The sequence below is a fragment of the Enterobacter chuandaensis genome, assembly GCF_039718975.1.
In the GTDB taxonomy this organism is placed as follows: Bacteria; Pseudomonadota; Gammaproteobacteria; order Enterobacterales; family Enterobacteriaceae; genus Enterobacter; species Enterobacter chuandaensis.
On sequence record NZ_CP097173.1, the window covers coordinates 1,933,549 to 2,160,153 of the forward strand.

The window sequence follows — 226,605 nt, forward strand, 5'->3', positions numbered from 1 at the left end:
GGAGAAATGCGAGTTTATCGCTCCGCAGCACGAACTTAAAACATACCCATCCTGGGTGGGCGTTGACCTGTCAAACAAAATTGATATCTGTGCGGCCGCGAAAGTCTGGCGCGCGCCAGATGGCCACGTTCATGCGGATTTTAAATTCTGGCTACCGGAAGGACGCCTTGAGAAATGTTCACGCCAGATGGCAGAGCTCTATCGTAAGTGGTCCGGGATGGACAAGCTGATCCTTACCGACGGGGATGTAATCGACCATGCTCAGATTAAGGAAGAGCTGCAGGTGTGGGTTGCTGGCGAGAGTCTGAAAGAAATTGGCTTCGACCCGTGGAGTGCGACGCAGTTCAGCCTTGCGCTGGCAGAAGAAGGGCTGCCGCTGGTGGAAGTTCCGCAGACGGTTCGCAATTTCTCTGAGGCGATGAAAGAGGTCGAAGCACTGGTATACGGTGGCCGCTTCCATCACAGCGATCACCCGGTAATGAACTGGATGATGTCCAACGTAACCGTCAAACCTGACCGGAACGAGAACATTTTCCCGAACAAGTCCACACCAGAGGCCAAGATTGATGGCCCGGCGGCATTGTTCACAGCAATGAGCCGCGTTCTGGTAAACGGTGGTAACGACCAGCAGGATCTCTCCGGATTCTTCAATAATCCCATCATGGTAGGTTTCTGATGAAAAAAAACAAACAGCCAGGCAGGGTGAAAAGCGCTCTGCTTAACTGGCTTGGTGTGCCTATCAGCCTGACTACCGGCACGTTCTGGGAGGAATGGTTTGGCACCAGCAGCAGCGGAAAGGTGGTCACGGCCGATAAAGCCATCCAGCTATCGGCTGTGTGGGCATGCGTAAGACTGTTAAGCGAGTCTATTTCAACCCTGCCGCTGAAAATATACGTTCGACAGCCTGACGGTTCGCGTAAAGCGGCAACTGATCATCCTGCCTATTCGATACTGTGCCGCCGACCCAATTCAGAAATGACACCATCACGCTTTATGTTGATGGTTGTCGCCAGTATTTGCCTGCGCGGGAACGCCTTCATTGAGAAGAAATTCATCGCAAACCGCCTGGTTTCGCTGGTGCCTTTGCTGCCGCAGAACATGGTGGTTAAACGTCTCTCTACCGGGGCGCTGGAATACAAATACACTGAAAACGGAAACGAGCGCGTCATTCCGGTCAAAAACATCATGCACATTCGCGGGTTCGGTCTGGACGGCGTTTGCGGCATGATGCCGATGAAGACTGGCCGGGATGTGATCGGTTCTGCAATGGCTGTAGAAGAGTCTGCGGCAAAAATATTCGAGCAAGGATTACAAAGTTCTGGCTTCCTGACAGCGGAACAAGCATTAAGCGATGAGCAGAGGGAAAGGCTCCGGGAGTACATGGCAAAGTTCACCGGCTCAAAGAATGCCGGAAAAATAATGGTGCTGGAGGGAGGTCTAAAGTACCAGGGCGTTACCATGAATCCCGAAGACGCCCAGATGCTGGAAAGCCGATCTTTCAGTATTGAGGAAATCTGCCGCTGGTTTCGCGTGCCTCCTTTCATGGTTGGCCACACCACGAAACAAAGCAGCTGGGCATCCAGCCTTGAGGGCATGAACCTGCAGTTCCTGACTCATACTCTTAGACCGCTGCTGGTGAATATTGAGCAAGAAATTGGCCGGTGCTTACTCGACAGCGATGACGAAGTGTTTGCAGAGTTCTCCGTTGAAGGACTGTTGCGCGCTGACAGCGCAGGGCGTGCTGCTTACTATACCAGCGCGCTTCAGAATGGCTGGATGTCCCGTAATGACGTTCGTCGCCTTGAGAACATGCCGCCAATTGAAGGGGGCGATATTTACACCGTTCAGCTCAACCTGACGCAACTGAAAAATCTCGAAAGCAGCAACACTGCTGTTCAGGCACTGGCCCTACGAGAGCTGCATGACCACGTATTCCCCGATATTTCCTTTGAACAATCTCCGCTGAAACAGGCCGCTTAGGAGCACTTTCCTGATGAGCAAAAAACAACTTCCGGTAGCACCGGCGGGTCGCCCCTGCGCGCGCGTTACCTGTGAAACACTACCGTCCGCACTGGACCGCTGGGACGGCGGGATCAAAGCGGCTGCCACCGACGATAACAGCATTTCTGTTTTTGATGTTATCGGGCAGGACTACTGGGGCGAAGGGGTAACAGCTAAACGTATTGCCGGTGCGCTTAGGGCGATGAACGGCACCGACGTCACGGTGAATATCAACTCACCTGGCGGGGACATGTTCGAAGGTCTGGCTATTTATAACCTGCTCCGCGAATACGAAGGCCGCGTAACGGTGAAGGTGCTGGGCATTGCCGCAAGCGCCGCCTCGATAATTGCGATGGCCGGGGATGATATTCAGATTGGCCGCGGTGCCTTCCTGATGATCCACAACTGCTGGGTCTACGCGATGGGAAACCGCCATGATTTTGCAGAACTGGCACAGTCACTGGAACCCTTCGATACCGCTATGGCTGACATCTACGCGGCGCGCTCCGGCCTTGATATGGCCGCTGTGCAGAAGCTGATGGACGCGGAAAGCTATATCGGTGGCAGTGATGCTGTGGCGAAGGGACTGGCAGACAGCTTGCTTTCTGCAGATGCGGTCAGCGACGGCGACGAATCGCCTGCAGCCGCGCTTCGCAAACTTGATGCATTGCTGGCCAAGACCAACACCCCGCGCTCTGAGCGCAGAAAACTCATTAAAGCCTTATCCGGTGGCATGCCTGGCGCTGTCACCACCAACGACGGTACGCCGGGCGCTGCCGAAGACATCAAACCTGAAACCATCAATTCACTTGAAAGCGCCCTGGCGGCGTTAGTCAAATAAGGACCCTTTATGTCTGAAGTAAACGATATTCTGAAAAAAGTCACGGCCAGCATTGAAGAAGCAACCGGCAAGTTCAACGCGAAAGCAGAAGAAGCCGTCAAAGAAGCGCAGAAGTCTGGCAAGCTGTCAGAAGAAACAAAGGCAGCCGTCGATAAAATGGCTTCTGAGTTCAACGCCCTGCGTGAGGCAGAAAAAACGCTGAAGGCAGCGATGGGCGAACTGGAGCAACATGTTGCCCAGATGCCGCTGGCAAACGCGAAGCATGTTGTGGAATCAATCGGCCAGCAGGTGATCTCTGCTGAGGCGCTGAAAACCTTTGCGTCCAGCGTGGAAGGCGGTAAACGCATCAGCATCCCGGTTAAGGCCGCCCTGACTTCGGTGGATGTGCCTGATGGTGTTGTGGAGCCACAGCGCCTGCCGGGTATTGATACGGCACCGAAACAGCGCCTGTTCATTCGCGATCTGATTGCTCCAGGACGTACATCCTCCTCAGCTATTTTCTGGGTGCAGCAGACAGGCTTTACCAATAACGCGAAAGTGGTTCCTGAAAATACGAAGAAACCATACAGCGAAATTGAGTTCACGCCGAAAATCACTGGCGTCAGCACTATCGCCCACCTGTTCAAAGCCTCAAAGCAGATCCTGGATGACTTCGCACAGTTGCAGTCCACTGTTGATGCCGAAATGCGCTACGGGCTGAAGTATGCAGAAGAGCAGGAAATTCTCTTCGGTGATGGTACCGGCGTTCATCTGCATGGCATCGTTCCTCAGGCATCCGCTTTTAATCCTGCGTTCACTGTCGAACAGCAGAGCGGGATTGATGATCTGCGTCTGGCAATGTTGCAGGCACAGTTGGCACGCTTCCCGGCGTCTGGTCATGTTCTTCACTTCATTGACTGGGCGCGGATCGAGCTGACCAAAGACAGCCTGGGCCGTTACATCTTGGCTAATCCGGCGGCACTGACTGGCCCGACTCTGTGGGGTCTGCCGGTTGTTGCAACGGAAGCGGCAGCCTTCCAGGGTAAATTCCTGACCGGTGCATTTAACGCTGGCGCGCAAATCTTCGACCGCGAAGATGCGAACGTGGTTATCTCCACGGAGAACGCCGACGACTTCGAGAAAAACATGATCACCATCCGTTGCGAAGAACGTCTGGCGCTGGCTGTGAAACGCCCTGAGGCGTTCGTGTACGGTTCATTCAGCACCGGCGCGGGGAGCTGATAAATATTGCGGCCTTTGGGCCGCTTTTTTTGGGGCAAACAAATGCTTGATCAGAATGTGGTGAAACAGCATTGCCGCATTGATACCGACTTTACGGGTGATGATGCTCTGCTGGAGATTTACACAGGTGCGGCGGCGCGTTACGTCCAGACATGGACAAGGCGAACGCTCTATGAAAATCAAAGCTCCCCTGGCTACGCAGACGACCCGGACCCGATTCTACTGAATGATGATGTTAAGGCGGCAATGCTACTGCTGATTGGTCACTGGTATGCCAACAGAGAATCAGTTGCCGTCGGTCAGACTGTTGCAGAGGTCCCGTTAGCAGTCGAAGCCTTGCTGCAGCCATACCGAATTTACGGGGTGTAAATATGGCTTGCTCAGGGTGCGCGGAACGGCGCGAGTGGATAAAAAAATGGGCGAAAATTGCTTATGAACGAGCAACAGGTAAACGAGCTGATAACAGCGCTACGCGAACAGACAGAAGCACAGAGGACGCAGACGGACGCGATAAACCGGCTGGCTGAGTCCAATATGGCGTTATGTGATGTCATTATCCAGTCACTGGCTGAAGATGATGGGGTTGAAATTACGTCACTGAACGATTTGAAACCTCAGTATCTAAGCCAAAAAGTCAGGGGGTAGAATGCAGGCCGGGAAATTACGTCACCAGGTAACAATCCAGGAGCCGGTGATGGTTCAGAATCCAGAGACTGGAGCTGTAAATAAAACCTGGCGGGATGTGGCTACCGTATGGGCTGAAGTCTCCCCGTTGTCGGCTCGCGAGTTTATTGCAGCCCAGGCATCGCAGGGGGAAATCACCACCCGTATCACAATTCGCTTTCGACCGGGAATTACCAGGATGAATCGCATCCTGTTTCGCGGTGGGATATATAACATCGAGGGCGTGCTTCCTGATCCGAAAAGTGGCCGCGAATATCTCACGCTTCCCTGCTCAGAAGGGGTAAATGATGGCTGATGGTGTTGAAGTAAGTCTTACCGGGCTTGATTCCCTGCTTGGGAAAATGGAGGCAGTCTCAGACGTCACCCGTAACAAAGCGGGACGATTTGCGCTTCGTAAAGCCGCGAACCTAATCAGGGACCGTGCCCGGAGTAATGCTGCCCGAGTTGATGACCCCCTGACCAAAGAGGCCATCTATAAAAATATCGTTGCCAGCTTTGGCAGTCGTGAATTCCGGAGAACGGGTAACCTGACTTTCCGCGTTGGCGTTATGGGCGGTGCGCGACAGTATGCCCAGACAAAAGCCAACGTCAGAAAGGGGCGAGCCGGTGGAACCTACAAAACAGCAGGCGACAAAGGGAATCCCGGCGGAGACACCTGGTACTGGCGAATGCTTGAATTCGGAACAGAGCATGCAGCAGCTCGACCTATCATCCGTCCCGCGATGAACGGTATTGATGGACCTGTCATTAACGTTTTTGCTGAAGAAATGGAAAAAGCTATCGATCGGGCTGTCAGGCAGGCCGCGAAGAAGGGGACCAAAGCATGATAGCGCCTGTTTTTAAAGTTTGTGCAGCCAGCCAGGAGGTTCGCTCCCTGCTGGGAGAATCTCCCGTAAGGCTGTACCCCTTCGGCATGCATTTTGATGAAGTTGTCTATCCCTATGTGGTCTGGCAGAACATTGACGGTGATCCTCAAAATTACCTGAAGCAGCGACCCGATATAGACCGCTTTACTGTTCAGGTTGACGTTTACGCTGACACAGATACTGAAGTCATCACGGTTGCGCGGGCGCTTCGCGATGCGATCGAAGGAAGCGCAATAATAACCAGATGGGGTACACAGGAGTTGGAACCCAGTACCATGAAGTACCGTTATTCCTTCGACGTCGACTGGCACGTCAAACGATAAAACAACCTTCCATAACACACCGGCGCAGCCGGTTTTTTTATACCCGGAGATAACCATGTCAGTAGTGACTCAAGGCACACAGTTGTATGTGCTCGCGAATGGTGTCGTGAGCGAAATTGAATGCATCACTGCATTTTCACCAGGTGGAAGCCCGGCAGATCAGATTGATGACACCTGCCTGAGTGAACGTAACACCCGAAAATATAAAAAGGGATTGCGAACACCGGGGCAGGCAACGGCCACGCTTAACGCAGATCCAGCTAACGCCAGCCACCTGATGCTCAGCAATATGGCAGAGTCAAACGACCAGAGCGACGTAACGTTTGCTATCGGCTGGTCAGATGGCGAATCAGAGCCGACAGCGGGAACTGATCCGGGTGCTGTAGATGGCCTGGTGCTTCCTCCCGATCGAACCTGGTACGTATTCAAGGGATACGTTTCAGATTTCCCGTTCGACTTTCAGGGAAACACGGTCGTGCAGACTTCTGCCACCATCCAGCGTTCCGGGCAGGGAACATGGATTCCGAAAGCGCAGTCCGGCAGCTGATTACTGGCGGGGGCGATCCCCCGCGTATCAACAAACATTATCGGGAAAGATAAATGAAACTAACACTCGACACCCTGAAAGAAACGGGAGCGTTTACCGGCCGCCCGGTGGAAAAAGAAATCACCTGGAAATCACAGGATGGTAAGGAACATACAGCGACAACGTATATCCGTCCTCTTGGTTATCACACTGCCACATCAGATGTGCTTGCTGGTCTGGGCCGTATTGATGGGGTTGCTGGGCGTATCGCAGCGTCAATTTGCGATGAGCATGGCCAACAGGTGTTTACGGTTGCCGATGTTACCGGCGAGGCCGATCCAGACCGTGGCGCGCTGGATGGTGGCCTGACGGTGGCGCTGCTGGTGGCTATTCAGGAAGTTAACGATCTGGGAAAGACGGACTCAGCGCAGAAGACGAAATCTGGTGCGAACTAGTCCTTAACGGGATAGGTGGCCGCACTATCGCTGAGGCAAAAGAACGCCTCAGCTTTCGCGAGTTCCAGCAGTGGGTACAGTACCGGCAGAAGTACGGCAATCTGAACCCAATGATGCGAACAGAGTGGGGTGCGGCACTGGTTTCTTCTGTGCTGGCAAACGTAAACCGTTCCAAAAACACCCCTGCCTTCAGCATTGCTGATTTCGCGCCTCACATTGCCGCTGAGGAACGGGAAGCTGCAAACGAGCCGATCAAACTTGAAGAGGCGATGCGCACCTGGGGGTGATACATTAATTTCTCATGTTAAACTGTAACTTGAACTTCAAAGGGGATGTAAACATGAGAAACTTAGGATGGTTGTTATCGTTAGGTGGTGTTGCGTTAGGCGTCTTTGCATTACTCATGGATGTAAGCGTTCCTGTCGGAGATGGTTCACGCGTCAACAACATAGGCCTGATGGCTGAGCGGCAGAATTACTTAATTGTTGCAGCAGTTTTGTTTATTGGTGGAATATTGCTTGCAAATAAAACAAAGAAAAATATGCCTAGAAATAATTACAAGGCCTATGACCTATCAACCATAAACAAAGATGATTTCATCAAGGGTGACGGTAGTGTTAATTTAGAGGAAGTCCGCAATTTTTCAATCTTCCTACTTGAAAAACACTCTGGTAAATCGGTATCAGAAATTACTTTCATGAATATTCCTCTTATTGAGCGTATTGCAGGGGAAATGCCTGCCCCTCTTGGGAAAAGCTTCAAGAGCGAGCTTGAGCGAAGTCTAAAAGCAAACATATGAAAATCAGCCCGCTATGCGGGCTTTTTTATTTCTGGAGTTAATTATGGCTGGGAAATCACTCGGGACTCTTACACTCGATCTTGTTGCCAAGGTGGGCGGTTTTGTTTCTGGCATGGATAAAGCAGAAAGAGCCTCTCAGCAGTGGGCTAAACAAGTTCAGAAGGATGCCGCTGAAACTACCAAAGCTTTTGCCTCCATTGGTTCAGCAACAGTTGCTTTAGCTGGCGCTGTTGGTGTTGCTGGTTTTCAGCTTCTAAAATCTACCTCGAAACAAATAGCAGAGACAGACCGTTGGGCTAAATCACTAAATATTTCCACTCAAGAGTTATTATCATGGCAGTTCGCTGCTGAAAAGGCCGGTGTGTCCGGCGAACAAATGGCCGATATCTTCAAAGATATTGGTGACAAAATCGGCGATGCGGTCCTGAATAAGTCAGGCGAGGCCGTTGATGCCCTGAATGCTCTTGGATTATCCGCTGAAAAATTATCCAAAGTAAGTCCAGACAAACAACTTCTGGCGATTGGTGAGTCGCTTGGTAAAATCAGCACAAACGCTGAAAAAACGACAATACTTGAAAGCCTTGGTAATGACCTTTCGAAACTTCTTCCTCTGTTTGATAATAACAATGAGAAGCTTAAGCAGTTTTTAAGTCTAGCTAAAGATTTCGGAATTGCCCCAGACCCTGCATCAATAGACGATCTCGTTAAAGTGAATCAGATATTCGAGGATATTGAAGCACAGGTTCGAGGGTTAAAATTAGAAATTTCAGCAGGACTCGCCAAAGTAGACTTATCTCCTCTCACAGACTCACTTGATGAATTAAGGAAAGTTTTAACAGATCCTAAGGTTCTTCAGGGTATCACTAACTTAGTGTCTGAGGTGGCAGAGCTTTCCGGATGGTTGGTAAAATCAGCTGCTGCGGCTGGACAATTAGCAGCAAGCACAGGTAACAGAATAGCCGCCATCGGTGGTAATATTGACCGAAAAAATCTTGATCAGGTAAAAGAACGAATTGACTGGCTTCAAAAAAACATTGATGCAGGCAACTTTCCTGAAACTGAAAGTATTATTGGTAGTGTGCTCGATTCAAATATTACTCTGGCCAATGCAAAAAAAGAGTTAGAAGATCTAATAAAATTAAAGGGTCAATTAGTTGCTGGTAGTCCAGCAAAACTGCCAATACAACCTGCAACAGTAAGTGGGGGTTACGCGCTTGATAAAGACGAAACAAACGGGAAGACAAAGCCTGATTCAACCCTTAAAAAGCTTGAGTCTTCGTTTAAATCTATGGAGACAAGTTATCTTCGTCAAATTGCTCTGATCGACACCACCGGAAAGAAAAGCGTAGAAGTTACAGAACAACAAAAACTTCAGTTTGATATTGCGGACGGCAAGCTGGCTGGACTTAATGAAACTCAGAAGACTCGTCTGGAGCAGCTCGCGACTGAGGTTGATCGCCTCAATTCAGTTAAAAAGGCCAATGAGGAAAATATCAGGCTCGCCGAATATGTTGCGAACCTTCAGCGCGAAAATGCTAACGCTGCAAGCTCCCTTGATGCGGATGTTATCGGCGCCGGGTTAGGGGATAAAGCACGCGAACGAATGCGTGAGCAACTCGATATTGAGCGTGAATTTAACGAGAAGCGTGAAGACCTGCAACGCAGATTCCAGAGTGGAGACATTAAGACCTCTACCGAATATGACCGCTATAACCAGGAGCTCGATAAGGCACTTGCGGTACGGCTAGAAAAATATCGTTCTCATTATGAGGATCTGGATAGAATTCAGGGCGACTGGCTCGCTGGCGCACAAGACGGGCTGGCAAACTGGATTGACACTTCCAGCGATTATTACAGTCAGGTATCTGGTCTTGTGGGCAACACCCTGGATGGGCTGGTTGACAACATGGCGGATGCACTCAACGGGAATAAAGCGGACTGGGCGGACTGGGCCAACAGTGTGCTGAGCGAACTCCAAAAGGTTCTGCTTAGAGCCATCCTGGTGAACAGCCTCAAGTCTGCCGGTGATAGTGGGCTTCTCGGCTCGCTTGGCGGGATGTTTGGAGGCGCGTCTTCTGGTGGCAGTACGCCATCTGGTGCCTACGATTCAGCCGCTTCTGGTTTAACCCTGAACGCAAAAGGCGGGGTTTATGATTCCCCTGATCTGAGCAAATTCCGCAATGGAATTGTGAACAGCCCTACGATGTTCGCCTTCGCTAAAGGTGCTGGTTTGATGGGTGAAGCTGGGCCAGAGGCGATCATGCCGCTAACCAGAACCGCAGACGGCTCTCTAGGCGTGCGAATGGTAGATGATACTGTCTCCTCCGTTAGCGCGGGAGGGAATAGCATTCAGCAGACCATTCAGCAGCACTTCACCATTTCCGGTAATGGCGACGCCGCGCTTAAACAGGCAATGCAGGAAGCTGCCGCAAAGGGAACCCGCGATGGTGCGAAGCTGGCCAGACAGGAAATGCTTAGTGATTTCCAGACCAACGGGCAGGCCAGGAGGATGCTTGGCGTCTAATGGTACTTATTGTGTTATTAATGAGCCGAAAGGCAGGAGATAGATATGAAAGAAAAAAAGGCCACCCAAAGAGCAGCCTTTGATGCCCCAATGTTGCTCAGTGTGCAGGTTAAGAAATCTTCACTTTGTTTACCAGTGTGGAAACGATTTCTTTTTCTTTGGCGATAATTGCAGGGCTTATGTCCGGCGCATTGAAATTGGCATCCCTTATAAGTTCTAAAACACCTTCTTTCTTCAGCCCTCCTGCGCCAATAATTGCCGAGACAATATACATCGTTAATTCGGAACGTACCTGTAGATGTTTTGCGATACCTTCCAGTTGTTGAATTCTGGATTCAAAATTTTCAATTCGTTGTTCGTTTGACATTTAGGTCCCTTAGACAGAGGTAATCAGCCATCCCTCTTCATTGAGTGCGCCAGCGTCCCACCGCTGACGGGCTGAGCCTCAACCATAGCCAGGTATGTAAATCAATAACATCCTGATAAAAGATCAGTGTTTTCAACATCGGGAGAAACTATGGCTGCGCTTGAATGGCCAGAAGATGTATGTCCGGCGTCGCTGACCTGGCGGCCGGAAAGTAACACCAAAACCTTTCGTTCCCCGTTTAATGGTGCATCACAGACTGTCCGTTTCCCCGGCACCCGCTGGATCTGCTCCCTGACGTTTAGCAACCTTACAGACGATAAATCCCGGCGCATCGATGCGCTGGTGGCCGATCTGGATGGTGAATATGGCAGGGTGAAGATCAGTGACTGGGGGAGGGTAGGCAGGACGCCAGCCGGAAACCCGGTGGTTTCTGACGCGAACCAGACAGGTACGCAGCTCGGCAGTAAGGGCTGGACACCCGGCACACTGGTACTGCGCACCGGTGATTACTTTACCGTCAATGACGAGCTGAAGATGGTCACCGCCGATGTGACCAGCACTGCTGCAGGAACTGCCGTTATTCCCTTTGCGCCTATGCTGCGCGCCTCCCCCCCTGCCAACGGAAAAATCGAAGTCGCTAAGCCATACGGCATTTTCAAGCTGAAGGATAACCAGCAGGGGGCAGGTAACCGCGTGCCGGGCATTTTTACCAGCTATACGCTGGAATTTGAGGAGGCTTTCTGATGCTGTATTCACCGTTTTCTGATTCGATGGTGGACTGGCTATCCCGCGACAGAGTTACCGCCGTACTGGCGGCGAATGTCCAGTTTGAATCCGGTACTGCCTACGTACATTCCGGTACCGGCACGCTGGTGCTGGGCGGTTATGTCTATTACGGCATGGGTACGATGGGCGCCATTGATGATGTGGGCGAAACCAACACAACGAGCCCGACGCAGCTCAGGATGACGCTATCAGGGCTGGATATGTCGCTGTTTGCTAAAACGCTCAATGAGCGCTGTGTGGGAAGGCCAGCGGAGCTGTATCTGGTGGCGATGGATGATAACGGCGTCGTTCAGGTTGCAGACCTGATTTTTAAGGGGAAGGTTTCCGGAACCGGGGCAACGGCGGGTGAAACGAATGCCCTGCAGTACACCGTCAGTAATATTTTTGAGGACTGGCAGCGACCGTTCCCTAACCGTTATACCGACGAGTCACACCAGGCCAACCAGCCAGGCGACTGCATATTTCGTTACGTCGCGCAGATGGCAGAACGTTCAATTTACTGGGGCAGCAAAAAAGATGCGCCAGGGTTTACCTATTCGTGAGGAAGCATGAAGCATCCAGACTGGCATAACAGATTAATCGCCGTGATAAGGGCCGCTGAAAAGCGGCCTTTTTTATGGGGCGAACATGACTGCTGTCTGTTTGCGGCAGATTGTGCGGAAGCGATGACCGGGGATAATTTCGCCGGCGGCTGGCGCGGGACCTACGACAGCGAAACGGGCGCAAAAAAGGCGCTGCTGCGCGGCGGCGGCTCACTCGAAAAGGTGCTGGCTAAATACCTTAATGAAGTGCCGGTGAAGATGGCTCAGCGCGGCGATATCGCGGTAGTGGAAAATGCGGGTACCCGATGCGCCGGGGTAATTTACGGTGGTGCAGTGTGGGTGCCTGGAGAAACGGGGCTGGTTTGCCTGCGGATTAAGCCCCTTAGTACGTGGAGGGTTCGCTGATGCCTGCTGCAATTCCTATAATCGCGACGGTAGCCGCTGGCGCCGCGGCAGCCAATGGAGCCTACGCTATCGCAATGGCAATCACCATTGCCGCTCAGGTCGCCACACAGATGATGACGAAGAAGCCATCACTGGGGTCTTACCGGGACACTGCAGAGCGTAAACAGGTGCTGCGCGCGGCTGCCAGCCCTAAAACGGTTGTTTATGGCAGGACCGTATCTGCAGGCACTCTGTTTTTCGCTGAAGAACAGCCAGGCGAGCAGACTGATGGAGAATGGGTTCACCTTGCCATTACCCTGGCGGGACACCCAATTTCGGGCACAGGTACTATTTACCTGGGCGATGATGATATTGGCTCGTATGGAGAGAACGCCACGTATGAAGTGCACATCGATCGCCAGACAGCAGACCCGTTTATGCTGGCAAATTGCCCATCGTGGAAAGATGACATGATCGGCAAGGGGATTTCCTGGCTGCGTCTGTCTCTGAAATACAATGCTGAGAAATTCCCGTCCGGCATCCCGAACGTGAAGGTTGAGAAGACGGGCCGGAAAGTATACGACCCGCGCACCGGCCGCACGGAGTACAGCAACAATCTGGCGCTGTGTGTGCTGGACTACTACCGGAGTTACCTGAAAGTCGCTGATGCTGATATTAACTGGGATCAGTTTCAGGAGGCGGCCAACATCTGCGACGAGCTGGTGACTAACGGCGACGGCACGACGGAAAAGCGTTACACGCTGAACGGGGAATTTGACCTCAGCGAAAATAAAGCGAGCATTCTTGAGGCGATGCTGACAGCTGGCGCAGCGGAGCCAACCTACATCGCCGGTAAACATGGCATCCTCGTTGGCGCGTATTATGGGCCCGCAACGGAAGTTATTACCGAGAGTCAGCTGGCCGGTGATATCGAGATCATGCCTGAGGTGTCACAGTCAGAGCGCGTTAACACCATCAGCGGTACATTTGTCGATCCTAAACAGACATACTCTGAAGCCGATTTCCCCTCAGTATCTGTAAGCGAGTGGGTAACCGAAGACGGCGTGGAGATATCGCAGGATCTAAAGCTGCGTTTTGTCACGTCTGAATTTCAGGCCCAGCGTCTGGCGGACATCAAGCTTAAGCGCACCCGCATTTCCCGCACAATGAATCTCACGCTGAACCTCAGTGGGTACCGCTATCGCCCCGGTATGTACGTAAAGGTTAATTTTCCCTCGCTTGGGATCGTTAACGTTGAGATGCGCGTGACCGACTGGAAATTTGGCGTGCAGAACGGCGTGCGGATCACACTGAAGCAGGAAACTGCTGACGTGTGGGGGGACGCCATCGGTAAACCCATCGATCGCCCACCGTTTACCCAGCTTCCACCTGGTGGGGTGGCTCAGCCTCAGAATCTGAAGTACACCGTTGAGGAAATTGGTCAGGTGGTGCAGGGCGTTCTCTCCTGGCAGAACATCGGGCAGTTTGTCTATAACCAGGTTGTCATTCGCAGGAATGGCCAGGCGGTGCTCACAGCCCAGGTTCCCGGCTCCTTCACGCGATTAACCGGTCTGCTGCAGGATACCTATACAGCCCACATCACCGCCGTTAATCAGATGGGGGCATCATCACCTGAGGCTTACCTAGAATTCAGCATTGAGGCACCGCCTCCGCCGTCAGGTGTCACTGTAGAGCAGGCATTTTTTGCCGTGATGCTTATTCCCCGCCTCGCAGCAGTAACGAACGTCTCCACCCAGTTTGATTTCTGGACGTCTGGTGAACATCCACTTGCCAACACAGATACGGCGACCGTGGAGGCCAGAGCCACGCGCGCGGGCATGGGCACGACATGGACCAGCCACAACCTTAAGAACGGGCATACCTATTACTGGTACATCAGAACCATCAATGCGTTCGGTGAATCTGCTTTCATACAGGTGGCCGCGCTGTGCCAGACTGAAACCGGAGAGCTGATCGATATTATTGATGATGCTGTGCGTGACTCTGACGCTTTCAAAAATGTTTCTGGAGGTGTGGACACCAACCTCGAAGCAGCCATGCAGAATTCCCTGGCAAATCACGGAACGGTTGAACACCAGTATCAGCAGTATGGGGAGGTGCGCGCTGATATCCTGGTTGTTAAAACAACGGTCGCAGAAGTGGATAAAGGCCTTGCAGACCTGTCTACATACGTGCAGGCCCAGGTAGGGGATTTGACCGCAGCTGTTAACCAGAAATTGACGGCAGAAGTAAACAGTGATGGAACAGGAAAGGCGTCCTATACGCTGAACCTCGGGATAGTCAGAAGTGGGGTGAAGTACAACACTGGTTTCGGGATGTCGATAGAGCCATCCGGCGGCACCTATAAATCTACAGTGGTCTTTGCTGCCGATCAGTTTGGTATTTACTCGGGAAGTGACCCGGGAAATTACCAGGCTGCATTCTTTGTCTATAACGGTCAGGTGTTCATCCGTGATGCCTTTATCCAGGATGGCAGCATTACTAACGCGAAGATTGGGAATTACATCCGATCAACAAACTATGTCGCTGGTCCCGGCGGCGCAGGCTGGAACATTGATAAATCAGGGAACTGCGAGATGCACGGCGCGCTATATGCTGCCAGCGGTAATTTCGCGTTCACCGGGAATGGTAATGGCGTCACCATTGACGGAAGGGGCGTAAGAATTGATCTCGGTGGCGGTAACCTGATTGTTCTTGGAGAGTGGTAACAATGCCAAAAGGATTACGTCTTACCTACGACGACGGTGGCCCAGCAATGGAAATAACTTCCGGGCTCCGCTGCCCTTCGTTTTGCCAGAATGTAAGCGATGCCGGTTCTGGGAACCAGTTCACAATTAACCAGCGAGTTGATGGTAGTCAGATCGTTCTTATTCCGCGCAATACTGTCGACAGGTTTTGGGTGGGCACCAACCTTATACCAACAATTGTTATGCTGGATAGTTTTACCGTAAACGGAAATACCATCACCATGAATAACTGGCGGAGTGATGGGCTGGGAAGCCCTCGAACGTTTGCATCATCAATCTGGCAAATTCTTCCGGCCTCGTCAGGGAGGGGGCTACTGATCAAGGACAGTACTGATTTCCTCTCAATCACCGATGCCACGATGTCGGGATACTGCGTCTGGCGCGGTACCGTCACCTTCACAGGAACCTGGGCTACCCCAACGACAAACATCTCCCGCGACCGCTATATGGTGTTCGCCAAATGGAGTGCTGATAACGTCACCATTGAATTCGACGGCTCGAATATTATTGCGACAATAGACCATGCTGGTCTCGATCAGGATGCGACAGTTACCATGCAGATCGCTATTTTTGCCAGTGGCGTAAGCCCGACCCCGGGAAGAGGCCTGAATATCATAAAGGGTGGTGTCTGCGTGTTCTCCACCACGCGCCGGCCGTTTGTCTACCGGAACCAGACCTACGCGCCATCATGGGGAAATACCGATATCGGAGATCGCATGATACTGCTTGGCCGCTATGGCTATAACAGCGAGGTTTACACTGGCTGGGACTATTTGAAATGGGCGGGCCTGATCCGCAGCGGCAATTTGGTACGCGCCGGGAGGGGAAGAAATGTCGCTTCGTGGACATCGAAATACAGCGTCGTAGGACGAAGGCTGACAAGTCTATCTATCCCCGTTATTGATGCAATTTACTGACAACCCGCTACGGCGGGTTTTTTATTATCTGAATTCAGGAGTCCTATATGTCGGCAGGAACCATTACCCTGACAAACGGGTCCGCTATTGTTGGCGGTTCAGGAACCTCATTCGCAACCGAACTCGCCGCAGGTGATTTCATTGTTTCGACTGTGGGCGGTGTGTCGTACACGCTGCCGGTGAAAACGGTCGACAGTAATACCCAGCTGACGCTGGTCAGCAACTTCACCGGGCCAACGCAATCCGGAGCGGCCTGGTCAGCGGTTCCCCGCGTGGCGCTGAATATGGTCACTGCTGCGCTGGTGGCGCAAAGTGCTGAAGCGCTGCGTGGACTGAATTACGATAAACAGAACTGGCAGCAGGTTTACAGCGCCGCCGGAAACATCACGGTGAAGCTGCCAGACGGCACAACCTTCACTGGCCCGTCTTGGAAATATCTGTCCGAAAATGTAGTGTTGCAATCAGATTTAGGAAACAGCGCCACCAGGAACGTTGGAACATCTGCAGGGACGGTGGCCGCTGGTGACGACGAACGCCTTAACACATTAGACGGGAAATCTGGCGGCCAGGTTACTTCAGGCGTCAGTATGGCCTTCACGGGTTCGACATATTCCTATCCTGTTAACTTCGAAGTTATTGCCGGGCAGGAAGCTGTTCAGGTACGCGGCTCTATAGCGAACTTCGTTGACTCTTCAAGCAGGGTTATTCTTAATTTAGAGTCGGTAAGCCAGCGTAGGGCTGTGTTATACGCGAGCGGCGGGATTATCTGCCAACCGGGTTTGTCAGGCGGCCCGCAGCTTTACTCAACTTTTCTTAACTACGCTAATGGTCCGGTAGACCTGTGGGTTGACACCTCAAGAATAGGAGCAATCCAGGTAGCGGCGACTTCTGACAAATTATTGAAGAAAGAAATCGAGTATTTATCGGACAGGGTGGGAGCAGAGCCTTCTGCCAGTGCGCTGAAGGAAGTCCTCCAATGGAACCCGGCAACATTCAAGTATAAGAAACGCGGAATTATCCCGGAAAGCGATACCAATCTTGGGTTCATCGCAAATGATCTGGTAGAAGTCTCACCTGAATGTGTGAAGGGGAAAGGGCTGGAGGAAGGCTATGACGAGAACAATACAGCGGACGCATACTCACTGGATGAGATAGCAATGATAGCTAAGCTGACGTTGTCTATTCAGGAATTGCAAAAACAGATTTCCCTGCTTAAAGCCAATGGCGCGGGTAGCTGAATAATGCGCCGCGCGTCGTGTGCAAGCCCGCGTGGCGTTTTCTCTGAGCAAAATTTAAAGCCCTACCTGGCGAACAGTCGGGAACTCTGAGACCAGCCACATATCGGACTCTTCAAACATTTCCTCCAGCATGCGGTTCAGTTTTTCACGATCGCTTTTGCTTGCATCGCTATTCAGGCCGTTTGCCTGCATCGGCTTCACCTTCACTTCGGCACTAGGGAAAATCTGGTGCACCCGCTTCGTCAGCTCGGCCAGTATGATCTCTCTGGCCCCTTCGAGCCCCGCAACATTACGCTTGTCATATACCAGTTCAACAAACATCACTATCCCTCTTGCCCAACTTGATCTGTAATTACAAAAATACTACTGTATATGCATACAGTCAATAATCCAATGAGGGCGCTCTTATGCCTCGTCAACCTGATATACGTGCAGCCTTTTTAGCTGCCATACAACAGAACCCCAAGGGATATCTTTGTTTGAACACAGACAGATTTATCACTGAATTACGCATTAGGAATTGGCATTTCAGTCAGGCAGATGCCAATACATGGATTGAGAGATACCAGCCAGATTTTGCTGATAAGACGACGGATGGTAGCGATAACCGTTACTGGATCTTGCGTAATATGGGGAGGATTTTCTGATGGGCTTTCCTTCACCGGCTATGGATTACCAGGAACAGCGGTTAACCATAGATCTGCTATGCGGAATTGACGGTAACTGCAGGGTAATAGAAACATCCTGTGGTTGGGCAGTGATTAACATTGCTCTCAGGCCAGAGCAGGGAGATACGCTACTGGTAAGAATGGATAACAGGAACGAGTTTGCAAAGCTATATGGGGCGGCATTGATAACTGAAGATGGTGAAGCGATAGAAGGCGACGGGCTGGATGATGTAACTGTATACGGCGTACTGACTCACACCCTTAACATTATAGGGGAGGACAAGTTACCCACTATCTAACCGGATAACCACTGAACTGCCTTCCCCAAAATAAAAACTAAAGCAATGAAAATTATGGAGAATTTTAAACGTGAAAACTATAGTTAATCAGCCAGTAAAACAAAGCTAACTGGCTGATTAACAAAGTTTAATTTGAGGTTGTTGGGCTTTGCTTGTGGAATAGCTCCCGGAACACCGGATAAATGTCGTCCTGGTCACGGATATGCTGCATAGCGAAATTATCGAACATCGCCTGCAGATGTTCATACTCCCGCCACAGGGTCTGGTGGGCGCGACGGGTGATTTCGATATAGCTGTAGTAACGCACCACCGGCAGAATTTTCTTCGCCAGGATCTCGTGACACAGCGGTGAGTCGTCGGCCCAGTTATCGCCATCGGACGCCTGCGCGGCATAAATGTTCCACTGCGCCGGGTCGTAACGCTCTTTCACTACTTCGTCCATCAGCTTCAGGGCGCTTGATACGATGGTGCCGCCGGTCTCCTGGGAGTAGAAGAACTCGTGTTCATCCACCTCTTTGGCCTGGGTGTGATGGCGGATATAGACCACCTCCACGTTCTTGTAGGTTCTGCTCAGGAACAGGTAGAGCAGGATATAGAAACGCTTCGCCATATCCTTGGTGGCCTGATCCATCGAGCCGGACACGTCCATCAGACAGAACATCACCGCCTGGCTGGAGGGCTCAGGGCGTTTTTCGTAGTTCTTGTAACGCAGGTCAAAGGTGTCGATAAACGGCACGCGGTCGATCTTCGCTCTCAGCTCGGCAATCTCTTTTCGCAGGCGCTCCTCTTCCAGCAGCTGTGCCGGTTCCGTGTTTTCCACGACCTTCAGGCTGCTCTCCAGCTCGCGCAGTTCACGACGTTTCCCTGCCGTCATGGCCGTGCGGCGCGCAAGCGAATTCTGCAGCGAACGCACCACGCTGATATTGGCAGGCACGCCGTTGGCGGTATAGCCCGCGCGATGGGTTTTGTATTCGTTAAGCTGACGATGCTGATTCTTTTTCAGATTCGGCAGCGCAAGGTCCTCAAACAGCAGGTCGAGATATTCATCTTTTGAGATCTGGAAAACGAACTCATCCTGGCCTTCACCGTCCTGGCTGGCCTGTCCCTGACCGCTTCCCGAGCCACCGCCGCCGCCCTGAGGGCGCTCAATTCTGTCGTTCTGAACGAAGTGGTCGTTACCTGGATGAACGCGGTGGCGCAGGCCGCCGCGCCCCTGATGAAACATCGGTTCGCTGATGTCATCGGTAGGGATGGAGACAGACTCGCCGCTGTCGACGTCGGTCACCGAGCGTTTGTTGATGGCCTCGGAGATCGACTGTTTAATTTGCGCTTTATAACGGCGCAAGAAGCGCTGGCGGTTCACCGTGCTCTTGTTTTTGCCGTTAAGACGCCGGTCAATAAACCAGGTCATATACCCCCCGTACTGCATTTGCCAACTTGCGTTTTTGTTGGCCCGGCAGGCACAGACACCGCCGGGCACTTGTTTTAAGACGATTTACGCACGCGCAGATACCATTCGCAGAGCAGGCGAACCTGCTTGCGGGTGTAGCCTTTTTCCATCATTCGGTCGACAAAATCGTCGTGTTTCTTCTGCTCATCGGTTGAGGTTTTGGTGTTAAACGAGATCACCGGCAACAGCTCTTCGGTGTTGGAGAACATTTTCTTCTCAATAACCGTGCGCAGCTTCTCGTAGCTGGTCCAGTTCGGATTACGCCCGTTGTTATGCGCTCTGGCACGCAGGACGAAGTTCACAATCTCATTACGGAAGTCTTTCGGGTTACTGATCCCGGCTGGCTTCTCAATTTTTTCCAGCTCCGCGTTCAGGGATTCACGGTCAAACAGCTGGCCGGTATCCGGGTCGCGGTACTCCTGATCCTGGATCCAGAAGTCAGCGTAGGTGACATAACGGTCGAAAATGTTCTGCCCGTATTCTGAATAGGATTCCAGGTAGGCCGTCTGGATCTCTTTGCCAATGAACTCGGCGTATTTCGGGATCAGGTAACCTTTCAGGAACTCAAGGTAGCGTTCAGCCTGCTCCTGCGGGAACTGCTCGCGTTCAATTTGCTGCTCCAGCACGTAGAACAAGTGCACCGGGTTGGCCGCCACTTCCGCATGGTCGAAGTTAAAGACGCGGGAGAGGATCTTAAACGCGAAGCGCGTAGACAGACCGTTCATCCCTTCATCGACCCCGGCGTAGTCGCGGTATTCCTGATAGGACTTCGCTTTCGGGTCGGTGTCTTTCAAACTTTCACCGTCATAGACACGCATTTTCGAGTAGATACTGGAGTTTTCCGGCTCTTTCAGGCGCGAAAGGATGGAGAAGCGAGACAGCGTTTCCAGGGTTCCCGGTGCGCAAGGCGCGTGTACCAGCTCGCTGTGGTTAAGCAGTTTCTCGTAAATTTTGATCTCTTCGGAGATCCGCAGGCAATAAGGCACCTTAACGATGTACACGCGGTCAAGGAAGGCCTCATTGTTTTTGTTATTACGGAAGGTCACCCATTCGGATTCGTTCGAGTGGGCGAGAATAATCCCGTTAAACGGCAGGGCAGAAATACCTTCCGTCCCGTTGTAGTTTCCTTCCTGGGTCGCCGTCAGCAGAGGGTGCAGCACTTTGATCGGTGCTTTAAACATCTCGACGAATTCCATAATCCCCTGGTTGGCGCGGCACAGCGCACCGGAATAGCCATAGGCATCCGGATCGTTCTGCGCGAAGTTTTCCAGCTTACGGATATCGACTTTACCCACCAGCGCCGAGATGTCCTGGTTGTTCTCATCACCCGGTTCTGTTTTAGCGATGGCGATCTGTTCCAGAATCGACGGCCACACTTTCACCACGCGGAATTTGGTGATATCGCCGCCAAACTCGTGCAGGCGTTTTGCCGCCCACGGGGACATAATGGTGCCGAGGTAGCGACGTGGGATGCCATATTCTTTATCCAGAATTTGCGCATCTTCCTGAGGGTTAAACAGGCACAGCGGATGGTCATTCACCGGGCTGCGCTCGCCGTTGGCGCTCAGCACATAAATAGGCACGCGCTGCATCAGTGATTTCAGGCGTTCAGCCAGCGAGGATTTACCGCCACCCACGGGGCCGAGTAAATAGAGGATCTGTTTCTTCTCTTCCAGACCCTGAGCGGCATGCTTGAGATAGGAGACAATCTGTTCAATGGCATCTTCCATACCATAGAACTCTTCGAACGCCGGATATCGGGCGACCACCCGATTCGAAAACAGACGGGAAAGCCGTGGCTCCAGGGCAGTATCAACCATGTTTGGCTCACCGATAGCCATCAATAGCCGTTCTGCCGCATTGGCATAGGCACTGCGATCTTGCCGACAAATGGTAAGAAACTCCTGCAGTGTGAACTCTTCGTCCTTGGCAGCTTCATAGCGCTGGCGATAGTGATCGAATATATTCATGGCATGCCGTCCTTTCGTTTTTTAGCACAGGATAAGAGCCGTTCGTATGAGTAGTGGAGGCTCCCGGAAGAGAATCTCTCGCACCCCACTGCCAGAGCAGCAACCTGTGTGCCAGGTCAGACGCTAAGAACCGCAGGTGTTCAGGAAAACTCTTCTTAAATTTAAGCGTAGATGGCATTTGCCAAACTTGCATGCTGAGAAAATCTAATTTCAATGACATATCAATAACTCATCCAAAAATTTCCACCTGAGTTATAAGGCTTAAGCGCGTTTTTCATTCACTGGTCATATAAATGAAAGCGGGCTGTCATCTGAAAAGTGAAAAATAACGGGTTAATCAGACTGATTAGCAGGCAAAAAATTTTGGGATGTACGGGAATGGCGGTTACACTTCACCCGCTGATTATTTGACTACAGGAAAGAATGGATTGTGACCAAACTCAAACTTCTGGCATTGGGCATCCTTGCCGCGACCGCAGTTAGCACCGCTCAGGCGGAAAGTCAGTGGACGGTTGGCGCGGGCGTTGGCGTGATTAACAGCCCATACAAGCAGTATGACCGTGATGTGTATCCCGTTCCCGTTGTCACCTATGAAGGCGATAACTTCTGGTTCCGCGGTCTCGGCGGCGGCTACTATCTGTGGAACGATACCGCCGACAAGCTCTCCATCATGGCTTACTACGATCCAACGCACTTCAAGCCAGGCGACAGCGATAGCCACGCGCTTCGTCAACTCGACAAGCGTAAAAGCTCCATGATGGCCGGGCTTTCCTATGTCCATAACACCCAGTATGGCTTCCTGCGTACGGCCCTGGCGGGTGACACGCTGGATAACAGCAACGGCTTTATCTGGGATCTGGCCTGGTTGTATCGCTATACCAACGGTGGGCTCACCCTGACGCCGGGTATTGGCGTGCAGTACAACAGTGAAAACTATAACGACTACTACTACGGCGTCTCTAAAAACGAGTCCCGCCGCAGTGGTCTGAAAAGCTACAGCGCGGATGACGGCTGGGATCCTTACCTGGAGCTGACCGCGAGCTATAACTTCCTCGGCGACTGGAGCGTCTACGGTACTGGCCGTTATGAGCGTCTGAGTGATGAAGTGAAAGATAGCCCGATGGTCGATAAGTCCTGGGCTGGCATCTTCTCTGTGGGTGTGAGCTACAAGTTCTGATTGCGCATTAATACAGTGCAATCCATGCATCAAAACGGGGCGCTATGCGCCCCGTTTGCTTTAATGTGGTGCAGCGATGTTATCGCTTAACGATGCGGATCGTTTGCCCTAAACGAGACGGTTTTTCTTCACTCGCTTTCTGCGGGGCGCTCACGCAGGCGGTTTCCACGCAGACAAAAGTTTTATAGCCGTCGTCAGGCACGTCGGCCATGCTTACGGACAGGGCAGGGCCCGGGTTCCAGCCCACCACGTTGCTGTGATGCTGGTGAACCACTTCAATTCTGCGGTTGAGAGCGCTGTCGTGAATGACGCTGCACGCTTCCGGGTGCAGATAGACGCGATCGGTACGGTCGGGGAAAGTCTGAACGCCGTCGCTCAGTTTGCCTTCCTTCGCGTTATCGACTTTATCTATAAAGGTATCACCCAGGCCGCTCACCTTCACTGCGCTGATGTCACCCACATTGAAGTAGGTGTGCAGGGCAGAGGTCGTTTCGAACTCGCCGTGGGCTTCCAGCTCAATCTCACAGGTTTGACCCAGCTTGAAACGGGCGTACAGGGTGAAATCGTGCGGCCACAGGGCACGAGTTTCATCATTGGCCTTCAGTTCAAAGGTGAGTACCGCACCGTTGTCGTCTTCGTTGTGCGCTTTCAGCGTCCACTGCTGGTTACGGGCGAAACCGTGCGAAGGTAAACCCGGCTGTGCGGACGGACCAAACCATGGCCAGCAGATTGGCACGCCGCCGCGAATCGCATCCCCTTTTTTAAACGAGGTGGCGTCGCTCAGCCACAGCGCTTCCGCTTCGCCTTCCGGTTTCCAGGAGAGCAGGTGCGCGCCGTTCAGCGCCACGGAGGCTTTAACGCGCGGGTGGTCAACCACGATAATATCGGCACCGTCAATCTGACGGCGGGAGAGCACAGGGGTAAGTTGTTCGACTACCGGAAGTGCAAAAATTTTATTAATCATTAAGCAATCCTCTGTCTAAAAAACAATAAAAAAGGCGACCGAAGTCGCCTTTTTGGATCAAGCACTCATCTCAACTTATTTGGAGATGTGAGCGATCAGGTCCAGTACTTTGTTAGAGTAGCCAGTTTCGTTGTCGTACCAGGAAACCAGTTTCACGAAGTTGTCGTTCAGTGCGATACCTGCTTTAGCATCGAACACGGAAGTGCACACTTCGCCGTTGAAATCGGTAGATACAACGTCGTCTTCGGTGTAGCCCAGAACGCCTTTCATTGCGCCTTCGGAAGCAGCTTTGATCGCTTTCTTAATTTCTTCATAAGAAGCAGCTTTTTCCAGACGAACGGTCAGGTCAACAACGGATACGTTAGGAGTTGGAACGCGGAACGCCATACCAGTCAGTTTGCCATTCAGTTCTGGCAGTACTTTACCTACAGCTTTAGCAGCACCGGTAGAGGATGGGATGATGTTCTGAGCCGCGCCACGGCCGCCGCGCCAGTCTTTGTGAGACGGGCCGTCAACGGTTTTCTGAGTAGCGGTGGTCGCGTGAACGGTAGTCATCAGACCTTCGATGATGCCGAAGTTGTCGTTGATAACTTTAGCCAGCGGTGCCAGGCAGTTGGTGGTGCAGGATGCGTTAGAAACGATGTCCTGGCCAGCGTAAGTTTCGAAGTTTGCACCACGAACGAACATTGGGGTGTTGTCTTTGGATGGACCAGTCAGAACAACTTTCTTCGCGCCCGCAGTGATGTGTTTACGTGCAGTTTCGTCGGTCAGGAAGATACCGGTTGCTTCAGCAACAACGTCAACACCGATTTCGTTCCATTTCAGGTTAGCTGGGTCTTTCTCAGCAGTAACGCGGATGGTTTTGCCGTTAACAACCAGGTGGCCGTCTTTCACTTCAACGGTGCCGTCGAAACGACCGTGAGTTGAGTCGTACTTCAGCATGTACGCCATGTATTCAGCGTCCAGGAGATCGTTGATACCAACGATTTCGATGTCAGAACGTTTCTGAGCAGCACGGAAAACAATACGGCCGATACGGCCAAAACCGTTGATACCTACTTTGATAGTCATATATTCCACCAGCTATTTGTTAGTGAATAAAAGGTTGCCTGTAAAATTACAAAAACCTTACGCAGCGTCAAGCGGAATCGTGTCAATCATTGCGACAAATCAATCCTGTGACTAACGTTTGTGCGACTGACTCGCCTCACTTTCCCTTTGAGCTTGCAACCACATGGGGGCTGCGCCCGGAATTTTAAAGTCCTCGCAGGATAAAAATGTGAACATGATCACAATTGCCTGACCGCCTTTTCGCGACACATAAGTTTAGAACAAAAGTGCACGCAAGGGTGTTAATGTTTTGTTAGAATCCGGGTTAAAAGATGTCTGTTTCTACAGCGAGATGTAAGCATATGTCGAACCAACGTAACCCTGACGATTTGAAAAAAAACCTCACAGAAATGCAGTTTTACGTGACGCAGAATCACGGCACGGAGCCGCCATTTACCGGGCGTTTGCTGCACAACAAGCGAGACGGCGTCTATCACTGCCTGGTCTGTGATGCTCCGCTGTTCAATTCCCAAACGAAATACGACTCCGGCTGCGGCTGGCCGAGCTTTTACGAGCCGGTGAGCGACGATGCAATCCGCTATCTAACCGACTCGTCGCACGGTATGGTGCGTACCGAAATTCGCTGTGGCAACTGCGACGCGCACCTGGGGCACGTCTTCCCGGATGGTCCTCAGCCAACGGGCGAGCGTTTCTGCGTGAACTCAGCCTCAATGAGCTTCAGCGATGATGAAAACGGCGACCAGATTAAAGGTTGAAAAAACGATTCAGCAAATTATTCCTTTGAAAAGGAGAGATCGTGAATATCGATGACATGATTAACGGGATGACCCCGGAAGTTTATCAGCGTCTGGTAACCGCCGTTGAGCTGGGAAAATGGCCGGACGGTGTGGCGCTCACACCTGAGCAAAAAGAAAACAGTCTGCAGCTGGTAATGCTGTGGCAAGCGCGCAATAACATCGACGCGCAGCACATGACTATCGACACCAACGGTCAGATGGTGATGAAGAGCAAGCGCGAACTGAAGGAAGATTTTGGCATCACGCCGAAGCCGATTGCGACCTTCAAATAACGCTCTCCGTGCAGGCCGGGTAAGCGCAAGCGCCACCCGGCACATACAACTTAGTGCTTAATCCCGAGCGACTCCGCCAGCTGTTTCGCTAACTGATTATTGTCGTCCGCACCATACTCCCAGAACATCGCCCCGGCGAGACCTTTCTCCTTGATGTAGTCCGCTTTGATCGCAACGGAACGCGGGTTCTCATAGGAAATCGCAAACAGCGCATTGTCATCGGCACCCTTCACCGACAGCCACGGTACCTTCGCCTGGTCATCCCAGTGCTCGGTAAAGCGTTTCTGCGGATCGTTCAGCAGCTTCTTCACGATATCGTTGTACTTCACGTAGGTATCTTTGGTCAGATCATAGCCGAGCGACTTAAACAGGCCGATCTCCTGCGGTCCAAAGTAGGGCTGGGTAACCGGATTTTTTTGCGCGTCTGGCTGGCTCCAGTCAATGCCCGGTTCAACCGCACGTTTTGGTACGCGGCCGTAAAAACCGATCCCGAGGTTCATCTGCTTCGGCTTAAGTCCGGCGGCCAGATAGTTGTTCACCACAAAATCAACGCTGTATTTGTCGGCAGCGGCCACCGTTGGCCAGGCGCTGGAGTCATACAGGTTGGCATTGAAATACTGTGTCCCGTACGCCATGTCGTAGGTCATCAGGTTGATATAGTCGAGCAGCGGGGCGATGGCTTTGACATCCACCCAGCTTTTCGGACTTTCCGCATTCGCGCCCACCGCGATGGTCACCAGCTTTTTCTGCCCGAACGCGTCGCGCATCTCTTTCAGCAGGGCGGTGAAGTTATCCCGGTCGGCGGGCTGGCTTGCAACCAGCCCCCAGGCGCCGTTGACCGGATACTCCCAGTCGAGATCGATCCCGTCCAGACCGTATTTCTCAACAATCTCCTGCGCGGAGCGGATAAACACCGCGCGACTCTCTTTGGTTGCCGCTGCGCCAGAGAAACCACGCGCGCCCCAGCCGCCAACGGAGAGCAGGACTTTCAGGTTCGGGTTTTGTTTACGCAGGGTGGGGATAAGGGCCAGATCGGACGCCACTTTTGGCGACAGCCAGATTTGATGCAGTTTCGCCGGATCTTTCAGCGCGGCGTTGGTTTCGTCTTTCTCGTCGTTATAAACCAGACCAAACGAGTAGTTCAGGTGGGTGATCTGGCGAACGTCGAGTTTATTGATATCGCCACCCGGTCCGGCGGTGACATCGCCACCCCCGTTAAAGTAGCCCACGGACATCAGGGGCGCGGCGGAAGCAAGTGAAGCGCAAAACAAGGGTAATGCTGCCAGCAAGGGCAAACGTTTCATATAAGTTCCTCTTTGACTTAATAAAAATAACCACGCCACAGAAAAGGCGTGGCGAAAAAACAGCCTGTTGAGAATAGCATTGCCGTTTCGCTTAGGATGCGAGGGAGTTCACTTTATGGGAGATCGGAGTGGGTTGTTTTGCCGGGTAAGCGTCAGCGCCACCCGGCTAAAAAGGCTACGCCTGCGTTTCCAGCCAGTCTGCCAGCGTATACAGCGTGGCGCCTTCGGCGGCCATATCCATAAACGCCTGAGCGCTATCCTGCGGGTGAATGTTCACCCCGCGGCAGCCGTCGGTAATGACGCTGACGGTATAACCTAACTGGAGCGCGTCCAGCACGGTAAACTTCACGCAATAATCCGTTGCCAGGCCAAGCACAATCAGCTCCGTGATTTCGTGATGACGTAACCACGCGTCCAGCGCCGTCTTCTGGCGATGCCCGTTATCGAAAAACGCGCTATAGCTGTCGATAGCCGGGTTTTCACCTTTATGGAACACCGCGTCGATGGCCTTCTGATTCAGGATCGGATGCAGCTCCGCACCTTCGGTCTGCTGTACGCAGTGATCCGGCCAGAAGGTTTGCGCCAGCCCGTCGAGTTCTCCCTGAGTGAAAGGCTCGACGTTGTGCTGGCTGGCAAAGCTGCCGTGGTTCGCCGGGTGCCAGTCCTGGCTTGCGACAACCGCTTCATCGCGGGCTTTGCACCAGTCAATCAGGGTATTCGCCACGTCAACGGTGCTGTCACCTTCGGCGACGGCCAGCGCACCGCCCGCGCAGAAATCATTTTGCAAATCGACCAGTAGCAGGGCGCGTTGTTTCATGAGCACTCCTTATTCGTCCGGGGTCAGCTCGCCGCGCAGGTTTTGCATCATCGCGCTGCGGATGGACTGAATGTCCAGATCCTGACTCAGTAAATAGTGAAGTTTAGTCAGCGTTGCCTCAACGGTCATATCGAAGCCGCTGATCACGCCCGCATGCGCCAGCGCGTTGCCGGTGGCATAGCCGCCCATGTTGACCTTGCCGGACATACACTGGGTCAGGTTCACCACCACAATTCCGCGCTCGCTGGCTTCCTGTAGCTCTTTCAGGAATTCGCCGTTCTGCGGGGCGTTGCCGACGCCATAGGAGCGCAGGATCAGCGCTTTCACCGGCTGGCGCAGGAAGTTACGCACCACGTCAGCGGAGATCCCCGGATAAATGGTGACCACGCCAATCGGCTGTGGGGTAATCGGGTGCACAATCAGCTCGCCGGCGGTGTTCGGTGCCGGAGGCGTTCCCAGACGACGGATATGAATACCCGCTTCCAGCAGCGGCTGCAGGTTTGGCGAGGCGAAGGCGTCAAAACCATCTGCATGGGCTTTGGTGGTGCGGTTGCCGCGATACAGACGGTTGTTGAAGAACAGCGACACTTCGTTGATCGGGTAATTCGCCGCCACGTACAGGGAGTTCAGCAGGTTGATCTGCCCGTCCGAGCGCAGCTCCGCCAGCGGAATTTGCGACCCGGTAACGATAACCGGCTTGCTCAGGTTCTCCAGCATGAATGAGAGCGCCGAGGCGGTGAACGCCATGGTGTCGGTGCCGTGCAGGATCACGAAGCCGTCGTACTGGTCGTAATGGGCTTTAATGTCATCCGCGATGTGCTGCCAGTCTTCCGGCGTCATGTCGGAGGAGTCCATCAGCGGCTCGTATTCGTGGATGGTAAAGTCAGGCATTTCCGGGCGGTGGAATTCCGGCATCAGCGCAAGCTGACGCTGAAGGTGGCCAGAGACAGGGATATAGCCATTTTCAGAGCGCTGCATACCGATGGTACCGCCAGTGTAGGCTACATAAATCGATTTCTTCTGCATGGTAGTGAGTTCTTGTTCTTCAAAAGAAAAAAATCCCCTCTTCACGGGAAGAGGGGACGGTTTTTAACGGACGTTAGCGCAGGTCAGGCAAAACGCGTAACGACTCTGTGGATCGTTAAAGGCCGCGAGCTTATCGCTTTCCGCTTTCATCGCTTTCGCAGCCGTAGCAACTGGAGCAGGCAGGTACGCCTGCAGCGCCTCCGGCAGCATGGCGCGAACGGAGACAGACATGCTGTCCATCACCATATCGAAGAACGACGGCTCGTCCTGGTAATACTCAACGTGCCACTGCTTGAGCTTCGCCAGTTCGGCGGCTTTCTTCACCGCGTCGTCGAAATCGCCCAGGCTGTCGACCAGACCGTTGCTCTTCGCATCCTGCCCGGTCCAGACGTGGCCCTGTGCGATCTGGTCGATCTGCTCAGGCGTTTTTTTACGCGAGTCCGCTACCAGCGTGATAAAGCGTTTATAGCCGTTCTCAATGCTGAGCTGCATCATCTCTGAAACTTCCGGCGGCAGAGATTTGGTCATCGACACATCCGCCAGCGGCGACGTGGCAACGCCATCGGTATGAACGCCCAGGTAATCCAGACTGTTTTCCACGGTATTAATCACCCCGAAGATGCCAATCGAGCCGGTCAGCGTGCTTGGGTTAGCCACGATGTAGTTGGCTGGCGTGGAGATCCAGTACCCGCCTGACGCAGCCATTCCACCCATAGACACAACGACCGGCTTGCCAGCGGCACGCGCTGCGGCCAGCTCGGCGCGGATCACTTCGGAGGCGCTAACGCTGCCGCCAGGGCTGTTCACCCGCAGGACAATCGCTTTCACTTTCGGATCAAGGCGTGCGTCGCGGATTTGCGAAGCAGTAGTATCACCGCCGACGTTACCCGGGGTTTCCTGACCGTCCATGATGGCGCCGTTAGCAAACACCACGGCAATGCTGTCGCCGCTGTCGTCCGGTTTTTTCGCCGCATAGTCATACATGCTGATGGCGCTGTAATTTTTGTCCTCTTTGCTCCAGCCAAACTGTTTGCTCAGGGATTTTTCAACCTCAGCGCTGGTGCCAAGGGCATCAACCAGTTTGTTATCAAGCGCATATTTCGCGGTATCGCCGTCAACCTTACGCAGTCCATCCAGCACGCCGCGAGCGCCCGGGAACACCTGCTCAGCGGTAATTTGACGGTTAGCGGCAACGGTACCCAGATAGTTCTGCCACAGCTCGCCAATCCAGCGGCTGTCCGCTTCACGGGCGGCAGGGGACATATCGTCGCGGATAAACGGTTCCACGGCAGATTTATAGGTGCCGACGCGGAAGACGTGGGTGGTGACCTTCAGCTTGTCGAGCAGCGATTTGTAGTACAGGCCGTTGGTGGCAAAGCCGTGCAGATCGACCGTTCCCTGCGGCGAGAGCCAGATTTTATTGGCAAAGCTCGCGAGGTAATACTGGCCCTGGCTGTAGCTGTCGCCCACGGCAATCACCGGCTTGCCGCTGTCGCGGAACTCGCGCAGCGCTTTACCGATGTACTGCATGGAAGGCTGATCGCCCCCTGCAAAGTCTTTCAGATCCAGCACGATACCGGTAATGTTGCGGTCGTCTTTGGCCTGACGAATGGTATCGACGATATCAAACAGCGAGTTCTCCTGCAGGCGATCAGATGTCGCACCAAACAACTGGCGGCTGATAACCCCCAGACGGTTGCTGGTGGACGGTTTATCAACGATCACGCCGGTGATATCGAGTAACAGAGCCCCGCGAGTCGAATGCTGGGCCTGATTCGCGTTGCTGATATGCATCCAAATGCCCGCGCAAACCAGAACCAGGAAGATGAAGAAGATGTTCATCACCAGGTTGCGGACGAAGTTGAGCAGTCGCCACGTCCATTTAAAGAAACCGGCAAAGATTCGCCAAAGGGTTCGCATGTATTCTCCCTAACCAGAAAATGACTGTTTCCGTCGCCACTGGACGGTAATGTTGGGTTATCGTAATGACCCAACCGCCACTTGTCAGCAGGAATCGCCTGCCAGGCTGTAACAAATTCTGCCGTCGTGTTAATTTTGTGAGTAAATTTCAAGAAAGGAGTTAACCAATGGATGCACTTGAACTGCTTGTTAACCGTCGTAGCGCGTCACGTCTGGCCGAACCTGCGCCTGCGGGCGAGCAGCTGGAAAACATTCTGCGTGCCGGCATGCGTGCGCCGGATCATGGCACTTTGCAGCCGTGGCACTTCTTTGTGATTGAAGGCGAAGGCCGCGAACGCTTCAGCCAACTGCTGGAGCAGGGCGCAGTTGCCGCAGGGCAGGATGAGAAAGGTATCGACAAGGCGCGTAACGCCCCGTTCCGCGCCCCGATGATTATCGCTGTCGTGGCGAAATGCCAGGCCGACCATAAGGTGCCGGTCTGGGAGCAGGAAATGTCTGCCGGTTGCGCGGTAATGGCGATGCAGATGGCCGCCGTCGCGCAGGGCTTTAACGGTATCTGGCGCACCGGGCCGCTGACCGAGAGCGCCGCCGTGCGGGCAGGGTTCTCCTGTGGTGAACACGATAAAATTGTCGGCTTCCTCTACCTCGGCACCCCGCAGCTTAAAGCCTCCAGCACCATCAGCGTGCCGGACACCACGCCTTTCGTCAGCCGTTTTTAATTACACGCGCTAAACTGTCTGGATTCTGAGCATCCGCCGCAGAATTCAGACAGTCATACTTACCTCTTTATGGAATGAGCGCTACCATAGCGCGATTGAGATGACAGGAGACGTCCATGAGCGAGCAAACCATTCGTTTAACGCAGTACAGCCACGGAGCCGGTTGCGGTTGTAAAATTTCCCCGAAAGTGCTGGAGACCATCCTGCACAGTGAACAGGCGAAGTTTGTCGACCCGAACCTGCTTGTCGGCAACGAAACGCGTGACGATGCGGCGGTTTATGACTTAGGTAACGGCACCAGCATTATCAGCACCACTGACTTCTTTATGCCGATTGTCGACAACCCGTTCGACTTCGGGCGCATCGCGGCCACCAACGCCATCAGCGATATCTTTGCCATGGGCGGTAAGCCGATCATGGCGATTGCCATTCTGGGCTGGCCGATCAACACCCTTCCACCAGAAATCGCCCGTGAGGTGATTGATGGCGGGCGTTTCGCCTGCCAGCAGGCGGGGATTGCGCTGGCTGGCGGCCACTCGATTGATGCGCCGGAGCCGATCTTCGGCCTGGCCGTCACCGGCGTGGTGCCGACCGAGCGCGTGAAGCGCAACAGCACTGCGCAGGCGGGCTGCAAACTGTTCCTCACCAAACCGCTGGGCATTGGCGTACTCACCACCGCCGAGAAAAAATCCCTGCTGAAACCAGAACATATCGGTCTGGCAACGGAAGTGATGTGCCAGATGAACCTCGCCGGTGCGGCGTTCGCCAATATCGACGGCGTGAAGGCGATGACCGACGTTACCGGTTTTGGCCTGCTGGGGCACCTCTCTGAAGTGTGTCAGGGGGCGGGCGTGCAGGCGCAGGTCTGGTATCAGGACGTGCCGAAGCTGCCGGGCGTGGAAGAGTACATTGCGCAGGGCGCGGTCCCGGGCGGTACCCAGCGCAACTTTGCCAGCTACGGTCACCTGATGGGCGAGATGCCTGAAGCGTGGCGCAACCTGCTGTGCGATCCGCAAACCTCTGGCGGCCTGCTGCTGGCGGTCACGCCGGAATCCGAAGCCGAGGTTCAGGCGACCGCCGCCGAGTTTGGTATCACCCTGACGGCGATCGGCGAGCTGGTCACCGCGCGCGGCGGCCGACCGATGATTGAGATCCGTTAATTCGATGCGGTTGTTTATTGCCGAAAAGCCGAGTCTGGCCCGTGCCATCGCCGATGTGCTGCCTAAACCGCATCGCAAAGGCGACGGCTTTATCGAATGCGGTAACGGGCAGGTGGTCACCTGGTGTATCGGCCACCTGCTTGAGCAGGCGCAGCCGGATGTCTACGACAGCCGCTACGCCCGCTGGAACCTCAACGACCTGCCGATTGTGCCGGAAAAGTGGCGTCTTCAGCCTCGTCCGTCCGTCACCAAACAGCTCAACGTCATTAAACGTTTTCTTCATGAGGCGACGGAAGTGGTCCACGCGGGTGACCCGGACAGGGAAGGGCAGCTGCTGGTGGATGAAGTGCTGGACTACCTGGAGCTGGCACCCGAAAAGCGTCAGCAGGTGCAGCGCTGTCTGATCAACGATCTCAACCCGCAGGCCGTTGAGCGGGCGATCTCGCGCCTGCGTTCCAACAGCGAGTTTATTCCGCTGTGCGTCTCGGCTTTAGCGCGCGCCCGCGCCGACTGGCTGTACGGCATCAACATGACCCGCGCTTACACCATTCTCGGGCGTAATGCGGGCTATCAGGGCGTACTCTCCGTGGGCCGCGTGCAGACGCCGGTGCTGGGGCTGGTGGTACGCCGTGATGAAGAGATCGAGAACTTCGTCGCCAAAGATTTCTTTGAAGTGAAAGCGCATATCGTTACCCCTAAAGACGAGCGCTTCACGGCCGTCTGGCAGCCGAGCGACGCCTGCGAGTCGTACCAGGATGAAGAGGGTCGTCTGCTCCATCGTCCGCTGGCGGAGCACGTGGTTAACCGTATCACCGGCCAGCCCGCTATCGTCACCAGCTATAACGATAAACGGGAATCAGAACCCGCGCCGCTGCCGTTTTCGCTTTCTGCACTGCAGATAGAGGCGGCAAAAAAGTTTGGCTTGAGTGCGCAGAACGTGCTGGATATCTGCCAGAAGCTTTACGAAACCCACAAGCTGATCACCTATCCGCGTTCAGATAGCCGCTATCTGCCGGAAGAGCATTTTGCGGGTCGCCATTCAGTGATGAACGCCATTAGCGTCCACGCGCCGGATCTGCTCCCGCAGCCCGTTGTTGATCCGGAGACCCATAATCGCTGCTGGGACGACAAAAAAGTCGATGCCCACCACGCGATTATCCCGACGGCACGCGCCAGCAGCGTCAACCTGACCGACAACGAAGCGAAGGTCTACAACCTGATCGCGCGACAGTATCTGATGCAGTTCTGCCCGGACGCGGTGTTCCGCAAGTGCGTCATTGAGCTTGAGATCGCCAAAGGCAAGTTTGTCGCTAAAGCCCGTTTCCTCGCGGAAGCGGGCTGGCGCACGCTCCTTGGCAACAAAGAGCGTGACGAAGAAAACGACGGCACGCCGCTGCCGGTAGTCGCTAAGGATGACGAACTGCTGTGCGAGAAGGGCGAAGTGGTTGAACGCCAGACCCAGCCGCCGCGCCATTTCACCGACGCGACGCTGCTGTCCGCCATGACCGGGATCGCCCGCTTTGTTCAGGATAAAGATCTGAAGAAGATCCTGCGCGCCACCGACGGTCTGGGCACTGAGGCAACACGTGCAGGGATTATCGAACTGTTGTTTAAGCGCGGTTTCCTGGAGAAAAAGGGCCGCTACATCCACTCAACGGAACCGGGCCGGGCGCTAATCCACTCCCTGCCGGAGCTGGCCGCAAGGCCGGACATGACCGCGCACTGGGAATCGGTGCTGACGCAGATCAGCGAAAAGCAGTGCCGCTATCAGGACTTTATGCAGCCGCTGGTGGGGACGCTTTACCAGCTGATCGACCAGGCGCGCAGCACGCCGGTGAAGCGGTTCCGGGGTATGGTCGCACCCGGTGGCGGGGCGAAGAAACCGTTTAAAAAGAAAAAGAGCGCGGCCTGACACACGGTTTTCTCCCTCTCCCACGGGGAGAGGGCCGGGGTGAGGGCACCCGGCCGCACGATATAACTTAAATCACACCCTGCCCAATCATCGCATCCGCCACCTTCACGAACCCGGCGATGTTGGCGCCGCGCACATAGTTGGTCTGTGACGCCTCGCCGCCGTACTCGACGCAGGCATGGTGAATATCCAGCATGATGTGGTGCAGGCGCGCGTCCACTTTCTCCGCCTTCCAGCCGAGCCGCGCCGCGTTTTGCGCCATCTCCAGGCCGGAGGTCGCCACGCCGCCTGCGTTGGCGGCCTTGCCCGGCGCAAACAGCACGCCCGCTTCCAGGAAAAGATCGGTCGCTTCGATGGTGGTCGGCATATTCGCCCCTTCGGCCACCGCTTTTACGCCGTTGCTAATCAACGTGCGCGCGGCCTCCACGTCCAGTTCGTTTTGCGTGGCGCACGGCAGGGCGATATCCACCGGCACGCCCCACGGCTGTTTGCCTTCCAGATACGTCAGGCCAAACTCCGCGGCATAATCCGCAAGACGGCCGTCGCGGCTGGCTTTGATTTCGCACAGGCGCGCCAGTTTCTCCGCCGTAAAACCCGCTTCATCCACCACCGTGCCTTTTGAGTCTGAGGCCGTCACTACGCGGGCACCAAACTGCATTGCTTTTTCGATAGCGTACTGCGCTACGTTACCGGAGCCGGAGACCGCCACGCGCATCCCTTCAAAACCTAAGCCGTGGCGCTTGAGCATCGCCTCGGTGAAGTAAACCAGGCCGTAGCCGGTCGCCTCCGGGCGGATCAGGCTGCCGCCAAACGATAATCCTTTGCCGGTAAAGACGCAGGCGCTGTTGTTGGAGAGTTTTTTCATCATTCCGGCCATAAAGCCCACTTCGCGGGCTCCCACGCCGATATCACCCGCCGGTACGTCGGTGTCCGGGCCAAGATGGCGATAGAGTTCGGTCATCAGCGCCTGACAGAAACGCATCACTTCGCCTTCGCTTTTGCCTTTCGGGTCGAAATCACTGCCGCCTTTACCGCCGCCCATCGGGAGCGTGGTGAGGGCGTTTTTAAAGGTCTGCTCGAAGCCGAGGAATTTCAGAATCGACAGGTTCACGGACGGATGAAAACGCATGCCGCCCTTAAACGGGCCGATGGCCGAGTTAAACTGCACGCGCCACGCGCGGTTAACCTGCACCTGGTTGCGATCGTCAACCCAGGTCACGCGGAACTGGATCACGCGTTCTGGCTCAACCAGGCGTTCCAGCAGCGACAGTTGACGATAGCGCGGGTTTTCCTCAAGGAAGGGCCAGAGGGTGGTCATCACTTCACGAACGGCCTGCGCAAACTCGCTTTGGTGCGGGTCGCGCTGCTGAACATGGGCAAGGAAACTTTCCAGAGAGCGTGTCTGATCCATAGATATAAGAACCTCTTATAATAATTTCTGATTATGGCTAATGCGATTTGTGTTGTTTTTTTGACTATACCACCCGTACCGCTTTGTGAAGCAAGCAGAAATTCATGCTGAAAAAGAAATTAATGACGCGGGTTGAGTCATAACAAAAAGCGATGGTGCGCGAAATTAAAGATTCTGTCCGATTTACCGTTATAGTCATTATCAGGACATAACAGGAAGAGAAGTCTATGAACCGTTACGTGATGGCCGCGTTATTGTTGATGTTAACCGCTGGCGCGCAGGCTGACCGCATTCGCCCGGATGTGGAAGTGAATGTGCCGCCGGAGGTGTTTAGCTCCAGCGGCCAGCGCGCGCAGCCGTGTAACCAGTGCTGCATCTACCAGGATCAAAACTATTCTGAAGGGGCCGTCGTGAAGGCGGATGGCGTGCTGCTGCAGTGCCAGCGCGATGAGCGTACCATCAGCACGAATCCGCTGGTCTGGCGTCGCGTAAAAGAATAAACGCCTCCAGCAGCGGAATGTCTGCCGGGGCTAAGCTGTAGCCGAACGCCTCTTCCGGCGTACACCACACCAGCGCGCTGTGGTAGTGCGCCGTGAGCTCTCCGCAAAAGGTCGGAACGTGCCAGGCGTGCAGGTTGATCAACCGCTGCGAGACTTCCCGCTGGTGGCTTGCCACGTATTGCGCAGGCTGCGCCTCAATACCCAACTCCTCGCGCAGCTCGCGGATAAGCGCCTCTGGCTGGGTTTCTCCGGCTTCGACTTTCCCGCCTGCAAATTCCCACATACCCGGCTGGTCGGCGTGAGCAGGACGCTGCGCCAGTAAAATGTTGCCGTCTTTTTCGATGATGGCCGCAACGACATCGACTGTTTTTAGCATGGTCGTCAATACTTGATAGCGAAAAACGCCATATTATCGTGCCCTTTCAAAGAGTCCAGCTATCAGGAGTATCAGGTGAAAGAGACGTCCACCTGGGTAGATCCCATCCCAACCCTTCCGGCAAGCGTTAAACCCATTGCCGCGATGCAGCGAAAACACTTTGGCGCGGTGCTTAATCCCACGCGCTGGTGGGGACGCATGCCGCGTCTGTTCTGGCTGGTCGCACTGTTCGTCGGTTTTCTGGAACGGAGAAAAGCGCGCCTGACGCCCGTGATGCGCTCGCTGCTTATGACGCGGGTATCGCAGCTGTGCCACTGTGCTTTCTGTGTTGACGCCAACAGCCTGCGCCTGGCCGAGCGCTGCGGCGCGCTGGATAAAGTTTTGGCCGTGAGCGGCTGGCCTGATTCTGACTTGTTCAGCGAACAGGAGCGCGCGGCGCTGGCCTATGCGGAGGCGGTCACCGCCACGCCGCCCCGGGTGGACGACGCCGTCAAAGCACAATTGAAATGCCACTTTACTGACGACGCTATTACCGAGATGACGGCCCTCATTGCCTTTCAGAATCTCTCCGCCCGCTTTAACGCCGCCCTCGATGTTCCGGCGCAGGGGCTGTGCGCCACGTTTAAGGGGAAGCCTGATGCTTGACCGTCACCTCCACCCGCGGGTAAAGCCCGCGCTGAATCGTCTGGCTTCCGTGCTGGATAAGCCGGGCGTGACGCCCGACGGAGTAACGCTTGCCGGGTTTGCCATCGGCCTGCTGGCGCTGCCGTTCCTGGCCCTCGGCTGGTACCCGGCGGCGCTGGCCGCTATCGTACTGAACCGCCTGCTGGATGGCCTGGACGGCGCGCTGGCGCGTCGGAGAGGGCTGACGGATGCGGGAGGGTTTCTCGATATCGCCCTCGATTTTCTGTTCTATGCCCTGGTGCCGTTTGGCTTTGCGCTGGCTGCACCGGCCGAGAATGCTCTGGCGGCCGCCTGGCTGTTATTCGCGTTTATCGGTACCGGCAGCAGCTTTCTGGCGTTTGCGGCGCTGGCCGCGAAGCACGACATCGACAACCCCGGCTATGCGCACAAGTCGTTTTATTACATCGGTGGGTTAACGGAAGGGACGGAGACCATCGCGCTGTTCGTGCTGTGCTGCCTGTTTCCGGCGCACTTTACGTGGTTCGCATGGGTATTTGGCGCGCTGTGCTGGCTGACCACCACAACGCGCGTCTGGAGCGGCTACGTGACGCTGAAGTCACTCATCTCTTAGAGAGCGCTTTCAGGCCCGCGCTCACCAGTGGTGACCGGGTTCTGCGGGTGGCTGCTCCATTCATACCAGCCGCCGTCATAGACGGCGACGTGCTTCCAGCCCATCGCCCGGGCGTACATAAAGGCTTCGGACGCCCGCCAGCCGGTGCCGCAGTAAAACGCGACCTGCTGTTCCGGCAGGATTTTCCAGTTTTTCCACTGGGCGGCGATGTCATCAGCGCTGCGCATGGTGCCATCCGGGTTATGGAAGTCTTCCATATGCGTGGCATCGCTGCCCGCGTGACCCCAGCGCGCACCGGCTATTTCACCTTTTGGCTTGATATAGCTGTAGCCGCTGGTTTCGCCGATAAACTCCGGCCACGAACGAATGCTGACCAGGGAGGCATCCTGACGGTGCAGCATCCCACGTGCCTGCTCCATATCCACCATCAGCTGCGGCTGGCCGGGGATCGGCGCGCCAAAATCAGGGGCAGGTTTCACCTCCCCGGGCATACCGCGTTCAACCGGCAGGTTGGCTGCTGACCATGCCTTCCAGCCGCCATCGAGAATACGGACATCCTTTACCCCCGCGTAGAGCATAATCTGCGCCACGCGCGCGGCGGCGTAAACGTCGCGCCCATACAGAATGACGGTGGTGTCGTGGCGGATCCCGTGCTTCGCAAGCATCGCTTTCAGCTTTTCGTCGGAGACCTTATTCCACAGCGGCTCGCTTTCCACCTCGTTGGTGTCGATGTAGCCCGCGCCGGGAATGTGGTTTAGCAGGTAAAACTTCGGCGCGCCCCAGGCCGCTTCTATGACTTTCCATTCGCCCGTCGGCGCGGCGGTCACCGGTTTGCCCTGCTGGAGCTGGTGGATCCACTGCGGGTAGACCAGCTGTTCAAAGTGCGCCAGGCGCTGAAGGCGGTCCGGCACCTGCAGGGCATCGCTGAGAAGCGAAACATGCTGGAATCCGGCTTTCTCCAGGCGGGCTTTCACCGCAAGGCTATCGCTCTCGTCGCCGTACAGCGCGATGGCCGTCGCAGGCGTAAGCTGATGCTGTCTGGCCCAGAGTGCAATCTGCTCGTCGCTCATCGCGTCCAGCCAGGTGGCAGCCAGGTTGAGCGCGGCGGGTTCGTGCCCGGAGGGGCCGCTGAGCGTTTGCGGCCAGCCGTTGTAGAACGCGCTGGGGCGGGTGTCGATTGCCGCGCCATGCTGCGCCTGAAGCTGAGACAGCGTCATCGCGTTGGCCATATCAGCAGCCTGAGAGGAAAAAGAGGCGAGGCCGCAGATCAGGGCCAGCGCGGTCAGTTGAGAAACACGTTTCATCGAATAACCTGACGTCAGTAAAAGAGGGGGGCATTGTCGTCTCTCCCGAAACGGAAAACATTGCGTTAGCACATTATTGCCAGCGAGAGATCTCCATCACCTCGCCGCCGGGTGGAATATCGTCCTCGTCATGGGTGACCAGCACCACCGGAATATTGCGTGCGCGGACGGCGTCAAATACCCATGCCCGGAACGACGTGCGTAACGCTTTATCGAGGCGGCTAAACGGTTCGTCCAGCAACAACGCCTGCGGCTCGGCAAGCAGGGCGCGCAGCAGGCTAACCCGGGCGCGCTCTCCGCCGGAAAGCGTGGCCGGATCGCTGGCGTAATGACCGCTCAGCCCGGCGGAATCCAGCGCCTGCTCGACCGCTTCCCGACGCCCGCGTCCCGCGATCCGCTCAGGCAAGGCCAGCAGCAGATTTTGCCCAACGCTGAACGGGTCAAACAGCAGCGCGTCCTGAAAAAGAATCCCCAGACCGCGGGATTCGACGGGCAAACCGTCGCAGCGGCGTTCGTCGAGCCACAGTTCGCCCCGCGCCTGAAAATCACCTGACAGTGCGCCGACCATCCAGGCAAAGAGGGTTGATTTGCCGCTGCCGGACGGCCCCATCAGAGTGACGATCTCCCCGCGTGGAACGCAAAAATTAACCTCGCGGAAAAGCGGTTCGATGGTGAGATTGCTTACCTTCAGCATTAACGTAATCCTTGACGGAATCGGCTCGCGAGCCGGGATAACAGCGCAGCAAAACCGAATACGACGCCCGTGACCAGCAGTAAACCCAGCGCCCGATTCGCGAGAACCGGGATGCTGCCTCCGCTGCTGAGCGCTACGGTCTCGCTGGTCAGCGTGGTGAAACGCCCCGCGCCCAGCCAGAGCGTCGGCATGTATTGCGCCATGCTGACGGAAAAGCCGGTGGCAAAGGCCAGCAGCGCAGGGCGTACCAGCAGAGGGCATTTCAGCAGGCAGAAAATTTTAGCTCGTCGCCAGCCGAGCGTTCTGGCGGTAAGGATAAGCCGGGGATCGATCCGCCGCCAGGCGGGTTGCAGCACCAGCAGCATCCAGGGTAACACCCACAGCAGATGGCTCCAGAGCACGGCGGCATAATGCCCGTCGAGCCGCAGATGCAGCGCAATCGTATACTGCCCGGTGACGAGCGGCAGTGCCGGAAGGGCGAGGGGGATCCACACCCACGCAGCGCCGCGCTGCGGCCCCCATTCCAGCCAGAGAACGCTGACAATCAGGGCGATCAGGCTCGAAAGCAGACCGAAGGAGAGGCTGGTCCCCACGGGACCCACGTCGTCCCGCTGCGCCAGCATGAGCAGCACTGCGGCGCACAGGATGCCACATGCGGGCAGAAATCCGCCGAATGCGCGTTCAGGCAGCACGAGATGCGACCTGCGCCGCGTACCTGTCTGGTCCGGAATCGCGCGACGCCAGACCTTCCACAGGCCGTACCCCAGCGCGGCAAGCACGGCCAGCAGAAGAAGGAGAAGCAGGCACAGCAGCGTCCCTTTTGCCTGCTGATGCGCGTCGCCCTGGCTCAGCCACTGCCAGGCCAGCACGGCCAGTGTAGGCGGGTTGCCGGGCCCGAGAACGATCGCCACGTCCACAACCGACAGCGACCACGCCAGCACCGCCAGCATCACCGCGCCGAGGGCAGGCGCAATCGCTGGCAGGATCAGCCAGCTTAGCGTCTGAAAACGCCCGTAGCCGAAGGTTTGCAGGACGATCTTCTGCTGCGCGAGCCGTTTTTCCGGCAGCACGGCGTAAATGGCCCACAGCACAAACGCGCTCTCTTTGACCGCAAGCGTCAGGCCCAGCCCGGCGCCGTAGCGGTCAAACGGCGGTGAACAGACGGTGCAGATCTGATAAAACAGTCCGCCCTCGGCAAACAGCAGTAATGCGCTGGTGGCGAAGGCCACGTGAGGGACGGCCAGCAGCCACGGCAGACGCGTACTGAGCCGCCGCCAGCGTTTGCCGGGCCAGAAGAGGGCCACGAGGAAAAGGGCGATAAACAATGCCCCCAGCGTGGCGATAAGCGTTGAGACCAGTGTAGCGATGGCTGCCTGCGGTAGCTGCGGATCGTTCAGCAGCCGCTGCCAGTTCGTCACGGAAAACGCGGGCGCGAACAGCATGGTGCCAGCGGGCAGGATCGGCAGATAAATCACCGCCATCGCCAGCCAGACAAACCAGCTTAACGGGTGCCGTAACGACGCAGCCATTCCTGCTCCAACGCGTTCACCCAGGCGGACTGCGGCTCCGGGAGCATTTTCGGTAGCCCCTGCGGCGTATGGGCCTGCAGTTGCTTCGCGTCACCTTCGGGCAGCGTTTTCGCATCCAGCACGCTCGGATCTCCCCAGACTGCCGGGTCAGCCTTACGGATTTGCGCCTGCGGCGACAGCAGGAAATTGGCGACCACTTTCGCGCCTGCGCTCGCGCTGGCGTTGGCCGGAATAGCCACAAAATGAACGTTGCCGAGCATCCCGTCGCGAAAACCAAAACTGTAGCTGTCGGCAGGCAGTTCGCCGCTCGCCACTTTCTGCTGCGCATGGGCCGGGTTAAAGGTCAGCGACAGGTTCAGACTGCCGCTGGCGAGCAGGGTATCCATCCGGGCGGGTGAGGGAGGGAAATCTTTTCCTTCGCGCCACAGCAGCGGGTGCAGTTTATCGAGGTAGGCCCAGAGCGGCGCCGTAACCTGGGCAAACGTATCATCAGGCGCTTTTTGTAACGCCTCGGGATGAGCCGTGAGCGTCAGCAGTAGCTGCTCCAGAAAGGCCGTGCCGGTGAAATCGGGCGGGCGAGGATAGCTGACCTTGCCCGGATGCTGCTGCGCGTAAGCCAGCAGCGCCTGAGGATCCTCCGGCGGCGTCGGCATACTGGCTTTGCGGGCGATAAAGGTCAGCTGTGCGCCGCCCCACGGCGACTCCGCCCCGTCTGTGGGAATAGCAAAATCTTCCGTGACGGGTTTACGGGTATCGACATAACGCCAGTTGGGCAGACTCTGCGCCCATCCGGTTTGCAGCAGGTTCGCCACTTTTAACGTGCGGAAGTTTTCGCCGTTCACCCACATCAGATCGACGGAGCCGTTGGTCTTACGCCCTGCGGCAGCTTCCGTCTGAATACGTTTGACCGCATCGGCGGCATCCGCCAACGGGACGATTTTGAGGGTAATGGCATAGTGCGTTTGCATCTCACCGCTGACCCACTCAAGGTAGCGGTTGACCGCCGGATCGCCGCCCCAGGCGTTAAACCAGACGGTCTGGCCTTTGGCCTGCTGTTGAATAGCGTGCCAGCCGTCGGCGGCACAGAGGGGGGCTGCCAGCAGCAGACCGGTCAGGAACGCGCAAAAACGCACACGGCGCATAATGCCTCACTTTTTAAACGAAGAGGTGTAACGGGAAAAGAGCCAGCGCGTGGCCAGCGGTAATAACCCCAGTAGTGTAAAGGCGAATGCTATCCCCGGCGACAAAATATCGCGTGGTGATGTTACTTTCCCCAGCTCGCGCCCGGCGTTCAGAAAGATAACCGTCGCGGGCAGCATGGCGACCTGGCTGACCCACCAGTAGCGCCGCACCGTGATGCGGGTCAGTCCCATCAGTAAATTCACCAGGAAAAACGGGAACAGCGGCATCAGGCGCAGGGCAAAAAGATAGCCCGCGCCGTCGCGCGCCATGCCCGCATTTACCGTTGCCATCTGTCGGGCAAACCGCCGCTGAACCCAGTCGCGCAGCAGATACCGGCTGGCGAGCATGGCCAGCGTGGCCCCGAGCGTGGAGGCAAATGAGACCAGCACGGTGCCTTCCCACAGAGCAAAAAGCGCCCCGCCCAGCAGGGTCAGGATCGCCGCACCGGGGATCGACAGAGCGGAAACCGCCACGTACAGCGCAAAAAAGATCAGCGCGCTCCGTAGCGGCGCGTGTTCAACATGGGAGAGTAATGCCTGCTGATGCGTTTTAATTCCGGCCAGAGAGAGCGTGCCGGGCGGAAGAAAGAAATATGTCAAAATAAATGCGCCCAGAAGGGCGCACAGGAAGAGTGTTTTTCGCATGTTCACGCGTGATTACAGCTTGAATTTAGCCCATACCGGCGCGTGGTCAGACGGTTTTTCCATGCTGCGGATGTCGTAGTCGATCCCGGTTTCAATGCAGCGCTCCGCCAGCGGCGTGCTGGCCAGCAGCAGATCGATACGCAGGCCACGGTTGTCGTCAAAGCCCTTAGAGCGGTAGTCAAACCAGGAGAAGCGGTCCTGCGTTTCCGGGTTGGCATTACGGAAGGTATCCACGAGTCCCCAGCCCAGCAGGCGCTCCATCCACTCGCGCTCTTCCGGCAGGAAGGAGCATTTGCCGGTGCGCAGCCAGCGCTTGCGGTTCTCTTCGCCGATGCCGATATCCAGATCCGTCGGGCTGATGTTCATGTCGCCCATGATCAGCACCGGGTTCTCTTTTTTCAGTTCGGTCGTCAGGTAGTTCTGCAGATCCTGATAAAACTTCGCTTTGGCCGGGAATTTTGTCTCGTGATCGCGGCTCTCACCCTGCGGGAAATAGCCGTTAATGACCGTAATATTCCCGAGCGCGGAGGGCACTTCCGCCATGATGATGCGACGCTGGGCTTCTTCACCGTCGCCGGGGAAGCCGCGGCGCACGGAGACCGGCGTATCTTTGGTGAGCAGCGCGACGCCATAGTGACCTTTCTGACCGTGATAAAAGACGTTGTAGCCGAGTTTCGCCACCTCTTCGAGGGGGAACATGTCGTCGTGAACCTTGGTCTCCTGCAGGCCGATCACATCTGGCTGATGTTGCTCAACAATGGCTTCCAGCTGATGAGGGCGGGCGCGCAGGCCGTTGATATTAAAAGAGACAAATTTCATAGTCGCTGCCAGTGCAAGGTGAATAGTGCATGGATGGTAGCAGAATTTGCGTCAACTGTTACCGGGTTCGACCAATAACTGCGACAGATAATGCCGGTGGTGCAATATTTGCACCATTCTGACCCGCTTCGCCCTCAAACAGGGCGTAAATGGCCGATAAATTTCGCGAGCGATCACAATTCCAGAATTATATTTGGCCTCTGCATACTCTTTCTGATTTTCATGCGGCAAAGCGCCGCTTGCCGTAAAAATATTCACTTTTTATGCATTAACAGTGAATAACTCCATATCGTAACCTCTTGATATTCTGTTACCCCAACCCGTTTATGCATTTTTATCGCTGGCTGGCACAAAGGCTGCAATCTACATTCACAGTGCAAACACTCAATTATTTAACATTCAAATAACCTTTTATTTACCGGATGAGGTCGCTATGTCTCTGTCAATTACGCGTGAAAATTTCGATGAATGGATGATGCCGGTTTACGCTCCGGCGGCTTTTATTCCGGTTCGTGGGGAAGGCTCGCGCCTGTGGGATCAGCAGGGTAAAGAGTATATCGACTTTGCAGGTGGGATTGCGGTCAACGCGCTGGGTCATGCGCACCCGGCGCTGCGTCAGGCGCTGAATGACCAGGCGGCGAAGTTCTGGCATACCGGCAACGGCTTCACCAACGAACCCGCGCTGCGCCTGGCGAAAAAGCTGATTGACGCGACTTTCGCCGAAAAAGTCTTTTTCTGTAACTCCGGGGCAGAGGCCAACGAAGCGGCGTTGAAGCTGGCGCGCAAATATGCCCACGACAAGTTTGGGACGCACAAGAGCGGGATTGTGGCGTTTAAAAATGCCTTCCACGGGCGCACGCTCTTTACCGTGAGCGCGGGCGGGCAGCCTTCTTATTCACAGGATTTCGCTCCGCTGCCACCGGATATTCGCCACGGTATCTATAACGATCTGCAGTCCGCCAGCGAGCTGATTAACGATACCACCTGCGCGGTGATCGTCGAGCCGATGCAGGGCGAGGGCGGTGTGCTTCCGGCGCAAAAGGCCTTCCTGCAGGGGCTGCGCGAGCTGTGCGACCGTCACGACGCGGTCCTGATTTTCGACGAAGTGCAGACCGGCGTGGGCCGCACCGGCGAGCTGTATGCCTATATGCACTACGGCGTCACGCCGGACGTACTCTCCACCGCGAAAGCTTTGGGCGGCGGCTTCCCTATCGGGGCGATGCTGACCACCGATAAATTTGCCAGCGTGATGACCGTCGGCACCCACGGCACGACCTACGGCGGCAACCCGCTGGCGACCGCCGTCGCCGGGCAGGTTCTCGACATCATTAACACCCCTGAGGTGCTGAAGGGCGTTAAGCAGCGTCACGACTGGTTCGTTGAGCGCCTGAACGCCATCAACGGCAAGCTTGGCCTGTTTAAAGAAATTCGCGGCCTGGGGCTGTTGATCGGCTGCGAGCTCACCGCTGAGTTTGCCGGAAAAGCTAAACTTATTTCACAGGAAGGGGCAAAAGCGGGCGTGATGGTGCTGATTGCCGGTGCCAATGTGGTGCGTTTTGCGCCTGCGCTGATCGTCAGCGAGGAAGAGGTGCAAACCGGTCTGGGCCGTTTTGCGCTGGCGTGTGAGAAGGTGAAATCCGGGGTGTCATCATGATGGTCATCCGTCCCGTTGAGCGCGGCGATATTGCCGGGCTCATGCAGCTTGCCGGTAAGACGGGAGGCGGGCTGACCTCGCTTCCTGCCGATGAAAAAACGCTGTCGGCGCGCATTGAGCGCGCCCTGCAAACCTGGCAGGGGACGTTGCCAAAAAGCGAACAGGGTTACGTGTTCGTGCTGGAAGACACCGATACGGGGACCGTAGCCGGGATCTGCGCCATCGAAGTGGCCGTCGGGCTTAACGACCCGTGGTACAACTACCGCGTCGGCACCATGGTTCACGCCTCGAAAGAGCTGAACGTCTATAACGCGCTGCCCACGCTGTTTCTCTGTAATGACCACACGGGTGCCAGCGAGCTCTGCACGCTGTTCCTCGACCCGGCGTGGCGCAAAGAGGGCAACGGCTATCTGCTCTCCAAATCGCGCTTTATGTTTATGGCCGCCTTCCGCGATCGCTTTAACGAAAAAGTGGTGGCAGAGATGCGCGGCGTGATCGACGACAAAGGCTACTCTCCTTTCTGGGAGAGCCTGGGCGAGCGCTTCTTCTCGATGGAGTTCAGCCGGGCGGACTATCTCTGCGGCACCGGCCAGAAAGCGTTTATCGCCGAACTGATGCCTAAACATCCTATCTATACCCATTTCTTAACGCCTGAAGCGCAGGCGGTGATCGGTGAAGTCCATCCGCAAACGGCGCCCGCCCGCGCGGTGCTGGAGAAAGAGGGCTTCCGCTACCGTAACTATGTCGACATCTTTGACGGCGGGCCAACGCTTGAATGCGATATCGACCGCGTGCGCGCGATCCGCAAAAGCCGGCTGGTTGAGGTCGCTGAAGGCCAGCCCGCGCCGGGTGACTGGCCGGCATGCCTGGTGGCCAACGAAAATTACGCCAACTTCCGCGCCATGCTGGTGCGTACCAACCCGAAATGTGAACGTCTGGTGCTGACGGCTGCAGAACTGGATGCCCTGAAATGTAACGCCGGCGATACGGTTCGCCTGGTGCGTCTCTGCCCTGAGGAGAAAACAGCATGACATTATGGATTAACGGTGACTGGGTAACGGGCGAAGGCGAACAGCGCACAAAAACCAACCCGGTAGGGAAAGAAATTCTGTGGAAGGGGAATGACGCCAGCGCTGCGCAGGTAGAACAAGCCTGCCAGGCCGCGCGCCGCGCGTTTCCGGCATGGGCAAAACGGCCTTTCGCCGAGCGCCAGGCGATTGTTGAAAAATTTGCCGGGCTGCTGGAGGCGAACAAGGCCGGGCTGACGCGCATCATCGCGTCCGAAACCAGCAAACCGCGCTGGGAAGCGGCCACTGAAGTGACGGCGATGATCAATAAGATCGCTATTTCGGTCAAGGCGTACCACGTCCGTACCGGCGAGCAGCATACCGACATGCCGGACGGCTCGGCCACGCTGCGCCACCGCCCGCACGGCGTGCTGGCGGTGTTTGGCCCGTACAATTTCCCGGGACACCTGCCGAACGGTCACATTGTGCCCGCGCTGCTGGCGGGCAATACCGTCATCTTCAAACCGAGTGAGCTAACGCCATTTACTGGCGAGGCGGTGGTGAAGCTGTGGGAGCAGGCCGGACTGCCGCCGGGCGTGCTGAACCTGGTGCAGGGCGGACGTGAAACCGGTCAGGCGCTGAGCGCGCTGAACGATATCGACGGCCTGCTGTTTACCGGCAGCGCCGGAACGGGCTATCAGCTGCACCGCCAGCTGGCAGGGCAGCCGGAGAAAATTCTGGCGCTGGAGATGGGCGGCAACAACCCGCTGATTGTGGAAGATCCTGATGATATCGACGCTGCGGTGCACCTGACGATCCAGTCCGCCTTTATTACCGCCGGACAGCGCTGCACCTGTGCTCGCCGCCTGCTGGTCAAGCGCGGCGCGCAGGGGGATGCCTTCCTGAAGCGTCTGGTGGAGGTGAGCGCGCGTCTGGTGCCTGGCGCGTGGGATGCCGACCCGCAGCCGTTTATCGGCGGGCTGATCTCCGAACAGGCCGCGCTGAACGTGCTTAAAGCCTGGCAGGATCACGTTGCGCGCGGGGCGAAAACCCTGCTGGAGCCAAAGCAGGTTCAGCCGGGGACGTCCCTGTTGACGCCGGGCATCGTTGAGATGAGCGGTGCGAGCAACGTGCCGGATGAAGAGGTCTTTGGCCCGCTGCTGTGCGTCTGGCGTTATGACGATTTTGATGCGGCTATTGCGATGGCGAATAACACCCGCTACGGCCTGTCGAGCGGGCTGATATCGCCGCATCGCGAGAAGTTTGAACAACTGCTGCTGGAAGCACGCGCCGGGATTGTGAACTGGAATAAACCGCTGACCGGGGCCGCGAGCACCGCGCCGTTCGGCGGCGTGGGCGCGTCGGGCAACCATCGCGCCAGCGCGTGGTATGCCGCCGATTACTGCGCGTGGCCGATGGCGAGCCTGGAAACCCCGGCGCTGACGCTGCCGGAGACGCTTAATCCGGGGCTCGATTTTACGAAGGGAGAAGGCCATGAAAGCGCGTGAAGTCAACTTTGACGGGCTGGTGGGGCTGACGCACCACTATGCCGGTCTCTCCTTTGGTAATGAAGCCTCGACGAAGCACCGCTTTCAGGTCTCTAACCCGAAGCTGGCGGCGAAGCAGGGGCTGCTGAAGATGAAAGCGCTGGCGGATGCCGGTTTCCCGCAGGCGGTGATCCCGCCGCAGGAACGCCCGAACGTGGCGGTATTACGTCAGCTCGGTTTCACCGGTAGCGATGAGCAGGTGGTTGAAAAAGCGGGTACGCAGACACCACACCTGCTCTCCGCCGCAAGCTCTGCCTCCTCTATGTGGGTGGCAAACGCCGCGACCGTCGCGCCGTCAGCCGACACGCTGGATGGCAAAGTTCATCTGACGGTGGCGAACCTGAATAACAAATTTCACCGCGCCACCGAAGCGGAGACCACCGAGCGCGTACTGCGCGCCATTTTCAAGCATGACGCCCATTTTGAGGTGCATCAGGCCCTGCCGCAGGTGGCGATGTTTGGCGACGAAGGCGCGGCCAACCATAACCGTCTGGGGGGCGATTACGGCGATCCTGCCGTGCAGCTGTTTATCTACGGGCGGGAAGAGGGAGGCCACACCGCGCCAACCCGTTATCCTGCGCGTCAGACGCTGGCAGCCAGCCAGGCGGTTGCGCGCCTGAACCAGGTTAATCCGTCACAGGTGGTTTTTGCCCAACAGAACCCGCACGTGATCGACCAGGGCGTGTTCCACAACGACGTGATCGCCGTCTCCAACCGCCAGGTGCTGTTCTGCCATGAGCAGGCCTTTGCCCAGCAGGAGAGGCTGCTCGCCACGCTGCGCGAACGCGTGCCCGGCTTTATGCCTGTTCAGGTGCCAACGCAGGCGGTCAGCGTGCAGGACGCGGTCGAAACCTATCTGTTCAACAGCCAGCTGCTGAGCCGTGACGATGGCAGCATGATGCTGGTGCTGCCGCAGGAGTCCCGGGAGCATCAGGGCGTGTGGCGCTATCTGAGTGAACTGGTGAAGGCCGATAACCCAATTGACGAGCTGCGCGTGTTTGACCTGCGTGAAAGTATGGCCAACGGCGGTGGTCCTGCCTGTCTGCGCCTGCGCGTGGTACTTACGCCAGACGAAATGCAGGCCGTTAACCCGGCAGTGATGATGAATGAGACGCTGTTTAACACCCTGAACGACTGGGTGGATCGCTACTATCGCGATCGGTTAACGCAGGCTGACCTGGTTGACCCGCAGCTGCTGCGTGAAGGGCGCGAGGCGCTGGATGCATTATCGTCAATCCTGCAGCTGGGATCGGTTTACCCGTTCCAGCGCTAAAGGAGTGAATATGGAAAATTTACTGGCGCTGACCCTGGCAGACGAAACGCCCGAACAGAGCGAGGGGGATGGCCCCTCGTTTCGCTGGCGGTGGCTGGGGCGCGGGGTGCTTGAGCTGACGCCGACGGCCAGCAGCGCGTTATCGCTGCTGCTTTCCACGGGGATCCATGGCAATGAAACCGCACCCGTTGAGATCGTCGATGGGCTGCTGGGCGCGTTATATCGCGGCGAAATCACGCTTGCGTGCCGCGTGCTGGTGGTGCTTGGCAACCCGCCTGCGCTGGCGCAAAACAAACGGTACCTGGTGAGCGACATTAACCGCATGTTCGGCGGCCGCTGGTCGCAGTTTCCTCAGAGTGACGAAACGGCGCGGGCAGCGTGGCTGGAGACCGTTGTGACCACTTTTTTTGCCGCGGCGGGCCCGGCGCGCTGGCATCTTGATCTGCATACGGCGATCCGCGCTTCTTACCATGTCCGCTTCGGCGTTCTGCCGCAGCGTAATCAGCCGTGGGATGAAGCGTTTCTGAGCTGGCTGGGGGATGCCGGGCTGGAGGCGCTGGTATTTCATCAGTCGCCGGGGGGGACCTTTACTCACTTCACTTGCGAACGTTTTGGCGCGCTGGCCTGTACTCTGGAGCTGGGAAAAGCGCTCCCGTTTGGTCAGAACGATCTGACCCGCTTTGCGCCAACGCATCTTGCGCTTCGGGCGCTGCTGGGCGGCACAGCGCCAGAGCACGCGAAGGAAGCCGTCGTGCGTTATCGCGTTGTGCAGCAAATTACCCGCCGCAGCGAGGCTTTCCAGCTTCACATGGCCGCGCACACCCTGAACTTCACCCCGTTCCGCAAAGGGGCGTTGCTGGCGGAGGATGGTGATGAGCGCTATGAGGTGCAGAAAACCACCGAATATGTATTATTCCCCAATCCCTCCGTAGCGTTTGGCCTGCGAGCCGGCCTGATGCTGGAAAAAATCATCTGAACGTTTCCCCTCTCATCATCGGAGAGGGGAAGTTAAAATCTTTTCTTAGCGATTAAAGCGTTCCGATTTCTTTTACGGAATATTCCTGGCAAATTGCTTTATTATTCATCGTCACTTCATTATACTTCTGCTAAATCTCTTTAAAATCATCGCATTGAATATTTTTTGTTGCAACTCTCCACGCTTTATCCTTATTTCCTCCACATTTGGCGAAAAATTGTTTTTTACACTTTCATTGTTTTACCGTTGCTCTGACTAATTGACGATAAACCCCGTAAAGTTAATCTCGTCAACACGGCATAGCGCCGAAGAATAACTGAAAGAAAGGAAATAAATTATGCGTAAGTTTACTGCACTGTTTGTTGCTTCTACCCTGGCTCTGGGCGCTACCAGCATGGCGTTCGCCGCAGATACCGCAACCACCACCGCTGCGCCAGCTGAAGGCAAAATGATGATGCATCATAAAGGCAAGCCGGGTATGCACCATGAAATGATGATGTTTAAAGATCTGAACCTGACGGACGCGCAGAAGCAGCAGATCCGCGACATCATGAAAAGCCAGCGTGACCAGATGAAGCGTCCTCCGCTGGAAGAGCGCCGCGCGATGCATAACATCATTGCCAGCGACAGCTTCGATAAGGCAAAAGCCGAAGCGCAGATCGACAAAATGGCCGAGCAGCATAAAGCTCGCATGCTGGCCCACATGGAAACCCAGAATAAGATCTACAACATTCTGACCCCGGAACAGAAAAAACAGTTTAATGCTAATTTTGAGAAGCGTCTGACAGAACGTCCGGCGATGGAAGGTAAAATGCCAGCACCAACCGAATAATCGGTTCAACATCTTAAGACCGCCGGGATCCTGTCCACAAAAGCGCAATCGCTGTGGACAGGACCGGCGGTTTTTCTTTCCCGCCCTCTTGTCTGCCGCCGCCAGCGCGGTATTCTCCTGTAGTCGCTTCAGAGAATGTTTGTAGAGTCATAGCGTTAGAATTTTTATTAACGTTCCGCTAAGGCCTGCCTGCTCTGCTGCCGATACTGTGTCTGTGAGTCTCTGACGATAATAAACAAGACTGCAAGGGTAGCGATATCCTTGCCCTGGCACGGGTTGTGCCATTCAGGAGTGGTAATGGAGTTCTTTGATATCCGTAAGATGCCGGTCAGCCTCTGGCGCAATGGTGCTGGCGAAACGCGAGAAATTTGCTGTATTCCTCCCGCGACGCGTGACTTTTGCTGGCGTGCCAGCATTGCGACCATAGCCAGCAACGGCGAATTCTCCTCGTTTCCCGGTGTCGACCGGGTCATTACCCTGCTGGAAGGCGGAGAGGTGACGCTGGATGCCGGTCAGGCGTTCTGCCATACCCTGAAGCAGCATCAGCCTTACAGCTTCGCCGGTGATTTGCCGGTTAAGGCGCTGCTTTCCGATGGCAGGATGGCGATGGACTTCAACATCATGACCCGGCGCGACTGCTGTCAGGCGAAAGTGCGGGTTGCTGACCGTACCTTTACCACCTTTGGCTCGCGCGGGGGCGTGGTGTTTGTGTTAAGCGGCGCATGGCAGCTGGGTGATAAATTACTGACGGCCGATCAGGGCGCCAGCTGGGAAGAAGGAACCCATACTCTGCGTCTGCTGGAATCTCAGGGTTCCCTGCTGTTCAGTGAAATCAACTGGCTGCCGGGTCACTGAGCGCGATGATCTCGAACCTGCCGGTTAACACGGGTTTGCAAAGTATTTTGTAGCCGTCGTGGTCAAAACCGGCGGGGGTGCGCAGCAGGGTTGCCGCGTCGTTTAGATTATCGACAGCCCCCAGCCAGAGCCAGTTATTGACGATGTGGTACTGCGTCATCGTTTCACCCACTTCTTTTAGCGCAACGGCGCCGTCCCAGGGCCAGCAGTTGACGCTGATCCCGGCCAGGCCCGCGAGGAGCCGGGCGTGATGCGCCTCAACGCTCTCTTTTCCGCAGCAGGCGCCTGCGCAGCGCTTCAGCGCGGAGCGGAAACAGGCACGACCCCGCGTCGTACCCTCTAAACCTAAAAGGCCGTAGCAGAGTTGCAGCTCGTCGGCGAGTGCCTGCAAGGCTTGCAAAGCGGCACGCTTATTCGCGAACAGCCCGAAGAGATTCGGGGCGTGGGAGAAATCGACTTCGCGGGCGTAGACGACCTGCGGCTTGCCGTCGTTGATCTGCAGGGAGCAGAGCTGACGGTTACGGCGCAGGCGCTTATTGAACAGCGGCTGCTGCTCTTTTATCAGCCGGGCTTCCAGCAACAGTGCGCCCATTTCTCCCGCCGTTTGGCACCAGGTAATGCGTCGCGACTGGCGAAGCATGGCCGCCTCATCCGGGGTTCGCAGATGGGATAATACCCGGCTGCGAATATTGACGCTTTTGCCGATATAGAGCGGCAGGGTGTCGCTTTCACCGTGAAAGATGTAGACACCCGGCTGCTTAGGCAACGCCTCAAGCCAGGGGCGAAGGTGCTCGGGATATTCGTAGATTGCCGCCGCTTCAAACTCAAGACGCGGGGCGGATTGACGCCTGCTCACATACTGCTCCATATACTGTTCAGGTATACAGTGTAGCAGGAGTGTGGTGGTTAAAAAAGAGCCGGGTGGCGGCTGCCCCTCACCCTAACCCTCTCCCCAAAGGGGAGAGGGGAATGTCCACTGCTCGCATAAATTTGTGGAGAAGCGTTTATTTCCAGAAATCGTCAAACACCGTAATTGGCGTGTGGCGCTTGTGCTCGGTTTTCAGGTACCAGCCCTCGATAATTTTCGCGGTACCTTCATCCAGCGTTTTGCCTTCGAGATAATCATCAATGTTGTCATAGGTGACGCCAAGGGCCGCTTCATCCGGCAGGGAAGGGCGATCGTCTTCCAGATCCGCTGTCGGCGCTTTCTTATACAGATGCTCAGGGCAGCCCAGCGCGGCCAGCAGTTGCTTGCCCTGACGCTTGTTGAGACGGAAAATCGGGTTGATGTCGGTGCCACCGTCGCCGTATTTGGTGAAGAAACCGGTGATCGCTTCTGCCGCATGGTCGGTACCGACGACAACGCCTTTGGTCATTCCGGCGATGCTGTACTGCGCTTTCATGCGCTCGCGTGCTTTCTCGTTGCCGCGAACGAAATCGCTGAGCTCAATGCCCGCTTCGCGAAGTGCCTGCTCGCTTGCCAGCACCGATGCCTTAATATTCACGGTCAGCACGCGGTCTGGCTGGATGAACGTGATGGCATCCTGGCAATCCTGTTCGTCCGCCTGTACACCATAAGGCAGACGCACGGCGATAAACTGCAGTGTCTCATCGCCCGTCTCTTCGCGAAGCTCAGAAATCGCCATCTGGCACAGTTTGCCAGTCAGGGTCGAGTCCTGCCCACCGCTGATGCCCAGCACCAGGGATTTCAGGAAAGCGTTCTTTTTTAAGTACGACTTTAAAAAATCCACGCTGCGGCGGATCTCTTCCTGTGCATCTATCGCAGGCTTCGCGCCCAGCGCCTGAATAATCTCTTGTTGCAGAGTCATCACGCTCTCCATAAACAGAATGTGTTAACTGTTAAAACTAACCCTTTGGGCGGAAAACGACAAGGATCACAGTTTCGAGTGCGCTAATTTACGGCGATTTAGCAGGTTATCGTTGTTTTATTAGAATTTTCCGAAATTCGTCTGGCGTAATTCACAAAGTTGAACAATAGTACTTTTTATCCCATGCTTAGATAACACGCTGATAAACAAGAGGACGGAATATGAACAAGAACGTAGCAGGAATTCTTAGCGCAGCGGCGGTACTGACGATGCTGGCAGGGTGTACGGCTTACGATCGCACCAAGGATCAGTTTACCCAGCCCGTGGTTAAAGATGTCAAAAAAGGCATGACCCGTTCGCAGGTGGCTGCGATTGCCGGTAAACCTTCTTCCGAAGTGACCATGATCCATGCGAAGGGAACCTGTCAGACCTACATCCTGGGTCAACGTGATGGTAAGGCTGAAACCTACTTTGTTGCCCTGGATGATACCGGACATGTGATTAACTCCGGCTATCAGACCTGTGCTGAATACGACACCGACCCGCAGGCACCTAAGGCGCAGTAACCCTGCTTGCCTGATGATGTTAACAAGCCGGCCTTTGGGCCGGTTTTTTTATGCATACGTAAATCTTATTTCTTTGCGCGAATTATTTACCCGAAATGTGAAGGTAGTCAACAAGCCAGGTCAATGAGAGACAATTTGGGTCTGTTCAGAATTATCCCCTGTCTGTACCATTGCGTATACTCACTCTAACGATAAACAACAGTAAGCAAGCTACCTGTCTGCCGGGACAGCGAGTCGAGTGATAGCGCGACGGCAGGTAGTCATACAAGAGGGAAATTATGATGGAAAAGAAACATATCTACCTGTTCTGCTCAGCGGGCATGTCAACCTCGCTTCTGGTGTCAAAGATGCGTGCGCAGGCTGAAAAGTATGAAGTCCCTGTGGTGATTGAAGCGTTTCCAGAGACGCTGGCGGGTGAAAAAGGCCAGAAAGCGGATGTTGTTTTACTGGGACCGCAAATTGCCTATATGTTGCCCGAAATTCAACGACTGCTACCGAATAAACCGGTCGAAGTGATCGACTCGGGGCTGTACGGCAAGATTGATGGTTTAGGTGTTCTTAAAGCTGCTGTGGCAGCAATTAAAAAAGCTGCTAATTAATTTTTATTTTTCCCGTCAAAGAGTTATTTCACACACAATTACGCCGTAACATGTGTTACGGCATTTAAGGGTATTTTCCTATGAGTAAAGTCATCGCTTCACTTGAAAAGGTACTCCTTCCTTTTGCTGTTAAAATAGGAAAGCAGCCTCACGTTAATGCCATCAAAAACGGTTTTATTAAATTAATGCCGTTAACGCTGGCCGGGGCCATGTTCGTTTTAATTAACAACGTTTTTCTGAGCTTTGGTGAAGGTTCCTTCTTTTATTCATTAGGAATTCGGTTAGACGCTTCCACGATTGAAACCCTTAACGGTTTTAAAGCCATCGGCGGCAACGTATATAACGGTACGTTAGGTATTATGTCGCTGATGGCACCTTTCTTTATCGGGATGGCACTGGCTGAAGAGCGTAAAGTGGATCCGCTGGCCGCCGGGTTATTATCCGTTGCCGCGTTTATGACCGTCACGCCTTACAGCGTGGGTGAAGCCTACGCCGTAGGTGCCAACTGGCTGGGCGGGGCCAACATCATCTCCGGTATTGTTATCGGCCTGGTGGTGGCAGAAATGTTCACCTTTATTATCCGTCGCAACTGGGTTATTCGCCTGCCGGATAGCGTACCGACTTCCGTTTCTCGTTCATTTTCCGCGTTGATTCCAGGCTTCATTATTCTCTCCATTATGGGGATTATCGCCTGGGCGCTCTCTCACTGGGGTACGAACTTCCACCAGATCATCATGGACTCTATCTCTACGCCGCTGGCGTCGATGGGTGGCGTGGTAGGTTGGGCGTATGTGATTTTCACCTCTCTGCTGTGGTTCTTCGGCGTGCACGGTTCACTGGCACTGGCCGCGCTGGACAGCGGAATTATGACCCCGTGGGCACTGGAAAACGTTGCGCTTTACCAGCAGTATGGCTCCGTTGATGCGGCGCTGGCGGCAGGTAAAACCTTCCATGTGTGGGCGAAGCCGATGCTTGACTCCTATATCTTCCTGGGTGGTACCGGGGCGACCTTGGGTCTGATCATCGCGGTCTTTATTGTCTCTCGTCGCGCTGACTATCGTCAGGTGGCTAAACTGGCCCTGCCATCAGGCATCTTCCAGATTAACGAGCCGATTCTGTTTGGTCTGCCAATCATCATGAACCCGGTAATGTTCATCCCGTTCATCCTGGTACAGCCGCTGCTGGCAGCCATCACCCTGACGGCTTATTACATGGGTATCATTCCACCGGTCACCAACATTGCACCGTGGACCATGCCGGCAGGTCTGGGCGCGTTCTTCAACACCAACGGTAGCGTCGCGGCCTTCCTGCTGGCGATATTCAACCTCGGGATTGCGACCCTGCTTTACATGCCATTCGTGGCGATTGCAAACAAAGCCGCCACCATTATCGATGAAGAAGAGAGCGAAGAGGATATTGCCCTCTCACTGAAATTCTAAGATTGACCGGCGCGGGGAAGCCCGCGCCAGCCACAAGGAGCTTAAAAATGTTAGATTTGGATAGTATCGTCGCAGACGAAGCCGCAGAGAACGATCTCGAAGAAGTGGTGATGGGCCTTATCATCAACTCCGGACAGGCACGCAGCCTGGCGTATGCCGCACTGAAGCAGGCCAAGCAGGGCGATTTCGTCGCCGCGAAAACCATGATGGAGCAGTCCCGCACGGCGCTGAACGAAGCGCACATGGTGCAGACAAAGCTGATTGAAAGCGACCAGGGCGAAGGAAAGATGAAGGTCAGCCTGGTGCTGGTACACGCCCAGGATCACCTGATGACCTCCATGCTGGCGCGCGAGCTGGTAGCGGAGTTAATCGAGCTTCACGAGAAAATGCACTGAGTCGGATTTTGCAGCAGGAGGTCAGCACGATGGAAATTAAAACCGCATTTGAACAGCAGCTGTTTAATGGCAAAAATTTTCACGTGGTTATCTACAACAAGACGGAGAGCGCCAGTGGCCTGCACCAGCATGACTACTATGAGTTCACGATTGTTCTGACCGGCCGCTACTACCAGGAGATCAACGGTAAGCGCGTCCTGCTTGAACGTGGGGATTTTGTCTTCCTGCCGATGGGTTCTTATCATCAGAGCTTTTACGAATTTGGTGCCACCCGTATTCTGAACGTGGGCGTCAGCAGACGCTTCTTTGAGAAACACTACCTGCCGCTGGTGCCGTTCTGCTTTGTGGCCTCTCAGGTATACCGTGTCAAAAACGAGTTCATGACCTGGATTGAAACGGTTATCGCCTCGCTTAACTTCCGCGACAATGAATTTGATGAATTTATTGAAACGGTGACCTTCTACGTGATGAACCGGTTGCGCCACCATCGTGAAGAGCAGCAGGTGACGGATGATGTTCCGCAGTGGCTGCGCAGTACCGTTGAGCTGATGCACGATAAAGGCCAGTTCAGTGAAAATGCGCTGGAAAATATGGTGTCACTGTCGGGCAAATCCCAGGAATATCTGACCCGCGCGACGCAGCGTTATTATCGTAAAACGCCTGTGCAAATTATTAATGAAATCCGCATTAACTTTGCTAAAAAACAGCTGGAAATTACCAACTACTCGGTTACTGATATTGCTTATGAGTCAGGGTACAGCAGTCCCAGCCTGTTTATTAAAACCTTTAAGAAATTGACTTCATTCACACCGAACAGTTACCGGAAAAATTTAACGGTAATTAACTGAATTTCGGCGGACTTATCCGCCACACATATTGCTTTAATGGCTTGCCCAAATAGCGGGAAGAGTACGCTATACCTTGCAGGCGATTAACCTGATACGCTAAGGGAGATATTATGCAAAAGAAATTAAAAGTCGTAACCATTGGTGGCGGCAGCAGCTATACCCCGGAATTACTCGAAGGTTTTCTGAAACGTTATCATGAATTACCGGTCAGCGAATTATGGCTGGTGGACGTTGAGGAAGGTCAGGAGAAGCTGGATATTATTTTCGACCTGTGCAAGCGCATGGTGGAGAAAGCGGGCGTGCCTCTGACCGTGCACAAAACGCTCGACCGTCGACTGGCGCTGAAGGATGCGGATTTCGTCACCACTCAGCTGCGCGTTGGCCAGCTTAAAGCGCGCGAGCTGGATGAACGTATCCCGCTGAGCCACGGCTACCTGGGGCAGGAGACCAACGGCGCGGGCGGTCTGTTTAAAGGCCTGCGCACCATTCCGGTGATTTTCGACATCGTCAAAGATGTGCAGGAGATCTGCCCGAACGCGTGGGTGATTAACTTTACTAACCCGGCCGGAATGGTAACCGAGGCGGTTTATCGTCATACCAATTTCAAACGCTTTATCGGCGTCTGTAATATTCCGATCGGCATGAAGATGTTTATCCGCGACGTGCTGGCCCTGACCGATCAAGACGAGCTCTCTATCGATCTGTTCGGCCTGAACCATATGGTGTTCATTAAAGACGTTATCGTGAACGGAAAATCGCGTTTTGCCGAACTGCTCGACGGCGTGGCTTCCGGCCGCCTGACCGCGGCTTCCGTGAAAAACATCTTTGACCTGCCGTTCAGCGAAGGGCTGATCCGCTCGCTGAATCTGCTGCCGTGCTCTTACCTGCTGTACTACTTCAAGCAGAAAGAGATGCTGGCCATCGAAATGGGCGAGTACTATAAGGGCGGCGCGCGCGCGCAAATCGTTCAGAAAGTTGAGAAGCAGCTGTTCGATTTGTATAAAGATCCGAACCTGAACGTCAAACCGAAAGAGCTGGAGCAGCGAGGCGGGGCTTACTACTCCGATGCAGCGTGTGAAGTGATTAACGCCATCTACAACGACAAGCAGGCGGAGCACTATGTGAATGTGCCGCATCACGGCCATATCGACAATATCCCGGCTGACTGGGCCGTCGAGATGACCTGCATCCTGGGACACGATGGCGCTAAACCGCATCCACGCATCACCCATTTCGATGATAAGGTCATGGGCCTAATCCACACAATTAAAGGCTTTGAAGTAGCGGCAAGCAACGCGGCGCTGAGCGGTGAACTCAATGACGTGCTTCTGGCGCTCAACCTCAGCCCGCTGGTGCATTCCGACCGCGATGCGGAGCAGCTGGCCAGCGAGATGATCCTGGCGCATGAAAAATGGTTGCCGAACTTTGCCGCCACGATCGAGAAGCTGAAGTTCAAACAACACTGAGAGGATGCACAATGGAAAACCTGCTGATCGTTAATGCTGATGATTTTGGCCTCTCGAAAGGCCAGAACTACGGCATTATTGAAGCCTGTCGCCGCGGGGTAGTGACCTCTACCACGGCACTGGTGAATGGTGAAGCGGTTGAACACGCGGCGCAGCTGAGCCGTGAGGTGCCAGAGCTGGGCGTCGGCATGCATTTTGTGCTGACGCTCGGAATGCCGCTTTCGCCAATGCCGGGTCTGACGCGTGACGGCCTGCTGGGCAAATGGATTTGGGAACTGGCGGAGCAGGGTGCTCTGCCGCTCGAAGAGATTGCCCGTGAGCTGGACTGCCAGTACAACCGCTTTGTTGATGTGTTTGGCAAGGCGCCGACACACATCGACAGCCATCACCATGTGCATATGATCCCGGCGATTTTCCCGATTGTTGCCGGATTTGCACAGCGTAAAGGCGTGGCGATGCGCGTGGATCGCGACGTGCGCGGAGTACCGGAGTGCGCCGTGACGACAACAGAGGGGTTTAGCAGCGCATTTTACGGCGATGAAATCGACGAAGCGCTGTTCCTGAAGGTGCTGGATGAGTCCGCTGCCCGGGGCGAAACGTCGGTGGAAGTGATGGCGCACCCGGCGTTTGTTGATAACACCGTGCGTAAGAGCGCCTACTGCTGGCCGCGTCTGGCTGAGCTGGACGTGCTGACGTCGGCCTCGCTGAAATATGCGATTGCCGAGCGCGGGTATCGGTTGGGGACGTTTGGGGATCTTTGAGATAAAGCCCGGTGGCGGCTTCGCCTTACCGGGCCTACAAAACCAGTCGAAATGTAGGCCGGGTAAGCGCAAGCGCCACCCGGCTTTTTTTACGCCGGTATCTGATCAATCTTACTGCTGCGCGACCAGACGCGGTGCGCGGCGAGCAGATCAAACAGTTTCGTCATAAAGGCATCGTCAACGTTATCGCCCTCGACAATGCCGTCCTCACCCTGCTCGGCAACCTTCAGCTGTGCCTTAAACTGTCGCGCGTCGCCGGACAACGCGATCGGTTTCAGGTGCTTATAGGCTTCCAGCAGATAATAGACGGCGTCACCGTTGTTCAGCAGGCTGTCAATATCCCCGCACGGCACAATCACCGCATCGACGGTCAGCGATGGCGCGCCGGCAAAGGTCGCCGCCACCGGCAGCACGGAACCATCATTCGCGATCACTTCACCCATGCGGGAATAGAGCAATTTGGCGTGTACGCCCTGGGTTTTCAGCGCCTGCATAATCCCCAGCACGTCGCTGGCGCGGGTTTTGTCGTTTAGCAGGATGGCGACCACGCGTCCCTTAATCGAACCACCCGGCACCGCATACAGGCTCAGCGACGGATCTTTCTTCACGCCGTTAACCTCTTTCGGCGGCGCAAGATTGCGCTGCTCATCGGTCAGGGTGATACCAAGGTTATCCGCCACGCTCTGGGCGAGCTGAATATCAATATGTGCCAGCTGATCGACCACGCGCTCGCGGATGTAGGCGCGCACCACTTTACTCAGTTCGAAGCTAAAGCCGCCGATGATGTGCTGTTGCTCAATCGGCGTCTGGCTGTTCCAGAACAGGCGAGGGTGAGCGTAATACTCGCCGAAAGAGGGGCTGCGCTCGCGAATTTTGTTGCCGTCGATACGTTCCTGGTACGATTCGAATCCGCCGCGTTTCGGGCCGGGCGGGGTTTCTCGCGGCCAGTTGTCGCTGATGGAGTTCGGCTCATAGTTCGCCGGGTTGGTATCAATATCCTGACGGTGCATCCCGTCGCGCTGGAAATTATGGTACGGGCACGTTGGACGGTTAATCGGGATTTCATGGAAGTTTGGCCCACCAAGACGGCTAATCTGCGTATCGGTATACGAGAACAGGCGCCCTTGTAAGAGCGGATCGTTGGTGAAATCCAGACCGGGAACGATGTGACCCGGGTGGAACGCGGCCTGCTCGTTTTCGGCAAAGAAATTATCCGGGTTGCGGTTGAGCACCATTTTACCCACCAGCTGAACCGGCACCAGCTCCTCAGGAATGAGTTTGGTCGGGTCAAGCAGGTCGAAATCGAACTTAAACTCGTCTTCTTCCGGGATCAGCTGCAGGCCCAGTTCATATTCCGGGAAGTCACCCGCTTCAATGGATTCCCACAGCTCACGGCGATGGAAGTCCGGATCGCGCCCGGTGAGCTTCTGCGCCTCATCCCACACCAGCGAGGCTTTACCCGCCACAGGCTTCCAGTGGAAGCGGACAAACGTGGCTTTTCCTTCCGCGTCGATCATGCGGAAGGTATGAATACCAAACCCTTCCATCGTGCGATAGCTGCGCGGGATCCCACGGTCAGACATCGCCCACATTACGTTGTGCAGGGTTTCAGGCTGCAGGGAGACATAGTCCCAGAAAGTGTCGTGCGCACTTTGTCCCTGCGGTATCGCCCAGTGGGGCTCCGGTTTTACCGCATGGACAAAGTCAGGAAATTTATGCGCATCCTGAATGAAAAACACCGGGGTGTTATTGCCCACCAGATCGAAAATACCCTCTTCGGTATAAAACTTGGTGGCAAAGCCGCGGATATCACGCACCGTGTCGGCGGAACCTGCACCACCCTGTACGGTGGAGAAGCGCACAAATACCGGCGTGATTTTGTCCGGGTCGGAGAGGAAGTCCGCTTTGGTGATCGCTTTCAGGCTTTTGTATGGCTGGAAGTAGCCGTGCGCCGCAGAACCGCGCGCGTGAACGATGCGCTCCGGAATTCGCTCGTGGTCGAAATGGGTGATCTTTTCCCGCAGGATAAAATCTTCCAGCAGCGTTGGCCCACGCGACCCGGCGCGCAGGGAGTTCTGGTCATCGGCTATGCGCACGCCCTGGTTGGTGGTGAGCGCAAAACCTTCGCCGCCTTTACGGTGTGGCTCAAGCGATTTCAGTTTCTCGTTTCCGGTGTCCGGAGATTTCATGCTTCCCGGCGCGGTTGGCTGTTCGCCAGGGGCAGAGGGGCCGGGGGAGGGGCGATGAGAGCCGTCAGAAGGGGCGAGAGAGTCCATACCCGGTTGAGATTCTTCAGTGCCATGAATCGGTGATTGATGTGATTTATCTTTGTTCGACATTGCACGCTTCTCCTTTATCCATTGCTAAAAACCCTATTAAGGATAGAACAATGTTGTGAAATGGCTCGCTAACTAAGAGTTTTCACATGCCGTCATTGACGAAAGGAGCCTTCTCGCCCACTCGGGGCGCGACGGAAGGTAGCAGGATCGGCTATCATAGAATTTTCCTGCTTCAAGAATTTGCTTTAGTGAACCAGTCGCTTATGAAACCTCTTCGTCAACAAAACCGCCAGGTTATTAGCTATGTGCCCCGCGTTGAGCCCGCGCCGCCTGACCATGCCCTGAAAGTGGATGGTTTTCGCGATGTCTGGCAGTTACGGGGCAAATACGTGGCCTTTGTGCTGATCGGCGAACATTTCCGCCGCTCGCCCACGTTTACCGTGCCGGAGTCAGCGCAGCGGTGGGCGACGCAGATCCGCCAGGATGAAGAGGTTGAAGAATAACAGCCATAAAAAAACCGCCATCAGGCGGTTTTTTTAATGTCTGCAGTGATTAACGGTGCGCCAGCTCGGCATCGTCTTCACTTTCCAGAATGGCTTTGTCGGTCTGCTTCAGCCACTGGCTGGTCAGCGTACCGGCGGTCATGGAGCCGCTCACGTTCAGCGCGGTACGGCCCATGTCGATCAGCGGTTCAACGGAGATCAGCAGCGCGACCAGCGTGACCGGCAGACCCAGCGCAGGCAGCACAATCAGCGCGGCGAAGGTTGCACCACCGCCGACACCTGCAACGCCAGCGGAGCTGATGGTAACGATGCCAACCAGCGTCGCGATCCACACTGGATCCAGCGGGTTGATCCCAACGGTAGGGGCAACCATCACCGCCAGCATTGCCGGGTAGAGACCCGCACAGCCGTTCTGACCAATGGTGGCACCAAAGGACGCAGAGAAGCTGGCGATAGACTCAGGTACGCCCAGACGGCGGGTCTGCGCTTCAACGTTCAGCGGAATAGACGCGGCGCTGGAGCGGCTGGTGAAGGCAAAGGTCAGTACCGGCCATACCTTACGGAAGTATTTCAGCGGGCTGACGCCGTTCACGCCCAGCAGGATGCCGTGCACCACGAACATAATGCCCAGGCCCAGATAAGAGGCGACAACGAAGCTGCCCAGCTTAATGATGTCCTGCAGATTAGAGCCAGCTACCACTTTGGTCATCAGCGCCAGAACGCCGTATGGCGTCAGCTGCATGACCAGACGGACCAGCTTCATCACCCAGCTTTGCAGGGTATCAATAGCAGTCAGCACGCGTTCGCCTTTCGGCGCGTCGTCTTTCAGCAGCTTAAGCGCCGCCACGCCCAGGAACGCCGCGAAGATCACCACGCTGATGATGGAGGTTGGGCTTGCACCGGTCAGGTCAGCAAACGGGTTCTTCGGAATGAAGGAGAGCACCATCTGCGGAACCGTCAGATCAGCCACTTTACCCACGTAGTTGGTTTGAATTGCGGTCAGACGCGCCGTTTCAGCGGTACCCTGAACCAGACCTTCGGCCGTCAGACCAAACAGGTTGGTGACCAGCACCCCTACCAGCGCGGCAATCAGCGTGGTAAACAGCAGGGTGCCAATGGTCAGGAAGCTGATTTTACCCAGTTGGGTTGCGTTGTGCAGGCGGGCTACGGCGCTCAGAATAGAGGCAAACACCAGCGGCATAACGATCATCTGCAGCAGCTGGACATAGCCGTTACCGACAATGTTGAACCACTGGATAGAATCTTTCAGAACTGGATTATCGGAGCCATAAATCGCCTGTAATGCCAGACCAAATACGACACCCATGGCCAGACCAACCAGCACTTTTTTCGCCAGACTCCACTGTTTGTGGCGCGCCTGCGCGAGAAGCAATAGCAATACAACGAACACGACAATGTTCGCGATGAGTGGAAAATTCATCCCCGTTCTCCTGATTTATTATGGGATCGGTTTTTCCCGATCCTGTTGGCGGAAGGTTAGCAGAAGTGTGATGTGGCGCTTATATCCAAATGGAATGGTTTATGACAAACGGAGTGATTTTGTCGTTTTACTGTTCAATCTGGTGATGAATAAAACGATTGAACTGAAATTGCAGCGAATTAATCATCTGGGAAGACCAGCGCACTGCACTGTTTTCGGGCAATGTTTGCGGCATCCAGACGGCGTAGGCGAACAGCGCCATGCACAATACGCGCTCCAGCTGGTTACCTTTCTGCGGCGCAAGTATGGGAAAACGGAAACGCCACCGGCAGGGCCAGAGCAGCGGCACGCCTGCGGGCGTCAGCATATCGGCGAGGATATGGCTTAAGTAACCCAGCACCATACCCTGAATGGCATCGCCCGGCACGATCCAGCTTTCGGGCACTTTTAAATAGAAAATCGTCAGCAGGGCGAACACGGCCAGCAGGCTGTGGGTAAAGCCCCGATGGCCGAACGCGCGGGCAATGGGTTTCGACACCCATTTCAGGCGCTGTCCGAGGAACGATTTCGGGTGGTCAATATCGGGTAGCAGGCAGGTTAATACGGCGGAAGGGACAATATGCCACCAGTCTCCCTGTGCAAGCACGGGAGTAAGTTCTGCGTTTTTGGCAAATACTGCGCACGCAATGGAAAAAAGCAGGTGGCCTTCCGCCGTCATGATAAAACCCACGAAACTGTCAATTTATACAGTATAGGGTTTTTATACAGTGGGCGAAAGAGGTGACGGTGTAACTGTTTGTCACAAACGCGCGTCAGCGCGCCAGCCAGCCGCCGTCGACGGCTAAGGTGTGACCATTTACGTAATCTGATGCGGAGGAGGCTAAAAAGACGACCGGTCCCTGAAGGTCATCCGGTACTCCCCAGCGCCCCGCCGGGATGCGGTCAAGGATTTCCGCATTACGCTGTTCGTCCGCGCGCAGCTGCTGCGTGTTGTTCGTCGCCATGTAGCCCGGCGCGATGGCATTCACGTTGATGCCATGTGTCGCCCACTCATTCGCCAGCAGACGCGTGATGCCGAGTACGCCGCTTTTCGAGGCAGTATACGACGGCACGCGAATGCCGCCCTGGAAGGAGAGCATCGAGGCAATATTGATAATTTTGCCGCCCTGGCCCTGGGCGATAAATTGTTTGGCTACCGCCTGCGAAAGGAAAAAGAGCGACTTGAGATTCAGGTTCATGACGTCATCCCAGTCTTTTTCACTGAACGCCAGTGCATCCTCCCGGCGGATCGTCCCGGCATTGTTCACCAGAATATCGACTCGCCCCATCGCCGCCACGGCGGTATCCACAACGTGCTGAAGATTATCTTGCTGGCTGAGATCGGCCCGAATAGCTACAAATCGTCTTCCGAGCGAGGTGACGCAGCTCGCCGTTTTCTCCGGATCTTTGCGGTTTACGCCCACGATATCGCATCCCGCCTGCGCCAGTGCAATGGCCATGCCTTGTCCCAGACCGGTATCGCACCCGGTGATGAGGGCCACTTTGCCTGAAAGAGTAAAGGTGTCCAGAATCATACGCGCCTCAGAAGCCTGATTATTGTCGTTCTGAGGTTAAAGATAGGAGGCGGGAATAAGAAAAGCAAACGAAATGAAACGATGTTTTGTTTTTATCAGGCAGCATGACGCTGCCTGAAAGCGGAGCGTTATTCGCCGCGCAGGTGTTGCACCGTCAGCTCAGCCAGCGAATTCAGCTTAACGTCAGCAAGAGCATACCGGGGATCGTGGCGATTTTCTTCATCGGGAACCACAATGGAGCGCATACGCGCGGCTTTGGAAGCCACCATCCCGTTGACGGAATCTTCCAGCGCGACGCAGGTAAGCGGATCAAGTCCCAGCTTTGCGGCACAGTCCATATAGACCTGCGGGTGCGGCTTGCTGTAGGGCAGTTTTTCCGCGGAAGCCAGGGCGTCAAAACTGTCGCGCAGCTCAAACATGATCAGCACCTTTTCCAGCATATGCAGCGGTGAAGCCGAGGCCAGGCCGACCTTCAGCCCCTGCGATTTGCACAGCGCAACAGCTTCACGTACGCCCGGCAAGAGCGGCTTGTTCTCCTCCACCAGCGCGATGGCGCGGCTGATAATGCGCGCGGTGACTTCGTCGCGATCGGGTCCCACCCACGGCTGTTGGGCGTACCAGAGGTCAACGACCATATCAATGCGCAGGCCCAGCGTGTCGGGAAGTTCATTACGGCGGCTGATATCAACGCCCAGGCTGGCCATCACGTCCAGCTCGGCGCGATCCCACAACGGCTCGGAATCAATCAGTAATCCATCCATGTCAAAAATAGCGGCAAGTATCTGGCGCGGTGTCGACATCACAACGTCTCCTTATCCAGGGTGTTCGACAGACGATAAGTGCTATGCACAGTCTGCAATTTAGCATATTGCTTTTAAAGAGCGGGCGAAATTGATGACCAGCAGGTAGACTTAGGCTCAAATAACGCGTCTTTATGAAGAGGAACTGATGACGTATCAACAAGCTGGACGCATTGCTGTCTTAAAACGTATTGTTGGCTGGGTAATTTTTATTCCCGCCGTCATATCAACGCTGATCTCCGTGCTCAAGTTTATGTACGATCACAGCGAAAAACAGCCGGGCATTAATGCGGTAATGCTTGATTTTGCGCATGTCATGATTGAGATGATGCGGTTCAACACGCCGTTCCTGAACGCTTTCTGGTTCAATTCGCCAACGCCTGACTTTCATCATCAGATGAACGTTGGGTTCTGGATTATCTATGCGCTGATTTTTGTGGCGATGGCGCTGCAGGCTTCGGGCGCACGAATGAGTCGCCAGGCCCGTTTTTTACGCGAAGGGGTGGAAGATCAGCTGATACTTGAGAAGGCGAAAGGCCCGGAAGGGATGAGCCGCGAGCAAATTGAATCCCGCATTGTGGTACCGCGTCACACCATTTTCCTGCAGATTTTCCCGCTCTATATTCTTCCCGTTATCATCATTGTGGCAGGATACTTCTTCTTTTCACTGCTCGGTTTTCTGTAGCAGACAGGGGTGGCTGTACGGCCACCCGCTCTGTCCTCACGCGGCAAGCATGCGTTCAAGCGCACGCTGGGCGTTAACCAGATGCTGCCCACCAAACAGAATGGCCCGGTTCATTAGCGTATAGAGCTGATATACCGGCTGACGTTCGAGAAAATCAGGCGGCAGGGGGGAGACAGACTGATAGCCATCGTATATTTGCGGCGGCTGTTCGGGATGGAGCGGCAGCATGGCGAGATCGCACTCACGATCGCCCCAGTAACAGGCCGGGTCGTAAATATAGGGGCCGCCAGGGCCCAGCGCGCAGTTATCGGACCATAAATCGCCGTGCAGCAGAGAAGCCTGAGGCTGGTGGGAGGCCAGACGCTGCTGAACATGCTCGACGATGGCGTCAATATTGCCAAACGCCAGCCCTTTTTCAGCGGCTAACTCAAGCTGCCAGCCAATGCGCTGCTCGGCAAAAAATGTTGACCAGCGGCGCTGCCAGGCATTGGGCTGCGGCGTGGTGGAAAGGTCGTTGTCAAAGTCGAGACCAAACTGGGGCTGGTCACTCCACTGGTGCAGGCGCGCCAGCTGCTGGCCGAGAATGAAGGCATTATGGGCATCCAGCGGGCGGGCAGGAAGATACTCCATGACTAAAAAACTGTAGTCCCGGTCGCTGCCTACGGCCAGTACCTCAGGTACCGTCACCGTTTTACTGCGCGACAGCAGTTCAAGCTGGTCAGCTTCAGCGGTAAAAATCGGGAGCAGCTCCCGCTCATCGCATTTAACGAAAAGATCGCGTCCTGCGTAGCGTAAATGCCACGCGGCGTGGATCTCACCGCCCGGCAGTTCGTTACGCAGTTCAATTTCACCTTCACCCAGTTGCTCACTTAAAAGATGACTGATAGCCTGCCACATGTTGTCTCTCCCATGTTGTCTGCCAGATCATAAAGTTAGCGCATAATTGCGGTAAAAAAATACGAACTAACGCACACCTGAGCGGTTTAAATTCATACAGGGCACTTATTGTTCTTTTTTCTGCCAGCTTTCCCAGGTCTCTACGGTAATATCGGCTGGCTTGTCGGTCACACTTTCCACCAGACTGGCGGCCAGCGCCTGAACCTCTTCCTCACTCAGGGCGCCGATCAGCCCGAATGTCAGGGTGCCTAAATCATGAATATGGCCTTCGTCATCCGTCAGCGTGAGCAGGAAATTAGCCCGCGTGAAGGCGTTGTTGAGCTCATTAAGCTCGGTCAGCGATGCTTCATGAAGATTGATGGTCACGACGTAGCGAGTGATGTCACCACTGCTCATAATTCACCTCATTGTTATCATGGAAGTTTTCTTAGCATAGTCGATGGGCCGTATTTGGCGACTACGATGCGGCTTTCCCCTCCCGGTCGGGAGGGGAGAATGCGTTAATTGCGGGACAGGTAATCGACGATTTTTTGCGTATCGGCCAGCGAGCAGAGACGCGTTCCCTGGTTGATGGTCGCGGCGCTACCCGCCGCAACGCCGTAGCGCGTCATGTCCAGCAGCGATGCGCCCTCGGCGAGTTTAAGCGTCATTGCGCCCACCATGCTGTCACCCGCGCCAACCGTGCTCTGGCTCTTCATCGGCGGCGGGACGACCTGAACGGATGACGTTTCATCGACCGCCAGCGCCCCCTGCGGGCCAAGGGAAACCACGACGCGTCGCGCTTTGCCGCTGCGCACCAGCTCCTGCGCGGCAGTGCGAACATCGTCAGGCTGCGTCAGTTCGCGGTTGACCAGCGCGCTTAACTCTTTCTGGTTCGGTTTGACCAGCTCGAGATTACCCGGCACCAAGGCAGCCTGCAGCGCTTCACCGCTGCTGTCGACGATGCAGCGGATGCCGCGCTGCTGAGCCGCCTGAATAAGCGCCGTGAGCTTTTCTGTGCTTACGCCAGGCGGCAGGCTGCCGCTTATCACCAGCAGTGCGCCGCTTTCAATCGTCAGCACTTTTTCTTCAAGCTGGCGAAACTCATCATCGCTCAGTTTTGCCCCCGGCATAACAAAACGATACTGCTCTCCGCTCGACTCCACGTGGACATGCAGGTTCTGGCGCGTCCAGTCTTTAGCATCGACCGTCTCCACGGCAACCTGTTCATCAGCCAGCAGAGAGACCAGGTGTTCACCCGTAGCGCCACCCGCGGGAAAAATGGCCGTCGCTTTGCCGCCGAGATGCGTAATGGCGCGCGCCACGTTGATTCCACCGCCGCCGGGCTCGAAGACGGGCGCGCTGCAGCGCAGTTTACCTTCCGGGTAAATCTGGGGCGTCAGGGTCGCGGAATCCAGGGAAGGGGAGAGCGTCAGGGTGTAGATAGAAACCATCTTTACCTCCTTTTAGCGTGGGTTCCTTTTAGTCTGGCACCATTTGTCAGGAAGGCAATGTAAATAACAGTATGATTTTAAATATGAATACTGACGAAAAACCCTGAGCGGGATATATAAACTAAAACGCATTTTGAGATCGTTCTTATTCAAAAAATGAAATAAGAAAACATTGCTATGTTATTTGCGGCTTTTTATAATTTGTTACCTTTCTCTGGACGCCTTGTCATTGATCCTCAAGAAAGTTTCCGAGACCGTGGTGGTCTCTTTTTTTGTTGTACGGACTCCTTAAATAAAATGAAGCTTTTGAAGACAGTACCCGCAGCACTGATGCTGGCGGGTGGCGTATTTGCGTCACTGAATGCAACCGCCGATGACACCGTTTTTACTGTCATGGACGATCCTTCCTCCGCGAAAAAACCGTTTGAAGGTAACCTGAATGCCGGATACCTGGCGCAATCCGGTAACACGAAAAGCTCTTCTCTGACGGCGGACAGTACGCTGACCTGGTATGGCAATACCACAGCCTGGTCTCTGTGGGGAAATGCCAGCAACACGTCCGCGAATGATGAACGTTCTTCCGAGAAATATGCGGTAGGTGGGCGTAGCCGTTACAACATGACTGATTATGACTACATCTTTGGTCAGGCAAGCTGGTTAACGGACCGTTATAACGGCTATCGCCAACGCGATGTATTCACCGCCGGTTATGGTCGTCAGTTCCTGAATGGTCCGGTGCACAGCTTCCGTTTTGAATTCGGTCCTGGTGTACGCTATGACGAGTACACCAATGGCGAAGATGAAACCCAGCCGCTGGGTTATGCATCGGGCACTTACGCGTGGCAGATGACCGACAACACCAAATTTACTCAGGGCGTTTCTGTGTTTGGTGCCGAGGATACGACGCTGAACTCTGAGAGCGCGCTGAACGTGGCTATCAACGAGCATTTCGGTTTGAAAGTGGCCTACAACGTGACCTGGAACTCTTCACCACCGGCAAGTGCGCCCGATCACACCGATCGCAGAACCACGATCTCATTAGGTTATAAAATGTAATACGCGCGGGCCGATAATAATATTGGCCCGTTTTTTAATCACGTATCTTCAACATCCCTGAATACACCGTATTTCTTTATTATGGCTAAAGCGCGCCGATAAATTTACATCACTCGAAACGGCGTTTATTTTCTGGACTGCAATGTTTGCGTTTAGCCCCAAATCATCGCCGCCCAACGCAGCAACAGCATCGCGCCGCAGATGGCAATCAGCACTACCACCATTTTCCAGTGTTTTACGGCAAATCGTTTTGTTGGCATAACCTGATCCTTGTTCGTTGATGCGCTTAGTTTACCAAACAGGGCAAAAAAATGCCCCATCTCGGGGGAGGGATCGGGTTATGCCACCCTGGCGTTCAGCTCAGAACCAGTGGAATCGGTCGGCGAGAATTAACAATAAACCGGTAGCGGAAAGGATGTTCAATATCACAACCGTTCTTGGGGATACGTTCATGGTATATACCTTTGGGTTTAACAACCTGTACAAGGATAGCTCCGCATCTCTGAAATGCGAGCGCCGAGAGATGCAGCCGGTAATTCCCGTAAAAGCGCCAGCGGATCAATCTCCCCGCAGAGGGTGCATTCTCCCTTTTGTTAGTGTTAACATTGCAGGGCTTGTCGTAAATCCGACGTTGTCTGATTTTTCGGCAGGTCAATGATGACGAACCAATTTGACGATTGTTGGTCAGATGGTCTCGTAATCTCTTGTCAAATCACGATTATTTTCTTTGTATATGCTCTTATGTGTGGGGCATCACTGCAAATAAGGATATAAAATGCCTGTAATTACTCTTCCTGATGGCAGCCAACGCCATTTCGACCACGCTGTTAGCCCAATGGATGTTGCCCTGGACATTGGTCCTGGCCTCGCGAAAGCGACCATCGCAGGCCGTGTGAACGGTGAGCTGGTTGATGCGTCCGATCTGATTGAAAACGATGCGACGCTTGCAATCATCACCGCGAAAGACGAAGAAGGTCTGGAGATCATTCGTCACTCCTGCGCGCACCTGTTGGGTCATGCCATCAAGCAACTGTGGCCAAACACCAAAATGGCGATCGGTCCGGTTATCGACAACGGCTTTTACTACGACGTTGACCTTGACCACACCCTGACCCAGGAAGATATCGACGCGCTCGAAAAACGTATGCACGAGCTCGCCGAAACCAACTATGACGTCATCAAGAAGAAAGTCAGCTGGCACGAAGCGCGTGAAACCTTCGTCAAGCGTGGCGAGAGCTATAAAGTCTCTATTCTCGATGAAAACATTGCCCATGATGACAAGCCTGGCTTGTACCATCACGAAGAATACGTCGACATGTGCCGTGGACCGCACGTGCCGAACATGCGCTTCTGTCATCATTTCAAACTGATGAAGATCGCTGGCGCCTACTGGCGTGGCGACAGCAACAACAAGATGTTGCAGCGTATCTATGGTACCGCGTGGGCGGATAAGAAAGCCCTGAACGCGTACCTGCAGCGCCTGGAAGAGGCCGCTAAGCGTGACCACCGTAAAATCGGTAAGCAGCTCGACCTGTATCACATGCAGGAAGAAGCACCGGGTATGGTGTTCTGGCATAACGACGGCTGGACTATCTTCCGTGAACTGGAAACGTTCGTGCGCTCCAAGCTGAAAGAGTACCAGTATCAGGAAGTGAAAGGCCCGTTCATGATGGACCGTGTGCTGTGGGAAAAAACCGGCCACTGGGACAACTACAAAGATGCAATGTTCACCACCTCGTCTGAGAACCGTGAATACTGCATCAAGCCAATGAACTGCCCGGGCCACGTTCAGATCTTCAACCAGGGTCTGAAATCCTACCGCGACCTGCCGCTGCGTATGGCGGAGTTCGGTAGCTGCCACCGTAACGAGCCATCAGGTGCGCTGCACGGTCTGATGCGTGTTCGTGGCTTTACGCAGGATGATGCGCATATCTTCTGTACTGAAGATCAGGTTCGTGATGAAGTTAACGCCTGTATTCGTATGGTCTACGATATGTACAGCACCTTTGGCTTCGAGAAGATCGTCGTCAAACTCTCAACGCGTCCGGAAAAACGTATCGGTAGCGATGAGACCTGGGATCGCGCAGAGGCGGATCTCGCCGTGGCGCTGGAAGAGAACGGCATTCCGTTCGAATACCAGCTGGGCGAGGGCGCATTCTACGGTCCGAAAATTGAATTTACCCTGTATGACTGCCTCGATCGCGCATGGCAGTGCGGTACTGTACAGCTGGACTTCTCCCTGCCGCAGCGTTTAAGCGCCTCTTATGTTGGCGAAGACAACGAGCGTCAGGTACCAGTAATGATTCACCGTGCTATTCTCGGTTCTCTGGAGCGCTTCATCGGCATCCTGACCGAAGAGTTCGCCGGCTTCTTCCCAACCTGGCTTGCGCCAGTGCAGGTCGTAGTGATGAACATTACCGATTCTCAGGCGGATTACGTTAAAGAATTGACGCAGAAACTACAAAATGCGGGCATTCGCGTAAAAGCAGACTTGAGAAATGAGAAGATTGGCTTTAAAATCCGCGAGCACACTTTACGTCGTGTCCCGTATATGTTGGTCTGTGGTGATAAAGAGGTGGAAGCAGGCAAAGTTGCCGTTCGCACCCGCCGTGGTAAAGACCTGGGCAGCCTGGACGTAAGTGAAGTGATTGAGAAGCTGCAACAAGAGATTCGCAGCCGCAGTCTTCAACAACTGGAGGAATAAGGTATTAAAGGCGGAAAACGAGTTCAAACGGCACGTCCGAATCGTATCAATGGCGAGATTCGCGCCCAGGAAGTTCGCTTAACAGGTCTGGAAGGCGAGCAGCTGGGGATTGTGAGTCTGAGAGAAGCGATCGAAAAGGCTGAAGAAGCTGGAGTAGATTTAGTTGAAATCAGCCCTAACGCCGAACCGCCAGTTTGTCGTATCATGGACTACGGCAAGTTCCTTTATGAAAAGAGTAAGTCTTCTAAGGAACAGAAGAAGAAGCAAAAAGTTATCCAGGTTAAGGAAATCAAATTCCGTCCTGGTACCGACGATGGCGATTATCAGGTAAAACTCCGCAGCCTGATTCGCTTTCTGGAAGATGGCGATAAGGCCAAGATCACACTGCGTTTCCGCGGTCGTGAGATGGCCCACCAACAGATTGGTATGGAAGTGCTTAACCGCGTCCGTGACGATCTGAGTGAACTGGCAGTAGTCGAATCCTTCCCTACGAAGATCGAAGGCCGCCAGATGATCATGGTGCTCGCTCCTAAGAAGAAACAGTAAGGCCTTCAAGCAGCAAAATCTGTGGAGCCTTCGGGCCCCATAGGTTTTGTTCGCCTATGTTTCGTTTATTTAACAATGCGAAGTGGAAGTTATTAAAATGCCAAAAATTAAGACCGTACGCGGTGCTGCTAAGCGCTTCAAAAAAACCGGTAAAGGTGGTTTTAAGCACAAGCACGCTAACCTGCGTCACATTCTGACTAAGAAAGCTACCAAGCGTAAACGTCACCTGCGTCCAAAAGCCATGGTTTCTAAAGGCGATCTGGGCCTGGTCATCGCGTGCCTGCCGTACGCATAAGTCGTTAACGTTTAACTTTTTTAACTTAGAATAGATACAGGAGAGCACACATGGCTCGCGTAAAACGTGGTGTAATTGCACGTGCACGTCACAAGAAAATTTTGAAACAAGCTAAAGGCTACTACGGTGCGCGTTCACGCGTATACCGCGTTGCCTTCCAGGCTGTTATCAAAGCAGGTCAGTACGCTTACCGTGACCGTCGTCAGCGTAAGCGTCAGTTCCGTCAACTGTGGATTGCGCGTATCAACGCAGCAGCACGTCAGAACGGTATTTCTTACAGCAAATTCATCAACGGCCTGAAAAAAGCCTCTGTTGAAATCGACCGTAAGATCCTGGCTGACATCGCAGTATTCGACAAAGTAGCGTTCACCGCTCTGGTCGAAAAAGCGAAAGCAGCACTGGCATAAGCCAGTTGAGAGAGGGGGCCTGGCTCCCTCTTTTCATTTAACGCCATCAGAAGATTGACATTTATCCGTGCAGGCTTTTCAATAAGGTCTTAACGGTTTTTACCACACAAGGTAACGCAAGCATGCATGCTGCTATTTTCCGCTTCTTCTTTTACTTTAGCACCTGATACCAGGAGGCTAGCGCGTGAAAGATGAAACGAAAAACAGCGCCAGATAAGCCTCCCGATGGAGGCTTTTTTTGTGCCTGAATTTGAGAGAATAACTCCACCAAATCGGTGTCTGCACCGACATAATGAGGAAAATCATGTCACATCTCGCAGAGCTGGTTGCCAGTGCAACAGCCGCCATTAATCAGGCCTCAGATGTTGCCGCGTTAGACAATGTCCGCGTCGAATATCTTGGGAAGAAAGGGCACCTGACCCTTCAAATGACAACCCTGCGTGAACTGCCGCCAGAAGAACGCCCGGCAGCGGGTGCGGTGATTAACGAAGCCAAAGAGCAGGTACAGCAGGCGCTGAACGCACGTAAGGCCGAGCTGGAAAGCGCGGTACTGAATGCGCGTCTGGCGGCAGAAACCATCGACGTTTCTCTGCCGGGTCGCCGTATTGAAAACGGTGGTCTGCACCCTGTCACCCGTACCATCGATCGTATTGAAAGTTTCTTCGGTGAGCTCGGCTTTACCGTGGCGACTGGCCCGGAAATCGAAGATGACTACCACAACTTCGATGCCCTGAACATTCCTGGCCATCATCCGGCACGCGCTGACCACGACACTTTCTGGTTCGACGCGACGCGTCTGCTGCGCACTCAGACCTCCGGCGTTCAGATCCGTACCATGAAGGAGCAGGAACCGCCAATCCGCATTATCGCGCCGGGCCGCGTCTATCGTAACGACTACGATCAGACCCACACCCCAATGTTCCACCAGATGGAAGGTCTGATTGTTGATAAAAACATCAGCTTCACCAACCTGAAAGGCACGCTGCACGATTTCCTGAACAACTTCTTTGAGGAAGATTTGCAGGTTCGTTTCCGTCCGTCCTACTTCCCGTTCACTGAACCGTCTGCGGAAGTTGACGTGATGGGCAAAAACGGCAAATGGCTGGAAGTGCTGGGCTGCGGCATGGTGCATCCAAACGTGCTGCGCAACGTGGGTATCGATCCGGAAGTGTACTCCGGCTTTGCATTCGGTATGGGCATGGAGCGTCTGACCATGCTGCGCTACGGCGTGACCGACTTACGTGCGTTCTTCGAAAACGATCTGCGTTTCCTCAAACAGTTTAAATAAGGGCAGGACAGAACAATGAAATTCAGTGAACTGTGGTTACGCGAGTGGGTTAACACCACGCTGGACAGCGACGCACTTTCCAACCAGATCACCATGGCGGGCCTGGAAGTTGATGGCGTAGATCCTGTATCTGGCGCTTTCACCGGCGTCGTGGTGGGCGAAGTGGTCGAGTGTGGCCAGCACCCTAACGCCGACAAACTGCGCGTAACAAAAGTGAACGTTGGCGGCGACCGTCTGCTGGACATCGTCTGCGGTGCGCCAAACTGCCGCCAGGGTCTGAAAGTGGCCGTGGCGACCGTGGGTGCCGTGCTGCCGGGTGACTTCAAAATCAAAGCGGCTAAGCTGCGCGGTGAGCCGTCTGAAGGCATGCTGTGCTCCTTCTCCGAGCTGGGTATTTCCGACGACCACAACGGCATCATTGAGCTGCCGCTGGATGCGCCAGTCGGTACCGATATCCGCGAATACCTGAAGCTTGATGACAACACCATCGAAATCAGCGTCACGCCAAACCGTGCCGACTGCTTAGGCATTATCGGCGTGGCCCGCGACGTGGCCGTGCTGAACCAGACCGAGCTGAACGCGCCGGACATTGCGCCGGTTGAAGCGACCATCACTGACGTGCTGCCGATTCAGGTTGACGCTGCTGACGCGTGCCCGCGCTACCTCGGTCGCGTGGTGAAAGGCATCAACGTGAAAGCGCCAACCCCGCTGTGGATGAAAGAGAAGCTGCGCCGCTGCGGTATCCGCTCTATCGACGCCGTGGTTGACGTGACTAACTACGTTCTGCTGGAGCTGGGCCAGCCGATGCACGCGTTCGATAAAGATCGTATCGACGGCGGCATCGTTGTGCGCATGGCGAAAGAGGGCGAAACCCTGGTGCTGCTGGACGGCAGCGAAGCCAAACTGAACGCCGACACCCTGGTGATTGCCGACCACAGCAAAGCGCTGGCGATGGGCGGTATCTTCGGTGGCGAACACTCTGGCGTCAACGACGAAACGCAAAACGTCCTGCTGGAATGCGCGTTCTTTAGCCCGCTTTCCATCACCGGCCGCGCGCGCCGTCACGGCCTGCATACCGATGCGTCTCACCGCTACGAGCGTGGCGTTGACCCGGCGCTGCAGTACAAAGCGATGGAGCGAGCAACCCGCCTGCTGATCGACATCTGCGGCGGTGAAGCGGGCCCGGTTATCGACGTTACCAACGACGCGACGCTGCCGAAGCGTGCGACCATTACCCTGCGCCGCAGCAAGCTGGATCGCCTGATTGGTCATCACGTTGCCGATGCGCAGGTGACCGACATTCTGACGCGTCTGGGCTGTGAAGTGACAGAAGGTAAGGACGAGTGGAAAGCCGTTGCACCATCCTGGCGTTTCGACATGGAGATCGAAGAAGATCTGGTGGAAGAAGTGGCCCGTGTTTATGGCTACAACAACATCCCTGACGAGCCTGTCCAGGCGGGCCTGGTGATGGGCACCCACCGTGAAGCCGATCTGTCCCTGAAGCGTGTGAAAACCATGCTGAACGACAAAGGCTACCAGGAAGTGATCACCTACAGCTTCGTGGATCCTAAGCTGCAGCAGCTGATCCACCCAGGTCAGGAAGCGCTGATCCTGCCAAGCCCAATCTCCAGCGAAATGTCCGCGATGCGTCTTTCCCTGTGGACGGGCCTGCTGGGCACTATCGTTTACAACCAGAATCGCCAGCAAAACCGCGTGCGAATTTTCGAAAGCGGTTTGCGCTTTGTGCCAGATAATCAGGCAAATTTAGGCATCCGTCAGGATCTCATGCTGGCTGGTGCCATCAGCGGTAACCGCTATGAAGAGCACTGGGACCTGGCAAAAGGCACGGTTGATTTCTACGATATGAAGGGCGATCTGGAAGCGATTCTGGATCTGACCGGTAAATTATCTGAAATTGAATTCCGCGCAGAAGCGATTCCAGCCCTGCATCCGGGCCAGAGTGCGGCCATCTATCTGGACGGCAAACGCGTTGGTTTCATTGGTGTTGTGCACCCTGAGCTGGAGCGCAAACTGGACCTGAATGGCCGTACCATCGTGTTCGAGCTGGAGTGGAGCCCGGTCGCAGACCGTGTGATCCCTCAGGCTCAGGACGTCTCACGCTTCCCGGCAAACCGCCGTGATATCGCGGTTGTGGTGGCTGAAAACGTGCCCGCAGCAGATATTTTGGCCGAATGTAAGAAAGTTGGCGTAAATCAGGTAGTTGGCGTAAACTTATTTGACGTGTACCGCGGCAAGGGCGTAGCAGAAGGTTTCAAGAGCCTCGCTATCAGCCTGATCCTTCAGGATACCAGCCGTACACTCGAAGAAGAGGAGATTGCCGCTACCGTCGCCAAATGTGTAGAGGCATTAAAAGAGCGATTCCAGGCATCATTGAGGGATTGAACCTATGGCGCTTACAAAAGCTGAAATGTCAGAATATCTGTTTGATAAGCTTGGGCTTAGCAAACGGGATGCCAAAGAGCTGGTAGAGCTGTTTTTCGAAGAGATCCGTCGTGCTCTGGAAAATGGTGAGCAGGTAAAACTCTCCGGTTTTGGCAATTTTGATTTGCGAGACAAAAACCAACGTCCGGGCCGTAACCCGAAGACGGGGGAAGATATTCCCATTACAGCCCGCCGCGTGGTGACCTTCAGACCCGGCCAGAAGTTAAAAAGCCGTGTCGAAAACGCAACGCCCAAAGCAGAGTAATATGAACTAACTAAAAAGGCCGCCCACGCGGCCTTTTTTCTTTGCGCTCTCCGGCAAACCCGCCGTAAAATCAATTACATCACTCGCTAACAAACCGTACACATGCTTGATTATGCTCATCGCCAGCACCTATCCGACCGGCGTCGCCTGCTTTTGCTGGTGCTGCTGCTCATTCTCGCCGCAGGCGTGAGTCTCTGCGCGGGTGACAGCTGGATCGGGCCTGAAAGCTGGCTGGGCCCCGACGGGCAGCTTTTCGTCTGGCAAATTCGTCTGCCGCGCACCGTTGCGGTGATCCTGGTCGGCGCTGCGCTGGCACTGTCGGGTGCCATTATGCAGGCGCTGTTTGAAAATCCGCTGGCGGAGCCCGGGCTTCTCGGGGTTTCGAACGGTGCAGGCGTCGGGCTGATTGCGGCGGTGATGCTGGGTGGGGGAGAGCTCTCCGGTTGGGGAATTAGCCTGAGCGCCATTCTCGGCGCACTGCTGATTACGCTGATCCTCCTGCGCTTCGCCAGACGGCACCTGTCGACCAGCCGGCTGCTGCTGGCCGGGGTGGCGCTGGGGATCATCTGTAGCGCGCTGATGACCTGGGCGGTTTACTTCTCGACCTCCTTTGACCTGCGCCAACTGATGTACTGGATGATGGGGGGCTTTGGTGGCGTTGACTGGCACCAGGGCTGGCTGATGGCGCTTCTGGTTCCCGTCATCTTATGGACAGCCCTGCAGGCGCAGCCACTGAACATGCTCGCGCTGGGGGAAATCTCTGCCCGTCAGCTCGGCATGCCGATTGGATTCTGGCGTAATGTGCTGGTGATTGCCATTGGCTGGCTGGTGGGCGTCAGCGTGGCCCTGGCGGGGGCGATTGGCTTTATCGGGCTGGTTATCCCGCATATGCTGCGCCTGTGCGGTTTTACAGATCACCGAACCTTGCTTCCGGCTTCGGCCGTTGCCGGGGCGGGTACGCTGCTGGTGGCCGATATCATCGCCCGGCTTGCCCTGACGGCCGCAGAGCTGCCCATCGGCGTGGTGACCGCCACGCTGGGCGCGCCGGTCTTTATCTGGCTACTATTAAAAGCCGGACGTTAAATCAACTAGCCGTAAAACAACCTGAGGGAATGCTATGCAGTCAGACATCCTGAATACTGAAGTGACCACCATTGATGGCGATAACACTACGCTGGAAGGCTACAAAGGCAACGTGCTGCTCATCGTAAACGTGGCCTCTAAATGCGGCCTGACGCCGCAGTACGAGCAGCTGGAAAACATTCAGAAGGCCTGGGAAAAAGACTGTTTTACCGTGCTTGGCTTCCCGTGCAACCAGTTCCTGGGCCAGGAGCCGGGCAGCGAAGAAGAGATCAAAACCTTCTGCAGCACCACCTATGGCGTGACGTTCCCGATGTTCAGCAAAATTGATGTCAACGGTGAAGACCGCCACCCGCTGTATGCGAAGCTGATTGCCGCCGCGCCGAAGGCCGTTGCGCCGGAAGGAAGCGGTTTTTACGAACGTATGGCCAGCAAAGGCCGCGCGCCGCTTTATCCGGACGACATTTTGTGGAACTTCGAAAAATTCCTGATTGGCCGCGACGGCCAGGTCGTTCAGCGTTTTTCCCCGGATATGACGCCTGAAGATCCGATTGTTATGGAATCTATCAAGCTGGCGCTGGCGAAATAATGTCACTGCTGATGCAGCTCACGGACGTCGCCGAGAAGGGGCGTCTTGAGCCGATCACCTGCGCCATCAGTACGGGCGAAATCCTCCATCTGGTGGGCCCCAACGGTGCCGGAAAAAGCACGCTGCTGGCGCGCATGGCGGGCCTGACGACCGGGGAAGGGCAGATCGTCCTGCTTGAGCATAACCTTGCTGACTGGTCACCCGCCTCGCTGGCCCACCGGCGCAGCTATCTTGTTCAGCAGCAGGTGCCCCCTTTTGCGATGCCGGTCTGGCATTATCTGATGCTGCATCTGCACGACAAACAGAATACGGCGCTGCTTGCTGAGGTGGCTGCGGCATTAGGGCTGGACGATAAGCTGTCCCGGCACGCCAGCCAGCTTTCCGGTGGTGAATGGCAGCGGGTGCGTCTGGCGGCGGTTGTTCTGCAGATCCATCCCGCAGGCAATCCTCACGGGCGAATGCTGCTGCTGGATGAACCGATGAGCGGTCTGGATGTCGCCCAGCAGGCGGCGCTGGATAATTTGTTAAGCGCGCTGAGCCGGGCAGGCATTGCCGTGGTCATGAGTAGCCATGACCTGAACCATACGTTGCGTCACGCCCACCGGGTGTGGCTACTGTCGCACGGCAGGATGATCGCCAGCGGTACGCGGGAGCAGGTTCTTACGCCGCCGAATCTTGCCCGCGCCTACAATATGGCGTTCCGCAGGCTGGATATAGAGGGACATAAGATGCTGATTTCTACCGGACAAGAGTAACCGTTTCTTGCCTGTTAGCACGATTGCACGCTAAATTACCGAAAGAACAATAAAAGCAGAGGATTCGTCTGAAAATGCGATTCTGGTTTCTCCTGACAGCGGCACTCTTTCTTGCAGGATGCAGTAGCCATCGTGCACCGCCGCCCAACCCACGGCTTTCAGATTCTATCACCGTCATTGCCAGCCTTAACGATCAGCTGAGCAACTGGCGCGGCACGCCTTATCGCTACGGCGGCATGAGCCGCGGCGGCGTGGACTGCTCAGGTTTTGTCCTGATGACGTTTCGCGACAAGTTCGATTTAAAGCTGCCGCGAGAAACGCGCAGGCAGGCGGAAATCGGCACAGAAATTGATAAAGACGATCTGCTGCCCGGAGACCTAGTGTTTTTCAAAACCGGCTCGGGTGAAAGCGGCCTTCATGTTGGCATTTATGATACGGACAACCAGTTTATTCATGCCTCGACAAGCCGGGGAGTGATGCGCTCTTCTCTTGATAATGTGTACTGGCGTAAAAATTTCTGGCAGGCACGACGTATTTAGTCTGCCGCACACGTCTTTTATGTTGGCATGGTAACTATTAAACCATGCCGTTTTTTTCTCAATTAAGCTGATTAAAGTTAAATTTACCTAAAATTAGCGACGTCCTTATGTGTCTGTTTTATCTAAAACTGGCTATTATTCGGTAACCAGGATAAGATTATTTTAGATTCAGGGATAAATCTGAAAATTAATACGGAACTAATGAAATTAAACTTATTAAAATCAAGACAGTGGAATTGTGTCAGCAATTGCTCCAGGATGTCCTCTCTCATCTTTAATGCGGGGCGAGTGCAATGATTATTACGCTAGATAATGCTTACCAGTCTGAACTGATGCTCCTGCCTGCACGTAATAGCGCCGGTGAGCTAAAAGGTTTAGAAATACTGGTTAACTTTACTGGCGTCGGTACCGATGTGAGGATCCCCACTGAGCTCGTTATCCCCCGGCTTTCAGCGGAGGAAGAGTTAGCGCTGTTTAACGAAAAACTGCGGTAATGCTGCCAACTTACTGATTTAGTGTATGATGGTGATTTTAAGGTGCTTGCGTGGCTTCCATTTCCATCAGATGTCCTTCCTGCTCCGCTACTGAAGGCGTGGTGCGTAACGGCAAAAGCACTGCCGGACATCAGCGCTATCTCTGCTCTCATTGCCGTAAAACATGGCAACTACAGTTCACTTACACCGCCTCTCAGCCCGGTACGCATCAGAAAATCATTGATATGGCCATGAATGGCGTCGGATGTCGCGCCAGTGCACGCATTATGGGCGTTGGCCTCAACACGGTTTTACGTCACTTAAAAAACTCAGGCCGCAGTCGGTAACCTCGCGCATACAACCGGGCAGTGATGTGATTGTCTGCGCTGAAATGGACGAACAGTGGGGCTACGTCGGTGCTAAATCACGTCGGCGCTGGCTGTTTTACGCGTATGACAGGATACGGAGGACGGTTGTGGCGCACGTCTTCGGTGAACGCACTCTGGCCACACTGGAGCGTCTTCTGAGCCTGCTGTCGGCCTTTGAGGTCGTGGTATGGATGACGGATGGCTGGCCGCTGTATGAATCACGCCTGAAGGGAAAGCTGCACGTTATCAGCAAGCGTTACACTCAGCGCATTGAGCGACATAACCTGAATCTGAGACAACATCTGGCAAGGCTGGGACGGAAGTCACTGTCGTTCTCAAAATCGGTGGAGCTGCATGACAAGGTCATCGGGCATTATCTGAACATAAAACACTATCAGTAAGTTGGAGTCATTACCAAAACTGCAATTGCTTGATACCTGCAAACTGTTTTTTATTCAGCATCAGTTAATTGCATGGATCAATATTACACCTGCAATAGTTGAGTTTTTATTAAGTAATGGGAACGCTGTTTCAATCCTTGAGCGTTATCCATTTCTTGAGTTTACTGTTAATGAGAACTATCCAGGTTTAAATAACGGAAAGGACGATCTGCAACTGGCGAGAATGGCAATCCATTTCCCGCTGGTCCTGGCAAACTTTGGTGCAGGCGCCGCATCGCTCAAAGCGGTTTATGATGGATTATTTAAACGGGTCATTCTTGATAAAGGGTTCATCCAGCAGCGCGCCTCTGAGCTCTCTTTTGAGCCTTTTATGCGCGCTATCCTCTGGCAAATAACGCCGCACTGCCAGTCGGTGATTGTCTCCGGCATCGACGACCACGGTCTGCTGCAGCGCGTTCTGTCCTTCAATTTTGGCGCCATGCAGGGCGCGCTCTGGCCTGCCGTGTCTGCGGAGCACGTTACCACGCTGGTTCAGCAGCGATAACCCTGCCTTTCGCCCGTGTTTAAGTCCGGGTAAACCCTCTACACTAAAAGCAGGAGGACTTATGACCCTGTCTTTTACTGCTCACTGGCATGACGAGTTGCCCGGCTTTTATACCGCACTCAAACCAACACCGTTACATAATTCACGTCTTATCTGGCATAACGATTTGCTGGCCGAAGAACTGGCCATTCCGCCCGACCTGTTTCAGCGTTCTGAGAGCGCTGGCGTCTGGGGAGGTGAAACGCTTCTCGCCGGTATGCAGCCTCTGGCTCAGGTCTATAGCGGACACCAGTTTGGCGTCTGGGCGGGACAGCTGGGCGACGGCAGGGGGATCCTGCTCGGCGAACAGCGGCTTCCCAACGGGGAGACGGTTGACTGGCACCTGAAAGGCGCGGGTCTTACCCCTTATTCACGCATGGGCGACGGGCGCGCGGTGCTGCGTTCAACTCTTCGCGAGAGCCTGGCATCCGAAGCGATGCATGCGCTGGGCATTCCTACTACGCGCGCGCTGTCGATCGTCACCAGCGACACGCCGGTTGTGCGCGAAACGGTAGAAAAAGGGGCGATGCTGATGCGCATTGCGCAAAGCCATCTGCGCTTTGGACATTTTGAGCACTTTTACTATCGCCGCGAGCCGGACAAGGTTCGCCAGCTCGCCGACTTCGCCATTCGCCACCACTGGGCGCACCTGCAGGATGAGGCGGATAAATACGTTCTCTGGTTCCGTGACGTGGTTGCCCGTACCGCCACGATGATTGCGCGCTGGCAAACGGTAGGCTTTGCTCATGGCGTGATGAACACGGATAACATGTCGATCCTCGGCCTGACCTTTGATTACGGTCCGTTTGGTTTCCTTGATGATTATCAGCCGGGGTACATCTGTAACCACTCCGACTATCAGGGGCGTTACAGCTTTGACAATCAGCCCGCGGTTGGGCTGTGGAACCTGCAGCGTCTTGCGCAAACTTTGTCGCCGTTTATTGACGTCGATGCCCTGAATGACGCGCTCGACAGCTATCAGGACATGTTGCTGCGGGAATACGGCACGCTGATGCGCAATAAGCTGGGGCTGACGACTCAGGAGAAGGGCGATAACGACATCCTCAACGGCCTGTTTGCGCTGATGGCGCGTGAGGGAAGCGACTATACCCGCACTTTCCGGATGCTGGGCCAGACGGAGCAGCACAGCGCCGCCTCTCCGCTGCGCGACGAGTTTATCGACCGTCAGGCGTTTGACGACTGGTTTGCAGGTTACCGCTCGCGGCTGCAGCAGGAGCAGGTAGACGACACCGCGCGGCAGATGCAGATGAACGCGACGAACCCGGCGATGGTGTTGCGCAACTGGCTGGCGCAGCGGGCGATTGAGCGGGCAGAGCAGGGGGAGTACGACGAGTTGCACCGCCTGCACCTGGCGCTGCGCACGCCGTTTGCCGACCGGGATGATGACTATGTCAGCCGCCCGCCGGACTGGGGCAAGCGGCTGGAGGTCAGCTGCTCAAGCTAGGGCGCAAGAAACACCTGCGGCACGGGGTGAGCCGGGTGGCTGCCGACGAGCACCTGCGCGCCGTACCAGCGCGCCACCTCCCCGGCCTGCAATACATCTTCCGGTGCACCCCGGGAGACCAGTCTGCCGTCATGCAGTAGCAGGATACGATCCGCCCACAGTGACGCCAGATTCAGATCGTGCAGTACCACGCAGACGTGAAGATGACCCCGGCGGGTCAGGGATTTCAGCAGGCGCAGCAGGTGCTGCTGGTGATAGAGATCCAGCGCGGAGGTGGGTTCATCAAGAAACAGCCAGCCGCGCGGAGCGCCGTCGCACCAGAGTTGGGCCAGCGCGCGGGCGAGCTGTATCCGCTGTTGCTCGCCACCGGAGAGCGCCGCGTACTGCCTGCCCGCCAGCGGTAAACAGCCGGTAATTGCCATGACCTCCTCAACCACCGACGCTTCAGGGATACGAGTCCACGGGGCACGACCCATTCCGACCACCGCGTCCACCGGCCAGTCGAACCCTGGCTGTGTATTCTGGCGCATCACCGCCCGGTAGCGGGCGAGGGTATTCGGCGGCCAGGCCGCAAGCGGCGTACCTGCCAGAGTGCACCGCCCGCTTGCCGGTTTGAGATAGCCAGTGAGCAGCCGCAATAATGTCGATTTTCCGGCGCCGTTGGGGCCAATCAGCGCGACCAGCTCACCCTGAGACAGGGTAAGCGAAACGTCGTCGATCAGCGTCCGTTGTCCGGCGTGAAAGAAAATGTTCTCTGCACAATAGCGCTCAGCCATGCGTACCTCCGCGACGAAAGATAAGCCACAGGAACCACGGCGCGCCGAGAAGGCTGGTCAGCAAGCCGACGGGGATTTCCGCCGGGGCGGCCAGCGTGCGCGCCAGCGTATCGGCAACCAGCAACAGCAGCGCACCGGCCAGCACCGAGCCGGGGACGACGGCCCGGTGGTCGGCTCCCAGCCACATGCGCATCAGGTGCGGCACCACAAGGCCAACGAAGCCGATCACGCCGCTGACGGCCACCGCCGCGGCGACCAGCAGGGCGCTGCACAGCAGCAGGATCCGCTGCACCGTGGCAACATCCACCCCGAGGTAGTGCGCTTCTTCTTCGCCCAGCTGCAGCAGGTTGAGCGGGCCTGCCAGCCGCCAGATAGCCAGAACCGCAGGCACCATCAGCGACGTCACCGCAAGCAGGGTGGACCACTGCGCCTGGCCGAGACTGCCCATCCCCCAGAGTGAAAGCTGACGAAGCTGGGCATCATTGCTGAGCCAGGAGAGCACGCCGACGGCCGCGCCGCACAGGGCGTTAATGGCGATCCCCACCAACAACAGGCGGGACAGGGAACTGTTACGCTGCTGGCTGAGCAGGAAGATCATCACGGTTGCGGCCAGTGCGCCGAGGAACGCCGCAAGCATCGGTGCATACAGCATCATCAGGGCAGGTAACGCGATCGGAATGACCACCCACAGCGCCACCGCCAGCGCCGCGCCGCTGCTGATCCCCAGCAAACCCGGGTCCGCCAGCGGGTTGCGGAACAATCCCTGCATCACACACCCCGCCAGCGCCAGCGAGCCGCCAATCACCAGCGCCAGCAGTACGCGGGGCAGGCGAATGGTAAGCCAGATCTGACGCAGCGCCTCATCGCTGCCGCTCCACAGCAGGCTGACCGGCAGGTGTAATGCTCCAAACCCGGTTGCCGCCAGCGTCATGATGCTCAGGATCGCAGTCAGCATCCATAGCGACAGGTTGATGCGCCGGGACATCAGGGCAGTTGCTCCGCTTTGGCGCGCAGCCGCTGGATGGCTTCCGGCGTTCGCACGCTGAAGCCCAGCAGCGCCATATCATCAATCGCCAGCACCTGCCTGTTCCGTCCCGCTGTAGTTTGCGCCAGACCGGGCAGCTTCCACAGATTTTCCTCGCCGCCCAGCGCGTTCATGCCGTCCTGCGAAATCACCACCAGATCGGGCTGGCTGGCAATCACGCCCTCCTGCGACAGTGGCTGATAGCGGGTGAAACCCTGCATGGCGTTCTGTAGCCCGGCGGCACGAATGGCGGCGTCTGCGCCGGTCTGCTGTCCGGCGGCCATTGCGGTCATTCCTCCATGGTTGAGGATAAACAGCACCCGTTTGTTGAGGGACGCTGAGGGCAGCGCCGCCAGCGCCTGACGCAGCGTGTTGCACAGGGCTTCCCCCTCGGCTTCACGGTGCGTGGCGTCGGCAATCACGCGAACCTTTTCCTCAATGACGCTCAGATCTTTGCGGCCGGGAACGGTAACCACCCTGACGTGACTTTGTGCAACCTGCTTTAGCGCCAGCGACGGTTGCGCCTGAGCGCTGGCCAGCACCAGCGTGGGGCGCACGGACAAAATGCCTTCGGCGTTTAGCTGACGTAAATACCCCACGTCAGGCAGATCGTTTGCCGCCTGCGGCCACTGGCTGGTGCTGTCGCGCGCGACCAGTGAAGACTGCGCGCCAAGCGCATAGACAATCTCGGTCACGTCGCCGCCGAGGGTGACAATTTTCTCCTGTGCGGCGGCAAACGCCACCAGAGGCAGGGCGCTCAGCAGGGCTAACCACGTTTTCATGCGGCCAGCCCTTTTGGCGTCAGGGCGTCAATCTGGCTGCGCCACTGGCTCTGCTCCGGTTCGCCTTCGGTACGCTGGCCGTAAAGCTGGGCGATTTGCGTGCCGTCGGCGGCAAACAGCTCCAGGCTGGTGACGTGACCGTCAGCCGTCGGCTTACGTGTCACCCAACTCTCCGCGATCGTCTCCTCAAGCAGGTGCAGGGTAAAGGCTGGGTTGAAGATGTTCAGCCAGCCTTTCATCGGCACGACTTTTTCCACCGCGCCGGTGAAGATCTGCACGCAGCCGCGGTTGCCCACGAAGATCATGATTTCGTTCCCGTCCTGACGCGCGGTTTCCAGCAGCTGTGCCAGCGCGCTGTTCTCGACTTTACAGGCGAGGTCATCACCCACCAGGCGAAACGCCTGCTGGCGGCTGAGGTTGTGGCGCTTCAGCAGACTGAAGAACTGGTGCACGTCGGTCATGGCGCGCCACTCTTTGTCCACCAGAGCGGCATCTGCGTGTTCCGCGTGAGCGGGCGCATCGGCAGCCTTCAGCTCAAGCGGTGGGTTATCGGCAAAAATAAAGCGGGTCAGCACGTCGCCCCAGGCGGCGAGGTCGGTGTTATCCGTGGTGTAGACCTTCAGCAGGGCATCGCCCTGACGATCGAAGAACTGAATGCTCTGCCGTTCGCCGCGGGCGGTGGTTTCGCTGATGTGGAACGCGCTCGCCCACTGGTTGAGGAACAGGCGTAGATCCAGCGCGCGCGGGTTCAGCACCAGCCCGGCGTGACCTTTAAGATGCTGGTTGGTGAATCTGCCCAACTGCTCGTGAACGGCGTATTCGTTGCGGCAGATACACTTGGTTTCGCCCACGGCTTCCAGCGCGCCTAAAATCTCGCGGATTTCACCGTGCAGTCGCCAGGCGTCATGGCCCACGCGTGCAAAGGTCAGCTCCGCTTCGCTGATGTTCATTAACCCAGCGATGTCGCGCGCGTATTTACCCGGATTGTCTTCTTTTAGCTCAAGCCAGCGTGTGTAGTGATTCATTGTCTCTTCCTTCTCAATATGCGTTACCACTGATAACTCACGAAAATCTTACCGTTACGACCGTCCTGCGGAATACCCTGCGGAGACCAGTACTCTTTGTCGAAGGCGTTGCCGAGCACCAGCGTGGTGGTGATGCCCTTGAGCTGCTCCTGGCCTTTGTAGCTGACGTAGAAATCGTTGACCGCATAGCCCGGCTGTTTGCTGTAGCTGCTGCTGACGTGGGTTGAACGATCGGCAAAGGTGCCGATCCAGCCCACGGAGAAACCGCTTTGCGCTACCGGAATGTCCAGCTTGCTGGTGACGGTGTCCGGGTTAATGCTGGAGATATACTCGCCCGTATCGGTGTCTTTTCCGCGCGTGCGGTTATAGGCCAGATCGAGGCTGAAGAGGTCGGCAGAGTATTTTGCCATCATGTCCCAGCCCCAGATTTTTGCATTCGGGACGTTGTACGACATGGTGGTCGCCGCGGCAAAATTGACGGTAGTGGAGATGTAGTCTTTGGCTTTGGTATCGAAATAGCTGGCCTTGAACTCCAGCGCGTCGTTGGCGAGCATCAGGTCGTCAAAGCGCAGGCCGAAACCAAACTCCTGCGTTTCGTTGGTTTCCGGGCGCAGGTTCGGGTTAGGCACCCAGTAGTTAGTGTAAAACCTGCCGATGGAGAAGTGTTTGGCATCGTTATACATCTCGCCCATGGTCGGCGCGCGGAAGGCCTGTGCGTAAGAGCCGAACAGCATCAGCCAGTCGGTTGGGCTGACGGTTAACCCGGCGCGGGATGACCACTTATCGGCATCCACATCGTTGTAGCCGTCGCTGCTGCCGCGGTAGTTGTCATAGCGTGTGCCGCCCAGCAGGGTCACCGGCAGATCGCGCAGGGTGATCTCATCCTGCAGCCAGCCGGAGCTGAAGTCGATTTTCGCCTCCGGGAAGCCGGTGGTGGCCCCGCCCGGATGCTGCTCCTGACGGTAGTATTCCCCGCCGTAGGTCAGAAGGTGAGAGGCAAAGGAGTCGCTGAACAGGCGGGTACGGTTTTCCACCTTACCGCCTTTAGTTGTCTGTTTGCGGAACTCGCCGGTGCTGTCGATGTTCTGGGCGTTAATGCGCGCTTCGGACCAGTAGACTTTTGCCTCGGCGTTCAGCCAGTCGTTCCCTTCGGGAGCAATGCGGTAGCCAAGCTGCGCGTCACGCTGGATGGTGGAGCGGTCGGTGATCGGATTGCTGCTGTTGGCGTCGGGAGTTTGCGGGTTTTTCGGCTCCTGCGCGGCGTTGTTGTAGTAGCGCAGCGCACCGCTCAGCGTCTGGGCCGGGTCGAGCTTCCAGCTGCCTTTCGCCAGCATGTTATTAATGGATTCGTCGTTTGGCGCCGTCGCGCCGTTACTCTGGCGGATATCACCGCGATCTCGGCTGGACCACGACACGAGACCGTCCAGGGTATCGGTACGGCCATAGGCGCTGGCACCCAGGCCGAGGCTGTGATCCCCCGTCGCGCCGGTACCAAACACGCGGTATCCGCTGTTTTTGCCCGCTTCCAGCAGATCGTTGGCGTCGACGGTATCATAGGAAATGACGCCACCCAGCGCGCCGCTGCCGTAGAGCAGAGCAGACGGCCCGCGCACCACTTCAATCCGTTTGATCAGCGCCGGATCGAGGAACGTGCTGTTGAGATGACCGGTGTCGGTACCCTGACGTACGCCGTCGACCAGCACCAGCACGCCGCGGCGATCGTAGCCGCGCAGGTTAACGTCCTGACCGTTGGTGCGGCCGGTGCCGTCCAGCGTCAGGCCGGGCACGTTGCGCAGCAGGTCGGCGGCTGAGCTGGCGGTCTGTTTTTCCGGGGCGGTGGCGTCAATCACGCTCACCATCATCGGGGCTTCAAAGGCGCTACGGGCGTTGCCTGTCGCGGTGACGGTGATTTCATCTGCGGCAGCAAACGCGATGCCCGGCAGGGTGCTGACAATCGCCAGCGCCAGAAGGGACGGGCGTAAACGTGCGGATTGCAGGTGTGGCATAGCAACTCTCCATCAAGAATCGAAAGCGCTGGCTGCCTGGGGATCACCTGGGTGGCTGGCGAAGGGTTTAGTTTATTTTGTGAGAATCAATTTTCCGGCATGGGTCTGGCGCAGCAGGTAGTGCTGGCCGTCATGCTCGATAATCACCCGGCCCTCGTCACCCAGCAGGGTTTTACTGTCGATACGACGATCGCCAGGGGCAGGGGACGGTGCTGTGTGTTTTTTTGCTGGCGTTGCCGCGCTGTTATCCGTAGGTGACATTATGTTTATAAATAACAATCAATGTAACAATGATAATCATTATCAATAAACTGCAAATTCACGGCAAGCGTTTTTGTGAAAATTGTGTGACGGGATCAAATTTAGGGGGAGGTGCGGCCTGATTCACTCACCTCAACCCTCTCCCAAAGGGAGAGGGAGAAGGGCGCCACCCGACAATAACATCAGAAGCGTGAATCAACCGCAGCTGCCAGCTTCTCCAGCAGCAGCTCGCTGTCTTCCCAGCTCAGGCACGGGTCGGTGATTGACTGACCGTACACCATCTGTTGTCCGGCAACGATTTTCTGCGTGCCTTCTTTGATAAAGCTTTCGGCCATAATCCCGGCAACGGCGGTCGAGCCGCTGCGGATCTGCTGGCAGATCTCATCGCAGACGTCCAGCTGGCGGCGATGCTGTTTCTGGCAGTTACCGTGGCTGAAATCCACCACCAGATGTTCCGGCAGGTCGAATTCGGCCAGCGTTTCACAGGCGGCAGCGATATCTTCCGCATGGTAATTAGGCTTCTTCCCACCGCGCATAATGATATGCCCGTAAGGGTTACCGCTGGTCTGGTAGATGGTCATATGGCCGCTCTTATCCGGTGAGAGGAACATATGGCTGGCACGCGAGGCGCGGATCGCATCGACCGCAATCCGGGTGTTACCGTCGGTCCCGTTTTTAAAGCCGACCGGACAGGAGAGGGCCGAAGCCATTTCGCGGTGGATCTGGCTTTCGGTTGTGCGCGCGCCAATCGCGCCCCAGCTGATGAGATCGGCGATAAACTGCCCGGTCACCATATCAAGAAACTCGGTGGCCGTCGGCACGCCCAGCTCGTTGACCTGCAGCAGCAGCTTGCGCGCCAGCTCGATGCCGTGGTTCACGCGGTAGCTGCCGTTAAGATCAGGGTCGGAGATCAGCCCCTTCCAGCCCACCACGGTGCGCGGTTTTTCAAAGTAGGTGCGCATCACAATCTCAAGGCGATGCTGGTATTTATCCCGCAGCCCCTGAAGGCGTTTTGCATAATCCATCGCGGCATCCAGATCGTGGATGGAGCAGGGCCCAATCACTACCAGAAGACGCTTGTCTTCACCATTGAGGATTTTTTCAATGCGGCGGCGGGAGGCCGTCACATGTTCCGCGACCGCGGCGGAAACGGGGTGCCGCTCGGCCAGCTCAGCCGGGGTGACCAGGCTGTCTATGCGCGCAGTGCGGAGTTCATCGGTTTTATTCATGACGTGTCTCAGAAAATTTTTGCTTCATCGGCAGACTACCGGGAAGTGATGGGCATCACATTAAACCAATCCCTGCTGATTTCAAGTTCGGGGCGACATCGCCCCGCTGTTGAAAAGGATGATACATGAATCTGAGCTAATGTACTAGCGTATTAGTACATGCGGCGGTTAAGCCCCATGATGTCGAGAATTTTGGTGGCAATCTCTTCTACCGAATAGTTAGTGCTGTTCAGCCACGGGATCTGGTTTTTGCGGTAGAGCGCCTCCACTTCGGAAACCTCCATGCGGCACTGGCGCATCGAGGCGTAGCGGCTGTTCTCGCGGCGCTCTTCGCGGATCGCCGCAAGACGTTCCGGGTTGATCGTCAGGCCGAACAGCTTGTGCTGCAGCGGCTTGAGCGCAGCGGGCAGCACCAGGTTATCCATATCGTCCGCAATAAAGGGGTAGTTTGCGGCGCGGATGCCGAACTGCATCGCCAGATAGAGGCTGGTCGGCGTTTTGCCGCAGCGCGACACGCCGAGCAAAATCACCTGCGCCTGGTCGAGATTGCGCAGCGAGATCCCGTCGTCGTGCGCCAGGGTGTAGTCAATGGCGGCGATACGCGCGTCGTACTTGGTCAGGTTGCCGGGGTTCAGCCCGTGGGTGCGGTGCGCGATAGGCGTCGGGTCAAGCTTCAGCTCGCTCTGGAGTGGGGCCACCAGCGCCTGCACGATATCCTGGCAGAAGCCTTCACTTTGCAGAATGATGTGGCGAATCTCAGGAATAACGATGGAGTAGAACACCAGCGGGCGCACGCCGGTCTGCTGGAAGATGGCGTCAATCTGGTCCTTCACCGCTTTGGCGCGGCTCTCATTTTCCACAAACGGCAGCGTGATGCTGTTAATCGAAACGGGGAATTGCGACATCACCGCATGGCCCAGCACCTCGGCGGTGATCGCCGTACCATCAGAAATATAAAAAACGTGACGATCGACAGCATTATCCATTTTACCCACCCTGAATATCATACGTAATTGTCTGAAAGCATAAATTAAAAAAGTAAATTACACAGCAAAGAACTTATCCTAATTATGAATGAAACGCTGTTTTTGATTTTCCTGAAAAGCGGATTTCATTTTTCAAATAGCGACTTTATTTTTGGGGTTTCTGACTGAATATAGAGGAATCATCAGGTTATTGGCTGGTGGGAAACTATCCGAAAAGTTGAAAATTTAAATTGCTTACACGATTCACCGTTTTTTTAGCGCAAATAAATATGCCAGTATAAATACGTAGTCAGGTGTTACTTACTCCGATCAAATATCACAAAAGGATTGTTTCGATGTCCAACAATGGCTCGTCACCGCTGGTGCTTTGGTATAACCAACTCGGCATGAATGATGTAGACAGAGTTGGGGGCAAAAATGCCTCCCTGGGTGAAATGATTACAAATCTGTCCGGTATGGGTGTTTCCGTACCAAACGGGTTTGCCACGACCGCCGATGCGTTTAACCTGTTTTTAGACCAGAGCGGTGTAAACCAGCGCATTTACGACCTGCTGGATAAAACGGATATTGATGACGTCACCGAGCTTGCCAAAGCCGGGGCGCAGATCCGCCAGTGGATCATCGACACACCTTTCCAGCCGGAACTGGAAAAAGCCATTCACGACGCGTACAACCAGCTCTCCGCTGACGATGCGCAGGCCTCCTTTGCCGTGCGTTCCTCTGCAACCGCAGAAGATATGCCGGACGCCTCGTTTGCCGGGCAGCAGGAAACCTTCCTGAACGTCCAGGGTTACGATGCGGTGCTGGTTGCGGTGAAGCACGTGTTTGCTTCCCTGTTTAACGACCGCGCCATCTCCTATCGCGTACACCAGGGCTACGACCATCGCGGCGTGGCGCTCTCCGCGGGCGTGCAGCGCATGGTGCGCTCCGACGTGGGCTCCTCCGGGGTGATGTTCTCCATTGATACAGAATCCGGCTTCGACCAGGTGGTGTTTATCACCTCCGCATGGGGCCTGGGTGAGATGGTGGTGCAGGGCGCGGTGAACCCTGACGAATTCTATGTTCACAAGCCTACGCTGGCCGCGGGCCGTCCGGCGGTGGTGCGCCGCACCATGGGCTCGAAAAAAATCCGCATGATCTATGCCCCGACCCAGGAGCATGGCAAGCAGGTTAAGATTGAAGATGTGCCGCAGGAGCAGCGCGACCGCTTCTCCCTGACCGATGCCGAAGTGCAGGAGCTGGCGAAGCAGGCGGTGCAGATTGAAAAACACTATGGCCGTCCGATGGATATCGAATGGGCGAAAGACGGGAACACCGGCAAGCTGTTTATCGTTCAGGCGCGCCCGGAAACCGTTCGCTCTCGCGGCCAGGTGATGGAGCGTTATACGCTGCACGCGCAGGGTAAAATCGTGGCGGAAGGCCGTGCCATCGGTCACCGCATTGGTGCTGGTCCGGTCAAGGTGATCCACGACATCAGCGAGATGAACCGCATTGAGCCCGGCGACGTGCTGGTGACCGACATGACCGACCCGGACTGGGAACCGATCATGAAGAAAGCGGCCGCTATCGTCACCAACCGCGGCGGTCGTACCTGCCACGCGGCGATCATCGCGCGCGAGCTGGGTATTCCTGCGGTTGTCGGCTGCGGTGACGCCACCGAGCGCATGAAGGACGGCCAGAACGTAACCGTCTCCTGTGCCGAAGGCGATACCGGCTACGTGTATGCCGATATCCTTGACTTCAGCGTGAAGAGCTCCAGCGTCGATACCATGCCGGACCTGCCGCTGAAGATCATGATGAACGTCGGCAACCCGGACCGTGCGTTTGACTTCGCCTGCCTGCCGAACGAAGGCGTTGGCCTGGCGCGTCTGGAATTCATCATTAACCGCATGATCGGCGTTCACCCGCGCGCGCTGCTGGAGTTTGACGACCAGGACGCGAAGCTGCAGAACGAAATCCGCGAGATGATGAAAGGCTACGACTCGCCGAAAGAGTTCTACGTCGGGCGTCTGACCGAAGGGATCGCCACGCTGGGCGCGGCGTTCTACCCGAAACGCGTAATTGTGCGTCTGTCTGACTTTAAGTCTAACGAATACGCCAACCTGGTGGGCGGCGAGCGCTACGAGCCGGAAGAAGAGAACCCGATGCTGGGCTTCCGCGGCGCCGGACGCTACGTGTCCGACAGCTTCCGCGACTGCTTCGCGCTGGAGTGCGAGGCGGTGAAACGCGTGCGCAACGACATGGGGCTAACCAACGTCGAAATCATGATCCCGTTCGTGCGTACCGTGGATCAGGCGAAAGCGGTGGTGGACGAACTGGCGCGTCAGGGGCTGAAGCGCGGCGAAAACGGGCTGAAGATCATCATGATGTGCGAGATCCCGTCCAACGCCCTGCTGGCCGAGCAGTTCCTGGAGCACTTCGACGGCTTCTCCATTGGTTCGAACGACATGACGCAGCTGACGCTGGGCCTGGACCGCGACTCCGGCGTGGTTTCCGAGCTGTTCGACGAACGTAACGAGGCGGTGAAAGCGCTGCTCTCCATGTCCATCCGCGCGGCGAAGAAGCAGGATAAATACGTCGGGATTTGCGGTCAGGGTCCATCCGACCATGAAGACTTTGCCGCCTGGCTGATGGAAGAGGGGATCGATAGCCTGTCCCTGAATCCGGACACCGTAGTGCAAACCTGGCTGAGCCTGGCGGAACTGAACAAGTAACACCATTCTGACCGGAAAAAGGCGAGGATATTATTCCTCGCCTTTTTTATTTCACCGCTAATTTGCTCCCCATCACAAATAAACTAAAAAACCAAATATCATAATTTGTCTGTTAATTAAGACAATTGTTAGTGCGCAACACGTTGCTAATACTTGAGCCTTACTGCGCATTTCCCTTCGGAAGATGCGCAACTGGTTGAAATACGTTTTAACCTGATAAAAAGGCAAATAACAATGACACTCTCCTCTGTATTGCGTACCAAAGATAAAATAGGTTATGGCTTAGGCGATATGGCCAGCGCGCTGGTCTGGCAAACGGCCACATTATTTCTTGCTTATTTCTATACCGACGTTTTTGGTTTGCCAGCCGCGATCATGGGTACCATGTTTTTAGTGGTGCGCGTGGTGGATGCGTTTGTCGACCCGTGCATTGGCGCGCTGGTCGACCGCACCCGGACGCGTCACGGTCGTTTCCGTCCCTGGCTGCTGTGGTTTGCTATTCCCTTTGGCGTAAGCTGCCTTATTACCTTCTACGTCCCGGACGTCGGGCCGACGGCAAAAATTGTCTATGCCTGCGTGACCTACGCGATCTTAAGCCTGATTTACTCCGCCATTAACGTGCCTTACTGCGCGATGCCGGGCGCGCTGACGCTGGATCCGCGCGAGCGTCACTCCCTGCAGTCGTGGCGTTTTGGCCTGTCGTTTATCGGCGGGTTAATTGTGACGGTCATTGCCCTGCCGCTGGTTTCATTGTTGGGCCAGGGCAACGTGCAGAAAGGCTATTTCTACGCCATGAGCCTGATGGGGCTGCTGGGGATTGTGCTGTTTTTCTGCTGTTTCCTGATGACCCGCGAGCGTTATTCCCCGCGCAATGATACCTCCGGCTCCATGCTTACCGATTTAAAACTGCTGGCCGGGAACAGCCAGTGGCGTATTGTTTTTGTGTTTAATATTTTGCTGTTAACGGCGGTGGTAACGCGCGGCTCCGCCACCATGTATTACGTCAACTATGTGCTGTTACGCCCGGAACTGGTTTTTGCCTTTATTGTTTCCGGGATGGTGGCCTCGTTAAGCGGCGCATTATTATCCGAACGCCTGCTGGGGAAATTTGACCGCGTACGCGCCTATCAGTGGACGATTATTTCCTTTGTCATTTTCGGCGCGCTGATTTTCTTCCTGCCGCCTTCGCAGGTGTGGCTGATCTTTGGCCTTAACATCGTCTTTAGTTTTATTCAGAACCTCACCACGCCGCTGCAGTGGACCATGTTCTCCGATGTGGTCGATTACGAAGAGCATCGCAGCGGCCGCCGCCTGGACGGGCTGGTCTTCTCCACCGCGCTGTTTGCCATCAAGTTTGGCCTGGCGCTGGGCGGAGCGGTGGTCGGCTGGGTGCTCGGCATGGTGGATTACGCGCCCGGTCAGGCCACCCAGGCGCCACACGTGCTCTCCACCATCAACGCGCTGTTCACCCTTATTCCGTGCGCGCTGTTCCTCTGCATGGTGGCGCTGCTTTCCATCTATAAGCTCAACAGCCGGCTGGTGGATTCCATCGCCCGGGAGCTGGCCAGCAAGCGTGAGGTAAGACCCGACGCAGGGCAGCTTAGCCCGGCAACCCCTTCCGCACTACAGGAGTAAAACATGACGGCTATCTATAAGGATGCGGGACGTCCCGTACACGAGCGCGTCGCCGATTTACTGGCGCGCATGATCCCGGAAGAGAAGTTCGCCCAGATGCACGCCTACTGGCTGATCCTCGATGAAAACGGCAACCACCGCGAGCGCAGCGATTTGAGCGACGAATTCTCCGGCGTGAGCGAGCAGGCCGCGCTCAGCGAGCGGCTGAAGCTGGGCGTCGGGCAGATCACGCGCCCGCTCGGTACACACATCGTTGACGCGAAAACCGGCGTGCGCGCGGCCAACCGCCTGCAGCGCATGATGATGGAAGAGACGCGTCTTGGCATCCCGGCGTTGTTCCACGAGGAGTGCCTGGTGGGGCTGCTGTGCAAAGACGCTACCCTGTTCCCGTCCTCGCTGAACTACGGCTCGACCTGGGACCCGGAGCTGGTGCAGCGCGCGGCGGAGCAGATCGGTAGAGAGGCGCGTTCCGTTGGCTGCCAGCAGGGGCTTGCGCCGGTGCTGGATGTGTCCCGCGACGTGCGCTGGGGGCGAACCGAAGAGACCTTCGGGGAAGATCCCTGGCTGGTTGGAGTGATGGCAACCGCCTACGTGAAAGGGTTGCAGGGCGATAAACGCGATCTGCTGGCGACGCTCAAGCATTACGTGGGCCACTCGTTCAGCGAAGGGGCGCGCAACCATGCCCCGGTTCATCTTGGCTTTAGCGAGCTGAACGACACCTTCCTGCTGCCGTTTGAAATGGCGGTCAAGCTGGCGAACGCCGGTTCGGTGATGCCTGCCTACCACGATATTGATAACCAGCCGGGGCACAGCGACAGCTTCCTGCTGACTACCGTCCTGCGCGAACGGTGGGGCTTCGACGGGATTATTGTCGCGGACTACGGCGGCGTCAGCCTGCTGCACCAGCACCACGGCATTTCCCACGACGCAGCGGAGTCCGCCGCGCTGGCCTTTAACGCCGGGCTGGACGTTGAGCTGCCGAAGGATGACTGCGCACGCCATCTGGCGGAAGCGGTAGAGCGGGGGCTGATCTCTATGGCGAAAGTCGATGAGATCGTGGCGCGCACGCTGACCGAAAAATTCCGTCTTGGCCTGTTTGAAAAACCGTACGCGGATGAAAACGCTATCGATCTGCAAAATGAGACTACCCGGCAGGTGGCGCGGGAGGTGGCAACTAAATCGGTCACGCTACTGGAAAACAACGGCATTCTGCCGCTGAATGGCAAACCTCGCGTGGCGGTGATCGGGCCGACGGCAGACGATCCGCTGGCGTTACTCAGCGGCTACAGCTTCCCGGTTCATCTGATTATCAGCGACATGGTGGAAGAGACCTCGCAGGTGACGACCCCGCGCGCGGCGCTGGCGCAGTACCTTGGCGCATCGAACGTCCGTTATGCCAAAGGGTGCCACATTATCGAAAAACGGATGGCGGGCGCGCCGGTCTTCCCCGGCGACAGCGGCGGCAAGCCAATGCAGCAGTCTCCGGTGTCGCAAAGTACCGCACTTATCCCCGAGGCGGTTAGCGCCGCTCAGGAGAGTGACATGGTGGTGGCCTGCGTGGGCGATCTCGCCGGGCTGTTCCAGAGCGGCACGGTAGGGGAAGGCTCCGATACCGATTCCCTGAATCTGCCCGGCGTGCAGCAACGGCTGCTGGAGGCGCTGGTCGCCACCGGCAAACCGGTGATCGTCGTGATGACCGGCGGGCGTCCGTACAACCTGCAGGGGCTGGAGGATAAGGTCGCCGCGCTGATGATGGCCTGGGCACCGGGGCAGGAAGGGGGCTGGGCGATTGCGGATGTGTTAACCGGACGCGCGGAGCCACAGGGTCGGCTGGTGGTCAGCGTGCCGAAAAGCGCCGGGGCGATGCCGTACTACTATAACCACAAGCTGAAAAGCGGTGGCACGCCGTTCGCGTTCCATTTTGGTTCACGTTATCCGTTCGGCTTTGGCCTGGGATGGACGTCGTTTAGCTGGGGAGAGGCGCGCCTGGCTGAAAGCCGCGTGCCGGTTGACGGCAATGTCGTGCTCAGTATTGACGTGACTAACACCGGCGAACGCAGCGGCAGCGAAGTGGTGCAGGTTTACGTCAGGGATAAGGTTGCCACGCAGGTGCGGCCGCTTCAGGAGCTGAAGGCCTTCCAGCGCGTCACGCTCTCGCCGGGCGAAACCGCCACGCTCAGCTTTACGCTGCCGGTTGAGATGTTCAACTTCACGCGTCGGGACGGGAAACGCATCGTTGAGCCGGGTGAGTTTGAACTGCAGATTGGCGCATCGTCAGCGGATATTCGCGAGGCGGTGACGGTCACTGTGACAGGGGAAACGCGGGTGTTGTCCGGTGAGTGGCGGATGATCAGCCGCTGTGACGTGAAGCGCGCGTAGTCAGGATAAAAAAAAGCCCATCGTGGGAGATGGGCAAAGACTACACACAGCAATTCGTTGTTTCACTCAGGGGATTTCCATGCTTATAAATCAAGGTGTTGATTTATAACCGTGAGCTAATAGTAGGCATTGTAATTTTTAGCGTCGATCAGATTCGTCTCAATAGTTAAAGAGACGTAAAGATTTCTTGAGGATAATAGCGGACTTACTGCTGAAATGGCGGGTCTGACCAGTGAGTAATGAATAAATACTTTAGTAGTGTTTAAGTATTGTGCGAAAGAGTGAAGGCCGGGTAAGCGTTAGCGCCACCCGGCAAAAAAGTCTTAATGCGTGTTTTTCTCTTCGAGCTCTTCCAGTTCGCTCAGAATCGCGTCCGGGTCGGTTTCTGGCGGCGGCACTTCATGCACCCAGGCGGAGAACAGACGCCAGGTGACGGCGAGCAGGACAGGGCCAATAAACAGGCCGATCATCCCGAAGGCAATCAGTCCGCCGATGACGCCTGAGAGGATCAGGATCAGCGGCAGATCCGCCCCCATGCGGATGAGGATGGGGCGAATCACGTTATCCATCGTACCGACTACACAGCTCCAGACCAGCAGAACCGTGCCCCACGTGGTATCACCCGTCCAGTAAAGCCAGATAATGCTCGGAACCAGCACCAGCAAGGGCCCCAGTTGCGCAAGGCAGGTCATCAGCATGACTACGGTAAATACGGTGGCGTACGGTACGCCGGAAATCGCCAGGCCGATACCGCCCAGCACTGCCTGTACCAGCGCCGTCACCACAACGCCCAGCGCCACCGCACGCACGGCCTGCGCGGCCAGCAGCACCGCAGCGTCACCGCGTTTTCCCGCCAGGCGGGTGGCAAAGTGACGAACCCCTAAAGCAACCTGCTCACCGCGCCAGTAGAGCAGGGCGCTGAAGACCAGCATCAGGCCGCAGTGCATCATAAAGCGGCCAATATGCGCGGCTTGACCGACAAACCAGGTGGTGGTAGTGCCGATATAAGGCCGCACTTTCGCCATCAGCGCGCTGCCGCCCATCTCCAGCAGGCTATGCCAGCCGCTGTAAAGTTTAGCGCCCACGACAGGAATGCTGTTCAGCCAGGCGAGGTCCGGCAGCGTCAGGTCGCCGCTGGTCACCGCACGGATCACCGGGCCGCTGGAGTCGACAAGGCTGTTCACCAGCAGGGCAATCGGGATAATAAACAGCAGGAACAGCAGCAGGGTCATCACCAGCACGGCTAGCCCGCGGCGGCCAAACAGCAGTTTCTGCAAGCGCAGCAGCAGAGGCCACGTGGCGACGACAACGGTCGCAGCCCAGGCGAAGCCGAGAATAAAGGGTTGAACAATCCACAGACACGCAATAATCATGAGGGCCAGGAACAGCACCGACAGCAGAATTTGCGCAACATCCCTGGGCTGGCGAAGATTGACCATAAATGAAACTTTCCTTTAAAGAACGCCAGTACGACTGGCGGGAATGGAAAACCGCGTCTCTCTAATCATTAGTGATGTCAGCGGTTTTTGACAGGCGAATTCTGCCTGTAATTCAGCAGAGATTATAAGAAAAAAATGTGATAAAACTTTTAAGATACACGCAAACGATTTCATACAACTCTAATTAGGGTCGACAGTCATGATCCCACAGATTTCTCAGGCACCTGGCGTCGTTCAGCTGGTGCTTAATTTTTTGCAGGCACTGGAGCAACAGGGTTTTACAGGTGATACCGCCACGAACTATGCCGACAGGCTGACGATGGCAACCGATAACAGTATCTACCAGCTTCTTCCCGATGCGGTCGTTTTCCCTCGTTCAACGGCCGACGTGGCGCTCATCGCCCGGCTGGCAACGCAGGAGCGGTTCGCCTCGCTGGTCTTTACGCCGCGCGGCGGTGGCACCGGGACCAACGGTCAGGCGCTGAACCAGGGCATCATCATTGATATGTCGCGCTATATGAATCGCATCATTGAGATCAACCCTGAAGAGGGGTGGGTGCGGGTCGAAGCGGGCGTCATCAAAGATCAGCTTAATCAGTACCTCAAGCCTTACGGCTACTTTTTTGCCCCTGAACTCTCCACCAGCAACCGTGCAACCATCGGGGGGATGATCAACACCGATGCCTCCGGGCAGGGGTCGCTGGTCTACGGCAAAACCTCCGATCACGTCCTTGGCGTGCGTGCAGTTCTGCTGGGCGGTGATATCCTTGATACGCAGCCGATGCCGGTTGAACTGGCGGAAACGCTGGGTAAAGACAATACCGCCAGCGGGCGCATCTACCGCACCGTGCTGGAACGCTGCCGCGATAACCGCCAGCTGATCCTCGACAAATTCCCGAAACTGAACCGCTTCTTAACGGGCTACGATCTGCGCCACGTCTTTAATGACGACCTGACCCAGTTTGATTTAACCCGCGTGCTGACCGGCTCCGAAGGGACGCTGGCGTTTATTACCGAGGCGCGGCTGGATATCACCCGCCTGCCGAAGGTGCGTCGCCTGGTGAACGTCAAATACGACTCCTTCGACTCTGCGCTGCGCAATGCACCGTTTATGGTTGACGCGCAGGCGCTGTCGGTGGAAACCGTCGACTCTAAAGTGCTCAACCTGGCGCGGGAAGATATCGTCTGGCACTCCGTAAGCGATCTGATTACCGACGTGCCGGATAAAGAGATGCTCGGCCTCAACATCGTGGAGTTTGCCGGTGATGACGCCGAACTGATTGAGCGCCAGGTGACGACGCTTTGCCAGCGTCTGGATGAGCGGATTGCGCAGGGCGAAGGGGGCGTGATTGGCTGGCAGCTGTGTAACGATCTGGCCGGTATCGAACGTATTTACGCGATGCGTAAAAAAGCGGTGGGCCTGCTCGGCAATGCGAAAGGGGCGGCGAAGCCGATTCCGTTTGCCGAAGATACCTGCGTGCCGCCTGAGCATCTGGCGGATTATATCGTGGAGTTTCGCGCCCTGCTGGACAGCCACGGCCTGAGCTATGGCATGTTCGGCCACGTCGACGCCGGTGTGCTGCACGTGCGTCCGGCGCTGGACATGTGCGACCCGCAGCAGGAGATCCTGATGAAGCAGATCTCCGACGACGTGGTGGCCTTAACCGCCAAATATGGCGGTCTGCTGTGGGGTGAACACGGGAAAGGGTTCCGCGCGGAATACAGCCCGGCGTTCTTCGGCGAACAGCTTTATGCAGAGCTGCGCAAGGTGAAAGCGGCATTCGACCCGGATAACCGTCTCAATCCGGGGAAAATTTGCCCGCCTGAAGGCGTGGATGCGCCGATGCTGCAGGTTGATGCCGTCAAGCGCGGCACGTATGACAGACAAATCCCGATTGCGGTGCGCGCCTCCTGGCGCGGCGCGATGGAGTGTAACGGCAACGGCCTGTGCTTTAACTTCGACGCGAAAAGCCCGATGTGCCCGTCGATGAAGATCACCAGCAACCGCATACACTCGCCGAAAGGGCGCGCGACGCTGGTACGCGAGTGGCTGCGTCTGCTGGCCGACCGTGGCGTCGATCCGCTCAAGCTGGAGCAGGCGTTGCCGGAAAAACGGGCCAGCCTGCGTTCGCTGATTGAACGCTCCCGCAACAGCTGGCATGCCAGCAAGGGCGAGTATGATTTTTCCCACGAGGTGAAAGAGGCGATGTCCGGCTGCCTGGCCTGCAAAGCCTGCTCCACCCAGTGCCCGATTAAAATTGACGTGCCGGAGTTCCGTTCGCGCTTCCTGCAGCTTTACCACACCCGCTATCTGCGCCCGGTGCGCGACCATCTGGTGGCGACGGTAGAAAGCTATGCGCCGCTGATGGCGCGCGCGCCGAAGACGTTCAACTTCTTTATCAATCAGCCGCTGGTGCGCAAGCTTTCCGAAAAGCATATCGGTATGGTCGATCTGCCGCTGCTGTCGGTGCCGTCGCTGCAGCGACAGCTCGTCGGCCACCGCTCGGCGAACATGACCCTCGAACAGCTTGAGGCACTGACCCCTGAGCAAAAAGCGAATGTGGTGCTGGTGGTTCAGGATCCGTTTACCAGCTACTACGATGCCCAGGTGGTCGCTGACTTCATCCGCCTGGCTGAAAAACTGGGGTATCAGCCCGTGGTGCTGCCGTTCTCGCCAAACGGCAAGGCGCAGCACATTAAGGGCTTCCTGAACCGCTTTGCGAAAACGGCGCAAAAAACCGCTGATTTTCTCAACCGGGTCGCCGGGCTTGGGCTGCCGATGGTCGGCGTCGATCCGGCGCTGGTGCTCTGCTATCGCGATGAATACAAGCAGACGCTGGGTGAAAAGCGCGGCGATTTCCACGTCATGCTGGTTCACGAGTGGCTGCCTGCGGCCCTTGAAGAGAAAGCCATTCAGGAGGTTAGCGGTGAGTCGTGGTATCTGTTCGGCCACTGCACCGAGGTGACGGCGCTGCCCGGCGCGCCGGCGCAGTGGGCGTCTATTTTTGCGCGTTTCGGTGCGAAACTGGAGAGCGTCAGCGTGGGCTGCTGCGGTATGGCGGGCACCTACGGCCACGAAGTGAAAAACCACGCCAACTCGCTCGGCATCTATGAGCTCTCGTGGCATCAGGCGATGCAGCGTTTGCCGCGCAACCGCTGTCTGGCGACGGGCTACTCCTGCCGCAGCCAGGTGAAACGGGTAGAGGGTAACGGCGTACGCCACCCATTACAGGCTTTACTGGAGATAATCGGATGATCTGGAAACGTGCCGTCACGCTGCAGGCGCTGAATGCCATGGGCGAGGGAAATATGGTGGGGCTGCTGGATATCCAGTTCACCCGTATCGGGGAAGACGATCTGGAGGCGACGATGCCTGTCGATAACCGCACCCACCAGCCGTTTGGCCTCTTGCACGGCGGGGCATCCGTCGTGCTGGCTGAAACCCTTGGCTCCGTTGCGGGATATCTCTGCACCGAAGGCGAGCAGAAGGTTGTCGGGCTTGAGGTGAACGCTAACCACATTCGCTCGGTGCGCAGCGGGCGCGTTCGCGGTATCTGCCGCGCGCTGCACGCCGGTAGCCGTCACCAGGTGTGGCAGATCGATATTCTCGACGAGCAGGACCGCCTGTGTTGCTCGTCGCGTCTGACGACGGCGGTCGTGTAAAGTTTTCAGATGAATTGCCTTTGGTCAAAAACTAGCCAGTGTGTTGTGATATACTGGTCAGGATTTGTACATAAGCGAGGACATCATGGATACTGAAATAACCCCAACACAGCTGGCAATTGAATATTTACGTCGCGATAAAAGCAACCTGTCTCCGGCGCAGTACCTGAAAAAGCTGAAACAGCTTGAGCTGGAGTTCACGGATCTGCTGGCGCTCTCTTCAAATGAGTTACGAGAAGAGATTTACTTTGCCTGGCGGTTGGGCGTTCACGTCCATTGAGTGAGTGTTGTTGAGAAAGGCCGCCTGCGCGGCCTTTTTTGTGCCCGCAATTCAGTAACGGGCGGGAAGTTTGTTGATTTTGATGAGCCGCCCGTCTTCTATTTCGATAAACCCACCGGTTTTTAAATCCGCCAGAATACGCATTACCCCGCTGCGGGAGAGTTGGGTTTTCTCCCTGATATACCTTTCCGCCGTCACGCTTTCGCGATAGCTTTCATCTTCATCCATCAGCTTTATCAACTGCTGGCGAATCATCTCGTACGCCGTCGGTGCACCCTGCGGCATGACGTTGTTATACAGACGGTTGTATACAAACATAAGCTGTTTTGAGAGCAGCCCCCACAGCGCTTTTTCTTTAATAATCTCATTCACGCGCTCGGTGGTGAGCGTACCGATCAGGCACGGGGTAACGGTCTTGAGATAATCATTGAAATAGATATCAGTGAGATTCGCGAGGCCGAAGAGGGCGGGGCTGCGGGCCGTGGAGAGCATCATATCGTCGCTTCTTCTGTAGATGGCGATCGTCCCCTCAAGAATTAAATAGCACATGCCCTGACCGTTGATCTGAAGGTCAAGCCGCTCGCCGCGAGCGGTTCTTCGTGTTGTACATTCAGGCAGTAAATAAGAAATAAGCTCTTGTGCGTAGGGCGAGCCACGGTGAGACGTTTCTGGACGGGACATGGTAGCCGGTAACCTTAAAAATAACCTGGCTAATTATAGCGTCTCTCGCGGGCACAGGCACGGGGGTGCTTAATATTTTCGTGGCAGATGGTGGATTTCAAGCAGCACGCCGCGTTCCATGGTGATGTACTTCCCGTTCCGCAGTTCCGCCAGGATTCGCATAATTCCGCTGCGCGAAAGATACGTCCGGCTTTTGATGTAGGCCGCCGCCGTTGTATTTTGCCGTATGGCGTCCGGCTCCTGCATCAGTTCAACAAGCTGGAAGCGGATGATATCGTAAGCGGACATTTGCGATATTTGTGCGCAATGCTCGTACACACGCGAGGCGGTATAAATAAGCAGCTTTGAGAAGTGCTCCCATAAATCATGCTGCGACACAATTTGGTTGAAACTCTCCAGCGACACGCGCGCGATCTCGGCAGTCTCCAGCGCCCTGACATACAGGTGCTCAGAGGAAAACTGGCTGCTGACGCCCAGAATAAACGGCGCAGATTCAGAATTTAACACAATACCGTCGCCGCGACGGTGAAGCGCCACGCTGCCCTGGATTAACAAAAAACACTGCCGAACATCATCTTTATAATAATGTACCGTCTCCCCCCGACCGATGATCATTCTGCTGGCGGCTGGCAGCACATGTTTAATCAGGGCGTCGATATCGGCGAACGGCTTTAAATCCAGAACTGAGGATTGATAATTATTCAGTGGGGTGGTTAAACGTGTATTCATAAGATACCTCACATCGACTTCTTGTGTGATCAATTTTTGATCGGCAAAGAGAATTATCTTAAAAATGAAGAACTCAGGGAATATTCTGGTGAGGTCTAAAAGTAGACCGGGCACCCTTCGAAAACTAACTATTTGAATAGAAAGAAAAAGCGTGCAAGGTCTAATAATAGACTTCTGCAATACCAGATAAGAATTTCCTGACGCAAATGTTGAATTTTCGTTAAATCAGAGTCTACAGCTAGACCATCTAAAAGTTGTATTCATTAAAATGATTATATAAATTTTGACCAGTCAGTCAGGAAGACCTTAAGCCATTCAGCGAAAAATAAAAGAACCCTTAGCGATTCTTTTATCGGTCTTCCGCTGCTTGAATTTCAATAATAAATAAAGTTATCCCGTAAACAGGAAAATGAACATTATGAAAAAGAGTATTATTTTAGCGATGGTTGCGACAGGTTCAGCCTTAATGATGGGCAATGCTCTCGCCGCCGCAGGAACCGTTAATTTTAATGGTAACATCCTGGATTCAGCCTGTGACGTGGCGGTAGCCTCTCAAAACCAGGTGGTCGTATTAGGTGATTATTATAAAACAGAATTCCCGACGACGGGTTCCAGAACGGCGGCAACGAAATTCGATATTATTCTGAAGAACTGCCCGGTTACGGTCACCAGTGCTAAAGTTCGTTTTGACGGTACGCCCGATCTGACTAATGCCGATCTGCTGGCGATTGATACCTCTGTCGCCGGTGCGGCAACGGGTGTCGCCATTAATTTGATGACCGCTGATAAAGCCGATCTGCCATTGCACGGCAGCAACGGCTACAACTATGTACTGAGCAGCACCGCTGACAATACGCTGAATTTCTACGCACAGTATATTTCAACGGCGGCATCGGTAACGGCCGGTCCTGCAAACTCCGTCGCTAACTTCTCCGTTGTTTACAACTAGTCATTAAGCAGAACAAGAGTCAGCTCCGCGAGGCGCTGCGCGGGGGCATAAACTGCCCCCTTGTTTTAAGAGGTCCAAAATGAATTTTATTAGCAAAACCCTGCTGAGCGCGGCGGTTATTACTGCATCTGTTTCGCACGCTTATGCCGGGGTTATTATTGGTGGCACTCGCGTAATTTTTGATGGCGGGAAGAAAGAGGCGTCCATCAGTGTAAATAATGCGGATACCGCCCCTTATTTAATCCAGTCCTGGGTCGACATGCCAGAGGGTAATGCTAATAAAGCACCTTTTATCGTCACGCCACCTTTGTACAGACTGAACGGCGGCCAGCAAAATATTGAACGTATTTTACTCTCGGGCTCACTGCCGCAGGATAAAGAAAGCCTCTTCTGGTTAAATATTAAAGCGATACCTTCAGCGAGCAAACAGGCAAACTCGTTGCAAATTGCCGTTAAAACACGCATCAAGCTTATTTATCGCCCGACAAGCCTGAAGGCGTCAACGCCGGAAGAGCAGGCGAATAAATTAACCTGGTCTCGTAGTGGAAATAACCTTCAGGTCACCAACCCTACACCGTATGTGATCAACTTTAATGAAATAAGCGTCGGCGGTAAAAAGCTGGAGGATGTTTCCTGGGTTGCGCCTGGTGCAGTGGCAGCATTTCGCTTACCCCCAGGCGTCAATGGCAATCAGATCGTATTCAAAGTGATTAACGACTATGGCAGCCCGGGAATAATACATCAGGCCAGCTTTTAGTTCCTGAAAAAAGCGGCATCCTCAATATCGAGTCAGGTTTATGATGATGGCAACGAAAAATATAAAAATGCAGCCCGCGCGTCTGGCAATGTGTATTGCCTTCGCGCTGGCGAATGCAATACCCGTGGTTAACGCCCGTGATTCCTTTAACGCCGATCTGGTGGAGCTGGATAATCCGGGAATGGGTAAAGCCGATTTATCTGCGTTTGAATCAGGTTCGCAGGCACCAGGGAAATACCATGTTGACATCATCCTTGACGACCAGCTTATTGAGACCAGCGATATTGATTTTGTTGCCGGGAAAGACGGGCAGGAAAACGATAGCCTGCAGCCCTGTCTGAGCATGGATCAGCTAAAAAAATGGGGCGTCAAAACGGCGCTGTTTCCTAACCTGGCGGTTGAAAGCACATCCTGCGTCAACCTGCAGGCAATTCCTCATGCCACTGCGGATTTTCAGTTTGGCGCACAGCGGCTTGTTATCAGCATTCCTCAGGCCGCGATCGACCTGCCTGCCAGAGGGTATGTCCCGCCAGAACAGTGGGATGAGGGGATCACCGCCGCGATGCTTAATTACAGCCTGAGCGGAGCCAACAGCTGGGCGAAACAGAGTGAGAGTAAAAACAGCAGCAGCCAGTATGCCAACTTACGTCCAGGCCTCAACGTTGGGCCATGGCGACTGCGCAATTACACCACCTGGTCGCGTGATGAGAACGGGCACGATAAATGGGATACCGTCTACACCTATGCTCAGCGGGCCATTATTCCGTTCAGGGCCGAACTCACCCTGGGTGACAGCTCCGCACCCGCCGACGTGTTCGACAGTATGCCGTTTCGCGGCGGACAGCTGGCTTCAGATGACGACATGCTCCCGGATTCGCTCAAAGGCTATGCGCCCGTCGTGCGTGGGATTGCGCGCACCAATGCTCAGGTCATTGTTCGCCAGAATGGCTATCAGATTTACCAGACCTATGTCGCGCCAGGCGCCTTTGAAATTACCGATATGTATCCCACCGGTGGCGCGGGCGATCTGGATGTCACCATTAAGGAAGCGGACGGCAGCGAGCAGCATTTCACCCTGCCTTATGCCTCATTACCGGTTTTGCAGCGCGAAGGACGCCTGAAGTATGCGGTGACCGGAGGGCAGTATCGTTCTTACAGCAGCAGCGTGGATAAGACCCCGTTTGGCCAAATCACGGGGATTTATGGTCTGCCGTATGGCCTCACGCTGTATGGCGGGCTGCAGGAGTCGAGTAAATATCAGTCCATCGCCACCGGGATCGGGAAAAATATGGGCGATTTCGGCGCGATTTCTGCGGATATGACCCAGGCCTGGTCAACCCCGCAGGGGGGAGAAAAATCCAACGGGCAGTCCTGGCGTGCGCGATACAGCAAGAACTTTGCCGGGACAGGGACCCAATTTTCGATTGCGGGCTACCGCTATTCGACCAGCGGTTACTACGGCATGCAGGAGGTCCTCGATTCCTGGGGCGACAGCTCTGCGCTCCAGGACCGTCGTCGTAACCGTGCCGAACTCACGATGAGCCAGACGTTGGGCAGCAATCTTGGCTCGCTGACGCTAAGCGCGGCCCGTGAAGATTACTGGAATTCGGGCAAAACGATGGCGTCATACAGCCTGGGTTACAACAACTACTGGCACAACATCAGCTACGGACTCACCTGGACTTACAGTAAAAACGGCAGCGCGGGTTCATATGACGGCAATAAACGCTACGACAAAGATCAGCTGCTGGCCTTTAACGTCAGCATTCCGCTTGAAAAATTCCTGCCGCAGACCTGGGCTAACTATAGCGTGAGCGCCAGCAAGAATAACGGCACCACGCAGAATATTGGTCTGAACGGCGTGGCGCTGGAAAACCATGCACTGAACTGGAACGTTCAGCAAGGGTACGGGTCGGACGGCGTGGGCTACACGGGCAACATGAACGGGGATTACAGGGGCACGTACGGCGAAGTGACGGCGGGCTACAGCTACGACAAAAACAGCGAGCGTCTTAACTATGGTCTGCAGGGGGGCATTCTTGCTCACAGGGAAGGGATCACGCTGTCTCAGCCCCTGGGGGAGACCAACGTTCTGATTAGCGCGCCGGGCGCGCACGATGTGGATATCCGTAATCAGCCGGGAGTAAAAACAGATTTCCGGGGATACACGGTGGTCAGTAACCTTTCTGTGTACCGTAAAAATGACATCACGCTTGCCCCGGAAAGTATGCCGGATGACGTTGAGCTGGATATTAATACCCGCACGGTAACACCGACGCGCGGTGCAATCGTCCTGGCCGACTATCAGGCGAAAGTGGGACGGCGGGCATTAATTACGTTAATGCATAACGGCCATTTTGTTCCCTTTGGCGCAATCGCGAGCCTGAAAGGAAGCGACAACAGCAGCTTTATTGTTGGCGACAGAGGTCAGGTATACGTCACCGGCCTGGATACACAGGGGACAGTATTCGTCACGTGGGGAGCGGAAAGCGATCGGCAGTGCCGCGCGCCGTTCCGTCTTTCAACGCAATCTCCGGCAGGCGGAATTACAGAAATTAACGTCAATTGTCTTTAGGGTTTTTAAAAATGCGCATACTTAACATCCTGTTCCTGCTGTGTATCACCGCGGCCTGGAATAGTGCTCATGCAGGAACCTGCACAACGATTACGCCACAGGAATCCACGTTATCCATCGGCACAATTACGGTGCAGCGTGATGTCGCGGTGGGCACAGTATTATTTTCAAAAAATGCGTCGGTCACCGGATCTTATTTAAGCGGCTGTACCAATCCGTTAATGCTCGGATTTAGCATGCGTTATCTAAATGCAACGCTGAGTACTTACGGTAATCACGTTTATAACACCAATGTAAGCGGTATTGGCGTGCGCTTTTCATCAGGTAATTATTTTGAAAACCCGACCTATACCTTTTCTTATAACGCGCAGACAAATTATGTCGAATGGTGGGGCGGCAAAATAGAACTTGTCGTTACCGGCCCCGTTGCTTCTGGCTCGCTGACGCCCGGTGTACTGGGTGTCGTTATGCTGCAGGGGAGCGATGGTGTTTATCATGATGGCCTGACGGCTACGCTGCTGGACGGAACCATCAACGTGCTGGCCTGCACCATTACGACACCGCAGTTGACGTTTCCCATCGGTGATATTTCTGCCGCAGCTTTTGGCTCAACGGTCGGCATCACGCCGACGGGTGCACAGAATACGCAAAACCTGGGTCTGAACTGCGATCCGGGGGCAAACGTCAACGTTTCGCTCAGCGGTATTCAGAACCCGGACGTGGCAACAACGAGCGTGCTCGCGCTGACGGGGCAGGGTAATACCGGCACGGCGAAAGGGGTTGGCGTGCAGTTACTCTATAACGGTACGCCTCTCACGTTAAATACCCGTCTGCCGCTAAATGCCGCTGCGGGTGGGCAGCAGGCATTTCCGTTAACGGCGCGTTATTACCAGACCCAAACGACGGTCGACCCCGGTACCGCCAATGCGTCTGCAACCTTAAATTTGACGTATCAGTAATGGATAAAACGATGAATATTCTGCGCACGGCCGCGCTCGCCGCCACATTAATCAGCAGCAATATCTTTGCGGCGGACAGCGTTAACGTCAGCGTCACCGGAAATATTGTTGCTTCTCCCTGTATCTTTAACGGGGGAAATGACCATCTTAATATTAACCTCGGTAATATTCAGGCATCTAACATGGCCACGCCGGGGTCATCGTCCGACCCTGTTCCGTTTAACCTGCTGTTTACCCAGTGTCCGGCAGGGACGCGTAGCGTGACGGTCTCCTTTACCGGAAATCCCGATCCGGTCGCCGGGGCGGATTACTACATGAACAGCGGTTCGGCCACGAACGTCGCGATTGCGATGAGTGAGGCCGCAACCGGGACCATGAAGGGGACCGGTACAAGTATTACACAAGCTATTTCAGCAGACAGAACCGCAACGATGGCCATGCTGGCTTCGGTCAGATCTTCCACGGGCGGCGCAACGCCGGGGAGCATCAGTGCCGTCGTCGTCATGACGATGCAGTACAACTAATCAGTATGTTGGTTGATATTTCTTAATGATTGACAGATGTCGGTAACGTTAATGTTGAATATTCTGATAAAAGAGACAGATTCATTTTTTCGAGATGGCTTGCAGCGTTTTCTGGGGGAGTTCTTCTTGCATAATTTCAGGCATCAGCTTCATTTTGAGGTTGAACTTACGCCGGAAAATGTCAGTGCCGCGGATATCATTTTTCTCTCTTTATGCCAGGGGGAAACGTTGACCTGTTATCCCGAGCTACAGGCACGGAAAAAAGGAATTGTGATCGGCCTGGTTGATGATGAGCAGCGTTTCTCGGCATTTCCATCCTGTTTTCAGGATATGATTTTTATCTCACGCCGGGCCTCGCTCGATCGGATCAGTGAGGCGCTCTTTATCGCATGGTATCGCACGCAATTACCGGGCTATCGCTGGAAGAATAAAAGCTGCTACGAATGTCAGCACAAAATATTATCGCCGCAGCAGGTTCGCGTTATGGTCAATTTTTACCGCGGGTTATCGGTAGGGCAGATTGCGAATAAGCTAAATACCAGTGATAAAACTATCTTTACCCATAAATATCTGCTGATGCAGAAATTCGACCTGCGCAGCGATTATGAACTCATGGCCCTGATTCACCGGATGGTAGAAAAAAATACCCATCCGAACCGGCTGCGCGATTATCTGGTCAATAATTACGGCTAAATTGCGCCCTCGATTCTGTGAATTGCAAAACATAGTGCGGGGTTATGCATCTATAGAATAGCGTAGGCGTCATGGTACTTTCTATGCTTTATAAAATGACGCCTTAGCTATGCAAATTCATAAAACTATCAGGCCGATATTCGTCGGTAAGTTTCAGTGTGTTGGGCCGGAGTGCTTAATCTCGTGCTGTCGCGGCTGGACAATCCATATTGATAAGAAAACCCACCAGAAGTATGTGCTGTCCCCGCATGCAGAGATTGCCGCCATTGCAAAGGAGAATCTGATCCTTCAACGAAAGGGCAAGAATAACTACTCCAGAGTGAAGCTAAACGAAAAAGGGGAGTGCCCTTTTATTGATGAAAACAAACTCTGCATGGTGCACCGCGATTTAGGGGAAGAGGCGCTCTCGCATACCTGCAGCACGTATCCCAGAAGCGCAAGCCGCTATCAGAATGAAACGCGGCACACCATGACGCTCTCCTGTCCGGAAGTGGTGCGACGTGTCCTGTTTGATCCGGATGCCATGCTGCTTGACGAGCAGGAGGCGCTAGTGGCTACCTACAAAACCAACCTGATTGGGCAGCGGCAGTCTGCCTCGCAGATGCAGCAGGTGATCCACCTTTTTGCCTGGCATTTAATTCAGTCGCCATCCCGCAACATTGAAGAGAATTTGATGGCGCTGGCCCAGTTTATTCTCTGCCTTCAGCACGTTAACTTTGATTTGCACAACAAATTTGATGAGGTAGAACAGTTCTACGAGGCGTTACGCGACGAGCTGCAGAGTGGAAAATCGCTGATTGATACGGGTAATCTGGCGCGTTCAAACGCGATGAAATATCTGGCGCTGTCGGTGATGGGCACGAACGTGGCGAAGGATTCGGCACGGGACGGCTTTATTCTCCGGGGGCATCAGCAGATTGCCTCTTATCTGGATGTCTCTGGCCTGAACGACGCGTCTGAGCTGGACGCAAAATTCGACGGCATTAATCAGCAATGGCAGAAACTGTGCGAGTCGTCCTGCCTGTCAGAACCTCACGTGTTACGCAATTACCTGTTGTATAAGCTCTACAGCAGCTATTTCCCCGGTAAAAACACGGAAACTATCCTGCGTCAGTTTTATCGTATCGTGCTGGACTTTTTCTATGTCAAATTCATCCTCAGCGTACAATCGATGCAGGGTGATATTGATCGGCAGGTGGTGATGAAAACCATCGCCAGCCTGTCAGAAAAGACCATGCACAATCAGACTATTGACGCGCGCATAGACTTTGCGATTGAAAAAATCAACGGTGGTGATGATTTATCGTGTCTGCTGTTGATAGGATAAGCGGATAAAAGCCAGAGGCTCACCGGGTGAGCCTCTTTTCCTCAGACATTCACGGCATTAATCAATCGCGTTTTCATCGTCTGATAAGACGACGCCGCGATATCCTCCGCCCAGCGCTGGTCCTCAATCGCTTCCAGCTGCACCGCGCAATACTTCGTTTCCGGCGTTTTGGAGGTGGGGTCGAGATTATCCTGCGTCAGCTCATTGCAGGCGCCAATCCACCACTGGTAGGTCATATAGACCGCGCCGGCATTGATGCGCTCGCTGATGCTGGCGCGGGTGATAACCTTACCCCGGCGCGAACGCACCCAGACCAGCTGACCGTCGGTAATGCCCAACTTATCCGCATCGACAGGATTCATCTGCACCCGGCCAGGCTCATCGGCCAGGCTTTGTAGCGCGGCGCAGTTCCCGGTCATCGAGCGGCATGAATAATGCCCCACCTCGCGCACCGTGCAGAGCACCAGAGGATAATCCTCATCAGGGATTTCTGCCGGCGCACGCCACGGCGCGGCAAAGAGTTGTCCCTTGCAGGTTGGCGTGTCGAACTGATTGTTTTTGTACAGGTACGGCGTGCCGGGATGATCGAGCGTCGGGCACGGCCACTGAACATGCCCCATCTCGCCCATTTTTTTGTACGTCACGCCGTAGAAGAGCGGGCAAAGCTCGCGCATCTCGTCCCAGATCTGCTGGTTATCGTCATACTGCATCGGGTAGCCCATCTCGGTGGCGAGCAGGCTGACGATCTCCCAGTCGCGCTTAACGTTGCCGCTGGCCTCAATGGCTTTACCAAAACGCTGGAACCCGCGATCGGCGCAGGTAAAAACGCCGCCGTGTTCGCCCCATGAGGTGGCGGGGAGAAGCACGTCCGCCACTTCCGCTGTTTTGGTCATAAAGATGTCCTGAACAACCACGAAGTCGAGGGCGTCAAACCCGCTGCGGACCAGACTGAGATCGGCTTCCGTCTGGAGCGGGTCTTCCCCCATGATGTAGTAGGCCTTGATCTTGCCCTCCAGCGCAAGGTGAGGCACCTCGGTAATGCGCGTCCCGACGCGATTGTCCATCTTAGTCACGTCAATCCCCCAGGCGTCGGCGAACTTCTGTCTGACCGCCGGGTCCGTGACGTCCTGATAGCCGGGGAACATATTGGGCAGAACGCCCATATCGCAGGCGCCCTGAACATTATTTTGCCCGCGCACCGGCCCGACGCCGACGGCAGGGCGGCCAAGGTTACCCGTCAGCAGCGCCAGGCTTGAAAGTCCCTTGACCACATCGACAGCCTGGCCAAACTGCGTGACGCCCATTCCCCACATCACGGTAGCGGAAGGGGCCGCCGCAAAGGTGCGCATCGCCTGACGAACGTCGCGGGCGGCAATGCCGGTGAGGTGTTCTACGCGTTCTGGGGCATACTCTTTCACCGTCTGGCGATAGGCCTCAAGTCCTTCGGTAAACCGTGCGACGTAGTTCTTGTCGTACAGCTCCTCTTCCAGCAGCACATAGCCAAAGGCGTTTACCAGCGCCATGTTGCTACCGTTTTTCAGTTGCAGATGCTGATCGGCAATGCGCGCCGTTTCAATGCGGCGCGGGTCGCAGACGATAATTTTCGCGCCGTTTTCACGGGCCTTAAGCACGCGCCGGGCGACGATAGGGTGGGAATCCGCGCAGTTATAGCCAAAGACCAGCAGACATTTAGAGTGTTCAATATCGTTGATGGAATTGCTCATTGCGCCGTTGCCGAGGGTCTCCTGTAACCCGGCGACGGAAGGGCCGTGACAGACGCGCGCGCAGCAATCAACGTTGTTGGTATTCAGCACCGCGCGGGCAAATTTTTGCATCACGTAGTTGGTTTCATTCCCGGTTCCGCGCGATGACCCGGTGGTCATGATCGCGCGCGGGCCGAACTGCGCTTTAATGCTGCTGAGCTTTTGGGCGGTGTAGCAGATAGCCTCTTCCCAGGTTACAGGGGTAAAGGGCTCTCCCTTGCGGTAGCGGATCATCGGTTGGGTCAGGCGAGGAGTGAGCAGGCGGGTATCGTTAAGAAAGTCCCAGCCGTAAAAACCTTTCAGACACAGGGTGCCCTGGTTTGTGACGCCCTCCGCCGCTTCGGCCCGGAGGATACGGTTATTCTCAACGACAAGGTTTAATTTGCAGCCTGCACCACAGTATGGGCAGACGCTGGCGATTTTTTTCATCAATAACAGACCTGTTAAGAAATGAAGCAAAATGACTGGTAAGCCCAGTCCCGTAACAGGGAGTAAGCAGAAACCGTGCCATTTTTAACGCGCTTTATTTACAGGGTGTTATAGGAAGAGAGGGTGTCATCGTCATACCCATCGTCAGTTTTGACGATGACACATTACCCGTTGCTGAAGGGGGGGAGATTAAAGATCGTCCATGGTGTAACCGACGACGATTTCCAGCGTTTTGCGGATCACATCCGCCTGTACCACGTCGTGGGTCGCTTCCAGGGTCTGAATCAACCACAGGATGATGGCTTTATTGGACAGATGGCCTTCGGAAGCCAGAACACAGCGTACTGCAGTAGAAAAAACAGCGGACTCTTCAGCAAAACGATCGCCTGCGTGGCGGAAATATTCCGACAGCGCGCTTTCTAAAAAAGCAGAATGGTATTCGGGTTGAAGCTGAATATTTTGTCTCATTTGTTCTCACCGTAGCTGTTGAATTGCAGTCAATGTATTTTTTTGGGATCGGACGGTTTTCCATTTCCAAATAACGGCACTACATTGTCTCTGTTGTCATTGAGAGATCCCTCTCTGTTCGTTCGTCCTTGCGCGGTTCTGCGACGTTTTAACGCGAAGCTGTTTGAGCCGATGTCGGCAATCGCCTTCGCCAGTGTCTCCCGCCGCCGGGGATCCTTTTCGCGTGCTTTCATATCCCGCAGACGCTGAACCAGGGCCTCCGTCGTGACGGGGCCATGCGCTTTCAAAAGAGAAAGTACAGCTTCGCCAATCAGACGATCGGTCATTTTGTCCGCGTTACTACGATTCATAACGTTATCGTTCGAAGAGTAAACCAAGCAGCATGTGGTAATGCTGTTCCTCTTCAGGGCCATTGGCCCTTTCAAGGCGGCTTAAGAGTTTAGTGCAGAGCGATTTGCGGTTAAGGTTTCGCCCGTCGCTAAGGATCTCAACCACCACCTGACCCAGCGTTTCCTGTTGGGTAGGAAGCGCGGCTTTTTCGAAGTACTGTGCGATCGCTGCTGCGGAATCTGTGACGTAACCTTTCTGCTGCATGTTTCGCTCCTGTAAAATTTTGTAATCAGTAACGTTACATTTAAGGTATACATAATTTCCAAATCTGTACATCAAAAATGTACAGATTTTTAATTTTATTGTGATATATTTTATAAAGTTCTTTCTTTTCATGTTGTTGCGGGCTTATTGTGCGTCGACAATGCTACAGGATATATTGTACAAAATGATATGGTGTTGCTAAGTTGTACAGCACATTAAAAAGGTTCATTAAGTGCCGTAAATGGTTGAGATGTAAATTATTTGTCAGGCAATTAATGTGCTATAAATGATCCTTACCCACCTCTTTTGTGGCCAAAACCCTAACCCCAGGAATCGCATGCTCACAACCATCATTTACCGCAGTCATATCTGCGAGGACGTTCCGGTGAAAGCGCTGGAAACCATGGTCGCTGCTGCAAATCATAAAAACCGGCAATCCAATGTCACGGGGATCTTGCTGTTTAACGGCACACATTTTTTCCAGTTGCTGGAAGGACCGGTGGAGCACGTTTCGGCTATCTATGAGCAGATCTGTAACGACCCGCGCCACCATAACGTTGTTGAGCTGATGCGCGATCACGGGCCTGTCCGGCGCTTTGGCAACCTCGGCATGGAGCTGTTTGATTTGCGCCAGTTTGACAGGGAAGAGGTGCTGCAGCAGGTGCTCAACAGGGGCACAACGCGTTATCAGCTGACCTATAACGACCGTCCGCTGCAGTTTTTCCGCACCTTTGTCGAGGCCACCGAGAAGGCCAACTATTTTGAACTGCCTCCCGCGGACTCGTGGGATTTTGTTACTGAAGAAACGGATCTATCGGCACAGCCTGAGGTCGTTGCGAAAGGGGCGGATTGCAGTTTTGCGTTTCAACCGATCGTCGATCCGTTTATGCAGCAGGTCGTCTCCTGGGAGGCGCTTCTCCGCACCCCGTCCGGCGATCCGCCGGGAGCCTATTTTGCCAACCGCCCGCGTGAAGAAGTTTATGCATCTGATTTGCAAAGCAAGCGGGTGGCGCTCTCTATGGCCTGCACGCTGGGGTTACAGGACCAGACATTATCTTTGAACCTGCTGCCCATGACGCTGGTTAACGTCCCTAACGCGGTAGATTTTCTGCTTACCGCCATCGACGCTAATGGGTTTGTACCCGAACAAATCGTTGTGGAGTTCACCGAGAGTGAAGCCATTTCACGTTTCGATGAGTTCACGGATTCAGTCAGGCAGCTAAAAAGTGCCGGTATCAGCGTGACGATCGATCACTTTGGCGCCGGATTTGCCGGGCTTCAGCTGCTGGCCCAGTTCCAGCCTGACCGAATTAAGATTAATCGCGATCTGGTGGCGAACGTGCATAAAAGCGGTCCCCGACAAGCCATTATTCAGGCGATTATCAAATGCTGCTCCTCGCTGGAAATTCAGATCTGCGCGGTCGGTGTTGAGAGGGCGGAAGAGTGGATGTGGCTGGAATCTGCGGGAATTTCCCAGTTCCAGGGACATCTTTTCGCCAGCCCCCGGCATGGCGGCATTCCGGCGATAGCGTGGCCAGAGAAAAAGTTCGAATAATAATAAAGCTGTACATAAACCGGCACTCTTAACTGTACGAACGGCAAATTTTATACAACAATGTATTAACAGATGGATGGGGGAGTCTCCCATCCACCCGTGCAAAATATGGTCTTAGTTATACAAATGGTTTGTACAATCTGATAAGGTTGGTGCAGTTAGGTATGGAAGTTCTGAGCGTGAGGGAGTTAATGGCCTATTACAGTATCGGCGAAGTGGCCGAACGATGCGGTATCAACCCCGTTACGCTGCGTGCCTGGCAGCGCCGTTATGGATTGTTGAAGCCGCAGCGCAGCGAAGGGGGTCATCGTCAGTTCGACGATGAAGATATCCTGCGTATCGAAGAGATCAAACGCCTGATGAAGAGCGGCGTGTCGGTCGGAAAAGTGAAAGCCTTGCTGGAAAACAAGGAAGTGATGACTCAGGGTAACTGGTCTACTTTCCAGGAAGAGATGATGACCGTTCTGCGCTATGCCAGCCCGGCTAAACTGCGTGCCAAAATAGGCGAATTCCGCCGGGATCACCCGATGGATGCGCTGATCGATAACATTATTTCCCCCGTCCGCCAGCGAATGAATCAGGATCAAAACACCGTGCGCCACATGGCAAGTATGCTGGACGGCGTCCTGATTGAATTCGCGATTGCAAACCTGGCGGAGTCGCGCAAGAAAGCGGGCAAAGATGCGCTGCTTATTGGCTGGGAATGCGACGACCGCACCCATCTGTGGCTTGAAGCCGCGCGCCTGGCACAGAAAGGCTGGCACATTGACGTACTGGCGGAGCCAATTGATTCGCCACGTCCCGAACTGTTCCCCGGGCAGAAAATCTTCGTCTGGACCGGAAAATCGCCGACACCGCGCCAGCAGGAACAGCTCGATCACTGGCGTGAACAGGGTTTCACCGTTACATTCCATCACTGATTATCAGAGGCCTTGCGGGCCTTTTTTGTTTTTTGTCACTTCCTGAACAAAAGCTATTTTAAAAATAGGCATTTCCGATGCATATTTTACTTTTCCTCTCTCCACTGCCTGCCTGATGGAATAAGCCATTATTTTTCAAAGCATTGAACAATTATATCCATCCCGCCCGCATCTTGTGACAGGGTCTATGCTTAATAAAAGTAGACAAAAAGGGCGGTTTAGCCGAATGCCCCTGCTGTCAGAGGGTTGAAGTGATAATCGTTATCACTAACATGGTGTTATGCCCTGATGGCTAATCAGATGAGGTGGACCTATGGAACTGCATTCAGAAACCTTCAATCCTGCCGATTTTGCCTGGCGCGGATTAACGCTCACGCCTGCGGCGGCGGCGCATATCCACGAGCTGGTGGCAAAAAATCCCGACATTCTCGGCGTGCGCTTAGGCGTTAAGCAGACCGGCTGCGCGGGCTTTGGCTACGTACTGGATACCGTCACCGCACCGGAAAAAGATGACCTGGTGTTTGAAACTGACGGCGCAAAGCTGTACGTCGCGCTGCAGGCCATGCCGTTTATCGACGGAACCGAAGTGGATTACGTGCGGGAAGGTTTAAACCAGTTATTCAAATTTCATAACCCGAAAGCCCAGAACGAATGCGGCTGCGGCGAAAGCTTTGGGGTATAGGCGGTACTATGTCTCGTAATACTGAAGCAACGAGTGATGTAAACACCTGGAGCGGCGGACACCTCAACTATAAAGAGGGGTTCTTCACGCAGCTGCAAACCGACGAGCTGGCGAAAGGCATTAATGAAGATGTGGTGCGCGCCATCTCGGCCAAACGTAACGAGCCGGAGTGGATGCTCGAATTTCGCCTGAGCGCGTTCCGCGCCTGGCTGGAGATGGAAGAGCCGCACTGGCTGAAAGCCCACTACGACAAGCTGAACTATCAGGATTACAGCTACTACTCCGCGCCGTCCTGCGGCAGCTGTGACGATACCTGCGCCTCGCAGCCCGGCGCGGTACAGCAGACCGGTGCCGAGAACAGCTTTCTGAGCAAAGAGGTAGAAGAGGCGTTTAACCAGCTGGGCGTGCCCGTGCGCGAAGGGAAAGAGGTGGCGGTGGACGCCATTTTTGACTCCGTCTCGGTGGCAACGACGTACCGTGAGAAACTGGCCGAACAGGGGATTATTTTCTGCTCCTTCGGCGAAGCGATTCACGATCACCCGGAGCTGGTAAAAAAATACATCGGCACCGTGGTACCGAGCAACGATAACTTCTTCGCCGCGCTGAATGCCGCAGTAGCCTCTGACGGCACCTTTATCTACGTGCCGAAAGGCGTGCGCTGCCCGATGGAGCTCTCAACCTATTTCCGCATCAATGCCGAAAAAACCGGCCAGTTTGAACGTACCATTCTGGTGGCGGACGAAGGCAGCTACGTCAGCTACATCGAAGGATGCTCCGCCCCGGTGCGCGACAGCTACCAACTGCACGCGGCGGTGGTCGAGGTCATCATCCACAAAGACGCCGAGGTGAAATACTCCACGGTGCAGAACTGGTTCCCAGGCGACGGCAACACCGGCGGTATCCTGAACTTCGTCACCAAGCGCGCGCTGTGCGAAGGTGAAAACAGCAAGATGTCCTGGACGCAGTCGGAAACCGGCTCCGCCATTACCTGGAAGTACCCGAGCTGCATTCTGCGCGGGGATAACTCCATCGGCGAGTTTTACTCGGTGGCGCTCACCAGCGGGCATCAGCAGGCCGATACCGGCACCAAGATGATCCATATCGGGAAAAACACCAAATCGACGATTATCTCGAAGGGGATCTCAGCCGGGCACAGCCAGAACAGCTACCGCGGGCTGGTGAAAATCATGCCGACGGCCACCAACGCGCGTAACTTTACCCAGTGTGACTCGATGCTGATCGGCGCCGACTGCGGGGCGCACACCTTCCCGTACGTGGAGTGCCGCAACAACAGCGCCCAGCTTGAACATGAGGCGACAACCTCGCGTATCGGGGAAGATCAGCTCTTCTACTGCCTGCAGCGCGGGATCAGTGAAGAAGATGCCATCTCGATGATTGTCAACGGCTTCTGTAAGGACGTGTTCTCTGAACTGCCGCTGGAATTTGCCGTTGAAGCCCAAAAACTCCTCGCCATTAGTCTTGAACACAGCGTCGGTTAAGGAAAGCACATGTTAAGTATTAAAGATTTACAGGTTAGCGTGGAAGAGAAAGCGATCCTGCGCGGTCTCAATTTTGACGTCAAGCCGGGTGAAGTCCACGCCATCATGGGGCCGAACGGTTCCGGGAAAAGTACGCTTTCGGCGACGCTGGCAGGGCGCGAAGATTACGAAGTAACCCACGGTTCGGTCGAGTTTAACGGTAAAGATCTGCTGGAAATGTCGCCGGAGGACCGCGCGGGCGAGGGCATCTTTATGGCCTTCCAGTATCCGGTGGAAATTCCCGGCGTCAGCAACCAGTTCTTCCTGCAGACGGCGCTGAATGCGGTGCGCAAGTATCGCGGCCAGGAAGCGCTGGACCGCTTTGACTTCCAGGACCTGATGGAAGATAAGATCAAGCTGCTGAAAATGCCGGAAGACCTGCTGACCCGCTCGGTTAACGTTGGCTTCTCCGGCGGCGAGAAAAAGCGTAACGACATCCTGCAGATGGCGGTGCTGGAGCCCGAGCTGTGCATTCTGGATGAGACGGACTCCGGTCTGGATATCGACGCCCTGAAGATTGTCGCTGATGGGGTGAACGCCCTGCGCGACGGCAAACGTTCGTTCATTATCGTCACTCACTACCAGCGCATTCTTGACTACATCAAGCCGGACTACGTCCACGTGCTTTACCAGGGACGCATTGTGAAATCCGGTGATTTCACGCTGGTTAAACAACTGGAGGAGCAGGGTTATGGCTGGCTTACCGAACAGCAGTAATGCACTCCAGCAGTGGCACCGGCTGTTTGAAGCGCAGGGTAATACGCGCTCCGGGCAGGCGCAGCAGCACCTGCAGCAAATGCTGCGTCTCGGCCTGCCGGCGCGTAAACATGAGAACTGGAAATACACTCCGCTGGACGGGCTGCTGAACGGCGAGTTCGTGATGCGGCTGGCGGACATCAGCCCGGCCCGGCGTGATGCCCTGGCGCTGACGGTGGACGCGGTGCGTCTGGTCTTTGTCGACGGCGTCTACCGTCCTGAACTGAGCGACGATACCCAGGATAGCGGGTTCGGGATCGTGATTAATGACGATCGCCAGACCCTGAGCGCCCCGGTTCAGCCTGAAGTGTTCCTGCACCTGACCGAGAGCCTGGCCCGCAGCGTGACGCATATTCAGGTTAAGCGTAACCAGCGCCCGGCAAAACCGCTGCTGCTGATGCATATCACCCAGGGCGTAGAGGGCGATGAAATCAATACTGCCCACTATCGCCATCATCTTGAGCTGGCTGAAGGGGCCGAGGCCACGGTGATTGAGCATTACGTCAGCCTCAACGAGACCCGCCACTTTACCGGCTCCCGTCTGACGATGAACGTCGCCGCGAATGCGCAGCTTCACCACATTAAGCTGGCGTTTGAGAACCCGCTGAGCCACCACTTTGCGCATAACGATATCCTGCTGGGCCAGGATGCCGCGGCGTACAGCCACAGCTTCCTGCTCGGCGGCGCGGTGCTGCGCCACAACACCAGCACGCAGCTTAACGGTGAAAATACCACGCTGCGCATCAACAGCCTGGCGATGCCGGTTAAAGCAGAGGTGTGCGACACCCGCACCTGGCTTGAGCACAACAAAGGCTACTGCAACAGCCGCCAGCTGCACAAAACCATCGTCAGCGATAGAGGCCGCGCGGTGTTTAACGGCCTGATTAACGTGGCCCAGCACGCCATTAAAACCGACGGCCAGATGACCAACAACAATCTGCTGCTGGGGCGCCTTGCGGAGGTGGACACCAAACCGCAGCTGGAGATCTACGCCGACGACGTGAAATGCAGCCACGGAGCGACGGTCGGGCGGATCGACGACGAACAGATGTTCTATTTGCGCTCGCGCGGTATTGACCGGCATGCGGCGCAGAAAATGATTATCTATGCCTTTGCGGCGGAGCTGACGGAAGCGCTGCGCGATGGCGTACTGAAGCAGCAGGTGCTGGCCCGCATTGGTCAGCGTCTGCCCGGAGGCGAAGCATGAGTTTTCCCGTAGAGAAGGTACGGGCAGATTTCCCGGTTCTGACCCGTGAAGTGAACGGCCTGCCGCTGGCGTATCTCGACAGCGCGGCCAGTGCGCAGAAGCCGAATCAGGTGGTGGATGCGGAAGCGGAGTTCTACCGCCACGGCTACGCCGCCGTGCATCGAGGTATTCATACCCTGAGCGCTGAGGCGACCCAGCGCATGGAGAACGTGCGCACGCAAATTGCGGCCTTCCTTAACGCGCAATCGCCGGAAGAGCTGGTGTTTGTGCGCGGCACCACCGAGGGGATTAACCTTGTTGCCAACAGCTGGGGCAACGCTCAGGTTCACGCGGGCGATAACATCATCATCACCCAGATGGAGCACCACGCCAATATTGTTCCGTGGCAGATGCTCTGCGAGCGTGTCGGCGCGCAGCTGCGGGTGATTCCGCTGAACGAAGACGGCACGCTGCAGCTTGCGCAGCTTGACGCCCTGCTGGACGATAAAACCCGGCTGGTGGCCGTCACCCAGGTTTCTAACGTGCTGGGTACCGAAAATCCGGTCGCAGAGATTATCGCAAAAGCCCATCAGGCCGGTGCAAAGGTGCTGATTGACGGCGCGCAGGCGGTGATGCACCACGCGGTTGACGTGCAGGCGTTGGACTGCGATTTCTACGTGTTCTCCGGGCACAAGCTCTATGGTCCAACCGGCATCGGCGTGCTCTACGTTAAAGAGGACATCCTGCAGGCGATGCCGCCGTGGGAAGGGGGCGGATCGATGATCGCCACCGTCAGCCTGACCGAAGGAACCACCTACGCTCGCGCCCCGTGGCGCTTTGAGGCGGGAACGCCCAACACCGGCGGGATTATCGGTCTGGGCGCGGCGGTCTCTTACGTCTCCGCAATCGGCCTGGACGCCATTCAGGAGTACGAACGGCAGCTTATGCACTACGCGTTGCAGGAGCTTGCCAGCGTGCCGGATCTTACCCTGTACGGGCCTGCCGACAGGTTAGGCGTAATTGCGTTTAACCTGGGGAAACATCACGCCTATGATGTAGGGAGTTTCCTCGATAACTACGGCGTGGCCGTCCGTACCGGGCACCACTGCGCCATGCCGCTGATGGCGTTTTACCAGGTGCCGGCAATGTGTCGCGCCTCACTGGTGATGTACAACACAACGGAAGAGGTCGACAGGCTGGTGGCGGGGCTGAAACGCATTCACCAGCTGCTGGGCTAACGGAGAGGCAAAAAAATGGCAGAACTGCCGGACAAAGATAAACTGCTGCGCAACTTCGGGCGTTGCGCAAGCTGGGAAGAGAAGTACCTTTACATCATCGAGCTGGGGCAGCGTCTGCCGCCGCTCGGTGAAGAGGCGCATAACCCGGATAATATTATTCAGGGCTGTCAGAGCCAGGTGTGGATTGTGATGGAGCAAAAGGGCGACGGTACGATTGAATTGCACGGCGACAGCGATGCCGCGATTGTGAAAGGGCTTATCGCCGTGGTCTTTATTCTCTACCACCAGATGTCCGCGCAGGATATTGTCGCGTTTGATGTCCGCCCGTGGTTTGAAAAAATGGCCCTCACCCAACACCTCACCCCGTCCCGCTCCCAGGGGCTGGAAGCGATGATTCGCGCCATTCGCGCCAAAGCTGCAATCCTTAGCTAGACTTACAGAACAGCATTCATTCTGTTTCGCGAGGTGGTTCCCGCCTCGCTGGTTTTTCAGCTTTCTGGCATCACTGCCAGTGAATAAGGAATCTCAGCATGAAGCGCGCGCCTCTAATAACGCTATTACTCCTCAGTTCGCTCGGTACGTTTAATTCGGCCCGCGCGATGGATTACCCGTTGCCGCCCGCAGGCAGTCGCCTGATTGGGCAAAATCAAACCTATACGATACAGGAAGGGGATAATAAGCTTCAGACCATTGCCCGTCGATTTAATACCGCCGCGCAGGTGATCCTTGAAACGAACAACACCATTGCGCCGGTAAACCCCGCGCCGGGTACCGTCATCACCATCCCGTCGCAGATGCTGCTGCCGGACACGCCGCGCGAGGGGATTGTCGTGAACCTGGCCGAGCTTCGGCTCTACTACTTCCCGCCGGGAGAAAATAGTGTCCAGGTATTCCCGCTTGGCATCGGACAGCTGGGGCTGGAAACGCCGGTGAGCACCACCCGCGTTAGCCAAAAAATCCCTAATCCAACCTGGACGCCAACGGCGGGCATCAGAGCGCGTTCGCTGGCCCAGGGAATTAAATTGCCGCCCGTCGTTCCGGCTGGGCCAAATAACCCACTGGGGCGCTATGCGCTGCGTCTGGGAATAGGTAATGGGGAATATCTTATTCACGGCACCAGCGCGCCGGACAGCGTGGGCCTGCGCGTCAGTTCCGGCTGTATGCGAATGAACGCCCCGGATATTAAAGCCCTGTTTGAGCAGGTGCGTGTTGGCACGCGGGTACAAATTATCAATGAGCCGGTGAAATTCTCCGTTGAGCCGGACGGCAAGCGTTATATTGAGGTCCACCGTCCGCTGGCCCAGGTGGAAGGGGAGAACCCGCAGATTTCGCCCATTACCCACTCCGCAGATTTTGCGACCTTTGTTTCTCAGGCGGGAAGCGATAAGGCGCTGATTGATAAAGCCCTGTCACGCCGTGCCGGGATCCCGGTTATCGTATCAGCAGGTAGCGGCCCGTCAGCCAGCAATAGCGTATTGTCGGTGCAGAACAGCCGGGTATCTGCTGCGGTAGCAGAAGAGGAAGGGGAGAAGCTGACGCAGTAGCGGTTTGACTCAGGCAAAAAAAAATGGCGCACAATGTGCGCCATTTTATTAACAGGTACTATTACTTACGGTATTTAGTAGCCTGGTTGTCCAGACGCTGGTTAGCGCGAGCTGCGTCGTCTTTAGCAGCCTGAACGTCGGAACGCATTGCGTTCACGTCGTTGCTCAGCTGGTCAACTTTAGCGTTCAGAGTCTGAACGTCAGAAGACAGCTGATCGATTTTAGCGTTGCTGGAGCAACCAGCCAGCAGAGTAGAACCCAGGATTACCGCGCCCAGTACCAGTTTAGTACGATTCATTATTAATACCCTCTAGATTGAGTTAATCTCCATGTAGCGTTACAAGTATTACACAAACTTTTTTGGGTTGAGAATATTTTTTTGATGGGAATACGCCTATTTTTGATCGTTCGCTCAAAGAAGCATCGAATCAGTGCATTTTGCGTAAAAAGCTATGTAAAAAAAGGCATTTTTCATCGGATTCATCTTAGATAAATCGCAATTAAATAGAAAAACCCGATTTGCTTTTTGAATGAATTTGGCTAATGACGGTTATAAAAAAAGCGCCCATTGGGCGCTTTTTATCAGAATTAATTCGTTCGTGAATTATTACAGCACGTGAACGGATGCAGTATTGGTGGTTCCGCTTGGTACCAGCGCACCGGAAACCATAACCACAACGTCGCCTTTCTGTGCCAGACCACGATCGACCAGCTCCAGCGCCACTTCTTTACCCAGACGGTAGAAATCATCGGTAGACGCGATCTCTTTTACCAGGTGTGGGATCACGCCTTTGCTCAGCACCAGCTGACGAGCCGTGGTTTCGTTGGTGGTCAGCGCCAGGATGGTGGCGTCCGGGAAGTATTTACGTACGGCGCGCGCAGATTTACCGCCCTGAGTTGCAACCACGATCAGTGGCGCTTCCAGTTTCTCTGCGGTTTCTACTGCGCCACGGCAAACAGCTTCAGTGATGCGCAGTTTACGGCTGTCGTTGTTGTAATCCAGACGGCTTTTCATCACGCGGTCGGTACGTTCGCAAATGGTTGCCATGATAGAAACGGCTTCCAGCGGATATTTACCTTTCGCGGATTCGCCGGACAGCATGACTGCATCGGTACCGTCGAGGATGGCGTTCGCCACGTCGCCTGCTTCTGCGCGGGTAGGGCGTGGGTTTTTGATCATGGAGTCCAGCATCTGCGTTGCGGTGATAACCACTTTACGCGCGCGAACGCATTTCTCGATCATCATCTTCTGCGCGAAGATCACTTCTTCAACCGGGATTTCAACGCCCAGGTCGCCACGTGCAACCATGATGCCGTCAGACGCTTCGAGGATTTCGTCGAAGTTGTTCAGGCCTTCCTGGTTTTCAATTTTGGAGATGATCTGGATCTTCTCGCCGCCGTGGGCTTTCAGGTGCTCACGGATTTCAACCACGTCTGAACGCTTACGGATGAAGGATGCCGCAACGAAATCAACGCCTTGTTCGCAACCGAAGATCAGGTCCTGCTTGTCTTTCTCAGCCAGTGCAGGCAGCGCGATGGAAACGCCCGGCAGGTTAACGCCTTTGTTTTCGCCCAGGTCGCCGTTGTTCAGCACTTTACAGATAACTTTGTTACCTTCGATAGCGGTGACTTCCATACCGATCAGACCATCGTCGACCAGCACGGTGTTACCCACGGACAGATCGCTGGTGAAACCTTCATAGGTGACCGCAACGATTTCGTTGTTGCCCACAACAGATTTGTCGGTGGTGAAGGTGAAGGTCTGGCCCGCTTTCAGGGAGACGTCGTTACCGCCTTCCAGTTTGATGGTACGGATTTCCGGACCTTTGGTGTCGAGCAGGATAGCGGCTTTTTTACCGGTCTTGCTCATCACGTTGCGCAAGTTCTGGATACGCTGACCGTGTTCTGCGTAGTCACCGTGGGAGAAGTTCAGACGCATCACGTTCATGCCGGCGTCCAGCATTTTGCTCAGCATCTCTTCGGATTCGGTTTTCGGGCCGATAGTACAAACAATTTTCGTCTTTTTCATGACAGTCTTAGTCTTTAAGTTGGGAAGGATATGGAAATCTCGCTCCGGGGGCGCACCGCCGCGGAGTCAAACCTGTGTTGCAAAAGAGTATATGACACGCACTAAGGATAGGAGACATCAAATGAGCGTGCAGAAGAAAGTGTGCCTGAGTGACAGCCCAACGAAGGAGAGGAGAAGTTGTACGTTGTTTTTTGTATTCCAAGCGCTGAAACCATTCACCAGGGATTTGGCGCGCATTATACGCTGATTTTAAGATAAAAGGAAAATGGAAACAGCGTTTCAGAATTAATCAATGTTGTTTCACATAATATTGTTATCAAGGCGTTAAGCCATGATGACAACATATGGCGGCAGGTGATTGACCTGCCGCGTTTTGCTTATTTTTGCAGCGCCTGGCTGAGGTCGGCAATCAGGTCTCTCGGATCTTCAATGCCTACTGACAGGCGGATGAGCTGCGGCACAATACCGTTTGCCAGCCGTTGCTCAAGCGGGATGGAGGCGTGCGTCATGCTGTATGGCTGGCTCACCAGACTTTCCACGCCGCCAAGGCTTTCCGCAAGAGTGAAAAGCTTCAGGTTGCGAATCACCTCGTTAGCGCGTTGCGCATCGCCTTTCACCACGACGGAAATCATCCCACCGGGCAGCGCCATCTGCGTGCGGGCAAGTTGATATTGCGGGTGTGATTCCAGCCCGGGATAGAAAACCTTTTCGACCAGGGGATGCTGCTCCAGCCATTGCGCAATCGCCAGCGCGTTGCTGCTGTGCTTTTCTATCCTCAAAGCAAGCGTGCGAATGCCGCGCAGGGTCAGGAAGCTGCTGAACGGATCCAGGACGCCGCCCACCGCGTTTTGCAGATAGCCCAGCTTATCCGCCAGTGCCTTGTTATCCCCGACAACCGCCAGCCCGGCCACCACGTCAGAGTGCCCGTTAAGATATTTGGTGGCGGAGTGCACCACGATATCATAACCCGCTTCCAGCGGGCGGTGGATCACCGGCGACGCGAAGGTGTTATCCGCCACGCTGATGACGTTATGACGACGGGCGATCGCCGCAATGGCCGCCAGATCCGCCAGCAACAGCCGCGGGTTGGTTGGCGTTTCGACCCACACCATACGCGTATCCGGGCGAATGGCGGCCTCAAGCCCGGCCAGGTCGTCCGGTTTAACCCAGCTGACCTGCAGGCCGGTACTGCGCTTGCGCACGTTTTCAATCAGGCGGTACGTCCCACCGTATACGTCATCAATGGCGACAATATGGCTGTCTTTATCCAGCAGTTCGAGCACGGTGGAGATGGCCGCCAGACCGGAGGCGAACGCGTAGCCCCGCGTGCCGCCTTCCAGTTCGGCAATCGCGGTTTCCAGCGCGTGGCGGGTCGGGTTGCCGCTGCGGGAATACTCATAGCCGGTATGTTCGCCGGGTGACGGTTGCGCAAACGTCGAGGTGGCGTAAATCGGCGGCATGACGGCGCCGTGCGGGTCGTTAAACGCGCCGCTGTGGACGCTGAGGGTTGCCAGGTTTTTCATCATCTATTCCTTTATTGCTGAAGACGGTTGCGCCAGGCGGTCAGAACGTCGCTGCGCGTAATCAGACCGAGAAAACGGTCATTATCATTAATCACGGCCACCAGACCGCGGTCGAAAATGGCGTGCAGGGCGCTCTCCGGGGCGTGTTTATCGAGGAATTCCACCTGACGCGTCATGGCTGCCGTCACCGGCAGGGCAAAGCGCTCGCCGTCGCCGCCGATATGCCGCAGGAGATCCCACTCGTCGATAATGCCGACCACCTTGCCGTTCTCCAGCACCGGCAGCTGGGAGATGTCATACAGACGCATGCGTGCCAGCACGGTGGAAAGCGTGTCGTCCGGGGCGGCGGTGACCGTAGCGCCTTCATCGTGGCGCAGGGCGATGTAGTCGGAGAGATCGCCCGCCTGCGGGCGCGAGATGAGCCCTTGCTGGCGCAACCAGTCGTCGTTAAACATCTTCGATAGATACTTATTGCCGCTGTCGCAGGCGAAGGTCACCACGCGTTTCGGCGAGGTCTGCGCCTGGCAATATTTCAGCGCCGCCGCCAGCAGCGTGCCGCTGGAGGAGCCCGCCAGAATACCTTCCGTTTTCAGCAGATCGCGCGCGGTGGTGAAGGCCTCGCGGTCGGTAATGCGCCAGGCGCGATTCACCCCTTCGATGTGCGCCAGCGGCGGAATAAAGTCTTCGCCAATACCCTCAACCAGCCAGGAGCCCGCGTCGTGGTAACGTCCGGTTTCCACCTGGTCGGCGAGAACCGACCCGGCGGGGTCAGCCAGGACAAACTCCGTGTGCGGCGAATGCCCGGCGAACCACGCCTGCAGGCCGCCCAGCGTCCCGCCTGAACCCACGCCGACCACAATGGCGTCAATTCTGCCGTCAAGCTGCTCATACAGCTCCGGTGCGGTGGTGGTGCGGTGCGCCAGCGGGTTGGCTTCATTGTTGAACTGGTCGATATAAAACGCGCCGGGCAGCTCATTTGCCAGGCGCTGGGCGTAATCCTGGTAATAGGCGGGGTGCCCCTTATTCACGTCCGAGCGGGTCAGCACCACCTGAGCACCCAGCGCGCGCAGGTGGAAAATCTTCTCGCGGCTCATTTTGTCCGGCACTACGAGGATCAGCGAGTAGCCTTTCTGCGCGGCGATGAGCGCCAGGCCGAGGCCGGTATTCCCCGCCGTTGCCTCAATAATCGTGCCGCCCGGCTGAAGCTGGCCCGTACGCTCCGCTTCGTTAATCATCGACAGCGCAACGCGGTCTTTAATCGAGCCGCCGGGGTTCTGGTTCTCCAGCTTCAGAAACAGCGAGCAGGGGCCGGTATCAAGCTTATGCAGCTGGATCAGCGGGGTGCGGCCAATCAGTTCGGTGACGGAGTGGTAAATCGTCATGGTGTTTTCCTTTCTGGATGTCATGACGGGATGATAGGGCGGTGAAATTTTCGCAATAAAGAACCTTTCACTGCCTTTTAGAACAGAAAGGAATATAAATGCCGATTTTGGATGTCAGGACAGCAAGACGTAAAGTTGTCTGGATGTGGGGATGGCTATATCGGCATGGAATGCTGAAAAAACGACCGCTTTTACGGGGTGTCAGCGAGCAGATATGCATCTGGTAGATAATCATTGCTGAAATTGGTCTAAATCCTTCCCACCCGGCAAAACCGCTGTTTATTTCTGAAAGTTATAAGACATGCTTTTTTGTTCATTTAAAAGCTGATAACGCCTGTTTACTATCATTTGGACATCCATACTGCTAAACCGCTATGTGCGGAACGGATAACGTATAAGAATGATCGTACTCAGGAATATTTCGAAGGTTTTTGACAACGGAAAAGTCGCGCTGACGGCCGTTGATAACGTCAATTTGACGATTGAGCAGGGACAGATTTACGGCATTATCGGCTACAGCGGCGCCGGAAAAAGCACGCTGATTCGCCTGCTGAACGGCCTGGAAAAACCCAGCGCCGGAAGCGTCACCATTAACGGGCAGGATATCTCCGCTGCGAAAGGTGAAGCGCTGCGTCAGGCGCGCCTGAAGATCAGCATGGTGTTCCAGCACTTCAACCTGCTGTGGTCGCGCACGGTGAGCGAGAATATCGCCTTCTCGATGCAAATCGCCGGTGTGCCAAAAGCTAACATTAAGGCGCGCGTCGCCGAACTGGTGGAGCTGGTAGGCCTGAAGGGGCGCGAGAATGCGTACCCGTCGCAGCTGAGCGGCGGGCAAAAACAGCGCGTCGGTATTGCCCGCGCGCTGGCCAACAACCCCGACGTGCTGCTCTGCGATGAGGCCACGTCCGCGCTCGACCCGCAGACCACCGATCAGATCCTCGATCTGCTGTTAGACATTAACCGCCGTTTCAAACTCACCATCGTGCTGATCACGCACGAGATGCACGTGGTGCGCAAAATCTGCGACCGCGTGGCGGTGATGGAGAACGGCAAAGTGGTGGAAGAGGGCGACGTGCTGAGCGTCTTTACCCATCCGCAGCAGCCCATTACGCAGCAGTTTGTCCGTCAGGTAAGCCAGTACGCGGAGGAAGAGACCTTCAATACCGAACTGGCTAACGATCTGGAAGGCACGGTCATCAGGCTGACCTTTACCGGACACAGCACGCACAAGCCGATTGTCGGGGAATTAACCCTGCGCTACGGCCTGCCGTTTAACATCCTGCACGGGAAAATGACGCAAACCGCCCACGGGGTGTTTGGTCAGCTCTGGGTGCACGTCGTGGCATCCGATGAACAACTGAACAATATCCTCGCCGACCTGCAGCACAGCGATATTGAAGGCGAGGTAATTAAACATGGCTGAGAATCTCTTTCCGCATCTCAAGTGGGATCAGCTCTGGGCGGCGACGCTGGAGACGCTGTACATGACCGCGCTTTCCGGCGTGGCGACGTTTGTGCTGGGCATTGTGCTGGGCCTGGCGCTGTTTTTAACCGCGCGCGGTGGGCTGTTCCACAACCGCACGGTCTACAGCGTCATTTCGATTGTGGTGAACGTGTTCCGCTCGATCCCGTTCATCATTCTGATTGTCCTGCTGATCCCGTTCACCAAGACCGTCGTCGGCACCATCCTTGGTGCTAACGCGGCGCTGCCAGCGCTGATTGTTGGCGCGGCACCGTTCTACGCACGTCTGGTCGAAATCGCCCTGCGTGAAGTGGACAAAGGGGTCATTGAAGCAACGCGCTCGATGGGCGCACGACTGAGCACGCTCGTGTTTCGGGTTTTACTGCCGGAATCATCACCTGCACTGGTTTCAGGTATTACGGTGACGCTGATTGCGCTGGTGAGCTACAGCGCAATGGCGGGGGTGATTGGCGCCGGTGGTTTGGGAAATCTGGCTTATCTGGAAGGATTCCAGCGCAACCATGGTGACGTCACGCTGGTGGCAACGGTGACCATTTTAATCATCGTTTTCATTATCCAGTTCTGCGGCGATGTCATTACTTCACTGTTAGATAAACGCTAATAAATACACACAGGAACCACATCATGAAAAAGACACTGACACTGATTGCCGCCGCAACCCTGAGCGCCCTGAGCTTTGCCTCCTGGGCCGACACCCTGACCGTGGGCGCATCCAACACCCCGCACGCAGAAATTCTGGAGCAGGCCAGGCCGATTCTGGCGAAGCAGGGTATCGACCTGGAGATCAAACCGTTCCAGGACTACATTCTGCCGAACACCGCGCTGGCGGGTCATGACATCGACGCCAACTACTTCCAGCACATTCCTTACCTGAACAGCGTGCTGAAAGATCACGCGGGTGATAAGGACTACGATTTTGTCAGTGCGGGCGCGATCCACATTGAGCCAATCGGCATCTACTCCAAAAAATACAAGTCGCTGAAGGACCTGCCGGAAGGCGGCAAGATCATCATGCGTGACGCGGTTTCCGAGGAAGGCCGTATTCTCTCCATCTTCGAGAAAGAGGGCGTGATCAAGCTGAAGCCGGGCATCGATAAAGTGACAGCGCGCATCAGCGACATCGTTGAGAACCCGAAAAAGCTGAAGTTCACGCCTAACGTGGAAGCGTCCCTGCTGCCGCAGATGTACAACAACGACGAAGGCGACGCGGTGGTGATTAACGCCAACTACGCGATTGACGCCGGTCTGGACCCGGTTCACGACCCGATTGCGGTGGAGAGCGGTGAAAATAACCCGTACGCCAACATCATTACCGTGCATCGCGGCGACGAGAAGAAGAAAGATATTGTCGCGCTGGTGAACGTGCTGCACTCGAAAGAGATTCAGGACTGGATCCGCACCAAATACAAAGGCGCGGTCATTCCCGTAAATAACTAATTTACTGATTTTACAGATGAAGCCCGACGAGTCTCTCGCCGGGCTTCTTTTTTGTATCCGGCGGGAGAATCATTTAAGCTCAACGTTTAAAAGGCAATGGAGTGATGACGATGGGTAACGTGACCAAAGATGAAGCGCTGTACCAGGAGATGTGCCGGGTGGTCGGCAAAGTGGTGCTTGAGATGCGTGATTTAGGGCAGGAGCCGAAGCATATTGTCATTGCGGGCGTGCTGCGCACGGCGCTGGCGAACCAGCGCATCAAGCGCAGCGCACTGACAACCGAAGCGATGGAAACGGTGGTTAAGGCGCTGGCCGGCTAACGCGCCAGCGTTTCGCGACCTGTTCAAGCGAGCAGCAGAGCAGATAATAGACCGCACCCGTAAAGATAAAGATGGCCGCCGGGTAGATTTGCACCCGGTTATTTACCTGTCCCGCCACCGTGGTCAGCTCCGGGACGTTCACGATGAATGCCAGCGACGTATCCTTCAGCAGGCTGATAAAAATCCCCACCAGCGACGGCAAAATATTTCTCAGCGTCTGCGGCAGCAGCACGCGCCACAGGGTTTGCTGCGTGCTGAACCCCTGAGACAGCGCGGCCTCGTTTTGACCCAATGGGAGCGCCCTGAGCCCGGCAAAAACTGAATGCATCACCGATGCCGCCGTAAACCAGGCCAGCGCCAGCGTCACGGTCAGCGCCCCCGGCAGATCCCCGCCGGTTATCAGCGGCAACAGATACCACATCCAGAAAATCACAAAAATCAGGGGAATACCGCGAATCAACTCCGCCCACAGAAAAAGCCCCCTGCGCACCAGCCCAGGATAGCGCCAGGCGAGGCACGCCAGCGCCACGCCGCCGGGAAGCGCAAGCAGGGCGGCCCCTGCGGCCATCAGCAGCGAGAGCAGTACGCCGCCGGGTTCACCCGCTGCCGTTCGTCCCCACAGCAGATAATCCAGGTTTTCGACAATAACGTTAAATCCGGCAATCATCTTTTTTCCTCCCTGAATGCGGGCCGACGCGCACCAGCACCATCCCCATGACAATGCCGGTAAGCAAATAGAGCACCGTACCGACGATAAACGCCTCCAGGGCGTGGGCGTTGTAACTTTCAATCTGCCGGACCTGGTAGGTTAGCTCAGCAAAGCCAATCCCGCTGGCGAGCGAGGAGAGCTTCATCAAATTGAGGTACTGGCCGACAACGGGCTGCCAGGCGTTGGCGAGCCCCTGCGGCAGAAGAATGTAGCGAAATAAACGCCACGAGGAGAACCCTTGCGCCAGCGCCGCTTCCTGCTGTCCGGCAGGAACAGAACGCAGCCCCGATGCCACTTCCTCAATTAAAAACGCCGAGGTAAAGACGCCTAACCCCCAGGCAGAACATAAAAACTCAGGGGTAAACCACCAGACGTCGCCGGGCAGAATTGACCAGCTGTGATCCGCGTTCACCGCGTCCCGAAAGCCCTGCGGTAACCCGTTCCAGGCGGCGAAATACCAGAACAGCAGCTGCACCAGCAGCGGCGTATTGCGAAACAGCGATACCCAGCCGCTGACGACCGCATTCCCGATGCGTCCACCGGAAAGACGCAGGAGCAAAAAGAACGGCGCAAGCAGGCTGGCGATCAGCCCCCCCGCCAGCGTCACCCACAGGGTGGTGAGAAATCCGGAGAGTATCCACTGCAGAGGCTGTCCGGTCAGCACGCCTTGCCAGTCGAGGGCGGGCATCAGAGGTGCTCCTGGTGCAGCGGGTTCAGCACTTTTTGCAGGAAACGCTGCGCCCGGGGATGCGACGGTTGACTGAAAAATTGCGCCGGCGGCGCGGTTTCAAGAATCTGCCCGCCGTCGATAAAGACAATCCGGTCGGCAATTTCCCGGGCGAACTGCATCTCGTGAGTCACTACAATCATGGTGATCCCGCTATGGGCAAGGGCTTTCATGACGAATAACACTTCGCCAATCATCTCCGGATCGAGTGCCGACGTCGGCTCGTCGAAGAGGATGATCTGCGGCGACGAGGCCAGGGCGCGGGCAATCGCCACGCGCTGCTGCTGGCCGCCGGAAAGTTGCGCGGGAAAATGATGGGTTTTTTCCAGCATCCCGACCTTTTCCAGCAGCGCCAGCGCGCGCTCCTGAGCAGGCTGCGGTTTCCAGCCGTGCACATGCTCCAGCGCCAGGGTGATGTTCTGGCTGGCGGTGAGGTGGGCATACAGATTGAACTGCTGAAACACAAACCCAACCCGGCTGCGCAGCTGGCGCAGCCTGCTGCCGGAAAGCTGCCCGGTCGGCTTGCTGTCGACAAGGATTTCCCCGCCGCTCAGGGTTTCAAGCTGGTTGATAAGACGGATCAGCGTTGATTTACCCGAACCGGAAGGGCCGAGAATAGCAACCACTTCACCGGGCGTGATGGTGAGGTTAATGTCGCGTAAAACCTGATGGTCGCCGTAGCGTTTGTCTACGTGACGAAACTCAACGCTGGCCTGTTCCAGATGTGAAAAATCCGCGGCACCGGCCGCGGAGTGGGAGAATAAACCTGAGAGCATATTACTGGGCTTCTATTTTAAAGGCGCGAGGCTGTGGCGCGGGCGTGTTTGGGCCAAACCAGACATCATAGATTTTTGCCGCCTGACCGTTCTTCTCGAGATTAACCAGCTCATCGTTAACGGCTTTCAGCAGCGCCGTTTCGCCTTTTTTTACCCCGACGCCAATCTCTTCCTTGCTGAGCAGGTCGGGCAGGATTTTAAAGTTCGCTTTATCCGGGGCCTGCGCCAGCAGACCCGCCAGGATGGTGCTGTCCTGGGTAATGGCCTGCACGTTGCCGTTGCGCAGCGCCGTCAGCGCCAGCGGAATGTCATCATAAGAGAGCACGCGGGACTGCGGGAAACGCTGGTGGAGCGCCTGTTCACCTGTGGTGCCTTTGACCGCGCCAATGCGCGCCCGGCTGTAGTCATCAAGCTTGTCCGGTGATGTAGCCGGAACCAGGAACTGTTGTCCGGTCACAAAATAGGGCGTTGAGAAATCAATCACCTGCGCGCGTTCCGGGGTGATGGTGATATCCGCCACAATCAGATCTGCTTTACCGGACTGAAGCAGCGGAATACGGTTCGCCGGATTGGTGGCAACCAGTTCAAGCTTCACGCCGAGTGATTTTGCCAGTGCTTTGGCAAAGTCCACGTCGTAACCCACGATCTCGTGCGTTTTTGCATCAATAGAGCCAAACGGCGGGTTGGCGTCAAATGTGGCGACTTTCACCACCCCCGCGGCCTTAATATCCGCCAGTCGATCGGCCAGCGCCTGCGTTGAAAACAGGCTCCCGGCGGCCAGTAATCCCAGCACAACCGTCCCTTTTTTAAACCCATTCATCTTTGCTGCCATAGTTATCGTTCGTCCCGTTGTTTTTGTTTTGCACCGTTACGCTCCCATAAGCAAAAGCTATCGCCAAATAAGAAATCGTTCTTTGCTATATACAAAAAAGCATTAGTGAACAGCATGTTACTGGCAGGTAAATGAACGGAGCTATTTGCACTTCCTGCACATCGACTGCCGGAATTGATATTTCCGCTGCCCGGAAACGCGTGCTTAACTCAGGTCAGGTGAAGCGAGAGGGGTAAAGGCAATGAAAAAATGGATCAGCACGCTACGGCGGTTTTTTGCGACCCGGCCAGCGAATGCGGAGAACAGCGCGCAGCGTGTTCTGGAGTCAATACTGCCTGTCGCCAGCCTGTACGGCGTAGACGTGGCCAACATCGACCCGGAGTGGTTCCATGATAAAACGTCACGCTGAACTGCGCCGCACGCGCGAAATGTACTGGAACGAGCTGTGCGTGAGGGCTGTAAAGCAGGGATGAGCGGAAAAATACGCGGGTAAATCCTCGGTAAACGATGGCCGTTTTGTTACCACTATCTCCTTTCAGAGATGGAGATGATAATGAAACGGACAGTATTAACCCCGGCACTTTCTGCCACTGCATTACTGATTGCCATGCAGGCGGCGCACGCTGCGCCACAGGCGCACGTTGTCTGCGGCTACTCCCACACGCTCGGCGACGATGCCATTATGATGTATGGCATGCCCAACGAAGCCATGCTGCACGATTTTTTTGGAAACGTGCAAACGGATGCCTTCTCCAGCCGCGAATCGCTGCGTAGAGATGAAAAGACCACCTGCGATAACAAAGCCGACAGCTCGGCCTACTGGGCTCCCTCACTGAGGTTGCCTGACGGAACGGTGGTCAAACCGGCCTATCAAAAAACCTATTATCAGGCATCGAACGTGGACGCCTGGCCGCTGCACCCGTTCCCGGCGGGGCTGTCGCTGCTGGCGGGGGATCATCACGGTACCGCGCCGAATCCGCATATCACCTTCTTATGCGCCAACGGCAAGGGCTACACCACCAAAACGGGCGAAGTTTGCGGCTTACGCAAGGCGAACGATGCCGTGCAGTTTAATATCGGCATTCAGTTTCCAAACTGCTGGGACGGGGTCAACCTGAAGCCCGCCCACGGGCTGGTCAACGCCACTTATGACACCAAAGGGCAGTGCCCGTCCGCCTTCCCGATGAAAATCCCGACCGTGAACATGAATATTGCGTACGTGCTCCCGACGATTAGTTCGCTCGATACCAGCAAAGCGCAGCTTTCGCTCGATCCCATCATGCACGGCAGCGAGCGGGAAGAGCGGTGGGGGAGCCTGTATACGGCGCATGCGGACTTTATGAACGGCTGGACGGAAGACGCCGCGCGCTTTATGACCGATCTGTGCATGAACCGCGGTCTGGATTGCGGCACTACCGTTCCGTATGGCTACTCAAAGGCGAAAGCCAACGTCTGGCTCAGCAGCCTGGAGCCCGCGCTTTCCCAGCCGGATCCCCAGGTTTTACTGGTGCAGGATAACTGGCAGAACGGCGGGCGCACCAAAAACAGCGAAACGCTGTCGCTGGTGAAGTTCCATATTCCCCCGCTGCCTGCCGGGCAGGATGCTTCGCAGTTTAAATATCGCGTGCGTATTTATGGCGGGAAAGTGGAAACCAACGGCGCGGATCAAATCTTCTTCTATCCGGCAAGCAATGACTGGGATCCGGCCAGCGTGAGCTGGCAGTCGCGGCCAGCCTGCAGCTACCGTTCGGATGCGGTGCTTTACCTGAACCACGCCCGCGAGTACCGGATGGTGGACGTGGATAAAGCGGTGCGCAAGGCGCTGGCTGAAGGGAAAACCGAGATTTCGTGGTACATCGGCGGCGATCGTCAGGGAAATCATTACCAGTTTGAGACGGCTACTTCCCCGCAAAGCCTGATCCTGATGCTGACCGGCTTTAGCAAAACGCCGGAGATCTGATTACGCCCGCGTTTTTTTGTTCTCATCAACGTTAACTGGTAATGTCGACAGCCTGAATGACGGGCCAGTTAACGCTATGAGCATAAAAAAGATGATAAAGCGCAGTATCGCTGCGTGGCTAGTGATCTGCCTGATAAGCGGCGTGCTGCTGTACGCGGAACAGATACGCCGCCAGTTCTGGGAGCGCGATCGCGAGTTTACGGCACTCTATTCGGCGATCGGCGCCGTGCTGACGCAAAACGAGTCGGTGTTGCCGCTTCTGAATGGCGATGAAGATATCACCGCGTTACGCAAAAAATTCCCGCATATTAAGGCTCTGGAAAAAACCACCGGTCGCGCGCTGGACGCTGCCCGCGTGGAGCCGTTTCGCGGCGTTCAGTACTGGCTATACAACCCGTGGCGGCAGATCCGCGTTCTGATTGACTTAAGCGCGCTGCTTCCGGCGCGCCATACTTTTGCACAGCTGCATTTAAGCGTCACGAATGATGATACACCGCCGTCGACGGGGGCGTTCTGGCACTGGCAGCGCACCTTTCCGCAACACACTCAGCCTTTTATCCTCTCCGCCTCGGCAAATCCGAACTGGTTCCGGGTTGCCTGGTTGCCCTATCCGCTGCTCTTTCTGGCGTGGGGAATAGTGATTGCGGGCGCGGGAACCGTGCTCTGGCAGCGCAAACAGCGCCAGCAGGCCGAACAGCGTGCGCTCTATTATCAACACGCCAGGCTTAACACGCTGGGAGAGATTACCGCGGGCATCGTCCATGAAATCAACCAGCCGCTGACCGCCGTGCAAACCTGGATCCAGGGCGCGCAGCGGCAGCACCAGCAGGGGAATCCGCAGGCTGTGTCGCAGGCGCTCGCGGCGGCGCTGCTGCAAACGCAGCGCATTAGCGCCTTGCTGACGCGTTTCCGAGAGCATGTTGTTCAGGAGAAGGTGACCCTGCGGGAAACCGATCTGGTACAGTGCTGGCAGCAGGTGGAAAATTTACTCGAGCACGAGCGCAAATCGAGACGTATCGCGATTATCCATGCGTTTGCCGCGGATGCCACGACCGTGCTGGCGGACAGGCTCTGGCTGGAGCAGATCCTGCATAATCTGCTCAGCAACGCGATTCAGGCGCAGCAGGAGAACACGCACGGCTGGGTACGAATCGACAGCCAGAAAAATGAGAAGGGTATTCTGGTCACCCTGACCGACGGCGGGCCCGGGTTTAGCCCGGAAGCCCTGGAGAACGCGTTTATGCCCTTCTTTAGTGGACGCCCCGGCGGAATTGGGCTGGGGATGACGTTAACGGAAACGCTGATAACGCGCATGAACGGCTCGATCGCCCTGGGCAATGCCCCGCAGGGTGGGGCGCAGATCCGCTTGCAGCTGGCGGAAGGAAAGGAGACAAAGCATGGATAAGATGGTCTGGCTCATCGATGACGACGAGTCCATCAGAGAATCATTAGCGTTTCTGCTGTCGGGGATGGGCTGGCAGGTGCAGACGTTTGAGAGCGTCGACGCCTTTACGCGGGCACACAGTGGTGAACCGGCGCTGGTTGGCTGTCTGCTGCTGGATATGCGCATGCCGGGTAAAGGCGGGCTAACCTGGCTGGAAGAAGGCGAATGGCCGTGGCCGCTGCTGCCGGTGATTATTATGACCGGGCACGGCACCGTCGATGCCTGTCGTCGGGCGTTTCGTAATGGCGTGTTCGAGTTTTTCACCAAGCCGCTCGATGCCGATAAGCTTATCGAAACGGTGGGGCTGGCCCTTGCAGAAAGCCAGCGGCGTTTTACCGCCTGGCAGGAAATTTCGCGGCTTAAAGCGCGCTTTGAGCAGTTAACCGCGCGGGAACGCGAGGTATTGATGGTGCTAATTGAAGGGTGCAGTAATAAAGAGGTGGCCGCGCGTCTGAACCTCTCGCACAGAACCGTGGAAGCGCACCGCGCGGCGGCGTTTGCCAAGCTCGGGGTCACCAGCCTGGTTCAGGCAAGCCGGGAATATGACAAATTGCAATCCGTATAACTACCAGGTGGAGTGCGTAATCAACCGAATTACGTTTCGTTGTGCAGTTAAGTAACCTTTGAGATGTCAAACAACACTCGAGGAAGTGCAATGAAAAAAGTCATGATGGTTGCGGCACTGGTCGCGGGTAGCGTAAGTCTGGCCGCACAGGCCGAGACGTTGACCCAAAAAAATCTCTCTCTGGCGCAGGCAAACGCGCTGGCAACATCCGCCATTCAGTCCTGTGCAGCGAAAAATTACCAGGTCGCGGTCACGGTGGTTGACCGTGCGGGCGTGGTAAAAGCGGTGCAGCGTATGGATAATGCCGGTCCTCACACGGTAAAAGCCAGCGAAATGAAAGCGTTTACGGCACTTAGCGCAAAAAATGCGTCAGGCAAAGTGATGGAGGCGGCGCAGAGCAATGCGGGCGCACAGAACATGCGTGATATTCCTGGCTTCCTGCTGCTGGCCGGTGGTCTGCCGGTAAAAGAAGGCGATGAGGTGATTGGGGCGATCGGCATCGGCGGTGCGCCGGGCGGTCACCTTGATGAAGCCTGTGCTCAGGCGGCCATTGACGGGCTGAAAAAGTAATATAAAAAAGCACCGGTTTTACGGTGCTTTTTTTTATCAAATTTTGCAGGCATCACCGCAGTCATCATCGGCAACGATCGCCTGCGCTTTTTTATCCGCGTCGTCCAGACGTTCCGCGTTACGCTCTTCCGCTTCATCCAGTCCGTTAAAAACCAAGTTATCGAGATCAATTTCCATGTGGCACCTGCTATGTTCAGTTTTTGATACTGGCACAGTATAGGGTAAAAAACGCCGGTAATGTACCTCGCAGCACATAAGGATAATCCCTGCCATACTCAGTGCTTTATCGCTGAGGAGCGCTCATGATTACCCTCTGTAAAACCTGCGGAACCGCCTATGATGGAAAGCCCGAAAGATGTCCGATTTGCGAGGATGAACGCCAGTACGTCCCGGCCAGCGGCCAGGCGTGGATTGAGTACGCGACGGTAACGGCCACGCACGACAATAAATGGCAGTTGCTGGAGCCCGCGCTGTTCAGTATCAAAACGGTGCCCGCTTTTGCGATTAACCAGCGGGCGCTGCTCCTGCGCACCCCGCACGGCAACATTCTCTGGGATTGCATCGCCAACCTTGACCCGACAACCGAAACGCTCGTCTCCGCGCTCGGTGGCCTAAGCGCCATTGCGATTTCACATCCGCACTATTACACCACGATGCAGGAGTGGGCCGCGGCTTTCGATGCACCGATCTATCTGCACGCCAGTGACCGCGAGTGGGTGATGCGTGACAGCCCGGCAATTCATTTCTGGGAGGGAGAGGCGCTGGAGATTTGGCCGTCCGTCACCTTGCTGCGTCTCGGCGGCCATTTTGCGGGCGGGACGGTGCTGCACTGGCAGGAGGGTGAGGGCGTTTTACTGGCGGGTGATATCCTGCAGGTCACCCCGGGGAAAGATGCGGTGTCGTTTATGTGGAGTTACCCGAATATGCTCCCTCTGCCAGCCCGTACGGTTGAGGACGTCACCCGGCGTCTGAAAGGGAAAGCGTTCGCCCGTCTTTACGGGGCGTTTGAAGGGCAGACTATTTCGGCGAACGCCGACGACATCGTCCAGCGGTCGGGCCAGAAATATATTGCTTGTCTCAGGTAAAGTACGGTGGGTAAACTTTACAAGTGTGATCGCGATCATACCTAAACTAAAACAGATAAAAGAGAAATTGCTATGCAACATATCATTGAAGGTTTTCTCAGCTTTCAAAAAGAGATTTTCCCGCAACGTAAAGAGCTCTTTCGCAGTTTAGCGTCCAGCCAGAATCCCAAAGCGCTGTTCATCTCCTGCTCCGACAGCCGCCTGGTCCCTGAACTGGTTACCCAGCAAGAGCCGGGACAGCTCTTTGTCATTCGTAATGCTGGCAACATTGTCCCGCCTTTCGGACCGGAGCCGGGCGGCGTATCTGCAACTATCGAGTACGCGGTGGTAGCGCTGGGCGTGACGGATATCGTGATCTGCGGTCACTCCAACTGTGGCGCGATGAAGGCGATTGCCGATAACGCCAACCTGGAGCCGATGCCTGCCGTCTCCCACTGGCTGCGCTATTCCGACGCGGCGAAAGCCGTGGTGGAGAAGAAAGCCTGGGACAAGCCGATCGACAAAGTCAATGCGATGGTGCAGGAAAACGTGTTTGCCCAGCTGAGCAACATTAAGACCCACCCGTCCGTCGCGGTGGGCCTGCGCAACAACTCTATCCGACTGCACGGCTGGGTGTACGACATTGAAAGCGGCGAAATCCGTGCGCTGGATAAAGCGACGAAAACTTTCGTTTCCCTGTCTGAAAATCCGGAAGTCTTCTTCGAGTAATATCGCTTTTCAGGGCATGGAAGCCCTGTCAGTTCTCCACGTATGGTAATCGCCGTCGTGAACCCGAAGCGGATTGTTCAGCCGCTTTCGCCATCGCCTCTGCAATCTCAGCACATTCCGCCAGCCCCTGAACGAAGGGACGATCGTGCATCAGCCACGGTATCGCACCGAATGCAATGCGCCCGCGAACGGTTTCAGGCGCTTTTAGCGTGTAATCCTCGCCAACGTCGGGTATCTCGTCGCCCGTTTCCAACAGCTGTTTACGCAGCGTAGGGAAAGGCAAATCCTTTGTTTTGAGCGGCTTTTGTCCGCGCGCATCAATAAATACGTCGAAACGGTAAACGGTCTCTTTGGTGGTAATGACCGTCCGATCGCTGCCGGCATCAAGCGTGTAATCATCACCGAGCGCCGCTACGCTAATGATGCCCGCCTCGCGAAGCGCAAGCAGCCTGCGAATAGACTGTGGCGGGATGGCCGCATAGTTGTCGATAAACACGCGGGCGAGGCCCTGCTTAAAGCGCTCCCTGTCCTCTTCGTTGAGGTGGGGCACAATCTCCTGAACCACCTCATGCAGTCGGAGGACGGCATAGCGCCAGGCCACGGTGCGCCGTTCGCGTTTGTTGCGTTCAACCTCGATAAGGTTCTCTTCCGCCCAGGTAAACGGACCGTGCAGTTTACGATCCTCAAACCAGGCATCGCGGAGGCTGTCGGCATTATGGTTGCGCAGCGCAATTTTCTCGCACCACGCCGGGTCGGCGAGCTCAAGCTCTTTCACCATCAGGGAAAATATGCGGTCGAGCAGGCCATCGACCCCTTTGGCGATCTCGGTTTCAACCGTGAATTCGGTCAATACCGACAGCGGCTCGTAAGGAATAGGGCAGTAAAAATCGGCCTCAGGCAGAATGCCCGTCCGGGACATCAGCGTAATGTTTAACCCTTCGCTGCCCTTGTCGAGGATGAATTTACCGTCACGAAACTCACCGTGCTGCATCACCACCGCCATAGCCGCGTCCAGCCCGCTCAGCGATGTCCCCATGATACCAACGCGGCATGGCGGAATGCTGGCGTCCATCAACCCCGACCACGGGCTGGGGAAGAATGTGCGCGTGGCTTCCTCCTCCTCCGGCCAGACGTGACCGGTAGCGATAACCGCCAGGTCGAATTGGTCGGGCAAGGTGGTGTCGTTGACGGAAAGCGTAACACCGGTTGTCGCGGGGATGACGTCAGTGACTTTTGCAGACTCACGGACATCAACCCTGAACCCCAGCTTTTTTGCCTCTTTTACGACGGAAAGAAAGCTGTCGCGGAAATACTCTCCCAACAGGAGCCTCGGCAGGAACTGCCGGTCATGCAGGCGGGCTTTATCAACCTTAAAGCGCGCCAGATGAGCGTCACTCTGTTGCCTGAGCCAGTCGAGGTAGGTCATAAAAATGGGCGGGATTTCAATGCTCGCGATATTCGCCAGCATCAGGCGAGAATTATCGTCGTCGTTATAGGGCATGCCCACGCCAGCTTCAGCGGCTTGTTCAAAGATGGAAACAGAGAGCGGTGTGCTGTTTTTAAGGAGATGATAAAAGGTGTAAATCCCTGTGGGGCCGGAGCCAATAATCGCGATTCTCTTCATCGACGGTCTTCCTGTTTTTTTCCATAAGAAAAGCGTAGCAGGAGAATAATGATGAAAATAAGGGATTAGGAAAATTCAGGATATCAGAAGAGGATTTGCACCATTTCAGGACTGAAATGGTGCGTCCGAGTGGACTCGAACCACCGACCCCCACCATGTCAAGGTGGTGCTCTAACCAACTGAGCTACGGACGCAGAATGGTGCGTTCAATTGGACTCGAACCAACGACCCCCACCATGTCAAGGTGGTGCTCTAACCAACTGAGCTATGAACGCAACGTGTTGTCGGTGACAACGGGGACGAATATTAGCGGCACAGCATCAAGGAGGCAAGAGGGAAAACGCATTTTTCTCTCTGATTTCACGCGATTGCTTCATTACCGCGCAAAGTGAGGAGAAAGTAGCCGCCAGACGGCGGCTACTGCGTATTTAACGTGCGGCGCGCTGCAAAATCACCGCTGATGGCTGGCGCTGCAGGAAGCGCATGCGCAGCATCATCATGATCGCCGCCGACGTCAGGCCGATGATAAAGCCCATCCAGAACCCTGCCGGACCCATGCGGTCAACCACCAGATCGGTCAGCGCCAGAACGTAGCCTGCTGGCAGACCCAGCACCCAGTAGGCGATAAAGGTGATAAAGAAGATAGAGCGTGTGTCTTTATATCCGCGCAGCACGCCGCTGCCAATCACCTGAATGGAGTCGGAGATCTGATAAATGGCAGCCAGCAGCATCAGGTGCGAGGCCAGCATCACCACTTCAGGATTGTCGTTGTAGAGCAGGGCGATCTGCTCACGCAGCGCCACGGTGAAGAGCGCCGTACAGATGGCCATGCAGACACCCACGCCCAGCCCGGTCCGCGCGGCTGTTTGCGCATCCAGCGTTGAACCCTGTCCCAGGCGGAAGCCAACGCGAATCGTCACCGCCGCCGCGAGCGACATCGGCAGGACGAACATCAGGGAGCTGAAGTTAAGCGCAATCTGGTGCCCGGCCACGTTAACAATCCCCAGCGGGGAGACCAGCAGGGCGACCACGGCAAAGAGCGTCACTTCAAAGAACAGGGCCAGCGCAATCGGCAAGCCTAGCTGCACCAGGCGCGTCATGATGTTCCAGTCCGGTGTGCTGAATCTGTTCTCGTTGCGAATATCGCGCATTGAACGGGCGCGTTTTACAAAGGTGATCATCGAGAAGAACATCACCCAGTAAACGGCCGCCGTCGCCACGCCGCAGCCGACGCCGCCCAGCTCCGGCATCCCAAAATGACCATAAATAAAGATGTAGTTCACCGGAATATTGACCAGCAGGCCGATAAAGCCCATCACCATGCCGGGCTTGGTTTTCGCCAGACCCTCACACTGGTTACGCGCCACCTGGAAAAAGAGATAGCCGGGCGCACCCCAGAGCAGGGCGCGCAGGTAGCCGACGGCTTTGTCCGCCAGCGCCGGATCAATATTGTGCATGGCGCGGATGATATGACCTGCGTTCCAGAGCACGACCATGATCAGCACGGAGACAAACCCGGCCAGCCAGAAGCCCTGACGGACCTGATGGGCAATGCGTTCGCGTCGCCCGGAGCCATTGAGCTGAGCGATAACCGGCGTGAGTGCGAGCAGCAGACCATGGCCGAACAGGATGGCTGGAAGCCAGATTGACGTGCCGATGGCAACGGCCGCCATATCGGTGGCGCTGTAGCCACCCGCCATTACCGTATCCACAAATCCCATTGCGGTCTGGGCCACTTGCGCGACGATCACTGGTATTGCCAGTGCCAATAGCTGGCGCGCTTCATTCATGTACTTCTGCACGTGAACACCTTTATTTTGTAGTTATTTGAGAGACTAAAAAAGCCGCCGTAACTGGCAGCAAGAAGAAAATGCAGGGGGGTGCCAGCTATTGTAGCGGGCTTTAGCTATTTATCTAGTGAAAAAATCGCCAGAAAATGCGCTCCGCTGGCAACCTGTTTTTCCAACTGATATTGTGGTGGGATTAAACGGTGTCATCACCGTCCGGAAAAAACAGGAGTTGTAAGCATGTTTACTGGTATTGTGCAGGGCACCGCCAAAGTGGTGTCCATTGATGAAAAACCTAATTTCCGTACTCACGTGGTTGAGCTGCCGGAATATATGCTCGATGGCATCGAAACCGGCGCCTCAATTGCCCATAACGGCTGCTGCCTGACGGTAACCGAAATTAATGGCAACCAGATTAGCTTTGATTTAATGAAAGAGACCCTGCGCATCACTAACCTGGGCGAGCTGGTGGTCGGGGATACCGTCAACGTTGAGCGCGCGGCGAAGTTCAGCGACGAGATTGGCGGCCATCTGATGTCCGGGCACATTATGACCACCGCCGAAGTGGCGAAAATCGTCACCTCGGAAAATAACCGCCAAATCTGGTTTAAAGTGCAGGATCCGGCATTAATGAAATACATCCTCTACAAAGGATTTATTGGCATTGACGGGATTAGCCTGACGGTGGGAGAAGTGACCCCGACGCGTTTTTGCGTGCATTTAATTCCCGAAACGCTGCAGCGCACCACGCTGGGGACGAAAAAACTGGGACATCGCGTGAATATCGAAATCGATCCGCAAACCCAGGCGGTCGTTGATACCGTTGAGCGCGTGCTGGCGGCCAAAGAGGCGGCAATAATTAAAGCCACAGAAGAAGAATAAAAAAATAACCCCGGTTAGCCGGGGTTATTTTTTAGCGGGCGACACGTAATCCGTGTTCAATCCCACGGCTAAAAACAACCTGCCAGAGCTGAATATCGCGCGCGCGAAACGCCCCCGCGCAGGCATTCAGATAATAGCTAAACATCCGCTTGAATCGTTCAGAATAGTTGTCGGCAATGTCAGGCCAGGCTTCCTGAAAACGTGCATGCCACGCCATTAACGTTGTGTCGTAATCCGCGCCGAAGTTATGCCAGTCTTCCATCACGAAATGGGGTTCGCTGGCGTTGGCAATCTGGCGTACGGACGGTAAACAGCCATTCGGAAAGATGTATTTGTTGATCCACGGGTCAACGTTATTGTCGGTCCGCTTAGAGCCGATGGTGTGCAGCAGGAAGATGCCGTCTGGTTTCAGATTACGGTCCACCACCTCGAAATAGGTGTCGTAGTTTTTCGGCCCGACGTGCTCGAACATGCCGACGGAAACGATGCGGTCAAACTGTTCGTTCAGGTCACGGTAATCCTGCAGGCGGATATCCACATCCAGCCCCCGGCAGCGCTCCTGCGCCATTTTTTGTTGCTCGGCGGAGATCGTGACGCCGACCACGCTGACGCCGTAGTGCTTCGACATAAAATACGCCAGCCCGCCCCAGCCGCAGCCGATATCCAGCACGCGCATACCGGGCTGCAGCTGCAGTTTCTCGCTGATCAGGCGCAGTTTGGCCTGCTGAGCCTCTTCAAGCGTCGACGCCTCTTTCCAGTAAGCGCAGGAGTATTGCATGAAAGGGTCCAGCATGCGACTGAACAGATCGTTGCCAAGATCGTAATGCTCTTTGCCGACGATCCAGGCACGTTTTTTACTTTGCAGGTTAAATAGTCGGGCAGAGGCGACACGCAGGGTGTCTTTGAGATTTCGAGGGAGTTGTTTTTCCAGACCGGCACGCAGCACGCTGGCGAAAAAGATATCCAGCCGCTCGCACTCCCACCAGCCGTCCATATAGCTTTCTCCCAGGCCTAACGACCCCTCGCGCAATACGCGTTTAAAAAAGTCGGGATGTTTAACCTGAGGATCGGATGGGGATGATCCGTTGATAGTGATGCCTGCTCGACCTAACAGTTCACTGACGATCCGGGACCAGTTATCGTCCGGAACGCTGACTTCTTCTATACACGATGAACTCATAGCTTCTCCATCACCCTACTGTGATCAGAACCTTAAAACAGCGTAGACGCTTTTTTTGGTTTGTGAGAAATCTCACGGTAAACACCGCGAGGCTAGTATCCGACGTAGAACAGAGGAAGGGAGATAACCCTTGCCGAAATGCCTTCCATGGTAAAACGGGAGCACTCCGGCTCCCGTTAACACTTAATATTTATCGTATTTAATCGAACCAAATTTAGTATAGGCCTCAAAATTTGGTGATTCAATAGAAAATTCTTAGCAACCTAATCACTGAAAATTAACATAGTTTCTGGCGCGATTAGGCATGCGAGGTTTTCACCTGCGTGCTCTCATCCTGTACGCGCTGTGCGGAGGCCTGCATGCGATAACCCAACGCCGCCAGCGCGACGGTAACCAGCATCACGCTGGTTGTTGTCAGCAGCGGCGTGGCAATCAGCGCGGAGACCACCAGGCTTGCCAGGAAGCACAGTCCCAGTTGAAGGGTGTTCTGCAGCGCAGCCGCGCGGCCTGTCGCCTGCGGGAACGGACGCAGCGCCTGCGCCACAACGATAGGGTAGATCGCCCCGTTCGCGATGGCCATCACGCAGAATGGAATCAATATTTCGGCCAGACCTGCGCCCGGAATAAATCCAACGGCCCAGGTGCCGATGACGCTCAGCGCATAGAGCACCAGCAGCCACGGCAGCATCTGCTGACCTTCCCATTTTTGCAGTGCCGCGCGACAGCCGTAACCGCCTACCAGGAACGCGATGGTCTGCGGAACGTAGCTCAGGCCAATGGCCGCCGGGCTGTAGCCCATATCGTGCAGAATAAAGGGCGAACCTGTGAGCCACGCGAAGAAGCTCGCCGAGCAGGCGGCATAGATCAGAACGTTGCCGCGATACGCCTTAGCGCTCAGCAGGGAGGTAAAGGTAATCGGCTTCGCGTCAGCATGCGCCTCTTTTTTATGCGCTGGCTTGAGGGCGAACGCAGGCAGCATCAGCACCAGCGTGATGGCAAACAGCGTGGCAAAGATAGCCTGCCAGTCAAAGTGCGCGAGGATCCAGCTGCCCAGCAGCGGGGCGAGGGCAGGAGAGAGACCCACCAGCGGCATAATGGTGGCGAAAATACGGTTTGTGCGGTTCGCCGGGTAGTAGTCGGTGACCAGCGCCTGCCAGGTCACGGCAGCGGCACAGACGCCGACCGCCTGAACAAACCGCAGCACCAGCAGCCAGGTGGCATCGCGTACCCATAACATTCCCAGACAGCCAACGGCAAAAATAGCCAGCCCCAGCAGCAATACCGGTTTACGACCAAAGCGATCCGAGAGCGGTCCCCAGAGCAGCTGTGCGAAAGCAAAACCGGCGAGGAACAAACTCAAGCTGGCGCTGATGGCGGCAGCAGGGGTTTGCAAATCTTCCTGCATGGCGGCGAAGGCTGGCAGGTACATATCGGTGGCCAAAAAGCCCAGCACGCTTAAGCCGCCGAGCCAGACTAAAAAACCTTTCCTGGGTTGCACTGTTTTATTCTCCTGAGGAGGCAGGTATACATTGGCGCTGAGTGTAGGGAGTGCAAAGCCGCTTGTGAAACGCTAATATTTGGCGGGTGAATTCAAATTTTTTGCAGGCAGAAAATGTGGTCAGATTATTCTCTTGAAGTGGTCGATGCTGTCGCGCGTAACGGCAGCTTTAGCGCTGCGGCGCAGGAGTTGCACCGCGTCCCTTCGGCTATCAGCTATACGGTACGTCAGCTTGAAGAATGGCTGGCGGTTCCGCTGTTTGAACGGCGGCATCGTGATGTGGAATTAACGCCCGCAGGCGCGTGGTTTTTAAAGGAAGGGCGTTCTGTTATCAAAAAAATGCAGATCACCCGCGAGCAGTGTCAGCAGATCGCGAACGGCTGGCGGGGACACCTTTCCATTGCGGTGGATAACATCGTTAAGCCCGAGCGCACCCGGCAGATGATTGTCGATTTTTATCGGCATTTTTCTGACGTCGAGCTGCGGGTCTCGCAGGAGGTGTTCAACGGCGTCTGGGATGCGCTGGCGGACGGCAGGGTAGAGATGGCGATTGGCGCGACCCAGGCGATCCCCGTCGGGGGACGTTACGCCTTTCGCGATATGGGGATGCTGAGCTGGAAATGCGTGGTGGCGAGCGATCATCCCCTGGCGGCGACGGAAGGGCCGCTGAGCGACGATACGCTGCGCAGCTGGCCGTCGCTGGTGCTGGAGGATACCTCCCGTTCACTGCCGAAGCGAATTACCTGGCTGCTGGACAACCAGCGGCGGGTTGTCGCCCCTGACTGGGGATCGTCGGCGACGTGCCTCAGTGCCGGACTCTGCGTAGGCATGGTGCCCGCCCATTTTGCGCGTCCGCGAATCGACACCGGAGAGTGGGTAGAGCTAACGCTGGAGAACCCGTTCCCGGATGCGGCCTGCTGTCTCACCTGGCAACAAAATGATGTCTCGCCCGCCATGGCCTGGCTGCTGGATTATCTGGGTGACAGCGAAACGCTTAACCGGGAGTGGCTGCGGGAGCCAGACTGACTGGCTCCGCAATGAGATTAACGACGATAGTCGCGGAACGGGCCATCCGCAACGGAACGGCGTTCGATGAGGCGAGGGTGAACTTCAATGGACTGCGACTCTTCACGCTTGTTGACGATCCTGTCCAGCAGCATATTGAAGGCCGTTTCACCCAGCGAATCTTTCGGCTGGTGAATGGTGGTCAGCGCTGGCGTGAAGAAGCGCGCGTTGCGCACGTTGTCATAGCCGATCACGGAGATGTCCTGCGGGACGCGCAGGCCAAGCTCGTCGGCGGCGCAGAGTGCACCCATGGCCATGATGTCGCCCCCGCAGAAAACGGCGGTCGGGCGGTGCTGCTGGGAGACGATCTGCTGCATCGCGCGGTAGCCTGATTCCGGCTCGAAGTCACCCTGCACGATCCAGTTTTCCGGCACGGTAATCAGCGCTTCTTCCATCGCTTTCATAAAGCCGGCCAGGCGGCCCGCGCCGGTGTTGCGTTCCAGCGGACCCGGGATCACGCCAATCTCGCGGTGGCCGCGTTCGATCAGATAACGGCCCGCCATGTAACCGCCTTCGAAGGCGTTATCGATGACGGAGTCGGTGAAGTCGGCGCGCGCTTCGCCCCAGTCCATCACCACCATAGGGATATGGCGATACTCTTCCAGCATCAACAGCACGGATTCCGGGTACTCGGAGCACATTACCAGCAGGCCATCCACGCGCTTTTGCGCCATCATCGATAGATAGGCACGCTGTTTTTCAATGCTGTTCCACGCGTTGCCCAGAATCAGGGTATAGCCTTTCTGGAAGCAGTTTTTCTCTACCGCTTCAATGATCTCGGCAAAATAGGCCGCTTCGCTGCTGGTCGCCAGCAGACCAATAGACTTGGTGTGATTAACCTTGAGGCTACGCGCAACCGCACTCGGTGAGTAGTGCAGTTCTTTGATCGCTGCCCAGACGGCGTTGCGCGTCTCTTCCGCCACAAAGCGGGTTTTGTTAATTACATGTGATACGGTTGTAGTGGAAACGTTTGCGCGTTTTGCTACGTCTTTAATTGTTGCCATTAAATGTCACTCCAGACCATATCCTAAACTCCTGAAAAACTTGAAGGTAAACGTTTGCCTTCTCTCACCCTTATCGCGCAATTTTGGATTGCGGTACGCCAGGAAAACGACACGGGACGTCAGGAGGGGGTCAATGGCCGGTACGCTAATAAATTTAGCGTGGAATTTTGGCCTATCTTGATGAAAAGGGGAAGAGCTAAAGTGTTTATCAGCTTAAATCCAGGAAGATTTTTGAGCTAAACTATGCAAAAATGAGCAAGCTCACTTTTCGTGGGGGGATTAAAAGGAAAAAAATTGATGAGTTCCGATCTGAAGTTTTCGCTGTTCACCACCGTTATTGTGCTGGCTCTGATTGTCGCGGCTGGCCTGACGGCTGCGCTGCACTGATTTACGCGGGGGGAGAGCCTTCTCCCTCCCGATCGCCTGATTGTTACTTCTCTGGCAAAAATCTTTTGCCATTTTGTTAACTTCTCATTTTTTGTGATTGATGTCATGCTTTCCGCTTCTTTGTTCTGTGTCACCACATGACACGGCATCCGGAGTTGACGCATGAAAATCAATTTTCCCCTGCTGGCCCTGGCGATTGGCGCTTTTGGGATTGGCACCACTGAATTCTCCCCGATGGGGTTACTGCCTGTTATCGCCCGGGGCGTGGACGTCTCGATCCCGGCCGCCGGGATGTTAATCAGCGCCTACGCCATCGGCGTGATGGTGGGCGCGCCGCTGATGACGCTTCTGCTTTCGCACCGCGCGCGCCGCAATGCGCTGATTTTCCTGATGGCGATTTTTACCCTGGGCAACGTGCTTTCGGCCATTTCGCCGGACTACACCACCCTGATGCTGTCGCGCATTCTGACCAGCCTTAACCACGGCGCGTTCTTCGGGCTGGGGTCGGTCGTGGCCGCAAGCGTGGTGCCAAAACACAAGCAGGCAAGCGCCGTGGCGACCATGTTTATGGGGCTGACGATTGCCAACATCGGCGGCGTACCGGCGGCCACCTGGCTGGGCGAAGCGATTGGCTGGCGGATGTCCTTCCTGGCGACAGCCGGGCTGGGCGTGGTTGCGATGGTGGCGTTGTTCTTCTCTCTGCCGAAAGGCAGCGCCGGCGAACGTCCGGAAGTGCGTAAAGAGCTGGCGGTCCTGATGCGTCCGCAGGTGCTCTCCGCGCTGCTCACCACGGTGCTGGGGGCAGGGGCGATGTTTACCCTCTACACCTATATTTCACCGGTGCTGCACGATATCACCCACGCAACGCCTCTCTTCGTTACCGCGATGCTGGTGCTGATTGGCGTCGGCTTCTCGATTGGCAACTATCTCGGCGGGAAATTTGCCGACCGTTCCGTGAGCGGGACGCTGAAAGGCTTTTTAACCCTGCTGATTGTCATCATGATTGCGATTCCGTGGCTGGCGCGTAATGAATTCGGCGCGGCGATTGCGATGGTCGTCTGGGGCGCAGCTACCTTCGCCGTGGTTCCACCGCTGCAGATGCGTGTGATGCGCGTCGCCCATGAGGCGCCTGGGCTCTCGTCTTCCGTGAATATCGGGGCGTTCAATCTCGGCAATGCGTTGGGCGCTGCCGCCGGGGGAGCCGTGATTTCAGGTGGTCTGGGATACAGTTTTGTGCCGGTGATGGGGGCGATTATTGCCGCGCTCGGCCTGCTGCTGGTGATGATGTCCGGTCGTAAACAGCCAGAAGCGGTTTGCACGGCTGAATAAGCAAAAACGCAGAAGGGCGAACCCTTCTGCGTGTCTCTTACGCGGCGAAATTCTTCGCCACAAACTCCCAGTTTACCAGTGCCCAGAAGTGCTCCAGGTAGTTCGGGCGCGCGTTGCGGTAATCAATGTAGTAAGCGTGTTCCCATACGTCCACGGTCATCAGCGGCGTAGCGCTGGTGGTCAGCGGGGTGCCTGCGTTAGAGGTGGATACGATAGCCAGTTTGCCATCTGCCTCTTTGACCAGCCACGTCCAGCCAGAACCGAAGTTCTTGACGGCTGCATCGGTAAACTTCGCTTTAAACTCCGCAAAGCTGCCAAATGCAGCGTTGATGGCGGTTGCCAGTTCACCGGCAGGTTCGCCACCGGCGTTTGGTGCCAGGCAGTGCCAGTAGAAGGTGTGGTTCCACACCTGAGCGGCGTTGTTAAAGACACCACCCTCTGAACTGCGGACGATCTCTTCCAGCGTTTTGCCTTCGAAACCGGTGCCCTTGATCAGGTTGTTCAGGTTGGTGACGTACGTCTGATGATGCTTCCCGTAGTGATATTCCAGGGTTTCCGCAGAAATGTGCGGTGCCAGGGCGTCTTTTGCATACGGTAGTGCAGGTAATTCGAACGACATTGCTTCTCTCCTTATTGTATTTTGTGTTGCCAATAACCCTACAGACAACAAGGACAGGATAGCAAATTGAAAGGGTATGCAAAAGAGGAACTTACCCTGCCGCAGGTGCGGCAGGGCAGGGATCAACGAATGGTTTTTGGCGTCATGACGCGACGCGCGCCAACGTAGTGACGTACCCAGTAGTCTTCACTGAGAGAGGTGATCTGAATGTCCTGACCGCTGCGTGGAGACTGAATGAATTTCCCGTTGCCGACATAGACGCCGACGTGGTCAGCCGTGCCGCGACCCTGGGTGCGGAAGAAGACCAGATCGCCATTTTCCAGCTCACCCCGGTTAACCGGTGACGCATCGCGCAGGTGGTACATCTCATTGGCGGTGCGTGGAATGCGGAACTTAACCAGATCTTTATAGGCGTAATAGACAAGGCCGCTGCAGTCGAAACCGGTACGCGGTGAACTGCCGCCCCAGCGATAAGGTTTGCCAATTTGTCCCATCAGCTTGTTCATCGCCGTTTTTTGCGCTTTCTGCACGCGAACTTTATGCACGTCTGCCAGTTTCGTCACTTTCGTGCATTTTGCTTTATGGCCTTTACGCGCGATGCATTTTTCAGTAACGAGGTTAGCGGCGGTCTGCGAAGCTTTATTTTTTGCGGTGCGGGCTGTGCGGGAAGGTTTGGTTTTCGTTTTGCTGGAAGCGGTTTGTTTCGTCTGAGCGGTGGTTTTTTTCTTGTCGTTCTTGCTGCTGGTCTTTTTCTTACGCTCTGTGGCTTTCACCAGATGGCTTTTTTGCACAGCAGAATGCCGCGCCTGCTGAGAGGCGTTTGCCGCTGGCGTGAAAGAGAGTGATGTAAACAGTAAAGCACAGAGCGTGATCGAGATTTTATTTATCCGCGCCACTGGGCAGTCCCCTGATAATTGCAGGCCATCAATAATGCCCGCGTATGATTTACAAAGCCCGTCGATTCTAATCCATAAAAACCCGAGAAGTTAATAGCATTTTTCAATCTAAAAACGTGTTTCGTTAGCAAGTGCAAAAAAATTCATCGTTCTGTCGCACAATTGTTCACTCCCTAAGCAAAACCCTGACGGGCGACGGGGTAAACGTCATTTGCAATGCAACTTTTGTGGAGTCGGGGTAAAATATATAAACGTGACGAAAATGTTATTTTCCGATGCCAGCCTGACCCGCTACAATGTCAGACTACTGCCGTAACAGAAGTTAAAGGAAGCAAGACATGAGCACCACTATTGAAAAAATCCAGCGCCAGATCGCTGAAAACCCAATTCTGCTGTATATGAAAGGTTCTCCGAAGCTGCCAAGCTGCGGCTTCTCCGCGCAAGCGGTTCAGGCGCTGTCAGCCTGTGGTGAGCGTTTTGCTTACGTTGATATCCTGCAGAACCCGGACATCCGCGCTGAGCTGCCAAAGTACGCTAACTGGCCGACTTTTCCACAGCTGTGGGTAGACGGCGAGCTGGTGGGCGGCTGCGATATCCTGATTGAGATGTATCAGCGCGGCGAACTGCAGCAGCTGATTAAAGAAACGGCTGCGAAGTACAAAACGGAAGAGCCGGACGCAGAGTAATTATCTGCGTTAATAAAAAAGCGACCTGAAGAGGTCGCTTTTTTTTATTCTTCACTTTCGCCCATCGGCAGCGGCCAGCCGCCCAGACGCTTCCAGCGGTTGACGATCTCACAGAACAGCTCCGCGGTGCGCTCCGTGTCATACAGTGCAGAGTGCGCCTGGGTACCGTCAAACGGTATACCCGCCGTAATGCAGGCTTTGGATAAAACCGTTTGTCCCAGCGCCAGGCCGCTTAGCGCGGCGGTGTCAAAGGTCACGAACGGGTGGAAAGGGTTGCGCTTAAGCGCGGCACGCTCGGCGGCGGCCATGGTAAAGCTGTGATCGAACGTGGCGTTATGGGCCACCATGATGGCGCGGCTGCAGTTGCTCTCTTTCATGCCTTTACGCACCATTTTAAAAATGGCGTGCAGCGCATCATACTCACTGACTGCACCACGCAGCGGGTTATGCGGATCGATACCGTTAAACGCCAGCGCTTCCGGCTGTAAGTTTGCCCCTTCGAAAGGTTCAACGTGGAAATGCAGCGTGGTGTCCGGTGTAAGCCAGCCCTGTTCATCCATCTTCAGCGTGATGGCGGCAATTTCGAGCAGCGCATCGGTTTTAGCGTTAAATCCGGCTGTTTCTACATCAATGACAACGGGATAAAAACCACGAAAACGGTCGCACAGACCGCTAAATTGAGCGTTATCGGACATCAGGGTCTCTTACAAGGGGAAAAAGCAGTGCGCATTATGGCAAATTTTGCAGGGTGATGCAGTAAAACTACGGGCGCATATTGCGCCCTGCGGGATCAGTTGCCCAGACCGCGACCGGCGTCTTTGGCTTCAATCAGCTCGATTTTATATCCGTCCGGATCTTCAACAAACGCAATTACGGTGGTGCCGCCTTTTACCGGGCCCGCTTCGCGCGTGACGTTACCGCCGTTGCTGCGAATGCGTTCACACGCTTCGGCAGCGTTGTCCACTTCCAGCGCGATATGGCCGTAAGCCGTGCCCAGCTCATAGCTGTCCACGCCCCAGTTGTAGGTCAGCTCGATAACCGCTTCGTCCGCTTCCGGGCCGTAACCCACGAACGCCAGCGAGTATTTGTATTCCGGGTTTTCGCTGGTGCGCAGCAGCTTCATGCCCAGGACGTTAGTGTAGAAATCGATAGAACGTTGCAGGTCGCCAACGCGCAGCATGGTGTGAAGTAGGCGCATAATTTCCTCATTAACCAATGGAGTAGAGTATCTTTTTGAACAGAAACGATGTTTTAGTATAGCGGCGAAGTGTCGCCGCTATCAATGAACAATGGCGAGATTACAGAGAAGGATAGTCGGTGTAGCCTTCCGCGCCGCCGCCGTAGAAGCTCTCAGGACGCTGCGGGTTCAGAGCCGCTTTCTGCTGCAGACGCGCAACCAGATCCGGGTTGGCGATATAGTCGCGGCCAAACGCCACGGCGTCGATCAGTCCTTTATTAATCAGATCTTCGGCTTTCTCAGGGGTGTAAGCTCCCGCACCGATGATTACGCCGTGGAAACGTTCGCGCACTTTCTGACGGAAAGCTTCGGTGTACGGCTTACCGCCAGCCCAGTCCGGCTCGGACATGTGCAGATAGGCGATGCCGCGTTTCGCCAGCTCTTCAATCAGATAGAGTGCGTCCGCTTCTTCATTCGGGCCGTTGTCGACATTCTGGAAAGAGCCGATTGGGGAGACGCGAATACCAATACGGTCCGGGCTCCACTCCTGACATACGGCGTCAACCACTTCCAGCACCAGGCGGGCGCGGTTTTCGACGCTGCCGCCGTACTGGTCGGTACGATGGTTAGAGGACGGTGACAGGAACTGGTGCAGTAGGTAACCGTGCGCGGAGTGCAGCTCAACCAGGTCGAAACCGGCTTCACGGGCGTTAGCAACGGCCTGGCGGAAGTCGTTTACGATACCCGGGATCTCGTCCAGCTCCAGCGCGCGTGGCGTGCTGGTATCGACGCGGATCGCATTGCCGTATTCATCGCGCAGGGAGGTGCGGGTGTTCGCGTTCAGGGCAGACGCTGAAACCGGCGCCTGACCGCCAGGCTGGATGCTGCTGTGAGAAATACGACCGGTATGCCACAGCTGGACCGCAATGCGACCCTCTTCCGCGTGAACGCCCGCGGTGATTTTCTGCCATGCGGCGATCTGCTCCGGGCTATGGAGACCCGGCGCACCCGCATATCCCTTGGCCTGAGCAGAGATCTGCGTGGCTTCGGTGATAATCAGGCCAGAACTTGCGCGCTGACGATAGTATTCACCCATCAGTGGGGTTGGGATGTCACCCGGCTCAATACTGCGCAGACGGGTAAGCGGAGCCATAAAAACGCGGTTTGGCGCGGTGACGGCACCCACTTTTAAAGGGGTAAATAATTTTTCAGCTGACATAAAGACTCCTGAGTAGACCAGTCGACTAGTAGTTGGGTAAATAAAAACGCCTGTTAAATGCCAGGCGCAGTAATGTTATTTTTCACATGTGCCAGGGCACTTTCCAGCGGCACGGCACTGCGCGAAATTTTGGCCTGCAGGTTGGCGCCTAACCAGAGAGAGTACAGCACCTGAGCCTGCGTTAAGGGATCGCCGGGGAAGACGAGCGTATTTTCTTCGCGCCCCTTCGCCAGCGCCTGCGCCAGCAGGGCAATAACGCCGCTGGCGCCTTTATCCATTGCCGTACGCATATCTTCTGAGAGATCGCACACTTCGGCAGAGAGTTTAACCGTCAGGCATCCGCTGATAATGCCCTGCTGACAGAACTGGTTCAGCGTTTCCTGATAGTAGTTCAGAACACGATCCCGATAGTTACCTTCACCTGTAGCGAAGTGGGCCGCCAGGCGCTGGTGGTAGGCAGCATAGTGCCGCTCCAGCATCGCCACGCCAAAGGCCTCTTTGGACCGGAAGTAGTGATAGAACGATCCCTTCGGTACCTCAGCGGTTTTTAATAGCTCGCTCAACCCCATACCGGTGAAACCACGGTGCATGCACAGCAGTTCGCCGGTCGCCAGGAGGTGTTCGCGGGTATCGTGTTCAGTATTTCTGCTCATGGATTCACTCTAATAGACCGTTCGGTCTAATGCAAGCGCGTTTACCGACGACACGCGCTCAGAATGTCCAGCTGTTGCTGATAAACCGTTGATTTCACGTCCATCATGCCCAGCACCGTCGAGAATAAATTGTCCTGCGAAACCGCATTTTTTGCTGCATTGTCGCGTAAACACTGCTCGTTGATGCCAAAGTTTTTCGCATAATCCGGTGACAGCCAGAACATAAACGGAATGTGCGTCTGCTGCTCTGGCGCCAGCATATACGGCGTGCCGTGGAGATAAATACCGCTTTCGCCCAGCGATTCCCCGTGATCCGAGAGATAAATCAGCGCGGTGTTCATGTTCGCCTGTCGGGCCTTCAGCGCATCAATAGTTTTGCTGACCATGCTGTCGGTATACAGGATGGTGTTGTCATAGGTATTCATCAGCGCCTGATGATCGCAATCCTGAATCTCATTGGTGTCACAGGTGGGGGTGAACTTACGGAAATTATCCGGGTAACGGCGGTAGTACGCCGGGCCGTGGCTGCCCATCAGGTGGATAACCAGCACCGTATCCTGCTTCAGACCGTCCAGCACGTTGTCCAGGCGGTAGAAGTTCACGTCATCAATACAGGATTTGTCTTTACAGAACTGATCCAGCTTCCACTGCGTCATGTCGGTATGGGGAATACGATCGCAGGCACCTTTACAGCCGCCATCGTTGTCGCGCCACAGCAGGTTGACGCCTGCATGCTTGAGCACGTCGAGCAGCCCTTCCTGATGGTGCGCCAGGTCGGCATCGTATTTACTGCGCGTCATGCCGGAGAACATGCAGGGCACGGATACGGCGGTTTCAGTACCGCACGAGGAGGCCTGCGGGAAGTTAATCACATCCTGCTTTTTCAGTTCCGGGTTGGTTTCACGTTCGTAGCCATTCAGGGAGTAGTTCGCTGCGCGCGACGCTTCGCCGATGACCAGCACCAGAACGGTTTTCTTCTGCTGACCCGTAATCAGCGCGCCTTTGTGCGCATCTTCGCCAATCCGCACCAGCGTTTGATCGCCGGCAAACCAGCGCATCTTGCTGTATTTCACCACGGCGCTGACGTAGTTCGCCGGGGTGACCATTTTGACGATGCTTTTGTTATTGCGAAACAGCGAGGCGTAATCTTTATAAAACACGGCGGCGATAAGGATAATCACCAGCAGGGCACCGAGCATCGCGGCAACGCGCGTCAGCAGGGCATACCACCATTTTTCGGTACGAATGCGGGTCAGCGCCAGCACCAGGGATGGAACAAGACCGGCTATGACAATCCACAGAATCATCTGCGGGGTCACCAGCGCGGTGGCTTCCTGGGAGTTCGTTTCGAACACGTTCACAATCATGTTCTGATCGATGACTGCGCCGTAGGTAAACATAAAATACGTTGCCGCAGCGCACCCGACGGTTAAGACGATCAGTAGCGGCTTACGGATATACGGGATATTAAGTAGGCTAAACACAATGACCCAGCCGCAAAACAGCACCACCGGCACGGAGGCAGCGAAGAGAATATCGTGCAGATGCGCAGGGGCGATAATGGCCCAGCTGCGCTGGATAAACAGCCCGTTAAGCAGAGTAAAGAAGAGTGCACAGCCCAGAGTAAATTTAATGTCGTTACATTGTAACTTTTTACTTAACCACATCAATCGTAAAACCTGTCATTGTAATGATGTGGCGAGTATAGAGAGGGAAGATTAGTGAAACCTTAATGCCACAAAACTATGGTAAAGCCCTTGCACGCGGCGAGTTTAGCGTCTTCACTGTAGAGAAAGTGGTTAACCGGAGGTGAGTGTGGCAGAGCAGCTGGAGTTTTTCCCCATCCAGAGCCCGTGCCGGGGGATTTGTCAGGTGGATGAACGCGGATATTGCCGTGGGTGTATGCGCACGCGGGATGAACGTTTTAACTGGCAAAACTTCAGTGACACGCAAAAGCAGGAGGTGCTCCGGCTCTGTCGGCAGCGTCTTTTGCGCAAAATCCGCGCAAACAAAGCCTCTGAGACCGAAGAACCCCAGCAGCCTTCACTGTTTTAACACGGTAATTGCGTATACTCATGACATCACGTCCTTGAGGAAAATGTTATGGTTCAGCGAATTACCCTTGCCCCCCAGGGGCCAGAATTCTCCCGTTTTGTCATGGGCTACTGGCGCCTGATGGACTGGAATATGTCCCCCCTCCAGCTGGCAAGCTTTATTGAAGAGCATATCGATTTAGGCATTACCACCGTCGATCATGCGGATATTTACGGTGGCTATCAGTGTGAAGCCGCGTTCGGCGAGGCGCTTAAGCTGGTTCCGGCGCTCCGCGATCGCATGGAGATTGTCACCAAATGCGGCATTGCCACCACGGCAAAACCTGAACATGCCCTCGGTCATTACATCACCGACAGCGCGCATATCATCAGCAGCGCTGAGCAGTCGCTGGTCAATCTGGCAACCGATCGTATTGACCTGCTGTTAATTCACCGTCCGGATCCGCTGATGGATGCCGATGAGGTGGCGGAGGCGTTTCTGAGCCTGCATCAGAGCGGGAAAGTGCGTCACTTCGGCGTTTCCAACTTTACCCCTGCACAGTTTGCGCTGCTCCAGTCTCGTCTGCCGTTTACTCTGGCCACGAACCAGGTTGAGATCTCCCCGGTACACCAGCCGCTGCTGCTGGACGGTACTCTCGATCAGCTGCAACAGCTGCGCATTCGCCCGATGGCCTGGTCGTGCCTGGGAGGCGGACGTCTGTTCAATGATGATGCGTTCCAGCCGCTGCGCAACGAGCTTGAAACAATCGCCCGCGAGCTGAACGCCGAGAGCATCGAGCAGGTGGTTTACGCCTGGATCCTGCGCCTGCCGTCAAAACCGCTGCCAATTATCGGTTCTGGTAAAATTGAACGCGTGCGTTCTGCCCTGGCAGCGGAAGAGCTGCAGATGACCCGCCAGCAGTGGTTCCGCATTCGCAAGGCCGCACTGGGTTACGACGTGCCTTAAACCGCAAGAGGGTGACTTTCCGGTGAAATCTGTGCCCCTGGTATACACTTAAGGGGCAAAAAATAACCAGCGGAGGTCATATGAAGCGTTTTGCTCTGGCATTGGTCACGCTGGTTGTTTGCGCAGGGGCGCAGGCAGCCAGCGACGAAGTAGAAATGAATCTCGTCACCTCACAGGGTGTGGGTCAGTCCATCGGAACGGTGAAAATTACTGAAACCGACAAAGGGCTGGAATTCGCACCCGATCTCAAAGCACTCCCGCCTGGCGAACATGGTTTCCACGTCCATGCCAAAGGAAGCTGTCAGCCAGCCATGAAAGAGGGTAAACCGTCGGCAGCGGAAGCAGCCGGGGGGCATCTCGATCCGCAGAACTCAGGCAAACACGAAGGGCCAGACGGTATGGGACACCTCGGCGATCTCCCGGTGCTGGTGGTGAACAATGACGGTAAAGCCACGGATCCGGTCGTGGCCCCGCGGCTGAAAAAGCTGGACGAGGTCAAAGGGAAGGCTCTGATGATTCATGTGGGCGGCGATAACATGTCCGATCAGCCTAAACCGCTTGGCGGTGGCGGGGCACGTTATGCCTGCGGGGTGATCTGATCCCCAATCGTTCCCGGCGGAGGTGCCTGTTCCAGCTGCGAGAGCGAGCAGTGCAGGCGCCAGATTATCGAGGCTAAATCACGGGCAGCGGGCAGATGATGGCGCGCAAGGGTATCGCAGATCCGCTGTAGTTCAGCCAGCGTAGCCTCCAGAGGCCGCTGCTGAACGCCGCGCTCGCTCATTACATCGCGCAGCAGGGAGAGGCAAACGTCACGTACCTGCGACAGCGGATCGGAGCGCGTTTCCCACGCGCGAAGCTGCCAGACCACGTGCGAGCAGTTCAACAGCACCACGCCCCAGCGCAGCAGCCAGCGGCGGGAGAGCGCGTCCTGGCTGTTATTTAGCTGGCTGACATGATGATAAACCAGCGACTCGTACTCGCTTTCACGCAGATGCGGTTTGCGGCTGAGCTGGTCGACAAAGCCCCGGCGTAATTCCCGGATATGCCGACGGCTCTTGCGTGCGTCTGAGCCGGGGCGCAACACCGCAAAAGCCAGCCACGCCAGCCCGACGCCAAGGATCTTCGCCAGATTGTCATTCAGAAAATCGGCGTAGTCATACACCGGCGGATTCGTCACGGAGATAAACGAGCCCATAAAGACAATCAGCTGTCCCCAGAGCCCAGCAAGCTTCGGCATTTGCAGCTTGAGTAGCTGCATGGTGGTTAACAGCGGAAAAAGAAACAGCAGGAACTGCCACAGATCGCTTATCTGCACCATCAGACCAAACTTCACCACAAAACTAAACAGTGACAGCAAAACAAGCGTGCGTAGCAGCAGCGTAAGCGAGTTAAACGGCGAGGCTGCGACGGAGTAAAGCACGCAGCTGATGGCGGCAAGCGTCAGGGCGGCCGTACCGGATTCCCACTGCGTGGTGATGCTCCACGCCCCCACCAGCATCAGTGCGCAGAAGGTGCGAAAACCGCTCCACAGCGCTTCCAGATAATCGGTGTGACGTGCGAGAGCGGGGCTGCCGGGAACGTTAAACTCCGTGACCGGGGTGGCATTCTCAACCGCGTTAATCCAGCGGCTGCTACGCAGATATAACCGGCAAAAATAATTCAGCCGCTGCCAGAAGGCGCGATGGCGATAATCATATTCATCCACGGGAGCGAGCGGGGCGATGATCCTCGCGACGGTGTAGATGTCAGCATCCGGGCGCGCGAGCGCCGCGAGCAGGGTCTCGATCACGGCACGGGTATTTTCGGGGGGCGTCGGCCAGTTGAGCAGCATCCGACGCAGGCTGGAAATGGCGCTGGTCATGCGCAGCTGCTGGTGCAGCAAATAGTTAAGCAGGGTGTTCTGACGGCGAAAACGGTAATGGCTCCAGAACGCCTGAATACGCAACAGATTCATGGTCAGGATCTGTCCGATAACCTTTTCATGGGCGAGGCGAATATTATCACTGGTATCGGGTTGCCACAGCAGGCTGGCATGTTCCAGCAGGCGGGTATGCATGGTTTTCAGTGCGGTAATAAGCGCAGTGCCGTCGGACGTGCTGGGCAGGATCATCATCATGAAGCCGCCGCTGAGGATCCCGACAATCACTTCACAGACGCGGGCCTGAGCGATGTCCCACAGCTCGGTGGTGTCGAGCACGTTCACTACCGGGAAGGCAATAATGGCGGCGGTATAGCCCGCCAGCTGGAAAGCATAGGCGACGTTATTGGTAAAATGGGCACAGGCCCAGGTACAGCATCCCAGCCATGCCGCCATGCTCAGCAGGAACAGCCACGGATCGTTCAGGGTATGACCCGCGATAATCAACGCCGCGGTGGCACCCAGCAGGCTACCTGCAATACGGCCCAGGCTTTTGCTGATCACCCCGCCAACGGTGGGGAAACTCACGACAGCCGCAGAGGTCATCGCCCAGTAGGGTTCATCCAGGTTCAGGTAGTAGGCAACGCTTAGCGCAAGACACATGGCTATGCCATTACGCAGCGCGTAGCGCCACTGGGGACGCGTGGCCTTCATCCACGGCGTATTTTGCCAGGAGAGCGCCGACAGCTTCATTAATGGTTTCCGATGGAGACGGTGCAGGTGGTGCCCGATACCAGCGTAATGTCCTTGGGTAGGCGGTCAAACTCCACGCGTACCGGAACGCGCTGAGCAAGACGTACCCACGGCACGTTCGGCTTAATGTCCGGCACCAGGCCGGAATCCGTTTCGACACTTTGATCGTAAATGGCGCGGCCAATGCTGGATACGTGACCCTGTAACTTTTGCGAGCCGCTGTAAAGCGTAATCGCGGCGGGCGATCCCTCGCGAATATGCCGAAGTTTTGTCTCTTCGAAATAGCCCACCACGTAGAAGGAGTGGCTGTCGACGAGAGCAAAAACCGGCTGACCGGTAGTGGCGTAGTTACCCACGCGGGCGGAAAGGTTCGTCACCCACCCATCGACAGGCGCAGTAATCACGGTTTGTGTGAGCTCCCACTGCGCCTGCTTCAGTGTCGCCTCCGCTACGTTGACGCTCGCCTGCATCGCCTTAACGTTGATATTAGCGGTGTCTAAATCCTCCGCTGAGATGTAGTTTTGCGACAGGTGGCGGCGGCGGTTTGCTTCGTTATTGGCCTTTGCTAAATCAGACTGGGCTTTTGCCAGCTGAGCCTGGGCATTCAGAATCGCAATATGATACGGGGTGTCGTCGATACGGAATAAAACCTCTCCCTTTTTCACGTACTGGTTATCTTTAACCAGTAATGTCGTGATACTGCCCGATACCTGCGGGGTGATGCTGACCTGCTCAGCGCGAACTTTGCCATCACGCGTCCAGGGGGACTGCATATAAAAATTCCACAACCACCAGCCCGCAACCAGCGCGAGGGCAAGCACAAAGAGAGTGGAAAAGTACTTCAGCGTTTTCAGGGACATATTCACCACGCAGTCAAAACAGCAAGGCCCAGGCATACGCAGAGGGCAAACAGGGAGAGATCCATCAACATGGGATGCCAGATTTCGCCGGAGTACATCCAGTCGCGAAGCAAACGATGCGCAATGAGCCAGAGAACAAAGCCCACCAGCACGGCTTTAAACAGGGGAGGAAAGTAGACTGACGCACCGAAAATCAGGTCCTGAAGGGGTAAACCTTCTGAGCGATGAAAAAAGATCACAGGCAGAAATCCTTTGCAGTGAACAGATTGCCGCGACGGCTTGTCTGAGTATGAGGAAGCATCACAATTCAGTGTAAGTCATACTTTTGAGTTCGATGAATGCAGTATTGCATTTGTTTTGCCAATACAAATGCTGCACACTATTCTAAAATCAGTATAATAACTTAGCAAGCTAATTATAAGGAGATGAAATTGGAATCGCCACTAGGTTCTGATCTGGCAAGGTTGGTACGCGTCTGGCGTGCTCTGATTGACCATCGCCTGAAACCTCTGGAGTTGACACAGACGCATTGGGTCACGCTGCACAACATTCATCAGCTGCCGCCTGACCAGTCACAAATTCAACTGGCAAAAGCGATAGGTATTGAACAGCCTTCGCTGGTGCGTACGCTTGACCAGCTCGAGGAAAAGGGGCTGATCTCCCGGCAGACCTGCGCCAGCGATCGTCGCGCCAAGCGCATTAAGCTCACTGAGAAAGCGGCGCCTATCATCACTGAAATGGAAGCGGTGATCACCAAAACGCGCGGTGAAATCCTGTCAGGCGTTTCACCGGCGGAGCTTGAAATGCTCATCAGCCTCATTGCGCGCCTTGAGCAAAACATTCACGAGCTACAGTCTCGCGACTGACCAGACAACAAGGCCTTGCATCTGCAAGGCCTTGTTTTTACTTAAAGACAACGACGCGGTTACGGCCTGTCTCTTTTGCTTCGTACATCGCCTTATCGGCACTCTCCACGCACTCTTCTGCGCTTACCGACGAAGAGGTTGCCGTAAACACCCCCATGCTGATGGTAATCGGCTCTGGTAACTGACCCTCGCTGCTCATTTTATCAAAACCGCTTAGCTTCAGCCGAATGCGCTCCGCCACCTGATATGCGTCTTCTGCGGAGGTGTTTGCCAGCATCAGGACAAACTCTTCGCCACCGATTCGCGCCGCGATGTCCTGCGGACGTACGGAATCCATCAGCAGATTGGCGACAAACTGCAGGACTTTATCCCCTTGCAGGTGACCGTAGTTGTCGTTGATACGCTTGAAACGATCGAGATCGCTGACGATAATCGAAACCGGGCGGCTGGGTTTGGCGATGTCCAGCGCCTGGTTTAACGACTCATAAAAATAGCTGCGGTTATAAAGGCGCGTGAGCGGATCGCGAATCGAATTTTGATACGACTGCTGATACTTCAAATGGGAATCACGATACAACCTGAAGACATCATAGAGCAGCACAAAAATAATAATCAGCGTCGCGACGGTTTCAAATAATCGGGCGCGGTACCAGGATATATCTTCTGGATGCCCGCCAACTAACAGCATTGAGAGCGTGACGACATAGCAGACGCACAGAAAATTACCGCCTACCCAGAACAGATTACGCACGCGCGTAATAAACATCAGCGTGGCTAATGTGACGACCCAGAGAACGATTAATGAAATATTAATGCACTGGCTCCAGAGAACCATAAACTGACGCGTTTCATTATCAACCAGATCAAGGGATAAAAACGAAGAATGGCTGGAATACATCCAGGCCAGAATCATCACACATGCGGTAAAAAGAAATGAGCCGCTAACGATGATGATATGCGCCAACCGTGAAAGGGGCTGATTGCGTGTGGGATAAAGTAATGCCGAAACGATCATCAGGACCGCCATTAAGAGGTGGCGGAACATGTAGTAGATCATCGCATCGTTGTAGTTCACAACGTTGAACTGATAGAGATCCAGCCACGCCGGAAAGCTGGTCAACGTTCCGACCATCAGCAATGCCGAACCGGCAAAGGCAAAAGAGATCGCAACCAGATAGAGCCGCCGCTTATCACACCAGTATTTCATTGCCATAAAACAGGCAATAAACAGGTGGAACACGAGTAAAAAAATGGTGAGCGTGGGGAACAAAAGAGGCGAGAAGGACGGAACCCATTCAACCAGTTTTGAAAATAGAGCTTGTAATATTCCGATGACGACAAGGCAGCCGAAACAGAACGAGAGATAACGAACTTTTATACAACGACTATTCGCAAGCATATAAATTTTTACAAAATAAAAATAATTGTGGGGAGGTAATTGCGAAGAGTCTAACCAATTAATGCAATAAATACTTTGCGCGGAAACAATATACGGTGAGGTTAATTATTGGTGTGGTGAATATAATTTGTAAATATATTCGTGCAAGTGATATATATTGTAAATGGATGTGGCCATCTGACCACATCCATTTTTTAATTAACGCGGAGAAACGGTAACCTGGCTGCCGTTGCTCGCCAGCACGACGCGCTGGCCGGCAGAGAAGCGGGTGTTGCCCTGTTTCTGAACAACCATAATGGTGCTGCCGTCGTCTTTACGAATTTCCAGCTCTACGCCCTGGGTTTTGTTCATTGCACCCTGAACGCCCTGACCCGCGACACCACCTGCTACGGCGCCCGCTGCGGTCGCCAGAGAACGGCCCGTGCCGCCGCCAACGGTATTGCCCAGGAAACCACCCAGAACGGCACCGCCGATTGCGCCCATCACGTTGTTATCATCGCCACCCTGAATTTGTACAGGACGGGCGTTAACAACGGTACCGTAAGTCACGCTCTGAACCTGTTTCGCTTCAGAAGCGCTGTAAACGTCGCCAGAGAGCGAACTGTCGTTAACACAGCCAGCCAGGGTTAAACCAATCAGCGAAACGCCCAGTACACGTAAAATCATTTGAATCTCCTGTTCACCAAAAACGCCCAATCGGGGGCATCCGTTATGGCTAAATTATATGGCATAAGGGGCCATAGTTCATATCTTTGCACTAACAATAAGAAAATTGTACTTGAATTTAGCTTAACGAGACATAAACAGGATCCGCCCGGTTTACCCGCATCACATTGTTAAAAAATATTATCGTCGGATAGCAAAGCAGCGCTGTTTATGGTTGAGTGGATAACCTTAGCCCACGCAACGTAAGGAAAGCGCATGAAATCGGGTCGCTACATTGGTGTGATGTCAGGCACCAGTCTGGATGGGGTTGATGTCGTTCTGGCCGCCATTGATGAAAACATGGTGGCGCAGCAGGCGAGCCTGACCTGGCCAATCCCCCTTTCGCTGAAAGAGGATATTCTGAGTATCTGTCAGGGGCAGCAGCTGACGCTCTCCCAGCTTGGCCAACTCGATGTTCGCCTGGGGGCGCTGTTTGCGGATGCGGTGCAGGCTTTAATGCAAAAAGAACATCTTCGCCCGCAGGATGTGGTCGCCATCGGGTGTCACGGACAAACGGTCTGGCATGAGCCGACGGGCGATGCGCCGCATACGATGCAAATCGGCGATAACAATCAGATTGTGGCGAAGACTGGCGTAACGGTCGTCGGGGATTTTCGCCGCCGCGATATGGCGCTTGGCGGCCAGGGCGCACCGCTGGTGCCTGCCTTCCATCAGGCGCTGCTGGCGCACCCTTCAGAACGCCGCATGGTGCTCAATATTGGGGGCATTGCAAACCTCTCGATGCTTATTCCGGGCCAGCCCGTTCGCGGCTACGATACCGGCCCGGGAAATATGTTAATGGATGCCTGGATTTGGCGGCAGTGCGGTCAACCGTATGACAAAAACGCCGGGTGGGCGAGCGAAGGGAAGGTGATCCTCCCGCTGCTGCAGTCCATGTTAAGCGATCCTTATTTTGCCTTACCGGCACCGAAAAGTACGGGGCGGGAATACTTCAACTTTGGCTGGCTCGAGCGCCAGCTGGCGCTGTTCCCGGCACTCGCCCCGCAGGACGTCCAGGCGACGCTTGCAGAATTAACGGCCGTGTCGATTTCCGAGCAAGTGCTGCTCAGCGGCGGATGCGAACGCCTGCTGGTGTGCGGTGGGGGAAGCCGCAATCCGCTGGTGATGGCGCGTCTTGCCGGGCTGCTGCCGGGCACCGAGGTGACCACGACGGATGAGGCCGGCATCAGCGGTGACGATATGGAAGCGCTGGCTTTCGCCTGGCTTGCCTGGCGCACCATAGCCGGACTGCCGGGCAATTTGCCCTCGGTGACTGGCGCGCGCGAGGCCAGCGTCCTCGGGGCGATTTTCCCGGCAAATCCGCGTCATAATCAGAGTTAACTGAATTCCAGCACAGCGTGTCGTCGTTAGAATGGAACGAAACAGGAGGGCAGTCACGCCCTCCAGGACCAGGAAAGTCTTCGGAATACGCCCATGAAAAAACTTCTTCTTATTGCCGCGCCTTTATTGCTGTCAGGATGCAGCGTCTACAATCAGTTCCTTGAGCGCATGCAGACCGATACGCTGGAGTACCGCTGCGATGAAAAACCGCTGACCGTGAAACTGAATAATCCGCGCCAGGAAGCCAGCTTTGTTTACGACAATAAACTGTTGACCCTTAAGCAGGGTATCTCGGCCTCCGGGGCACGTTATTCGGACGGCATTTATGTCTTCTGGTCGAAAGGCGACAGCGCCACGGTCTACAAACGCGACCGCATTGTGCTGAACAATTGCCAGCTTGAAAATCCGAAGCGTTGAGATTTTTACAGGGGCGGCGCACAATAGCGCCACCCAATCTCAAGGTCAGCTAACGCCATGTCAGATAACGACGAACTGCAGCAAGTTGCGCACCTGCGCCGTGAATACACTAAAGGCGGCCTGCGTCGCCAGGATCTTCCCGCTGAACCCCTCGAGCTCTTTGAACACTGGCTGAAACAGGCCTGTGAAGCTAAAATCGTCGATCCCACCGCAATGGTAGTCGCGACGGTAGATGAAAATGGTCAACCCTATCAGCGCATCGTCTTGCTCAAACATTATGACGATAAAGGGCTGGTGTTCTACACCAACCTTGGCAGCCGCAAAGCGCACCATTTAGAAAACAATCCACGCATCAGCCTGCTGTTCCCGTGGCATATGCTGGATCGCCAGGTGATGGTCACCGGCAAAGCGGAGCGTCTCTCTACCCTTGAAGTGGTGAAGTATTTTCACAGCCGCCCGCGTGACAGCCAGATTGGCGCCTGGGTGTCAAAACAGTCCAGCCGGATCTCTGCTCGCGGCGTGCTGGAAAGCAAATTCCTCGAACTGAAACAGAAGTTCCAGCAGGGTGAAATTCCTCTGCCAGGCTTCTGGGGCGGTTTCCGCATTCCGATTGAGCAGATGGAATTCTGGCAGGGCGGTGAGCATCGCCTGCACGACCGCTTTTTATACCAGCGCGACAACGGTGGCTGGAAAATCGACAGACTGGCCCCGTAATCCCCAAAATTTGTTGATTTAAGCGCTAGCGCACACCGCGCTGGCGCTTTATTCTATGGTCCTTTCGCATCAGGCGAAAAGTCGTGTACCGGCAAAGGTGCAGTCGTTTATACATGGAGAATTTGATGGCAAGCAGTAACTTGATTAAACAATTGCAAGAGCGGGGTCTCGTGGCCCAGGTGACGGACGAGGAAGCGTTAGCAGAGCGACTGGCGCAAGGCCCGATCGCGCTCTATTGCGGCTTCGATCCCACCGCTGACAGCTTGCATTTGGGGCATCTTGTTCCATTGTTATGCCTGAAACGCTTCCAGATGGCGGGCCATAAGCCTGTTGCCCTGGTGGGCGGTGCGACCGGTCTGATTGGTGACCCAAGCTTTAAAGCCGCTGAGCGTAAACTGAATACCGAAGACACCGTGCAGGAGTGGGTGGATAAAATCCGCAAGCAGGTTGCACCGTTCCTCGACTTCAACTGTGGCGATAACGCTGCCATTGCTGCCAATAACTACGACTGGTTTGGCAGCATGAACGTGCTAACCTTCCTGCGTGATATCGGCAAGCACTTCTCTGTTAACCAGATGATTAACAAAGAAGCCGTTAAGCAGCGTCTGAACCGTGACGACCAGGGTATCTCCTTTACCGAGTTCTCCTACAACCTGCTGCAGGGCTATGACTTTGCCTGCCTGAACAAGCTGCACGGCGTTTCTCTGCAGATCGGCGGTTCTGACCAGTGGGGGAACATCACCTCCGGTATCGACCTGACCCGTCGCCTGCATCAGAACCAGGTCTTTGGCCTGACCGTTCCGCTGATCACCAAAGCAGACGGCACCAAATTCGGTAAAACCGAAGGCGGCGCTGTGTGGCTCGATCCGAAGAAAACCAGCCCGTACAAATTCTACCAGTTCTGGATCAACACGGCGGATGCCGATGTTTACCGCTTCCTGAAGTTCTTCACCTTCATGGACATTGCAGAGATCAATGCGCTGGAAGAAGAAGACAAGAACAGCGGTAAAGCACCGCGTGCCCAGTACGTGCTGGCGGATGAAGTGACCAAACTGGTTCACGGTGAAGAAGGTCTGGCTGCGGCGAAACGCATCACGGCGAGCCTGTTCAACGGTACGCTGAGCGATCTGAGCGAAGCGGACTTCGAACAGCTGGCGCAGGACGGCGTACCGATGGTTGAGATGGAAAAAGGCGCAGACCTGATGCAGGCGCTGGTGGACTCTGAGCTGCAACCGTCTCGCGGCCAGGCGCGTAAAACGATTGCCTCTAACGCTATCACCATCAACGGTGAAAAGCAGGCTGACCCGGAATACACCTTCGTAGACGGCGATCGTCTGTATGGCCGCTACACGCTGCTGCGTCGCGGTAAGAAAAACTACTGTCTGGTCTGCTGGAAGTAAGTAAAAGTCTCGAGGGGCGTGGGAAACCACGCCCTTTTTGTTTTTTCAGGGTTTGGTAAGAAAAAGATGAAGAACATCCTCGCCATTCAGTCCCACGTTGTGTTTGGACATGCTGGCAATAGCGCAGCGGAATTCCCGATGCGCCGCCTCGGTGCCAACGTCTGGCCCCTCAATACCGTGCAGTTCTCTAACCACACGCAATACGGCAAATGGACCGGCTGCGTGATGCCGCCTTCGCACCTCACAGAGGTTGTGCAGGGTATTGCGGATATCGACCAGCTCAAACGCTGTGACGCCGTGCTGAGCGGCTATCTCGGCTCAGCGGAGCAGGGGGAGCATATCCTCGGGATCGTGCGCCAGGTGAAAGCGGTAAACCCGGCAGCGAAATACTTCTGTGACCCCGTCATGGGCCACCCGGAGAAAGGGTGCATCGTTGCGCCTGGGGTAGCGGAGTTCCACGTTCGCCATGCGCTACCGGCCAGCGACATCATCGCGCCTAACCTCATTGAGCTGGAAATCCTCTGTGAGCATCCGGTTAACAGTGTAGAAGAGGCAGTAAGTGCCTCTCGCGAGCTAATAGCCCAGGGGCCAGAGATTGTGCTGGTAAAACATCTCGCCCGCGCAGGATTGAGCAGAGACCGTTTTGAGATGCTGCTGGTGACGAAGGATGAAGCCTGGCATATCAGCCGGCCGCTGGTGGATTTCGGCACGCGTCAACCGGTGGGCGTGGGTGATGTGACCAGCGGGCTATTGCTGGTGAAATTGCTGCAGGGTGCTACGGTGAGAGACGCGCTGGAGCATGTAACTGCTGCGGTGTACGAAATCATGATTGCAACGAAGGAAATGCAGGAATATGAACTGCAGGTGGTTGCGGCACAGGATCGTATTGCGAAGCCGGAGCATTATTTCAGCGCCACACGATTATAATCGTCCAGAGTTCTTAGGCCGGGTAAGCGTCAGCGCCACCCGGCAACACAGACGGCTCGCTTAATTCAACCCTTCCGCTTTCAGCGCCGCAGCCACCGCAGGACGCTCCGCCACGCGAGACATATACGATGCGATATGGTCTAACCCTTCCAGGTTCAGCTTAACCGCACGCGCCCAGCGCAGTACGGTAAACAGATACGCATCGGCAATCGTGAAACGCGAACCGCAAATCCACTGATCGTCTTTCAGCGATTCGTTAACATACTGCAGCTTTTTCTCCAGCAGGGCGCGCACGGTCGGTTTGTACTCTTCCGGCGTATCCGGACGGAAAAGGGGAGTAAAGCCTTTGTGCAGCTCGGTGGCGATATAGTTCAACCACTCCAGCGCCTTATAGCGTGCAATGCTGCCGGTAGGGGCAAGGAGCTGACGATCCGGTACGTTGTCCGCCAGGAACTGCATAATCGCCACGCCTTCGGTCAGCAGAGTACCGTCATCCAGCAGAAGCGCCGGAACTTGTCCCTTCGGGTTAATAGCAAGGTAATCATCGCCATTTTCCAGGCGTTTTTTCATCAGATCAACGCCATCCAGCGTGAAATCTTTGCCGCTCTCGCGCAGGGTGATATGGGAAGCAAGAGAGCACGCGCCCGGTTTGTAGAACAGTTTCATCGGTAACTCCTTTTTGCTGAGGTTTCAGATATGTTAGTGCGCGAAGGAACAAAAAAAAAGCCGCTAATCTCTTAGCGGCTTCTCTTCAGTCGTTTCTCACGGATTTTACGCGGTAGCGGTTTTGTTCGCTTCCGCCGTCTTGTCGTCGTCCTGAGTCATTCGATTCAGTTTCGGTGCGGTCAGCAGCATCAGCGCCGCGATAACCGCCGTAGCGATACCAATCTGCATGAACACGGTACCGTAGACGTTCAGGGAGACCAGTGGATCGGTCACGTTTTCCGGAACAGCCATCAGGTTCGCAATCTTACCAGCGATGATCGCCGCACCGGCAGTGGTCAGGAACCAGCTACCCATAATGAAGCCCATCAGACGCTGCGGAACCAGCTGCGCAACCATCGCCAGACCCAGACCGGAGATCATCAGTTCGCCAATAGACTGCAGCGCATAGCTCAGGATCAGCCAGTTAACGGACACGATACCGGCGTCAGTCGCGAATTTGGTACCCAGCGGCAGCACCAGGAACGCACCGGAGCACAGCACCATACCGATTGCGAACTTGTGCGGCATTGGCAGACGGTCGCCCATCTTGTTATAGATAGCAGCCAGAATCGGGCTACCAATCATGATCCAGAACGGGTTCAGCGCCTGATACTGCTCCGGCTCGAACGCGATGCCCAGGATAGAGTGCTCAACGTTACGAATAGCGAAGAAGTTCAGAGAGGTCGGCATCTGGCTGTACAGCACGAAGAAGATAATCGCTTCCAGCATCAGAATGAACGCCACAATCATCTTACGACGGGCTGCACCCTGCATAGCGAACGCTTCTTTCGCGAAGATGACCACGATACCCAGCGCAACCACGCCCAGAACGGCACGCGCGATACCCTGGTTGTGCAGCAGCCAGGTAGCGATCGCCGCCAGGACGACAACGCCCACGATGGTCGCCAGCAGTTTACCCATGTGTACAGGCTCGAAGTCAGGTTTTGAACCGTAGTCTTTCACCCAGCTGCGGCAGAACAGGAAGTTCACTACCGTGATCAGCATACCCACGAAGCTCAGCGCAAACGCCACGCTCCAGCCGAACTTGGCGGCCAGCCATGGGGTTGCCAGCATGGAGAAGAAGGAGCCAATGTTGATGGACATGTAGTACATGGTAAATGCACCGTCCAGACGTGGGTCATCTTTGCTGTAGCAGGTAGAGAGCAGGGAGGACGGGTTCGCTTTGAACAGACCGTTACCGACGGCAATCGTCGCCATACCCATATACACGACAGCGGCATCATGCCCTGACCATGCAACCAGACCATAGCCAATCGCCAGAACAATGGCGCCCAGCATAATGACACGTTTCGTTCCGAGAACTTTATCACCCAGCCAGCCGCCGATAGCAACCAGACCGTAGACGAGGGCACTGAAGGAAGAGAACAGCGTGATGGAATCGGCTTCGGACATACCCAGCTGTTTAACCAGGTAAACTGCCATGATCCCTTGCAGGCCGTAGTAACCAAAACGCTCCCATAACTCGATAGAGAAGATGAGATAGAACGCTTTTGGTTGTTTAAAAGCGTTAAGACTCACGCTTTCATCTGTTGGTTTATTGTTTGCAGTCGACACATATACCTCTTTTTTTACATCCCATATTAACGGGGGTGTTCATAGCGTGATGGCCGTAGTCCATACGCCTTATAGTTATATTGGGAGGAGAAACGGCGGGTAATGTTCACTATCCTGCCCCGTCTGGCAATACGTTTGTAATAATCTGTTACATATATCTGGTGCGGTATAATCGTCGGCTCGGGCAAATGTTATTCAGCGTTAAATTTTATACGATGCGTAAAGGTAGTTTTTTCGACTGGTAACTACCCATCCCGAACGGCTTGTGGCGATATGTTCTGCTATTTGCCGCTTTGAGCAGTGATATAGCCCATATTCTGAATAATAGCTGGTCTTATCTTCGGCAATGGAGAGGAAGTATCTTGGCAGACAAAGGGTTTAGGCCGATTTTGACAACAAAAAAACAACATGAAGTTATCAGGGTGATCGCGGTCACAGATATATAGAAATTTTTGGCTATGAAAAAAGTATTAACCTGTTTGAGCGTTAAACAGCCGAACAAGTGGCAAGCCGGGAGAAGCGAAGGACGAACAAATAACGGCCAAAAGAAGAACGAACGGTAGCCCTTCTTTTGGCGCGGGGATGTGACGATCAGGGATAGACTTTTTCTTTGTATTCGCAGAGATCTTCAATAATGCATGAGCCACAGCGAGGCTTGCGGGCAATGCAGGTATAACGCCCGTGCAGAATCAGCCAGTGATGGCAGTCAACCTTGAATTCGGCTGGAACCACTTTCAGCAGCTTCTCTTCGACCTGCTCGACATTTTTACCCGGTGCGAAGTTGGTCCGGTTAGAGACGCGGAAAATATGCGTATCCACGGCGATGGTCGGCCAGCCAAACGCGGTATTGAGCACGACGTTCGCCGTTTTACGCCCCACGCCCGGCAAGGCTTCCAGCGCGGCGCGATCTTCCGGCACTTCGCCTCCGTGCTGTTCCAGCAGGATCCGGCAGGTCTTAATCACGTTCTCCGCTTTGCTGTTAAACAGGCCGATGGTTTTGATATAGGATTTTACGCCCTCCACGCCCAGTTCCAGCATCGCCTTTGGCGTATTGGCTACCGGATAGAGCAGGGCGGTGGCTTTATTGACGCTAACATCGGTCGCCTGCGCAGAGAGCAGCACGGCGATCAGCAGCTCAAACGGGGAGGTAAAATTCAGCTCCGTCGTCGGGTGCGGGTTCTCGTCCCGCAGACGGGTCAGGATCGCAATGCGCTTTTCTTTATTCATGAAGCCTTCTCAGGTGTCCCTTCCGGAACGCTGCGCTCAGCCGCGCGGCGCTTACGTTTCTCATCAATCAGGTATTTTACCGCCAGCATCATGCCCAGGCCAATAAATGCACCAGGCGGCAGCATCGCCAGCAGGAATGGCGTATCGGTGTGAAACACTTCTATACGCAGCACTTTGGCCCAGCCGCCCAGCAGCGCATCAGCGCCATCGAAAAGCGTCCCGTTGCCCAGAATTTCACGCAGGGATCCGAGGACGAACATGGCGGCAGTCGCGCCCATACCGATGGAAAAACCATCCAGCGCCGACATGGCCGGGCTGTTTTTTACCGCGAACGCCTCAGCGCGGCCAACGACGATACAGTTGGTGACGATAAGCGGAATAAAGATGCCAAGCGACTGATACAACCCGAACGCGTAAGCGTTAATCAGCATTTGCACCACGCTTACCACCGACGCGATGATCATCACGTAAATCGGAATACGGATTTCCGACGGCGTCCAGCGGCGCAAAACGGAAATAGAGAAGTTGGTCAGGGTCAGCACCAGCGTGGTCGCCAGGCCCAGCCCGAGCGCGTTGGTAGCGGTAGATGTCACCGCCAGCAGCGGACAGAGCCCCAGCAGCTGTACCAGCGCGGAGTTGTTCTTCCACAGCCCCTGGACAATAACCTCTTTAACCTGGCTCATGATTACTCCTCACAGGCCGGAAGATTGTTGGTTTGCGCGGGCAGCGTTTCAGCATACAGCCCGGCTCGTTTTACGGCGTTCACCACGGCGCGCGGCGTGATGGTTGCGCCGGTGAACTGGTCGAACTCGCCGCCATCTTTCTTCACTGCAAACGCGGTGTCATCTTCGCCGTGGATAACTTTACCGGCAAAGTGCAAAATCCAGTCGCTCAGCCGGGTTTCAATTTTATCGCCAAGACCCGGCGTCTCATGGTGTTCCGTCACGCGTGTGCCCAGTATCGTGCCGGTGAAATCGCTGCCGACAAGCAGTTGAATAGCGCCGGAATAGCCGTCGGGTGCCGTCGCTTCCATCACTGCGCCTACTGGTTTATCCCCTTTGCGGGCGATAAAGATACGGTGCGTGCCTTTCCCAAGCTGCGGCGCGTCTACCACAAAGCAGCTTTTTTGCAGGTCATTATCGTAGAAATCGGACGGGATCACCTGGTCGAACAGCGCCTTTTGCTGCTTTGAGGCCTGTTCCTCAATGGTCGTTTTGGTCAACGCATTGACCAGGGCCGTCAGCCCCGTCAGGACTGCGGCGAAGACAGCCAGCGTGACGCCGTGTTTTTGCATCGTTTTTAACATGGCGAAACCCTTAGCGATGGCCGTACACGCGCGGGCGCGTGTAGTAGTCGATGAGCGGAACGGTAATGTTGGCGAGCAGGACGGCAAATGCCACGCCGTCCGGATAGCCACCGAAGCTGCGAATGAGCCATACCAGCAACCCCGCCAGCGCGCCGAAGATGAGGCGGCCGCGGTTGGTGGTGGACGCCGTCACCGGATCCGTCAGGATAAAGAATGCGCCTAACATGGTCGCGCCGGAGAGCAAGTGCATCTGTGGGCTGGCCTGTGATTCAGGAGAGAAGATCCAGCCCAGCGAAGCGCAGACCGCCAGCGTCACGAGGAAGCTGACCGGAATATGCCAGCGAATGGCCTTCTGCTGCAGCAGGAACAGGCCGCCCAGCAGATACGCCAGGTTGACCCACTGCCAGCCTGCACCCGCCAGCATGCCGCTGTAGATCGCGGATTTCATGATCTGCTCAACGCTGTGCCCGGCGTGCAGGGACGTTTTAAAGGTATCGAGCGGCGTCGCCTGGCTGATACCGTCCACGCCCATGCGCAGGGCGTTCATATCCGCGCCGAGCGCCGTATGGCCGGTAAAGATAACGTGCAGGGCATCCATAAAGCCCGGAACCGTGGCTGCAATCTCGTGGGGTGGCAGCCAGCTGGTCATCTGCACCGGGAAGGAGATCAGCAGCACCACGTAGCCGATCATCGCCGGGTTAAACGGATTATGACCCAGCCCGCCATACAGTTGTTTAGCAATAATTACGGCAAAAACGGTGCCAAGAACCACCATCCACCACGGGGCAAACGGCGGGATACTGATGGCCAGCAACAGGCCGGTCAGCAGCGCGGAGTTATCAGCCAGGATGCGGTAAACCGCCATCTTGCGCAACTTCAGCACGAGGGCTTCCGCCGCGACGGCGCTGGCGCAACCCAGGACAATCTGGAACAGGGTTCCCCAGCCGAAAAACCAGCACTGAACGGCAATGCCCGGCAGTGCGGCCAGGCAGACCAGCATCATAATGCGCGAGGTCTGGCGCTGGTTATGGGTGTAAGGGGAACTTGCGATTCTGAAAACCATTTAATCCTCGTTTACGGCTTGCTGTGCGGCTTTCTTCGCCTGAACGCGCGCAATCGCGGCTGCGACGGCGGCCTTGCGCGGGTCATCGTTTGCGGCCTGCGGTTGCTCTTCCTGCTGTGCTGCTTTGCGCGCTTTGGCGCGGGCAATCGCCGCTTCGACGGCGGCTTTGCGTGGGTAAACCGGTGCTTCAGGTTCTGCGGCTGGCGCCTGTTGAGCTGCTTTGCGCGCTTTGGCGCGGGCAATCGCCGCTTCAACGGCGGCTTTACGCGGGTCAACCGTTTCCTGTTCAACCACCACTGGCTGCTCCCCGGCCTTGCGGGCTTTGGCACGGGCAATGGCCGCTTCGACGGCAGCTTTGCGTGGATCGATTCCAGCTTCCGGCTGCGCCGCTGGCGCTTTTTCCGCCTGACGGGCGCGAGCCGCAGCCTTACGCGCTTCGCGGGCGGCAATCGCCTCGCTGTTATCCGGTTTATCACCGGCCTGGATCACCACCGTCTGGGCGGCATTCGCTTTCTTCTCACGAATGCGCGCCAGTGCGGCGTTAATCGCATCCTGATCTTTTTCGCCAGGCTGAACCGCAGCCTGTTTATGGCGTTCCTGACGGGCGATTTTTTCGCGTTCCAGTCGCGCCTGACGTGCTTCAAAGCGCGCTTTGGCTTCTGCTGCACGTTTTTCTTCCATGGAGATGGCATAAATCTCGGCCTTCTCCTGGCGGAAATACTGCACCAGCGGAATATTGCTTGGGCAAACCCAGGCGCAGGCGCCGCATTCAATGCAGTCGGCCAGGTTATGGGCTTTGGCTTTGTCGTGCAGCTGGCCTTTGCTGTACCAGTACAGTTGCTGCGGAAGCAGGTCCGCCGGGCAGGCATCGGCACAGGCGCTACAGCGAATGCAGCCTTTCTCTTCCTGTTCTTCCCCCATTTCGGTTGGGGAAGGGGCGAGCAGACAGTTGGTGATTTTCACCACCGGGACATCGAGCCACGGCAGGGTAAAGCCCATCAGCGGGCCGCCCATGATCACCATCTGATCGCTGGCCGGGCAAAACTCAGCCTGTTCCAGCAGATGGCGCACCGGTGTGCCGAGGCGCGCCCAGACGTTACCCGGACGAGAAACTGACCCACCGGTCAACGTGACCACGCGCTCGGTCAACGGCTCGCCGTCAATCACTGCACGTTTCACCGCGTAAGCGGTACCGACATTTTGCATCAGCACGCCGATATCCGACGAGCGTCCGCCGTGTGGCACTTGCTTTCCGGTGAGGATTTGCGTCAGCTGTTTTGCGCCGCCAGAGGGGTACTTGGTGGGAATAACGCGCAGGGCGATATCATGGCTACCGGCCAGCACGGCGCGCAGCATCGAGATAGCCTGCGGTTTATTGTCTTCGATACCAATCAGCACTTCTCGCGGCTGTAAGATGTGCGCGAGGATGCGAATGCCTTCCACCACCTGGGCGGCGCAATCCTGCATCAGACGATCGTCAGCGGTGATATACGGCTCGCACTCGGCGGCATTGATAATTAGCGTCTGAATCTTATCGCCACCACCGCTCAGCTTGGCGCCGGTCGGGAAGCCCGCGCCGCCCAGCCCGGCAACGCCGAACTGATGAATACGTTCGATAAGCGCGTCGCGGCTCTGGCTGCGGTAGTCGCTCCAGCCGTCACGGTCGATCCAGCGATCTTCGCCGTCGGCTTCAATAATCACGCTCAGTTCCGACAGCGCGGATGGATGCGCCACCGTATGAGGGGCAATCGCCACCACTTTTCCGGAGGTCGGGGCGTGCACCGGCAGCATACGTCCGCGTCCAAAGGTCAGCGGCTGGCCACGCAGCACCGTATCGCCTTCTTTCACGCACAGCTCGCCCTCAGCGCCAATATGCTGCTTGAGCGGCATGACGTAACGCGTCGCCAGCGGAATTTGACGCAGCGGCGTGCCGTTGGACTGGGTTTTCATCTCTGGCGGATGGATACCGCCGTCAAAGTCCCAAATCTTCTCTTTTCTGAAAGCAGAAAATAACTTAAGCATGTTGTTCCACAGGAATATTGCGAACCGGAATAGTTTGAAGATCCCACTTCCAGCTTTCGGTAGTCGTTTCAACCGGGCGCAGTTCAATACATTGCGTCGGGCAGGGGGCCACGCAGAGGTTGCAGCCGGTGCACAGATCCGCCACAACGGTGTGCATGGCGCGGGTCGCGCCGACAATGGCGTCAACCGGGCAGGCCTGAATACATTTGGTGCAGCCGATGCAGTTTGCCTCGTCGATCACCGCGAGGGCGCGAACCGGCTCCTGGACTTCCGCATCGCCATCAATGGGCTGCGGATCAACGTTAAGCAGGGCGGCAATTTTCAGCATCACCGCTTCGCCGCCGGGGGCGCAACGGTTAATTTTTTCACCCTGGATGCCTACCGCTTCAGCGTAAGGGCGGCAGCCCGGGTAGCCGCACTGTCCGCACTGACTTTGCGGCAAAAGCTCATCAATTTTTTCAACAACAGGATCGTCCTCTACCGCGAAACGGCGGGAGGCGTAACCCAGGATAAGGCCAAACGCCAACCCCAGGACGCTGATAGAGGCGATGGCAATCCAGATAGCATTCATTACAACTTCACCAGACCACTAAAGCCCATAAAGGCCAGAGACATTAAACCCGCGGTGACCAGCGCAATCGCATTACCGCGAAATGGCGCAGGGATATCCGCTGCCGCCAGGCGTTCGCGAATCGACGCGAACAGGACCATAACAAAGGAGAAACCGACGGCGGCGGAAAAACCGTACAGCGCCGACTGCATAAAGTTATGGCCAAGGTTGATGTTCAGCAGCGCCACGCCGAGTACCGCGCAGTTGGTGGTGATCAGCGGCAGGAAGATACCCAGCAGACGATAGAGCGCCGGGCTGGTTTTACGCACCACCATTTCCGTAAATTGCACCACAACCGCAATGACCAGAATAAACGCCAGCGTGCGGAGATAGATTAACCCCAGCGGGATGAGGATCCAGGTATCAATCAACCACGCGCAGATAGACGCCATCGTCATGACGAAGGTCGTCGCCAGCCCCATGCCCATCGCCGTTTCCAGCTTTTTGGACACGCCCATAAACGGGCACAGGCCAAGGAACTTCACCAGAACGAAGTTGTTAACCAGCACAGTGCCGACAAAGAGCAGTAAGTAATCGGTCATTATTTAGCCTGAAATAAAAAAGCCGCCTATTATCGGACAAACCGGGGCAGGCGACAACAGGTTATCTGTAAGGTTATTACGGGTTCACGAAGGTGTTTTTCACCCGCGTTGAGCGCTTGAAATAAGGCACCAGCAGCGCTGCGGCCAGTAACGGGAAAAGCAGCTGGCGCACGGCAAGCGCATCAGACACCGGCGAGAATGCAAACGCTTTAACCGCCAGCAGAACGGAAACGAGCAGCCAGATAATGTAGTGCTTAGGCACACTTTTGCGGCGTTTGAAGAAAGCGATAGTCAGCCACAGGGTGTAGTACCACATCCCGAGCGCGAAAACGAACGACAGAAACCACATCGCAATATTCGGCACGCTTTGCGACATCAGCGTCTGGATAGCGTGAGGGGTAATTAATGCGGTGGTATAAAGCAGCAGCGCAAGTGATGCGCTTAACAAGGCAACCAGCAGCCATGCCAGCGGGGCGATTAACCAGCCTCCAATGCGTTCTCCAGGCGTTGCGGTCATGAACTCTCCCATTATCTGCGCGAAATGTATTACAGCCAGTTTGCAGGGCGGAGAGTATATAACATTTCGCGCGGATGGCTACTTTCTTATAAAACGTAACGCCAGACAGACTTCGGCACTTCCCCAACGTTGAACAAGCGTCCGCCGGAGACCAGCTCCGCACGGCGATGATCCGCGGCGCGATACATATTGATAATGTCCTGATTATCCGACAGGGTGTAATTCAGATGGTCAAACAGTTTTTCCAGGCTCTCAAGCGAATTGATCTTGCGAAATTTTAATAAATAGTCCTGAACTGTCATATTAATAAGTTTCCATATAAAAGTGAGTAATACCAGTTACGGTAATTCGGTCGAATAATAAACGGATTAATAAAGACGTAAACAGCCCACTCAGGTAATGCAACGAAATTAGGAGTTTTCTTTGCTGAAAGTATCAGGCATCAGCTGGCGATGCCTGGAAGAGAAGGTTAACCGTGTTCACCAGGGCTGGCAATACGTAACTGACACATTATGTCACTCTTTATGGCCGTAACCGGTTACTTAGGTTGGGCGACCGTAGCAGGCTCCGGCGGCTGGTAGTTATCAATATGGCTGGCGACGCCGAGCAAAATGACCGAAACCCCAAGAACAATCCATCCCGCTAATTCGATGATTCGATTAATAATTGATGCCATGATTCGCTGTTGTAATTTATCCATAAATACAGGTCGCAAATGTTACAGCGCTGTTTCTCCGACGGCAAGCGCTTTGGGAACGATTCCCTTAATCAAAATCAGAAGGTTAATACTATGTAACAAAAATAACCGCTACAGCCTGCTATTTTAAGCTCGATGGCTCATTATTAATGAGGGGAATGCCAGACTGGCCAGTATGAAATAAGAAACGCATAAAAGAGGACCATACGATGAGTGATAACATCCGCGTCGGGCTGATAGGGTACGGGTATGCGAGCAAAACGTTTCATGCGCCGCTCATCTCCGGCACGCCCGGCATGGCGCTGGCGGCGGTATCCAGCAGCGACGCCGCCAAAGTCCACGCTGACTGGCCCGTTGTGCCGGTTGTCTCTGAGCCGAAACATCTCTTCAACGATCCGAATATTGATTTAATCGTGATTCCCACCCCGAACGACACGCACTTCCCGCTGGCTAAAGCCGCGCTGGAGGCGGGTAAACACGTCGTTGTCGACAAACCTTTCACCGTGACGTTGTCACAGGCGCGAGAACTGGACGCGCTGGCAAAAAGCCTCGGCAGACTGCTTTCCGTGTTTCATAACCGCCGCTGGGACGGCGACTTCCTGACGGTTAAAACGCTAATCAGTGAAGGCACGCTAGGGGAGATCGTTTTTTTTGAATCGCACTTTGACCGCTTCCGTCCGCAGGTGAGAAACCGCTGGCGCGAGCAGGCCGGTCCGGGCAGTGGTATCTGGTACGATTTAGCCCCGCATCTACTGGACCAGGCCGTGAATCTTTTTGGTCTGCCGGTGAGCATGACGGTCGATCTGGCCCAGCTCAGGCCCGGGGCGCAGACAACCGATTACTTCCACGCGGTGCTCAGTTACCCGCAGCGCCGGATTGTGCTGCACGGCACGATGGTCGCTGCCGCTGAGTCTGCCCGCTATATTATTCACGGCACGCGCGGGAGCTACGTGAAGTTTGGCCTCGATCCGCAGGAAGACCGTCTTAAAAACGGTGAACGTCTGCCGCAGGAGGACTGGGGCTATGATATGCGCGACGGCGTCGTGTCGCGGGTTGAAGGTGAGGAGCTGGTTGAGGAAACCCTGTTAACGATCCCGGGTAACTATCCGGCTTACTACGCGGCCATTCGTGATGCGCTGAACGGAACGGGGGAGAATCCGGTTCCGGCGAGCCAGGCGATTCAGATAATGGAGCTGATCGAGCTGGGAATTGAATCTGCCAAACATCGCGCCACGCTCTGTCTGGCATAATTTTTATATGCCGGGTAAGGCGCAGAAGCCACCCGGCAAAGGGTTTACGCGGTTGCCACCTTATCCCGCAGCGCCTGCTTCTCTTCAGGCGTCAGGAAGGCTATCTCCAGCCCGTTGATCTGCGCCTGGCGGATCTGCTCGCGACTCAGGCCCGCCTGCGGTGCGGCGACGTTATACTCATGGATGATATCCACGCCCTGAACCGCCGGGTCGTCCGTGTTCAGCGAGGCCAGCACGCCGTGTTCAAGGAAGGTTTTCAGCGGGTGCTGGGCCAGCGATGCCACAGTGCTGGTCTGAATGTTGGACGTCAGGCACGACTCAATGCCGATACGCTGCTCCGCCAGGAAATCCATCAGGGCGCGATCTTCTACCGCCTTCACGCCGTGGCCGATACGCTCTGCACCCAGCTCACGGATGGCCTGCCAGATGCTTTCCGGACCCGCCGCTTCGCCCGCATGGACGGTAATATGCCAGCCGGCATCACGCGCGCGGTTGAAGTGGGAGAGGAACAGACTGCCCGGGAAACCCAGCTCATCGCCGGCGAGATCGACGGCGGTAATGGCATCGCGGTGCGCCAGCAGCGCTTCCAGCTCCTGTAGGCAGGCGGCTTCGCCGAACGTGCGGCTCATAATGCCAATCAGGCGGGCCTGAACGTCGAAGGTTTTACACCCTTCGCGGACGCCTTCAATGACGGCCTCCACCACGCCTGCAACGGGCAGACTGTGGGTCATCGCCATATAGCCCGGCGAGAAGCGCAGCTCGACGTAATGCAGGCCGTTACGGGCCGCATCTTCGATGTTCTCAAACGCCACGCGGCGGCAGGCATCCAGCGAGGCCAGCATCTTCACGCCCCAGTCGAGCTTGCTCAGGAAGCTGACCAGGTCCGGTTCATTGGAGGTGACCTGTACGTGTGGGATCAACGATTCAAGCGTCTGAGCGGGAAGCGTTAAGTTGAACTGGCGGCCAAGATCGAGGATGGTTTGGGCACGAATGTTACCGTCAAGGTGACGATGAATATCAGTTAAAGGCAGGCGTGTATCAATCATGGTCGCACTCTTTTCTGGTTAAAGTGCGCCATATTATAAAAACAAATCGGGGTAAAAAGCTATTTGCGCAAGGGAATATTCCGTTGCGCAAACAGATTACAGGAGCGCGTTAATCCCGGCGATGAGGCGCTGCACCCCTTGTTCCAGCTTGCTACGCGGGCAGCCAGCGTTCAGACGCACGAACCCATTACCCTCATCTCCGTAGGTATATCCCGGCATGATCGCCACTTTTTGCTGCTCAATTAACACTTTTTGCAGCGACCTGTCGTCAATATTAAGCGGGCGCAGATCAATCCAGGCCAGATAGGTTGCCTCCGGCGGCTGCCAGTTCAGTTTCGGAAAAGCACTGTTTAATTCCTGCGTGATATACAACAGATTCGCTTCCAGATAACCCCGCAAGGCATCCAGCCACGGCGCTCCCTGCTGATAGGCGGCGATATGCGCCGTCAGCGCCAACACGGAAGGGGAAGAGAGCCCATCCCGGCCTTTTAGCGCGCTGAGATAACCTTTGCGGCTCTCTTCGTCGCCAATCAGGCCGTACGCGCCCGTGAGTGCAGGAATATTAAAGCTTTTCGAGCCGGAGGTAAGAAGCGCCCATTTGCCACGCGCCACCGCGTTCCACGGCGTGTGACGATGTTCACCCCATACCATGTCCATATGGATTTCATCGCTGATCACCGCCACGTCATAGCGCTCACAAAGCTCCGCCATCTGCGTCAGTTCCTCCCGCGTCCAGACCTTGCCGGTCGGGTTTTGCGGGCTGCACAGCAGCAGAATTTTGTTTTCCGGTTTAGCCAGCGCCGCTTCAAGCGCCGCCATATTGCCTCGCCATCCTGCAGCCTGTTTTTCCATCGCAACGGGCACCACATGACGCGAATTACCCCCAATGGCGTTGTAAAACGCATCGTACGCCGGGGTGTGAACCACCACGCCGTCACCGGGCTTCGACCAGAGGCGAATCAGCTCTGACACCATATAGATGACGGAAGGGCCATAAACGATGGTTTCTTTATCAATGCGGCTGTTAAAGCGTTGCTGGAACCAGTGCGCAACGGCGGCAAGAAACTCGTCGTTTTTCCAGCGGCTATAGCCTAAAACGCCGTGGTTGATGCGCTGGTGAAGCGCGTCGGTAATGCAGGGAGCAGTGGCGAAATCCATATCTGAGATGGTAAAAGGCAGCAGATCCGCCGCGCCAAAGCGGTCGGCAACATAGTCCCACTGCGTACACCAGGTGCCGTGACGATCCACGACGGTAGAAAAATCAAACATGACGTGCGTCCTTAAAGTAAAACCCCCTCAGAGCGAGGGGGCGAGGCATCAGGCTTCCACTGTTCGCATCAGGGTGGCCAGCTCATCCTTCACCGACTGCACCTGCGGGCCGATAACCACCTGCAAATTGTGCTGGTTTAACTGTACCACGCCGATGGCCCGGTTGGCTTTCAGGGCGTTTGTATCCACTTTTGACATATCCGCTACCGACAGACGCAGGCGGGTAATGCAGTTATCCAGCGAGGTAATGTTATCTGCACCGCCCAGCGCAGCCAGAATGGCAGGGGTGTTATACCCGGATTTGCCCACGGTACCGGCCACCGCCTGCTCAACGCTGGTGGCGGTATCGGTATCACGGCCCGGTGTTTTCAGGTTAAAGCGGGTGATGGCGAAGCGGAAGATGCCGTAGTACACCGCAAACCAGATAGCCGCCACGACCGGCACCAGATACCACTTGGTGGACAAGCCGTGCAGGATCCCGAATACCACGAAGTCAATCACGTTGCCGTCGGTGTTGCCGATGGTGACGCCCAGCACCGCCATTACGGTAAAGCCCAGGCCGGTCAGCAGCGCGTGGATGAGATAGAGCACCGGCGCAACAAACAGGAACAGGAATTCGATTGGCTCGGTGGTGCCGCCCACGACGCAGGCAATCACGCCGGAGATCAGCAGGCCTTTAATTTTATGACGGTTTTCCGGGCGGGCGCAGTGGTACATCGCCAGCGCGGCTCCCGGCAGGCCGCCGAGGAAGGCCGGCATTTTACCCTGAGACAGGAAACGGGTGGCGCTTTCGGAGAAGCCGTGGGTGGTCGGGCAGCTCAGTTGCGCCTGGAAGATGGTCAGCGCACCGCTCACGTCGTGACCGCACACCTCCATGGTGCCGCCCGCTTCGGTGAAGCGAATCAGGGCCACCAGGATATGCTGCAGGCCGAACGGCAGCAGCAGACGCTCGCCGGTGCCGAAGATCATCGGACCAAAATCGCCCGCGCCGTTGATGATGCGGCCAATGCCGTTGATGCCCATCGCAAAGACCGGCCAGATCAGCGGAATGATCAGACCAAACAGGCCCATCACCACCAGGGTGACAATCGGCACGAAGCGGGTACCGCCGAAGAAGGCCAGAGCATCCGGCAGGCGGATGTTGTGGAAGCGCTCGTGCAGCATCCAGATAATGACCCCGGCGATCACCGCTCCGAGGATCCCGGTATCAATAGACTGGATGCCAATCACGCTCTGAATGTTGTTGGCTTTCAGCACGGCAGCGTCGGTGGTCGGCAGAATGCCTTTCGCAGTCAGCCAGAAGTTAACCGCCAGGTTCATCACGGCGTAACCCACAAACCCGGCAAACGCTGCGACGCCTTTATTTTCGCGCGCCAGGCCCAGCGGGATGGCGATACAGAACATCACGGGCAGGAAGCTAAACGCGAAGGAGCCGACCTTGCTCATCCAGATAAAGATCGCCTGCAGCACGGGGGTGCCGAGGAACGGGATCAGCGTGATGACGTCTTTACTGCTCAGCGAGCTGCCGATCCCGAGCATGATCCCGCAGAACGAGAGGAGCGCCACGGGCAGCATAAAGGTTTTACCCAGTTGCTGGAAAAACTCCCACAGCGATATTTTTTGTGCTGCTTTCGCCGTCATAAAACGACTCCTTTATTGTTAAAATCAGTTTGTCTGCTTCAATGCCGCGAGAAGATAAAACGTTTTATCAAAGTTTAGTGCGCGCTGAATCACATTCTCAGGCTTTTACTGGTAGTATAAAGATAACGTATTGATAAAACGTTTTACCGATCTCATTTCAGGGAGTCACGCCGACACATGGCTGTAGCGAAAAAAATCACTATCAACGATGTCGCGCTGGCGGCGGGCGTTTCCGTCAGCACCGTTTCTCTGGTGCTGAGCGGGAAAGGGCGTATCTCGCCCGCAACCGGTCAGCGGGTGAATGAAGCGGTTGAACAGCTGGGCTTTGTGCGTAACCGCCAGGCGTCGGCACTGCGCGGCGGGCAAAGCGGGGTGATTGGCCTGATTGTCCGCGACCTGACGTCACCTTTCTATGCGGAGCTGACCGCCGGGTTAACCGAGGCTCTGGAAGCGCAGGGGCGGATGGTCTTTCTGCTGCACGGCGGGCGCGAGGCCGGGCAGCTTCTCTCCCGTCTCGATATGCTGCTGACCCAGGGCGTGGACGGGGTGATCGTCGCCGGAGCGTCGGGCGTGGGCAGCGAACTCTGCGAGCGTGCCGCCGAAAAGGGCGTGCCGCTGGTATTTGCCTCGCGCGCCAGCTACCTGGACGAGGCGGACACGCTGCGCCCGGATAACATGCAGGCCGCGCAAATGTTGACCGAACATCTTATTCGTCGCGGGCATCAGCGCATTGCGTGGCTGGGCGGGAAAAGCTCGTCCCTGACGCGCGCCGAGCGGGTAGGCGGCTACTGCGCGACGCTGATTAAATACGGTCTGCCGTTCCACAGCGAATGGGTCGTGGAGTGCGAATCCAGCCAGAAAAAAGCGGCGGAAGCGATTGGCGCGCTGCTGCGAAGCAATCCGACGATCAGCGCCGTGATTTGCTACAACGATGTGATTGCCATGGGTGCCTGGTTTGGCCTGATCCGCGCCGGGCGTCAGAGCGGCGAGGGCGGGGTGGAAACCTTTTTCGGCCATCAGGTGGCGTTAGGGGCGTTCGCCGACGTTGGCGAAAACGCGCTGGACGATCTCCCCATCGTCTGGGCTACCACCCCTGCGCGGGAGATGGGCTACACGCTGGCAGACAGAATTATGCAGCGCATCGACAATACGGATGTCCAGGCCGGGCACCAGATTGTGGCGGCTCGGCTGGTAACGGTGAAATGATCTCCACTGCACATCGCCCGGCGGCGCTGCGCTTGCACGGGCCTGGAACGGCTCGGGATCGTAGGCCGAGTAAGCGTCAGCGCCACCCGGCAATAAAAAACCCCTCATGCGAGGGGTTTTGACGTTTACTGCTGCGGTGCCGCCGGTTCGGCTGGCGCTGCCGGTTCAGCCGGTTCCGGCATCCCCAGCGTCGGCATACCAAACATGCCGACGAAATCTTCCAGCGGCATTTTGTCGCCATTCAGCGTTACCTGGCCGTTGGTATATTGCAGGCTGGTGGAAATAGTGTTGTCTTCCACTTTGGTGATGCGGAACATCTGACCCATCGCCGCCAGACCTTTCACCTGCTGGCTCGCCAGTTTGCCGGCATCTTCATCGCCGTAGCCTTCCAGCTTCGCAATCTGCGTCATAAACTCGGTCGCCATATCCATCGGGATGGTCAGCTTGCTGTCGAGCGACTTCACGCTGCGATCCACTTCCTGCGCCAGCGTCTGCGGTTCACCCGCGGCGGTGGCCGGATCTTTCAGGAACAGCGACAGGTTAAAGTTGGTTTCGCCTTTGCTGTTTTTCCAGCTCAGCGGCGCAACGGTTATCACCGGCTCGCCTTTTAGCAGGATTGGCAGGTTGTTGAACAGTACCGCCATCGCCTGCTGTTGGTAAACTTCAGGGTTCTGCTGCAGCGCGGCATCGGTCAGCAGCGCCTGGCTCTCTTTGCTGTATTTCTGGCTAAATTCGTGCCATGCCTGGCCGTCGATATTGCCGATCTTCAGCGACAGCTTGCCGGTGCCCAGATCCTGATTCTGTACTTTCAGGCTCTTCAGGGTGTAATCCAGCTGGGTGTTGATGCTCTTACCGTCTTTGGATACGTCGGATTTACCGTTGACATCCATGCCTTCCAGCACGGCCATCTCTTTGCCTTCGATCGCGACAGCAATTTTATCAACGGAGAGCTTCTGATCGCCGATGCGCTCTTTAAAGTCGGTCATACGGCTGTTGCCGTCGGCTTTCAGGTTGTTAAAGGTAAGCTGAACTTTTTGGTTGTATTCGTTCACGGCGTTGATCAGGCCGCTTTCCGCTTCACCGGTCAGGGAGAAGACGTTGCCGTCCCGATCCGCCTCGACGTTGAAATGACCGCCGCTAAAGGCGACTTTTTCGTTTTCTTTCTCGTAGTTCAGCGCTTTCAGAGCAATATCCGAACTCGTGTCACCGGCATAGCTAATGCGGGTATTAATGTCGAAAGGCGATTCATTCTTCGCCAGGTCAAACAGCGGTTTGGTGACGTCATTATTCACCAGCACGGTATGAACGGACGCCATCGATGGGATCAGGTTAAAGGACTTTAACTGCGCCAGCGGCAGCGGACCGTGGCTCACCACCTCGTCCAGCACCACGCTCTGTCCCGGCTTCAGCCAGCCGTTTTCTGCACCGGCAACCGGCTTCACTACCAGCTGCATACGGCTGGTAAACACACCGCGGTGATAGTTCTGGTAGCTCAGCTCCAGACCCGCCTCCGGCGCGCTGCGCTTAATTTCGCCGTTTGCCTGCGCCACCATCTCTGCCAGACGGCCTTCCAGCTGTTTCCCGGTAAACCAGGAAGCACCCGTCCAGACCACGCCTAACGCTACAATCACTCCAACCGCTACGACCGATTTTTTCATTGCGACTATCCCTAAAATGAAACCAGGCGGTAGAAACCGCCCGGAGATATAAAACCTGCAACTAGCTTAGCAAGAGTTGTTAAAAAAATCAGTAAGTCCCTAATACCCGTCATACTTCAAGTTGCCTGTGCGTTGGCTTTCCTCGCTCACCCCAGTCACGTACTTATGTACGCTCCTGGGGATTCGCTGCGTCGCCGCCTTCATGCAACTCGAATTATTTAGGGTATAGCTTATTAAAAACGCGCGCCAGTCGACCGGTGCCGCTCACGCTGACCGGCGACTCATTGGCTGCAACGAATGCTGACTCACCGGGCTTAAGCATCAGACGCTGTTCGCCTTTGTGCAGCGTTGCTTCGCCCTCGACGCAGAACAGGATCGCCGCGCTCTCCTGCGCGATGGTCGTTTCTGTCTGGCTCAGGTCATGCAGGGAGAACGCAAAATCCTCAACCGGAATCGGGAAGTCCAGCTCTGCACCGTTTTTCACCGGCTGAGTCAGCAGTTCCGCGGCAGGCTTCGCCACGAACTTCACGTTGGCAACCAGCTCAGGGATGTCGATATATTTCGGCGTCAGGCCCGCGCGTAGCACGTTATCGGAGTTGGCCATCACCTCCAGCGCCACGCCCTGCAGATAGGCGTGCGGAGTCTCAGCGAACAGGAACATCGCTTCGCCCGGGTTCAGCTTCACCACGTTCAGCAGCAGAGGGGAGAACAGGCCGCTGTCGTCCGGGTAGAATTTGGAAATCAGACGGATGGTCTCCCACGGTTCACCCTGCTGGCTGTCCAGGGCCGCTTTCAGCACCGCCAGCGCGTGAGATTTCTCTTCACCCTGCATATTCAGCAGGCTGGCGAACAGCTGGCTCAGCGCGTCTGCGTTCGGGTTTTCGAGGAAGTGGGCGATAGCCTTGTTGGCACCCGCGACCGGCTGCAGCAGGGAAATGATCTCTGAAAACTCGCGGAACGCGTTCATCGCCAGGAAAGGGGTCAGCGCAAAAACCAGCTCCGGCTTGTGGTTAGGATCTTTGTAGTTACGCTCGGCGGCGTCTAACGGAATACCCGCCGCGTTCTCTTTCGCGAAGCCAATTTCAGACGCTTTCTTGTTCGGGTGAACCTGGATGGAGAGCGGCTGGTCGGCGCACAGCACTTTAAACAGGAACGGCAGTTCGCCAAAGCGCTGAGCTACTTTGTCGCCCAGCAGCGCGGCTTTATCGGCATCAATCACGTCACGCAGGCTGCGTACCTGGCCGCTGGCGTCTTCAATTTTTGAGCTGCTCTTCGGGTGCGCCCCCATCCACAGTTCTGCCATCGGCAGGTTGTTTGGGTTCGCGATACCGTAGAGATCCGTTAACGCAGTTTTACTTCCCCAGGCGTAGTTTTGCACTGAGTTAATGAGTTTTTGCATTATCAAGCCCTGATTCAATTGTGGAATTAACTCCGGGTATTAAAGCAATAAACCACGTGGAAGTAACCTGTCGATGTAAAAAGTCGTACTAGTCTCAGTTTTTGTTAAAAAATTGTGTAGGATAAGCTGACTCGCTTTTAAGCCGGGCAGCGGAACATCTGCCCTGAATAAACAGACCGAAGCAGTAAGTGAGAGACCAATGTCGAATAAACCCTTCCATTATCAGGATCCTTTCCCCCTCAGTAAGGATCAGACCGAGTATTACCTGTTAACCCGCGATCACGTCTCCGTCTCTGAGTTTGAAGGACAAGAGATCCTCAAGGTGGATCCGCAGGCGCTGACGCTGCTGGCGCAGCACGCTTTCCATGACGCCTCGTTTATGCTCCGTCCTGCGCACCAGCAGCAGGTTGCCGATATCCTGAGCGACCCGCAGGCCAGCGAGAACGATAAATACGTTGCCCTGCAGTTCCTGCGTAACTCAGACATCGCGGCGAAAGGCATTCTGCCAACCTGTCAGGACACCGGCACGGCGATCATCGTCGGCAAAAAAGGCCAGCGCGTCTGGACCGGCGGCGGTGACGAAGCGGCGCTGGCGCATGGCGTCTACAACACCTACACCGAAGACAACCTGCGCTACTCGCAAAACGCGGCGCTGGATATGTACAAAGAGGTCAATACCGGCACCAACTTGCCTGCACAGATTGACCTCTACAGCGTCGACGGTGATGAGTACAAATTCCTCTGTATCGCCAAAGGCGGCGGTTCAGCCAACAAAACCTATCTCTACCAGGAAACCAAAGCGCTGCTCACTCCGGGCAAGCTGAAAAATTACCTGGTTGAGAAGATGCGTACCCTCGGCACCGCAGCGTGTCCGCCGTACCATATCGCCTTCGTGATTGGCGGTACCTCGGCGGAAAGCACGCTGAAAACCGTTAAGCTGGCCTCGACCAAATACTACGACGGTCTGCCAACCGAAGGTAACGAGCACGGCCAGGCGTTCCGCGACGTGCAGCTTGAGCAGGAACTGCTGGAAGAGGCGCGTAATCTGGGGCTCGGGGCGCAGTTTGGCGGCAAATACTTTGCCCACGACGTGCGCGTGATCCGTCTGCCGCGTCACGGTGCCTCCTGCCCGGTCGGGATGGGCGTCTCCTGCTCAGCGGATCGCAACATCAAGGCCAAGATCAACCGCGAAGGCGTGTGGATCGAAAAACTTGAAAATAACCCGGGCAAATACATCCCGGAAGCACTGCGTAAAGCGGGTGAGGGTGAAGCGGTTCGCGTTGACCTGAACCGTCCGATGAAAGAGATCCTGGCGCAGCTTTCACAGTACCCGGTTTCGACCCGTCTCTCCCTGAACGGCACGATTATCGTAGGCCGCGACATCGCGCACGCGAAGCTGAAAGAGCGTCTGGACAACGGCGAAGGGCTGCCGCAGTACATTAAAGATCATCCGATCTACTACGCAGGCCCGGCGAAAACGCCTGAAGGCTATGCCTCCGGCTCGTTAGGTCCAACCACGGCAGGGCGTATGGACTCGTACGTTGATCAGCTGCAGGCTAACGGCGGCAGCATGATCATGCTGGCGAAAGGCAACCGCAGCCAGCAGGTGACGGACGCGTGCCACAAGCACGGCGGCTTCTACCTCGGCAGCATCGGCGGCCCGGCGGCGGTACTGGCGCAGGGCAGCATCAAGAGCCTGGAGTGCGTGGAGTACCCGGAGCTGGGTATGGAAGCGATCTGGAAAATCGAAGTGGAAGACTTCCCGGCGTTTATCCTGGTGGATGACAAAGGCAACGACTTCTTCAAGCAGATCCAGTCGTCCCAGTGTTCGGCGTGTGTGAAGTAAATTGAAAAAAGTCGGGTGGCGCAGCCGCCACCCGACATCTAAAAGAGCGCACAAAGCGCCATACCGTTTCTCAGAAGTCATCAATACTTATCCCTTAAGCATGTGAGCAATCCCTCTTTTGTTATCAAGGAGAAAGTAATGACCACGGTACGCCATGAGAAAGACTCGATGGGCGCCATCGACGTCCCGGCCGACAAGCTATGGGGCGCGCAAACGCAGCGTTCGCTGGAGCATTTCCGTATCTCGACCGAAAAAATGCCCGTCTCGCTGATCCAGGCGCTGGCGCTCACCAAACGCGCTGCCGCTAAGGTGAATCAGGATTTAGGCCTGCTGAACGCCGACAAAGCCACTGCCATTATTAACGCCGCCGACGAAGTGCTGGCGGGCAAGCATCCCGACGAATTTCCCCTCGCCATCTGGCAGACCGGTTCCGGCACCCAAAGCAACATGAACATGAACGAAGTGCTGGCGAACCGGGCGAGCGAACTGCTGGGCGGCGTGCGCGGCATGGAGCGTAAGGTCCACCCGAACGATGACGTCAACAAAAGTCAGAGCTCTAACGACGTCTTCCCGACGGCGATGCACGTGGCGGCGGTGATCGCTATCCGCGAGCAGCTTATCCCGCAGCTCAACGTGCTCAAATCCACGCTTAACGAGAAAGCGCAGGCCTTCCGCGACGTCGTTAAAATTGGCCGTACGCACCTGCAGGACGCCACGCCGCTGACGCTCGGCCAGGAGATTTCCGGCTGGGTGGCGATGCTGGAACACAACCTGAAGCATATTGAGAACAGCCTGCCGCACCTGGCGGAGCTGGCGCTCGGTGGGACGGCGGTCGGTACCGGGTTAAACACCCATCCTGAGTACGCGGTGCGCGTGGCGGAGGAGCTTGCTGCCATTACTGGACAGCCGTTCGTCACGGCGCCCAATAAGTTTGAAGCGCTGGCGACCTGCGATGCGCTGGTTCATACCCACGGCGCGCTGAAAGGGCTGGCGGCCTCGCTGATGAAAATCGCCAACGACGTGCGCTGGCTGGCCTCGGGCCCGCGCTGCGGCATCGGTGAAATCAGCATCCCGGAAAACGAGCCGGGCAGCTCCATCATGCCGGGTAAAGTCAACCCGACCCAGTGCGAAGCCATGACCATGCTCTGCTGTCAGGTGTTGGGCAACGACGTGGCCGTCAACCTGGGCGGCGCGTCCGGCAACTTCGAGCTGAACGTTTATCGCCCGATGGTGATCCACAACGTGCTGCAATCGATTCGTCTGCTTGCGGACGGGATGGAGAGCTTTAACGAGCACTGTGCGGTAGGGATTGAGCCGAATCGCGAGCGCATCAGCCAGCTGCTCAATGAATCCCTGATGCTGGTGACGGCGCTCAATACCCATATCGGATACGACAAGGCCGCCGAGATCGCTAAAAAAGCGCATAAAGAGGGGCTGACGCTGAAAGCCTCCGCCCTGGCGCTGGGCTATCTGACGGAGGCGGAGTTCGACGCCTGGGTTCGTCCGGAAGCGATGGTCGGCAGCCTAAAATAATCATCCCGCCACGTACAGGTGCAGCCGCGGAATAATCAGCTGTAGCGGCTGCGCCTGAGGTCTGTAACGGTGCTGGACATTGTCCGCATCGTAATTCAGCAGTTCCCCAATATCGGGTACCACCGCGCCCTGATCGGCATCGTAAAGCGCAATCAGCGGCGTCGGGCAGGCATATTGCACCTGCTTTTGCTGGCCGGAATACCAGACGCGGGCGATAGGCTGCACCTTCACCGGGCGCTTAATTTTGAGGCGCGTATCCGCCGGTAGCGAGGCGATGCTGTGGTACTCCTGCTCCAGGCGCTCAATCCACTGCTCCCGCGACCACGGTGCGACGGTGCGCGGCGTCTTCAGGCTTTTTTCCAGCTGGGCCAGAATCTCATCCCGGGTGAAGTTTTTAATGATGTGCTTATTCGCCCAGCCGAAGCGCAGCGTAGCGGGGTGGCGCAGTACCGTCAGCGTTCGGTAGGCATTCAGGGTAATCAGCCCCGGAAGCTGGCGGTGCACCCATTCAAACCGGGCGGCAGGGGCGAGGCCGGACTCTTCGGTGATGATCTTTTCAAAGGTCGCTTTCAGGGTGTTGATATGCGCAATCTGGCTTTCCAGCGCTTCACGTGTTGCTGCATCGGTTTGCAGGCAGATGACGCCGGGCAGACGCACGGCCGCCTTACTGCTGCGGTTTTCTGACTGCTGCTGGATAAACAGGCGGCGATAGTGTTTCAGCGCCAGCTCAAGGGCGGCGCTGCCGATGTGCTGTTCGACCTCGATGGTGTCCAGCGGATCATGCTCGGCCCCTTTAGCCACATCCGGCAGGGTAAAGACGCGCGCGGCCAGCAGGCGGCAGGCCTGCAAACGCTCGGTCAGGGTCAGGAGCTCGTGTTCTATTTCCCGAAACGTGCCGTTAAGCCGTTCGATGAGATCGTAGGTCGCCATAAACACTCTCGTTAGTTACAACATACTTATCATATAGCACAGCACGCCGGGTCAGGCCAGCGTGCGGTTATGGTCAGGCAGGGACGGGAAGTGGGATGTTATGGTACACCGGCCAGCTAAAGCAGAAGCGCGCGCCGCCGAGGTCGCTCTCCTCGCAGTGTACCGTGCCGCCCATCGCCTGCGCGATAGAGTAGACAATCGCCAGCCCCAGGCCGCATCCGCCGGTAGCGCGATCGCGGCTGGGGTCGAGGCGGACAAACGGTTCAAACACGGTTTCTCGCGCTTCCGGGGCAATTCCCGGGCCGTCATCTTCCACCGTCAGGCTGGCCTGATTGCCCTGCAAATTCAGCCCAATCTGGAGCGTACTCTCGCTGTAGCGCATGGCATTATTCATCAGGTTGTCGAGCACGCGCTCCATCAGGCGCATATCGAGCGCGCCGTAGTCACCCGGCGTGACGCGCGTCAACAGCGTGCGCTGCGGGTTCACGCTCTGAACGTCATCAATGTGGGTTTGCAGCCAGGCGGGGAGATCCGGTGTGCTGAGGTTCAGCTCGTTTTGCGGGCGGTCGAGGCGCGCGTAGGTCAGCAGCTCCTCAATCAGCGCTTCAAGCTGGCCGATATCGCGGTTAAGTGCCTGATTCTCTGCCTCGGTCAGATTCTCGCTCATCTCCAGACGATAGCGCAGGCGAACCAGCGGCGTGCGCAGCTCGTGGGCAATTCCGTCGATCAACTGCTTCTTACTGGCGATCAGCGCATTGATGTTATCGGCCATCTGGTTAAAGGCTACGCCCAGACGTTCAAAGCTGGAACCGCTGTCGAAGTGAATGCGCTCGGTAAAATGCCCCTCGCCAAAACGCTGCGCGGCGGATTCCAGCTTTAGCATGTCCTGCCAGTGTGGGCGCATCCAGATAAAGACCGGAAACGCGAGCGAAATGGCGATAAAGGCCATCAGCGCCATGTCCAGCAGACGCATCTGGTGCAGATAATAGAGATAGGGCACCGGCCCGACGGCCAGCACGTAATGGCTGCGCGGAATGCGCTGGATAAACGTGTATTTCTCATCCAGCGCGACGATATCCCCGTCGCGCAGGCGCTGCATGGTGGGCGGATCTAAATCGAAATCTTTTAACGGCTCAATGCGTAAATCAAACGACAGGTTCAGGTCCAGCTCTTTCAGGGTTTTCGCCCAGTCGTGCGGCGGGATCTCTCTCAGCTCGCTGCGCATCAGATACAGCGAGCTTTTCATCAGATCGTCCAGCGACTGTCTGCCCGCACGTTCGGCGGTGAATTTATAGACCAGCCCGACCAGCATGGTCATCACCAGGAAGCAGACAAACAGCAAAAGATAAAACTGCACAAACAGCTTTTTCATTGGATCTCACCGAAGAAACGCTTTGTGCAGAATATACATGAAAACCCTTCGATATTTTCATGTCTGTGAAGCGTGTTACATGGCATTCGTGCTGTTTTTTACCCTGGCGATGAGTGTTTCCGTCATGGCCAAGCCTTCCGCAATGTTTGGATCAATCACGGCAGTCCCGAATTCATTAATTAGATCCAACAGAATTTCGTAAGACTGGATAAGTTCAAGGAGGTCAAGGAGCGCTTTTTGATCGGCGCGTGAGGGTGAGGAATGGCTAAACGCTGCCTGATTAACAATCCATTCAAGATTGGTTTTGATGGCTTCTACTTCATGGTAGCTATACATATTTCATGGGCTTAAATCCTCATTTCAAGATTTTATGGGAGAGAATGTGCTGAAAAGGTGTGGCCTTATAGCTGGCCGGCGCGGCTTAAAGGAGAGAACGTTTGAGTATTAATTATGGATTAGTTCGCGCGCTTATCAAGTTAATTGTTGCGCAAACGTGTAAATTAACGCGCGAAAGAAAGGACTTCTACGCATAATGCCTTCATTTCGCGCACGTTATCTTTTTATCAGGTTTCCCAGGCGTGCGGGGCAAACAGATAACCCTTATTACGCACGGTTTTAATGCGGTAGGGCTCGGTGGCGTTATCCTGCAATTTTTTGCGCAGACGCGAGATCGCCACGTCAACGCTGCGATCCATTCCGTCATAGCTCACGCCACGAAGGTTTTTCAGCAGCGCGTCGCGGTCCATGATTTGCCCGGCATGCGTGGCCAGCTCCCACAGCAGGTCAAAATCAGCGGTGGAAAGGGCAATAAGCTCGCCGGAAAGCAGGACCTGGCGGTTAACCGGGTCAATAGACAGCGTACCGAAGCGCATCGCTTTGTGCGGCGTCAGAGACGGCGCGGGCGCTTCGCGTTCACTGCTGGCGTGCTGGCGCAAATGCAGGCGCAGGCGGGCCAGCAGGACGGCAGGCGGTGTGGTTTTCAGAATGTAGTCATTGGCCCCCATCTCCAGCGACAGAATATGGTTCATATCGCTATCCAGTGAGGTGAGCAGAACGATAGGGCCGTCCCAGCGGGCGCGCAGGTCCCGGCAGAGTGTCATGCCGTCTTTGCCTGGCAGCATGATGTCCAGCAGCACTAAATCCGGGTTTTCACGGACGACCACCTCTTCGGCACGATCGCCGCGAGGCTCAACAATGACGTCCATATCATGTTTACCCAGATAGGCGGCGATCAATTGCCCGACTTCGGGTTCGTCTTCAACATAAACAATCTTATTCATACAGCGTCTGTTTTCGTGAAAAAAGCCAACATACACCGCGGAACCTTAACCTTCCATTAATCTTTCTAAATTAACGCCGCTTCCGTTATTCTGACGTTTCTTGTTATTTGATTGTTATAAGGAAAAATATGGGGCTGGTGATCAAAGCCGCGCTGGGGGCGCTGGTGGTGTTACTGATTGGCATTCTGGCAAAAACCAAAAATTACTATATTGCCGGGCTGATCCCGCTGTTCCCGACCTTTGCGCTGATTGCGCACTATATCGTGGCCTCTGAGCGGGGTACGGAAGCGCTACGCACGACCATCGTGTTTGGCATGTGGTCAATCATCCCCTATTTTCTCTACCTGCTTTCCCTGTGGTATTTCACCGGTTTTCTGCGGCTTCCCCTGGCGCTGGGCGGGGCAGTGGTCTGCTGGGGACTCAGCGCCTGGGTGTTAATATTCTTCTGGAGCCGCTTTCACTAGCGCAGCGGGCGGCCGCCGTCCACGGCAAAGGTTCTGCCGGTGACGTAGCAGCTGGTGAGCAGGTAATCTACAAGATCGATCACCTCTTTCTCGCCTGGGGCAATTTTCATCAGCGACTTATTCAGCGCCTGCTGGCGGTACTCCGCATCATCATGTTCGTTAAACAAAATCATCGCCGGGGCGATGGCGTTCACCTTCACCTCGGGCGCGAGCTTGCGGGCAAAGGAGCGCGTCATGTTATCCAGCGCGGCTTTGCTGGCCGCATAGGCGATGTGCTTGTCGCTGCCGCGCTCCACCACATAATCGGTGAAGTGGATAATGTCACCCGCCGCATGACCGTGGCCGCGCAGCAGATCCTGCAGCGCGTGGTTGAGCAGATAGGGGGCATTTACGTGGATCTGCAGCATGGCGGAGAGCGTATCGCTGAGTGACGTACCGGGCTTCTCGGCACACCATGCGCTGGCGTTATGGATCACCGCACGTAACCCCGTCACGGAGGATTTTATCTGTTCAGCAAAGGCCAGAATGCCTTCATCGGTGGAAAAATCAGCCTGAATGCAGACCGCCCCGGCCTGGCGCAGCCCGTCAATCGACGGGTATTCTGTACGGTAGCTGACAATGACCGGATGGCGAAGGTTGAGAAAGTGATGGGCGAGGGCGAGGCCGATACGGCGACCTCCACCGGTAATCAGTATTGGGCGAAGCGGTGCATTTCCCATCGTATTCTCCTTTACAGTTCAACAATGGGAAAGGCGGTGCTATCCCATTAACATCCAGGTTGCCGGTACGGCAGCAACCAGTAACATCCCGATTAAGGCCATTTCACGACGTTTCAGCGCGTTCTCCAGCTGATGCGTGCGGCGGGCGTAGATAAACACCAGCAGACCCGGTGCGTACAGCACCACTGACAGCAGCAGATGCATAGGCCCGGAAGCATACAACAACCACAGGCCGTAAATACAGGCCCCGACACCCACGACATAGTGCGCCGGTCGCGTGGCGATTTTTAACAAATATGCCCCCACTAAGAAATAGGGTACCAGAATCATCTCCGAGGCGATGGTCAGCAGGGTGTTATAGTCTGAACCTGTGAGCCAGATCAGCACCAGACAGACCTGAACGCTGATGTTGGTCAGCCAGAGTGAGGCTGACGGCGCATTATTTTGGTTTTGACGGGCAAACAGGCGCGGGAACGCCTTGTGCGTCGCGGCCAGGAACGGCACTTCAGCCGCCATGATGGTCCAGCTCAGGTAAGCGCCGCAGACGGAGACGATCAGCCCTGCGGCAATCACCACGTCGCCCCAGGGGCCGAGCATTTTCACCATCAGGCCTGCCATGGACGGGTTACGCATTTCGGCCAGCTCAGGACGCGCCACCACGCCCAGCGACAGCAGCGTCACCAGCAGATACACGCCCAGCGCCGCCAGGACGGCCAGCAGCGTGGCGCGGCCCACATCGCGTTTATTACGCGCGCGGGCAGAGACCACAACGGCACCCTCAACGCCGATAAACACCCACAGGGTAATCAGCATCGTGTTTTTCACCTGTTCCCAGACCGGAACGCCCAGCGCAATGCCGCTGAAATCAAGCGAAAACACGTCGAGACGAAACGCAATGAAGGCCAGCACGATAAACAGGCCAAGGGGGACCAATTTCGCCAGCGTCGCCACCAGGTTGATGCTGGCGGCGGTCTGGACACCGCGTAAAATCAGCCAGTGAACAATCCACAGCAGCACCGAGGCGCCGACGATGGACTGCCAGGTATTACCGTCGCCAAACAGGCGCAGCTCGGGGGTATCGGTAAAGAAACTGAGCGCCGAGAAGACGATCACCAGATAGGAGACGTTGGCGATGACCGCGCACAGCCAGTAGCCCCAGGCGGAGCAGAAGCCAATCAGCTCGCCGAAACCTTCACGTGCATAGGTGAAAATGCCGCCGTCCAGATCCGGGCGAATGCGCGTCAGCAGCAGCATGGCAAACGCCAGCAGCAATATGCCGACACCGGTAATGCCCCAGCCAATGAGCAGGGCGGCAGGGCTTGCGACGGCCGCCATGTTCTGCGGTAAACTGAATACGCCCGCGCCCAGCATTGAGCTCAATACAAGTGCAGTTAAAGCACTCAGGCCAAGTTTCTTTTCCATTGGCTTCCTGTTATGAAAAGTCCCAATCCAGAATAATTATTTCGCTGAGGCGCATAAAAATGGTGGATCACACTAAGGCGCGGGATTTTACGGAGTGTAACGAAAGCATGCAATGATGTGTGGCAGAAATTCAAAAAAAGTAACAAAAAAGGCGGCATTGCGCCGCCTTTCGTAAACGATTTTGTTACTTATACAGATCGGCGCTGATGGTCACGTTATTGCCACGTTCCTGCCACTGGCGGGTGATGTGGTAATACTTTGCCCCTTTCTTCGCCGCACGCTTCGCGACCTGGTAAGAGACTTCCGTCATGTTGCCGTAGTTGCCGGTAAACTTGATGCTGTCGAACGGTACCATCTGCGCGGCAGTGGCTTTGTTCAGCTCTTCAATTTTGGTGCCGTCCGGCAGCGTCACAGAGTAACGACCACCTTTCGTGGATTGCGTTTCAAAGAAACGACCCACTTCAGCGCTTGGCGCCGCAGAGGTCGCTACGCCTGGAATTTCGACTTTCTTCGCTTCTTCGCCGCCTTTTGCTATCGCCGCGCGACCCGCTTCGGAGTCAGCAGGGATGGCGTCCGGGCTCTGCAGAACGCGTTTTTTCGCATCTTCTTTGTAGATGAATGCGGTAATGCGCTGGTTGCCGCCCTGGTTAGCATCCACCTGACGGACGATATAGAAAGAGTAAGCCCCTTTCTCTTTCGCGGCTTTGGTGATGGCATCGTTCACTTCAGGCTGGCTGCGATAGAAGCCCTGAACGGTGACGGTGTCGTAAGGTTCCAGCTCAATCGCCTGATCTTTTGGCAGCTCAACGATACCGTTGATCACGCGGTTTTTCGGCGCGTCAGCTTTTGGAGCATTATCTTTATACAGCGCAATGGTCACGCGCTGGTTACCGCTGTTGCCGTAATCGGACTGGTCAACAACGTAAAACGAGGCCGCTCCGTTTTTATCCGCGGCTTTTGATGCGGCGGCGACAGCATCGCCAATAGAATTATAACGACCCACAATGACCGTATGGTCAAAAGGTTTTAACGCTGCCGCTTGCTCTGGCGTTAACTCTGTTGCGGCATTCGCAGACAGGGCGGTCGCACAGAGAAGTGCGGACGCCAGGAGTGTGTTCTTAAGCTTCATAAAAATAATCCTTCGCCTTGCGCAAACCATGTACTGGTATTGTTGTTAATTTGAAACGGTCCCGATTATGGCATTTAAAACCCGTCGCTGTCTGCGCCATTTTTCACTGCCTGTGCTCACTGAATTAACGAATTCGATAACATTTAGTGATATGTTGAAAAAACAGGCGTTTGACAAGCAAAACTGATAAAGCATATGACTTTTACAAGTTAATTTAATGTTAATAACTTGTTCTCTTATGGCGCTATATCATGTTTTTACCGCTTCGCTTGCGCGATTTATCGGTTCTGGCGATGAATTTAAGGTAAATATCACTGTCAGTGACGCCGTTCGCTTATTTTTCACAGATAAAGTAAGAAATAGTGTTTTCTGGCGGTAGATCGCGGGCGCTATTTTCAGTAGGTTATAGACAGTTTGTTACTGTTTTATTTTCCGGGGTTAATCATTTCTCGTCGCTATCGAGGTGGCGAAAATTGATACAAACCGCGGGCATTTATCGACAAACCATCATCAAAAACCGATGGAAGGGAAAACTATGCGTATTGGGGTACCAAAAGAACGGTTAGCCAATGAAACCCGCGTAGCGGCAACACCGAAAACGGTGGAGCAACTGCTTAAACTGGGTTTTACCGTCGCGGTTGAAAGCGGCGCAGGCAAGCTGGCGAGTTTCGATGACGACGCCTTTATTCAGGCTGGCGCGGAAGTGGTGGACGGGGCCGAAGTCTGGCAGTCGCCTGTGATTCTGAAGGTCAACGCGCCGGAAGAGAGTGAGATTGCGCTGCTGAATCCGGGAACAACGCTGGTGAGCTTCGTCTGGCCTGCACAAAATCCTGAACTGATGGAGAAGCTGGCGGCTCGTGGCGTGACCGTGATGGCGATGGACTCCGTGCCGCGTATTTCGCGCGCGCAGTCGCTGGATGCGCTGAGCTCCATGGCAAACATTGCTGGCTACCGCGCCATTGTTGAAGCAGCCCACGAATTTGGACGCTTCTTTACCGGTCAAATCACCGCGGCGGGGAAAGTCCCACCGGCGAAAGTGATGGTGATTGGCGCGGGCGTGGCGGGTCTTGCCGCAATCGGTGCGGCAAACAGCCTGGGCGCTATCGTGCGCGCGTTCGACACCCGTCCTGAAGTGAAGGAACAGGTCCAGAGTATGGGGGCCGAATTCCTTGAGCTGGACTTCAAGGAAGAAGCGGGCAGCGGTGATGGTTACGCGAAGGTGATGTCCGAAGCCTTTATCAAAGCCGAAATGGAACTCTTCGCCGCGCAGGCGAAAGACGTCGACATTATTGTTACTACCGCGCTTATTCCGGGTAAACCAGCGCCGAAGCTGATCACCCGTGAGATGGTCGACTCCATGAAGCCGGGCAGCGTGATTGTCGACCTGGCGGCGCAGAACGGCGGTAACTGTGAGTACACCGTTGCTAATCAGGTGACCACGACCGCTAACGGCGTGAAGGTGATCGGCTATACCGACCTGCCTGGCCGCCTGCCAACCCAGTCCTCTCAGCTGTACGGCACCAACCTGGTTAACCTGCTGAAGCTGCTCTGCAAAGAGAAAGACGGCAACATCACCGTCGATTTTGACGATGTGGTGGTGCGCGGCGTTACCGTCGTTCGCGAAGGTGAAATCACCTGGCCTGCACCGCCTATTCAGGTTTCCGCGCAGCCTCAGGCGGCACCGAAAGCAGCTCCTGAGCCAAAAGAACCGGCTAAACCGGCTTCTCCGTGGCGTAAATACGCCATCATGGCGCTGGTTATTATTCTGTTCGGCTGGCTGGCTGACGTCGCGCCGAAAGAGTTCCTCGGCCACTTTACCGTCTTCGCGCTCTCCTGCGTCGTAGGCTACTACGTGGTGTGGAACGTCTCGCACGCGCTGCATACGCCGCTGATGTCGGTCACTAACGCCATCTCCGGGATCATCGTGGTGGGGGCGTTGCTGCAGATTGGGCACGGCGGCTGGATCAGCTTCCTGAGCTTTATCGCGGTGCTGATCGCCAGTATCAATATTTTCGGTGGTTTCACCGTGACTCAGCGCATGCTGAAAATGTTTCGTAAAGGCTAAGGGGTAGCATATGTCTGGAGGATTAGTTACAGCCGCATACATTGTTGCTGCAATCCTGTTTATTTTCAGTCTGGCGGGGCTTTCCAAACACGAAACGTCTCAGCAGGGGAATAACTTTGGTATCGCCGGGATGGCGATTGCGCTGATCGCCACCATCTTCGGGCCGGATACCGGCAACGTGGCGTGGATCCTGGTGGCGATGATCATCGGCGGCGCGATTGGTATTCGCCTGGCGAAGCGCGTTGAAATGACCGAGATGCCGGAGCTGGTGGCGATTCTGCACAGCTTCGTGGGTCTGGCGGCGGTGCTGGTGGGCTTCAACAGCTACCTGTATCACGAACCGGGCATGGAGCCGATTCTGGTCAACATTCACCTGACCGAAGTGTTCCTCGGCATCTTCATCGGTGCTGTGACCTTCACCGGTTCTATCGTGGCGTTCGGCAAGCTGCGCGGTAAGATCTCTTCTAAACCGCTGATGCTGCCAAACCGTCACAAGCTGAACCTGGCGGCGCTGGTGGTGTCGTTTGTGCTGCTGGTGGTCTTCGTGCGTACCGAAAGCGTGGGCCTGCAGGTACTGGCGTTGCTGGTGATGACCATCATCGCGCTGGCGTTTGGCTGGCACCTGGTGGCGTCCATCGGCGGTGCGGATATGCCGGTGGTCGTTTCGATGCTGAACTCCTACTCCGGTTGGGCGGCGGCGGCGGCGGGCTTTATGCTGAGCAACGACCTGCTGATCGTCACCGGTGCGCTGGTCGGTTCTTCCGGTGCGATCCTGTCTTACATCATGTGTAAAGCGATGAACCGTTCGTTCATCAGCGTGATTGCCGGTGGCTTTGGTTCTGACGGTTCTTCGACCGGTTCCGATGAGGAAGTGGGTGAGCACCGTGAAATCAGCGCGGAAGACACCGCAGAGATGCTGAAAAACTCGCATTCTGTGATCATCACCCCGGGCTACGGCATGGCGGTGGCGCAGGCGCAGTATCCGGTGGCGGAAATCACCGAGAAGCTGCGCGCGCGCGGTATCAAAGTACGCTTTGGTATTCACCCTGTAGCGGGGCGTCTGCCGGGCCACATGAACGTGCTGCTGGCGGAAGCGAAGGTGCCATACGACATCGTTCTGGAAATGGACGAGATCAACGATGATTTCGCCGACACCGACACCGTGCTGGTCATTGGTGCCAACGACACCGTTAACCCGGCGGCACAGGACGATCCGCGTAGCCCAATCGCCGGGATGCCGGTTCTGGAAGTGTGGAAGGCGCAGAACGTTATTGTCTTCAAACGCTCCATGAACACCGGCTATGCTGGCGTGCAGAATCCGCTGTTCTTTAAAGAGAACACCCATATGCTGTTTGGCGATGCCAAAGCCAGCGTGGATGCGATTCTGAAAGCGCTGTAATTCGCTTTCTCCTGACAAACCGCTCTTCGGGGCGGTTTTCTTATTTCTGCGGCCAGCGTTTCTCCTCTGTCTATACTTTACCCTTTGCGTAATATGAGGAGGTGTAATGCATTTTCTGTCCCGCTTCGACATCATTGCGTTGATGATGACGCCGACATTCTGGATAGGCGCCGCCACGGTTGTCTTTGTGACGCTGCTGGTGTACTGGCTGCTGACGCGCCTGATCGCGTTCGTTAAGAAAGGGATCACCACCTGGGGCGACAAGCACCCGACCACCAGCCGGATGCGTTTTATCCTGACCGAAATGCTTAACCGCACCAGCCGTTTCCTGCTGTTTGTGGTGGCGCTGCTTTTCAGCCTGCGTTTTGTTGACTTACCCGATCATCTTTTTGGCACCATCAGCCACGCCTGGTTCCTGGTTTTCGCTATCCAGGTGGCGCTGTGGATGGATCAAGGGGTTGTGTCGTGGCTTCGTCACGTCATGCTGGCGCCGGGAAGCCATAAAAACCCGGTCACGCTGGTGATCACGGGGCTTATTCTCCGTGCCATCGTCTGGTCAGTGATGCTGCTGTCTATCCTTGCTAACGCGGGCGTCAACATCACTGCTCTGGTTGCCAGCCTTGGGGTAGGGGGTATTGCCATCGCCCTCGCCGTACAAACGATCCTCAGTGACGTGTTTGCCTCACTGTCTATCGGTTTTGATAAGCCGTTCGAAATTGGCGATTTTGTGGTGTTCAACGACGTGGCGGGGACGGTAGAGCACATTGGCCTGAAAACGACCCGTATCCGCAGCCTGAGCGGGGAGCAGATTGTCTGCGGTAACGCCATTTTGCTTCAGCAGACGCTTCACAACTACAAACGCATGCAGACGCGCCGCATCGTCTTCACCTTTGGTGTTGCCAGCGACACGCCGCCCGAAAAGCTGCGCTACGTGGGGGATATGGTCAGGCAGATCATTACCGATGTCGGTGAGACAAAATTCGATCGCGCCCATTTTCTGGGATTCGACCGCGACCGCCTGACGTTTGAAGTCGTCCATATTGTTAATACCGCGGATTACAACAAATACATGGACATCCAGCAGGAGATCAATATCCGTATTCTTGAAGGGCTGAACGCCCAGGAGATTAAGCTGGCCCTGCCCAGTATGGTATTGCACGCGCCGTGGATGCAGGAGGCGTCAGGTGAACAGCCGAAACCGGTAATGGAGAGCTGATAAAAAAGCCCGCCGGAGCGGCGGGCTTGATGTTTACGTTAATCGTCTTCCGGGTCGTCCAGCTCAATCGGCGTCTGATACTCATCCGGCTTAATGACCAGCAGGTCACAGCGCAGATGGTCGATCACCTGTTCGGCGGTATTACCGAGGAAGGCGGCAGAAATACCGGTCCGGCCAATGGTGCCCAGCACCACAATCCCGGCCTGCAGATGCTCGGCTAAATCCGGGATCACCTCTTCAGGCAGCCCTTTTTCCACGTGCGTCATGTTCTCATCAATGCTGAACTTCTGGCGCAGCGCTTTCATCGCCAGCAGGTGCTGACCGCGGATCGCGTCGTTATAGACGCTCGGGTCAAACTCCGGCAGCTCGATGGCGATATTGATCGGGGTAACTGGATAGGCTCCCACCAGATGCACTTCGGTATGGTTAACCTGATCGGCAAGCTGGATGGTCTCCTTCACGAGCTTCTCGTTGAGGGAATTGTGGTAATCCTCTTCGCTCGCCAGGTTAACCGCCACAACGGCTTTCCCGCCTTCAGGCCACGGCTGGTCTTTCACCATCCAGACCGGGCAAGGGCATTTACGCAACAAATGCCAGTCGGTCGGGGTAAAGATCACGGACTCCAGCTTATCGTGCTGGTGCGCCATCTTCAGCAGCAGGTCGTGCCCACCGGCAACAACTTCCTGGATAATGGCTTCAAAAGGTCGGTTATGCCAGACCACTTTAATATCAATAGGCACTCCCGCTTCCAGGTAATACTTCGCCTGTTCACGGATCCACGCGGTACGCTGGCTGATGACGCCCTGACGCATAGCGGTGCGCTCGTCAGGCGACAGAAGGGTGGTCATCTCATACGAGAAGTCATAGATCGGCAAAAACGCTTTGATTTTGCCACCAATCCGTTGATGTAAATACACAGCACGTCGTAATGCTGGCTGATCGTCCTGATTCGGATCGATAGCTACCAGCATGTTTTGATACTTGGCCATACAGGTCTCCTTACTACTGTCACCACAGTCTGTAATTAAAAGAGTAACCTATATATCCTGAATGAAACAGAGGGGAGCTTTTGCCAGATCAATAATTCATGAAAATTTATCAGAAGAAAAGCACGGTGGTTGTTACCGCGATAAACGCAATGAACAGCAGCACCATCACCGCTATCGCGAACGTTGTGGAATCCTGAACGTAGGTTTTTTCCTCACCCTTCATCGGGCCGACAAGCATGATCCAGATGAAGATAAAGGTCACTGAGGCAATCACGACTGAAACGAAAAACAAACTTTCTCTCAATTCATAACCTCAACGACAACCTTTCAGGTGCTGTGCGGGGACGTGCTACGGTGAAAATGTCTTGAAACGGAAGTGATTATACCAGACCAATAAACCACGAGAATTTATCAGTCTGGTTATCAACATGAGGAGAGTTACGCCACGTTGCGGGCGTGCCCGGCAAGAACAGCCAGTGCTTCGCCGTTTTCGATAGTGATGTATTTACCCTTAACGGCCAGCATTCCGCTCTTCTGGAAACGGCCCAGCAGACGGCTGATGGTCTCAACGGTCAGGCCCAGGTAGTTACCGATATCGCCACGGGTCATGGTCAGACGGAATTCACGCGGCGAGAAACCACGCTCGGCGAAGCGGCGGGAGAGGTTATAGATAAACGCGGCCAGGCGCTCTTCTGCATTCTTTTTGGAAAGCAGAAGAATCATGTCCTGATCGCCTTTGATCTCACCGCTCATCAGACGCATCATTTGCTGACGCAGGTTAGGCATCTTACCGGACAGATCGTCCAGCGTTTCAAACGGGATTTCACAAACCATAGAGGTTTCGAGTGCCTGAGCAAAGCTCGGGTGGTGGCCAGTGCCGATGGCATCAAAGCCCACCAGATCGCCTGCCAGATGGAAGCCGGTGATCTGCTCGTCACCCTGTTCGGTGATGGTGTAGCTCTTGATGGTGCCAGAACGGATAGCATAGAGCGATTTCAGTTCGTCTCCCGCTTTAAACAGCGTCTGCCCTTTCTGAATAGGTTTTTTGCGCTCGATGATGTTATCAAGCTGATCGAGTTCATGCTCATTCAGGGTAAACGGGATACAGAGCTGGCTGATGCTGCAATCCTGGCAATGGATAGCACAACCGCCAGACTGAATGCGTCGTATAATTCGCTTTTCCGGGATCATAGGTTTGCTCAAGCCTTAATTGATATTGGTCAATTTTAACATCTTTTTGGTAAGTACGTAAGCCTGACAAATCATCAATAAGGACAAGAGACGGCAACGTGTTGCCATCTTCTTGAAATTCCACAGTTTGCTTATGGATTTTTGGCCTAACCAGTAGAAAATTAAGCACAAAAAGCCTGGAATCTACAGCAAGAGATACCCTTCGTGACGCAGTAACCACTCCTTGCGCTGTACGCCACCGGCATAGCCGGTCATGGTGCCGTTGCGGCCAATGACGCGATGGCAGGGAACCACAATGCTGACCGGATTGGAGCCGTTGGCGGCACCCACCGCGCGTGCGGCGCCTGCACGGCCTAGCTGCTCTGCGAGCTGGCCATAATGCATGACCTGTCCACATGGGATCGCCCGCAGCGCTTGCCACACTTCACGCTGAAAAGGCGTGCCTGCCGTGGCGGTTGGCAGAGTATCAATGATGCTGAGATCGCCTTCGAAATACGTCGCCAGCTTGTCACTCAGCCCGCCAGGGTTGGTGGCGCTGATGCGTTCATAACCCTGTGCGCGGTAATGAATATTAAGCAGTTCTTCCATACGGTCGCTGTGCTCTTCCCACTCAACGGCGCGCAGATTGAACGTCTCATCCGCGATAACCCACAGCGGCCCGAGCGGCGTCGCAATTTTATCTTCGAGTAATCTCAGCATCGTCATTCCTTTAGTTCAGCCTCGGGTATATCCCCGGCCCAATCGGCAGGCCGACAAGATACCATGCCACCAGCATCACCAGCCATACCCCTAAAAAGATAAGCGGGTAGGGTAAAACCAGCGAATAGTAGGTACCCAGTTTGGCCTCCGGTTTATAGCGCTGCAGGAAGCCTAAAAACAGCGGAACGAAAGGTGAGACGGGCGCCAGCGGGATCACCGAAGAGTCCGCGATGCGGAACAGGATCTGGGCAAACGCCGGGTGGAACCCGAGCATCATAAACATCGGCACGAAGATCGGCGCCAGAATTGACCAGATGGCGGAGCCGCTGGCAATAAACATGCACAGCAGGGATGATAGCAGCGCCAGACCAACAAACGCCGGTACGCCGCTTAGTCCGGCAGCCTCCAGCGCGTCGGTCAGGCCCACGGCCATAAACTTGCCCATGTTGCTCCAGTTAAACATCGCCACGAACTGCGCCAGCGGGAACACCATCACGATAAAGCCCGCCATCTCTTTCATTGGCTCGATCATCAGCTGCGGCAGATCGCCCTGACGGCGGATTTTGCCGGTGGCGATACCGTAGGCGAGCGAAACGACAAAGAAGAAGAGAATAATCAGCGGCACGATGCCCTGTATAAACGGCGAGGGCAGGACGGTATGTTTAACCGGATCGCGCAGAATGCCGTTTTCCGGCACCACCATCAGCGCCACCAGCGCGATAAACGCCAGCGAAACCAGCCCGGCCACGCGCAGGCCGAAGCGTTGCTCTTTGCTCAACGTCTCCAGCTTTTCATCGCTACGGCCTTCCCATTTGCCCAGACGCGGCTCGACGATCTTATCGGTAATCAGCCCACCGACAATTGTCAGAACAATCACAGAGCTCGCCATAAAGTACCAGTTGTCGATCACGCTGACGTGCATGGCCGCATCAATGGTTTTCGCCGCCTCCGTACTGATGCCCGAGAGCAGCACGTCGGTGGTGACGATCAGCAGGTTGGCGGTAAATCCGCAGCCCACGCCTGCAATGGCCGACAGCAGGCCCGCCACGGGATGACGTCCGACGGCGAGGAAGATCAGCGCCCCCATCGGCGGCATAATCACCAGCGCGGCATCGGACGAAATGTGGCTGAAGAAGGCGATAAACAGCACCATATAGCTCGCGTAACGCGCGCTGACGTGCGACGCCATTTTTACCATCAGCGCGGGTAATAAGCCCACGCGTTCAGCCAGCCCGGCGCCCAGCACCAGCGCCAGAATGGCCCCCAGCGGGGCGAAACCGCTGAAGTTTTTGATCACGTTCGGTAAAAACCAGTGCAGTCCGTCAACACTGAGCAGGTTTTTTACCGCCACCAGGCTGCCGTCGGCCGGGCTGCGCACGCTGACGTCAAAAGCCGAAAGTACAGCGGTGGCGACCATCAAAATCACAATCAGATAGATAAACAGCAGGAAAGGGTGCGGCACTTTATTGCCGATCCTTTCAACCCAGCCATAGAGCTTACCGGATGGGGAATGCGAAGGTATGGATGACATACTCATGGGCGTTCCTCGGGAGTGTTGTGTTGTTGTGTTGTGTTTTTTTATTTTAAAGGTGACGGTGTCACGCCCTGTGGGATCGGACACGCGTACGGTTTTTCTTCAATTTGTTGTTCGAACTCTTCACGGCATTTTTTCAACAGATCAGCATCCTGCAGCAGATTAAGCGCGGTCGCGCCCATCACTTTTCCCGCCAGCAGCATGCCTTTGTGGGCAATGGAGGTACACCCCTGCGCCACCAGTTGCCAGGTGTGCAGCGGCGTACCGATGGTAAAGCAAGGGCTGAAGCACTGGGCGACCGGCATTTTCCAGCTGACGTCGCCCACGTCCGTGGAGCCAGCCAGGACGTTGTCGGTGATAGCATAGGGTGCGACTTCATCCACCAGCAGCGTCTCCTGATGGCGGCGAGCAAAGGCTTTGCCTGCTTCTCCCCCCGTTGCGGCAATGTTTTTCAGGCTGTTCTGCAGATCGTTGGACGTCAGCGTGGCGCGGATCTCGCGGGCAAAGTCGCGCTCTTCATCGGTCCACTCCGGCGTGCCGTAGTGCTGCAACGCGCGGTACATCGCCGCCTCAAGCGTGCGGTTCGGCAGGTAGCTGGAGCAGGCCTTATCAAAGCGGCATTCCACGGTGGTTTCGGTCATCATCGCCGCGCCCTGGGCGATTTTCTCGATGCGTTCGTAGATCTGCTGCGCGTCAGCCATCTCCGGGGCGCGGATCAGGTACAGCACCTCGGCTTGAGCCTGAACCACGTTGGGCGAAATCCCGCCGGTGTCGGTGATGGCGTAATGGACGCGCGCTTTCTCAATGATGTGTTCGTTGAGGAAGTTGGTGCCGGTGGTCATCAGCGTTACGGCATCCAGTGCGCTGCGCCCTAAATGGGGCGAGTTGGCCGCGTGCGCCGCCACCCCATGAAAACGCCAGGCTGCCTGAATATTCGCCAGTGTGCTGACGTTAAACATTCCCGCGAAGGCCTCCGGGTGCCAGGTCACGGCGGCATCGACGTCATCAAACAGACCTTCGCGCACCATAAAGGTTTTCCCGGATCCGCCTTCCTCACCCGGACAGCCGTAAAAACGCACCGTTCCGCTGCCGCCGTGCTGTTCCAGCCAGCTTTTCACCGCTACCGCGCCCGCAAGCGCCGCAGTGCCCAACAGGTTATGCCCGCAACCGTGGCCGTTGGCTCCTGGCGTGGCGGATTGCGCCGTCGCGCAGTGCGCCTGCTGGCTTAGCCCGGCCAGTGCGTCGTATTCGCCCAGCAGAGCGATAACCGGTTTTCCGCTGCCGAAGCTGGCAATAAACGCGTTGGGGATACCGCCAGCCTCGCGGGTCAGCGTAAAGCCTTCTGCTTCCAGCTCGCTGGCGAGTCGTTCGGCGGACCAGAACTCTTCAAAGCGGGTCTCGGGACGATCCCAAATCGCGTCGGCAATATCGGTTAACGTCTGACATCGCGTGTCGATGGCATCGGCAATAAAAGCGTAGTTCTCCTGCATTACACACCTCGCGTCCACGGGAAATTAAGCGCAGTTCGCGCCAGTGTTTCGATGGCGATAACCATGACCTGCTCATCGAAGTCAAATTTTTCGTTGTGATGCCCTGCGCTCAAATCCGTGCCGAAAACCATATACGACGCCATGCCGCCGTTTTGCTGCACGCGGGCCATCATTAGCGTGGCGTCTTCAGAGCCTGCCGGTGCTTTCACCTTATCGATTGCGTGTACAATTCCGGCAACCTGGCTCGCCTGTTCACGCAGGTAATCAACCCAGGCCGGCGTCGGCGCGCTGGAGGTGGCGGCCCCCATCAGGCGCATTTCGGCACTCACGCCGTAGAGCGCGGCCGCACCGGTAATGACCGCCTGCGCGCGTTCAAAGACATACTGGTTAATAGCTTCGCTTTCACCGCGGGTTTCAACCTTGATCAGGGCATTGGCGGGCACTACGTTGCGTCCGCTACCGGCCTGTATCACTCCGACGTTGACCCGGGAAGCGCCTTCGCTGTGCGGGGCGATGCTATGCAGGGCGAGGGTGGCCTGCGCGGCGGCAAGCAGGGCGTTACGTCCGTCCTCCGGTTTGCCGCCCGCGTGTGCGGCAACGCCGGTAAAGCGCACGTCGAATTTTGTCGTCGCCATAAAGTTATCGCTGCCGCAGATCGCCGTTCCGGCGGGGACGCCGGTACCTATATGGATGGCGGTAAAATAGTCCACGCCGTCCAGCGCCCCGGCGGCGACCATGGCGCGCGCGCCGCGGGTGCCTTCTTCGGCAGGCTGGAAGATCAGCTTGATGGTACCGTTGAGCTGCGCTTCATTCTGCTTAAGCACCTGCGCCAGCCCCAGACCAATGGTGGTGTGGCCGTCGTGCGCGCAGGCGTGCATCATTCCCGCGTTGCAGGAGGCAAAACCGTCGCGGAACGGGCGATGGCTGTCGTCGAGCGCTTCGCTTAAATCCAGGGCATCCATGTCGACGCGAAACGCCAGCGTCGGGCCAGGACGACCGGTATTCAGGGTTGCCACAATGCCGGTAAATCCGCCTTCAAACGGCGCCAGCCATTTCTCAGGCGCGCCCTGCGCACGCGCACGGGCAAACTCTTTTTCCAGGGTGGCGTTATCGGGCAGCCCCATACGGCTTTCGGCATCGACCACGTCGCGGCCCATCGCCAGTTCGTAGCCCAGAGAGTCGAGGATTTCCGCGACTTTCGCGGCGGTACGAAATTCTACCCAGCCGGATTCCGCAAAATGGTGAAAATCGCGACGCCATGCGATCAGTTGGGGGGATAATGTCTGGATGTACTGCGCCAGTGTGTCCATATCTGTTCCTGTCATCATTAAAAAATGTGAACTGCTTCACGCTGTGATAGTTTTTACTTATCACTAACCGTTTTTTCACAGTTTTAACCGTTCAGGAATTACCCTCGCACATCCCTTTCCATTAAAGTAGATGACAGTTTCTTTACTCTGATAAACAACGGTTATCGGTTGAGCTATGTCATTTCAGATTAAATTTCATCAAATCCGGGCGTTTGTTGAAGTGGCGCGTCAGGGCAGCATTCGCGGTGCCAGCCGGACACTGAATCTCTCGCAGCCAGCGCTGACCAAATCCATCAAAGAGCTGGAGGAGGGCATGGCGGCGCAGCTTTTTGTGCGCCGGAGTAAAGGCGTTGCGCTGACCGAGTGCGGGGAAGGGTTTTACCAGCGCGCCAGGCTGATTCTGGAAGAGCTGCGTGCGGCGCAGGATGACATTCGCCAGCGGCAGGGGGATCTGGCCGGGCAGATCAATATCGGGATGGGGGCCAGCGTGTCACGCAGCCTGATGCCCGCCGTCATCACCCGTTTCCACGCCCAGCACCCGCAGGTTAAAGTGCGAATTATGGAAGGTCAGCTGGTGTCGATGATCAATGAATTACGCCAGGGCGAACTGGACTTCACCATCAACACCTATTATCAGGGGCCTTATGACCATGAGTTTACGTTTGAAAAACTCTTCGAAAAACCGTTTGCGGTATTTTGCCGGGAAGGGCATCCGGCGACAGGGGCAACATCTATTAACGATCTGCTGCATTATAACTGGACAATGCCAACGCCGCGGGGAAGTTATTATAAGCAATTAGAAGATCTATTTCGCCACCGCTCACAAATACCGCAAATTGGTGTGGTATGCGAAACCTTTTCCTCCTGTATCAGCCTTGTCGCGCAGAGTGATTTTTTAAGCATCCTGCCGCAGGAATTGGGCTGTGACCCGCTGCTGGCGCACCGTCTGGTCATTCTGCCGGTTGCCGAATCGCTTCCAAAAGCAACATATTATTTAATTCAGCGCCGTGATTCACGCCAGACGCCCCTTGCCGAATCATTAATTACGCAATTCAGAAGGGAAGCAAGGAAAATAATTACCGGGTGAAATCCACAGAATAAAAAAAACAGAGTCTGTCCGACATCAGACAGACCCTACAGTACACACAGCAGTGCGTCCTTTCGCAAGTCCTGAGTATTATATCCATGGGGCAGGTTAATGTAGTTATAACACCTTTCCCGAAAAATGAAAGGAAAGAGAGTTGTTGATTTTACAAAATTTTAACGTAAATCACTTATTTCAGTTTTGATGAAATTTTAGTTAAGTCAGGTTTAAGTGAGTTTTATAACTACTATATATATTCATCAGGTTAATATTTGTCACGCCCTGCGTCCTGTCAGGGTTATTGAGGCACCTGTCTGGCGCAGGTATAGTACAGGGCCAGATGTAGCCGGAGGATTTCCATGAACCCTGACGACAAAACCCTTTTTCTTGACGCCATGGAGGATGTCCAGCCCCTGAAACGCTGCACCGATATCCACTGGCAGCAAAGCCGTAATACCCGGGCCCGCCAGGACATCGACACCGAACAGCTCGACAACTTTCTGACCCTGGGCTTCCTTGAGTTACTGCCGCTTGACGAGCCGTTGGCGTTCCAGCGTGAAGGCGTTCAGCAGGGCGTTATTGATAAGCTACGTTCCGGTAAATATTCCCGCCAGGCCAGCTTAAATCTGTTACGTCAGCCGGCTGAACGCTGCCGCCAGATGCTGTATTCCTTTATTCGCCAGGCCAGTCGTGACGGATTACGTAACCTGATCGTTATTCACGGGAAAGGGCGCGAGCAGAATTCGCATCCTAATGTGGTGCGTAGCTATCTGGCACGCTGGTTAACCGAGTTCGAGGAAGTGCAGGCGTTCTGCGTGGCGCTGCCGCATCATGGCGGCAGCGGAGCTTGCTATGTTTCCCTGAGAAAATCCGACGAAGCGAAGCAGGAGAACTGGGAACGGCACGCCAAACGCAGCCGTTAGCGGGCGATATCCTCGCCCGCCTGTGGCTTAGAACGTTTCCCAGTTACTGTCAGGGGTGGCGTTAGCCGTTGCCGGGCGTAACAGCTGCGGCGTTTTCACATTGGCCGGGCGCGGGGTTGCCGCGTTTTCTTTTCCGTTCAGACGAAATGCGGCTACGGCCTGGCGCAGCTGTTCGGACTGATCTTCCAGCGCCGCTGCCGCCGTGGCGGACTGCTGCACCAGCGCGGCGTTTTGCTGCGTCACGCTGTCCATCTGCGACACGGCCAGGCTCACCTGCTCAATTCCGCGGCTCTGTTCATCCGATGCGGACGAAATCTCGCCCATGATATCGGTTACGCGGGTGACGGCGGCAACAATCTCTTTCATGGTCGCGCCCGCTTCGCTGACCTGTTCAGAACCGGTGTTCACCCGGCTGACGGAGTTCTCGATAAGCCCTTTGATCTCTTTTGCCGCCTGCGCGCTGCGGCTGGCCAGCGTACGGACTTCACCCGCAACAACCGCAAATCCGCGGCCTTGCTCGCCCGCACGGGCCGCTTCTACCGCGGCGTTAAGCGCCAGAATGTTGGTCTGGAACGCAATGCTGTCAATCACGCCGGTAATGTGCGCAATCTGCTGCGAACTGTCGGCAATTTCGTTCATGGTGCGCACCACGTTATCCACGACGTGGCCGCCGCGAGCCGCCGTTTCTGAGGCGTTTTTCGCCAGCAGCGTCGCCTGACGGGCATTATCGGAGTTTTGTTTAACCGTTGCGGTCAGCTCTTCCATGCTGGCGGCAGTCTCTTCGAGCGAGGAGGCCTGCTCTTCGGTGCGGGCGGAGAGATCGTTGCTTCCGGCGGCGATTTCACCCGCGCCGGTGTAGATGGAGTCGGTGCTGCCGCGTACGGCGCTGACGGTCGTCACCAGCGACTGCTGCATCTCATGCAGGCCAGCCGCCAGTTGCCCCATCTCATTACGACCAGAGAGGGCGATATTCTGCGTCAGGTCGCCTCCCGCAATGGCGCGAATATGGTTCATGATGGTGTTGAGTGGCTTTAACAGCAGGTGCTGCAAACCCTGCCAGATCACCACCAGCACGGCGATAACGGCCAGGAAAATGGCTGCCAGCGTCCACTGCATCTGCGTGAAGCTGCTCTGGTTCTCTTCGGTTGCCGCCTTCAGCAGCGTGTTGTTCTCGGCACGCCAGCGGTTATAGACCGCTTCCATGTCGTCCTGGGCCTGCTGAGCGTCCAGATCGCCATAGGCCTGGTAGTTGTCGGCGCGCAGGTACTCAATCGACAAACGCATCACCTCGTGCATCTGATTCCATGACTTCTGCATCTCGTCGGTTAATGCCGCATTCTGGCCGTTAACCTGCGGCATTTTCTGCCATTCTTTGTTATAGGCTTCAGCTTTAGCCAGCGAGTCGCCTGCGGTGCCCAGCAGTTTGTTAATCGCGGCAAGGGACGCCGGGTCGCGCTGGTTCTTCAGGTAGCGGATCGCCACGCGGGTGACGGTAACGCGTGTTTTTACCAGCGTGTTCACGCTGTCGCTCAGGCTTTCCTGCTGGGCATTCAGCACGCCGGAGTTCTGGAAGTTATGGCGATCGTTGCTGACGGCAGAGTAGAACAACCCTCCCGTGACAACTTGCAGCAGACAGAATATGGTGAGGGCAAAGATAATACCGGTAATCACGTGCAGATTTTTCAGCATAGCGGTCGTCCGTTAAAAAGATGCAGAGGTACACCCATACTATCGTCGTATAAAATTTAAACTTTAATTTAACTCGCGCTTAACTAAGGGGTCCTGTGAGGAACCTGTTGTAAATCCGGATTATTTTTATGAGGAAGGTCAACATGAGCAGCATTGATAGAAGCGGAACGTACGCGCTCGGAACGCGGACGGTTAAACGACTGGGCTACGGGGCGATGCAGCTTGCCGGGCCGGGCGTATTTGGCCCACCGAAGGATAAGCAAGCCGCACTGGAGGTGCTGCGCGAAGCCGTGGCGGCGGGAGTGAACCATATTGATACCAGCGATTTTTACGGCCCGCATGTGACGAACCAGCTGATCTGCGAGGCGCTTCATCCTTACCGGGACGATCTCACCCTCGTCACCAAGATCGGCGCTCGCCGCGATGACAAAGGGGCCTGGCTGCCGGCCTTTTCCGCGCAGGAGTTGACCCAGGCGGTTCATGACAACCTGCGCAACCTGAAGCTGGATGTGCTGGACGTGGTGAACCTGCGGATCATGTTCAGCGCACATGGCCCTGCGGAAGGATCGATCGCGGAACCGCTTTCCACCCTCGCAGAATTACAGCAGCAAGGGCTGGTACGCCACATTGGTCTGAGCAACGTCACGGCCACGCAGGTGGCAGAGGCGCGGAAGATGGTGCAGATCGTCTGCGTGCAGAACATGTACAATATTGTGAACCGCGGCGACGATGCGCTGGTGGATTTACTGGCGCAGCAGGGGATTGCGTATGTGCCGTTCTTCCCGTTGGGAGGCTTCACGCCACTGCAGTCCACCGGCCTGCAGGCCGTCGCGGATTCCCTGGGCGCAACGGCGATGCAGGTTGCGCTGGCATGGTTGCTGCAACGTTCGCCGAACATCCTGCTGATCCCCGGCACCTCTTCGGTGGCGCATCTGCGGCAAAACCTCGCAGCGGGAGAACTGCAGTTACCGCCCGCAGCGCTGGAAAAACTGAACGCGCTGATGGACTAATTGCGACATGGGCAAAGCCGGAAGGGCACTTCCGGGCTTTGCTTTTTCAGACTTCTCGTTGACTTATCTGTCTGTGAAGCGCTAAGGCCTCCGCCACAATTTCCTGCTTACTTTTACGCGTCTCAAAGGCGGTGATTCTGATGTATTCCATCAGGTCAGCCTCGATGCGGGCGCTGAACATTCTGAGATCGGCCTCCTTGGCTAAACCGCGGGCAACGCGCTTGTCAGGATAGTCACGAGCTGGCACAGGAAACGTCCTCCGGGAAGTCTTAATAATTCGTGCGATGAATATGCTTTTTTATCACAATAAAGTCAATATATAGTGTGTTAGTAGTGATTTTATTTTTGCTATCTCATTTATAAGTGATAGCAAAGTGATTTTGTCGTGACTTATGTGTGACTTTTAGGTGGGTATTAAAAATCATAGAGCGGGTGACCCGCAGTGGATGTTGCCAAATAAAATCCGCTCAAACTTCAACGCGTTTGGGTGCGCCTCCGGAAATGACCTTGATCCTTGTCCATAATCCGTAATACTGTATTTATATACAGTATCTGGCGGGAAAGGCATCATGGACACTCTCTTTTCTTATCAACCAAAACAAATCATTGAATTACCTTTATTTTTAGAACGTGTTGCCTGTGGCTTTCCAAGCCCTGCGCAGGATTATGTGGAGGATCGTCTCGATCTTAACCGGCTGGCAGTCAGGCACCCCAGCGCGACCTACTTTATCAAAGTGAGCGGGGACTCCATGATCGGCGCGGGGATTAGCGACGGTGATCTGCTGGTGGTCGATCGTTCGTTAAATGCCGAACATGGGGATATCGTCGTGGCGTCGGTCGGCGGTGAGTTTACGGTGAAAGAGCTACAGACCCGCCCGGTTCTGCGGCTGCTGCCGCGTAATGCCCGCTATCAGCCGATCGCCTTTCAGTCCGAAGAGGAGCTGCAAATCTTCGGCGTCGTCACCCACACTCTCAAAACGCATAAACATGTTCGCGCTGGTTGATGTAAATAGCTTCTATGCCTCCTGCGAGAGGGTATTTCGCCCCGATCTGGTGGATAAGCCCATCGTGGTGGTGTCCAACAACGACGGCTGCATTATTTCGCTGTCGCGGGAGGCAAAGCAGTTCGGCATAAAAATGGGTGAACCCTATTTTAAATTCAAAGAGAAGGGGTACCCGTCGCGGGTTTACGTTTTCAGCTCGAACTATGCGCTGTATGCCGATCTCAGCAGCCGGGTAATGCAGACGCTGACCGATCTCGCGCCGGCCATTGAGATCTACTCCATTGATGAAGCATTCGTGAACGTTTCGGGGGTCAGCAACTGCATGTCGCTGGACGCATTCGGCCACCAGATGCGCACGCAGGTCTTTAAAAATACGGGCTTAACCGTTGGCGTCGGGATTGCGCCGACCAAAACGCTGGCGAAGCTGGCCAACTATGCGGCGAAGCGGTGGTCAGCCACCGGTGGCGTGGTCGATCTCTCGGATCGTGAACGGCAGCGTAAACTGCTGGCGAAGGTTCCGGTGGAGGAGGTGTGGGGCGTAGGCCGACGCATCACGAAAAAGCTTAACGCGATGGGGATAACCACGGCGCAGGAGCTGGCGGAAGCGTCATCCTGGGTCATCCGCAAACATTTTAACGTGGTAATGGAGCGCACGGCGCGCGAGCTTCGCGGTGAGCCTTGCCTCGATCTGGAAGAGTTTACCCCCACGAAGCAGCAAATTATCTGTAGCCGTTCGTTTGGGCACCGTATAACGCAATACGAGGAGATGCATCAGGCCATTTGCGCCTATGCGGAACGTGCTGCGGAAAAACTGCGCGGCGAGCATCAATATTGCCGCTTTATCAGCGTGTTTGTGCGCACCAGCCCACACGCGGACAACGAAATTTATTACGGCAACCAGGCTTCCGTCACCCTGATGACGCCCACCAATGATTCGCGCGATATCATCCGTGCCGCCACGGAGGCACTGTGTCGTATCTGGCTTGACGGATATCGCTATATGAAAGCGGGGGTGATGCTGGCAGACTTTTTCAGCAGCGGCGTAGCCCAACTGAATTTGTTTGACGATAACCGCCCGAGCGCCAACAGCGCGGCGCTGATGGCGACGATCGACAGCGTAAATCATTCCGGCAAAGGAAAAATATGGTTTGCCGGGCAGGGGATTGAGAAAGCCTGGGCGATGAAACGCGAGATGCTGTCACCGGCCTATACGACGCGGTACGCGGATTTGCCGGTAGCGAGATGAAAGGCGGCTATGTGTGACAAAGAGCCGAAGACGGTTTACGGACGCCGCTTCTGTGCAGCGTCCATAGCATCAGGGTTAAGGGCTTACTCAACCGTTAACGCATCGACAACCTCAGCCACGCTTCTCACGCTGCGGATATTCCCGATCCCCGTGCCGAGCGCGATATAACCTTCATCGGTATTATTTTCCAGCATGCCCAGGCGCAGGCCCCGTAATCCTCCCATCGCCTTGCCCAGCGCTTCATTGCTTGCGCCAGCTTTATCCATCGCCGCCAGTTTTTCCGCCAGCTTGCCGGGGAGAGAACGATAGTAGTGGGGGACAGTGCGGAAAAGCAGCAGGTCCAGGCCGTTGGCGGCAACAATTTTTTCTTTGACCTCCTGCGGCACTCGGCTTTCTTCCGTGCTGATAAACACCGAGCCGGCAAACACACCTTCCGCACCTAATGCATGCGCCGCTCTGGCGGTGCGGTTATCGGTAATGCCGCCCGCAGCCATCACCGGGACGTGCTTCACGGCATCGGCAATCAGCGGCACGATGGAAAAGGTGCCAAGCGCCGTTGCGGGTAAGGTACCGCCTTCATCAAAACCGGTGGCCACAATAATGTCAGCCCCTGCGTCTTCCGCGAGACGGGTGTTTTCCGGGGTGGGATTAATGTCGCGGTAGATAATGGCAATACCCGCCTCTTTTAATTCACTGAATAGCGCAGGAATAATGCTGCCTTCCCCATAGCCCGTGTACACAACGGCTCTGACGCCTTCTTCTTTCACCACCTGAAGGATAGGCCCAGTCCAGACGTCATTAACGGCCGTGGGGATCAGGTTCACGCCAAACGGTTTTTCGGTCAGCCGTTTGGTTTTGCGAATTTCTTCGCGCATTTTTTCGGCGGTCTCTTCCGGCGTGGAAACCGCGGTGTCGGCGGTTAAACCGGCATTAGGCCCCAGCACGCCGAGCCCTCCGGCATTGCTGACGGCGGCGACCAGCCTTGCATCGGTGAGCCAGGAAAGTGGCCCCTGAATAACAGGCTTTCCGATACCCAGGATCTGACAGATACGGTTATTTTTCATAGCAGAACATTCCTCACGTTTGAATGGAGGAGAGTGTAGGGCGGAAGATTGTTAGGAAAAACAGCCAAAAAGATTCATCACTGTTATAAAATAAGTAATAATCCTGACATTCCTGTGACGGCAAAAGAGACAACCAATGCAACTAAATCTCTTTGAATCAATTAGAGTTTTCATTGAAATTGTCGAGTCGGGCAGCCTGACCCAGGCGGCGGAAAATCTGCAGATCCACCGTCCGGCGGTCACCAAAGCGTTACAGCATCTGGAGCAGCACAGCGGCACGCGTTTGCTGCAGAGAACAACGCGGCGGATTAGCCTGACGCCGGACGGCGAGGCGTTTTATCGCCGAAGTAAACCCCTGCTGGCGCAGGCGGACGATTTACTGGAGTCGTTTGGCACTGGCCGGGCAATACACGGTCAGTTGCGGGTGGATATGCCCATCGCTTTTGCGGCGCTGAGGGTCATACCCAACCTGCCGGATTTTTATCGGCAGCATCCTGAAATCGACATCATACTGAGCAGCTCTGACCGCCGTCGGGATATGCTGCGCGATGGCCTGGACTGCGTGCTGCGAGTGGGGGAGCTGGACGATGGTGACTATGTCGCGCGCAAAATCGGGAACATTAACATCACGACCTGTGCCAGCCCGGCCTGGCTGGCAAAACACGGTACGCCAGAAACGCTGGATGATTTATACAAACATCAGGCCATCAACTGGATTAATAACAACAGCAGAAAAATTCAACCCTGGACGTTTACTACGCCAGAAGGCATTGCGGAAATAACGCTGCCCGGCAAGCTGGTCGTGGATAACTCCGAAGCCTACATCGCGGCGGGCCTGGCCGGGTTAGGGTTAATACAGGGAATGAATCTTTTTCTGCAGCCCTATATTGACCGCGGCCAACTGGTTGAAGTGTTACCGGAGCATCGCTCCCCGGATCGTAAATTGTCGCTTCTCTATCCACACCGTCATCTCTCCCGCAAGGTGCGGGCCTTTACCGAGTGGCT

229 protein-coding genes, 2 tRNA genes, 1 other RNA gene, 2 pseudogenes and 1 other annotated feature (2 of these 235 cut by a window edge) are annotated in these 226,605 nt (G+C 55.6%); of the genes and pseudogenes, 125 read left to right on the forward strand and 109 right to left on the reverse strand.

Annotation, left to right across the window (positions count from 1 at the left end):
- The 14 genes from MX657_RS09405 to MX657_RS09470 all read left to right on the forward strand — a co-directional run.
- Positions 1-676, forward strand: the final stretch of a protein-coding gene (locus MX657_RS09405; protein ID WP_346808217.1) for a terminase large subunit. It extends 1,061 nt beyond the left edge of the window; 676 of the gene's 1,737 nt are visible here — the last part of the coding sequence; its start codon lies off the left edge, out of view; its stop codon occupies positions 674-676.
- Positions 676-1,980, forward strand: a complete 1,305-nt coding sequence (locus tag MX657_RS09410) for a phage portal protein (protein WP_080327449.1) — start codon at positions 676-678, stop codon at positions 1,978-1,980. Before MX657_RS09405 ends, MX657_RS09410 begins: the two co-directional genes overlap by 1 nt.
- 13 nt (positions 1,981-1,993) lie before the next feature.
- Positions 1,994-2,842 (forward strand): head maturation protease, ClpP-related, encoded by an 849-nt coding sequence (locus MX657_RS09415; RefSeq protein ID WP_346808219.1) that lies wholly within the window; start codon positions 1,994-1,996, stop codon positions 2,840-2,842.
- Between the two features lie 9 nt (positions 2,843-2,851).
- Positions 2,852-4,063: a phage major capsid protein gene (locus tag MX657_RS09420; protein WP_346808220.1), complete on the forward strand. Its 1,212-nt coding sequence runs from the start codon at positions 2,852-2,854 to the stop codon at positions 4,061-4,063.
- Between the two features lie 42 nt (positions 4,064-4,105).
- Entirely contained in the window at positions 4,106-4,432 is a 327-nt protein-coding gene (locus MX657_RS09425; protein ID WP_346808222.1) for a head-tail connector protein, read from the forward strand.
- Positions 4,433-4,495: 63 nt separating this feature from the next.
- On the forward strand, positions 4,496-4,708 hold the full coding sequence (locus MX657_RS09430) for a hypothetical protein (protein WP_126349039.1): 213 nt from the start codon (positions 4,496-4,498) through the stop codon (positions 4,706-4,708).
- Between the two features lies 1 nt (position 4,709).
- Positions 4,710-5,042, forward strand: coding sequence for a phage head closure protein (locus MX657_RS09435; protein ID WP_126851018.1), 333 nt, complete (start codon positions 4,710-4,712; stop codon positions 5,040-5,042).
- Positions 5,035-5,574, forward strand: coding sequence for an HK97-gp10 family putative phage morphogenesis protein (locus MX657_RS09440; protein WP_346808541.1), 540 nt, complete (start codon positions 5,035-5,037; stop codon positions 5,572-5,574). Before MX657_RS09435 ends, MX657_RS09440 begins: the two co-directional genes overlap by 8 nt.
- Positions 5,571-5,936 (forward strand): DUF3168 domain-containing protein, encoded by a 366-nt coding sequence (locus MX657_RS09445; protein ID WP_346808225.1) that lies wholly within the window; start codon positions 5,571-5,573, stop codon positions 5,934-5,936. Before MX657_RS09440 ends, MX657_RS09445 begins: the two co-directional genes overlap by 4 nt.
- A gap of 55 nt (positions 5,937-5,991) precedes the next feature.
- Positions 5,992-6,483, forward strand: a complete 492-nt coding sequence (locus MX657_RS09450) for a phage tail tube protein (RefSeq protein ID WP_346808227.1) — start codon at positions 5,992-5,994, stop codon at positions 6,481-6,483.
- A gap of 53 nt (positions 6,484-6,536) precedes the next feature.
- A complete protein-coding gene (locus MX657_RS09455; RefSeq protein WP_346808229.1) occupies positions 6,537-6,917 on the forward strand; it encodes a phage tail assembly chaperone family protein, TAC in 381 nt (126 codons plus the stop codon).
- Between the two features lie 110 nt (positions 6,918-7,027).
- A complete protein-coding gene (locus MX657_RS09460; protein WP_346808231.1) occupies positions 7,028-7,204 on the forward strand; it encodes a phage tail assembly protein T in 177 nt (58 codons plus the stop codon).
- Positions 7,205-7,257: 53 nt separating this feature from the next.
- A complete protein-coding gene (locus MX657_RS09465) occupies positions 7,258-7,716 on the forward strand; it encodes a hypothetical protein (RefSeq protein WP_346808233.1) in 459 nt (152 codons plus the stop codon).
- A 43-nt stretch (positions 7,717-7,759) separates the two neighbouring features.
- On the forward strand, positions 7,760-10,240 hold the full coding sequence (locus tag MX657_RS09470; RefSeq protein ID WP_346808235.1) for a phage tail tape measure protein: 2,481 nt from the start codon (positions 7,760-7,762) through the stop codon (positions 10,238-10,240).
- A gap of 109 nt (positions 10,241-10,349) precedes the next feature.
- Here MX657_RS09470 and MX657_RS09475 read toward each other — a convergent pair whose 3' ends face one another.
- Entirely contained in the window at positions 10,350-10,607 is a 258-nt protein-coding gene (locus tag MX657_RS09475) for a hypothetical protein (RefSeq protein ID WP_050482969.1), read from the reverse strand.
- Positions 10,608-10,757: 150 nt separating this feature from the next.
- Between MX657_RS09475 and MX657_RS09480 the strand changes: the two genes are divergently transcribed.
- From MX657_RS09480 to MX657_RS09505, 6 genes are read left to right on the forward strand one after another with little or no spacing between them, the layout of a single operon-like run.
- Positions 10,758-11,351 carry a hypothetical protein gene (locus MX657_RS09480; RefSeq protein ID WP_088544742.1) on the forward strand — a complete coding sequence of 198 codons (594 nt, stop codon included), beginning with the start codon at positions 10,758-10,760 and terminating at the stop codon, positions 11,349-11,351.
- Positions 11,351-11,935, forward strand: a complete 585-nt coding sequence (locus MX657_RS09485; RefSeq protein WP_346808237.1) for a hypothetical protein — start codon at positions 11,351-11,353, stop codon at positions 11,933-11,935. Before MX657_RS09480 ends, MX657_RS09485 begins: the two co-directional genes overlap by 1 nt.
- A gap of 6 nt (positions 11,936-11,941) precedes the next feature.
- Positions 11,942-12,340 (forward strand): DUF6950 family protein, encoded by a 399-nt coding sequence (locus MX657_RS09490; protein WP_346808239.1) that lies wholly within the window; start codon positions 11,942-11,944, stop codon positions 12,338-12,340.
- On the forward strand, positions 12,340-15,048 hold the full coding sequence (locus MX657_RS09495) for a phage tail tip fiber protein (protein WP_346808241.1): 2,709 nt from the start codon (positions 12,340-12,342) through the stop codon (positions 15,046-15,048). The genes MX657_RS09490 and MX657_RS09495 overlap by 1 nt, the downstream gene beginning before the upstream one ends.
- 2 nt (positions 15,049-15,050) lie before the next feature.
- Entirely contained in the window at positions 15,051-16,004 is a 954-nt protein-coding gene (locus tag MX657_RS09500; protein ID WP_346808242.1) for a DUF6453 family protein, read from the forward strand.
- 47 nt (positions 16,005-16,051) lie between these two features.
- Complete coding sequence (locus MX657_RS09505) at positions 16,052-17,242, forward strand: tail fiber domain-containing protein (protein ID WP_346808243.1); 1,191 nt, start codon at positions 16,052-16,054, stop codon at positions 17,240-17,242.
- 54 nt (positions 17,243-17,296) lie between these two features.
- Here the strand turns inward: MX657_RS09505 and MX657_RS09510 are convergent, their stop codons facing one another.
- Positions 17,297-17,563: a DinI family protein gene (locus MX657_RS09510; RefSeq protein ID WP_346808245.1), complete on the reverse strand. Its 267-nt coding sequence runs from the start codon at positions 17,561-17,563 to the stop codon at positions 17,297-17,299.
- A gap of 86 nt (positions 17,564-17,649) precedes the next feature.
- On the opposite strand from MX657_RS09510, the gene MX657_RS09515 reads away from it, so the two are divergent.
- Entirely contained in the window at positions 17,650-17,889 is a 240-nt protein-coding gene (locus MX657_RS09515; protein ID WP_346808247.1) for a hypothetical protein, read from the forward strand.
- The gene (locus MX657_RS09520; RefSeq protein WP_346808248.1) at positions 17,889-18,209 is read left to right on the forward strand and encodes a hypothetical protein; all 321 of its coding nucleotides are present in this window, start codon (positions 17,889-17,891) and stop codon (positions 18,207-18,209) included. Before MX657_RS09515 ends, MX657_RS09520 begins: the two co-directional genes overlap by 1 nt.
- Positions 18,210-18,336: 127 nt before the next feature.
- Here the strand turns inward: MX657_RS09520 and MX657_RS09525 are convergent, their stop codons facing one another.
- Both MX657_RS09525 and yeaG read right to left on the reverse strand, forming a co-directional pair.
- Positions 18,337-19,620 carry a YeaH/YhbH family protein gene (locus tag MX657_RS09525; RefSeq protein WP_346808249.1) on the reverse strand — a complete coding sequence of 428 codons (1,284 nt, stop codon included), beginning with the start codon at positions 19,618-19,620 and terminating at the stop codon, positions 18,337-18,339.
- Positions 19,621-19,694: 74 nt separating this feature from the next.
- Positions 19,695-21,629: a protein kinase YeaG gene (gene yeaG, locus MX657_RS09530; protein ID WP_047348909.1), complete on the reverse strand. Its 1,935-nt coding sequence runs from the start codon at positions 21,627-21,629 to the stop codon at positions 19,695-19,697.
- Positions 21,630-22,059: 430 nt separating this feature from the next.
- On the opposite strand from yeaG, the gene MX657_RS09535 reads away from it, so the two are divergent.
- The gene (locus MX657_RS09535; protein ID WP_080327430.1) at positions 22,060-22,806 is read left to right on the forward strand and encodes a MipA/OmpV family protein; all 747 of its coding nucleotides are present in this window, start codon (positions 22,060-22,062) and stop codon (positions 22,804-22,806) included.
- Between the two features lie 79 nt (positions 22,807-22,885).
- Here the strand turns inward: MX657_RS09535 and MX657_RS09540 are convergent, their stop codons facing one another.
- Positions 22,886-23,770, reverse strand: coding sequence for a D-hexose-6-phosphate mutarotase (locus MX657_RS09540; RefSeq protein ID WP_252001414.1), 885 nt, complete (start codon positions 23,768-23,770; stop codon positions 22,886-22,888).
- A gap of 75 nt (positions 23,771-23,845) precedes the next feature.
- Entirely contained in the window at positions 23,846-24,841 is a 996-nt protein-coding gene (gapA, locus tag MX657_RS09545) for a glyceraldehyde-3-phosphate dehydrogenase (RefSeq protein WP_014831506.1), read from the reverse strand.
- A 341-nt stretch (positions 24,842-25,182) separates the two neighbouring features.
- On the opposite strand from gapA, the gene msrB reads away from it, so the two are divergent.
- A complete protein-coding gene (gene msrB / locus MX657_RS09550) occupies positions 25,183-25,596 on the forward strand; it encodes a peptide-methionine (R)-S-oxide reductase MsrB (RefSeq protein ID WP_119914813.1) in 414 nt (137 codons plus the stop codon).
- 41 nt (positions 25,597-25,637) lie between these two features.
- Positions 25,638-25,910, forward strand: a complete 273-nt coding sequence (locus MX657_RS09555; RefSeq protein ID WP_119914812.1) for a YeaC family protein — start codon at positions 25,638-25,640, stop codon at positions 25,908-25,910.
- 50 nt (positions 25,911-25,960) lie between these two features.
- Here the strand turns inward: MX657_RS09555 and MX657_RS09560 are convergent, their stop codons facing one another.
- The 4 genes from MX657_RS09560 to sppA form a co-directional block, all read right to left on the reverse strand.
- Positions 25,961-27,214 (reverse strand): glycoside hydrolase family 18 protein, encoded by a 1,254-nt coding sequence (locus MX657_RS09560; protein ID WP_119914811.1) that lies wholly within the window; start codon positions 27,212-27,214, stop codon positions 25,961-25,963.
- Positions 27,215-27,389: 175 nt separating this feature from the next.
- Positions 27,390-28,031 (reverse strand): bifunctional nicotinamidase/pyrazinamidase, encoded by a 642-nt coding sequence (gene pncA, locus MX657_RS09565; protein WP_346808252.1) that lies wholly within the window; start codon positions 28,029-28,031, stop codon positions 27,390-27,392.
- A gap of 9 nt (positions 28,032-28,040) precedes the next feature.
- Entirely contained in the window at positions 28,041-29,057 is a 1,017-nt protein-coding gene (gene ansA / locus MX657_RS09570; protein WP_008500705.1) for an asparaginase, read from the reverse strand.
- Between the two features lie 63 nt (positions 29,058-29,120).
- Entirely contained in the window at positions 29,121-30,977 is a 1,857-nt protein-coding gene (sppA, locus tag MX657_RS09575; protein WP_252001417.1) for a signal peptide peptidase SppA, read from the reverse strand.
- A gap of 167 nt (positions 30,978-31,144) precedes the next feature.
- Between sppA and MX657_RS09580 the strand changes: the two genes are divergently transcribed.
- The 3 genes from MX657_RS09580 (at position 31,145) to MX657_RS09590 (ending at position 34,768) form a co-directional block, all read left to right on the forward strand.
- Positions 31,145-31,696: an NAD(P)H nitroreductase gene (locus MX657_RS09580; protein ID WP_217479758.1), complete on the forward strand. Its 552-nt coding sequence runs from the start codon at positions 31,145-31,147 to the stop codon at positions 31,694-31,696.
- A 116-nt stretch (positions 31,697-31,812) separates the two neighbouring features.
- On the forward strand, positions 31,813-32,856 hold the full coding sequence (gene selD / locus MX657_RS09585; RefSeq protein WP_252001418.1) for a selenide, water dikinase SelD: 1,044 nt from the start codon (positions 31,813-31,815) through the stop codon (positions 32,854-32,856).
- A 4-nt stretch (positions 32,857-32,860) separates the two neighbouring features.
- On the forward strand, positions 32,861-34,768 hold the full coding sequence (locus MX657_RS09590) for a DNA topoisomerase III (RefSeq protein ID WP_217479756.1): 1,908 nt from the start codon (positions 32,861-32,863) through the stop codon (positions 34,766-34,768).
- A 67-nt stretch (positions 34,769-34,835) separates the two neighbouring features.
- Here the strand turns inward: MX657_RS09590 and gdhA are convergent, their stop codons facing one another.
- Entirely contained in the window at positions 34,836-36,179 is a 1,344-nt protein-coding gene (gene gdhA / locus MX657_RS09595; RefSeq protein ID WP_080327420.1) for an NADP-specific glutamate dehydrogenase, read from the reverse strand.
- Between the two features lie 227 nt (positions 36,180-36,406).
- Here gdhA and MX657_RS09600 point away from each other — a divergent pair, with 227 nt between their 5' ends.
- Positions 36,407-36,679 carry a YnjH family protein gene (locus MX657_RS09600; protein WP_080327419.1) on the forward strand — a complete coding sequence of 91 codons (273 nt, stop codon included), beginning with the start codon at positions 36,407-36,409 and terminating at the stop codon, positions 36,677-36,679.
- On the opposite strand, the gene MX657_RS09605 is transcribed toward MX657_RS09600, so the two are convergent.
- Entirely contained in the window at positions 36,639-37,055 is a 417-nt protein-coding gene (locus MX657_RS09605) for a pyrimidine (deoxy)nucleoside triphosphate diphosphatase (protein ID WP_119914806.1), read from the reverse strand. The two genes, MX657_RS09600 and MX657_RS09605, sit on opposite strands and share 41 nt — an antisense overlap.
- 75 nt (positions 37,056-37,130) lie before the next feature.
- On the opposite strand from MX657_RS09605, the gene MX657_RS09610 reads away from it, so the two are divergent.
- Complete coding sequence (locus tag MX657_RS09610) at positions 37,131-37,700, forward strand: carboxymuconolactone decarboxylase family protein (protein ID WP_080327417.1); 570 nt, start codon at positions 37,131-37,133, stop codon at positions 37,698-37,700.
- Complete coding sequence (locus tag MX657_RS09615) at positions 37,693-38,310, forward strand: CDP-alcohol phosphatidyltransferase family protein (protein WP_333016105.1); 618 nt, start codon at positions 37,693-37,695, stop codon at positions 38,308-38,310. Before MX657_RS09610 ends, MX657_RS09615 begins: the two co-directional genes overlap by 8 nt.
- Here MX657_RS09615 and MX657_RS09620 read toward each other — a convergent pair.
- The 6 genes from MX657_RS09620 to xthA all read right to left on the reverse strand — a co-directional run bounded on the left by MX657_RS09620 (position 38,307) and on the right by xthA (position 44,482).
- Positions 38,307-39,614: a rhodanese-like domain-containing protein gene (locus tag MX657_RS09620; RefSeq protein ID WP_119914804.1), complete on the reverse strand. Its 1,308-nt coding sequence runs from the start codon at positions 39,612-39,614 to the stop codon at positions 38,307-38,309. The two genes, MX657_RS09615 and MX657_RS09620, sit on opposite strands and share 4 nt — an antisense overlap.
- A 73-nt stretch (positions 39,615-39,687) precedes the next feature.
- Complete coding sequence (locus MX657_RS09625; RefSeq protein WP_333016101.1) at positions 39,688-40,308, reverse strand: ATP-binding cassette domain-containing protein; 621 nt, start codon at positions 40,306-40,308, stop codon at positions 39,688-39,690.
- Entirely contained in the window at positions 40,308-41,837 is a 1,530-nt protein-coding gene (locus tag MX657_RS09630) for a thiamine ABC transporter permease (RefSeq protein ID WP_346808257.1), read from the reverse strand. Before MX657_RS09630 ends, MX657_RS09625 begins: the two co-directional genes overlap by 1 nt.
- Positions 41,810-42,970, reverse strand: coding sequence for an ABC transporter substrate-binding protein (locus MX657_RS09635; RefSeq protein ID WP_429844919.1), 1,161 nt, complete (start codon positions 42,968-42,970; stop codon positions 41,810-41,812). The genes MX657_RS09630 and MX657_RS09635 overlap by 28 nt, the downstream gene beginning before the upstream one ends.
- A gap of 15 nt (positions 42,971-42,985) precedes the next feature.
- Positions 42,986-43,669, reverse strand: coding sequence for a TVP38/TMEM64 family protein (locus MX657_RS09640; protein WP_346808261.1), 684 nt, complete (start codon positions 43,667-43,669; stop codon positions 42,986-42,988).
- A gap of 6 nt (positions 43,670-43,675) precedes the next feature.
- Positions 43,676-44,482: an exodeoxyribonuclease III gene (xthA, locus tag MX657_RS09645; RefSeq protein ID WP_032644863.1), complete on the reverse strand. Its 807-nt coding sequence runs from the start codon at positions 44,480-44,482 to the stop codon at positions 43,676-43,678.
- A gap of 433 nt (positions 44,483-44,915) precedes the next feature.
- Here xthA and astC point away from each other — a divergent pair, with 433 nt between their 5' ends.
- The 7 genes from astC to ves all read left to right on the forward strand — a co-directional run bounded on the left by astC (position 44,916) and on the right by ves (position 52,626).
- Positions 44,916-46,136: a succinylornithine/acetylornithine transaminase gene (astC, locus tag MX657_RS09650; RefSeq protein ID WP_346808263.1), complete on the forward strand. Its 1,221-nt coding sequence runs from the start codon at positions 44,916-44,918 to the stop codon at positions 46,134-46,136.
- Positions 46,133-47,167 carry an arginine N-succinyltransferase gene (gene astA, locus MX657_RS09655; RefSeq protein ID WP_080327409.1) on the forward strand — a complete coding sequence of 345 codons (1,035 nt, stop codon included), beginning with the start codon at positions 46,133-46,135 and terminating at the stop codon, positions 47,165-47,167. Before astC ends, astA begins: the two co-directional genes overlap by 4 nt.
- Positions 47,164-48,651 carry a succinylglutamate-semialdehyde dehydrogenase gene (gene astD, locus MX657_RS09660; RefSeq protein WP_346808265.1) on the forward strand — a complete coding sequence of 496 codons (1,488 nt, stop codon included), beginning with the start codon at positions 47,164-47,166 and terminating at the stop codon, positions 48,649-48,651. The genes astA and astD overlap by 4 nt, the downstream gene beginning before the upstream one ends.
- Positions 48,638-49,963, forward strand: coding sequence for an N-succinylarginine dihydrolase (gene astB, locus MX657_RS09665; protein ID WP_346808266.1), 1,326 nt, complete (start codon positions 48,638-48,640; stop codon positions 49,961-49,963). The genes astD and astB overlap by 14 nt, the downstream gene beginning before the upstream one ends.
- A gap of 10 nt (positions 49,964-49,973) precedes the next feature.
- Positions 49,974-50,939: a succinylglutamate desuccinylase gene (gene astE / locus MX657_RS09670; protein WP_252001428.1), complete on the forward strand. Its 966-nt coding sequence runs from the start codon at positions 49,974-49,976 to the stop codon at positions 50,937-50,939.
- 337 nt (positions 50,940-51,276) lie between these two features.
- Positions 51,277-51,771 carry an ATP-independent periplasmic protein-refolding chaperone Spy gene (gene spy, locus MX657_RS09675; protein ID WP_252001429.1) on the forward strand — a complete coding sequence of 165 codons (495 nt, stop codon included), beginning with the start codon at positions 51,277-51,279 and terminating at the stop codon, positions 51,769-51,771.
- 297 nt (positions 51,772-52,068) lie between these two features.
- The gene (gene ves / locus MX657_RS09680) at positions 52,069-52,626 is read left to right on the forward strand and encodes an environmental stress-induced protein Ves (protein ID WP_080327405.1); all 558 of its coding nucleotides are present in this window, start codon (positions 52,069-52,071) and stop codon (positions 52,624-52,626) included.
- Here the strand turns inward: ves and cho are convergent.
- Positions 52,604-53,482, reverse strand: a complete 879-nt coding sequence (cho, locus tag MX657_RS09685) for an excinuclease Cho (protein ID WP_080328150.1) — start codon at positions 53,480-53,482, stop codon at positions 52,604-52,606. The two genes, ves and cho, sit on opposite strands and share 23 nt — an antisense overlap.
- A 148-nt stretch (positions 53,483-53,630) precedes the next feature.
- Positions 53,631-54,455, reverse strand: a complete 825-nt coding sequence (nadE, locus tag MX657_RS09690; RefSeq protein WP_080327404.1) for an ammonia-dependent NAD(+) synthetase — start codon at positions 54,453-54,455, stop codon at positions 53,631-53,633.
- Positions 54,456-54,676: 221 nt separating this feature from the next.
- Here nadE and osmE point away from each other — a divergent pair, with 221 nt between their 5' ends.
- From osmE to chbG, 7 genes are all read left to right on the forward strand, one after another.
- Positions 54,677-55,021: an osmotically-inducible lipoprotein OsmE gene (gene osmE, locus MX657_RS09695; RefSeq protein WP_010430142.1), complete on the forward strand. Its 345-nt coding sequence runs from the start codon at positions 54,677-54,679 to the stop codon at positions 55,019-55,021.
- 281 nt (positions 55,022-55,302) lie between these two features.
- A complete protein-coding gene (chbB, locus tag MX657_RS09700; protein WP_014883474.1) occupies positions 55,303-55,620 on the forward strand; it encodes a PTS N,N'-diacetylchitobiose transporter subunit IIB in 318 nt (105 codons plus the stop codon).
- A gap of 80 nt (positions 55,621-55,700) precedes the next feature.
- Complete coding sequence (gene chbC, locus MX657_RS09705; RefSeq protein WP_014883475.1) at positions 55,701-57,059, forward strand: PTS N,N'-diacetylchitobiose transporter subunit IIC; 1,359 nt, start codon at positions 55,701-55,703, stop codon at positions 57,057-57,059.
- Positions 57,060-57,106: 47 nt separating this feature from the next.
- Positions 57,107-57,454, forward strand: coding sequence for a PTS N,N'-diacetylchitobiose transporter subunit IIA (gene chbA, locus MX657_RS09710; protein ID WP_346808270.1), 348 nt, complete (start codon positions 57,107-57,109; stop codon positions 57,452-57,454).
- Between the two features lie 29 nt (positions 57,455-57,483).
- Positions 57,484-58,302, forward strand: coding sequence for a transcriptional regulator ChbR (chbR, locus tag MX657_RS09715; RefSeq protein ID WP_032644864.1), 819 nt, complete (start codon positions 57,484-57,486; stop codon positions 58,300-58,302).
- A 110-nt stretch (positions 58,303-58,412) separates the two neighbouring features.
- Positions 58,413-59,768: a 6-phospho-beta-glucosidase gene (locus MX657_RS09720; protein ID WP_346808272.1), complete on the forward strand. Its 1,356-nt coding sequence runs from the start codon at positions 58,413-58,415 to the stop codon at positions 59,766-59,768.
- 11 nt (positions 59,769-59,779) lie between these two features.
- Positions 59,780-60,529 (forward strand): chitin disaccharide deacetylase, encoded by a 750-nt coding sequence (chbG, locus tag MX657_RS09725; RefSeq protein WP_119914789.1) that lies wholly within the window; start codon positions 59,780-59,782, stop codon positions 60,527-60,529.
- An 89-nt stretch (positions 60,530-60,618) separates the two neighbouring features.
- Here the strand turns inward: chbG and katE are convergent, their stop codons facing one another.
- Positions 60,619-62,868, reverse strand: a complete 2,250-nt coding sequence (katE, locus tag MX657_RS09730) for a catalase HPII (RefSeq protein WP_346808274.1) — start codon at positions 62,866-62,868, stop codon at positions 60,619-60,621.
- Positions 62,869-63,071: 203 nt separating this feature from the next.
- On the opposite strand from katE, the gene cedA reads away from it, so the two are divergent.
- The gene (gene cedA, locus MX657_RS09735) at positions 63,072-63,311 is read left to right on the forward strand and encodes a cell division activator CedA (RefSeq protein ID WP_208861674.1); all 240 of its coding nucleotides are present in this window, start codon (positions 63,072-63,074) and stop codon (positions 63,309-63,311) included.
- 49 nt (positions 63,312-63,360) lie between these two features.
- Here the strand turns inward: cedA and tcyP are convergent, their stop codons facing one another.
- The 4 genes from tcyP to hxpB form a co-directional block, all read right to left on the reverse strand.
- Positions 63,361-64,752 carry a cystine/sulfocysteine:cation symporter gene (tcyP, locus tag MX657_RS09740; RefSeq protein WP_080327398.1) on the reverse strand — a complete coding sequence of 464 codons (1,392 nt, stop codon included), beginning with the start codon at positions 64,750-64,752 and terminating at the stop codon, positions 63,361-63,363.
- Between the two features lie 127 nt (positions 64,753-64,879).
- Entirely contained in the window at positions 64,880-65,470 is a 591-nt protein-coding gene (locus tag MX657_RS09745) for a metal-dependent hydrolase (RefSeq protein ID WP_346808277.1), read from the reverse strand.
- A gap of 94 nt (positions 65,471-65,564) precedes the next feature.
- The gene (gene kduD / locus MX657_RS09750; protein ID WP_080327396.1) at positions 65,565-66,326 is read right to left on the reverse strand and encodes a 2-dehydro-3-deoxy-D-gluconate 5-dehydrogenase KduD; all 762 of its coding nucleotides are present in this window, start codon (positions 66,324-66,326) and stop codon (positions 65,565-65,567) included.
- 128 nt (positions 66,327-66,454) lie between these two features.
- Entirely contained in the window at positions 66,455-67,126 is a 672-nt protein-coding gene (gene hxpB, locus MX657_RS09755; protein WP_080327395.1) for a hexitol phosphatase HxpB, read from the reverse strand.
- 148 nt (positions 67,127-67,274) lie between these two features.
- Here hxpB and MX657_RS09760 point away from each other — a divergent pair, with 148 nt between their 5' ends.
- Positions 67,275-67,811 carry a YniB family protein gene (locus tag MX657_RS09760; protein WP_119914787.1) on the forward strand — a complete coding sequence of 179 codons (537 nt, stop codon included), beginning with the start codon at positions 67,275-67,277 and terminating at the stop codon, positions 67,809-67,811.
- A 36-nt stretch (positions 67,812-67,847) separates the two neighbouring features.
- Here MX657_RS09760 and MX657_RS09765 read toward each other — a convergent pair whose 3' ends face one another.
- The 3 genes from MX657_RS09765 to pfkB all read right to left on the reverse strand — a co-directional run bounded on the left by MX657_RS09765 (position 67,848) and on the right by pfkB (position 70,141).
- The gene (locus MX657_RS09765; RefSeq protein ID WP_346808279.1) at positions 67,848-68,708 is read right to left on the reverse strand and encodes a fructosamine kinase family protein; all 861 of its coding nucleotides are present in this window, start codon (positions 68,706-68,708) and stop codon (positions 67,848-67,850) included.
- Positions 68,709-68,813: 105 nt separating this feature from the next.
- A complete protein-coding gene (gene ghoS / locus MX657_RS09770; RefSeq protein ID WP_119914786.1) occupies positions 68,814-69,104 on the reverse strand; it encodes a type V toxin-antitoxin system endoribonuclease antitoxin GhoS in 291 nt (96 codons plus the stop codon).
- A gap of 104 nt (positions 69,105-69,208) precedes the next feature.
- Positions 69,209-70,141 (reverse strand): 6-phosphofructokinase II, encoded by a 933-nt coding sequence (pfkB, locus tag MX657_RS09775; protein ID WP_217479740.1) that lies wholly within the window; start codon positions 70,139-70,141, stop codon positions 69,209-69,211.
- Positions 70,142-70,438: 297 nt separating this feature from the next.
- Here pfkB and MX657_RS09780 point away from each other — a divergent pair, with 297 nt between their 5' ends.
- Complete coding sequence (locus MX657_RS09780) at positions 70,439-71,197, forward strand: DUF481 domain-containing protein (protein ID WP_080327390.1); 759 nt, start codon at positions 70,439-70,441, stop codon at positions 71,195-71,197.
- 152 nt (positions 71,198-71,349) lie between these two features.
- On the opposite strand, the gene yniD is transcribed toward MX657_RS09780, so the two are convergent.
- Positions 71,350-71,457 (reverse strand): small membrane protein YniD, encoded by a 108-nt coding sequence (gene yniD / locus MX657_RS09785; protein WP_003857815.1) that lies wholly within the window; start codon positions 71,455-71,457, stop codon positions 71,350-71,352.
- A gap of 100 nt (positions 71,458-71,557) precedes the next feature.
- Complete coding sequence (gene yncL / locus MX657_RS23680) at positions 71,558-71,650, reverse strand: stress response membrane protein YncL (protein ID WP_080327389.1); 93 nt, start codon at positions 71,648-71,650, stop codon at positions 71,558-71,560.
- A 322-nt stretch (positions 71,651-71,972) separates the two neighbouring features.
- Between yncL and thrS the strand changes: the two genes are divergently transcribed.
- The 16 genes and pseudogenes from thrS (at position 71,973) to selO (ending at position 85,397) form a co-directional block, all read left to right on the forward strand.
- Positions 71,973-73,901: a threonine--tRNA ligase gene (thrS, locus tag MX657_RS09790; RefSeq protein WP_028012814.1), complete on the forward strand. Its 1,929-nt coding sequence runs from the start codon at positions 71,973-71,975 to the stop codon at positions 73,899-73,901.
- A 3-nt stretch (positions 73,902-73,904) separates the two neighbouring features.
- Positions 73,905-74,447 carry a translation initiation factor IF-3 gene (gene infC, locus MX657_RS09795; RefSeq protein WP_023616141.1) on the forward strand — a complete coding sequence of 181 codons (543 nt, stop codon included), beginning with the start codon at positions 73,905-73,907 and terminating at the stop codon, positions 74,445-74,447.
- Between the two features lie 97 nt (positions 74,448-74,544).
- Entirely contained in the window at positions 74,545-74,742 is a 198-nt protein-coding gene (gene rpmI / locus MX657_RS09800) for a 50S ribosomal protein L35 (RefSeq protein ID WP_001124225.1), read from the forward strand.
- Between the two features lie 50 nt (positions 74,743-74,792).
- Positions 74,793-75,149, forward strand: coding sequence for a 50S ribosomal protein L20 (gene rplT / locus MX657_RS09805; RefSeq protein WP_000124850.1), 357 nt, complete (start codon positions 74,793-74,795; stop codon positions 75,147-75,149).
- A gap of 117 nt (positions 75,150-75,266) precedes the next feature.
- Positions 75,267-75,391: a sequence feature (Phe leader region), on the forward strand.
- Positions 75,272-75,316, forward strand: a complete 45-nt coding sequence (gene pheM, locus MX657_RS09810; RefSeq protein WP_123912837.1) for a pheST operon leader peptide PheM — start codon at positions 75,272-75,274, stop codon at positions 75,314-75,316. Its footprint overlaps the feature before it by 45 nt.
- Before the next feature lie 62 nt (positions 75,392-75,453).
- A complete protein-coding gene (gene pheS / locus MX657_RS09815; protein WP_020884406.1) occupies positions 75,454-76,437 on the forward strand; it encodes a phenylalanine--tRNA ligase subunit alpha in 984 nt (327 codons plus the stop codon).
- 15 nt (positions 76,438-76,452) lie between these two features.
- Complete coding sequence (pheT, locus tag MX657_RS09820) at positions 76,453-78,840, forward strand: phenylalanine--tRNA ligase subunit beta (protein WP_346808283.1); 2,388 nt, start codon at positions 76,453-76,455, stop codon at positions 78,838-78,840.
- A gap of 4 nt (positions 78,841-78,844) precedes the next feature.
- Entirely contained in the window at positions 78,845-79,144 is a 300-nt protein-coding gene (ihfA, locus tag MX657_RS09825) for an integration host factor subunit alpha (protein ID WP_003857805.1), read from the forward strand.
- Between the two features lie 102 nt (positions 79,145-79,246).
- Positions 79,247-80,227 (forward strand): vitamin B12 ABC transporter permease BtuC, encoded by a 981-nt coding sequence (gene btuC / locus MX657_RS09830; protein ID WP_346808286.1) that lies wholly within the window; start codon positions 79,247-79,249, stop codon positions 80,225-80,227.
- Between the two features lie 34 nt (positions 80,228-80,261).
- Positions 80,262-80,813, forward strand: coding sequence for a glutathione peroxidase (locus MX657_RS09835; RefSeq protein WP_346808288.1), 552 nt, complete (start codon positions 80,262-80,264; stop codon positions 80,811-80,813).
- Positions 80,813-81,568: a vitamin B12 ABC transporter ATP-binding protein BtuD gene (gene btuD, locus MX657_RS09840; RefSeq protein ID WP_346808290.1), complete on the forward strand. Its 756-nt coding sequence runs from the start codon at positions 80,813-80,815 to the stop codon at positions 81,566-81,568. The genes MX657_RS09835 and btuD overlap by 1 nt, the downstream gene beginning before the upstream one ends.
- Before the next feature lie 74 nt (positions 81,569-81,642).
- The gene (locus MX657_RS09845; RefSeq protein ID WP_218728922.1) at positions 81,643-82,107 is read left to right on the forward strand and encodes a C40 family peptidase; all 465 of its coding nucleotides are present in this window, start codon (positions 81,643-81,645) and stop codon (positions 82,105-82,107) included.
- 293 nt (positions 82,108-82,400) lie between these two features.
- Positions 82,401-82,598, forward strand: a pseudogene (locus MX657_RS09850) (EAL domain-containing protein); the annotation flags it as partial.
- A gap of 53 nt (positions 82,599-82,651) precedes the next feature.
- Positions 82,652-83,349, forward strand: a protein-coding gene (locus MX657_RS09855; protein ID WP_261300409.1) for an IS1 family transposase whose coding sequence is annotated in 2 segments (ribosomal slippage) — positions 82,652-82,901 and positions 82,901-83,349 — 699 coding nt in all. Because the reading frame shifts where the segments join, the coding sequence is not laid out codon by codon here.
- A gap of 16 nt (positions 83,350-83,365) precedes the next feature.
- Positions 83,366-83,893, forward strand: a pseudogene (locus MX657_RS09860) (EAL domain-containing protein); the annotation flags it as partial.
- A 61-nt stretch (positions 83,894-83,954) separates the two neighbouring features.
- Positions 83,955-85,397: a protein adenylyltransferase SelO gene (gene selO, locus MX657_RS09865; protein ID WP_346808292.1), complete on the forward strand. Its 1,443-nt coding sequence runs from the start codon at positions 83,955-83,957 to the stop codon at positions 85,395-85,397.
- Here selO and MX657_RS09870 read toward each other — a convergent pair.
- The 8 genes from MX657_RS09870 to ppsR form a co-directional block, all read right to left on the reverse strand.
- Positions 85,394-86,173 carry a heme ABC transporter ATP-binding protein gene (locus MX657_RS09870; RefSeq protein ID WP_346808294.1) on the reverse strand — a complete coding sequence of 260 codons (780 nt, stop codon included), beginning with the start codon at positions 86,171-86,173 and terminating at the stop codon, positions 85,394-85,396. The two genes, selO and MX657_RS09870, sit on opposite strands and share 4 nt — an antisense overlap.
- A complete protein-coding gene (locus MX657_RS09875; RefSeq protein WP_217479734.1) occupies positions 86,166-87,158 on the reverse strand; it encodes a FecCD family ABC transporter permease in 993 nt (330 codons plus the stop codon). Before MX657_RS09875 ends, MX657_RS09870 begins: the two co-directional genes overlap by 8 nt.
- Positions 87,158-87,979 carry a heme/hemin ABC transporter substrate-binding protein gene (locus tag MX657_RS09880; protein ID WP_346808296.1) on the reverse strand — a complete coding sequence of 274 codons (822 nt, stop codon included), beginning with the start codon at positions 87,977-87,979 and terminating at the stop codon, positions 87,158-87,160. The genes MX657_RS09875 and MX657_RS09880 overlap by 1 nt, the downstream gene beginning before the upstream one ends.
- Positions 87,976-89,004 (reverse strand): hematinate-forming heme oxygenase ChuS, encoded by a 1,029-nt coding sequence (chuS, locus tag MX657_RS09885; RefSeq protein WP_346808298.1) that lies wholly within the window; start codon positions 89,002-89,004, stop codon positions 87,976-87,978. Before chuS ends, MX657_RS09880 begins: the two co-directional genes overlap by 4 nt.
- 23 nt (positions 89,005-89,027) lie before the next feature.
- Entirely contained in the window at positions 89,028-91,010 is a 1,983-nt protein-coding gene (locus MX657_RS09890) for a TonB-dependent hemoglobin/transferrin/lactoferrin family receptor (RefSeq protein ID WP_119914773.1), read from the reverse strand.
- A 72-nt stretch (positions 91,011-91,082) separates the two neighbouring features.
- Complete coding sequence (gene hemP / locus MX657_RS09895) at positions 91,083-91,271, reverse strand: hemin uptake protein HemP (RefSeq protein WP_080327376.1); 189 nt, start codon at positions 91,269-91,271, stop codon at positions 91,083-91,085.
- A gap of 182 nt (positions 91,272-91,453) precedes the next feature.
- Entirely contained in the window at positions 91,454-92,500 is a 1,047-nt protein-coding gene (gene aroH / locus MX657_RS09900; RefSeq protein WP_119914772.1) for a 3-deoxy-7-phosphoheptulonate synthase AroH, read from the reverse strand.
- A gap of 152 nt (positions 92,501-92,652) precedes the next feature.
- A complete protein-coding gene (ppsR, locus tag MX657_RS09905) occupies positions 92,653-93,486 on the reverse strand; it encodes a posphoenolpyruvate synthetase regulatory kinase/phosphorylase PpsR (protein ID WP_028012835.1) in 834 nt (277 codons plus the stop codon).
- A 335-nt stretch (positions 93,487-93,821) separates the two neighbouring features.
- Here ppsR and ppsA point away from each other — a divergent pair, with 335 nt between their 5' ends.
- The 3 genes from ppsA to MX657_RS09920 all read left to right on the forward strand — a co-directional run bounded on the left by ppsA (position 93,822) and on the right by MX657_RS09920 (position 100,214).
- On the forward strand, positions 93,822-96,200 hold the full coding sequence (gene ppsA / locus MX657_RS09910; RefSeq protein ID WP_346808301.1) for a phosphoenolpyruvate synthase: 2,379 nt from the start codon (positions 93,822-93,824) through the stop codon (positions 96,198-96,200).
- A gap of 234 nt (positions 96,201-96,434) precedes the next feature.
- On the forward strand, positions 96,435-97,835 hold the full coding sequence (locus MX657_RS09915) for an MFS transporter (RefSeq protein ID WP_119914771.1): 1,401 nt from the start codon (positions 96,435-96,437) through the stop codon (positions 97,833-97,835).
- 3 nt (positions 97,836-97,838) lie between these two features.
- A complete protein-coding gene (locus MX657_RS09920; RefSeq protein ID WP_346808303.1) occupies positions 97,839-100,214 on the forward strand; it encodes a glycoside hydrolase family 3 N-terminal domain-containing protein in 2,376 nt (791 codons plus the stop codon).
- A gap of 5 nt (positions 100,215-100,219) precedes the next feature.
- Here MX657_RS09920 and rprA read toward each other — a convergent pair.
- Both rprA and ydiK read right to left on the reverse strand, forming a co-directional pair.
- Positions 100,220-100,327: antisense sRNA RprA (gene rprA, locus MX657_RS09925), an RNA gene on the reverse strand.
- A 210-nt stretch (positions 100,328-100,537) separates the two neighbouring features.
- On the reverse strand, positions 100,538-101,653 hold the full coding sequence (gene ydiK / locus MX657_RS09930) for an AI-2E family transporter YdiK (protein ID WP_119914769.1): 1,116 nt from the start codon (positions 101,651-101,653) through the stop codon (positions 100,538-100,540).
- A gap of 199 nt (positions 101,654-101,852) precedes the next feature.
- Between ydiK and ydiJ the strand changes: the two genes are divergently transcribed.
- The 3 genes from ydiJ (at position 101,853) to MX657_RS09945 (ending at position 105,596) form a co-directional block, all read left to right on the forward strand.
- The gene (gene ydiJ, locus MX657_RS09935; RefSeq protein WP_119914768.1) at positions 101,853-104,909 is read left to right on the forward strand and encodes a D-2-hydroxyglutarate dehydrogenase YdiJ; all 3,057 of its coding nucleotides are present in this window, start codon (positions 101,853-101,855) and stop codon (positions 104,907-104,909) included.
- On the forward strand, positions 104,906-105,316 hold the full coding sequence (menI, locus tag MX657_RS09940) for a 1,4-dihydroxy-2-naphthoyl-CoA hydrolase (RefSeq protein ID WP_252001445.1): 411 nt from the start codon (positions 104,906-104,908) through the stop codon (positions 105,314-105,316). The genes ydiJ and menI overlap by 4 nt, the downstream gene beginning before the upstream one ends.
- 85 nt (positions 105,317-105,401) lie before the next feature.
- Positions 105,402-105,596, forward strand: a complete 195-nt coding sequence (locus MX657_RS09945) for a YdiH family protein (RefSeq protein ID WP_080327369.1) — start codon at positions 105,402-105,404, stop codon at positions 105,594-105,596.
- A gap of 51 nt (positions 105,597-105,647) precedes the next feature.
- Here MX657_RS09945 and MX657_RS09950 read toward each other — a convergent pair whose 3' ends face one another.
- Both MX657_RS09950 and MX657_RS09955 read right to left on the reverse strand, forming a co-directional pair.
- Positions 105,648-106,277, reverse strand: a complete 630-nt coding sequence (locus MX657_RS09950) for a helix-turn-helix domain-containing protein (RefSeq protein WP_119914766.1) — start codon at positions 106,275-106,277, stop codon at positions 105,648-105,650.
- 69 nt (positions 106,278-106,346) lie between these two features.
- The gene (locus MX657_RS09955) at positions 106,347-107,006 is read right to left on the reverse strand and encodes a winged helix-turn-helix transcriptional regulator (RefSeq protein ID WP_346808542.1); all 660 of its coding nucleotides are present in this window, start codon (positions 107,004-107,006) and stop codon (positions 106,347-106,349) included.
- A 418-nt stretch (positions 107,007-107,424) separates the two neighbouring features.
- Here MX657_RS09955 and MX657_RS09960 point away from each other — a divergent pair, with 418 nt between their 5' ends.
- The 7 genes from MX657_RS09960 to fliB all read left to right on the forward strand — a co-directional run bounded on the left by MX657_RS09960 (position 107,425) and on the right by fliB (position 114,790).
- Positions 107,425-107,955, forward strand: a complete 531-nt coding sequence (locus MX657_RS09960; RefSeq protein WP_045630225.1) for a fimbrial protein — start codon at positions 107,425-107,427, stop codon at positions 107,953-107,955.
- Positions 107,956-108,034: 79 nt separating this feature from the next.
- The gene (locus MX657_RS09965; protein WP_080327366.1) at positions 108,035-108,712 is read left to right on the forward strand and encodes a fimbrial biogenesis chaperone; all 678 of its coding nucleotides are present in this window, start codon (positions 108,035-108,037) and stop codon (positions 108,710-108,712) included.
- Positions 108,713-108,758: 46 nt separating this feature from the next.
- A complete protein-coding gene (locus tag MX657_RS09970) occupies positions 108,759-111,287 on the forward strand; it encodes a fimbria/pilus outer membrane usher protein (protein WP_346808543.1) in 2,529 nt (842 codons plus the stop codon).
- An 11-nt stretch (positions 111,288-111,298) separates the two neighbouring features.
- Complete coding sequence (locus tag MX657_RS09975) at positions 111,299-112,246, forward strand: fimbrial protein (protein WP_346808307.1); 948 nt, start codon at positions 111,299-111,301, stop codon at positions 112,244-112,246.
- Between the two features lie 11 nt (positions 112,247-112,257).
- Entirely contained in the window at positions 112,258-112,770 is a 513-nt protein-coding gene (locus tag MX657_RS09980) for a fimbrial protein (RefSeq protein WP_346808309.1), read from the forward strand.
- A gap of 51 nt (positions 112,771-112,821) precedes the next feature.
- Positions 112,822-113,463, forward strand: coding sequence for a LuxR C-terminal-related transcriptional regulator (locus MX657_RS09985; RefSeq protein WP_080328149.1), 642 nt, complete (start codon positions 112,822-112,824; stop codon positions 113,461-113,463).
- A 109-nt stretch (positions 113,464-113,572) separates the two neighbouring features.
- Positions 113,573-114,790 carry a flagellin lysine-N-methylase gene (fliB, locus tag MX657_RS09990; protein WP_346808311.1) on the forward strand — a complete coding sequence of 406 codons (1,218 nt, stop codon included), beginning with the start codon at positions 113,573-113,575 and terminating at the stop codon, positions 114,788-114,790.
- Positions 114,791-114,831: 41 nt separating this feature from the next.
- Here fliB and fdhF read toward each other — a convergent pair whose 3' ends face one another.
- The 4 genes from fdhF to ycgZ all read right to left on the reverse strand — a co-directional run bounded on the left by fdhF (position 114,832) and on the right by ycgZ (position 118,044).
- A complete protein-coding gene (gene fdhF, locus MX657_RS09995; RefSeq protein ID WP_346808312.1) occupies positions 114,832-116,982 on the reverse strand; it encodes a formate dehydrogenase subunit alpha in 2,151 nt (716 codons plus the stop codon).
- 189 nt (positions 116,983-117,171) lie between these two features.
- The gene (locus tag MX657_RS10000) at positions 117,172-117,450 is read right to left on the reverse strand and encodes a biofilm/acid-resistance regulator YmgB/AriR (protein ID WP_014883526.1); all 279 of its coding nucleotides are present in this window, start codon (positions 117,448-117,450) and stop codon (positions 117,172-117,174) included.
- Positions 117,451-117,479: 29 nt separating this feature from the next.
- A complete protein-coding gene (locus MX657_RS10005) occupies positions 117,480-117,800 on the reverse strand; it encodes a hypothetical protein (protein WP_346808313.1) in 321 nt (106 codons plus the stop codon).
- 4 nt (positions 117,801-117,804) lie between these two features.
- Positions 117,805-118,044 (reverse strand): regulatory protein YcgZ, encoded by a 240-nt coding sequence (ycgZ, locus tag MX657_RS10010; protein ID WP_119914759.1) that lies wholly within the window; start codon positions 118,042-118,044, stop codon positions 117,805-117,807.
- A 337-nt stretch (positions 118,045-118,381) separates the two neighbouring features.
- Between ycgZ and MX657_RS10015 the strand changes: the two genes are divergently transcribed.
- From MX657_RS10015 to ldtE, 9 genes are all read left to right on the forward strand, one after another.
- Complete coding sequence (locus tag MX657_RS10015; protein WP_219367065.1) at positions 118,382-119,599, forward strand: diguanylate phosphodiesterase; 1,218 nt, start codon at positions 118,382-118,384, stop codon at positions 119,597-119,599.
- A 191-nt stretch (positions 119,600-119,790) separates the two neighbouring features.
- Entirely contained in the window at positions 119,791-120,519 is a 729-nt protein-coding gene (locus MX657_RS10020) for a MerR family transcriptional regulator (RefSeq protein ID WP_080327357.1), read from the forward strand.
- Between the two features lie 313 nt (positions 120,520-120,832).
- Positions 120,833-121,201, forward strand: a complete 369-nt coding sequence (gene sufA, locus MX657_RS10025) for a Fe-S cluster assembly scaffold SufA (RefSeq protein ID WP_041910386.1) — start codon at positions 120,833-120,835, stop codon at positions 121,199-121,201.
- A gap of 8 nt (positions 121,202-121,209) precedes the next feature.
- Positions 121,210-122,700 (forward strand): Fe-S cluster assembly protein SufB, encoded by a 1,491-nt coding sequence (sufB, locus tag MX657_RS10030; RefSeq protein ID WP_080327356.1) that lies wholly within the window; start codon positions 121,210-121,212, stop codon positions 122,698-122,700.
- Between the two features lie 9 nt (positions 122,701-122,709).
- Positions 122,710-123,456, forward strand: coding sequence for a Fe-S cluster assembly ATPase SufC (sufC, locus tag MX657_RS10035; RefSeq protein WP_346808316.1), 747 nt, complete (start codon positions 122,710-122,712; stop codon positions 123,454-123,456).
- Positions 123,431-124,702 carry a Fe-S cluster assembly protein SufD gene (sufD, locus tag MX657_RS10040; RefSeq protein ID WP_346808318.1) on the forward strand — a complete coding sequence of 424 codons (1,272 nt, stop codon included), beginning with the start codon at positions 123,431-123,433 and terminating at the stop codon, positions 124,700-124,702. The genes sufC and sufD overlap by 26 nt, the downstream gene beginning before the upstream one ends.
- Positions 124,699-125,919 (forward strand): cysteine desulfurase SufS, encoded by a 1,221-nt coding sequence (sufS, locus tag MX657_RS10045; protein WP_080327353.1) that lies wholly within the window; start codon positions 124,699-124,701, stop codon positions 125,917-125,919. The genes sufD and sufS overlap by 4 nt, the downstream gene beginning before the upstream one ends.
- Positions 125,920-125,934: 15 nt before the next feature.
- Positions 125,935-126,351, forward strand: coding sequence for a cysteine desulfuration protein SufE (gene sufE / locus MX657_RS10050; RefSeq protein ID WP_346808320.1), 417 nt, complete (start codon positions 125,935-125,937; stop codon positions 126,349-126,351).
- A gap of 98 nt (positions 126,352-126,449) precedes the next feature.
- Positions 126,450-127,463, forward strand: a complete 1,014-nt coding sequence (ldtE, locus tag MX657_RS10055) for a L,D-transpeptidase LdtE (protein WP_080327351.1) — start codon at positions 126,450-126,452, stop codon at positions 127,461-127,463.
- Between the two features lie 61 nt (positions 127,464-127,524).
- On the opposite strand, the gene lpp is transcribed toward ldtE, so the two are convergent.
- From lpp to MX657_RS10075, 5 genes are all read right to left on the reverse strand, one after another.
- Positions 127,525-127,761 (reverse strand): murein lipoprotein Lpp, encoded by a 237-nt coding sequence (gene lpp / locus MX657_RS10060; RefSeq protein WP_001082307.1) that lies wholly within the window; start codon positions 127,759-127,761, stop codon positions 127,525-127,527.
- Positions 127,762-128,070: 309 nt separating this feature from the next.
- Complete coding sequence (pykF, locus tag MX657_RS10065) at positions 128,071-129,492, reverse strand: pyruvate kinase PykF (RefSeq protein WP_080327350.1); 1,422 nt, start codon at positions 129,490-129,492, stop codon at positions 128,071-128,073.
- A 7-nt stretch (positions 129,493-129,499) separates the two neighbouring features.
- Positions 129,500-129,694, reverse strand: a complete 195-nt coding sequence (locus tag MX657_RS23685) for a hypothetical protein (RefSeq protein WP_418721936.1) — start codon at positions 129,692-129,694, stop codon at positions 129,500-129,502.
- Between the two features lie 175 nt (positions 129,695-129,869).
- Entirely contained in the window at positions 129,870-131,015 is a 1,146-nt protein-coding gene (locus tag MX657_RS10070) for a trans-sulfuration enzyme family protein (protein WP_346808544.1), read from the reverse strand.
- Positions 131,016-131,026: 11 nt separating this feature from the next.
- Positions 131,027-132,397 (reverse strand): cystathionine beta-synthase, encoded by a 1,371-nt coding sequence (locus MX657_RS10075; RefSeq protein ID WP_346808326.1) that lies wholly within the window; start codon positions 132,395-132,397, stop codon positions 131,027-131,029.
- Between the two features lie 400 nt (positions 132,398-132,797).
- Here MX657_RS10075 and MX657_RS10080 point away from each other — a divergent pair, with 400 nt between their 5' ends.
- The 4 genes from MX657_RS10080 (at position 132,798) to fumD (ending at position 135,637) form a co-directional block, all read left to right on the forward strand.
- Complete coding sequence (locus MX657_RS10080) at positions 132,798-133,820, forward strand: methionine ABC transporter ATP-binding protein (RefSeq protein ID WP_346808328.1); 1,023 nt, start codon at positions 132,798-132,800, stop codon at positions 133,818-133,820.
- Complete coding sequence (locus MX657_RS10085; RefSeq protein WP_008500617.1) at positions 133,813-134,481, forward strand: methionine ABC transporter permease; 669 nt, start codon at positions 133,813-133,815, stop codon at positions 134,479-134,481. The genes MX657_RS10080 and MX657_RS10085 overlap by 8 nt, the downstream gene beginning before the upstream one ends.
- A gap of 23 nt (positions 134,482-134,504) precedes the next feature.
- Positions 134,505-135,317: a MetQ/NlpA family ABC transporter substrate-binding protein gene (locus tag MX657_RS10090; protein ID WP_119914750.1), complete on the forward strand. Its 813-nt coding sequence runs from the start codon at positions 134,505-134,507 to the stop codon at positions 135,315-135,317.
- 110 nt (positions 135,318-135,427) lie between these two features.
- Positions 135,428-135,637, forward strand: a complete 210-nt coding sequence (gene fumD, locus MX657_RS10095) for a fumarate hydratase FumD (protein WP_028012876.1) — start codon at positions 135,428-135,430, stop codon at positions 135,635-135,637.
- Here the strand turns inward: fumD and MX657_RS10100 are convergent.
- The 4 genes from MX657_RS10100 to MX657_RS10115 are packed head-to-tail and all read right to left on the reverse strand — an operon-like array spanning position 135,618 to position 138,681.
- Complete coding sequence (locus MX657_RS10100; protein WP_119914749.1) at positions 135,618-136,304, reverse strand: amino acid ABC transporter permease; 687 nt, start codon at positions 136,302-136,304, stop codon at positions 135,618-135,620. The genes fumD and MX657_RS10100 overlap by 20 nt on opposite strands.
- Positions 136,288-137,034 carry an amino acid ABC transporter permease gene (locus MX657_RS10105; RefSeq protein WP_346808329.1) on the reverse strand — a complete coding sequence of 249 codons (747 nt, stop codon included), beginning with the start codon at positions 137,032-137,034 and terminating at the stop codon, positions 136,288-136,290. Before MX657_RS10105 ends, MX657_RS10100 begins: the two co-directional genes overlap by 17 nt.
- Entirely contained in the window at positions 137,034-137,849 is an 816-nt protein-coding gene (locus tag MX657_RS10110; protein WP_346808330.1) for an amino acid ABC transporter ATP-binding protein, read from the reverse strand. The genes MX657_RS10105 and MX657_RS10110 overlap by 1 nt, the downstream gene beginning before the upstream one ends.
- Before the next feature lies 1 nt (position 137,850).
- Complete coding sequence (locus MX657_RS10115; protein WP_265194049.1) at positions 137,851-138,681, reverse strand: ABC transporter substrate-binding protein; 831 nt, start codon at positions 138,679-138,681, stop codon at positions 137,851-137,853.
- 241 nt (positions 138,682-138,922) lie between these two features.
- On the opposite strand from MX657_RS10115, the gene MX657_RS10120 reads away from it, so the two are divergent.
- The 5 genes from MX657_RS10120 to MX657_RS10140 all read left to right on the forward strand — a co-directional run bounded on the left by MX657_RS10120 (position 138,923) and on the right by MX657_RS10140 (position 143,220).
- A complete protein-coding gene (locus MX657_RS10120; protein ID WP_013096943.1) occupies positions 138,923-139,090 on the forward strand; it encodes a hypothetical protein in 168 nt (55 codons plus the stop codon).
- Between the two features lie 144 nt (positions 139,091-139,234).
- Entirely contained in the window at positions 139,235-140,641 is a 1,407-nt protein-coding gene (locus tag MX657_RS10125) for a DUF1996 domain-containing protein (RefSeq protein WP_346808333.1), read from the forward strand.
- A 91-nt stretch (positions 140,642-140,732) separates the two neighbouring features.
- Positions 140,733-142,046: a sensor histidine kinase gene (locus MX657_RS10130; RefSeq protein ID WP_346808335.1), complete on the forward strand. Its 1,314-nt coding sequence runs from the start codon at positions 140,733-140,735 to the stop codon at positions 142,044-142,046.
- On the forward strand, positions 142,039-142,650 hold the full coding sequence (locus tag MX657_RS10135) for a response regulator transcription factor (protein WP_346808336.1): 612 nt from the start codon (positions 142,039-142,041) through the stop codon (positions 142,648-142,650). Before MX657_RS10130 ends, MX657_RS10135 begins: the two co-directional genes overlap by 8 nt.
- Positions 142,651-142,740: 90 nt before the next feature.
- Positions 142,741-143,220, forward strand: a complete 480-nt coding sequence (locus MX657_RS10140) for a GlcG/HbpS family heme-binding protein (protein WP_061098446.1) — start codon at positions 142,741-142,743, stop codon at positions 143,218-143,220.
- A 36-nt stretch (positions 143,221-143,256) separates the two neighbouring features.
- On the opposite strand, the gene MX657_RS10145 is transcribed toward MX657_RS10140, so the two are convergent.
- Positions 143,257-143,397 (reverse strand): hypothetical protein, encoded by a 141-nt coding sequence (locus MX657_RS10145; RefSeq protein WP_003857665.1) that lies wholly within the window; start codon positions 143,395-143,397, stop codon positions 143,257-143,259.
- A gap of 125 nt (positions 143,398-143,522) precedes the next feature.
- Between MX657_RS10145 and MX657_RS10150 the strand changes: the two genes are divergently transcribed.
- The gene (locus MX657_RS10150; protein WP_119914742.1) at positions 143,523-144,305 is read left to right on the forward strand and encodes an MBL fold metallo-hydrolase; all 783 of its coding nucleotides are present in this window, start codon (positions 143,523-143,525) and stop codon (positions 144,303-144,305) included.
- A gap of 72 nt (positions 144,306-144,377) precedes the next feature.
- Positions 144,378-145,013, forward strand: coding sequence for a carbonic anhydrase (locus MX657_RS10155; protein ID WP_080327337.1), 636 nt, complete (start codon positions 144,378-144,380; stop codon positions 145,011-145,013).
- A 28-nt stretch (positions 145,014-145,041) separates the two neighbouring features.
- Here MX657_RS10155 and MX657_RS10160 read toward each other — a convergent pair whose 3' ends face one another.
- The 4 genes from MX657_RS10160 to mdtK form a co-directional block, all read right to left on the reverse strand.
- Entirely contained in the window at positions 145,042-146,637 is a 1,596-nt protein-coding gene (locus MX657_RS10160) for an FAD-NAD(P)-binding protein (RefSeq protein WP_346808338.1), read from the reverse strand.
- Between the two features lie 117 nt (positions 146,638-146,754).
- Positions 146,755-146,831 (reverse strand) — tRNA-Val (locus MX657_RS10165).
- A gap of 4 nt (positions 146,832-146,835) precedes the next feature.
- Positions 146,836-146,912 (reverse strand) — tRNA-Val (locus tag MX657_RS10170).
- Positions 146,913-147,065: 153 nt separating this feature from the next.
- Positions 147,066-148,439 (reverse strand): MdtK family multidrug efflux MATE transporter, encoded by a 1,374-nt coding sequence (gene mdtK / locus MX657_RS10175; RefSeq protein WP_265194042.1) that lies wholly within the window; start codon positions 148,437-148,439, stop codon positions 147,066-147,068.
- A gap of 225 nt (positions 148,440-148,664) precedes the next feature.
- Here mdtK and MX657_RS10180 point away from each other — a divergent pair, with 225 nt between their 5' ends.
- The gene (locus tag MX657_RS10180) at positions 148,665-149,306 is read left to right on the forward strand and encodes a riboflavin synthase subunit alpha (protein ID WP_217479705.1); all 642 of its coding nucleotides are present in this window, start codon (positions 148,665-148,667) and stop codon (positions 149,304-149,306) included.
- 31 nt (positions 149,307-149,337) lie between these two features.
- On the opposite strand, the gene cfa is transcribed toward MX657_RS10180, so the two are convergent.
- On the reverse strand, positions 149,338-150,486 hold the full coding sequence (gene cfa, locus MX657_RS10185) for a cyclopropane fatty acyl phospholipid synthase (RefSeq protein ID WP_346808340.1): 1,149 nt from the start codon (positions 150,484-150,486) through the stop codon (positions 149,338-149,340).
- A 298-nt stretch (positions 150,487-150,784) separates the two neighbouring features.
- A complete protein-coding gene (gene punC / locus MX657_RS10190; protein WP_080327332.1) occupies positions 150,785-151,984 on the reverse strand; it encodes a purine nucleoside transporter PunC in 1,200 nt (399 codons plus the stop codon).
- A gap of 114 nt (positions 151,985-152,098) precedes the next feature.
- Between punC and punR the strand changes: the two genes are divergently transcribed.
- Positions 152,099-153,010 (forward strand): DNA-binding transcriptional activator PunR, encoded by a 912-nt coding sequence (punR, locus tag MX657_RS10195; RefSeq protein ID WP_217479702.1) that lies wholly within the window; start codon positions 152,099-152,101, stop codon positions 153,008-153,010.
- 17 nt (positions 153,011-153,027) lie between these two features.
- Here the strand turns inward: punR and purR are convergent, their stop codons facing one another.
- The gene (gene purR, locus MX657_RS10200) at positions 153,028-154,053 is read right to left on the reverse strand and encodes an HTH-type transcriptional repressor PurR (RefSeq protein ID WP_346808343.1); all 1,026 of its coding nucleotides are present in this window, start codon (positions 154,051-154,053) and stop codon (positions 153,028-153,030) included.
- Positions 154,054-154,350: 297 nt separating this feature from the next.
- Between purR and MX657_RS10205 the strand changes: the two genes are divergently transcribed.
- Together MX657_RS10205 and MX657_RS10210 are read left to right on the forward strand one after the other, a co-directional pair.
- Positions 154,351-154,440, forward strand: coding sequence for a YnhF family membrane protein (locus MX657_RS10205; protein ID WP_020688313.1), 90 nt, complete (start codon positions 154,351-154,353; stop codon positions 154,438-154,440).
- 162 nt (positions 154,441-154,602) lie between these two features.
- On the forward strand, positions 154,603-155,769 hold the full coding sequence (locus tag MX657_RS10210) for an MFS transporter (protein WP_217479701.1): 1,167 nt from the start codon (positions 154,603-154,605) through the stop codon (positions 155,767-155,769).
- Positions 155,770-155,806: 37 nt separating this feature from the next.
- Here MX657_RS10210 and sodB read toward each other — a convergent pair whose 3' ends face one another.
- A complete protein-coding gene (sodB, locus tag MX657_RS10215; RefSeq protein ID WP_333016028.1) occupies positions 155,807-156,388 on the reverse strand; it encodes a superoxide dismutase [Fe] in 582 nt (193 codons plus the stop codon).
- 122 nt (positions 156,389-156,510) lie between these two features.
- A complete protein-coding gene (locus MX657_RS10220; RefSeq protein WP_080327328.1) occupies positions 156,511-157,284 on the reverse strand; it encodes a C40 family peptidase in 774 nt (257 codons plus the stop codon).
- A gap of 338 nt (positions 157,285-157,622) precedes the next feature.
- Here MX657_RS10220 and grxD point away from each other — a divergent pair, with 338 nt between their 5' ends.
- Entirely contained in the window at positions 157,623-157,970 is a 348-nt protein-coding gene (gene grxD / locus MX657_RS10225) for a monothiol glutaredoxin 4 (RefSeq protein WP_003832760.1), read from the forward strand.
- A 44-nt stretch (positions 157,971-158,014) separates the two neighbouring features.
- Here grxD and rnt read toward each other — a convergent pair whose 3' ends face one another.
- From rnt to eptA, 5 genes are all read right to left on the reverse strand, one after another.
- The gene (gene rnt / locus MX657_RS10230; RefSeq protein WP_080327327.1) at positions 158,015-158,665 is read right to left on the reverse strand and encodes a ribonuclease T; all 651 of its coding nucleotides are present in this window, start codon (positions 158,663-158,665) and stop codon (positions 158,015-158,017) included.
- A gap of 95 nt (positions 158,666-158,760) precedes the next feature.
- The gene (gloA, locus tag MX657_RS10235; RefSeq protein WP_119914736.1) at positions 158,761-159,168 is read right to left on the reverse strand and encodes a lactoylglutathione lyase; all 408 of its coding nucleotides are present in this window, start codon (positions 159,166-159,168) and stop codon (positions 158,761-158,763) included.
- Positions 159,169-159,268: 100 nt separating this feature from the next.
- Positions 159,269-160,366, reverse strand: coding sequence for an alkene reductase (locus tag MX657_RS10240; RefSeq protein ID WP_346808349.1), 1,098 nt, complete (start codon positions 160,364-160,366; stop codon positions 159,269-159,271).
- A gap of 53 nt (positions 160,367-160,419) precedes the next feature.
- Entirely contained in the window at positions 160,420-161,019 is a 600-nt protein-coding gene (locus MX657_RS10245) for a TetR/AcrR family transcriptional regulator (RefSeq protein WP_346808350.1), read from the reverse strand.
- A 41-nt stretch (positions 161,020-161,060) separates the two neighbouring features.
- On the reverse strand, positions 161,061-162,686 hold the full coding sequence (eptA, locus tag MX657_RS10250; protein ID WP_346808352.1) for a phosphoethanolamine transferase EptA: 1,626 nt from the start codon (positions 162,684-162,686) through the stop codon (positions 161,061-161,063).
- Positions 162,687-162,834: 148 nt separating this feature from the next.
- On the opposite strand from eptA, the gene MX657_RS10255 reads away from it, so the two are divergent.
- The 3 genes from MX657_RS10255 to sodC all read left to right on the forward strand — a co-directional run bounded on the left by MX657_RS10255 (position 162,835) and on the right by sodC (position 164,618).
- Entirely contained in the window at positions 162,835-163,074 is a 240-nt protein-coding gene (locus tag MX657_RS10255; RefSeq protein ID WP_048222771.1) for a DUF1289 domain-containing protein, read from the forward strand.
- A gap of 48 nt (positions 163,075-163,122) precedes the next feature.
- Positions 163,123-164,019: an aldo/keto reductase gene (locus MX657_RS10260; protein WP_080327322.1), complete on the forward strand. Its 897-nt coding sequence runs from the start codon at positions 163,123-163,125 to the stop codon at positions 164,017-164,019.
- A gap of 80 nt (positions 164,020-164,099) precedes the next feature.
- On the forward strand, positions 164,100-164,618 hold the full coding sequence (sodC, locus tag MX657_RS10265) for a superoxide dismutase [Cu-Zn] SodC (RefSeq protein ID WP_119914732.1): 519 nt from the start codon (positions 164,100-164,102) through the stop codon (positions 164,616-164,618).
- Here sodC and MX657_RS10270 read toward each other — a convergent pair.
- The 3 genes from MX657_RS10270 to MX657_RS10280 are packed head-to-tail and all read right to left on the reverse strand — an operon-like array spanning position 164,597 to position 167,729.
- On the reverse strand, positions 164,597-166,630 hold the full coding sequence (locus MX657_RS10270; protein ID WP_080327320.1) for an FUSC family protein: 2,034 nt from the start codon (positions 166,628-166,630) through the stop codon (positions 164,597-164,599). The genes sodC and MX657_RS10270 overlap by 22 nt on opposite strands.
- A complete protein-coding gene (locus MX657_RS10275; protein ID WP_218728950.1) occupies positions 166,630-167,490 on the reverse strand; it encodes an efflux RND transporter periplasmic adaptor subunit in 861 nt (286 codons plus the stop codon). The genes MX657_RS10270 and MX657_RS10275 overlap by 1 nt, the downstream gene beginning before the upstream one ends.
- 2 nt (positions 167,491-167,492) lie before the next feature.
- The gene (locus MX657_RS10280; RefSeq protein ID WP_080327317.1) at positions 167,493-167,729 is read right to left on the reverse strand and encodes a DUF1656 domain-containing protein; all 237 of its coding nucleotides are present in this window, start codon (positions 167,727-167,729) and stop codon (positions 167,493-167,495) included.
- Positions 167,730-167,915: 186 nt separating this feature from the next.
- On the opposite strand from MX657_RS10280, the gene slyA reads away from it, so the two are divergent.
- Positions 167,916-168,356 (forward strand): transcriptional regulator SlyA, encoded by a 441-nt coding sequence (slyA, locus tag MX657_RS10285; RefSeq protein ID WP_021241135.1) that lies wholly within the window; start codon positions 167,916-167,918, stop codon positions 168,354-168,356.
- 37 nt (positions 168,357-168,393) lie between these two features.
- On the opposite strand, the gene MX657_RS10290 is transcribed toward slyA, so the two are convergent.
- Together MX657_RS10290 and slyB are read right to left on the reverse strand one after the other, a co-directional pair.
- The gene (locus MX657_RS10290; RefSeq protein ID WP_119914729.1) at positions 168,394-169,755 is read right to left on the reverse strand and encodes a sensor domain-containing diguanylate cyclase; all 1,362 of its coding nucleotides are present in this window, start codon (positions 169,753-169,755) and stop codon (positions 168,394-168,396) included.
- Between the two features lie 198 nt (positions 169,756-169,953).
- Positions 169,954-170,421, reverse strand: coding sequence for an outer membrane lipoprotein SlyB (gene slyB / locus MX657_RS10295; RefSeq protein ID WP_080327315.1), 468 nt, complete (start codon positions 170,419-170,421; stop codon positions 169,954-169,956).
- Positions 170,422-170,676: 255 nt separating this feature from the next.
- Here slyB and anmK point away from each other — a divergent pair, with 255 nt between their 5' ends.
- The 5 genes from anmK to pdxY all read left to right on the forward strand — a co-directional run bounded on the left by anmK (position 170,677) and on the right by pdxY (position 175,259).
- Positions 170,677-171,801 (forward strand): anhydro-N-acetylmuramic acid kinase, encoded by a 1,125-nt coding sequence (gene anmK, locus MX657_RS10300; protein WP_219367084.1) that lies wholly within the window; start codon positions 170,677-170,679, stop codon positions 171,799-171,801.
- A 93-nt stretch (positions 171,802-171,894) separates the two neighbouring features.
- A complete protein-coding gene (gene mliC, locus MX657_RS10305) occupies positions 171,895-172,218 on the forward strand; it encodes a C-type lysozyme inhibitor (RefSeq protein ID WP_028012908.1) in 324 nt (107 codons plus the stop codon).
- A 57-nt stretch (positions 172,219-172,275) separates the two neighbouring features.
- Positions 172,276-172,932 carry a pyridoxamine 5'-phosphate oxidase gene (gene pdxH, locus MX657_RS10310; RefSeq protein WP_119914726.1) on the forward strand — a complete coding sequence of 219 codons (657 nt, stop codon included), beginning with the start codon at positions 172,276-172,278 and terminating at the stop codon, positions 172,930-172,932.
- 125 nt (positions 172,933-173,057) lie between these two features.
- The gene (tyrS, locus tag MX657_RS10315; RefSeq protein WP_080327312.1) at positions 173,058-174,332 is read left to right on the forward strand and encodes a tyrosine--tRNA ligase; all 1,275 of its coding nucleotides are present in this window, start codon (positions 173,058-173,060) and stop codon (positions 174,330-174,332) included.
- Between the two features lie 66 nt (positions 174,333-174,398).
- Positions 174,399-175,259, forward strand: a complete 861-nt coding sequence (gene pdxY, locus MX657_RS10320) for a pyridoxal kinase PdxY (protein WP_119914724.1) — start codon at positions 174,399-174,401, stop codon at positions 175,257-175,259.
- A gap of 60 nt (positions 175,260-175,319) precedes the next feature.
- Here pdxY and gstA read toward each other — a convergent pair whose 3' ends face one another.
- The 12 genes from gstA to blr all read right to left on the reverse strand — a co-directional run bounded on the left by gstA (position 175,320) and on the right by blr (position 185,490).
- Positions 175,320-175,925 (reverse strand): glutathione transferase GstA, encoded by a 606-nt coding sequence (gene gstA / locus MX657_RS10325; protein WP_217479689.1) that lies wholly within the window; start codon positions 175,923-175,925, stop codon positions 175,320-175,322.
- Between the two features lie 105 nt (positions 175,926-176,030).
- A complete protein-coding gene (gene dtpA / locus MX657_RS10330) occupies positions 176,031-177,539 on the reverse strand; it encodes a dipeptide/tripeptide permease DtpA (protein WP_061098417.1) in 1,509 nt (502 codons plus the stop codon).
- A 591-nt stretch (positions 177,540-178,130) separates the two neighbouring features.
- Positions 178,131-178,766 carry an endonuclease III gene (gene nth / locus MX657_RS10335; RefSeq protein ID WP_008500570.1) on the reverse strand — a complete coding sequence of 212 codons (636 nt, stop codon included), beginning with the start codon at positions 178,764-178,766 and terminating at the stop codon, positions 178,131-178,133.
- Positions 178,763-179,449, reverse strand: a complete 687-nt coding sequence (locus MX657_RS10340; protein ID WP_080327309.1) for an electron transport complex subunit E — start codon at positions 179,447-179,449, stop codon at positions 178,763-178,765. Before MX657_RS10340 ends, nth begins: the two co-directional genes overlap by 4 nt.
- 2 nt (positions 179,450-179,451) lie before the next feature.
- Entirely contained in the window at positions 179,452-180,072 is a 621-nt protein-coding gene (gene rsxG, locus MX657_RS10345) for an electron transport complex subunit RsxG (protein ID WP_346808360.1), read from the reverse strand.
- 10 nt (positions 180,073-180,082) lie between these two features.
- Positions 180,083-181,135: an electron transport complex subunit RsxD gene (gene rsxD, locus MX657_RS10350; RefSeq protein ID WP_346808362.1), complete on the reverse strand. Its 1,053-nt coding sequence runs from the start codon at positions 181,133-181,135 to the stop codon at positions 180,083-180,085.
- The gene (gene rsxC, locus MX657_RS10355) at positions 181,136-183,157 is read right to left on the reverse strand and encodes an electron transport complex subunit RsxC (RefSeq protein ID WP_346808364.1); all 2,022 of its coding nucleotides are present in this window, start codon (positions 183,155-183,157) and stop codon (positions 181,136-181,138) included.
- Positions 183,150-183,728 carry an electron transport complex subunit RsxB gene (rsxB, locus tag MX657_RS10360; protein WP_080327305.1) on the reverse strand — a complete coding sequence of 193 codons (579 nt, stop codon included), beginning with the start codon at positions 183,726-183,728 and terminating at the stop codon, positions 183,150-183,152. The genes rsxC and rsxB overlap by 8 nt, the downstream gene beginning before the upstream one ends.
- Positions 183,728-184,309 (reverse strand): electron transport complex subunit RsxA, encoded by a 582-nt coding sequence (rsxA, locus tag MX657_RS10365; protein ID WP_014883581.1) that lies wholly within the window; start codon positions 184,307-184,309, stop codon positions 183,728-183,730. The genes rsxB and rsxA overlap by 1 nt, the downstream gene beginning before the upstream one ends.
- Positions 184,310-184,385: 76 nt before the next feature.
- Positions 184,386-184,826 (reverse strand): DUF2569 domain-containing protein, encoded by a 441-nt coding sequence (locus tag MX657_RS10370; protein ID WP_346808366.1) that lies wholly within the window; start codon positions 184,824-184,826, stop codon positions 184,386-184,388.
- Between the two features lie 86 nt (positions 184,827-184,912).
- A complete protein-coding gene (ydgT, locus tag MX657_RS10375; protein WP_013096896.1) occupies positions 184,913-185,128 on the reverse strand; it encodes a transcription modulator YdgT in 216 nt (71 codons plus the stop codon).
- A 236-nt stretch (positions 185,129-185,364) separates the two neighbouring features.
- The gene (gene blr, locus MX657_RS10380) at positions 185,365-185,490 is read right to left on the reverse strand and encodes a division septum protein Blr (protein WP_170289847.1); all 126 of its coding nucleotides are present in this window, start codon (positions 185,488-185,490) and stop codon (positions 185,365-185,367) included.
- A 242-nt stretch (positions 185,491-185,732) separates the two neighbouring features.
- Between blr and MX657_RS10385 the strand changes: the two genes are divergently transcribed.
- A complete protein-coding gene (locus tag MX657_RS10385) occupies positions 185,733-186,773 on the forward strand; it encodes an oxidoreductase (protein ID WP_346808368.1) in 1,041 nt (346 codons plus the stop codon).
- Positions 186,774-186,817: 44 nt separating this feature from the next.
- Here MX657_RS10385 and add read toward each other — a convergent pair whose 3' ends face one another.
- The 3 genes from add to malX all read right to left on the reverse strand — a co-directional run bounded on the left by add (position 186,818) and on the right by malX (position 190,729).
- On the reverse strand, positions 186,818-187,819 hold the full coding sequence (gene add, locus MX657_RS10390; RefSeq protein ID WP_119914718.1) for an adenosine deaminase: 1,002 nt from the start codon (positions 187,817-187,819) through the stop codon (positions 186,818-186,820).
- A gap of 96 nt (positions 187,820-187,915) precedes the next feature.
- Positions 187,916-189,088, reverse strand: a complete 1,173-nt coding sequence (locus MX657_RS10395) for a MalY/PatB family protein (protein WP_346808370.1) — start codon at positions 189,086-189,088, stop codon at positions 187,916-187,918.
- Positions 189,089-189,136: 48 nt separating this feature from the next.
- Positions 189,137-190,729 (reverse strand): maltose/glucose-specific PTS transporter subunit IIBC, encoded by a 1,593-nt coding sequence (gene malX / locus MX657_RS10400; RefSeq protein ID WP_061098406.1) that lies wholly within the window; start codon positions 190,727-190,729, stop codon positions 189,137-189,139.
- Positions 190,730-190,906: 177 nt separating this feature from the next.
- On the opposite strand from malX, the gene MX657_RS10405 reads away from it, so the two are divergent.
- On the forward strand, positions 190,907-191,935 hold the full coding sequence (locus MX657_RS10405; protein ID WP_346808372.1) for a Mal regulon transcriptional regulator MalI: 1,029 nt from the start codon (positions 190,907-190,909) through the stop codon (positions 191,933-191,935).
- Between the two features lie 125 nt (positions 191,936-192,060).
- Here the strand turns inward: MX657_RS10405 and MX657_RS10410 are convergent, their stop codons facing one another.
- Both MX657_RS10410 and manA read right to left on the reverse strand, forming a co-directional pair.
- Positions 192,061-193,593 (reverse strand): YdgA family protein, encoded by a 1,533-nt coding sequence (locus MX657_RS10410; RefSeq protein ID WP_346808373.1) that lies wholly within the window; start codon positions 193,591-193,593, stop codon positions 192,061-192,063.
- 214 nt (positions 193,594-193,807) lie between these two features.
- Positions 193,808-194,992 (reverse strand): mannose-6-phosphate isomerase, encoded by a 1,185-nt coding sequence (manA, locus tag MX657_RS10415; RefSeq protein ID WP_346808375.1) that lies wholly within the window; start codon positions 194,990-194,992, stop codon positions 193,808-193,810.
- A 199-nt stretch (positions 194,993-195,191) separates the two neighbouring features.
- Between manA and fumA the strand changes: the two genes are divergently transcribed.
- A complete protein-coding gene (fumA, locus tag MX657_RS10420) occupies positions 195,192-196,838 on the forward strand; it encodes a class I fumarate hydratase FumA (RefSeq protein ID WP_119914712.1) in 1,647 nt (548 codons plus the stop codon).
- A 138-nt stretch (positions 196,839-196,976) separates the two neighbouring features.
- On the forward strand, positions 196,977-198,371 hold the full coding sequence (gene fumC / locus MX657_RS10425) for a class II fumarate hydratase (RefSeq protein WP_346808377.1): 1,395 nt from the start codon (positions 196,977-196,979) through the stop codon (positions 198,369-198,371).
- Here the strand turns inward: fumC and tus are convergent, their stop codons facing one another.
- From tus to rstA, 4 genes are all read right to left on the reverse strand, one after another.
- Positions 198,372-199,301 carry a DNA replication terminus site-binding protein gene (gene tus / locus MX657_RS10430; RefSeq protein ID WP_119914710.1) on the reverse strand — a complete coding sequence of 310 codons (930 nt, stop codon included), beginning with the start codon at positions 199,299-199,301 and terminating at the stop codon, positions 198,372-198,374.
- A 73-nt stretch (positions 199,302-199,374) separates the two neighbouring features.
- The gene (rstB, locus tag MX657_RS10435) at positions 199,375-200,673 is read right to left on the reverse strand and encodes a two-component system sensor histidine kinase RstB (protein WP_252001492.1); all 1,299 of its coding nucleotides are present in this window, start codon (positions 200,671-200,673) and stop codon (positions 199,375-199,377) included.
- Positions 200,674-200,748: 75 nt separating this feature from the next.
- Positions 200,749-201,009: a hypothetical protein gene (locus tag MX657_RS10440; RefSeq protein WP_346808380.1), complete on the reverse strand. Its 261-nt coding sequence runs from the start codon at positions 201,007-201,009 to the stop codon at positions 200,749-200,751.
- Positions 201,010-201,236: 227 nt separating this feature from the next.
- Complete coding sequence (rstA, locus tag MX657_RS10445; protein ID WP_061099676.1) at positions 201,237-201,953, reverse strand: two-component system response regulator RstA; 717 nt, start codon at positions 201,951-201,953, stop codon at positions 201,237-201,239.
- Between the two features lie 128 nt (positions 201,954-202,081).
- Between rstA and MX657_RS10450 the strand changes: the two genes are divergently transcribed.
- Positions 202,082-202,417, forward strand: coding sequence for a GlpM family protein (locus MX657_RS10450; protein WP_014883596.1), 336 nt, complete (start codon positions 202,082-202,084; stop codon positions 202,415-202,417).
- On the opposite strand, the gene folM is transcribed toward MX657_RS10450, so the two are convergent.
- The 3 genes from folM to ydgH all read right to left on the reverse strand — a co-directional run bounded on the left by folM (position 202,414) and on the right by ydgH (position 205,687).
- Entirely contained in the window at positions 202,414-203,136 is a 723-nt protein-coding gene (gene folM, locus MX657_RS10455) for a dihydromonapterin reductase (protein ID WP_080327290.1), read from the reverse strand. The genes MX657_RS10450 and folM overlap by 4 nt on opposite strands.
- 39 nt (positions 203,137-203,175) lie before the next feature.
- Positions 203,176-204,558 carry an amino acid permease gene (locus MX657_RS10460; RefSeq protein ID WP_217479673.1) on the reverse strand — a complete coding sequence of 461 codons (1,383 nt, stop codon included), beginning with the start codon at positions 204,556-204,558 and terminating at the stop codon, positions 203,176-203,178.
- Between the two features lie 184 nt (positions 204,559-204,742).
- Positions 204,743-205,687: a DUF1471 family protein YdgH gene (gene ydgH / locus MX657_RS10465; protein ID WP_028012941.1), complete on the reverse strand. Its 945-nt coding sequence runs from the start codon at positions 205,685-205,687 to the stop codon at positions 204,743-204,745.
- Positions 205,688-206,222: 535 nt separating this feature from the next.
- Between ydgH and pntA the strand changes: the two genes are divergently transcribed.
- The 3 genes from pntA (at position 206,223) to MX657_RS10480 (ending at position 210,367) form a co-directional block, all read left to right on the forward strand.
- The gene (gene pntA / locus MX657_RS10470; RefSeq protein WP_061098391.1) at positions 206,223-207,752 is read left to right on the forward strand and encodes a Re/Si-specific NAD(P)(+) transhydrogenase subunit alpha; all 1,530 of its coding nucleotides are present in this window, start codon (positions 206,223-206,225) and stop codon (positions 207,750-207,752) included.
- A gap of 10 nt (positions 207,753-207,762) precedes the next feature.
- On the forward strand, positions 207,763-209,151 hold the full coding sequence (gene pntB / locus MX657_RS10475) for a Re/Si-specific NAD(P)(+) transhydrogenase subunit beta (protein ID WP_013096868.1): 1,389 nt from the start codon (positions 207,763-207,765) through the stop codon (positions 209,149-209,151).
- Between the two features lie 106 nt (positions 209,152-209,257).
- A complete protein-coding gene (locus MX657_RS10480; RefSeq protein WP_346808384.1) occupies positions 209,258-210,367 on the forward strand; it encodes a mechanosensitive ion channel family protein in 1,110 nt (369 codons plus the stop codon).
- 38 nt (positions 210,368-210,405) lie between these two features.
- Here the strand turns inward: MX657_RS10480 and uspE are convergent, their stop codons facing one another.
- The 7 genes from uspE to MX657_RS10515 all read right to left on the reverse strand — a co-directional run bounded on the left by uspE (position 210,406) and on the right by MX657_RS10515 (position 217,580).
- A complete protein-coding gene (uspE, locus tag MX657_RS10485; protein ID WP_028012944.1) occupies positions 210,406-211,356 on the reverse strand; it encodes a universal stress protein UspE in 951 nt (316 codons plus the stop codon).
- Between the two features lie 109 nt (positions 211,357-211,465).
- Positions 211,466-211,648: a hypothetical protein gene (locus MX657_RS10490; RefSeq protein ID WP_346808386.1), complete on the reverse strand. Its 183-nt coding sequence runs from the start codon at positions 211,646-211,648 to the stop codon at positions 211,466-211,468.
- A gap of 146 nt (positions 211,649-211,794) precedes the next feature.
- Positions 211,795-212,547, reverse strand: coding sequence for a fumarate/nitrate reduction transcriptional regulator Fnr (gene fnr, locus MX657_RS10495; protein WP_006174991.1), 753 nt, complete (start codon positions 212,545-212,547; stop codon positions 211,795-211,797).
- A gap of 183 nt (positions 212,548-212,730) precedes the next feature.
- Entirely contained in the window at positions 212,731-213,246 is a 516-nt protein-coding gene (gene ogt, locus MX657_RS10500) for a methylated-DNA--[protein]-cysteine S-methyltransferase (RefSeq protein ID WP_346808389.1), read from the reverse strand.
- Positions 213,247-213,256: 10 nt separating this feature from the next.
- Entirely contained in the window at positions 213,257-214,783 is a 1,527-nt protein-coding gene (gene abgT, locus MX657_RS10505) for a p-aminobenzoyl-glutamate transporter (protein WP_062935594.1), read from the reverse strand.
- Positions 214,784-214,824: 41 nt separating this feature from the next.
- Positions 214,825-216,270, reverse strand: a complete 1,446-nt coding sequence (locus MX657_RS10510; RefSeq protein WP_346808392.1) for a M20 family metallopeptidase — start codon at positions 216,268-216,270, stop codon at positions 214,825-214,827.
- On the reverse strand, positions 216,270-217,580 hold the full coding sequence (locus MX657_RS10515) for a M20 family metallo-hydrolase (protein WP_346808393.1): 1,311 nt from the start codon (positions 217,578-217,580) through the stop codon (positions 216,270-216,272). Before MX657_RS10515 ends, MX657_RS10510 begins: the two co-directional genes overlap by 1 nt.
- Before the next feature lie 175 nt (positions 217,581-217,755).
- On the opposite strand from MX657_RS10515, the gene MX657_RS10520 reads away from it, so the two are divergent.
- Both MX657_RS10520 and smrA read left to right on the forward strand, forming a co-directional pair.
- Positions 217,756-218,667: a LysR family transcriptional regulator gene (locus MX657_RS10520; protein WP_080327280.1), complete on the forward strand. Its 912-nt coding sequence runs from the start codon at positions 217,756-217,758 to the stop codon at positions 218,665-218,667.
- A 356-nt stretch (positions 218,668-219,023) separates the two neighbouring features.
- Entirely contained in the window at positions 219,024-219,587 is a 564-nt protein-coding gene (gene smrA / locus MX657_RS10525) for a DNA endonuclease SmrA (protein ID WP_217479666.1), read from the forward strand.
- Positions 219,588-219,614: 27 nt separating this feature from the next.
- Here the strand turns inward: smrA and tcp are convergent, their stop codons facing one another.
- The gene (gene tcp, locus MX657_RS10530; protein WP_080327278.1) at positions 219,615-221,276 is read right to left on the reverse strand and encodes a methyl-accepting chemotaxis citrate transducer; all 1,662 of its coding nucleotides are present in this window, start codon (positions 221,274-221,276) and stop codon (positions 219,615-219,617) included.
- A gap of 143 nt (positions 221,277-221,419) precedes the next feature.
- Here tcp and MX657_RS10535 point away from each other — a divergent pair, with 143 nt between their 5' ends.
- On the forward strand, positions 221,420-222,286 hold the full coding sequence (locus MX657_RS10535) for an aldo/keto reductase family oxidoreductase (protein WP_080327277.1): 867 nt from the start codon (positions 221,420-221,422) through the stop codon (positions 222,284-222,286).
- 46 nt (positions 222,287-222,332) lie between these two features.
- Here the strand turns inward: MX657_RS10535 and MX657_RS10540 are convergent, their stop codons facing one another.
- On the reverse strand, positions 222,333-222,533 hold the full coding sequence (locus MX657_RS10540; protein WP_080327276.1) for a hypothetical protein: 201 nt from the start codon (positions 222,531-222,533) through the stop codon (positions 222,333-222,335).
- A gap of 322 nt (positions 222,534-222,855) precedes the next feature.
- Between MX657_RS10540 and umuD the strand changes: the two genes are divergently transcribed.
- Positions 222,856-223,290: a translesion error-prone DNA polymerase V autoproteolytic subunit gene (umuD, locus tag MX657_RS10545; RefSeq protein WP_080327274.1), complete on the forward strand. Its 435-nt coding sequence runs from the start codon at positions 222,856-222,858 to the stop codon at positions 223,288-223,290.
- Complete coding sequence (umuC, locus tag MX657_RS10550; RefSeq protein ID WP_346808396.1) at positions 223,274-224,536, forward strand: translesion error-prone DNA polymerase V subunit UmuC; 1,263 nt, start codon at positions 223,274-223,276, stop codon at positions 224,534-224,536. Before umuD ends, umuC begins: the two co-directional genes overlap by 17 nt.
- Before the next feature lie 83 nt (positions 224,537-224,619).
- On the opposite strand, the gene MX657_RS10555 is transcribed toward umuC, so the two are convergent.
- Positions 224,620-225,600, reverse strand: coding sequence for an NAD(P)H-dependent flavin oxidoreductase (locus tag MX657_RS10555; RefSeq protein ID WP_119914698.1), 981 nt, complete (start codon positions 225,598-225,600; stop codon positions 224,620-224,622).
- A gap of 136 nt (positions 225,601-225,736) precedes the next feature.
- Between MX657_RS10555 and MX657_RS10560 the strand changes: the two genes are divergently transcribed.
- Positions 225,737-226,605, forward strand: the 5' portion of a protein-coding gene (locus MX657_RS10560; RefSeq protein ID WP_080327271.1) for a LysR family transcriptional regulator. The gene runs 16 nt beyond the window's last position; the window shows 869 of its 885 coding nt (coding positions 1-869); it begins with the start codon at positions 225,737-225,739; the stop codon falls past the right edge of the window.

Bases quoted from the DNA above. Each gene is read 5' to 3' on its own strand.
- MX657_RS09410 (WP_080327449.1), top strand. From the start codon at position 676: ATGAAAAAAAACAAACAGCCAGGCAGGGTGAAAAGCGCTCTGCTTAAC.
- MX657_RS09415 (WP_346808219.1), top strand. From the start codon at position 1,994: ATGAGCAAAAAACAACTTCCGGTAGCACCGGCGGGTCGCCCCTGCGCG.
- MX657_RS09420 (WP_346808220.1), top strand. From the start codon at position 2,852: ATGTCTGAAGTAAACGATATTCTGAAAAAAGTCACGGCCAGCATTGAA.
- MX657_RS09425 (WP_346808222.1), top strand. From the start codon at position 4,106: ATGCTTGATCAGAATGTGGTGAAACAGCATTGCCGCATTGATACCGAC.
- MX657_RS09430 (WP_126349039.1), top strand. From the start codon at position 4,496: ATGAACGAGCAACAGGTAAACGAGCTGATAACAGCGCTACGCGAACAG.
- MX657_RS09435 (WP_126851018.1), top strand. From the start codon at position 4,710: ATGCAGGCCGGGAAATTACGTCACCAGGTAACAATCCAGGAGCCGGTG.
- MX657_RS09440 (WP_346808541.1), top strand. From the start codon at position 5,035: ATGGCTGATGGTGTTGAAGTAAGTCTTACCGGGCTTGATTCCCTGCTT.
- MX657_RS09445 (WP_346808225.1), top strand. From the start codon at position 5,571: ATGATAGCGCCTGTTTTTAAAGTTTGTGCAGCCAGCCAGGAGGTTCGC.
- MX657_RS09450 (WP_346808227.1), top strand. From the start codon at position 5,992: ATGTCAGTAGTGACTCAAGGCACACAGTTGTATGTGCTCGCGAATGGT.
- MX657_RS09455 (WP_346808229.1), top strand. From the start codon at position 6,537: ATGAAACTAACACTCGACACCCTGAAAGAAACGGGAGCGTTTACCGGC.
- MX657_RS09460 (WP_346808231.1), top strand. From the start codon at position 7,028: ATGATGCGAACAGAGTGGGGTGCGGCACTGGTTTCTTCTGTGCTGGCA.
- MX657_RS09465 (WP_346808233.1), top strand. From the start codon at position 7,258: ATGAGAAACTTAGGATGGTTGTTATCGTTAGGTGGTGTTGCGTTAGGC.
- MX657_RS09470 (WP_346808235.1), top strand. From the start codon at position 7,760: ATGGCTGGGAAATCACTCGGGACTCTTACACTCGATCTTGTTGCCAAG.
- MX657_RS09475 (WP_050482969.1), bottom strand. From the start codon at position 10,607: ATGTCAAACGAACAACGAATTGAAAATTTTGAATCCAGAATTCAACAA.
- MX657_RS09480 (WP_088544742.1), top strand. From the start codon at position 10,758: ATGGCTGCGCTTGAATGGCCAGAAGATGTATGTCCGGCGTCGCTGACC.
- MX657_RS09485 (WP_346808237.1), top strand. From the start codon at position 11,351: ATGCTGTATTCACCGTTTTCTGATTCGATGGTGGACTGGCTATCCCGC.
- MX657_RS09490 (WP_346808239.1), top strand. From the start codon at position 11,942: ATGAAGCATCCAGACTGGCATAACAGATTAATCGCCGTGATAAGGGCC.
- MX657_RS09495 (WP_346808241.1), top strand. From the start codon at position 12,340: ATGCCTGCTGCAATTCCTATAATCGCGACGGTAGCCGCTGGCGCCGCG.
- MX657_RS09500 (WP_346808242.1), top strand. From the start codon at position 15,051: ATGCCAAAAGGATTACGTCTTACCTACGACGACGGTGGCCCAGCAATG.
- MX657_RS09505 (WP_346808243.1), top strand. From the start codon at position 16,052: ATGTCGGCAGGAACCATTACCCTGACAAACGGGTCCGCTATTGTTGGC.
- MX657_RS09510 (WP_346808245.1), bottom strand. From the start codon at position 17,563: ATGTTTGTTGAACTGGTATATGACAAGCGTAATGTTGCGGGGCTCGAA.
- MX657_RS09515 (WP_346808247.1), top strand. From the start codon at position 17,650: ATGCCTCGTCAACCTGATATACGTGCAGCCTTTTTAGCTGCCATACAA.
- MX657_RS09520 (WP_346808248.1), top strand. From the start codon at position 17,889: ATGGGCTTTCCTTCACCGGCTATGGATTACCAGGAACAGCGGTTAACC.
- MX657_RS09525 (WP_346808249.1), bottom strand. From the start codon at position 19,620: ATGACCTGGTTTATTGACCGGCGTCTTAACGGCAAAAACAAGAGCACG.
- yeaG (WP_047348909.1), bottom strand. From the start codon at position 21,629: ATGAATATATTCGATCACTATCGCCAGCGCTATGAAGCTGCCAAGGAC.
- MX657_RS09540 (WP_252001414.1), bottom strand. From the start codon at position 23,770: ATGATTAATAAAATTTTTGCACTTCCGGTAGTCGAACAACTTACCCCT.
- gapA (WP_014831506.1), bottom strand. From the start codon at position 24,841: ATGACTATCAAAGTAGGTATCAACGGTTTTGGCCGTATCGGCCGTATT.
- msrB (WP_119914813.1), top strand. From the start codon at position 25,183: ATGTCGAACCAACGTAACCCTGACGATTTGAAAAAAAACCTCACAGAA.
- MX657_RS09560 (WP_119914811.1), bottom strand. From the start codon at position 27,214: ATGAAACGTTTGCCCTTGCTGGCAGCATTACCCTTGTTTTGCGCTTCA.
- pncA (WP_346808252.1), bottom strand. From the start codon at position 28,031: ATGAAACAACGCGCCCTGCTACTGGTCGATTTGCAAAATGATTTCTGC.
- ansA (WP_008500705.1), bottom strand. From the start codon at position 29,057: ATGCAGAAGAAATCGATTTATGTAGCCTACACTGGCGGTACCATCGGT.
- sppA (WP_252001417.1), bottom strand. From the start codon at position 30,977: ATGCGAACCCTTTGGCGAATCTTTGCCGGTTTCTTTAAATGGACGTGG.
- MX657_RS09580 (WP_217479758.1), top strand. From the start codon at position 31,145: ATGGATGCACTTGAACTGCTTGTTAACCGTCGTAGCGCGTCACGTCTG.
- selD (WP_252001418.1), top strand. From the start codon at position 31,813: ATGAGCGAGCAAACCATTCGTTTAACGCAGTACAGCCACGGAGCCGGT.
- MX657_RS09590 (WP_217479756.1), top strand. From the start codon at position 32,861: ATGCGGTTGTTTATTGCCGAAAAGCCGAGTCTGGCCCGTGCCATCGCC.
- gdhA (WP_080327420.1), bottom strand. From the start codon at position 36,179: ATGGATCAGACACGCTCTCTGGAAAGTTTCCTTGCCCATGTTCAGCAG.
- MX657_RS09600 (WP_080327419.1), top strand. From the start codon at position 36,407: ATGAACCGTTACGTGATGGCCGCGTTATTGTTGATGTTAACCGCTGGC.
- MX657_RS09605 (WP_119914806.1), bottom strand. From the start codon at position 37,055: ATGCTAAAAACAGTCGATGTCGTTGCGGCCATCATCGAAAAAGACGGC.
- MX657_RS09615 (WP_333016105.1), top strand. From the start codon at position 37,693: ATGCTTGACCGTCACCTCCACCCGCGGGTAAAGCCCGCGCTGAATCGT.
- MX657_RS09620 (WP_119914804.1), bottom strand. From the start codon at position 39,614: ATGAAACGTGTTTCTCAACTGACCGCGCTGGCCCTGATCTGCGGCCTC.
- MX657_RS09625 (WP_333016101.1), bottom strand. From the start codon at position 40,308: ATGCTGAAGGTAAGCAATCTCACCATCGAACCGCTTTTCCGCGAGGTT.
- MX657_RS09630 (WP_346808257.1), bottom strand. From the start codon at position 41,837: ATGGCTGCGTCGTTACGGCACCCGTTAAGCTGGTTTGTCTGGCTGGCG.
- xthA (WP_032644863.1), bottom strand. From the start codon at position 44,482: ATGAAATTTGTCTCTTTTAATATCAACGGCCTGCGCGCCCGCCCTCAT.
- astC (WP_346808263.1), top strand. From the start codon at position 44,916: ATGTCTCTGTCAATTACGCGTGAAAATTTCGATGAATGGATGATGCCG.
- astA (WP_080327409.1), top strand. From the start codon at position 46,133: ATGATGGTCATCCGTCCCGTTGAGCGCGGCGATATTGCCGGGCTCATG.
- astD (WP_346808265.1), top strand. From the start codon at position 47,164: ATGACATTATGGATTAACGGTGACTGGGTAACGGGCGAAGGCGAACAG.
- astB (WP_346808266.1), top strand. From the start codon at position 48,638: ATGAAAGCGCGTGAAGTCAACTTTGACGGGCTGGTGGGGCTGACGCAC.
- astE (WP_252001428.1), top strand. From the start codon at position 49,974: ATGGAAAATTTACTGGCGCTGACCCTGGCAGACGAAACGCCCGAACAG.
- spy (WP_252001429.1), top strand. From the start codon at position 51,277: ATGCGTAAGTTTACTGCACTGTTTGTTGCTTCTACCCTGGCTCTGGGC.
- ves (WP_080327405.1), top strand. From the start codon at position 52,069: ATGGAGTTCTTTGATATCCGTAAGATGCCGGTCAGCCTCTGGCGCAAT.
- nadE (WP_080327404.1), bottom strand. From the start codon at position 54,455: ATGACTCTGCAACAAGAGATTATTCAGGCGCTGGGCGCGAAGCCTGCG.
- osmE (WP_010430142.1), top strand. From the start codon at position 54,677: ATGAACAAGAACGTAGCAGGAATTCTTAGCGCAGCGGCGGTACTGACG.
- chbB (WP_014883474.1), top strand. From the start codon at position 55,303: ATGGAAAAGAAACATATCTACCTGTTCTGCTCAGCGGGCATGTCAACC.
- chbC (WP_014883475.1), top strand. From the start codon at position 55,701: ATGAGTAAAGTCATCGCTTCACTTGAAAAGGTACTCCTTCCTTTTGCT.
- chbA (WP_346808270.1), top strand. From the start codon at position 57,107: ATGTTAGATTTGGATAGTATCGTCGCAGACGAAGCCGCAGAGAACGAT.
- chbR (WP_032644864.1), top strand. From the start codon at position 57,484: ATGGAAATTAAAACCGCATTTGAACAGCAGCTGTTTAATGGCAAAAAT.
- MX657_RS09720 (WP_346808272.1), top strand. From the start codon at position 58,413: ATGCAAAAGAAATTAAAAGTCGTAACCATTGGTGGCGGCAGCAGCTAT.
- chbG (WP_119914789.1), top strand. From the start codon at position 59,780: ATGGAAAACCTGCTGATCGTTAATGCTGATGATTTTGGCCTCTCGAAA.
- katE (WP_346808274.1), bottom strand. From the start codon at position 62,868: ATGTCGAACAAAGATAAATCACATCAATCACCGATTCATGGCACTGAA.
- cedA (WP_208861674.1), top strand. From the start codon at position 63,072: ATGAAACCTCTTCGTCAACAAAACCGCCAGGTTATTAGCTATGTGCCC.
- tcyP (WP_080327398.1), bottom strand. From the start codon at position 64,752: ATGAATTTTCCACTCATCGCGAACATTGTCGTGTTCGTTGTATTGCTA.
- MX657_RS09745 (WP_346808277.1), bottom strand. From the start codon at position 65,470: ATGACGGCGGAAGGCCACCTGCTTTTTTCCATTGCGTGCGCAGTATTT.
- kduD (WP_080327396.1), bottom strand. From the start codon at position 66,326: ATGATTCTGGACACCTTTACTCTTTCAGGCAAAGTGGCCCTCATCACC.
- hxpB (WP_080327395.1), bottom strand. From the start codon at position 67,126: ATGTCGACACCGCGCCAGATACTTGCCGCTATTTTTGACATGGATGGA.
- MX657_RS09760 (WP_119914787.1), top strand. From the start codon at position 67,275: ATGACGTATCAACAAGCTGGACGCATTGCTGTCTTAAAACGTATTGTT.
- MX657_RS09765 (WP_346808279.1), bottom strand. From the start codon at position 68,708: ATGTGGCAGGCTATCAGTCATCTTTTAAGTGAGCAACTGGGTGAAGGT.
- ghoS (WP_119914786.1), bottom strand. From the start codon at position 69,104: ATGAGCAGTGGTGACATCACTCGCTACGTCGTGACCATCAATCTTCAT.
- pfkB (WP_217479740.1), bottom strand. From the start codon at position 70,141: ATGGTTTCTATCTACACCCTGACGCTCTCCCCTTCCCTGGATTCCGCG.
- MX657_RS09780 (WP_080327390.1), top strand. From the start codon at position 70,439: ATGAAGCTTTTGAAGACAGTACCCGCAGCACTGATGCTGGCGGGTGGC.
- yniD (WP_003857815.1), bottom strand. From the start codon at position 71,457: ATGCCAACAAAACGATTTGCCGTAAAACACTGGAAAATGGTGGTAGTG.
- yncL (WP_080327389.1), bottom strand. From the start codon at position 71,650: ATGAACGTATCCCCAAGAACGGTTGTGATATTGAACATCCTTTCCGCT.
- thrS (WP_028012814.1), top strand. From the start codon at position 71,973: ATGCCTGTAATTACTCTTCCTGATGGCAGCCAACGCCATTTCGACCAC.
- rpmI (WP_001124225.1), top strand. From the start codon at position 74,545: ATGCCAAAAATTAAGACCGTACGCGGTGCTGCTAAGCGCTTCAAAAAA.
- rplT (WP_000124850.1), top strand. From the start codon at position 74,793: ATGGCTCGCGTAAAACGTGGTGTAATTGCACGTGCACGTCACAAGAAA.
- pheS (WP_020884406.1), top strand. From the start codon at position 75,454: ATGTCACATCTCGCAGAGCTGGTTGCCAGTGCAACAGCCGCCATTAAT.
- pheT (WP_346808283.1), top strand. From the start codon at position 76,453: ATGAAATTCAGTGAACTGTGGTTACGCGAGTGGGTTAACACCACGCTG.
- ihfA (WP_003857805.1), top strand. From the start codon at position 78,845: ATGGCGCTTACAAAAGCTGAAATGTCAGAATATCTGTTTGATAAGCTT.
- btuC (WP_346808286.1), top strand. From the start codon at position 79,247: ATGCTTGATTATGCTCATCGCCAGCACCTATCCGACCGGCGTCGCCTG.
- MX657_RS09835 (WP_346808288.1), top strand. From the start codon at position 80,262: ATGCAGTCAGACATCCTGAATACTGAAGTGACCACCATTGATGGCGAT.
- btuD (WP_346808290.1), top strand. From the start codon at position 80,813: ATGTCACTGCTGATGCAGCTCACGGACGTCGCCGAGAAGGGGCGTCTT.
- MX657_RS09845 (WP_218728922.1), top strand. From the start codon at position 81,643: ATGCGATTCTGGTTTCTCCTGACAGCGGCACTCTTTCTTGCAGGATGC.
- selO (WP_346808292.1), top strand. From the start codon at position 83,955: ATGACCCTGTCTTTTACTGCTCACTGGCATGACGAGTTGCCCGGCTTT.
- MX657_RS09870 (WP_346808294.1), bottom strand. From the start codon at position 86,173: ATGGCTGAGCGCTATTGTGCAGAGAACATTTTCTTTCACGCCGGACAA.
- MX657_RS09875 (WP_217479734.1), bottom strand. From the start codon at position 87,158: ATGTCCCGGCGCATCAACCTGTCGCTATGGATGCTGACTGCGATCCTG.
- MX657_RS09880 (WP_346808296.1), bottom strand. From the start codon at position 87,979: ATGAAAACGTGGTTAGCCCTGCTGAGCGCCCTGCCTCTGGTGGCGTTT.
- chuS (WP_346808298.1), bottom strand. From the start codon at position 89,004: ATGAATCACTACACACGCTGGCTTGAGCTAAAAGAAGACAATCCGGGT.
- MX657_RS09890 (WP_119914773.1), bottom strand. From the start codon at position 91,010: ATGCCACACCTGCAATCCGCACGTTTACGCCCGTCCCTTCTGGCGCTG.
- hemP (WP_080327376.1), bottom strand. From the start codon at position 91,271: ATGTCACCTACGGATAACAGCGCGGCAACGCCAGCAAAAAAACACACA.
- aroH (WP_119914772.1), bottom strand. From the start codon at position 92,500: ATGAATAAAACCGATGAACTCCGCACTGCGCGCATAGACAGCCTGGTC.
- ppsR (WP_028012835.1), bottom strand. From the start codon at position 93,486: ATGGATAATGCTGTCGATCGTCACGTTTTTTATATTTCTGATGGTACG.
- ppsA (WP_346808301.1), top strand. From the start codon at position 93,822: ATGTCCAACAATGGCTCGTCACCGCTGGTGCTTTGGTATAACCAACTC.
- MX657_RS09915 (WP_119914771.1), top strand. From the start codon at position 96,435: ATGACACTCTCCTCTGTATTGCGTACCAAAGATAAAATAGGTTATGGC.
- MX657_RS09920 (WP_346808303.1), top strand. From the start codon at position 97,839: ATGACGGCTATCTATAAGGATGCGGGACGTCCCGTACACGAGCGCGTC.
- ydiK (WP_119914769.1), bottom strand. From the start codon at position 101,653: ATGGTCAATCTTCGCCAGCCCAGGGATGTTGCGCAAATTCTGCTGTCG.
- ydiJ (WP_119914768.1), top strand. From the start codon at position 101,853: ATGATCCCACAGATTTCTCAGGCACCTGGCGTCGTTCAGCTGGTGCTT.
- menI (WP_252001445.1), top strand. From the start codon at position 104,906: ATGATCTGGAAACGTGCCGTCACGCTGCAGGCGCTGAATGCCATGGGC.
- MX657_RS09945 (WP_080327369.1), top strand. From the start codon at position 105,402: ATGGATACTGAAATAACCCCAACACAGCTGGCAATTGAATATTTACGT.
- MX657_RS09950 (WP_119914766.1), bottom strand. From the start codon at position 106,277: ATGTCCCGTCCAGAAACGTCTCACCGTGGCTCGCCCTACGCACAAGAG.
- MX657_RS09955 (WP_346808542.1), bottom strand. From the start codon at position 107,006: ATGAATACACGTTTAACCACCCCACTGAATAATTATCAATCCTCAGTT.
- MX657_RS09960 (WP_045630225.1), top strand. From the start codon at position 107,425: ATGAAAAAGAGTATTATTTTAGCGATGGTTGCGACAGGTTCAGCCTTA.
- MX657_RS09965 (WP_080327366.1), top strand. From the start codon at position 108,035: ATGAATTTTATTAGCAAAACCCTGCTGAGCGCGGCGGTTATTACTGCA.
- MX657_RS09970 (WP_346808543.1), top strand. From the start codon at position 108,759: ATGGCAACGAAAAATATAAAAATGCAGCCCGCGCGTCTGGCAATGTGT.
- MX657_RS09975 (WP_346808307.1), top strand. From the start codon at position 111,299: ATGCGCATACTTAACATCCTGTTCCTGCTGTGTATCACCGCGGCCTGG.
- MX657_RS09980 (WP_346808309.1), top strand. From the start codon at position 112,258: ATGAATATTCTGCGCACGGCCGCGCTCGCCGCCACATTAATCAGCAGC.
- MX657_RS09985 (WP_080328149.1), top strand. From the start codon at position 112,822: ATGTTGAATATTCTGATAAAAGAGACAGATTCATTTTTTCGAGATGGC.
- fliB (WP_346808311.1), top strand. From the start codon at position 113,573: ATGCAAATTCATAAAACTATCAGGCCGATATTCGTCGGTAAGTTTCAG.
- fdhF (WP_346808312.1), bottom strand. From the start codon at position 116,982: ATGAAAAAAATCGCCAGCGTCTGCCCATACTGTGGTGCAGGCTGCAAA.
- MX657_RS10000 (WP_014883526.1), bottom strand. From the start codon at position 117,450: ATGAGACAAAATATTCAGCTTCAACCCGAATACCATTCTGCTTTTTTA.
- MX657_RS10005 (WP_346808313.1), bottom strand. From the start codon at position 117,800: ATGAATCGTAGTAACGCGGACAAAATGACCGATCGTCTGATTGGCGAA.
- ycgZ (WP_119914759.1), bottom strand. From the start codon at position 118,044: ATGCAGCAGAAAGGTTACGTCACAGATTCCGCAGCAGCGATCGCACAG.
- MX657_RS10015 (WP_219367065.1), top strand. From the start codon at position 118,382: ATGCTCACAACCATCATTTACCGCAGTCATATCTGCGAGGACGTTCCG.
- MX657_RS10020 (WP_080327357.1), top strand. From the start codon at position 119,791: ATGGCCTATTACAGTATCGGCGAAGTGGCCGAACGATGCGGTATCAAC.
- sufA (WP_041910386.1), top strand. From the start codon at position 120,833: ATGGAACTGCATTCAGAAACCTTCAATCCTGCCGATTTTGCCTGGCGC.
- sufB (WP_080327356.1), top strand. From the start codon at position 121,210: ATGTCTCGTAATACTGAAGCAACGAGTGATGTAAACACCTGGAGCGGC.
- sufC (WP_346808316.1), top strand. From the start codon at position 122,710: ATGTTAAGTATTAAAGATTTACAGGTTAGCGTGGAAGAGAAAGCGATC.
- sufD (WP_346808318.1), top strand. From the start codon at position 123,431: ATGGCTGGCTTACCGAACAGCAGTAATGCACTCCAGCAGTGGCACCGG.
- sufS (WP_080327353.1), top strand. From the start codon at position 124,699: ATGAGTTTTCCCGTAGAGAAGGTACGGGCAGATTTCCCGGTTCTGACC.
- sufE (WP_346808320.1), top strand. From the start codon at position 125,935: ATGGCAGAACTGCCGGACAAAGATAAACTGCTGCGCAACTTCGGGCGT.
- ldtE (WP_080327351.1), top strand. From the start codon at position 126,450: ATGAAGCGCGCGCCTCTAATAACGCTATTACTCCTCAGTTCGCTCGGT.
- lpp (WP_001082307.1), bottom strand. From the start codon at position 127,761: ATGAATCGTACTAAACTGGTACTGGGCGCGGTAATCCTGGGTTCTACT.
- pykF (WP_080327350.1), bottom strand. From the start codon at position 129,492: ATGAAAAAGACGAAAATTGTTTGTACTATCGGCCCGAAAACCGAATCC.
- MX657_RS10070 (WP_346808544.1), bottom strand. From the start codon at position 131,015: ATGAAAAACCTGGCAACCCTCAGCGTCCACAGCGGCGCGTTTAACGAC.
- MX657_RS10075 (WP_346808326.1), bottom strand. From the start codon at position 132,397: ATGACGATTTACCACTCCGTCACCGAACTGATTGGCCGCACCCCGCTG.
- MX657_RS10080 (WP_346808328.1), top strand. From the start codon at position 132,798: ATGATCGTACTCAGGAATATTTCGAAGGTTTTTGACAACGGAAAAGTC.
- MX657_RS10085 (WP_008500617.1), top strand. From the start codon at position 133,813: ATGGCTGAGAATCTCTTTCCGCATCTCAAGTGGGATCAGCTCTGGGCG.
- MX657_RS10090 (WP_119914750.1), top strand. From the start codon at position 134,505: ATGAAAAAGACACTGACACTGATTGCCGCCGCAACCCTGAGCGCCCTG.
- fumD (WP_028012876.1), top strand. From the start codon at position 135,428: ATGGGTAACGTGACCAAAGATGAAGCGCTGTACCAGGAGATGTGCCGG.
- MX657_RS10100 (WP_119914749.1), bottom strand. From the start codon at position 136,304: ATGATTGCCGGATTTAACGTTATTGTCGAAAACCTGGATTATCTGCTG.
- MX657_RS10105 (WP_346808329.1), bottom strand. From the start codon at position 137,034: ATGCCCGCCCTCGACTGGCAAGGCGTGCTGACCGGACAGCCTCTGCAG.
- MX657_RS10110 (WP_346808330.1), bottom strand. From the start codon at position 137,849: ATGCTCTCAGGTTTATTCTCCCACTCCGCGGCCGGTGCCGCGGATTTT.
- MX657_RS10115 (WP_265194049.1), bottom strand. From the start codon at position 138,681: ATGGCAGCAAAGATGAATGGGTTTAAAAAAGGGACGGTTGTGCTGGGA.
- MX657_RS10120 (WP_013096943.1), top strand. From the start codon at position 138,923: ATGAAAAAATGGATCAGCACGCTACGGCGGTTTTTTGCGACCCGGCCA.
- MX657_RS10125 (WP_346808333.1), top strand. From the start codon at position 139,235: ATGAAACGGACAGTATTAACCCCGGCACTTTCTGCCACTGCATTACTG.
- MX657_RS10130 (WP_346808335.1), top strand. From the start codon at position 140,733: ATGATAAAGCGCAGTATCGCTGCGTGGCTAGTGATCTGCCTGATAAGC.
- MX657_RS10135 (WP_346808336.1), top strand. From the start codon at position 142,039: ATGGATAAGATGGTCTGGCTCATCGATGACGACGAGTCCATCAGAGAA.
- MX657_RS10140 (WP_061098446.1), top strand. From the start codon at position 142,741: ATGAAAAAAGTCATGATGGTTGCGGCACTGGTCGCGGGTAGCGTAAGT.
- MX657_RS10145 (WP_003857665.1), bottom strand. From the start codon at position 143,397: ATGGAAATTGATCTCGATAACTTGGTTTTTAACGGACTGGATGAAGCG.
- MX657_RS10150 (WP_119914742.1), top strand. From the start codon at position 143,523: ATGATTACCCTCTGTAAAACCTGCGGAACCGCCTATGATGGAAAGCCC.
- MX657_RS10155 (WP_080327337.1), top strand. From the start codon at position 144,378: ATGCAACATATCATTGAAGGTTTTCTCAGCTTTCAAAAAGAGATTTTC.
- MX657_RS10160 (WP_346808338.1), bottom strand. From the start codon at position 146,637: ATGAAGAGAATCGCGATTATTGGCTCCGGCCCCACAGGGATTTACACC.
- MX657_RS10180 (WP_217479705.1), top strand. From the start codon at position 148,665: ATGTTTACTGGTATTGTGCAGGGCACCGCCAAAGTGGTGTCCATTGAT.
- cfa (WP_346808340.1), bottom strand. From the start codon at position 150,486: ATGAGTTCATCGTGTATAGAAGAAGTCAGCGTTCCGGACGATAACTGG.
- punR (WP_217479702.1), top strand. From the start codon at position 152,099: ATGTGGTCAGATTATTCTCTTGAAGTGGTCGATGCTGTCGCGCGTAAC.
- purR (WP_346808343.1), bottom strand. From the start codon at position 154,053: ATGGCAACAATTAAAGACGTAGCAAAACGCGCAAACGTTTCCACTACA.
- MX657_RS10205 (WP_020688313.1), top strand. From the start codon at position 154,351: ATGAGTTCCGATCTGAAGTTTTCGCTGTTCACCACCGTTATTGTGCTG.
- MX657_RS10210 (WP_217479701.1), top strand. From the start codon at position 154,603: ATGAAAATCAATTTTCCCCTGCTGGCCCTGGCGATTGGCGCTTTTGGG.
- sodB (WP_333016028.1), bottom strand. From the start codon at position 156,388: ATGTCGTTCGAATTACCTGCACTACCGTATGCAAAAGACGCCCTGGCA.
- grxD (WP_003832760.1), top strand. From the start codon at position 157,623: ATGAGCACCACTATTGAAAAAATCCAGCGCCAGATCGCTGAAAACCCA.
- rnt (WP_080327327.1), bottom strand. From the start codon at position 158,665: ATGTCCGATAACGCTCAATTTAGCGGTCTGTGCGACCGTTTTCGTGGT.
- gloA (WP_119914736.1), bottom strand. From the start codon at position 159,168: ATGCGCCTACTTCACACCATGCTGCGCGTTGGCGACCTGCAACGTTCT.
- MX657_RS10240 (WP_346808349.1), bottom strand. From the start codon at position 160,366: ATGTCAGCTGAAAAATTATTTACCCCTTTAAAAGTGGGTGCCGTCACC.
- MX657_RS10245 (WP_346808350.1), bottom strand. From the start codon at position 161,019: ATGAGCAGAAATACTGAACACGATACCCGCGAACACCTCCTGGCGACC.
- eptA (WP_346808352.1), bottom strand. From the start codon at position 162,686: ATGTGGTTAAGTAAAAAGTTACAATGTAACGACATTAAATTTACTCTG.
- MX657_RS10260 (WP_080327322.1), top strand. From the start codon at position 163,123: ATGGTTCAGCGAATTACCCTTGCCCCCCAGGGGCCAGAATTCTCCCGT.
- sodC (WP_119914732.1), top strand. From the start codon at position 164,100: ATGAAGCGTTTTGCTCTGGCATTGGTCACGCTGGTTGTTTGCGCAGGG.
- MX657_RS10270 (WP_080327320.1), bottom strand. From the start codon at position 166,630: ATGAAGCTGTCGGCGCTCTCCTGGCAAAATACGCCGTGGATGAAGGCC.
- MX657_RS10275 (WP_218728950.1), bottom strand. From the start codon at position 167,490: ATGTCCCTGAAAACGCTGAAGTACTTTTCCACTCTCTTTGTGCTTGCC.
- slyA (WP_021241135.1), top strand. From the start codon at position 167,916: ATGAAATTGGAATCGCCACTAGGTTCTGATCTGGCAAGGTTGGTACGC.
- MX657_RS10290 (WP_119914729.1), bottom strand. From the start codon at position 169,755: ATGCTTGCGAATAGTCGTTGTATAAAAGTTCGTTATCTCTCGTTCTGT.
- slyB (WP_080327315.1), bottom strand. From the start codon at position 170,421: ATGATTTTACGTGTACTGGGCGTTTCGCTGATTGGTTTAACCCTGGCT.
- anmK (WP_219367084.1), top strand. From the start codon at position 170,677: ATGAAATCGGGTCGCTACATTGGTGTGATGTCAGGCACCAGTCTGGAT.
- mliC (WP_028012908.1), top strand. From the start codon at position 171,895: ATGAAAAAACTTCTTCTTATTGCCGCGCCTTTATTGCTGTCAGGATGC.
- pdxH (WP_119914726.1), top strand. From the start codon at position 172,276: ATGTCAGATAACGACGAACTGCAGCAAGTTGCGCACCTGCGCCGTGAA.
- tyrS (WP_080327312.1), top strand. From the start codon at position 173,058: ATGGCAAGCAGTAACTTGATTAAACAATTGCAAGAGCGGGGTCTCGTG.
- pdxY (WP_119914724.1), top strand. From the start codon at position 174,399: ATGAAGAACATCCTCGCCATTCAGTCCCACGTTGTGTTTGGACATGCT.
- gstA (WP_217479689.1), bottom strand. From the start codon at position 175,925: ATGAAACTGTTCTACAAACCGGGCGCGTGCTCTCTTGCTTCCCATATC.
- nth (WP_008500570.1), bottom strand. From the start codon at position 178,766: ATGAATAAAGAAAAGCGCATTGCGATCCTGACCCGTCTGCGGGACGAG.
- MX657_RS10340 (WP_080327309.1), bottom strand. From the start codon at position 179,449: ATGAGCCAGGTTAAAGAGGTTATTGTCCAGGGGCTGTGGAAGAACAAC.
- rsxG (WP_346808360.1), bottom strand. From the start codon at position 180,072: ATGTTAAAAACGATGCAAAAACACGGCGTCACGCTGGCTGTCTTCGCC.
- rsxD (WP_346808362.1), bottom strand. From the start codon at position 181,135: ATGGTTTTCAGAATCGCAAGTTCCCCTTACACCCATAACCAGCGCCAG.
- rsxC (WP_346808364.1), bottom strand. From the start codon at position 183,157: ATGCTTAAGTTATTTTCTGCTTTCAGAAAAGAGAAGATTTGGGACTTT.
- rsxB (WP_080327305.1), bottom strand. From the start codon at position 183,728: ATGAATGCTATCTGGATTGCCATCGCCTCTATCAGCGTCCTGGGGTTG.
- rsxA (WP_014883581.1), bottom strand. From the start codon at position 184,309: ATGACCGATTACTTACTGCTCTTTGTCGGCACTGTGCTGGTTAACAAC.
- MX657_RS10370 (WP_346808366.1), bottom strand. From the start codon at position 184,826: ATGACCGCAACGCCTGGAGAACGCATTGGAGGCTGGTTAATCGCCCCG.
- ydgT (WP_013096896.1), bottom strand. From the start codon at position 185,128: ATGACAGTTCAGGACTATTTATTAAAATTTCGCAAGATCAATTCGCTT.
- MX657_RS10385 (WP_346808368.1), top strand. From the start codon at position 185,733: ATGAGTGATAACATCCGCGTCGGGCTGATAGGGTACGGGTATGCGAGC.
- add (WP_119914718.1), bottom strand. From the start codon at position 187,819: ATGATTGATACACGCCTGCCTTTAACTGATATTCATCGTCACCTTGAC.
- MX657_RS10395 (WP_346808370.1), bottom strand. From the start codon at position 189,088: ATGTTTGATTTTTCTACCGTCGTGGATCGTCACGGCACCTGGTGTACG.
- malX (WP_061098406.1), bottom strand. From the start codon at position 190,729: ATGACGGCGAAAGCAGCACAAAAAATATCGCTGTGGGAGTTTTTCCAG.
- MX657_RS10405 (WP_346808372.1), top strand. From the start codon at position 190,907: ATGGCTGTAGCGAAAAAAATCACTATCAACGATGTCGCGCTGGCGGCG.
- MX657_RS10410 (WP_346808373.1), bottom strand. From the start codon at position 193,593: ATGAAAAAATCGGTCGTAGCGGTTGGAGTGATTGTAGCGTTAGGCGTG.
- manA (WP_346808375.1), bottom strand. From the start codon at position 194,992: ATGCAAAAACTCATTAACTCAGTGCAAAACTACGCCTGGGGAAGTAAA.
- fumA (WP_119914712.1), top strand. From the start codon at position 195,192: ATGTCGAATAAACCCTTCCATTATCAGGATCCTTTCCCCCTCAGTAAG.
- fumC (WP_346808377.1), top strand. From the start codon at position 196,977: ATGACCACGGTACGCCATGAGAAAGACTCGATGGGCGCCATCGACGTC.
- tus (WP_119914710.1), bottom strand. From the start codon at position 199,301: ATGGCGACCTACGATCTCATCGAACGGCTTAACGGCACGTTTCGGGAA.
- rstB (WP_252001492.1), bottom strand. From the start codon at position 200,673: ATGAAAAAGCTGTTTGTGCAGTTTTATCTTTTGCTGTTTGTCTGCTTC.
- MX657_RS10440 (WP_346808380.1), bottom strand. From the start codon at position 201,009: ATGTATAGCTACCATGAAGTAGAAGCCATCAAAACCAATCTTGAATGG.
- rstA (WP_061099676.1), bottom strand. From the start codon at position 201,953: ATGAATAAGATTGTTTATGTTGAAGACGAACCCGAAGTCGGGCAATTG.
- MX657_RS10450 (WP_014883596.1), top strand. From the start codon at position 202,082: ATGGGGCTGGTGATCAAAGCCGCGCTGGGGGCGCTGGTGGTGTTACTG.
- folM (WP_080327290.1), bottom strand. From the start codon at position 203,136: ATGGGAAATGCACCGCTTCGCCCAATACTGATTACCGGTGGAGGTCGC.
- MX657_RS10460 (WP_217479673.1), bottom strand. From the start codon at position 204,558: ATGGAAAAGAAACTTGGCCTGAGTGCTTTAACTGCACTTGTATTGAGC.
- ydgH (WP_028012941.1), bottom strand. From the start codon at position 205,687: ATGAAGCTTAAGAACACACTCCTGGCGTCCGCACTTCTCTGTGCGACC.
- pntA (WP_061098391.1), top strand. From the start codon at position 206,223: ATGCGTATTGGGGTACCAAAAGAACGGTTAGCCAATGAAACCCGCGTA.
- pntB (WP_013096868.1), top strand. From the start codon at position 207,763: ATGTCTGGAGGATTAGTTACAGCCGCATACATTGTTGCTGCAATCCTG.
- MX657_RS10480 (WP_346808384.1), top strand. From the start codon at position 209,258: ATGCATTTTCTGTCCCGCTTCGACATCATTGCGTTGATGATGACGCCG.
- uspE (WP_028012944.1), bottom strand. From the start codon at position 211,356: ATGGCCAAGTATCAAAACATGCTGGTAGCTATCGATCCGAATCAGGAC.
- fnr (WP_006174991.1), bottom strand. From the start codon at position 212,547: ATGATCCCGGAAAAGCGAATTATACGACGCATTCAGTCTGGCGGTTGT.
- ogt (WP_346808389.1), bottom strand. From the start codon at position 213,246: ATGCTGAGATTACTCGAAGATAAAATTGCGACGCCGCTCGGGCCGCTG.
- abgT (WP_062935594.1), bottom strand. From the start codon at position 214,783: ATGAGTATGTCATCCATACCTTCGCATTCCCCATCCGGTAAGCTCTAT.
- MX657_RS10510 (WP_346808392.1), bottom strand. From the start codon at position 216,270: ATGCAGGAGAACTACGCTTTTATTGCCGATGCCATCGACACGCGATGT.
- MX657_RS10515 (WP_346808393.1), bottom strand. From the start codon at position 217,580: ATGGACACACTGGCGCAGTACATCCAGACATTATCCCCCCAACTGATC.
- MX657_RS10520 (WP_080327280.1), top strand. From the start codon at position 217,756: ATGTCATTTCAGATTAAATTTCATCAAATCCGGGCGTTTGTTGAAGTG.
- smrA (WP_217479666.1), top strand. From the start codon at position 219,024: ATGAACCCTGACGACAAAACCCTTTTTCTTGACGCCATGGAGGATGTC.
- tcp (WP_080327278.1), bottom strand. From the start codon at position 221,276: ATGCTGAAAAATCTGCACGTGATTACCGGTATTATCTTTGCCCTCACC.
- MX657_RS10535 (WP_080327277.1), top strand. From the start codon at position 221,420: ATGAGCAGCATTGATAGAAGCGGAACGTACGCGCTCGGAACGCGGACG.
- umuD (WP_080327274.1), top strand. From the start codon at position 222,856: ATGGACACTCTCTTTTCTTATCAACCAAAACAAATCATTGAATTACCT.
- umuC (WP_346808396.1), top strand. From the start codon at position 223,274: ATGTTCGCGCTGGTTGATGTAAATAGCTTCTATGCCTCCTGCGAGAGG.
- MX657_RS10555 (WP_119914698.1), bottom strand. From the start codon at position 225,600: ATGAAAAATAACCGTATCTGTCAGATCCTGGGTATCGGAAAGCCTGTT.